The organism is Leifsonia sp. RAF41 (assembly GCF_052114085.1).
Taxonomy (GTDB): Bacteria; Actinomycetota; Actinomycetes; order Actinomycetales; family Microbacteriaceae; genus Leifsonia.
This window is the reverse complement of record NZ_JBFREB010000001.1, coordinates 735,432-963,292: the sequence shown is the minus strand read 5'-3', so window position 1 is coordinate 963,292 and position 227,861 is coordinate 735,432. Positions and strand designations below refer to the sequence as shown.

General features: G+C 66.6%; 210 protein-coding genes and 1 tRNA gene (2 of these 211 cut by a window edge). 83 read left to right on the top strand and 128 right to left on the bottom strand.

Features of this window, described 5'->3' with window-relative positions; translation table 11 throughout:
* Window positions 1–1,939, bottom strand: the 5' portion of a protein-coding gene (locus tag AB4Y74_RS04525) for a cell wall-binding repeat-containing protein (protein ID WP_441797922.1). 113 nt of this gene lie to the left of the window's left edge; only the first 1,939 of its 2,052 coding nucleotides appear in the window; it begins with the start codon at window positions 1,937–1,939; the stop codon falls past the left edge of the window.
* A gap of 549 nt (window positions 1,940–2,488) precedes the next feature.
* Between AB4Y74_RS04525 and AB4Y74_RS04520 the strand changes: the two genes are divergently transcribed.
* Window positions 2,489–3,475, top strand: a complete 987-nt coding sequence (locus AB4Y74_RS04520) for a hypothetical protein (protein ID WP_441797921.1) — start codon at window positions 2,489–2,491, stop codon at window positions 3,473–3,475.
* Window positions 3,476–3,970: 495 nt separating this feature from the next.
* Here AB4Y74_RS04520 and AB4Y74_RS04515 read toward each other — a convergent pair whose 3' ends face one another.
* Together AB4Y74_RS04515 and AB4Y74_RS04510 are read right to left on the bottom strand one after the other, a co-directional pair.
* The gene (locus AB4Y74_RS04515; RefSeq protein WP_441797920.1) at window positions 3,971–6,574 is read right to left on the bottom strand and encodes a glycoside hydrolase family 97 catalytic domain-containing protein; all 2,604 of its coding nucleotides are present in this window, start codon (window positions 6,572–6,574) and stop codon (window positions 3,971–3,973) included.
* A gap of 69 nt (window positions 6,575–6,643) precedes the next feature.
* Window positions 6,644–9,802 (bottom strand): DUF5107 domain-containing protein, encoded by a 3,159-nt coding sequence (locus AB4Y74_RS04510; protein WP_441797919.1) that lies wholly within the window; start codon window positions 9,800–9,802, stop codon window positions 6,644–6,646.
* 93 nt (window positions 9,803–9,895) lie between these two features.
* Here AB4Y74_RS04510 and AB4Y74_RS04505 point away from each other — a divergent pair, with 93 nt between their 5' ends.
* Window positions 9,896–10,756 carry a helix-turn-helix domain-containing protein gene (locus tag AB4Y74_RS04505; protein ID WP_441797918.1) on the top strand — a complete coding sequence of 287 codons (861 nt, stop codon included), beginning with the start codon at window positions 9,896–9,898 and terminating at the stop codon, window positions 10,754–10,756.
* 21 nt (window positions 10,757–10,777) lie between these two features.
* On the opposite strand, the gene AB4Y74_RS04500 is transcribed toward AB4Y74_RS04505, so the two are convergent.
* The 10 genes from AB4Y74_RS04500 to AB4Y74_RS04455 form a co-directional block, all read right to left on the bottom strand.
* A complete protein-coding gene (locus AB4Y74_RS04500) occupies window positions 10,778–11,698 on the bottom strand; it encodes an aldose epimerase family protein (protein WP_441797917.1) in 921 nt (306 codons plus the stop codon).
* Window positions 11,695–13,818: an alpha-galactosidase gene (locus AB4Y74_RS04495; RefSeq protein ID WP_441797916.1), complete on the bottom strand. Its 2,124-nt coding sequence runs from the start codon at window positions 13,816–13,818 to the stop codon at window positions 11,695–11,697. The genes AB4Y74_RS04500 and AB4Y74_RS04495 overlap by 4 nt, the downstream gene beginning before the upstream one ends.
* A 2-nt stretch (window positions 13,819–13,820) precedes the next feature.
* Complete coding sequence (locus AB4Y74_RS04490; RefSeq protein WP_441797915.1) at window positions 13,821–14,639, bottom strand: carbohydrate ABC transporter permease; 819 nt, start codon at window positions 14,637–14,639, stop codon at window positions 13,821–13,823.
* Window positions 14,632–15,582 carry a carbohydrate ABC transporter permease gene (locus AB4Y74_RS04485; RefSeq protein WP_441797914.1) on the bottom strand — a complete coding sequence of 317 codons (951 nt, stop codon included), beginning with the start codon at window positions 15,580–15,582 and terminating at the stop codon, window positions 14,632–14,634. Before AB4Y74_RS04485 ends, AB4Y74_RS04490 begins: the two co-directional genes overlap by 8 nt.
* Window positions 15,582–16,847 (bottom strand): ABC transporter substrate-binding protein, encoded by a 1,266-nt coding sequence (locus AB4Y74_RS04480; RefSeq protein WP_441797913.1) that lies wholly within the window; start codon window positions 16,845–16,847, stop codon window positions 15,582–15,584. Before AB4Y74_RS04480 ends, AB4Y74_RS04485 begins: the two co-directional genes overlap by 1 nt.
* 48 nt (window positions 16,848–16,895) lie before the next feature.
* Complete coding sequence (locus AB4Y74_RS04475; RefSeq protein WP_441797912.1) at window positions 16,896–19,370, bottom strand: glycoside hydrolase family 97 catalytic domain-containing protein; 2,475 nt, start codon at window positions 19,368–19,370, stop codon at window positions 16,896–16,898.
* A 201-nt stretch (window positions 19,371–19,571) separates the two neighbouring features.
* Window positions 19,572–20,495, bottom strand: coding sequence for an alpha/beta fold hydrolase (locus AB4Y74_RS04470; RefSeq protein ID WP_441797911.1), 924 nt, complete (start codon window positions 20,493–20,495; stop codon window positions 19,572–19,574).
* A 68-nt stretch (window positions 20,496–20,563) separates the two neighbouring features.
* A complete protein-coding gene (locus AB4Y74_RS04465; protein ID WP_441797910.1) occupies window positions 20,564–21,301 on the bottom strand; it encodes an alpha/beta fold hydrolase in 738 nt (245 codons plus the stop codon).
* An 18-nt stretch (window positions 21,302–21,319) separates the two neighbouring features.
* The gene (locus AB4Y74_RS04460) at window positions 21,320–22,273 is read right to left on the bottom strand and encodes an alpha/beta hydrolase (protein ID WP_441797909.1); all 954 of its coding nucleotides are present in this window, start codon (window positions 22,271–22,273) and stop codon (window positions 21,320–21,322) included.
* Between the two features lie 477 nt (window positions 22,274–22,750).
* The gene (locus AB4Y74_RS04455) at window positions 22,751–23,167 is read right to left on the bottom strand and encodes a GNAT family N-acetyltransferase (protein WP_441797908.1); all 417 of its coding nucleotides are present in this window, start codon (window positions 23,165–23,167) and stop codon (window positions 22,751–22,753) included.
* Between the two features lie 196 nt (window positions 23,168–23,363).
* On the opposite strand from AB4Y74_RS04455, the gene AB4Y74_RS04450 reads away from it, so the two are divergent.
* Entirely contained in the window at window positions 23,364–24,113 is a 750-nt protein-coding gene (locus AB4Y74_RS04450) for an alpha/beta fold hydrolase (protein WP_441797907.1), read from the top strand.
* A 4-nt stretch (window positions 24,114–24,117) separates the two neighbouring features.
* Entirely contained in the window at window positions 24,118–25,041 is a 924-nt protein-coding gene (locus AB4Y74_RS04445) for an NmrA family NAD(P)-binding protein (protein WP_441797906.1), read from the top strand.
* Here AB4Y74_RS04445 and AB4Y74_RS04440 read toward each other — a convergent pair.
* The 3 genes from AB4Y74_RS04440 to AB4Y74_RS04430 all read right to left on the bottom strand — a co-directional run bounded on the left by AB4Y74_RS04440 (window position 25,038) and on the right by AB4Y74_RS04430 (window position 27,665).
* Window positions 25,038–25,934, bottom strand: coding sequence for a LysR family transcriptional regulator (locus tag AB4Y74_RS04440; RefSeq protein WP_441797905.1), 897 nt, complete (start codon window positions 25,932–25,934; stop codon window positions 25,038–25,040). The genes AB4Y74_RS04445 and AB4Y74_RS04440 overlap by 4 nt on opposite strands.
* A gap of 132 nt (window positions 25,935–26,066) precedes the next feature.
* Window positions 26,067–26,942 carry an alpha/beta fold hydrolase gene (locus AB4Y74_RS04435; RefSeq protein WP_441797904.1) on the bottom strand — a complete coding sequence of 292 codons (876 nt, stop codon included), beginning with the start codon at window positions 26,940–26,942 and terminating at the stop codon, window positions 26,067–26,069.
* Window positions 26,943–27,029: 87 nt separating this feature from the next.
* The gene (locus tag AB4Y74_RS04430) at window positions 27,030–27,665 is read right to left on the bottom strand and encodes an NADPH-dependent F420 reductase (protein ID WP_441797903.1); all 636 of its coding nucleotides are present in this window, start codon (window positions 27,663–27,665) and stop codon (window positions 27,030–27,032) included.
* A 56-nt stretch (window positions 27,666–27,721) separates the two neighbouring features.
* Between AB4Y74_RS04430 and AB4Y74_RS04425 the strand changes: the two genes are divergently transcribed.
* From AB4Y74_RS04425 to AB4Y74_RS04410, 4 genes are all read left to right on the top strand, one after another.
* Complete coding sequence (locus tag AB4Y74_RS04425; protein ID WP_441797902.1) at window positions 27,722–28,330, top strand: TetR/AcrR family transcriptional regulator; 609 nt, start codon at window positions 27,722–27,724, stop codon at window positions 28,328–28,330.
* Between the two features lie 112 nt (window positions 28,331–28,442).
* Window positions 28,443–28,982: a hypothetical protein gene (locus tag AB4Y74_RS04420; RefSeq protein WP_441797901.1), complete on the top strand. Its 540-nt coding sequence runs from the start codon at window positions 28,443–28,445 to the stop codon at window positions 28,980–28,982.
* 23 nt (window positions 28,983–29,005) lie between these two features.
* On the top strand, window positions 29,006–29,581 hold the full coding sequence (locus AB4Y74_RS04415; protein ID WP_441797900.1) for a beta-class carbonic anhydrase: 576 nt from the start codon (window positions 29,006–29,008) through the stop codon (window positions 29,579–29,581).
* Window positions 29,578–29,982 carry a VOC family protein gene (locus tag AB4Y74_RS04410; protein WP_441797899.1) on the top strand — a complete coding sequence of 135 codons (405 nt, stop codon included), beginning with the start codon at window positions 29,578–29,580 and terminating at the stop codon, window positions 29,980–29,982. The genes AB4Y74_RS04415 and AB4Y74_RS04410 overlap by 4 nt, the downstream gene beginning before the upstream one ends.
* Before the next feature lie 57 nt (window positions 29,983–30,039).
* On the opposite strand, the gene AB4Y74_RS04405 is transcribed toward AB4Y74_RS04410, so the two are convergent.
* Complete coding sequence (locus AB4Y74_RS04405) at window positions 30,040–30,906, bottom strand: alpha/beta fold hydrolase (protein ID WP_441797898.1); 867 nt, start codon at window positions 30,904–30,906, stop codon at window positions 30,040–30,042.
* 134 nt (window positions 30,907–31,040) lie between these two features.
* Window positions 31,041–31,985: a hypothetical protein gene (locus tag AB4Y74_RS04400; RefSeq protein ID WP_441797897.1), complete on the bottom strand. Its 945-nt coding sequence runs from the start codon at window positions 31,983–31,985 to the stop codon at window positions 31,041–31,043.
* Window positions 31,986–32,108: 123 nt separating this feature from the next.
* Here AB4Y74_RS04400 and AB4Y74_RS04395 point away from each other — a divergent pair, with 123 nt between their 5' ends.
* Window positions 32,109–32,567, top strand: coding sequence for a winged helix-turn-helix transcriptional regulator (locus AB4Y74_RS04395; protein ID WP_441797896.1), 459 nt, complete (start codon window positions 32,109–32,111; stop codon window positions 32,565–32,567).
* Between the two features lie 490 nt (window positions 32,568–33,057).
* Here AB4Y74_RS04395 and AB4Y74_RS04390 read toward each other — a convergent pair whose 3' ends face one another.
* The 15 genes from AB4Y74_RS04390 to AB4Y74_RS04320 all read right to left on the bottom strand — a co-directional run bounded on the left by AB4Y74_RS04390 (window position 33,058) and on the right by AB4Y74_RS04320 (window position 49,494).
* The gene (locus AB4Y74_RS04390) at window positions 33,058–33,948 is read right to left on the bottom strand and encodes an arginase family protein (RefSeq protein ID WP_441797895.1); all 891 of its coding nucleotides are present in this window, start codon (window positions 33,946–33,948) and stop codon (window positions 33,058–33,060) included.
* A 2,008-nt stretch (window positions 33,949–35,956) separates the two neighbouring features.
* Window positions 35,957–36,211, bottom strand: a complete 255-nt coding sequence (locus AB4Y74_RS04385) for a hypothetical protein (RefSeq protein ID WP_441797894.1) — start codon at window positions 36,209–36,211, stop codon at window positions 35,957–35,959.
* Window positions 36,212–37,219: 1,008 nt separating this feature from the next.
* On the bottom strand, window positions 37,220–38,158 hold the full coding sequence (cysK, locus tag AB4Y74_RS04380; protein ID WP_441797893.1) for a cysteine synthase A: 939 nt from the start codon (window positions 38,156–38,158) through the stop codon (window positions 37,220–37,222).
* Window positions 38,159–38,191: 33 nt separating this feature from the next.
* Window positions 38,192–38,623: an aspartate 1-decarboxylase gene (panD, locus tag AB4Y74_RS04375; RefSeq protein ID WP_441797892.1), complete on the bottom strand. Its 432-nt coding sequence runs from the start codon at window positions 38,621–38,623 to the stop codon at window positions 38,192–38,194.
* Between the two features lie 12 nt (window positions 38,624–38,635).
* The gene (locus AB4Y74_RS04370) at window positions 38,636–39,583 is read right to left on the bottom strand and encodes an NAD(P)/FAD-dependent oxidoreductase (protein ID WP_441797891.1); all 948 of its coding nucleotides are present in this window, start codon (window positions 39,581–39,583) and stop codon (window positions 38,636–38,638) included.
* The gene (gene fdxA, locus AB4Y74_RS04365) at window positions 39,576–39,905 is read right to left on the bottom strand and encodes a ferredoxin (protein WP_441797890.1); all 330 of its coding nucleotides are present in this window, start codon (window positions 39,903–39,905) and stop codon (window positions 39,576–39,578) included. The genes AB4Y74_RS04370 and fdxA overlap by 8 nt, the downstream gene beginning before the upstream one ends.
* Window positions 39,902–41,290 carry an FAD-dependent oxidoreductase gene (locus AB4Y74_RS04360; protein ID WP_441797889.1) on the bottom strand — a complete coding sequence of 463 codons (1,389 nt, stop codon included), beginning with the start codon at window positions 41,288–41,290 and terminating at the stop codon, window positions 39,902–39,904. The genes fdxA and AB4Y74_RS04360 overlap by 4 nt, the downstream gene beginning before the upstream one ends.
* Window positions 41,287–42,063 (bottom strand): uroporphyrinogen-III C-methyltransferase, encoded by a 777-nt coding sequence (gene cobA / locus AB4Y74_RS04355; RefSeq protein WP_441797888.1) that lies wholly within the window; start codon window positions 42,061–42,063, stop codon window positions 41,287–41,289. The genes AB4Y74_RS04360 and cobA overlap by 4 nt, the downstream gene beginning before the upstream one ends.
* Window positions 42,060–42,971 carry an ABC transporter permease gene (locus AB4Y74_RS04350; RefSeq protein WP_441797887.1) on the bottom strand — a complete coding sequence of 304 codons (912 nt, stop codon included), beginning with the start codon at window positions 42,969–42,971 and terminating at the stop codon, window positions 42,060–42,062. The genes cobA and AB4Y74_RS04350 overlap by 4 nt, the downstream gene beginning before the upstream one ends.
* Window positions 42,961–43,713 (bottom strand): ABC transporter ATP-binding protein, encoded by a 753-nt coding sequence (locus AB4Y74_RS04345; protein WP_441797886.1) that lies wholly within the window; start codon window positions 43,711–43,713, stop codon window positions 42,961–42,963. Before AB4Y74_RS04345 ends, AB4Y74_RS04350 begins: the two co-directional genes overlap by 11 nt.
* A 5-nt stretch (window positions 43,714–43,718) precedes the next feature.
* Complete coding sequence (locus tag AB4Y74_RS04340) at window positions 43,719–44,768, bottom strand: ABC transporter substrate-binding protein (RefSeq protein WP_441797885.1); 1,050 nt, start codon at window positions 44,766–44,768, stop codon at window positions 43,719–43,721.
* A complete protein-coding gene (locus tag AB4Y74_RS04335) occupies window positions 44,761–46,128 on the bottom strand; it encodes a sulfate adenylyltransferase subunit 1 (protein WP_441797884.1) in 1,368 nt (455 codons plus the stop codon). Before AB4Y74_RS04335 ends, AB4Y74_RS04340 begins: the two co-directional genes overlap by 8 nt.
* On the bottom strand, window positions 46,128–47,048 hold the full coding sequence (cysD, locus tag AB4Y74_RS04330; protein ID WP_441797883.1) for a sulfate adenylyltransferase subunit CysD: 921 nt from the start codon (window positions 47,046–47,048) through the stop codon (window positions 46,128–46,130). Before cysD ends, AB4Y74_RS04335 begins: the two co-directional genes overlap by 1 nt.
* Entirely contained in the window at window positions 47,045–47,785 is a 741-nt protein-coding gene (locus tag AB4Y74_RS04325) for a phosphoadenylyl-sulfate reductase (protein ID WP_441797882.1), read from the bottom strand. Before AB4Y74_RS04325 ends, cysD begins: the two co-directional genes overlap by 4 nt.
* Window positions 47,782–49,494 (bottom strand): nitrite/sulfite reductase, encoded by a 1,713-nt coding sequence (locus AB4Y74_RS04320; protein WP_441797881.1) that lies wholly within the window; start codon window positions 49,492–49,494, stop codon window positions 47,782–47,784. The genes AB4Y74_RS04325 and AB4Y74_RS04320 overlap by 4 nt, the downstream gene beginning before the upstream one ends.
* 120 nt (window positions 49,495–49,614) lie before the next feature.
* On the opposite strand from AB4Y74_RS04320, the gene AB4Y74_RS04315 reads away from it, so the two are divergent.
* Window positions 49,615–50,343, top strand: a complete 729-nt coding sequence (locus AB4Y74_RS04315; RefSeq protein ID WP_441797880.1) for a sirohydrochlorin chelatase — start codon at window positions 49,615–49,617, stop codon at window positions 50,341–50,343.
* A 965-nt stretch (window positions 50,344–51,308) separates the two neighbouring features.
* Window positions 51,309–52,019, top strand: a complete 711-nt coding sequence (locus AB4Y74_RS04310; protein ID WP_441797879.1) for a glycosyltransferase — start codon at window positions 51,309–51,311, stop codon at window positions 52,017–52,019.
* On the opposite strand, the gene AB4Y74_RS04305 is transcribed toward AB4Y74_RS04310, so the two are convergent.
* The 4 genes from AB4Y74_RS04305 to AB4Y74_RS04290 form a co-directional block, all read right to left on the bottom strand.
* The gene (locus tag AB4Y74_RS04305; protein ID WP_441797878.1) at window positions 52,012–52,710 is read right to left on the bottom strand and encodes a hypothetical protein; all 699 of its coding nucleotides are present in this window, start codon (window positions 52,708–52,710) and stop codon (window positions 52,012–52,014) included. The two genes, AB4Y74_RS04310 and AB4Y74_RS04305, sit on opposite strands and share 8 nt — an antisense overlap.
* 8 nt (window positions 52,711–52,718) lie before the next feature.
* Window positions 52,719–53,390: a hypothetical protein gene (locus tag AB4Y74_RS04300; RefSeq protein WP_441797877.1), complete on the bottom strand. Its 672-nt coding sequence runs from the start codon at window positions 53,388–53,390 to the stop codon at window positions 52,719–52,721.
* A gap of 209 nt (window positions 53,391–53,599) precedes the next feature.
* Window positions 53,600–54,700, bottom strand: coding sequence for an XRE family transcriptional regulator (locus AB4Y74_RS04295; protein WP_441797876.1), 1,101 nt, complete (start codon window positions 54,698–54,700; stop codon window positions 53,600–53,602).
* Window positions 54,693–55,490 carry a hypothetical protein gene (locus tag AB4Y74_RS04290; RefSeq protein WP_441797875.1) on the bottom strand — a complete coding sequence of 266 codons (798 nt, stop codon included), beginning with the start codon at window positions 55,488–55,490 and terminating at the stop codon, window positions 54,693–54,695. The genes AB4Y74_RS04295 and AB4Y74_RS04290 overlap by 8 nt, the downstream gene beginning before the upstream one ends.
* 292 nt (window positions 55,491–55,782) lie before the next feature.
* On the opposite strand from AB4Y74_RS04290, the gene AB4Y74_RS04285 reads away from it, so the two are divergent.
* The 4 genes from AB4Y74_RS04285 to AB4Y74_RS04270 all read left to right on the top strand — a co-directional run bounded on the left by AB4Y74_RS04285 (window position 55,783) and on the right by AB4Y74_RS04270 (window position 60,102).
* Window positions 55,783–57,201: a 3'-5' exonuclease gene (locus tag AB4Y74_RS04285; protein WP_441797874.1), complete on the top strand. Its 1,419-nt coding sequence runs from the start codon at window positions 55,783–55,785 to the stop codon at window positions 57,199–57,201.
* Window positions 57,198–57,911, top strand: coding sequence for a DarT ssDNA thymidine ADP-ribosyltransferase family protein (locus AB4Y74_RS04280; protein WP_441797873.1), 714 nt, complete (start codon window positions 57,198–57,200; stop codon window positions 57,909–57,911). The genes AB4Y74_RS04285 and AB4Y74_RS04280 overlap by 4 nt, the downstream gene beginning before the upstream one ends.
* Before the next feature lie 38 nt (window positions 57,912–57,949).
* On the top strand, window positions 57,950–59,635 hold the full coding sequence (locus AB4Y74_RS04275) for an ADP-ribosylglycohydrolase family protein (protein WP_441800392.1): 1,686 nt from the start codon (window positions 57,950–57,952) through the stop codon (window positions 59,633–59,635).
* Between the two features lie 179 nt (window positions 59,636–59,814).
* Complete coding sequence (locus AB4Y74_RS04270) at window positions 59,815–60,102, top strand: hypothetical protein (protein ID WP_441797872.1); 288 nt, start codon at window positions 59,815–59,817, stop codon at window positions 60,100–60,102.
* 408 nt (window positions 60,103–60,510) lie between these two features.
* On the opposite strand, the gene AB4Y74_RS04265 is transcribed toward AB4Y74_RS04270, so the two are convergent.
* The 8 genes from AB4Y74_RS04265 to AB4Y74_RS04230 all read right to left on the bottom strand — a co-directional run bounded on the left by AB4Y74_RS04265 (window position 60,511) and on the right by AB4Y74_RS04230 (window position 71,665).
* Window positions 60,511–62,178 carry a hydantoinase B/oxoprolinase family protein gene (locus tag AB4Y74_RS04265; protein ID WP_441797871.1) on the bottom strand — a complete coding sequence of 556 codons (1,668 nt, stop codon included), beginning with the start codon at window positions 62,176–62,178 and terminating at the stop codon, window positions 60,511–60,513.
* Entirely contained in the window at window positions 62,175–64,238 is a 2,064-nt protein-coding gene (locus AB4Y74_RS04260) for a hydantoinase/oxoprolinase family protein (RefSeq protein WP_441797870.1), read from the bottom strand. The genes AB4Y74_RS04265 and AB4Y74_RS04260 overlap by 4 nt, the downstream gene beginning before the upstream one ends.
* On the bottom strand, window positions 64,235–65,098 hold the full coding sequence (locus AB4Y74_RS04255; protein ID WP_441797869.1) for a PfkB family carbohydrate kinase: 864 nt from the start codon (window positions 65,096–65,098) through the stop codon (window positions 64,235–64,237). Before AB4Y74_RS04255 ends, AB4Y74_RS04260 begins: the two co-directional genes overlap by 4 nt.
* Window positions 65,098–66,219, bottom strand: a complete 1,122-nt coding sequence (locus tag AB4Y74_RS04250; RefSeq protein WP_441797868.1) for an SIS domain-containing protein — start codon at window positions 66,217–66,219, stop codon at window positions 65,098–65,100. Before AB4Y74_RS04250 ends, AB4Y74_RS04255 begins: the two co-directional genes overlap by 1 nt.
* A 246-nt stretch (window positions 66,220–66,465) precedes the next feature.
* Entirely contained in the window at window positions 66,466–68,190 is a 1,725-nt protein-coding gene (locus AB4Y74_RS04245; protein ID WP_441797867.1) for an ABC transporter ATP-binding protein, read from the bottom strand.
* On the bottom strand, window positions 68,183–69,007 hold the full coding sequence (locus AB4Y74_RS04240) for an ABC transporter permease (protein WP_441797866.1): 825 nt from the start codon (window positions 69,005–69,007) through the stop codon (window positions 68,183–68,185). Before AB4Y74_RS04240 ends, AB4Y74_RS04245 begins: the two co-directional genes overlap by 8 nt.
* A 38-nt stretch (window positions 69,008–69,045) precedes the next feature.
* Window positions 69,046–69,993, bottom strand: coding sequence for an ABC transporter permease (locus AB4Y74_RS04235; RefSeq protein ID WP_441797865.1), 948 nt, complete (start codon window positions 69,991–69,993; stop codon window positions 69,046–69,048).
* Window positions 69,994–70,030: 37 nt separating this feature from the next.
* Window positions 70,031–71,665, bottom strand: coding sequence for an ABC transporter substrate-binding protein (locus tag AB4Y74_RS04230; protein ID WP_441797864.1), 1,635 nt, complete (start codon window positions 71,663–71,665; stop codon window positions 70,031–70,033).
* 258 nt (window positions 71,666–71,923) lie between these two features.
* On the opposite strand from AB4Y74_RS04230, the gene AB4Y74_RS04225 reads away from it, so the two are divergent.
* From AB4Y74_RS04225 to AB4Y74_RS04175, 11 genes are all read left to right on the top strand, one after another.
* Window positions 71,924–73,018: a LacI family DNA-binding transcriptional regulator gene (locus AB4Y74_RS04225; RefSeq protein WP_441797863.1), complete on the top strand. Its 1,095-nt coding sequence runs from the start codon at window positions 71,924–71,926 to the stop codon at window positions 73,016–73,018.
* Between the two features lie 405 nt (window positions 73,019–73,423).
* A complete protein-coding gene (locus AB4Y74_RS04220; RefSeq protein ID WP_441797862.1) occupies window positions 73,424–74,758 on the top strand; it encodes an MFS transporter in 1,335 nt (444 codons plus the stop codon).
* A gap of 117 nt (window positions 74,759–74,875) precedes the next feature.
* Entirely contained in the window at window positions 74,876–76,552 is a 1,677-nt protein-coding gene (locus AB4Y74_RS04215) for a thiamine pyrophosphate-dependent enzyme (RefSeq protein ID WP_441797861.1), read from the top strand.
* Between the two features lie 338 nt (window positions 76,553–76,890).
* Window positions 76,891–77,904 carry an SIS domain-containing protein gene (locus AB4Y74_RS04210; RefSeq protein ID WP_441797860.1) on the top strand — a complete coding sequence of 338 codons (1,014 nt, stop codon included), beginning with the start codon at window positions 76,891–76,893 and terminating at the stop codon, window positions 77,902–77,904.
* Window positions 77,905–78,005: 101 nt separating this feature from the next.
* Window positions 78,006–78,782: an ATP-binding cassette domain-containing protein gene (locus tag AB4Y74_RS04205; RefSeq protein WP_441797859.1), complete on the top strand. Its 777-nt coding sequence runs from the start codon at window positions 78,006–78,008 to the stop codon at window positions 78,780–78,782.
* Complete coding sequence (locus AB4Y74_RS04200; protein WP_441797858.1) at window positions 78,779–79,822, top strand: ABC transporter permease; 1,044 nt, start codon at window positions 78,779–78,781, stop codon at window positions 79,820–79,822. The genes AB4Y74_RS04205 and AB4Y74_RS04200 overlap by 4 nt, the downstream gene beginning before the upstream one ends.
* A gap of 91 nt (window positions 79,823–79,913) precedes the next feature.
* The gene (locus AB4Y74_RS04195; protein WP_441797857.1) at window positions 79,914–80,903 is read left to right on the top strand and encodes a substrate-binding domain-containing protein; all 990 of its coding nucleotides are present in this window, start codon (window positions 79,914–79,916) and stop codon (window positions 80,901–80,903) included.
* Between the two features lie 85 nt (window positions 80,904–80,988).
* Entirely contained in the window at window positions 80,989–81,831 is an 843-nt protein-coding gene (locus AB4Y74_RS04190) for a polysaccharide deacetylase family protein (protein WP_441797856.1), read from the top strand.
* Window positions 81,824–84,247, top strand: coding sequence for a penicillin acylase family protein (locus AB4Y74_RS04185; RefSeq protein ID WP_441797855.1), 2,424 nt, complete (start codon window positions 81,824–81,826; stop codon window positions 84,245–84,247). The genes AB4Y74_RS04190 and AB4Y74_RS04185 overlap by 8 nt, the downstream gene beginning before the upstream one ends.
* Entirely contained in the window at window positions 84,165–85,040 is an 876-nt protein-coding gene (locus AB4Y74_RS04180; protein ID WP_441797854.1) for a fumarylacetoacetate hydrolase family protein, read from the top strand. Before AB4Y74_RS04185 ends, AB4Y74_RS04180 begins: the two co-directional genes overlap by 83 nt.
* Window positions 85,041–85,149: 109 nt before the next feature.
* Complete coding sequence (locus tag AB4Y74_RS04175) at window positions 85,150–85,896, top strand: GntR family transcriptional regulator (RefSeq protein ID WP_441797853.1); 747 nt, start codon at window positions 85,150–85,152, stop codon at window positions 85,894–85,896.
* Here the strand turns inward: AB4Y74_RS04175 and AB4Y74_RS04170 are convergent, their stop codons facing one another.
* On the bottom strand, window positions 85,897–86,703 hold the full coding sequence (locus tag AB4Y74_RS04170; protein ID WP_441797852.1) for a PfkB family carbohydrate kinase: 807 nt from the start codon (window positions 86,701–86,703) through the stop codon (window positions 85,897–85,899).
* Window positions 86,704–86,852: 149 nt separating this feature from the next.
* On the opposite strand from AB4Y74_RS04170, the gene manA reads away from it, so the two are divergent.
* The 4 genes from manA (at window position 86,853) to AB4Y74_RS04150 (ending at window position 90,899) form a co-directional block, all read left to right on the top strand.
* Entirely contained in the window at window positions 86,853–88,022 is a 1,170-nt protein-coding gene (gene manA / locus AB4Y74_RS04165) for a mannose-6-phosphate isomerase, class I (protein ID WP_441797851.1), read from the top strand.
* A gap of 217 nt (window positions 88,023–88,239) precedes the next feature.
* Window positions 88,240–88,968: an HpcH/HpaI aldolase family protein gene (locus tag AB4Y74_RS04160; protein WP_441797850.1), complete on the top strand. Its 729-nt coding sequence runs from the start codon at window positions 88,240–88,242 to the stop codon at window positions 88,966–88,968.
* A 61-nt stretch (window positions 88,969–89,029) separates the two neighbouring features.
* Entirely contained in the window at window positions 89,030–89,821 is a 792-nt protein-coding gene (locus tag AB4Y74_RS04155; RefSeq protein ID WP_441797849.1) for a carbon-nitrogen hydrolase family protein, read from the top strand.
* Window positions 89,822–89,828: 7 nt separating this feature from the next.
* Window positions 89,829–90,899 carry an NADH:flavin oxidoreductase/NADH oxidase gene (locus AB4Y74_RS04150; RefSeq protein ID WP_441797848.1) on the top strand — a complete coding sequence of 357 codons (1,071 nt, stop codon included), beginning with the start codon at window positions 89,829–89,831 and terminating at the stop codon, window positions 90,897–90,899.
* A 571-nt stretch (window positions 90,900–91,470) separates the two neighbouring features.
* Here AB4Y74_RS04150 and AB4Y74_RS04145 read toward each other — a convergent pair.
* The 6 genes from AB4Y74_RS04145 to AB4Y74_RS04120 all read right to left on the bottom strand — a co-directional run bounded on the left by AB4Y74_RS04145 (window position 91,471) and on the right by AB4Y74_RS04120 (window position 96,920).
* Window positions 91,471–92,910 (bottom strand): ThiF family adenylyltransferase, encoded by a 1,440-nt coding sequence (locus AB4Y74_RS04145; RefSeq protein ID WP_441797847.1) that lies wholly within the window; start codon window positions 92,908–92,910, stop codon window positions 91,471–91,473.
* Complete coding sequence (locus tag AB4Y74_RS04140; protein ID WP_441797846.1) at window positions 92,892–93,287, bottom strand: hypothetical protein; 396 nt, start codon at window positions 93,285–93,287, stop codon at window positions 92,892–92,894. The genes AB4Y74_RS04145 and AB4Y74_RS04140 overlap by 19 nt, the downstream gene beginning before the upstream one ends.
* A gap of 2 nt (window positions 93,288–93,289) precedes the next feature.
* Complete coding sequence (locus AB4Y74_RS04135) at window positions 93,290–93,934, bottom strand: multiubiquitin domain-containing protein (RefSeq protein WP_441797845.1); 645 nt, start codon at window positions 93,932–93,934, stop codon at window positions 93,290–93,292.
* A gap of 85 nt (window positions 93,935–94,019) precedes the next feature.
* Entirely contained in the window at window positions 94,020–95,054 is a 1,035-nt protein-coding gene (locus AB4Y74_RS04130) for an ImmA/IrrE family metallo-endopeptidase (RefSeq protein WP_441797844.1), read from the bottom strand.
* A 2-nt stretch (window positions 95,055–95,056) separates the two neighbouring features.
* Window positions 95,057–95,962 carry a hypothetical protein gene (locus AB4Y74_RS04125; RefSeq protein ID WP_441797843.1) on the bottom strand — a complete coding sequence of 302 codons (906 nt, stop codon included), beginning with the start codon at window positions 95,960–95,962 and terminating at the stop codon, window positions 95,057–95,059.
* Window positions 95,952–96,920 (bottom strand): hypothetical protein, encoded by a 969-nt coding sequence (locus AB4Y74_RS04120; protein ID WP_441797842.1) that lies wholly within the window; start codon window positions 96,918–96,920, stop codon window positions 95,952–95,954. Before AB4Y74_RS04120 ends, AB4Y74_RS04125 begins: the two co-directional genes overlap by 11 nt.
* Before the next feature lie 482 nt (window positions 96,921–97,402).
* Between AB4Y74_RS04120 and AB4Y74_RS04115 the strand changes: the two genes are divergently transcribed.
* Window positions 97,403–97,717 carry a hypothetical protein gene (locus tag AB4Y74_RS04115; protein ID WP_441797841.1) on the top strand — a complete coding sequence of 105 codons (315 nt, stop codon included), beginning with the start codon at window positions 97,403–97,405 and terminating at the stop codon, window positions 97,715–97,717.
* Window positions 97,692–99,293 (top strand): deoxyguanosinetriphosphate triphosphohydrolase family protein, encoded by a 1,602-nt coding sequence (locus AB4Y74_RS04110; protein WP_441800391.1) that lies wholly within the window; start codon window positions 97,692–97,694, stop codon window positions 99,291–99,293. The genes AB4Y74_RS04115 and AB4Y74_RS04110 overlap by 26 nt, the downstream gene beginning before the upstream one ends.
* 114 nt (window positions 99,294–99,407) lie before the next feature.
* Here the strand turns inward: AB4Y74_RS04110 and AB4Y74_RS04105 are convergent, their stop codons facing one another.
* Window positions 99,408–99,977 carry a hypothetical protein gene (locus tag AB4Y74_RS04105; RefSeq protein ID WP_441797840.1) on the bottom strand — a complete coding sequence of 190 codons (570 nt, stop codon included), beginning with the start codon at window positions 99,975–99,977 and terminating at the stop codon, window positions 99,408–99,410.
* Window position 99,978: 1 nt separating this feature from the next.
* Complete coding sequence (locus AB4Y74_RS04100) at window positions 99,979–100,299, bottom strand: hypothetical protein (protein WP_441797839.1); 321 nt, start codon at window positions 100,297–100,299, stop codon at window positions 99,979–99,981.
* Between the two features lie 322 nt (window positions 100,300–100,621).
* On the opposite strand from AB4Y74_RS04100, the gene AB4Y74_RS04095 reads away from it, so the two are divergent.
* The 3 genes from AB4Y74_RS04095 to AB4Y74_RS04085 all read left to right on the top strand — a co-directional run bounded on the left by AB4Y74_RS04095 (window position 100,622) and on the right by AB4Y74_RS04085 (window position 102,932).
* On the top strand, window positions 100,622–100,858 hold the full coding sequence (locus tag AB4Y74_RS04095; RefSeq protein ID WP_441797838.1) for a hypothetical protein: 237 nt from the start codon (window positions 100,622–100,624) through the stop codon (window positions 100,856–100,858).
* Between the two features lie 241 nt (window positions 100,859–101,099).
* Window positions 101,100–101,558 (top strand): hypothetical protein, encoded by a 459-nt coding sequence (locus AB4Y74_RS04090; protein ID WP_441797837.1) that lies wholly within the window; start codon window positions 101,100–101,102, stop codon window positions 101,556–101,558.
* A 780-nt stretch (window positions 101,559–102,338) separates the two neighbouring features.
* Window positions 102,339–102,932, top strand: coding sequence for a hypothetical protein (locus AB4Y74_RS04085; RefSeq protein ID WP_441797836.1), 594 nt, complete (start codon window positions 102,339–102,341; stop codon window positions 102,930–102,932).
* Between the two features lie 78 nt (window positions 102,933–103,010).
* Here AB4Y74_RS04085 and AB4Y74_RS04080 read toward each other — a convergent pair whose 3' ends face one another.
* The 3 genes from AB4Y74_RS04080 to AB4Y74_RS04070 form a co-directional block, all read right to left on the bottom strand.
* Window positions 103,011–103,235, bottom strand: a complete 225-nt coding sequence (locus AB4Y74_RS04080) for a DUF2188 domain-containing protein (RefSeq protein WP_441797835.1) — start codon at window positions 103,233–103,235, stop codon at window positions 103,011–103,013.
* Window positions 103,236–103,871: 636 nt separating this feature from the next.
* The gene (locus tag AB4Y74_RS04075; protein ID WP_441797834.1) at window positions 103,872–104,282 is read right to left on the bottom strand and encodes a hypothetical protein; all 411 of its coding nucleotides are present in this window, start codon (window positions 104,280–104,282) and stop codon (window positions 103,872–103,874) included.
* Between the two features lie 135 nt (window positions 104,283–104,417).
* On the bottom strand, window positions 104,418–105,287 hold the full coding sequence (locus AB4Y74_RS04070) for a hypothetical protein (RefSeq protein ID WP_441797833.1): 870 nt from the start codon (window positions 105,285–105,287) through the stop codon (window positions 104,418–104,420).
* Between the two features lie 95 nt (window positions 105,288–105,382).
* Between AB4Y74_RS04070 and AB4Y74_RS04065 the strand changes: the two genes are divergently transcribed.
* Entirely contained in the window at window positions 105,383–105,691 is a 309-nt protein-coding gene (locus tag AB4Y74_RS04065; RefSeq protein ID WP_441797832.1) for a hypothetical protein, read from the top strand.
* Here the strand turns inward: AB4Y74_RS04065 and AB4Y74_RS04060 are convergent.
* The gene (locus AB4Y74_RS04060; protein ID WP_441797831.1) at window positions 105,649–105,876 is read right to left on the bottom strand and encodes a hypothetical protein; all 228 of its coding nucleotides are present in this window, start codon (window positions 105,874–105,876) and stop codon (window positions 105,649–105,651) included. The two genes, AB4Y74_RS04065 and AB4Y74_RS04060, sit on opposite strands and share 43 nt — an antisense overlap.
* Before the next feature lie 244 nt (window positions 105,877–106,120).
* Between AB4Y74_RS04060 and AB4Y74_RS04055 the strand changes: the two genes are divergently transcribed.
* The 9 genes from AB4Y74_RS04055 to AB4Y74_RS04015 all read left to right on the top strand — a co-directional run bounded on the left by AB4Y74_RS04055 (window position 106,121) and on the right by AB4Y74_RS04015 (window position 116,386).
* On the top strand, window positions 106,121–106,777 hold the full coding sequence (locus tag AB4Y74_RS04055; RefSeq protein ID WP_441797830.1) for an MT-A70 family methyltransferase: 657 nt from the start codon (window positions 106,121–106,123) through the stop codon (window positions 106,775–106,777).
* Window positions 106,777–106,974: a hypothetical protein gene (locus tag AB4Y74_RS04050; protein ID WP_441797829.1), complete on the top strand. Its 198-nt coding sequence runs from the start codon at window positions 106,777–106,779 to the stop codon at window positions 106,972–106,974. Before AB4Y74_RS04055 ends, AB4Y74_RS04050 begins: the two co-directional genes overlap by 1 nt.
* 1,245 nt (window positions 106,975–108,219) lie before the next feature.
* A complete protein-coding gene (locus tag AB4Y74_RS04045; RefSeq protein ID WP_441797828.1) occupies window positions 108,220–109,536 on the top strand; it encodes a type IV secretory system conjugative DNA transfer family protein in 1,317 nt (438 codons plus the stop codon).
* A 201-nt stretch (window positions 109,537–109,737) separates the two neighbouring features.
* Window positions 109,738–110,559, top strand: coding sequence for a replication-relaxation family protein (locus AB4Y74_RS04040; RefSeq protein ID WP_441797827.1), 822 nt, complete (start codon window positions 109,738–109,740; stop codon window positions 110,557–110,559).
* A 213-nt stretch (window positions 110,560–110,772) separates the two neighbouring features.
* A complete protein-coding gene (locus tag AB4Y74_RS04035; RefSeq protein ID WP_441797826.1) occupies window positions 110,773–111,666 on the top strand; it encodes a hypothetical protein in 894 nt (297 codons plus the stop codon).
* Window positions 111,663–112,466 carry a hypothetical protein gene (locus AB4Y74_RS04030; protein ID WP_441797825.1) on the top strand — a complete coding sequence of 268 codons (804 nt, stop codon included), beginning with the start codon at window positions 111,663–111,665 and terminating at the stop codon, window positions 112,464–112,466. The genes AB4Y74_RS04035 and AB4Y74_RS04030 overlap by 4 nt, the downstream gene beginning before the upstream one ends.
* 245 nt (window positions 112,467–112,711) lie before the next feature.
* Entirely contained in the window at window positions 112,712–112,939 is a 228-nt protein-coding gene (locus AB4Y74_RS04025) for a helix-turn-helix domain-containing protein (RefSeq protein WP_441797824.1), read from the top strand.
* Window positions 112,929–114,518, top strand: a complete 1,590-nt coding sequence (locus tag AB4Y74_RS04020) for a tyrosine-type recombinase/integrase (RefSeq protein WP_441797823.1) — start codon at window positions 112,929–112,931, stop codon at window positions 114,516–114,518. Before AB4Y74_RS04025 ends, AB4Y74_RS04020 begins: the two co-directional genes overlap by 11 nt.
* Entirely contained in the window at window positions 114,518–116,386 is a 1,869-nt protein-coding gene (locus AB4Y74_RS04015; RefSeq protein WP_441797822.1) for a recombinase family protein, read from the top strand. The genes AB4Y74_RS04020 and AB4Y74_RS04015 overlap by 1 nt, the downstream gene beginning before the upstream one ends.
* Here AB4Y74_RS04015 and AB4Y74_RS04010 read toward each other — a convergent pair.
* The 3 genes from AB4Y74_RS04010 to AB4Y74_RS04000 all read right to left on the bottom strand — a co-directional run bounded on the left by AB4Y74_RS04010 (window position 116,349) and on the right by AB4Y74_RS04000 (window position 120,663).
* Window positions 116,349–116,425, bottom strand: a tRNA-Pro gene (locus AB4Y74_RS04010). The genes AB4Y74_RS04015 and AB4Y74_RS04010 overlap by 38 nt on opposite strands.
* A gap of 225 nt (window positions 116,426–116,650) precedes the next feature.
* The gene (locus AB4Y74_RS04005) at window positions 116,651–118,285 is read right to left on the bottom strand and encodes a chitinase (protein ID WP_441797821.1); all 1,635 of its coding nucleotides are present in this window, start codon (window positions 118,283–118,285) and stop codon (window positions 116,651–116,653) included.
* Window positions 118,285–120,663: a glycosyltransferase family 2 protein gene (locus tag AB4Y74_RS04000; RefSeq protein WP_441797820.1), complete on the bottom strand. Its 2,379-nt coding sequence runs from the start codon at window positions 120,661–120,663 to the stop codon at window positions 118,285–118,287. The genes AB4Y74_RS04005 and AB4Y74_RS04000 overlap by 1 nt, the downstream gene beginning before the upstream one ends.
* Window positions 120,664–120,932: 269 nt before the next feature.
* Here AB4Y74_RS04000 and AB4Y74_RS03995 point away from each other — a divergent pair, with 269 nt between their 5' ends.
* On the top strand, window positions 120,933–122,852 hold the full coding sequence (locus AB4Y74_RS03995; protein ID WP_441797819.1) for a thioesterase domain-containing protein: 1,920 nt from the start codon (window positions 120,933–120,935) through the stop codon (window positions 122,850–122,852).
* A 102-nt stretch (window positions 122,853–122,954) separates the two neighbouring features.
* Here the strand turns inward: AB4Y74_RS03995 and der are convergent, their stop codons facing one another.
* The 7 genes from der to AB4Y74_RS03960 all read right to left on the bottom strand — a co-directional run bounded on the left by der (window position 122,955) and on the right by AB4Y74_RS03960 (window position 129,546).
* A complete protein-coding gene (gene der, locus AB4Y74_RS03990; RefSeq protein WP_441797818.1) occupies window positions 122,955–124,460 on the bottom strand; it encodes a ribosome biogenesis GTPase Der in 1,506 nt (501 codons plus the stop codon).
* Complete coding sequence (gene cmk, locus AB4Y74_RS03985; RefSeq protein ID WP_441797817.1) at window positions 124,453–125,124, bottom strand: (d)CMP kinase; 672 nt, start codon at window positions 125,122–125,124, stop codon at window positions 124,453–124,455. Before cmk ends, der begins: the two co-directional genes overlap by 8 nt.
* The gene (locus AB4Y74_RS03980; RefSeq protein ID WP_441797816.1) at window positions 125,121–126,209 is read right to left on the bottom strand and encodes a prephenate dehydrogenase; all 1,089 of its coding nucleotides are present in this window, start codon (window positions 126,207–126,209) and stop codon (window positions 125,121–125,123) included. Before AB4Y74_RS03980 ends, cmk begins: the two co-directional genes overlap by 4 nt.
* A 187-nt stretch (window positions 126,210–126,396) precedes the next feature.
* On the bottom strand, window positions 126,397–127,146 hold the full coding sequence (locus tag AB4Y74_RS03975) for a pseudouridine synthase (protein WP_441797815.1): 750 nt from the start codon (window positions 127,144–127,146) through the stop codon (window positions 126,397–126,399).
* A complete protein-coding gene (scpB, locus tag AB4Y74_RS03970; protein ID WP_441797814.1) occupies window positions 127,136–127,801 on the bottom strand; it encodes an SMC-Scp complex subunit ScpB in 666 nt (221 codons plus the stop codon). The genes AB4Y74_RS03975 and scpB overlap by 11 nt, the downstream gene beginning before the upstream one ends.
* Window positions 127,791–128,663 (bottom strand): segregation and condensation protein A, encoded by an 873-nt coding sequence (locus AB4Y74_RS03965; RefSeq protein ID WP_441797813.1) that lies wholly within the window; start codon window positions 128,661–128,663, stop codon window positions 127,791–127,793. The genes scpB and AB4Y74_RS03965 overlap by 11 nt, the downstream gene beginning before the upstream one ends.
* Window positions 128,647–129,546, bottom strand: a complete 900-nt coding sequence (locus AB4Y74_RS03960) for a ParA family protein (protein ID WP_441797812.1) — start codon at window positions 129,544–129,546, stop codon at window positions 128,647–128,649. Before AB4Y74_RS03960 ends, AB4Y74_RS03965 begins: the two co-directional genes overlap by 17 nt.
* A gap of 115 nt (window positions 129,547–129,661) precedes the next feature.
* Here AB4Y74_RS03960 and AB4Y74_RS03955 point away from each other — a divergent pair, with 115 nt between their 5' ends.
* On the top strand, window positions 129,662–130,180 hold the full coding sequence (locus AB4Y74_RS03955) for a GNAT family N-acetyltransferase (RefSeq protein WP_441800390.1): 519 nt from the start codon (window positions 129,662–129,664) through the stop codon (window positions 130,178–130,180).
* 102 nt (window positions 130,181–130,282) lie between these two features.
* Here the strand turns inward: AB4Y74_RS03955 and xerD are convergent, their stop codons facing one another.
* The 8 genes from xerD to tyrS form a co-directional block, all read right to left on the bottom strand.
* Complete coding sequence (xerD, locus tag AB4Y74_RS03950; RefSeq protein WP_441797811.1) at window positions 130,283–131,206, bottom strand: site-specific tyrosine recombinase XerD; 924 nt, start codon at window positions 131,204–131,206, stop codon at window positions 130,283–130,285.
* Window positions 131,203–131,829 carry an NUDIX domain-containing protein gene (locus tag AB4Y74_RS03945; protein WP_441797810.1) on the bottom strand — a complete coding sequence of 209 codons (627 nt, stop codon included), beginning with the start codon at window positions 131,827–131,829 and terminating at the stop codon, window positions 131,203–131,205. Before AB4Y74_RS03945 ends, xerD begins: the two co-directional genes overlap by 4 nt.
* On the bottom strand, window positions 131,829–133,550 hold the full coding sequence (locus tag AB4Y74_RS03940; protein ID WP_441797809.1) for a CTP synthase: 1,722 nt from the start codon (window positions 133,548–133,550) through the stop codon (window positions 131,829–131,831). Before AB4Y74_RS03940 ends, AB4Y74_RS03945 begins: the two co-directional genes overlap by 1 nt.
* A 54-nt stretch (window positions 133,551–133,604) precedes the next feature.
* Window positions 133,605–135,353 carry a DNA repair protein RecN gene (gene recN / locus AB4Y74_RS03935; RefSeq protein WP_441797808.1) on the bottom strand — a complete coding sequence of 583 codons (1,749 nt, stop codon included), beginning with the start codon at window positions 135,351–135,353 and terminating at the stop codon, window positions 133,605–133,607.
* The gene (locus AB4Y74_RS03930; protein WP_441800389.1) at window positions 135,346–136,263 is read right to left on the bottom strand and encodes an NAD kinase; all 918 of its coding nucleotides are present in this window, start codon (window positions 136,261–136,263) and stop codon (window positions 135,346–135,348) included. The genes recN and AB4Y74_RS03930 overlap by 8 nt, the downstream gene beginning before the upstream one ends.
* Window positions 136,264–136,361: 98 nt before the next feature.
* Complete coding sequence (locus tag AB4Y74_RS03925; protein ID WP_441797807.1) at window positions 136,362–137,162, bottom strand: TlyA family RNA methyltransferase; 801 nt, start codon at window positions 137,160–137,162, stop codon at window positions 136,362–136,364.
* Window positions 137,149–137,307, bottom strand: a complete 159-nt coding sequence (locus AB4Y74_RS03920; protein WP_441797806.1) for a hypothetical protein — start codon at window positions 137,305–137,307, stop codon at window positions 137,149–137,151. Before AB4Y74_RS03920 ends, AB4Y74_RS03925 begins: the two co-directional genes overlap by 14 nt.
* A 22-nt stretch (window positions 137,308–137,329) precedes the next feature.
* Window positions 137,330–138,649 carry a tyrosine--tRNA ligase gene (gene tyrS / locus AB4Y74_RS03915; protein ID WP_441797805.1) on the bottom strand — a complete coding sequence of 440 codons (1,320 nt, stop codon included), beginning with the start codon at window positions 138,647–138,649 and terminating at the stop codon, window positions 137,330–137,332.
* A 56-nt stretch (window positions 138,650–138,705) separates the two neighbouring features.
* On the opposite strand from tyrS, the gene AB4Y74_RS03910 reads away from it, so the two are divergent.
* On the top strand, window positions 138,706–139,212 hold the full coding sequence (locus AB4Y74_RS03910) for a hypothetical protein (RefSeq protein WP_441797804.1): 507 nt from the start codon (window positions 138,706–138,708) through the stop codon (window positions 139,210–139,212).
* A 15-nt stretch (window positions 139,213–139,227) separates the two neighbouring features.
* On the opposite strand, the gene AB4Y74_RS03905 is transcribed toward AB4Y74_RS03910, so the two are convergent.
* The 8 genes from AB4Y74_RS03905 to argC are packed head-to-tail and all read right to left on the bottom strand — an operon-like array spanning window position 139,228 to window position 146,811.
* Window positions 139,228–139,857: a DNA-3-methyladenine glycosylase gene (locus AB4Y74_RS03905; protein WP_441797803.1), complete on the bottom strand. Its 630-nt coding sequence runs from the start codon at window positions 139,855–139,857 to the stop codon at window positions 139,228–139,230.
* Window position 139,858: 1 nt separating this feature from the next.
* Window positions 139,859–139,981: a hypothetical protein gene (locus AB4Y74_RS03900; RefSeq protein ID WP_441797802.1), complete on the bottom strand. Its 123-nt coding sequence runs from the start codon at window positions 139,979–139,981 to the stop codon at window positions 139,859–139,861.
* Entirely contained in the window at window positions 139,981–141,447 is a 1,467-nt protein-coding gene (gene argH / locus AB4Y74_RS03895; protein ID WP_441797801.1) for an argininosuccinate lyase, read from the bottom strand. Before argH ends, AB4Y74_RS03900 begins: the two co-directional genes overlap by 1 nt.
* Window positions 141,444–142,391 (bottom strand): ornithine carbamoyltransferase, encoded by a 948-nt coding sequence (gene argF / locus AB4Y74_RS03890; protein ID WP_441797800.1) that lies wholly within the window; start codon window positions 142,389–142,391, stop codon window positions 141,444–141,446. The genes argH and argF overlap by 4 nt, the downstream gene beginning before the upstream one ends.
* Window positions 142,392–142,434: 43 nt before the next feature.
* Window positions 142,435–143,667 (bottom strand): acetylornithine transaminase, encoded by a 1,233-nt coding sequence (locus AB4Y74_RS03885; RefSeq protein WP_441797799.1) that lies wholly within the window; start codon window positions 143,665–143,667, stop codon window positions 142,435–142,437.
* Entirely contained in the window at window positions 143,664–144,575 is a 912-nt protein-coding gene (argB, locus tag AB4Y74_RS03880) for an acetylglutamate kinase (protein ID WP_441797798.1), read from the bottom strand. Before argB ends, AB4Y74_RS03885 begins: the two co-directional genes overlap by 4 nt.
* Window positions 144,575–145,729, bottom strand: coding sequence for a bifunctional glutamate N-acetyltransferase/amino-acid acetyltransferase ArgJ (argJ, locus tag AB4Y74_RS03875; protein WP_441797797.1), 1,155 nt, complete (start codon window positions 145,727–145,729; stop codon window positions 144,575–144,577). Before argJ ends, argB begins: the two co-directional genes overlap by 1 nt.
* Window positions 145,726–146,811 carry an N-acetyl-gamma-glutamyl-phosphate reductase gene (gene argC, locus AB4Y74_RS03870; protein ID WP_441797796.1) on the bottom strand — a complete coding sequence of 362 codons (1,086 nt, stop codon included), beginning with the start codon at window positions 146,809–146,811 and terminating at the stop codon, window positions 145,726–145,728. Before argC ends, argJ begins: the two co-directional genes overlap by 4 nt.
* A 516-nt stretch (window positions 146,812–147,327) precedes the next feature.
* On the opposite strand from argC, the gene AB4Y74_RS03865 reads away from it, so the two are divergent.
* On the top strand, window positions 147,328–147,648 hold the full coding sequence (locus tag AB4Y74_RS03865) for a hypothetical protein (protein WP_441797795.1): 321 nt from the start codon (window positions 147,328–147,330) through the stop codon (window positions 147,646–147,648).
* Between the two features lie 65 nt (window positions 147,649–147,713).
* Here AB4Y74_RS03865 and pheT read toward each other — a convergent pair whose 3' ends face one another.
* The 3 genes from pheT to AB4Y74_RS03850 all read right to left on the bottom strand — a co-directional run bounded on the left by pheT (window position 147,714) and on the right by AB4Y74_RS03850 (window position 152,196).
* Window positions 147,714–150,269, bottom strand: coding sequence for a phenylalanine--tRNA ligase subunit beta (gene pheT, locus AB4Y74_RS03860; protein WP_441797794.1), 2,556 nt, complete (start codon window positions 150,267–150,269; stop codon window positions 147,714–147,716).
* Complete coding sequence (gene pheS, locus AB4Y74_RS03855; protein ID WP_441797793.1) at window positions 150,269–151,309, bottom strand: phenylalanine--tRNA ligase subunit alpha; 1,041 nt, start codon at window positions 151,307–151,309, stop codon at window positions 150,269–150,271. The genes pheT and pheS overlap by 1 nt, the downstream gene beginning before the upstream one ends.
* 86 nt (window positions 151,310–151,395) lie before the next feature.
* Window positions 151,396–152,196: a TrmH family RNA methyltransferase gene (locus AB4Y74_RS03850; protein ID WP_441797792.1), complete on the bottom strand. Its 801-nt coding sequence runs from the start codon at window positions 152,194–152,196 to the stop codon at window positions 151,396–151,398.
* Window positions 152,197–152,283: 87 nt separating this feature from the next.
* Between AB4Y74_RS03850 and AB4Y74_RS03845 the strand changes: the two genes are divergently transcribed.
* Window positions 152,284–152,538 (top strand): hypothetical protein, encoded by a 255-nt coding sequence (locus tag AB4Y74_RS03845; RefSeq protein ID WP_441797791.1) that lies wholly within the window; start codon window positions 152,284–152,286, stop codon window positions 152,536–152,538.
* 65 nt (window positions 152,539–152,603) lie between these two features.
* Here AB4Y74_RS03845 and rplT read toward each other — a convergent pair whose 3' ends face one another.
* The 3 genes from rplT to infC are packed head-to-tail and all read right to left on the bottom strand — an operon-like array spanning window position 152,604 to window position 153,913.
* A complete protein-coding gene (gene rplT, locus AB4Y74_RS03840) occupies window positions 152,604–152,996 on the bottom strand; it encodes a 50S ribosomal protein L20 (RefSeq protein WP_410780949.1) in 393 nt (130 codons plus the stop codon).
* A 30-nt stretch (window positions 152,997–153,026) separates the two neighbouring features.
* Window positions 153,027–153,221, bottom strand: coding sequence for a 50S ribosomal protein L35 (gene rpmI / locus AB4Y74_RS03835; protein ID WP_064111236.1), 195 nt, complete (start codon window positions 153,219–153,221; stop codon window positions 153,027–153,029).
* The gene (gene infC / locus AB4Y74_RS03830) at window positions 153,221–153,913 is read right to left on the bottom strand and encodes a translation initiation factor IF-3 (RefSeq protein ID WP_441797790.1); all 693 of its coding nucleotides are present in this window, start codon (window positions 153,911–153,913) and stop codon (window positions 153,221–153,223) included. Before infC ends, rpmI begins: the two co-directional genes overlap by 1 nt.
* A 235-nt stretch (window positions 153,914–154,148) precedes the next feature.
* On the opposite strand from infC, the gene AB4Y74_RS03825 reads away from it, so the two are divergent.
* Window positions 154,149–154,523: a DUF1844 domain-containing protein gene (locus AB4Y74_RS03825; protein WP_441797789.1), complete on the top strand. Its 375-nt coding sequence runs from the start codon at window positions 154,149–154,151 to the stop codon at window positions 154,521–154,523.
* A 1-nt stretch (window position 154,524) separates the two neighbouring features.
* Entirely contained in the window at window positions 154,525–156,321 is a 1,797-nt protein-coding gene (locus tag AB4Y74_RS03820; protein WP_441797788.1) for a gamma-glutamyltransferase family protein, read from the top strand.
* A gap of 138 nt (window positions 156,322–156,459) precedes the next feature.
* Here the strand turns inward: AB4Y74_RS03820 and AB4Y74_RS03815 are convergent, their stop codons facing one another.
* Both AB4Y74_RS03815 and AB4Y74_RS03810 read right to left on the bottom strand, forming a co-directional pair.
* Entirely contained in the window at window positions 156,460–157,887 is a 1,428-nt protein-coding gene (locus tag AB4Y74_RS03815; RefSeq protein ID WP_441797787.1) for an amidase, read from the bottom strand.
* A 9-nt stretch (window positions 157,888–157,896) separates the two neighbouring features.
* Window positions 157,897–159,045, bottom strand: coding sequence for an alpha/beta hydrolase family protein (locus AB4Y74_RS03810; protein WP_441797786.1), 1,149 nt, complete (start codon window positions 159,043–159,045; stop codon window positions 157,897–157,899).
* A gap of 113 nt (window positions 159,046–159,158) precedes the next feature.
* Between AB4Y74_RS03810 and AB4Y74_RS03805 the strand changes: the two genes are divergently transcribed.
* From AB4Y74_RS03805 to AB4Y74_RS03790, 4 genes are read left to right on the top strand one after another with little or no spacing between them, the layout of a single operon-like run.
* Window positions 159,159–159,575, top strand: a complete 417-nt coding sequence (locus tag AB4Y74_RS03805) for a GntR family transcriptional regulator (RefSeq protein ID WP_441797785.1) — start codon at window positions 159,159–159,161, stop codon at window positions 159,573–159,575.
* On the top strand, window positions 159,572–160,483 hold the full coding sequence (locus tag AB4Y74_RS03800) for an ABC transporter ATP-binding protein (RefSeq protein WP_441797784.1): 912 nt from the start codon (window positions 159,572–159,574) through the stop codon (window positions 160,481–160,483). The genes AB4Y74_RS03805 and AB4Y74_RS03800 overlap by 4 nt, the downstream gene beginning before the upstream one ends.
* Window positions 160,480–161,253 carry a hypothetical protein gene (locus AB4Y74_RS03795; RefSeq protein WP_441797783.1) on the top strand — a complete coding sequence of 258 codons (774 nt, stop codon included), beginning with the start codon at window positions 160,480–160,482 and terminating at the stop codon, window positions 161,251–161,253. Before AB4Y74_RS03800 ends, AB4Y74_RS03795 begins: the two co-directional genes overlap by 4 nt.
* 12 nt (window positions 161,254–161,265) lie before the next feature.
* A complete protein-coding gene (locus AB4Y74_RS03790) occupies window positions 161,266–161,583 on the top strand; it encodes a DMT family transporter (RefSeq protein WP_441800388.1) in 318 nt (105 codons plus the stop codon).
* Between the two features lie 18 nt (window positions 161,584–161,601).
* Here AB4Y74_RS03790 and AB4Y74_RS03785 read toward each other — a convergent pair whose 3' ends face one another.
* The 5 genes from AB4Y74_RS03785 to AB4Y74_RS03765 are packed head-to-tail and all read right to left on the bottom strand — an operon-like array spanning window position 161,602 to window position 164,245.
* Window positions 161,602–161,826 (bottom strand): hypothetical protein, encoded by a 225-nt coding sequence (locus AB4Y74_RS03785; RefSeq protein ID WP_441797782.1) that lies wholly within the window; start codon window positions 161,824–161,826, stop codon window positions 161,602–161,604.
* A 1-nt stretch (window position 161,827) separates the two neighbouring features.
* Window positions 161,828–162,382, bottom strand: coding sequence for a DUF2781 domain-containing protein (locus AB4Y74_RS03780; protein WP_441797781.1), 555 nt, complete (start codon window positions 162,380–162,382; stop codon window positions 161,828–161,830).
* Window positions 162,383–162,409: 27 nt separating this feature from the next.
* The gene (locus tag AB4Y74_RS03775) at window positions 162,410–162,988 is read right to left on the bottom strand and encodes a GNAT family N-acetyltransferase (protein ID WP_441797780.1); all 579 of its coding nucleotides are present in this window, start codon (window positions 162,986–162,988) and stop codon (window positions 162,410–162,412) included.
* A 34-nt stretch (window positions 162,989–163,022) separates the two neighbouring features.
* Window positions 163,023–163,715: a uracil-DNA glycosylase gene (locus tag AB4Y74_RS03770; RefSeq protein ID WP_441797779.1), complete on the bottom strand. Its 693-nt coding sequence runs from the start codon at window positions 163,713–163,715 to the stop codon at window positions 163,023–163,025.
* A gap of 8 nt (window positions 163,716–163,723) precedes the next feature.
* On the bottom strand, window positions 163,724–164,245 hold the full coding sequence (locus AB4Y74_RS03765; RefSeq protein ID WP_441797778.1) for a phosphoribosyltransferase: 522 nt from the start codon (window positions 164,243–164,245) through the stop codon (window positions 163,724–163,726).
* Between the two features lie 42 nt (window positions 164,246–164,287).
* Here AB4Y74_RS03765 and AB4Y74_RS03760 point away from each other — a divergent pair, with 42 nt between their 5' ends.
* Window positions 164,288–165,748 carry an MFS transporter gene (locus AB4Y74_RS03760; protein ID WP_441797777.1) on the top strand — a complete coding sequence of 487 codons (1,461 nt, stop codon included), beginning with the start codon at window positions 164,288–164,290 and terminating at the stop codon, window positions 165,746–165,748.
* A 2-nt stretch (window positions 165,749–165,750) separates the two neighbouring features.
* The gene (locus AB4Y74_RS03755; RefSeq protein WP_441797776.1) at window positions 165,751–166,542 is read left to right on the top strand and encodes a nucleotidyltransferase domain-containing protein; all 792 of its coding nucleotides are present in this window, start codon (window positions 165,751–165,753) and stop codon (window positions 166,540–166,542) included.
* A 15-nt stretch (window positions 166,543–166,557) separates the two neighbouring features.
* Here the strand turns inward: AB4Y74_RS03755 and AB4Y74_RS03750 are convergent, their stop codons facing one another.
* Both AB4Y74_RS03750 and AB4Y74_RS03745 read right to left on the bottom strand, forming a co-directional pair.
* On the bottom strand, window positions 166,558–167,265 hold the full coding sequence (locus tag AB4Y74_RS03750; RefSeq protein ID WP_441797775.1) for a potassium channel family protein: 708 nt from the start codon (window positions 167,263–167,265) through the stop codon (window positions 166,558–166,560).
* 2 nt (window positions 167,266–167,267) lie between these two features.
* The gene (locus AB4Y74_RS03745) at window positions 167,268–168,041 is read right to left on the bottom strand and encodes an SDR family oxidoreductase (protein WP_441797774.1); all 774 of its coding nucleotides are present in this window, start codon (window positions 168,039–168,041) and stop codon (window positions 167,268–167,270) included.
* A 151-nt stretch (window positions 168,042–168,192) separates the two neighbouring features.
* Between AB4Y74_RS03745 and AB4Y74_RS03740 the strand changes: the two genes are divergently transcribed.
* The 5 genes from AB4Y74_RS03740 to AB4Y74_RS03720 all read left to right on the top strand — a co-directional run bounded on the left by AB4Y74_RS03740 (window position 168,193) and on the right by AB4Y74_RS03720 (window position 173,965).
* Window positions 168,193–169,515: a bifunctional o-acetylhomoserine/o-acetylserine sulfhydrylase gene (locus AB4Y74_RS03740; RefSeq protein ID WP_441797773.1), complete on the top strand. Its 1,323-nt coding sequence runs from the start codon at window positions 168,193–168,195 to the stop codon at window positions 169,513–169,515.
* Between the two features lie 160 nt (window positions 169,516–169,675).
* Window positions 169,676–170,881: a homoserine O-acetyltransferase MetX gene (gene metX, locus AB4Y74_RS03735; RefSeq protein WP_441797772.1), complete on the top strand. Its 1,206-nt coding sequence runs from the start codon at window positions 169,676–169,678 to the stop codon at window positions 170,879–170,881.
* 16 nt (window positions 170,882–170,897) lie between these two features.
* Entirely contained in the window at window positions 170,898–172,064 is a 1,167-nt protein-coding gene (locus tag AB4Y74_RS03730) for a sensor histidine kinase (RefSeq protein WP_441797771.1), read from the top strand.
* Entirely contained in the window at window positions 172,061–173,278 is a 1,218-nt protein-coding gene (locus AB4Y74_RS03725; protein WP_441797770.1) for a hypothetical protein, read from the top strand. Before AB4Y74_RS03730 ends, AB4Y74_RS03725 begins: the two co-directional genes overlap by 4 nt.
* A 33-nt stretch (window positions 173,279–173,311) precedes the next feature.
* Complete coding sequence (locus AB4Y74_RS03720; protein ID WP_441797769.1) at window positions 173,312–173,965, top strand: response regulator; 654 nt, start codon at window positions 173,312–173,314, stop codon at window positions 173,963–173,965.
* Window positions 173,966–174,089: 124 nt separating this feature from the next.
* Here AB4Y74_RS03720 and AB4Y74_RS03715 read toward each other — a convergent pair whose 3' ends face one another.
* From AB4Y74_RS03715 to AB4Y74_RS03695, 5 genes are read right to left on the bottom strand one after another with little or no spacing between them, the layout of a single operon-like run.
* Complete coding sequence (locus AB4Y74_RS03715) at window positions 174,090–175,370, bottom strand: MFS transporter (protein WP_441797768.1); 1,281 nt, start codon at window positions 175,368–175,370, stop codon at window positions 174,090–174,092.
* 9 nt (window positions 175,371–175,379) lie between these two features.
* The gene (locus AB4Y74_RS03710) at window positions 175,380–175,619 is read right to left on the bottom strand and encodes a hypothetical protein (protein WP_441797767.1); all 240 of its coding nucleotides are present in this window, start codon (window positions 175,617–175,619) and stop codon (window positions 175,380–175,382) included.
* A 1-nt stretch (window position 175,620) separates the two neighbouring features.
* On the bottom strand, window positions 175,621–175,929 hold the full coding sequence (locus AB4Y74_RS03705) for a thiamine-binding protein (RefSeq protein ID WP_441797766.1): 309 nt from the start codon (window positions 175,927–175,929) through the stop codon (window positions 175,621–175,623).
* Between the two features lie 26 nt (window positions 175,930–175,955).
* Window positions 175,956–177,296: a hypothetical protein gene (locus AB4Y74_RS03700; RefSeq protein ID WP_441797765.1), complete on the bottom strand. Its 1,341-nt coding sequence runs from the start codon at window positions 177,294–177,296 to the stop codon at window positions 175,956–175,958.
* Between the two features lie 50 nt (window positions 177,297–177,346).
* A complete protein-coding gene (locus tag AB4Y74_RS03695; RefSeq protein WP_441797764.1) occupies window positions 177,347–178,210 on the bottom strand; it encodes an ADP-dependent NAD(P)H-hydrate dehydratase in 864 nt (287 codons plus the stop codon).
* Between the two features lie 69 nt (window positions 178,211–178,279).
* On the opposite strand from AB4Y74_RS03695, the gene AB4Y74_RS03690 reads away from it, so the two are divergent.
* Window positions 178,280–178,897 carry an HAD family hydrolase gene (locus AB4Y74_RS03690; RefSeq protein WP_441797763.1) on the top strand — a complete coding sequence of 206 codons (618 nt, stop codon included), beginning with the start codon at window positions 178,280–178,282 and terminating at the stop codon, window positions 178,895–178,897.
* 8 nt (window positions 178,898–178,905) lie between these two features.
* Complete coding sequence (locus AB4Y74_RS03685) at window positions 178,906–179,988, top strand: NADH:flavin oxidoreductase/NADH oxidase (protein WP_441797762.1); 1,083 nt, start codon at window positions 178,906–178,908, stop codon at window positions 179,986–179,988.
* A gap of 19 nt (window positions 179,989–180,007) precedes the next feature.
* Here the strand turns inward: AB4Y74_RS03685 and AB4Y74_RS03680 are convergent, their stop codons facing one another.
* Window positions 180,008–180,385: a VOC family protein gene (locus tag AB4Y74_RS03680; protein WP_441797761.1), complete on the bottom strand. Its 378-nt coding sequence runs from the start codon at window positions 180,383–180,385 to the stop codon at window positions 180,008–180,010.
* 239 nt (window positions 180,386–180,624) lie between these two features.
* Here AB4Y74_RS03680 and AB4Y74_RS03675 point away from each other — a divergent pair, with 239 nt between their 5' ends.
* The 4 genes from AB4Y74_RS03675 (at window position 180,625) to AB4Y74_RS03660 (ending at window position 185,096) form a co-directional block, all read left to right on the top strand.
* The gene (locus tag AB4Y74_RS03675) at window positions 180,625–181,947 is read left to right on the top strand and encodes a hemolysin family protein (protein WP_441800387.1); all 1,323 of its coding nucleotides are present in this window, start codon (window positions 180,625–180,627) and stop codon (window positions 181,945–181,947) included.
* Window positions 181,940–182,977: a hemolysin family protein gene (locus tag AB4Y74_RS03670; RefSeq protein ID WP_441797760.1), complete on the top strand. Its 1,038-nt coding sequence runs from the start codon at window positions 181,940–181,942 to the stop codon at window positions 182,975–182,977. The genes AB4Y74_RS03675 and AB4Y74_RS03670 overlap by 8 nt, the downstream gene beginning before the upstream one ends.
* 61 nt (window positions 182,978–183,038) lie before the next feature.
* On the top strand, window positions 183,039–183,590 hold the full coding sequence (locus AB4Y74_RS03665) for a TetR/AcrR family transcriptional regulator (protein WP_441797759.1): 552 nt from the start codon (window positions 183,039–183,041) through the stop codon (window positions 183,588–183,590).
* Window positions 183,591–183,665: 75 nt separating this feature from the next.
* A complete protein-coding gene (locus tag AB4Y74_RS03660) occupies window positions 183,666–185,096 on the top strand; it encodes a DHA2 family efflux MFS transporter permease subunit (protein ID WP_441797758.1) in 1,431 nt (476 codons plus the stop codon).
* Between the two features lie 205 nt (window positions 185,097–185,301).
* Here the strand turns inward: AB4Y74_RS03660 and AB4Y74_RS03655 are convergent, their stop codons facing one another.
* Window positions 185,302–186,741, bottom strand: coding sequence for a GuaB1 family IMP dehydrogenase-related protein (locus AB4Y74_RS03655; RefSeq protein WP_441797757.1), 1,440 nt, complete (start codon window positions 186,739–186,741; stop codon window positions 185,302–185,304).
* Between the two features lie 135 nt (window positions 186,742–186,876).
* On the opposite strand from AB4Y74_RS03655, the gene AB4Y74_RS03650 reads away from it, so the two are divergent.
* Complete coding sequence (locus AB4Y74_RS03650; protein ID WP_441797756.1) at window positions 186,877–190,725, top strand: multifunctional oxoglutarate decarboxylase/oxoglutarate dehydrogenase thiamine pyrophosphate-binding subunit/dihydrolipoyllysine-residue succinyltransferase subunit; 3,849 nt, start codon at window positions 186,877–186,879, stop codon at window positions 190,723–190,725.
* A gap of 43 nt (window positions 190,726–190,768) precedes the next feature.
* On the opposite strand, the gene AB4Y74_RS03645 is transcribed toward AB4Y74_RS03650, so the two are convergent.
* The 3 genes from AB4Y74_RS03645 to AB4Y74_RS03635 form a co-directional block, all read right to left on the bottom strand.
* Window positions 190,769–191,674 (bottom strand): formylglycine-generating enzyme family protein, encoded by a 906-nt coding sequence (locus AB4Y74_RS03645; RefSeq protein WP_441797755.1) that lies wholly within the window; start codon window positions 191,672–191,674, stop codon window positions 190,769–190,771.
* A gap of 39 nt (window positions 191,675–191,713) precedes the next feature.
* Window positions 191,714–194,071: an arylsulfatase gene (locus tag AB4Y74_RS03640; protein ID WP_441797754.1), complete on the bottom strand. Its 2,358-nt coding sequence runs from the start codon at window positions 194,069–194,071 to the stop codon at window positions 191,714–191,716.
* A 70-nt stretch (window positions 194,072–194,141) separates the two neighbouring features.
* Window positions 194,142–195,059, bottom strand: coding sequence for an HAD family hydrolase (locus AB4Y74_RS03635; RefSeq protein ID WP_441797753.1), 918 nt, complete (start codon window positions 195,057–195,059; stop codon window positions 194,142–194,144).
* 95 nt (window positions 195,060–195,154) lie between these two features.
* On the opposite strand from AB4Y74_RS03635, the gene AB4Y74_RS03630 reads away from it, so the two are divergent.
* Window positions 195,155–195,937 carry a VOC family protein gene (locus AB4Y74_RS03630; RefSeq protein ID WP_441797752.1) on the top strand — a complete coding sequence of 261 codons (783 nt, stop codon included), beginning with the start codon at window positions 195,155–195,157 and terminating at the stop codon, window positions 195,935–195,937.
* A gap of 99 nt (window positions 195,938–196,036) precedes the next feature.
* Here the strand turns inward: AB4Y74_RS03630 and AB4Y74_RS03625 are convergent, their stop codons facing one another.
* Both AB4Y74_RS03625 and AB4Y74_RS03620 read right to left on the bottom strand, forming a co-directional pair.
* Entirely contained in the window at window positions 196,037–196,282 is a 246-nt protein-coding gene (locus AB4Y74_RS03625; RefSeq protein ID WP_441797751.1) for a zf-HC2 domain-containing protein, read from the bottom strand.
* Complete coding sequence (locus AB4Y74_RS03620) at window positions 196,279–196,890, bottom strand: sigma-70 family RNA polymerase sigma factor (protein ID WP_441800386.1); 612 nt, start codon at window positions 196,888–196,890, stop codon at window positions 196,279–196,281. Before AB4Y74_RS03620 ends, AB4Y74_RS03625 begins: the two co-directional genes overlap by 4 nt.
* Window positions 196,891–197,044: 154 nt before the next feature.
* On the opposite strand from AB4Y74_RS03620, the gene aroA reads away from it, so the two are divergent.
* From aroA to bcp, 3 genes are read left to right on the top strand one after another with little or no spacing between them, the layout of a single operon-like run.
* Complete coding sequence (gene aroA, locus AB4Y74_RS03615; protein WP_441797750.1) at window positions 197,045–198,415, top strand: 3-phosphoshikimate 1-carboxyvinyltransferase; 1,371 nt, start codon at window positions 197,045–197,047, stop codon at window positions 198,413–198,415.
* On the top strand, window positions 198,408–199,472 hold the full coding sequence (gene rsgA, locus AB4Y74_RS03610) for a ribosome small subunit-dependent GTPase A (RefSeq protein WP_441797749.1): 1,065 nt from the start codon (window positions 198,408–198,410) through the stop codon (window positions 199,470–199,472). Before aroA ends, rsgA begins: the two co-directional genes overlap by 8 nt.
* A 41-nt stretch (window positions 199,473–199,513) precedes the next feature.
* Entirely contained in the window at window positions 199,514–199,990 is a 477-nt protein-coding gene (bcp, locus tag AB4Y74_RS03605; RefSeq protein ID WP_441797748.1) for a thioredoxin-dependent thiol peroxidase, read from the top strand.
* Between the two features lie 36 nt (window positions 199,991–200,026).
* Here the strand turns inward: bcp and AB4Y74_RS03600 are convergent, their stop codons facing one another.
* The 7 genes from AB4Y74_RS03600 to AB4Y74_RS03570 all read right to left on the bottom strand — a co-directional run bounded on the left by AB4Y74_RS03600 (window position 200,027) and on the right by AB4Y74_RS03570 (window position 206,362).
* Window positions 200,027–200,791, bottom strand: coding sequence for an ABC transporter ATP-binding protein (locus AB4Y74_RS03600; protein WP_441797747.1), 765 nt, complete (start codon window positions 200,789–200,791; stop codon window positions 200,027–200,029).
* A complete protein-coding gene (locus AB4Y74_RS03595; protein WP_441797746.1) occupies window positions 200,788–201,612 on the bottom strand; it encodes an ABC transporter ATP-binding protein in 825 nt (274 codons plus the stop codon). Before AB4Y74_RS03595 ends, AB4Y74_RS03600 begins: the two co-directional genes overlap by 4 nt.
* On the bottom strand, window positions 201,609–202,490 hold the full coding sequence (locus tag AB4Y74_RS03590) for an ABC transporter permease (protein ID WP_441797745.1): 882 nt from the start codon (window positions 202,488–202,490) through the stop codon (window positions 201,609–201,611). Before AB4Y74_RS03590 ends, AB4Y74_RS03595 begins: the two co-directional genes overlap by 4 nt.
* Window positions 202,487–203,449, bottom strand: coding sequence for an ABC transporter permease (locus AB4Y74_RS03585; RefSeq protein ID WP_441800385.1), 963 nt, complete (start codon window positions 203,447–203,449; stop codon window positions 202,487–202,489). The genes AB4Y74_RS03590 and AB4Y74_RS03585 overlap by 4 nt, the downstream gene beginning before the upstream one ends.
* Before the next feature lie 75 nt (window positions 203,450–203,524).
* On the bottom strand, window positions 203,525–205,024 hold the full coding sequence (locus AB4Y74_RS03580; RefSeq protein WP_441797744.1) for an ABC transporter substrate-binding protein: 1,500 nt from the start codon (window positions 205,022–205,024) through the stop codon (window positions 203,525–203,527).
* Between the two features lie 94 nt (window positions 205,025–205,118).
* Window positions 205,119–205,874 (bottom strand): DUF1684 domain-containing protein, encoded by a 756-nt coding sequence (locus AB4Y74_RS03575; protein WP_441797743.1) that lies wholly within the window; start codon window positions 205,872–205,874, stop codon window positions 205,119–205,121.
* A gap of 35 nt (window positions 205,875–205,909) precedes the next feature.
* Window positions 205,910–206,362 carry a hypothetical protein gene (locus AB4Y74_RS03570; RefSeq protein ID WP_441797742.1) on the bottom strand — a complete coding sequence of 151 codons (453 nt, stop codon included), beginning with the start codon at window positions 206,360–206,362 and terminating at the stop codon, window positions 205,910–205,912.
* A 225-nt stretch (window positions 206,363–206,587) separates the two neighbouring features.
* Here AB4Y74_RS03570 and AB4Y74_RS03565 point away from each other — a divergent pair, with 225 nt between their 5' ends.
* Complete coding sequence (locus AB4Y74_RS03565; protein ID WP_018190103.1) at window positions 206,588–206,836, top strand: WhiB family transcriptional regulator; 249 nt, start codon at window positions 206,588–206,590, stop codon at window positions 206,834–206,836.
* 132 nt (window positions 206,837–206,968) lie between these two features.
* Here AB4Y74_RS03565 and AB4Y74_RS03560 read toward each other — a convergent pair whose 3' ends face one another.
* Window positions 206,969–208,462, bottom strand: coding sequence for a sensor histidine kinase (locus AB4Y74_RS03560; protein WP_441797741.1), 1,494 nt, complete (start codon window positions 208,460–208,462; stop codon window positions 206,969–206,971).
* Window positions 208,463–208,620: 158 nt separating this feature from the next.
* Between AB4Y74_RS03560 and AB4Y74_RS03555 the strand changes: the two genes are divergently transcribed.
* The gene (locus AB4Y74_RS03555; RefSeq protein ID WP_441797740.1) at window positions 208,621–209,103 is read left to right on the top strand and encodes an Rv3235 family protein; all 483 of its coding nucleotides are present in this window, start codon (window positions 208,621–208,623) and stop codon (window positions 209,101–209,103) included.
* A gap of 69 nt (window positions 209,104–209,172) precedes the next feature.
* Here AB4Y74_RS03555 and secA read toward each other — a convergent pair whose 3' ends face one another.
* From secA to mtrA, 6 genes are all read right to left on the bottom strand, one after another.
* Window positions 209,173–211,980, bottom strand: coding sequence for a preprotein translocase subunit SecA (gene secA, locus AB4Y74_RS03550; protein WP_441797739.1), 2,808 nt, complete (start codon window positions 211,978–211,980; stop codon window positions 209,173–209,175).
* Window positions 211,981–212,191: 211 nt separating this feature from the next.
* Window positions 212,192–212,893, bottom strand: a complete 702-nt coding sequence (gene hpf, locus AB4Y74_RS03545; protein ID WP_441797738.1) for a ribosome hibernation-promoting factor, HPF/YfiA family — start codon at window positions 212,891–212,893, stop codon at window positions 212,192–212,194.
* Complete coding sequence (locus AB4Y74_RS03540; RefSeq protein ID WP_441797737.1) at window positions 212,853–213,731, bottom strand: ComF family protein; 879 nt, start codon at window positions 213,729–213,731, stop codon at window positions 212,853–212,855. Before AB4Y74_RS03540 ends, hpf begins: the two co-directional genes overlap by 41 nt.
* An 88-nt stretch (window positions 213,732–213,819) precedes the next feature.
* On the bottom strand, window positions 213,820–215,529 hold the full coding sequence (locus AB4Y74_RS03535) for an LpqB family beta-propeller domain-containing protein (RefSeq protein WP_441797736.1): 1,710 nt from the start codon (window positions 215,527–215,529) through the stop codon (window positions 213,820–213,822).
* Window positions 215,526–217,187 (bottom strand): MtrAB system histidine kinase MtrB, encoded by a 1,662-nt coding sequence (mtrB, locus tag AB4Y74_RS03530; protein WP_441797735.1) that lies wholly within the window; start codon window positions 217,185–217,187, stop codon window positions 215,526–215,528. The genes AB4Y74_RS03535 and mtrB overlap by 4 nt, the downstream gene beginning before the upstream one ends.
* Before the next feature lie 15 nt (window positions 217,188–217,202).
* Window positions 217,203–217,886 carry an MtrAB system response regulator MtrA gene (mtrA, locus tag AB4Y74_RS03525; RefSeq protein ID WP_441797734.1) on the bottom strand — a complete coding sequence of 228 codons (684 nt, stop codon included), beginning with the start codon at window positions 217,884–217,886 and terminating at the stop codon, window positions 217,203–217,205.
* 183 nt (window positions 217,887–218,069) lie between these two features.
* Here mtrA and AB4Y74_RS03520 point away from each other — a divergent pair, with 183 nt between their 5' ends.
* Genes AB4Y74_RS03520 through AB4Y74_RS03500 form a run of 5 tightly spaced genes read left to right on the top strand, consistent with a single transcriptional unit; the run spans window position 218,070 to window position 223,609 of the window.
* Complete coding sequence (locus AB4Y74_RS03520) at window positions 218,070–219,326, top strand: hypothetical protein (protein WP_441797733.1); 1,257 nt, start codon at window positions 218,070–218,072, stop codon at window positions 219,324–219,326.
* Window positions 219,311–219,970: a DUF4129 domain-containing protein gene (locus AB4Y74_RS03515; RefSeq protein ID WP_441797732.1), complete on the top strand. Its 660-nt coding sequence runs from the start codon at window positions 219,311–219,313 to the stop codon at window positions 219,968–219,970. The genes AB4Y74_RS03520 and AB4Y74_RS03515 overlap by 16 nt, the downstream gene beginning before the upstream one ends.
* Window positions 219,967–221,262: a DUF4350 domain-containing protein gene (locus AB4Y74_RS03510; RefSeq protein WP_441797731.1), complete on the top strand. Its 1,296-nt coding sequence runs from the start codon at window positions 219,967–219,969 to the stop codon at window positions 221,260–221,262. The genes AB4Y74_RS03515 and AB4Y74_RS03510 overlap by 4 nt, the downstream gene beginning before the upstream one ends.
* Complete coding sequence (locus tag AB4Y74_RS03505) at window positions 221,259–222,269, top strand: AAA family ATPase (protein ID WP_441797730.1); 1,011 nt, start codon at window positions 221,259–221,261, stop codon at window positions 222,267–222,269. Before AB4Y74_RS03510 ends, AB4Y74_RS03505 begins: the two co-directional genes overlap by 4 nt.
* Before the next feature lie 8 nt (window positions 222,270–222,277).
* Window positions 222,278–223,609: a DUF58 domain-containing protein gene (locus tag AB4Y74_RS03500; protein ID WP_441797729.1), complete on the top strand. Its 1,332-nt coding sequence runs from the start codon at window positions 222,278–222,280 to the stop codon at window positions 223,607–223,609.
* Window positions 223,610–223,628: 19 nt separating this feature from the next.
* On the opposite strand, the gene AB4Y74_RS03495 is transcribed toward AB4Y74_RS03500, so the two are convergent.
* Entirely contained in the window at window positions 223,629–224,624 is a 996-nt protein-coding gene (locus tag AB4Y74_RS03495; RefSeq protein WP_441797728.1) for a stage II sporulation protein M, read from the bottom strand.
* 17 nt (window positions 224,625–224,641) lie between these two features.
* Here AB4Y74_RS03495 and AB4Y74_RS03490 point away from each other — a divergent pair, with 17 nt between their 5' ends.
* Complete coding sequence (locus tag AB4Y74_RS03490) at window positions 224,642–225,496, top strand: RDD family protein (RefSeq protein WP_441797727.1); 855 nt, start codon at window positions 224,642–224,644, stop codon at window positions 225,494–225,496.
* Window positions 225,497–225,545: 49 nt separating this feature from the next.
* On the top strand, window positions 225,546–226,223 hold the full coding sequence (locus AB4Y74_RS03485) for a cyclase family protein (protein ID WP_441797726.1): 678 nt from the start codon (window positions 225,546–225,548) through the stop codon (window positions 226,221–226,223).
* A gap of 9 nt (window positions 226,224–226,232) precedes the next feature.
* On the opposite strand, the gene AB4Y74_RS03480 is transcribed toward AB4Y74_RS03485, so the two are convergent.
* Together AB4Y74_RS03480 and ahcY are read right to left on the bottom strand one after the other, a co-directional pair.
* Complete coding sequence (locus AB4Y74_RS03480) at window positions 226,233–226,784, bottom strand: GNAT family N-acetyltransferase (RefSeq protein WP_441797725.1); 552 nt, start codon at window positions 226,782–226,784, stop codon at window positions 226,233–226,235.
* A protein-coding gene (ahcY, locus tag AB4Y74_RS03475; protein WP_441797724.1) for an adenosylhomocysteinase crosses the window boundary here: on the bottom strand, window positions 226,784–227,861 show its 3' portion. It continues 401 nt past the right edge of the window; only the last 1,078 of its 1,479 coding nucleotides appear in the window; the start codon falls outside the window, past its right edge; the stop codon is at window positions 226,784–226,786. The genes AB4Y74_RS03480 and ahcY overlap by 1 nt, the downstream gene beginning before the upstream one ends.

Below are 227,861 nucleotides of genomic sequence, written 5' to 3'. Positions count from 1 at the left end.
CGCAGTCCCCGCGCACGACGAGCAGCGGCGCGGACTTCGTGGCGGCGAGAACACCGCCGGCGAGAGCGTCCGGGAACGTGCTGCCGGTCGCCAGGTAGGCGTGGGTCGCCGTGTGGAAGAACTGCTCGTTGATGGTGGCGGAGGCGTCGAACCGGTCCGCGCCGCCGAGGCGCATCACATGGCCCGAGCCGTAGACGGCTTTCAACTGGGACTCGATGGCAGGCGAGACCGAGGCGGGGCCGCCTGTGATGGTCACGTCGGTCACGCCGAGCGTCTGCAACAGCGCCAGAGTCTTGGCGTCCAGTGCGGACGCCGCACCGTTGACGAGGACGACCGGAGCCCCCTTCGACGCTGCCGCGCTCGTCGCCGAGAGGGCGTCGGGGAAGGTCGAACCCGTGGCGATGAACGCGGTGGTGGAGTGGTCGAACGCCCCGGCGACGATGTTACGGGACGCTTCGTACCGGTCCGCTCCGCCCTGCCGGGTGACGGTTTGCGCGAGGTCGTGCAGCTGGGCGAGCACGGAATCGGACACCGAGTTGGGGCCGCCGACGACCACGATCGTGTCCGGCTTCAGCGACTGGATCTCGGTCGTGACGCTCGCAGGCAGTTCGGTCGGCGTGGTCAGCAGCAGCGGGCCGCCCTCGTGAGCCGCGGCGGCGCCGGCGCCGAGCGCATCCGGATAGTTCAGGCCGGTGGCGATGTACACCACGGGAGCCGTCGTCGGGTATGCAGCCTTCGCGATCTCGACCGCGTTCGAGAACCGGTCGGGCGCCGCGATCCGCGTCGTCGTGGGCTTCGCCGTGAGCCCCAGGATGCTGACGCTCGGCGTGCCGTCGAAGACACCGTTCAACGTCCAGACCGTCCGGGAGTTCGCCTCCACGACGACATCGAACGTGGAGAGCTCTGCCGGGAAACTACCGGCGGTGTCGACGACGCCGGATGCGAGGTCGACCGAAACGAGCGCGGGCTGGCCGGGCAGGTAGTCGCCGCCGCCGGTGATGAGCAGCGTGTTCGTGGCCGCGTCGACGGCGAGCCCGGTGGCCTGCTGAAGAATCGGGCTCGCGATGGTGCGAGTGACCGTGTTCGTCGAGCCGTCGACCTCCAGGATGCTCGAGGGCGTGGTGCTGTAACTGCCGTCGGGAAGTTCCACGTAGTCGGGCTGATTCGCGACGTAGACGCGGCCGGTGCTGGGGTCAGCGGCGACTCGATAGGGCCACGTGACGCCGCTCGTGATCGTCTTCACCACCGTGCGGTTCACCGTGTCGATCACTGCGACGTTGGCCTGCGGGTGGCTCGGGTCGCCGTCGTTGGTCACGTACAGCAGGTGGTTGACGGGGTTGACCGTCAGCGATGCGCTGTTCACCAGGCTCGGATCGGTGATCGTGCCCTTCACCGTGTGCGTGGTGCCGTCGATGATCGCGATCGGCGAGCTTCCCGTGTCCGACCCCCCGTTGAGCACGTACCCGTCGTGTGTCTGCGGGTCGATGGTCATGGTCATCGCATCCGTGAGCGACGGGTCGACGATGGTGGCCACGGTGGCGGCGGTGTCCAGATCGACGACGGTGACACGACCGGCACTGAAGTCGTCGGAGGTGGAGACGATGTAGAGGAGGCGCTGGTCGGAATCGACCTGGACGTCCATGACGTAGCCCGTGGGCGGCAGCTGGTAGAACGTGTCGGTCGCGCCGGTCGCCGCGTCGATGGACACAATGGCGTCCGCGCCGGGGCCGCTCGCCGAGAACCCGATCCCGTAAGCCGTCTGCGTGACCGGGTCGACGGCGAAAGCGGTCACTGCGGCATACCCGTCGAACGGGACGGTGCGCTGGTACGTGGTCCACCCGTCGGCCGACGCAGCTGTGGCGCCGGAGAGAACGAGCGCCCCCATTGCAATCGCCGCGGTCGCGGCAGCAGCGGTCATCGTCTTCGATCTGCTGAACATCCCACTCCTCATCGGGTCGCACGACGCTCGCGCAGCGATCCCCCCGGGATGAATCTGGCAGAGGCAGGTCCGCGTCGCCATCCCCCGCGCGGGGGATACTGAGCGCACTCCAGGCGCTACCCCGATGGTGGGCATGGGTCCACCTGCCGGACGAACACGCTTTGCAGGCGTACATGGACGATCCCGAGCGGTTGGCGCTGGCAGACGTGCATCGTCGGGCTGTGGCGAGGACGGAAGTCCTGAAGGTGGAGGCTTTGGTCTAGCGGAAGGTGCACTGCGCTTTTGAGCGGGCTCGTGGGAGCGTTCGATCGGGGATGAGCCGCTGCACTCCCGCGCGTAGGGTGCCCATAATCGCCGGGGGTACCGGGTCATTGCCGGGAAAAGTGATCTGCGGTGGCTCTGTTCGACCTCGCGTCATGATCCGGGCGAGTGTGCGTCTTACCGGTTGGAGGGTGTTCGCCTTCCCGGTAGTGGACTCAGACCGTTCCGGCTTGCCGGGTGACGGGCGCGTGTCCATTTCGTTCTCTCTATGAACGAAGGAAGACCTCAGTGAAGACGTCTCGTGTTTTGATGTCAACCGCGATGGTGGCAGGTGCCTGCATTCTCGGCGCTGGCCTGGCTGGGTTTGCAGCTCCCGATACGGCGGAGGTCAACGCAGTGGATGCGGTTGCCGCCATCCAGGGCGTCGTGCCGGAGTCGCTGTCCGACCTGGCGGCAGTAGGTGCCGACGGTGACACCGCCGCCAAGGCGACCCTTCCGGGCGGTACCGTCGATGTCCCGGTTGACCCTGCCGATGGTCTCGGCCTTGGTTCGTCTCTCCGGATCGGTCTGCCGTTTGCTCAGCAGGCCTCCGACGCCGCGGAGTCGCAGCTTTCGGGTGTGGTGGCGTTCGACAACAACAACGGCTCGACCACTGTCCCGGTGATCCTGTCCGACGGCACCGTGCAGATCACTACGGTGATCGACAACGCCAGCGCCCCCAAGCGATACGACTACCCGATTGACGTACCCGACGGAGCATCCCTCACGCAGGACGCCAACGGAACCGTTGCCGTAGTGGCAGCGGACGGGTCGCCGCTGCGTGTCTTCGGTGAGGCGTGGGCGAAGGACGCCAACGGGGAGGCTGTGCCGACGCACTACGAGGTACGCGGGAACACTCTCACGCAGGTGGTCAGTTTCACCGAGGACACCGCCTTCCCCGTCGTCGCGGACCCGTCCACTGGCGTGTACTCCTACAACTGCATCCTGCAAAACGGAAGCAGCTACTTCCTTGCGCCGGGTGCCCTGCTGGGGAACTGCAAGGGTAGCTACCTCAAGAAGTACATCAACGGCAAGATGGTGCAGTCGATCCCGCTGACCGGGTATGGAAAGCCCGCCAACCCCGCGGCGTTCGGTAAGTGGGAATGTCTAGTGTCTCTCACGTGGGCGACCTTCTCGATTTACGGTCCGGGCAAGTTCGTAAAGTTTGCCTCGGGAGCATTCGGTTACGTACTGGCCCAGTTGATCCCAACGAACATCACCAGTTGCCGCGGCTGACTAATGCCCTGGCAGAGCGGAGCATGAGATGACTGACTTTTCCCGCTGGGTCCGGTGGGCTTTCGGTCGTCCTCGAATCATCCACGCGGTGCTGTGGGGAGTCCTCGGCGCAGCGTGCAGCGCACTCGGGGTGAGTTACGCGATTCGCGGTGTCTCAAACGGGTGGCTCTTGTTCCTTGCCACACTATGGGCCTGGGCGGTCGCAGGGGTCTACCTGTTTGTTGCGCTGCGGGACCGACGGCGCGGGACTGGTGCATACGGGCCGCCAACTCCTCACCGGCGTCGCAGCTAGCCACAGGAACGGACCCGGAGTGGATTGGGGGGCTCGACCGCCACTGAGCGAAGCTTCGGCCTAGCGCAGGTGGAGGCTGTGGCGACCTGGCCCGCCCCGCGGATCTAGTGAACAAGCTGTCACGCGCTTGCCCTCCTGCGTTTGGCGACGAACGGCGTGGCCCCGCGATTCGATTCCGCGAGGCCACGCCAGTGGGGTGACGCCTAGCGCACGACGCTGACCCGGTCGATCGCCACACCGGCTGAGGATGCGGATTTCAGACGAATGGTGTTCGTCCCGGTGGTGAGCGACAGACCGAGCGTCTTGGTTGCTGTCGCTGTCGCGGAGCCGGTCGCCGGGAGGTTTACCGTGATAGCGGTGCCCCCGTTCACCTGCACCTGCACCGTCTGCGCAGTAGCGCTGGCGTAGTCGAGTCGGACCGTGTGGTTGCCCGCCGCCGCGACCGTCACGCCCGTGACGTCCAGTGTCCCGGTGCCGTTCAGACCGGTGACCGCCGACGATCCCGAACAGCCAGAGCAGCTGGTGATCGCCGCGCCTCCCGCTCGCGTGTTCCCGGCAGCTTCCGCCTCGGTCGCGCGTTCGATGGTCAGAGCGTCGATGTCCGGTGCGAAGGCGCTGAGGTTGTCGAACGTGATCGTGTTGCTTCCGGCGTTCAACGGGACGTCGACGCTCCACTTGTTGACGAACTCCCACCCGCCCGAGTCGGGCAAACTGACTGTGCTCAGCACCGTGCCGTTGACCGTGATCCGTACGGAACGCGGGTCAGCAGAGGTGTAGGTGAAGGTCATCCGGTGGGTGCCGGCCGTCGACGCGGTCACGTTGGCGAACTGCACCGAGCCGCCCGAGCCGACGTTGCCGACCTTGGAGCCGTTCGAGCAGCCCTTGCAGGCCTGGGCGGACGCGCCGCCCGCGACGGTGTTCGCAGCCGACTCGGCCTCGTACCGGGCGTCTCCGCTGCCGATCTGGGCCAGCGGCGTCTGCGAGATGTGGACAGCCACACCGCCGGTGGCGATCTCGGGCAGCGACAGCGTAGTCGCACTGCTCACGGTCTGGGTGCTGACCTGCACCCGGCCCGACGGGTTGTCCGAGAAGATCGTCGCCGTGTACGACCCCGCGCCAAGGAAGGAGAGCGGGATGGATGCGGTGCGAGCCGGGGACGTCATCCCGCCGATGAACCAGTCGCTGCCCGACCGGCGCGCCATCGTGATGTGGTCGCCCGGGAAGCCCTCGACGACCTTCGTCTCGTCCCACTTCGTCGGGATGGCCCGCATGAGGTGGCGCCCCGGCCACTGCTCGTATGCGGCGGCAGAGTCGGCGTAGTTGATCATGCCGGTGTTGTAGACGATCGCCTGGGCGAGCGTGTGCGCCTGCGTCAGGACCGACGCGTTCTGCGAGATCATCGCCGGGGTGTAGTCCATCGGGCCGATCGGTCCGCGTGTGAACGGGTAGGTCACATCCGCTGCTGCCGTGGTGGGCGGCGGGTACTTGTAGTGCTCGGTACCGGCGACCGCCTCGGTGGTGAGCACCCACGGCCAGGTGCGGTTCTCGCCGCCCGGCTTCGTGCTGCCGTGGAGGTCGAGCATCATCTGCCCGGCGCCCGCGGCGTCTCCGATGGACTGGTACCACTTCTGGACCGCCTGCGAGTCGCTGAGGAAGAAGTCCACCTTCAGCCCGTCGACGCCGTATCCCTTGTGGTCGGTCACCAGCGTGGTCGCCTGTGCCGGCGTCTGGCCCGCATCGGCGGTGACCCAGGCGAAGACCTTCACACCCTTCTGGTGGGCGTAGGCGGAGATGGCCGGGAGGTCGACGGCGGGGACGTAACAGCAGTCGACGGTGACGTACTCGAAGCCCATCTCGGCGGCGAAGTCCACCATCTGCTTCTGCTTGTTCAGGTCGGAGGCGCTGTCCTCATCCGTGTACCAGGACCAGGCGGCGCGGCCGGGTTGCACCCAGGACGGCGCCGCTGCTGCGGGAGGGTTGAGGTTCTGCACGAGGTCGCTGTTGTACAGCTTGTCGAGCGTGGAGGCGATGATCGCCGTGCGCCACGGCGTCTGGAACGGGTAGGTGCTGGACATCGGGAACGCCTGGTCGGGCGTCCGCACCACATTCAGCAGCCCGGTCCCCGCGCCGTCGCCCTTGAGCATCGCAGGCGCGTAGCTGGCGTTCGAGTTGTAGACGTTCGCCTCGCTGATAAGGGTGTAGTACGCGTTGCTGTTGACGGAGATCAGCGCGGGCATCGTCAGGTTGGTGCCGGAGTTGAGCCCGGCGGCGTTCCGGTAGATGTAGTCCTGCTCGTAGTTGGAGTTCCACGGTGCGGCCCAACCGCCGTCCGCCGGGTTGAGCCGGAAGCCGGTCGTCTCGTTGGTGATGCTGGCGGATCCTGAGCCGGGGATGCGGTAGCGGAAGGCGATGCCGTCGTTGTAAGCGCGGGCGATGACCTGGAGGGTGGCGCCGGCCTTCGTGTAGGTGAGCGTCATCTCGCGGCCGTCGTTCGTGTAGCTGGGCTTGGTGCCCGCCGGGAGCGAGTACGTCTCGGTGATGACGGCGCGGGTCTCGCCCGAGTAGGTGAGTCCGCTGGTGAAGTCGGTCGTGCTGGTGGCGATCCCGAGCGGGGACGAGCCGAACACGGTGGTGGTGCCGGCCGTCACGCCGTACGTCAGCGAGCCGCCCGCCTGGTCGGTGACGGTGAGGTTGATCTGGCCGTCGGGCGACGTGATGGTATGCGTCGTCAATGCCGCGGCCGGGCTCGCGGTGAGCGTGGACAGTCCGAGCGCGATCGCCGCTGCGGCGACGATCCCGATCATCATGGGACGTCGTCGTCCCCGTGGATTTCGCATGGTTCCCCTTTGTCGGTGTGAGGTGCCTTCGCTCGCTCGCTAGTGGCCGGGCGAGACGTCTTCGAGAGTAGAAAGGCCGGGTCGGGCCGGGAATGCGGCTTCAGCGTCGGCGGCTGGACGTTCCGACTCGATCGACGGGATGCGCTGGATCGCGTCGGGACGGAACAGGAGCAGCTCGGGCAGCGAGGTGGCGAAGTAGTCGGGTGCCGCATCCGGATCGGGCTGCTGCGGGTCCGGTTGCGCGTCGGCGGTGGCTCGGGCAGTGGCGGCCGCCGCCGGGTCCCCGGCGCGCGCGTGAAGCTCCGCCAGCCTCCGGTGGATGTGCCCGGTCGGCGCGAGCGGATGCCGTGCCTCACCGAGCGAGATCGGCGGGGTGAGGGCGTCCTGGGTGCGCCGGACGGCGGCGACGAGGTCGCCGCGACGCTCCGCGTCAGCGCCGAGGGCGAGAGATACGTGCTCCCACGCGGCGAGCGCCAACCCCTCGCCGCCTTCCCACGGAGCGAACGGTCTGGAGGTCAGGATGGCGCGCGCGTCGGCCGCGCGACCCTGGGCCGTCAGCAGCTCGACGTACGCGATCGTGACGTCGTCGCGCTGGAGCACCAGCGGCAGCGCCTCCTCGAGCAGGGCGAGCCTGCGCGCGGCCGGTGCGGAGACGAGCGCGAGCAGCTGGTCCCGCTCGTACAGCAGGCGCGCCGACGGCCGGAGCACGAGGGCGCGCTCGTACCAGGCGAGCGCCTCGTCTGTCTGACCGTGAAGGTTCACGGCGGCCACCGCTGCGTTGCGGAGCGTGACCGGGTCGGCCGACCCGGCGTTGATGACCCGCCGCCAAAGCTGCAGCGCTTCCTCCCCGCGACCGGCGTCGAAGAGCAGCATCCCGAGCAGTGCGCCGATGCGATGGTCGTCGGGCTCGCGGTCGAGCAGGGCGCGGAGCGCGTCGTGGTCGTCGAGTCCCGTCGGGAAGCACAGGCGGGCGTCCGCTGCCCGCGCCTCGGCCAGCGCGGCGTCCGCTGCGTCGGGATGCCCGGCCCGCCGGAGCAGTACGGAGCGGTGCAGGTGTGCCAGCGGGCGGACGTTGCCCGAGGGCCCCGGCTCGACCTCGCCCGCCTGGGTGAGTAGCTCGATGGCCGCATCCACCTCGCCCGCCACGGACAGTTCGAGCGCGACGTCGATGAGTGTGCGTCCGTCGTCGCTCAGCGGCCGACCGGCCAGGGCTCGGGCCGTCTGGTCGAGCGGATCGGCCGCCAGCCAGTCGCGGAGGTGACGATCGGCGACCTCACTCGCGCCGGTCCGACGCTCGAGAACGATGCGGAGCGCCAGCGCCCGGGAGTCGCTCGGGTTGCTGTGCAGGGATTTCTCGACCGCGGCGAGCGCCGCGTGGTCCTCTCCTCCCCTGCTCAGGATGCGCGCGAGCTCGAGCTGAGCCGGCGCGAGCCAGTGCACATCCCAAGCGGCCTTGGCGAACGCGTCCGCCGCCTCCGCCTCCCGGCCGGTCCGAACGAGCACCAGCCCCAGCAGGTACCGCGGCTCTCCGTCGCGCGGGTTGCCGTTGCGCCGCGTCTGACGCTCCAGCGCCCGGCGCAGGTGCTGCTCCGCCTCCTGGTACCGGCCGCGGCGCAGCAGGTGCTCGCCGAGGGCGGTGTTGCTGCGACTGTCGAGCTCGTCCCGGCGCACGGCCTCCTCCCAGTACGGGAGCGGCGAGCGGGTGGGATGCCGGTTCTGGGCGAGGTGCACTCCGGTGAAGTACAGTTCGTCGGCGCTCGCGATCTGCTCGGGCGCGGGCGGCTCGCTCGCGGTCCACGGCTCCGCCCCGGCCGTCTCCGGGCGCGGACGCCAGCGGATCAGTTCGCGGCCATCAGCGGTGACCACGAGCTCGTGGTCGGCGGCCCGATCCGACGGCGTCGGCAGCTCGAGACGGAACGGACGACCGGGCTCGACGCGAACCTGCTGGTCGACGATCCGGTCGGATCCGGCGGTGAGGGTGATATGGAGGTCGCCCGCTGCCACAGTGCACAGCCCGACGCGCAGCATGCCGTCGGCCACATCGAGCCGCACGGCCGCTTCAGCGTTCGCCTGGTGCGCCGGGCCGATCTCGTGGATGGGGAACCACGTCTGCGTGAACTCCTTCGTCTCCCCCGGCTCCAGCCAGGCGAAGTCGGGCTGGTTGTCGGTGTAGACGCCGGCCATCAGTTCGACATACGGGCCGTCGGAGTCGGTGAGCAGCCGGTCCCAGGCGTGACCGAAGTCCGCGTCTCCCCACGTCCACTGCTTCTTACCTGGCGCGATGTGCCGGTCGGCGACGTGGACGAACCCTGCGCCGGCGCGGTGGTCGTACCCGCCGAAGAAGTCGTCCTGCGTGTCGGTGACCATGTAGGAGGTGGGCACCGGGATGTTGCGGTAGAAATCGATCCGGTCGCCTCCGCTCGCATGACGGGCCGGGTAGTCGACGCCGTAATAGGGGCGGTCGGCCTCCGGGAACGCGGTGATCGCACGGCGAGCGTGGTCGGCGACGTACGCGACGTCGGTCGGGAAGAAGGACTGGTAGTCGTCGTGCACCCGGGCGGCGACGTTCGCCCACCAGAGGAAGGTCTGCGCGTCGCTCGTGCGGTTGTGGAGGCGGACGACGAGCTCGACGACTGCGCGGTCCGGGTGCAGACGAACGCCGTGCATCCCCTTCATCCGGGTGAACGGGTCGTGGTCGGAGCACCATACGGTGACCGAGCCGTCGGCGTGCTCCTCGATCTCGGTCTCCACGGGCAGGAACGTCGCGGGGCGGTGGTGCTGCGGCCAGTTGAACTCGACGCCGCCGGAGATCCACGGTCCGGCGAGACCCACCAGCGCCGGCTTGATGACGGTATTGCGGTAGAAGAAGTCGTATTCCGCGGTCTTGTCGTAGCCGATGTGGATGCGTCCGCCGAGCTCCGGGAGCACCATCAGGCGCAGCCACCGGTTCTCCAGGTGGATGGCCTCCCAGGTGCGCGGTGTCGGCTCCGACGCGACGCTGTCGATGAACGGGATCGGGTATACGCGCCCGCTCGACCCCTGGTACACGCGGCGGTCGAGGAACATCGGGAACTCGTCCGGCGTCCTGGGCTCGTAGGTCGGGATGGTGACGGGCGCACTCCAGGCGACGGCGTGGCCGGCGCCGAGGCGCGCTCGCAGGTTCTCGGGTGCGTCGGGGCGGAGTTCATCGCGGAGCATTGCTCCATCCAAGCCGCCGGGCACCCCACGCGGGAATGCAGGTTGGGCGGCCACCCCTGGACAATCCGATGATCGTGCCCCCACAATGTCACCATGCCGATCGAGGAGGGATTCCGCGGACAACGACTCGTCGTCGTACCGCGCCCGGTGGTGTCCGAGGCGCTTCGCAAGCCGGTCACGCGACGACTGCTGGTGACCGACGTCGGCTACTACCCGGACGCGCACGACCACCAGATGAACCGGCCACGCGGCACGGACGAGACCATCGTCATGGTGTGCGCTGCCGGTACGGGGTGGGCGCGTATCGGCGACGGCTCGTACCGTATCGGCAGCCAGCAGGCGATCGTCATCCCCCGGGGCGTGCCGCATTCGTACGGGTCCGACGAGGCCCACCCCTGGACGATCTGGTGGGCGCACATCACCGGAACGGATGCGCCCGAACTGGTCGAGGGCATGGACGTGACGGCGGACCGTCCGCTGCTCCGGGTGCGCACGATCGAGCGCGCGGTGGCGCTACTCGATGAGATCGTCTCCAACCTCGAACGCGACCAGACGCCGGCGCGGCTGATGGCCGCATCCGGTGCTGCCTGGAAACTCCTCACCCAGCTGGCTGTGGACCGGATGCTGCCCGCGCCGGACGACCCGCTGCAGCGGGCGATGAACTATCTCAGCGACCGCCTCGACGGCTCGGTGCGCGTCCCCGAACTCGCCCGCCTGGTCGGCGTCTCCACGACGCACCTGACGGCGCTGTTCCGGCGGGCGACGGGAGGCGGCGTGCTCGCGCACCACACGGCCCTGCGGATGGCGCGCGCGCGGCAACTGCTCGACACCACCGACGCGACCGTCGCGGAGGTCGCCCGCGAGGTCGGCTACGACGACCCGTTCTACTTCTCACGCCACTTCCGGCGCCACCACGGGATGAGCCCGTCGAGCTTCCGCACCCGCGACCAGTGAGTCCGCGGTGAGCCGACGACGTCAGCCGAGCAGGCGGATACCCCACGCAACGCGCCACCGCTCGCCCGGCTCCAGCCAGCGCAGACCCTCCCCGGTTCGGAGGGCGTTGGGCGGCGCCGTCATCGGCTCGACGGCGACCGCGGGCCGTGTGCCGCCTTCCGGCGCGGGGAAGGCGTCCGCCCGATAGAGCTGCGTCCAGCGGTAGTCCGCGCCCGCCCACAGTTCGACGTGCCGCCCGCTCGCATCCGTGAGCCGGTGCCGCAGCATCCCGTCGCCCGCCTCCCGGACGAAGGTCGCGTGCCCCGGAGCGTCGGCGACAGGTCGCGGCGTGCGCAGGTCACTCGCTGTGCCGGCGACCGGGAAGCGCTCACGCGGGATGTGCCGGTCGTCAAGGCGGTACGCGTGCGTGGCCTCCACCGACAGCAGCAGCCGATCGACGGGCGCGGTCCCCAGCCGGAGGTAGGGATGCGCGCCGAGCGCGACCGGAGCCCGCTCGGCACCCGCGTTCAGGGCGTCGGTGGTCACCGTGACCCCGACGTCGTCCACCGCGTAGCGCACGATGACGTCGAGGTCGAAGGGGAACCCGCGCGGGTGCCGGATGAGGGTGCCGAGTTCGATGATCGCGGCCTCGTGCCGGAGCACGTCGAAGCGTCGGCCGGCGACGAGTCCGTGGTTGGCGTTCCCGAGTTCGGGTTCGCTGACGTCGAGGTCGTGCCGCCGTTCGCCCTGCCACCACTGCGCGTCCTCGACCCGGTTGGGCCACGGCGCGAGCGTTGCACCGGCCATGCCCGGCAGCCCCGGAAGGTCGTCGGTCGGCTCGACGAGGTCGTCACCACGGACCACCAGCCGCCGCAGTGAGGCGGCGAGCGGGTCGACAGTCGCCGCCGTCGTCCCGGACGCGCTCTCGATGGTGAGCCGGGTCCGGGTCCGCGCCGATGTCATACGGCCGTGAGGTGCAGCAGCATCGCCCGGTCGGGGTCGAGCGACGGAGCCTCCAGCCCGTGGACGTGCAGAGTCCGGCCGGTCGCGACTACGCCGTCGTCGAGCCACGGAGGCCGCTGGCCCGCCGGAACGGGGACACCCGGCGCGAGTTCCGACACCCGGTAGCGCCGCGCTGGGTCGAGGCCGGGGAGGCGGAGTCGCGGCGGCGGCCAGGTGGCGGGGCGACCGAGCAGCGTGAACCCGAAGACGGCTTCGGAGCCGTCCTGCGCGACCACACCGTCCACGCGCACCTCAGCGGTGGTGTCCGCCCGCACCGTGCGACCGGTGTGGAGAAGCGCCCGGTGACGCTTGTGCGCATCCACCCACGCCTTCAGGTGCGCGAACGTCTCGTCGTCGAGCCGGCTGAGGTCGAGCTCCACACCGAGGTTGCCCCAGAAGGCCGTCGCCGCGCGAAAGTCGAGCGGAGCGACCCGGTGGGTCGTGTGCGAGTTCTCGGCGCCGATGTGGGTGCCCTGAAGCTCCGGCGGGACGAGCACCCCGGTCCAGCGCTGGATCCCGACGCGCTCGTGCGGGTCGTTGCAGTCCGACGACCAGACCCGGTCGGTACGCTCGAGCACGCCCAGATCGATGCGGCCGCCTCCGCTCGCACAAGACTCGATCTCGAGCGCCGGGTGCCGTCGCTTCAGTTCGTCCATCATCGCGTAGGCGGCGAGGGTCTGCTCGTGGACGCCCGCGCGCCCGGTGCTCGAGTGGCCGGCGTCGGTGAGGTACCGGTTGTGGTCCCACTTGATGTAATCGATCCCGAGGCGGTCGACCAGAGCGGAGATCTGGGCGAGCACGTGCGCGTACGCCCCGGGATGCGCCAGGTCGAGCACATGCTGGTGGCGCGATGGGAGCCCCGGCCCGTGCCCGCCGTCGAACACCCACTCGGGATGCGCGCGCGCCAGGTGCGAGTCGAGGTTCACCATCTCAGGCTCGAACCAGAGGCCGAACTGCAGGCCCAGCTCGTGCACGCGAGCTGCGAGGCCATCAAGTCCCTGCGGCCACACCTCAGGGTCGACCTCCCAGTCGCCCAGCGAGCTCGTGTCGTCGCGGCGGCCGGTGAACCAGCCGTCGTCGAGGACGAACCGTTCCACGCCGAGTTCGGCGCTGCGTTCGGCGAACCGGGTGAGCTTGTCGAGGTCGTGTTGGAAGTACACGGCCTCCCACGTGTTGGAGAGCACGGGTCGCACGGAGCGAGGATGCTGCGGCCGCGCGCGGAGCATCCGATGCATCCGGTCAGTCAGGTCGTTGAGACCGTCGCCCCACGCGCCGTAGACCGTGGGAGCTGTATAGACGTCGCCCGGCTGGAGAACGAGCTCGCCAGAGAGCAGGAGCTCACCGGCCCGAAGGTGCCGGGTGCCGGCCGGAGTCCGCTCGGCAGCCAGCAGCTGGTTGCCGCTCCAGCCGAGGTGGGCGACCCAGACGGGTCCGCCCTCGAAGCCGAAGCCGGCGACGCCGGCGGCGAAGAGCGTCGAATGGTCGAGGCCGGGCTTGCCGCCGCGGCTCTCGCGCAACCACGTGCCGACGGGAAAAGGATGCCGCTGCGGCACGCGCTCGAGGGCCCAGCGGCCGGTGAGGTCGAGAAGTTCGTCGGCGGTGTCGGGCACCGGCAGCGCCGGCTCCACGCCGTCGACCGCGTACGGTACCGTGCCATCGTTGCGCAGGTCGCAGTCCAGGGTGACCACGCCCTCGGCGCTCAGGACGATCCGCAGTACGAGTGTCAGCTCCGACTCCGGATCGGCGGCCGTTGTCTCGATCCGATCCTCGGCGACGGTGTTGCGCGCGTCGCGGAACCATGGTGCGAACGCCCGGCCGCTGCGGTTCCCCGTCACGCCTGGACGCCCAAGCCAGCCCTCTGCCAGCTGCGGGATGACGGGCACCGGCTGCGGGTAGGTCACGGCGCTGTCGCCGATCGCGGGCAACGTCGCGCGGCGAAGGTCGGCGAGGTCGGGCTCCGTCAGTTCGCCCAGGTCGGCGCCCCAGTGCAGGATGCGCGGCAGCCGGCCGGCGGTGAGGTCGACGACGACGCTGGTGCCGCCGCGCCGGAGGTGGACGACGTCCGATGGGGTGGAGGGCATCTCTATCCTTTCAGCCCGCTGCTGGCGATCCCGGCGAAGAACTGGCGCTGCAGCACGAGAAACACGATCACAAGGGGGAGGGTGCAGATCAGCGCGCCCGCCATCAACGCGGGGTAGTCCGTCCCGAACTGACCTTGCATACTCGCCAGGCCGACTGTCAAAGGCCGGTTGTCTCCCGCCGGCGTGACGATGAGCGGCCAGAGCAGGTCGTTCCAGGAGTAGAGCGAGGTGAGCACGGCGAGTGCGGCGAGCATCGGCCGAGCCATGGGCAGCATCACACTCCAGAAGACGCGGAGGGTTCCCGCCCCATCGAGGCGCGCGGCCTCCTCGTACTCCTTCGGCATCGTGATGAACGCCTGCCGCATCAGGAAGGTGCCGAAGGCGCTGAAGATGCCCGGGATGGCGAGCGCCGGGACGGTGTTCAGAAGCCCGAGGCCCTTCATGATGTCGAACTGACCGAGCAGGAACAGTTGGCTGGGCACCATCAGCATCACCAGGAACAACGCGAAGATCAGGTTGCGGCCCGGGAAGGTCAGCCGGGCGAAGGCGTAGCCGGCGAGCGCTGCCACCAGCACCTGGCCCGCGACCCGGAGCAGAAGGGACACGGCCGAGACGCCGAACTGCGCCCAGAACGGCACCGACGCGAAGAACGTCTCGAAGCCCGCGGCCGTCGGGTGCGCCGGGAACAGCGTCGGCGGCAGCGACGAGACCTCGTTCGACGTCTTGAATGCCGTCAGGATCTGCCAGATGAACGGCACGACCATGAGGGCGGCAGCCACGATCAGGATGAGGTGGATGCGCCACTGACCCCGGTTAGTCATAGTTCACCCATCTCTTCTGGAGCCGGAACTGGATCGCCGTCGCGACCATGATGATGATCAGCAGCACGATCGCGATGGCCGCGCCGTAACCCTGCTTGAACTGCACGAACGCCGCCTCGTAGAACAGGTACACGATGGTCTTGGAACCGTCGATCGCGGTGTTGTTGACACTGCCGAGCATGACGAAGACCAGATCGAACATCTGCAGTGCTGAGATCGTGGTGAGCACGGTGACGAAGAACACACTGGGGCTCAGCAGCGGAAGCGTGATGGAGAAGAACTGCCGCACGCGGCTCGCCCCATCCAGCGCCGACGCCTCATACAGCTCGACCGGGATGCTCTGCAGCCCGGCTCCGAGGATGATGAGGTTGACGCCGAGGCCCATCCAGATGCCCACCACCGCGAAAGCGTAGATCGTGAACCGGTCATCGGCGACCCAGTACTCCCCCGGGATGCCGACGATCGACAGCAGGTAGTTGAGGATCCCGAAGTCGCCGTTCAGGATGAAGCGCCACACCATCCCGACGGCCACCGGGAGGGTGACCACCGGGAGGAAGAACAGCACCCGGTAGACGGTGCGGCCCTTGGCCGCCTGTTCGATCAGCGCGGCCAGCACCACCGCGAGCGGGACGCCGAGGAGCACGAGCAGCGTGTAGAGCGCGGAGTTGCCGAGCGCCCGCCAGAAGTCCTCGTCGCTCAGCAGCTTCGTGTAGTTGTCCACCCCGGTGAACGTGCCGGACCCGAAGACGGGCACGTTCATGAAGCTCTTGATCAGGGTCGACAGGAAGGGCCACAAGTACAGAGCGGCGAGTCCGATGAGCGCCGGGGCGATCATCGCGATCGCCCACCAGTCGATGCGGGAGCGTCGACGGCGGGCCGGTGCGGGCAGGGTGGGGCCGGGGCGGCTGTCCTGCCGCCCCGGCCGGGTGAGAGTGGTGCTCATTACTTCTCGGCCAGCACCTTGTCGATCGCGTCCGCGTACTGCTTGGTCGCGTCCGCGACGCTCGTGGTGCCATCCCACGCGCCGGTCAGGTACTTCGTCTGGTCGCCCTGCCATTCGGCGGCGTTGCCCTGCACGGGCAGCGGGACGGAGTACTTCTGGGCGTCGATGAACACCTGCAGGTTCTTGAACTCGGGCATCGCGGCCATCCACGTCTTCTCCCCACCCGCGTAAGCGGGAAGGACGGCGCCGGACTTCGCTTGGATGTCGCCCGCCTCCTTGCCGCTGGCGAACAGGAGGAACTTCTTCACCGCGTCCGGGTGCTTGGTGCCCGCGTAGCCGACGTTCTCGATCCCGCTGGTCACAGTCGCCTGCTTCTCACCCGTCGGCAACGGGGCCACGTCGACGTTCGGCGCGATCTCCTTGTTCTGGTAGAGCTTCAGCGCCCAGTAAGCGCCGGACATGTACATGCCGATCTTGCCCTGCTCGAACATGGTCTCAGCCTCGGTGTCGGAGAGCTGCTTCAGCGTCGGAGACGACTTGTCCGCTTGGAGGTTCGTCCAGAACTCGATGCCCTTCTGGGCCTCCGGGCTGTCGATCAACGCCTTCTTCCCGTCATCGGAGATGACCTGACCGCCGGCCTGGAAGATCGTGTTGTAGTAGCCGCCCTGGTAGTCGATCGGTGCAGCCGTGCCCCAGACGCCGGCCGCCGGATCCGTCAGCTTCTTCGCGGTTGCGCGGAAGTCGTCCCAGGTCCAGTCGGCGCTCGGGTAGGCGACGCCGGCCTTGTCGAAGATGGCCTTGTTGAACCAGACGGCATTGGTGTCGAAGTCTTTCGGCAGGCCGTAGATCTTGCCGTCGCCCTGGTCGTACAGGTCCAGCACAGCCTTCGGATACTCGCCGAGGTCGACGTTCTCCTTCTTGATCTCGGAAGAGATGTCGAGGAGCTGCCCACCACTGGCGTACGGACGGATGTTCTGCGCGAGCATCCAGAAGGCGTCCGGGGCGGTGCCTCCGGCGGCGCCCGTCTGCAGGGTCGACCAATACTCCGGCCAGGGGCGCTCCTCCACCTTGACGGTGATATTCGGGTTCTCCTTGTGGAACGCGGCGGCGATCTCCTTCATGGCCGGGGTCTGGGTTCCTGCCCAGACGCCGTACGTGATGGTGACCTTCTCGTTCGAGCCGCCTCCGGTGTTGCCTCCGGAACAGGCGGTGAGCAGCGCCGCCACGGCGACGATCGCCGGTGCGATGAGCCATCTCTTGTGCATGGGTTCTCCTTCGATGTGCCGGTCATCGATGACCGGTGTGCTGTGGGTTCAGCGGGTGGGGGTGAGCAGTAGGGATGCCCAGTCGACGTGGGCGGGGGCGTCCGAGAGGGGCTCGGTGCGCAGCGTCAGCGTTGTGCGCCGGCGCAGATCGAGGTCGAACGGGAGCGCCGGACGGCCGGCGTGGAGTTCGACGCGGAACAGTTCCTCGCCGTCGGCCTCGATGACGACGGCAGCGGCGGTGTCCGGTGTCTCGTCGTCGATGCCGACGAGTCCGCTGAGGCGGGCGGCACGACCGCCGAGATGGAAGCGTGCTTCCGCGGGTGCCGACATGCCGAGGCCGGAGCCGTACTCGTCGCCGGCGATGCGCATCCGCCGTCCGTCGCGCGGGTTGCCCCCGCCGTTGCTCATGTCGCGTTCGACCGGTCCGCTCTCGTTGCGGAAGGACAGCATGGGCAGCGCCGACAGGGAGACCGGTTCGGTGATCGGGCGGACCACCCGGACGTGGGAGACGACCGGGATGCCGCGAGGGCCGGGCGCCTCGACGGAGACGACGCCAACCTCACCCGAGCCGAGTTCCACGGGCGCCTGGACCGACCAGCGGCCCGGCTGGACGGTGGTCGCGGACCACCCGGGCGGCACACGCACGGATACCGCATCCCCCGCTTTGATCTCGGCGCGACCGGAGTCGTCGAGCTCGACGAGGTGGCGCGTGAGGGACGGGACGGGTTCGGGCTCGATCGATACCGCCCGGAACAGTTCCGAGCCGGCGGGCACGAGGATCGCCGCGAAGCCACCATCCCTGCCGACCGGCACGGTCAGGTGCTGTTGGACGGTCGCGCGGGTCTCTGAAAGTCCGCGACCGCCGCCGGTGGTGTCGTCGCCGACGACCCAGGCGTCGAAGGGTCCGTCGCCGAGCCGGTCCAGCGGGATGCGCAGGGTGCGCGCCGGTCCAGTGGCGATGCCGCCGACGAACCAGCGGTCGCGGGAACGCCGGGCGATGACGGCCTCCGTGTCAGGCGTACCGGACAACAGCCGGGTCTCCTCCCAGCTCGGGGCGAGTTCGGCTAGGAGTCGGGCGGCGAGCGGGCGCTCCAGGTAGGCGTCGACGCTGTCCGCGAAGTGGGTGATGCCGCACTCGAAGGCGATGGCGAGCCCGAGCTCGTGTCCGTCGCTGGTCGTGCGGCCCGGTGCGGTGAACGCAACGGGTGTGTAGTCCATCCCACCCACGATGTTGCGGGTGAACGGCTGGATGACGTTGTGTTCGGCGGTCAGCGGGGTGTCGTTGTAGAAGACGTAGTACTCGGACCCGCGGATGGCCTCGTAGCCGATCACCTGCGGCCAGGTGCGTGCCCAGCCCCGCGGGATGACCGAGCCGTGGAAGTTCACCATCAATCCAAGCCGAGCGGTCTCCTGGAGGATCGAGTCGTACCAGCGGTAGCGGTCCTTCGACTCCGACTCCATGAAGTCGACCTTGATTCCGGCGACACCCCACGAGCGCCAGAGCGCCAGCCGGGCGAGCTTCTCGGGTCCGTCGAGGTCGTGCCACACCGTCCACAGGTGCACCTGGATGCCGAACCGGCTCGCGTAGGAGACGATCTCGGGGACCCAGGTCTCCTCCCAGCCGCAGTCGATGAGCAAGTGCTCCCAGCCGAGCCGGGCGGCAGCATCCACGAAGTGCTTCTGCCGTTCCAGCTGCGCGCCGGAGTAGAAATCCGACCACCACGACCAGGCCGCGCGGCCGGGGCGCACCCAGTCGGCATCCGGGATGGTGTGGTGCTGTGGCGCGGCCAGTTCGTCCACGAAGGTGCTTTCGACCACCTCGGCGATCCCGCCGACGATGAAGACGCGCCACGGGGTGATCGGGCCCCGGGCGATCTCGGTGGCTGCATCCGCAGCGCAAAAGCTCAGCAGCCGGCTGCCGGCGTCGACAGAGGCATGCGCGCCGCTGTAGCGTCCGTCGATCCCCGCCTCCGTCACGAGCACGTGGCCACCGTCGGGATCCCGCAACAGTGCAGGGAAGCCGTAGGCGCCGGAGGCCAGCAGCGACACATCCTGGCCGAAGCGCGGTGTCTCGTACCAGGTCTGGTAGGCGAGCATCCACGCCCGCTCGAAGCCGTCGAGTTCCAGCGCCGTGGCCTCGGAATCGAGTGTGCTCACGCCCTGGAGGTCGGGGATCTCGTAGCGGATGGCGACGCCGTCCCTCGCCGACCGGACGACGACGGCCCACTCCCCATCGAGCTGGTCGCGGAATGTCGCCGTCAGTTCCTCGTGAGTGAGTGTGCGCTCGAGGGTGGTCTTCCCGGACCGTGGCGTCCACGTCTCGACAACGGTCCGCGCGGTCGAGCGGACGAACGTGCTCTCGTTCGCCAGCTCGCGCCCGCCGACGGTCACGCCGAGGCGGATCCGCAGATCGGGGAGGTCTCCGCGCACGACTCGAAGGATCAGGGTCGAGCCCTCTGTCGTGAGGACGGCGCGGAGTCCGTTTCCGTCGGTCTGCGCGAGCGGCAGAGTGTCAGTGACCACGTCGTCTCCGGGGCTGGGTAGGGTGATGGGCCTATAGCTTCGAGACACGACGATAGGGGACGCCTGGGTCAGTTGCTATGACCCATCGAACAGCCGACATGGACGTTTCGACAGGTGTAGCCATTGTTCCCATCGAGCTCCGATGCAGTTTTGAGCGAGCGAATGGACAAATACGCTGTCTTGGCATCGAGAGATGAGTACCTAGTCCGTGGCGCCGAACCCGATCACATCGATCACCGCCCGGGCGAACTCGCGTGGGCGCTCGCGCGGCAGATTGTGCCCGGCGTCCAAGACCTGGCGGTGCTCCCTCACGCCCGTGAAGTGTGCGGCGCTCGGGGTCCCGTCGGTGGGAGGGAAGTTGCCGTCTGCTGTTCCATCGAGAGTGATGGTCGGGACCGAAATCGCCGGCTGGTCCGCCAAGAATCGTTCGAGCTGAGCGTAGCGCTCGGCACCGTCGGCGTACGCGAGGCGGTGGCGGTAGGAGTGGATGACCACGTCGACGTAGTCGGGGTTGACGAATGAGCGCGCGACCCGCTTGAGTTCATCGTCGGTGAACGACCACTTCGGGGAGTTCTTCCGCCAGATCACTTCCGCAACACCCTGAGGGTCCGCTTCAAGGCCCGCTCTCCCGCGCTCGGTCAAGAAGTAGAAGAAATACCAGAACCCGGCCTCGAGCTGCGGCGGCAACGGCCGGGCGGCCGCCCTGAGGTCCTGGATCAGATAGCCGTTCACCGACACGAGTCCGCGCACCCGATCGGGCCATGCGGCGGCTGCGACGCACGCCGCTCGACCTCCCCAGTCATATCCGGCGAGCACTGCGTTCGGCAACTTCAGCGCGTCCATCAGTTCGATGACGTCGGTTCCCAGGGCAGCTTGCTGGCCGCTGCGCTTCTCGGCCGGATCACGGAATCGCGTCGGGCCGTGACCGCGCAGGTAGGGCACGATCACCCTCAGCCCGGCTGACGCGAGCTCCCCCGCGACATCCACGTAGCTGTGCACGTCGTAGGGGTAACCGTGTAGGAGGTGCACTGCCGGAGACGACGAGTCGCCGAGGTCGTGATAGCCGACGTCGAGGGTGGAAGTACGAACGTGTCGCACGTCACCGAGGTCTGCCGAAGTAGTCAAGATTCTTCCCGTTCTCTGCTGCGTGGAGGACGTTCCCGGCGGTGTCGGCGCCGGGGACGTCCGTCGGCTTACGCTGCCGCGACCGCCGTCTCGACGGCGGCGACTGCCGTCAGGATCGTCTCCGCCACAGCAGCAGGCTGCGAGACACTGAGGGCGTGCGACCCTCCCGGGATCTCTCGGACGCCGCGGGCGTTCGCCCGCTCTGCTCCGGCCCGGTGCTCGGCCACCGGGATGTTCAGATCCTGGTCGCTGAAGACGCACCAGGAAGGAATGGTCTTCCAGCCGGGCGTCTCCGCCGGCAGCGGCTCGGTCAGGGCAGCCTGGGTCACCGGGCGCTGAGTCGCCGCCATGAGCGCGGCAGTCGTGTCGGGCACGTCCGCGCAGAACTGCTGATGGAAGAGCTCCGGCTGGATCACGAACTCGACGCTGCCATCCGCGAGTGTGCGCGGTGCCAGGGCGTCGCCGAGCGTGCTTCCCGGGAACTCCGTCGACAAGTCGAATGCCGCTTGGCCGTGCTCCGGAACGAACGCGTTGACGTAGACGAGCGCGCTCACCGCGTCGTTCGATGCGGCAGCCTCGGAGATGACGAGCCCCCCGTAGGAGTGCCCGACCAGCACCACGGGACGCCCGACCGCTGCGATGACATCGCGGACGTACGCGGCGTCCCCGGACAGGCTTCGGAGCGGGTTGGCAACCGCGATGCAATCGAGACCGCTCTGCTGCAGCTTCTCGATGACGCCGTTCCAGCTCGCGGACTCGGCGAATGCGCCGTGCACGAGCACGACGGCAGGCTTCTGTTCAGTCATTTTTTCGTCTCCCAGTTATCAGTCGTCTGTCCCGAGCGCCTTGCGCAGGATGTGGATGGCCTGCTCCACGGCCGCTGTCACCGCGGCGGACGTCCGCAGCGGGTTCAGCATCATGAAGTCGTGAATGGTGCCGTTGTAACGTACGGACGTGGTCCGCACTCCGGCTTCGACGAGCTTGCGGCCGTAGGCCTCGCCCTCGTCGCGAAGTACGTCGTTCTCGTCGACGATCAGGAACGTTTCCGGCAGCCCGGAGAGCTGCTCGGTGCTCGCCCGGAGCGGCGATGCGGTGATCTCGGACCGCTTGTCGACGTCCGGGAGGTACGCATCCCAGAACCACGCCATCGCCGCTGCCGTCAGGTAGGCGCCCTCGGCGAACTCCCGGTAGGACTCCGTGTCCTGCGCCGCATCCGTCACCGGGTAATAGAGGGACTGGTGCACGAAGCGGACGTCTCCACGCTGCTTCGCCAGGATCGCGACGGCGGCGGTCATGTTGCCGCCCACCGAGTCGCCGGCGATGGCCATACGTGCGACATCCAGACCGTGCTCTGCTCCGTGCGCCGTCAGCCACTGCGCGGTCGCGTAGGCCTGCTCGATGGCAACCGGGTACTGCGCCTCAGGGGAACGGTCGTATTCGACGAAGGCGAGCGCCGCGCGGGCGCCGACCGCCAGCTCGCGGACGAGCCGGTCATGCGTCCCGGCGTTGCCGATCACCCACCCGCCCCCGTGGATGTAGAGGATGACCGGCAGCCCCGACGGCGCGTTGATCGGCTTGACGATGCGGACCCTGACGTCTCCGACGTCCGCCGGAACCGTGATCCATTTCTCGTCCACATCGAGCTTGTCGATCGGCGCGGCCTGAAGGTCGTCCAGCACCTTCCGGGCGCCCTCCGGCCCTAGTTGGTAGAGGAAGGGCGGCGTGGAGGTCGCGTCGACGATCCCCTGAGCCTCCTTCTCGAGTCTGGGTTTGTTCATGTGCTCTCTCCTTGGTCTGGATTGCGGGCCGCATTCGCTGGGCCTTCCGCTCAGCTATGACCGCCGCCGCCCCAGCTGTGTGACACATTCGGGGGATGCCAGACCCTGGGGGCGGTTACCGTCCGACATTCCAGTGGCGCAATTTGGCGGGATTGCACATGACCGATGCACCTGGCCGATTGTGACCACGGGGCTGGCCGAGCGGGGATGTAGACGTTCGTCCGAGAAGAGGTATGCGAACGTGGACAAACAGCCCTCGCCGTCGGGCTGACAGGATTTGAACCTGCGACGCCCTCTTGACGGTCGTGCGATTTCACGCTGTTGGGCGTCACAACATGGATGACACCGGGCGCGACAGCTCTGACTATCGCGAGTACCACGGCAGCGTTGGCAGTGCGAAAGCATGTCGTCATCCGCACATGGTGGGTGCCAGCTTTCCTTGGGCGCCTGTTCGATCTCCTGGGTCAGTTGCGCCAGCTACCCGCGGAGGATCAGGGCTTCGTATTCCATGTGATTCCGAAGGAAGCTGGTGACGATCGGGCACTGGATCCGAACCCGAAGATTCTCCTGCTGGATCAGGTCGAGCACCCGTCCGATCAGCGCGGTTGCGACCCCCTGCCCTCGGAACTCCGGGTACACCGACGTTGAGATAAGGGTGACGACATCGTCACGGCGGTCATAGGCGATTCCGCCCAAGAGAGTGTCGCCGCTGATCGCCTCATAAATGCGTTCGATGGTGTTATCGACGACGAAGAACTCGATACCAGGCTGAAGTGGAACGCCCGCCTCAACCTCATGGACGAGGATGCGCTGTGTCTCAGTGAAGGTTCCCGTCCCGTCTGGATACCCCGCTTCGTCCGGATACTCGAACGTCCCATCCTTCTCTTTAACCATCACAGCCCCTTTCGTCCGCTCCTGATGTGCTTTCGCACGCTACCTCTTCGGTGGTGACTCGCGGGCCGTGAATGCACAGACCGCATGGCTGCCCAGTCAGCAAGCACCCGGCGCGCTGCCTACCTATCTGAATTGAGGCGGCCGGTATGCGCTTTTGGCATTAGCTCGTGAGCCCTCGGCGTCCCAGACTCAACGCATGACCACTTCCAACAAGCCGACAATCGTTCTCGTTCACGGCGCTTGGGCGGACTCCGCCAGCTTCGCGGCCGTTACTGCCACCCTCCAGCTCGAGGGGTACGACGTCCTCCTCGCGCCCAACCCGCTCCGTGGTGTGGAGGGTGACACCAAGGCGGTAAAGGACTTCGTTTCCCAGGCGACCTCCGGCCCTGTCGTTCTCGCCGCGCACTCGTACGGCGGCGTTGTCATCACCGGCGCCGCGTCCGACCTCCCCCAGGTGAAAGCGCTGGTCTACATCGACGCGTACGCGCCCGACAACGGCGAGAGCGCGACGACCCTCTCGAACACATTGCCCGGTTCGCTGCTGAACGTCCCCGACCCGACCACTGTCTTCGACTTCGTCCTCCCCGCTGCTGACGCAGCCCAAGGTGACTACGACAGCTACATCAAGCGGGACAAGTTCCACGAGATCTTTGCCGAGACCCTCCCCCAGACGGAGTCGAGGGTCCTCGCCGCCGGCCAGGCACCCGCCACCCTTGCCGCGCTCGGGACGCCGTTCACCGGGACTCCCGCCTGGAAGAATCTGCCCAGCTGGTACTTCGTCGGCAAGGTCGACCGAGTCATCCCGGAGGCCCAGCAGCGGGCTATGGCCGAACGAGCCGGCAGCGTCGTTGTTGAGGGCCATGCGCCACATCTGTCCATGCTCGCTGAGCCGGTCAAGGTGTCCCGGCTGATCATCGACGCAGCGAAGTCGATCAGCGAGAGCTGAGCCGGTGGTCGCGTCGTCCGAGCCGATTCTTCTGACGGGGTTGGGCCCGGGGCCCAGCAGCATCAGCCGGCTTAGCGCGCAGTTGCTGTTGGATGCGGGCCAGACGGTGCGTGTGATGATCCACCGGGACGACGGCCGAGCCGATGACCTGCGCCGCCTCGGCGCGCAGGTCGTCGTCGGCGACCTGGCCGATCCTGAGGACTTTGCCCGCGCCCTCCGCGGAGTTCGCAGGCTGTTCTTCAACATGGCGGTGTCTGCCAAGTATTTGGAGGCCGCTGCGGTGGTCTGCTCCATCGCAGCCGAGAAAGGTGACCTGGAAGCGCTGGTCAACATGTCGCAGTTGACGGTGGCGCAGATGACCGCGACAAGCAGCGACGAATCCAACCACCAGCGACTTCACTGGCTCGTAGAGCGAATCGAGGAATGGGCTCCGATTCCGGTCGTCAACGTTCGACCGACCGTGTTCCTGGACAATCCGATGTTCTCGATCGCACCGCAGCAGCTGATCGCGTCGGCGAATACACTCGCGCTCCCCATCGGCGCGGGCCGAACCTCTCCCGTGGCGGCGCCGGATGTCGCCGCGGTCGTCGCAACGGTCCTGGCCGATCCGGCCCCGCATGTCGGAAGAACTTATGAACTCACCGGCCCGGAGTCGCTGACCCTCGAGGAGCTCGCGGAACGATACGGTCGCGCTCTGGGTAGACCGCTTTCGGCGTCGGACATTCCCTTGGATGTGTACGAGCGGATGTTGAACTCATTTCTCGGTCTCGACCCTCACGTTCGCGAGCACATCCTCACGGTGGCGAAGCTGCACCGAGCAGGCAGATACGACCGTTCGACGAACCACATCGAGGCGGTCACGGGAAGGCCGGCGACGTCCGTTGATGCCTACATCGCCGCCCATCGGGAGCTGTTCTTCGCCTTTTAGGCGAGCGCGGGCGCGAGGCTGCCCGCGAGGTTGAGGAAGTGGCGAACGGCTGTGGAGGCGTTGCCTGGGTGGCGCGCGAACGCCAGCGTCCGCCGGATCGGCTTCGGCGGTGCGGCCAGATCCAGTCCCTCCGCACGACCGGTCATCGCGACGGGGCGTGGCACGACAGCTACCGTTCGGCCGGATTGCGATATGGGCACCAGGAGGCCGCAGTTCGAGACCTCCATATGCGCGGCAGGCTGCGTGCGCATCATCTCGTAGAGAAGCATGCCTCGCTGCTTGGGAAACTGGGACGTCGGTAAGTGGACCATCGTGCGGCCCTCGATCATCGCTTGGGTGATGACAGGGATGGGAGCCGTCGACGGAGTCTCGGTCACCCCTGGACCGAGAACGACCAGGAAGTCTTGGGTGACCACCGGGTGCGCGACAAGAGTGTCCGAAAGGAGTGGCAGGTCGATGATCGCCAGATCGTGCAGTCCGGCCTCGACCATCCCGACCGCGGCGGCCGTCGTGTCGGCGGAGGCTACACGGAACTCGACCTCGGGCATCGACTCGTGGAACTCGGCGATAAGGGTGCCAAACCCGGTGGTGAGGTTCGTCATCCCCACAACGCTGAGGCTTCCTCTCGCGCCAGAGCGCACGAGGTCGATTGCGCCCCGAATCGATTGCGCCTCGCGAATGGCGCGACGCGCCGGCTCCATCAGCGCCCGCCCCGTGTCGGTGACGACCACACCGTGCGGAGTTCGTACGAAGAGTCGCGTATCCAGCTCCCGCTCAAGTTGCGCGACACGACGCGTCAACGCTGGTTGCGAGAGAAACAGCGCAGACGCTGCCGCCGAGAAGGAGCCGTTCTCATAGACGGCCAGGACGGCCTCCAAACCTCTCAGGTCCACGACGTGTCCTCTGCTCGGATCCTAATGCTTTTAGCGGTCGGTCATACTCTAAAAGCTGGCCATCCCACTGTACAGGTAGACAAAACGGTGTCCCGCTGACTTTTGTCAGCGGGACACCTGGGGGGCATGAACTCAGTGGACGGAGCGAGCCGCGTCGAGGATCACCTTCGTCACCTGAAGGGGCTTGGCGAGCATCGACAGATGCGGAGCATCGACTTCCGTGACGGTGCCGTGTGCCCGCTGGGCCATCAGCCGCTGCTCAACGGGAGGAAGAAGCCGGTCTGCGGTGCCGATGACGAACCAACTGGGGATGGTCTTCCAGGCGGGCGTCCCGATGAACGGCGTGCCGAGCGCGCCGAAGGTGACCGGACTCTGCCCGGCTGCAAGCACATTGGTGAGGGTGGACGGGAGGCTTGCAGCGAACACGGACTTGAACTTGTCCTGGCGGATATAGCTGTCCCAGTCGGCCTGGGGAGCATCGGGCGAGGGAAGGACGACGTCGAAGACGGTGCTCGGGTCGGCCACGTTGAGGAGCGATCCAGGCGACGCGTTGGTCAGAGCCTGGGCGCTCTCTCCGTTGTCCGGCGCATAGCCGTCGACGTAGACGAGACCTTTCACGTCGGGGTCGGCAAGCGCGGCGCCGGTGATCACCATGCCGCCGTAAGAGTGACCGACCAGGATGACGGGACCGGTGGTTCGCTGCTTAACGAAGTCGGCGACCGCCTTGGTGTCGGTTTGAAGACCTCGAAGCGGATTCGGCGCGGCCAGCACTGTGTAGCCTGCGGCCTGCAGTGCAGCGGTCTCCGGCGCGAAGCTGGACGCGTCAGCCCAGGCACCGTGCACGAGAACGATGGTCGGTTTGATGGTCGAGGACGAGGAGGCGGCGACGTGCTTGGCGTCGACCGCTGCGCTGCTGACCTGAGCGGGGATGGCGACGGCCAGAAGACCGGCGACGGCAGCGGCGATAGCTGCGACCTTGAGGCGTAGGGAGCGGGTGTGAGCTTTCATGGCTCCGAGTATGGGCGCGCCAAGTCGGAAAGTCTCATGCCGGAAATGCATGGCATCCGCTGCTGTTTCAATGGTTCTGACTCTTCGTCAGACAGGCTGCGACAACGTGGCGGCGGTCCCGTCATCCCAGTCTCGAATAATCAGGTCCAACCCCGCGAGTAGACCACCGGGAACCTGCTGGAGCCGCGCCGATTCGGCTAAACCGCCCAGGTCGATTGGGGCGAACCCCATCTGAGCGAGCAGCGATTGCAGAGCTGCTTTCGAGGGCACGTCGTCGCCGCTGAGGAACAGAACTCGACGGTAACCGGGAGACGGTCGCGGGTCGCGGGCGAGAGTATCCGCGATCAGTGTGTTGAGCGCCTTGATCACATGCGCACCGCGAGCCATCTCCGCTACGAGCTCACTCGAGGAGAGGACCCCCGGCCAAAGTGGCGCACGCTGGGAAAGGTCGTTGGTCGCGTCGACGAGGGTGCGCCCCTCCCAATTACCGAGATCGGCCAACGCAACGGGGACTTGCGAATGCGGGACCGCCAACACCACGATCTCCTCCTCCGCCGCCTCGTATTTGGTACCGGCTCGTGCAAGCTCTCCCAGAGAGGCCACGACGCGTGAAAGGCTCTCGGCCCTATGCGAGCCGCTGAGCGTGACAGCATGCCCTGCCGCGAGCGCCCGCACCGCGAAGGCTTGGGCAAGCGTTCCCGCACCGATGACCCCTATGCGCATGTCAGTGCCTACGATTGCTTCGAGAGCGTCGGTTTCGTCGACGGAGAGGTGTGCACATGGTCAAGTCGTCGAAGGCTGTTACCGCGCAACGGCGAGAAGAGATTGTGGACGCGGCCGCCAAGCAGATCAAGCAGCACGGGATCGAGGGAGTTCGAATCCCGGAGGTGATGCGCGAAGTGGGCATGACGCAGGGCGGCTTCTACCGGCACTTCGATTCCAAGAGCGATCTCACTGACACCGCATTGCGGCACGCTTTCGATGTTCACCGCGGCATCCTCGAAGGCATCTCGGACTCCCGCCGCGGCGACCACAGCGCCGCCATTGAGGCATTCGTCGAGTTGTACATGTCCTGGGCCGACCCGGAGAGCCTGGCCGTCGGATGCCCTGTCAGCGCGCTCGCGGGCGATGTCGCACGCGCCCCGATGGACGCGTCGGTCAGAGGGGTGTGGGCGCAGGAGCTCGACCGGATCTTCGATGTCGTCAGTGTTCTCGGTGACGCGGACGACGTCGATCCTGCAACGCGAGCCGAGCAACGCGCGCGAGCGATCGCCGGGTTCGCCACTCTCGTGGGGGCGTCCATGCTGGCCCGCACGACGGCGGGGACGCCGCTGGCCGACGAGATCCTGACGGCTACGCAAAACACGTTCACGACCACGGCTCCATAGGTCCGAGTAAAGCCACGCCCTCGCGCGCTGTCTAATGTCGATAGTGCGAGCAGGCGATCAGGCTTTTGCATACCGGCTCTGAAGGCGGTCGGGGCTGGTTAGAGTCGCGGTCATGAGCACCCCGCCAAACTCGCCGCTCGGCGAATCCTGGACCGCGACACGGTTCTCGTTGGCCTCCGACCTCCCCTTCGACGGTCTCGTCCAACGTTTCGAGCAGCTTGTCCCGCTATATCCGCGACAGAGATTCGTGGACCTCATCGAGCGTGAGGCTCCGTGGTCTGAGATCGTCGATTTCGCAGAGAGCTACTCGGAACTCGGATTGCTGACGTATTGGCACGACTCCGTGACGGAGATGATGTCGCTCGCCGGCAACACAGCCAAGTGCGCCTTCTACTTCGTCGGCAACTTCCCGGTCGCCGAGCGGATGTACCGCCACGACCCGCGAGTCATGAACTACGCGCCATTGCGGATGACGATCACCGAGACGGTCGGCGCCGTCACCTTCACGACCGACCAACCGAGCAGCCACTTCGCCTCTTTCGGCGACCCTCACATCGGCGCCGTGGGCGCGGGCGTCGACCGGAAAGTAGCAGAGCTTCTGCGACGGCTAGACCTCCCCGTACCGGCGGCGCTGGCTCCGGCCCAGCCATGATGCTCCCGACCAGGAAAGACACCATGCCCCTCTTCGATCCTTTCGTGCAGAAGAACGCTCTGTTCGCTGAATCCGGCGCGTTCCGCGACAAACCGATCTATCCTGCACGCGAGATCTGCGTGCTCACATGCCTCGATCCGAGAACCGACCCAGCCGCGTTCCTCGGCCTGGGGCTCGGCGACGCGGCCATCCTTCGCAACGCGGGCGGTCGAGTGAACCAATCCGTTATCGACGACCTGGCCCTCATCACCTTCCTCGCCGACGTCAAATTGAGGCCCGGCACGGGTCCACTGTTCGAAGTCGCGGTCATCCATCACACCGACTGCGGCACAAAACCGCTCGCTGACCCTCAGTTCCGTTCGAGCTTCGCTGCGCGCACCGGGTTCGACCAGGCGGAACTCATTCAGGAGGCGGTAGTGGACCCCTTCGCTACGGTCGCACACGACGTCGAAAGACTCTTGCGCTCAAATCTGATCTCCCCGCGCATCTCGGTCTCCGGACACGTTTACGACGTCGCCACGGGCCTGGTCAGCACGGTGATCCCCAGCACCAGGATGCCGGCCGCCACCGATGCTCGGCCTAACGAGGAGCAGCTATGACCCGCGTGTTTCCCTACCTCAACTTCAGAGGTGACGCACGAGAAGCGATGCTCTTCTACCGCGAGGTCTTCGGTGGCGAGTTGACGCTCAACACAGCCGAAGACCTCGGTCTAGCGATCGGAGATCATCGCGGGTCACAAGTGATGCACGCACAGCTCATCACTTCCGACGGGATGGTCCTCTCCGGTGGTGACATTCACGCGGACGATCCAGACGAACCGGATGTCGGTAACGTCTGCACGATCATGGTCAGCGGCGAGCAGGATCCTGTGGAACGAATCTGGCGCATGCTCTCGTCGGGCGGCCGGATTGACGTGCCCTGGGGACAGGCTCCCTGGGGCGACCTCTTCGGTTCCTGCGTCGATCGGTTCGGGATCCCGTGGTTGGTCAACGTCGGATGAGTTTTGCGTAGTGAACAGGATGAGCGGGTCGGCACGGATGTGGACCCGCTCGCTCACTTATCTGAGAATGCGCTCCGCGACTGCCTGCGGTTGATCCCATTGCGGCCAGTGCGACGCCCCGGAGACAGGCTGTACGCGGGCATTGGAGAACAGACCTCCGATGTTCGCGGCGATCTGCGGGGTCAGATAGGGGTCGCCGTCGCCGAACGCGACGACGACGGGGACGGACGTCTTCTGAAGGTCTCCATTCCGGACGCGGGCGTCGTTGGCCTGCATTTCCGGAAAAAGGGTGGCCGTCCACTGTCGGATCGCTACACGAGCATCCGGTTGGTTCGCGCTTCCGAAGTACTGCGGCACGATCGAGTGGGCGGCGACGTTATCTGACGCGCTGGCGTCGATGCCGAATTGTCGCCCCGAGTGACCCAGGAGCCACTGCCTCTGCTGCGGGTCCGCCATCAGCGCATCGGACAGAAGATCCAACTCGTGGATTCCGAAGAGGCGGATCATGTCTGGAAGCCGCAGTTCAGGGTCGGAATGGAAGTAGCCGTTGAGGAGCACGAGCTTCCCAACCAGAGCCGGCTGGTCCAGGGTCACATTGATGGCGACCGCAACGCTGGCGTCGTGCCCCACCAACGTGACATCCGTTAGATCGAGCGCCTGAAGCACGGCTAGGACCTCTGCTTCTCGCTGGCCGTCGACCCAGGGTCGGTCTTCCCGCGGCGAGAGACCGTATCCGCCGAAGTCGATCGCCACGACGCGCTTGCCGGTAAGCAAAGGAGTCAGGCGGTCGTAGATAGTCGAGTCGTCGGGAAAGCCATGCAGCAGGACGATGGCCGGGCCCGCGCCTGGCCGGACGCCGACCCATACGCGCGAAGCGCCCGTTTCGATGGTGTGCTGCTCCGGATATAGATCGCGAGTGCTCATACAGTCAGCTAAACGCGATGCTGTCTCTCCGCACCAGAGAAGCGGGTTGCAAGACGCGCATACCCTCATGCGAGCCGCGATACAGGAGCGGGGCGGCGGTGAGCGTCCGCTCGCCGCCGCCCCGCATTCCTCCATCAGGAGACGGGAACCGGCCCCGCCTGCGCCTGCGCGACCAGTAGCTGCGACCGCTTGCCTTCCACGGCCGAGCGAACCAGGACAAGGGCGAAACCAGCTACGGCCCAGATCCCGAGGACGAGCAGGGACGACCATGTCGTCGCTCCATCGAAGTAGCCGAACTCGTTGACCGCGCGGAATGCGGCACCGGGCGGAAGGATGGGCGAGATCGCCTGAGTCCACTGGGGAAGAAGGTCGTAGCCGATCGTCGCGCCGCTGACCGCGTTGCCGACTGTCGTGAGCAAGAGCACTGCCAGCCCGATACCTGCGGCGCCGAGCCAGCTTCCGAGCGCCTTGGTGGTGAAGGCCACAGCTGCCGAGAGGAGGGCGAGGCTTGCGGCCAGGGCGATCCACGGTGCAGTGAGCGCTCCAAGAATGGGGCCTGCGATAGTGGCGGCCACGACGCCGATGACGACGGCGAATCCGCCCATCGCGTAGAGACGGTGACGGAGGCGCACCTTGCTCGCGGCGCCCGTCAGCCCCTGGGCCAGCACGAACGATGCAAGAGTCACACCGAAGACCACGTAGAACGCGGACAGCCCGCGGCTGTCGTACTTCACGAGCGGCACGACGTCCTTCTCCTGGACCGACAGCCCTGCCTTGTCGGCGAGACCGTGGACCAGGGCCCGCGCCGCCGCGGTCTCACTCAGTCCCTTGGCGCCGGCGTAGTCAAACTGCAGGCTGGTGCGGGAGGTCAGGCTCACCGCTGCGACAGCGTCACCATCCTTAACCATCTTGACCCCGTCGGCTGGCGTCGAGACTTCAGTGATCTGCACCTTGTCTCCGAGCCCCTGCTGTGCTGCTGTCGCGAGTTGCTCGCTCGCGACAGCCACCGGCAGGTGGGTGGGCTGAGGGTCTCGTTGGATGCCGACATACACGGAGATGAACGCAGCGCCGATGACCAAGCTGCTGATTACGGAGGCTATCCACGCGTTGTGTTGCGTCTTGGAAGGGTTGTTTCCGCGGGTTTGTGTTTGCGGGGCAGACATGAGGTCGCTTTCTCGACTAGAATGGTTTGGATGTCAAACTTGGATAAGAGTACAGCAAGTGGTTTGAAAAGCAAACCACAACGGGATTCCCTTGCCGTGGCACTGGATGCGATCAACGACCGGTGGTCGCTGCACATCGTCCGCGCGTTGGCGTTCGGCGCCTCGAGGTACACGGACATCCTGCGATCCGTCGGTGCGCCACGAGACGTGCTGTCTGCCCGGCTCAAGAAACTGATCGAGACCGGCATCATCGAGCCGAGGTCAGCCGACACCGGTGGAGCCGGCTACCAACTCACTCAAAAGGGCAAGGACCTGGGCCAGGTGATCCTCGTGCTCAAGCGGTGGGGCGACACCTATAAGCCCGCGGACGTACCGCTCGTCGAGTTCACGCACACTGTCTGCGGAAATGTCTTCGTCGCGGACGTCCGATGCGAGGCATGCGGACGCTCGGTCAAGTCCGGTGAGTTCGAGGTGCGATCCATCGAGCATGAGTGCTAACGAGAGCTGACTGTACGGTGCTTTGTCTGCGAGAACGACGGCGAACGCTCCCGCCGCAAGGTCGAATCCTGACGCCTGTCTCTGCGTGGGCCTAGAACCCTAAACCCGAACCTGATCATGCTCAGAGTATGAAGGCCACCGGGCGCGCTGTCTCATGCCGGAAACGCATGGAAACGGGCGCCATTTCTATAGCAGACAAAGTAGCTGGACGTGGTCCGCATCGGCCGTGGATCCGAGCCATTCATCGCCGCCGGACGCGGCGTGTCCTCAGTTCGTAGACCGCCAACGACAGCAGGGCGTCTAGTAGAGTTCCGCGGCGAGCCGAGAGCGCACCCACCTTTCTTAGCCTCAGTTGCCGCCCGAGCCAGCGAGCCACCGCGAACTCCGCCCGGTCTGCGCCGTTGAGTATGGCAATCGTCCCCGGCTGACCACGATTCTGATCGCCTCATTCAGAGCCCTGTCCCAACTCCATTACTCAGTGAGGGATCCTTTATCGGGCGTTGTAGACGGCGGTGCCCAAGTGCGCGAGCCCTCCCACAATCAGGTCCGTGACCACCCGTGCGTACCGCCCGTCAGGATCCAGGTCGGGGTCGAAAACAGTCACCGAGGCCCCAAGGGCGCCGGGCGCAAGCAGTTTAAGAAGTTGTGTCAGCTGCTCCACCATGAATCCCCCGGAGTCAGGGCTATCAACGGCGGGCATAACACTGGGATCGAGCACGTCCACATCGACCTGTAACCAGTAGCCAGGATGCGCGACCGCCTGGGCCGCAGTCGCCACGGATGCGGGCGTTTGGCTGGTGGCCTCGCGGGCGGACAGGACGAGACCAAGTTTCTGCCGTGCCTCGGTCCCTTCACCATCGTTGTCGCGGTGGCCGATGTGGACGACGCGTTGTGGCGGAAAGTAGGGTCCGAGCCCGTCGATGTCTGCGATGGCGGGCCAGTGCGATCCCACCGCTGCCGCGAGGTCTTCTCCGGCAACGCTTGCGCACTCGTCGCTGTTGCCAGGATGACGGAAGTCAGTATGGCCGTCTACATGCATCAAGCCGGTACGGCCTCGTCGCGCTAGGGCGACGCCGACCCCGAGCAGAATGCTGCAATCACCACCGATCACCAGGGGAACGTTCCCTGCGTCGAGAATCATCTCCAGCCGTTTCGCGAGACGACGGCCATGCTCAACGAGCGCGTCCTCATTGCGTACATGACCTGATTCGCGAGTCGAATCGTCATCGACGTACCGGCCCGGGAGGACGACTCCAGCATCAAGCGCTCCCAGCTCGATGAGCTGGTGAAAGAGGCCGGATTCTCGTAAAGCCTCCGGCGCTTTGGCCGCGCCGGGCACGCTGCCCGGTTCGGGGGGCCGCAGGCCGAGATTGGTCGGCACGGACAGTATCGAAATCACCCAACCAGCTTGGCAGAGGGGTGGCTCCCGACGGGGGGCACGGCGTACTCGCTCAGCGGGTTGATCCCGGGAGAAGGACCGGACGGCGCTCTGCGCCTTGCTAGGTGGGCCGACCGAGACCCGGCAGCTGCGGAAGCTAGCGAAGAAAAGTCTCGATAAGACCGGCGATGAACCTGCCGATATTCGCGAGCGTTCGTTGGAGTAAGAGGCGAATCCTCCACGAGGGATTGGGCACCTCAACCTCCTCGGCCGACTCCAGCGTTTCGATCATATGGTCGGAACCCCTGCCTGTCGGATTGTGTGGCCGCAGGGTCGCGACACAGCGGCAGGTACTGCGCTCTTCGCGGCGCTAGCACTGCGCGGGGACCACGCCGGGTTCTCCACGCCCGTCACCAGGCTGCGCCCCACGCGCTACCCCAAACGCCGCTCCGCGCTTCGCGCAGGGCGTCGCCCGGGGCCCCTCGCGCGCGGGGACCCCATTAGACAGCAGCGAGTAACGAAAGAGCCGGTGGGCACGTGGTCGCTTTGCGACCTTCGTGCCCACCGGCTCTTTCGTTACGTCGGGGTGCTCGCAAACTACTTACACCGATTCGCGGAGGCCAAGAGGGTCGCGAAGCTCACTGCCGACGCCCATCGTTCGACGCCCGCGTCGAGAGTGAGTCGGGTCCCCCGGAGAGCCTCTATCGATGAGGCGCTGATGCGCCAAGTAATCGGCGAGTTCCGAGGTGGTGCATCGACTTACGTGATCGCCGCCAAGTACGGTGTCCGACGTAACACCGTTCGTGACAGGCTCCGCCGGGCTGGGACCGACACCGTTGCTCGCGCCAACCTCATCGCGCTGTCGACGTCAGAATCGGAAGAACTGCGCCGGGGCTCCGAGGCCGGTAGATCACGAAAAGAACTCGCCCACGACTTCGGAGTTAGCGAATCGACCGTCAGACGCTTGCTGCGACGCGTCATTCACGCTGCCACAGACGGGGGCGCTTGAACCGGGCGGCGGCTGCGGGTGCCGCAGATCGCCTAAGGCAGTCTTCCAAACTGATTACGCGGGTTTGATTCCCGTCATCGCCTATCACGCAGGCACTGGGCAAGCGGCCCGTCGAGCGAAACGCCCCGGAAGCCGATCCCCGTCGAAACCCCGTCCGTTTCTAGGCTCGGGTCATGGCGGTTGAATCGATCAACTTCGGCGACAGCGTCGCGGGCCTGCTAATCGACGACTAGGGGAAACTCCATATACGGGAGCAACGCTGAAGCTGGTGTCGCCCGTAGGGGTAGGTATCGAGATTCCGCACATGAGTCGCGACGAAACCCAGCAGTTTGCGCATCTCCAGGAGTAATTCGACACCCAGACACCCCGCCCAACATGCTCCTCTTCACAGGAGATGGGTCCCCCTCCCTTTTCGATACGAAGCGCCAGGGCCATTCAGAACGCTTTGGTCGCAACATATCGCTCGGCAAGCTAGCGCACGAGGAAACGGTGTTGGCTGCGCGCGATGGCGCGCTTGGTGACCCGTTGCGTGTGTCAAAGGTGCAAAGCAACCTCGACGGCCTGAATATGCACGCATCCCTGATCGTCGACTCCTAGTACTTCGCGGTCCGGGCACCGGCAGCTCGCCGCAGAACCCAGACTACGCAGTGGCCGTGCGCAGCTCGGCTCGCTTAAGTCGGAGCCAGTCCCCGCCGTTGTCAGCCCCTGGAGGCGCCGGTTACGCGGCCGTACCTCGTGTCGTGCAGGCCCGAGTAGGCAGCGAAGAGAGCAGCTACGATGCGTGGCTTGCTAGTCCGATGATGAGCGAACCGACTCCAAGGGCCATACCGAAGACACCGACAAACTGCAGGTAGGTGGCAGAAGACATGAACGACGGCGTAACGGCCGCTCGTTCGGCTCTGCGCTGTAGGCGCTCGGATGCTTGACGTCGCCATATAACGAGTACGCAACCGAGAAGGATGGAGACAAACCCCACGGAGATCGCTTCCACACTGAATGCGCTCATGTGTTGTGTGAGACGAGGGTGACGACTCCGCCGATAAGCATCAGAATCCCAACGAGAACACCGATTATTCCAGCGGCGGCGACCCAGAACGGCGTCTGCAAGAGCCCGGCCGCCCTGCCAATTCTGTCCCCCACTGCGGTCTTCTCCGCGTTGACCGTGGCATCACGCACCTGCCTGCGGAAGACAATGACGAGCACCCCGATCACAATCACCAAAGGGCCGATTATCAGGTTCGGCAAGACGGTACCCACAGTTCTTCCTACCACGCCCAACCTTGGCCTGCTGAACAACCGGCCTTGGCGCCAATTGCAACTCCATAGCCGCCCCAGCCCAGCGAACCGTGCTCCTGAATTCCGCCTTCCCCATACAGACCAACGGGCCCAAGGGTAGCCTCGCAACCCCCGCTGAGATAGAAGCCGGGCTTTTGAGTGTCGAAGCCCAACTTGCCGGAAACGCCCGCCTCGGGTCCCCATGAGGTCGACACATGGCCGATCGTCATTCCGCTTGTCGCCACGTCCACTGACGACCTTAAGATCGCGCGCGCGCTCGATTAGCTGCTCTCAGGCGCACGGCTTCTCCACAGGCGTCGCGAGCTGCGCCCCACGCGCTACCCCAAACGCCGCTCCGCGCTTCGCGCGGGGCGTCGCCCGGGGCCCCTCGCGCGCGGGGACCCCATTAGACAGCAGCGAGTAACGAAAGAGCCGGTGGGCACGTGGTCGCTTTGCGACCTTCGTGCCCACCGGCTCTTTCGTTACGTCGGGGTGCTCGCAAATTACTTACATCCTGCGAGCACCGTCGGGGCGATCGCCGACTTGTGTGTGGACGCGCGTCAGTCGGTGCCCGATCGGAGGAAGCAAGTTGCCCCGCGCAGCGCTTATTTCGATCGGACGGTCACCGCTCATATCATCGAGGACTATAGGGATGGAGCTTCGACGTATGAGCTCGCCAAGCGATACGGCGTCAGACGCAACACCATCCGTACCCTCTTGCGACGGGCTGGCTTCGACACAGCCGCTAGGGCCAAGTCATCGTCGCTCAGCGACCCCCAACGTCTAGAAATTGTGTGCCTTGCGCGAAAGTGCGCCAGCAGGAGAGATCTCGCCCAGGCTTACCAAGTAAGCGAATCAACGGTGAGACGGATACTTGCGCGGCCGGCCGCCGAAGAACCATGCGACTAGACGTCGAGCCCCGCTCGCGCTTGACTCTGCTGGACCACCTTCAGATCTTCGGGCCCTGTGCCTGACGAGACAGGACTCCGCTCAGTCCAGGAGCTCCGCCCAGAGGGGCGTGGAGATGTACCGCTCGCCCGTGTCGCACACGATCGCGACGACGGTCTTGCCCGCGTTCTCCGGACGCTTCGCCACCTGCAGCGCCGCCCAGATGATCGCGCCGGAGGAGATGCCGGCCAGGATGCCCTCCTCGCTCGCCAGCTTCTTCGCCACGTCGAGCGCGTCGTCGAGCGTGACATCCACGACCTCGTCGTAGATCGTCGTGTCGAGGATCTCGGGCACGAAGTTCGCGCCGATCCCCTGGATCTTGTGCGGACCGGGCTTCCCGCCGTTCAGGATGGGCGAGTCGAGCGGCTCGACCGCGACCACCTGCACGCCGGGCTTGCGCTCCTTCAGCACCTGGCCTACGCCCGTGATGGTGCCGCCGGTGCCGACGCCCGCGACGAAGATGTCGACGCCGCCGTCGGTGTCCTCCCAGATCTCCTCCGCCGTGGTGGCGCGGTGGATCGCCGGGTTGGCTTCGTTCTCGAACTGGCGTGCCCAGATGGCGTTCTCGGTGCTCTCGACGATCTGCTGGGCGATCTCGACCGCGCCGCGCATCCCGTCGGCGCCGGGCGTCAACTCGACCTTCGCGCCGAACGCGCGCAGCAGGACGCGACGCTCCTTGCTCGCCGTCTCGGGCATCGCGAGGATGACGTTGTACCCACGGGCTGCGCCCACCATCGCGAGCGCGATCCCCGTGTTGCCGCTGGTCGCCTCCACAATCGTGCCGCCCGGACGCAGCGCTCCCGCCTTCTCGGCCGCGTCGATGATCGCGACGCCGATGCGGTCCTTCACGCTGCCGGCCGGATTGTAGAACTCCAGCTTCGCCAGCACCGTGGCGTCGATTCCTTCGGTGAGCCGGTTCAGCCGGACGAGCGGCGTCCGCCCGACGGCCTCGGTGACGTTGTCGTAGATGTGTCCGGACATGAGCCTCTTCCTCGTGAAGATGTAGTTGCAGTTTTAGCGGGTGGAGCGTGAAGTCAGGATGGCGAATGGTGGCGGTTCCGTGCCTGGATGGTGGGTCTCGGCCGGATTGTCGCCGAGGGCGATCTGGCGGTTCCGGGAGTCGACGTGCACGATCCGCGGTGTGAAGGTCCGTGCTTCGTCGTCGCTCAGCTGCGCGTAGGTCACGACGATGATGGTGTAGCCGACGCCCACCAGGTGCGCTGCGGCGCCGTTGACGCCGATGACGCCGCTGCCGCGCTCCCCGGCGATCAGGTATGTCTCGAAGCGTGCGCCGGTGGTGACATCCAGCACCGCCACCTGCTCGCCGGGGAGCATGTCGGCGGCGTCCATCAGGTCGAGGTCGATCGTCAGCGAGCCCACGTAGTGCAGGTCGGCGTGGGTGATCGTCGCCCGGTGGACCTTCGATTTGAGCATCGTTCGCAGCATCAGGTCTCGCTTTCACACGGGTTCGGACAGCGTGGCAAGGGCGCTCCGGAGCGTTGCGGTCTGGAGGTCGTCGACGATGGCCGCGGCGCAGCGCGCGCCGCTACCGGCCGCGATGATCATCTGCTGCGGCCCGGGGGCGACGATGTCGCCGGCGGCGTACAGCCCCGGAACCGCGGTGCGGCCCTCGGCGCCGGCGATCAGGAAGCCGTCCGCGGACACCTGCTGCTCGATCCCGTCGAGGAAGGCCGCAGCGGGCTTCCATTCCGGCCGGACGAAGCCGCCGTCGATGGGGACGGAGCGGCCGTCCTCCAGCTGGACCGCGCGGACGGCGCCGCGCTCCCCGTCGAGGTCGAGGATGCGCGTGCGCTCCACCCGGACGCCGAGGGCACCGAGGTCCTCCTCCTCGGTCGCGGTGACCGCCTCTGAACCGTTGGTGAACACCGTGAGGTCGTCCGTCCACCTCGACAGGTGGACCGCCCGGCGTGCGAGATCAGGGTTGCCGCCGATCAGTGCAAGGGCCTTGCCGCGCAGGTCCCACGCGTCGCAGGCGACGCAACTGAACACGCTCATCCCGTAGTAGGAGCGGATGCTCGGCAGCGCCGGCAGGATCTCCGTCAGGCCCGTGGCCAGCAGTACCGCTTGGGCCGACAGCGTGACGTGCTCGGCGGGCGTTCGGCCGCCGACCTCGACGAGGAAGCCGTCACCCTCCCGACGCACCGCGGTCACCGACCGGCGTTCCAGGTGCTCGACGTTCCCGTAGGCCGCGAGCTCCTCCTTTGCGAGGGCGCGAAGCTCGGTTGGGCGGAATCCGTCCCGGGTCAGGTAGCCGTGTGAGCGCAGCGTGGCGGAGTTGCGCGGGCGGCTCGCATCCACGAGCACGACATCCACGAGCGCACGGGCCAGGTTGAGGGTCGCCGAGAGCCCGGCCGGGCCGCCGCCGACGACGACCACCTCAGGCATGCGCGACCCCCTGCACGGGCAGCGCGGCGATCAGCGGGTGGTCGTACGGCTGCGGGGAGACTTTGGAGGCGCCGCCCGGGTTGCCGAGTTCGCTGAAGAATTCGACGTTCGCGGCGTGGTACTCAGCCCACTCCTCGGGAAGATCGTCTTCGTAGTAGATCGCCTCCACCGGGCAGACCGGCTCGCACGCGCCGCAGTCGACGCACTCCTCGACGTTGATGTAGAGCGAGCGCTCGCCCTCGTAGATGCAGTCGACCGGGCACTCGTCGATACAGGCGCGGTCCTTCACGTCCACGCAGGGCAGCGCGATGACGTAGGTCATCGGACGATCACCTGGCGGTTCGAGATGGCGACCTGCTCGTCGCGGGAGACGACCTTGACCCGCTCACGGACGACCTCCCCGACGAAGCCGTCGCCCAGGGCGCGCTCGTGGGCGTCGAGGGCGAGCCACCCCTCCCAGGTCGTGTAGCGAACCCCGCGCGACTCCAGGAATTCGAGCACGCTGTCGTCGTCGGCAGCTGGGCTGTCGGCGAGGAGGTCGTAGTCCTCCAGCAGCTTCTCGATCGTCTCTCCGGCGTCCCCCTTGGTGTGACCGATGAGGCCGACCGGTCCGCGCTTGATCCAGCCGGTCGCGTACAGGCCGGGCACGGGTGCGCCGCCGTCGAGGACGCGACCGCCGTCGTTGGGGATGACTCCTGCCGCCTCGTCGAACGGAAGGTCGCGGACCGGGGTGCCGCGATATCCGATGGCCCGGTAGACGGCCTGCACGTCGTAGTCGCGCAGTTCGCCGGTGCCGCGCATGCCGCCCTGGCCGTCCGGCTCGGTGCGCTCGAACCGGATCCCGGTGACGGCCTCCTCGCCGAGCAGCTCGACCGGCTTGTGCCAGAAGTGCAGGTGCAGGCGGCGGGGCGCACCCGTGGACTCGCGATCGCGCCACGACTGAAGGATGCGCGCCATCACCTTGGCCTGGTTGCCGGCGGCGCGGCGCTCACCGGTCGTGGCGTCCTCGTCGCGGCGGTCGAAGTCTTCGTCGTAGAGGACGATGTCGACGCCGGGAACCTCGCCGAGTTCGCGCAGCTCGATCGGGGTGAACTTGATGTCTTCAGGGCCACGGCGGCCGAAGACGTGCACATCCTGCACCGGCGACGCGGCCAGACCGGCGTAGACGTTGTCCGGGATGTCCGTCGTCAGCAGGTCGGCCGGGTGCTTCGCCAGCACGCGTGCCACGTCGAGCGCGACGTTGCCGTTGCCGAGCACCGCGACCTGGGCGGCCTCGAGAGGCCACTGCCGCGGCACGTCGGGGTGGCCGTCATACCAGGAGACGAAGTCGGCGGCACCGAAGCTTCCCGGGAGGTCGAGTCCGGGGAGCTCCACCACAGCGTCGCGCTGGGCGCCGGTGGCGAAGATGACCGCGTGGTAGAGCGACTGCAGCTCGTCGACGGTGATGTCGGCGCCCACCTCGACGTTGCCGATCAGACGGACGGAGCCGTCCGCCAGCATGTCGTGCAGCGAGGTCACGATCCCCTTGATGCGCGGGTGGTCGGGGGCCACGCCGTAGCGGATCAGACCGTAGGGAGCGGGAAGGGATTCGAACAGATCGATCCGGACGTCGATGCCGGCATCGAGCGCTCGGGTCCGGAGGATGTTGCCTGCGTAGATGCCGGCGGGTCCGGCACCGACGACGGCCACTCGGAACGGTCGGGTCATTGGGGGGCCTCTCTGTTGGACAGGGTGCTGTGGGATGCGAGCGGAGCGTGCTCGAGTTCGGGGTCGGCCAGCCGGACCACGTCGCCGACCACGACCACCGCGGGCGATCGCACCCCGCGCGCGGCAGCATCCGCCGCGATCGTGCCCAGCGTGCCGATCGTGACCCGCTGGCCGTCGCCGTAGCCGTCTTCGACGATGGCGACCGGGCAGTCCGTGCCGCGGCGGCCCGCGGCGAGGGTCGCAGCGGTGGCGGCCAGCCCGGAGACGCCCATCAGCAGGATGACGGTGTGCTCCGGCCCGCCGGGCACCTGATCGATGTCGGTGTGCGCCGACAGCACGGTGAACCCGGCGGCGACTCCGCGGTGGGTGACCGGGATGCCGGCGATCGAGGGCACGGCGATGGCGCTGGTCACGCCGGGCACGACCTCGACGGGAACGCCTGCGGCGCGGCAGAACTCGGCCTCCTCGCCTCCGCGCCCGAAGACGAACGGGTCGCCGCCCTTGAGCCGGACCACGCGCTTGCCCACGCGCGCATGCTCGACGAGGAGCTCGTTGATCCTCCACTGCGGCACCGGGTGGTGGTGCGGTTGCTTGCCGACGTCGATGATCTCGACATCGGGCGCGAGGTCGTCGAGGAGCGCCCGTGGGCCGAGCCGGTCGACGATGACGACGTCCGCGGCGAGGAGCAGCTGCCGTCCGCGGACGGTGATCAGGTCCGGATGTCCGGGGCCGCCGCCGACGAGGGCGACGGAGCCGGGAGCGAAGCCGTTCATCGGGTCCCTCCCGCCAGCCCGCGCCGGCGCAGCAGCGTTCGCTCGAGGGGTGCGAAGACGAGCAGCTCGACCACGATGCCCACGACCAGGATGGTGAGAATCGTCGCCAGCACGGAGGGCAGGTCGGCGAGTTCGCGGTTCTGTTCGAGCATCGACCCCAGGCCGAAACCGAGCGAGCTCGCGATGACCTCCGCCGCCATCAGCGACCGCCAGGCGAACGCCCAGCCTTGGCGCAGCCCGCCGACATAGCCCGGCAGCGCGGCCGGGAACAGGATGCGGGTCTGCAGCTGGCGACGCGACGCGCCCAGGACGACGCCCACACGTCGCAGCTGCGGGGGGACCTGATCGACGCCGGAGAGGAGCCCGTTGACGATCGACGGGATGGCGCCGAGCAGCACGACGAAGTAGACGGCAGCATCCGTGAGCCCGAACCAGAGAATCGCGGCGGGCACCCACGCGACCGAGGGCAGCACTTGGAGTCCGGAGAGGATCGGCCCGACCGCCCGGCGCAGCCAGCGCACCTCGGCGAGGAGCAGACCGAGCGGGGTGGCGATCAGCGCGGCAAGCAGGAAGCCGCTGCCTCCTCGACCGAGACTGGTGCCGATCGCGGTCAGCAGGCGGCCGGAACTTACGGCGCTGCCGAGAGCCGACAGGACATCGGCCGGCCCGGGCGAGAGGTCGGGGCGCGGGTGGGCGACGACCGTGTACACCTGCCACGCGATCAGCGCCGCCACGATCAGCACGGTGGTGGGAAGGGCGGATCGCACGATGCGGCGAGCGCGGCGCGGCGCCGTCTCGGGAGCGGTCTGGAGGGAGTCGAGCCCCGCCTCCAGAGCGTGCAGTTGGGAGACCTCGCTGCGGACGGGCGGGCTCGCGATGCTTCCGGTCACGATCGATTCAGGCGGCATTGCGGATCAGCTCCTCTCGCAGCCGGCGGGTGATCTCGTCGTCCAGGCGCGCGGCCTCGACGGGGTCCGTGCCCGAACGCACCGCGGCGGGAACGTCCCACTCGGCGGCGACGCGACCGGGGCGGGAGCTCAGGAGCACGATCCGCTGTCCGAGCCGCAGCGCCTCCCGGATGTTGTGGGTGACGAACACGACGGTGCGGCCGGTCTGTCGCCAGATCCGCTCCAGCTCCACGTGCAGCAGGTCTCGGGTGATCGCGTCGACCGCGGCGAACGGTTCGTCCATCAGCAGCACGTGCCGGTCCTGCGCGAGCGCGCGGGCGAGTGCGACGCGCTGGCGCATCCCCCCGGAGAGTTCGTGCGGACGCCGATCGGCGGCGTGCGAGAGGGAGACCAGTTCCAGAAGTTCGTCGGTGCGAGCGCTCCGCTGTTCGCGCGGCGTTCCGGCCAGCTCCAGGGCGAGCTGCACGTTCCTCCGCGCGGTCAGCCAGGGCAGCAGAGCCGCATCCTGGAACATCATCGCGACCGCACCGCTCGGCACCGCGATCTCGCCCGCCGTCGGCTGCTCGAGCCCGGCGATGAGATTCAGGATGGTCGACTTGCCGCATCCCGACGCCCCCAGCAGGCACAGGAACTCGCCGTCGGCGATGCGCAGGTCGACACCGTCGAGCACCACCGGAGCGGCAGCGCCGAAGCGCTTGCTCACCCCGGTGAGGGTGACGGCCGAGCGGTCCAGGTCGTTCACGATGCCTACCCCAGACCGCCGGACGGGCCGGCCTTCTGCCCGGCCGCGCTGCGGACGGTGTTGAGCGCCGTCAGGTCGAAGAGGCCCTTCAGCGAGCCGGGGGTCGACAGCCCGACCGCGCTCGCGTGCTTCGCCAGCGTGCTGAACGCCGCGGCATCCGGGTCGGTGTCGAAGGCGACGTGGTCCAGTGCCCGCAGGATCACGGCGTTCTCCAGCGTCTTGCCGGTGTCCGCCTTCAGCTGCGCGTTGATGTCGGTCGCGGCGGAAGCCGGGTTCTTCAGGGCGGCGACCGCGTCCGCGTTCCCCTGCACCAGCGCCTTCACAGTCTGCGGGTGCGCGTTGAAGAACGTGGAGGAGACAGCGAGCACGGTGGTCGGGAAACGTCCCCCCGGCCACTGCGACGCCTCGTCGACCAGGACCTTCGCCTTGGCATCCACCACGAACCGCGACACCCAGGGCTCCGGCACCCAGGCGCCGTCGAGTTTCCCGGCCTGGAACAGCGTCAGTGCCTGAGCGTTGTCCGTCGGCGCGATGGTGACATCCCCGCCGCCGGTCAGCGAGGTCTTCAGCCCCTGCTTGTTCAGCCAGTACCGCAGCGCCACATCCTGCGTGTTGCCGAGCTGCGGCGACGCGATCGTCTTGCCCTTGAGGTCGGCTGCGGATGAAATGCCGTCGGCGACCACCAGGGCTGCGCCGCCGGTCGCCACGCCCGAGACGATCTTCAGCGACTGGCCTTTGCTCTTCAGGTAGGAGTTGATGGCCGGGCTCGGTCCGATGTAGGCGGCATCGATCGCGCCCGCGCTGAGCGCTTCGATCTCCGCGGGGCCGGCGTTGAACTGCGTGGTCTGCAGCTTCGTCTTCCCGAGCGCTTTCTGCAGGAGGCCGTCGTGGATGCCGACGAGCGCGGGCGCGTGTGTCAGGTTGTCGAAGTAGCCGACCCGGATGGCGGCAGCGGGCGTGGACTCCGCACTCACCGCGGGGGCCGAGCAGCCGGTCAGGGCGGCTCCGGTCGCGGCGAGCAGAAGTACGGTGACGATGCGGAGCGGGTTACGCACGCTGGTCCTTTCCTGAGACGATTCCGGCCGCGAGGGTCGCGCCGGACTGCGGGTCGATGAGGAGGAACGCGCCGGTCTGCCGGTTGTCGGCGTACGGCTCGAAGGGCAGGGCTTCCGCCGTCCGGAGGGTGACGTGCCCGATGTCGTTCGCCTCGAGGGCATCGGCGGGCACGACGTGAAGGGTCGCGAGGTCACGTCGGCCCTCGATCTCGGTCAGGCGGGCCTGGACGGTGCTGGTCCCCCACTTCAGGAGCAGTCGAGCTCCGGGTACGCCGCGGGAGGCGTCCAGCCAGAACACCTCGGCCGTCACCTCGGACTGCGGCTCCGGGAGGCTGCCCGCCGCGGCGATGAGCGCACCGCGAGCCAGGTCGAGGTCGTCCGCGAGACTCACCGCGGCCGACTGCGGCGCCCGCGCGGAGGCGACGCTCCGGCCGGCCACGTCGATGCGGGTCACGACCGATGTCGCCCCGCCCGGGTGGATGCTCACGCGGTCGCCCACCGCGACGCTTCCGGAGGCGATGCGTCCAGCAGCCGAGCGGTAGTCCCGGTACTCGGCGGGGTCGAGCGCGGCGGCGTCCAGCCCGGTGGCGAGCGCCCCCTGCGGACGCAGCACGAGCTGCACCGGCAACCTGAGTTCCTCGGTGACCGCCTCGAGCTGGTCTGCGGTCGGCAGCGACTCCAGCAGCTCGAGCAGCGCCGGCCCGCGATACCACGGGGTCCGGGGCGAGCGCTCTGCGACGTTGTCGCCGTCCACCGCGCACACCGGCACGATGTGGAGGAACGGGATGCCCAGGCCGTCTGCGACCTCGGCGAGGTCGTCGCTGACAGCCTGTACCCGGGCGGCGTCGAAGTCGATTAGATCGATCTTGTTGATCGCCACGATCACGTGAGGAACGCGCAACAGGCTGATCACCGCCAGGTGGCGGCGGGTCTGCTCCAGTACGCCGTGGCGCGCATCCACGAGCAGCACCACGGCGTCCGCCGTCGTGGCCCCCGTGACCATGTTGCGGGTGTACTGCACGTGCCCCGGGCAGTCGGCGAGGATGAACGACCGTGCGTCCGTCGCGAAGTACCGGTAGGCGACGTCGATCGTGATGCCCTGCTCGCGCTCGGCGCGGAGGCCATCCGTGAACAGCGCGAGGTCGAGCCCGCCCGACTCGCCGCCGAAGCCGCGCTCCCGGGAGGTGCGCTCGACCGAGGCGAGGTGATCGGCGAGGATCGCTTTGGAGTCGTGCAGCAGCCGGCCGACCAGGGTCGACTTGCCGTCGTCCACTGAGCCGGCGGTCGCGAACCGGAACAGGGTGCCGCGCACCGCCGTCGCGCTGTCGGCCCGGAGGTCGTCGTCGAGTTGCAGCGTCATCAGAAGTATCCCTGTCGTTTGCGGTCTTCCATGGCGGCCTCGGAGATGCGGTCGTCCGCCCGGGTCGCGCCACGCTCGCTGAGAGTGGAGGCGGCCACCTCGCGCACCACGGCTGCGACGTCGAGGGCGTCCGACTCCACCGCGCCCGTGCAGCTCATGTCGCCCACGGTGCGGTAGCGCACCAGCCGGCGCTCCACCGTCTCGCCGCGGTCGGCCGGGGAGACCTCGCCGACCGCTCGCCACATCCCGTCGCGAGCGAAGACCTCACGCTCGTGCGCGTAGTAAAGCGAGGGCAGCTCGATGCCTTCGCGCTCGATGTAGCGCCAGATGTCCAGCTCGGTCCAGTTGCTGATGGGAAACACGCGCACGTGCTGACCGGGAGTGTGTCGGCCGTTGTACAGGCTCCACAGCTCGGGCCGCTGGTTGCGCGGGTCCCACTGGCCGAAGCCGTCTCGCAGCGAGAAGATGCGCTCTTTCGCCCGGGCCTTGTCCTCGTCGCGGCGAGCGCCGCCGAAGACGGCGTCGTGACGGCCGGCCTCGATCGCGTCGAGCAGCGGGACGGTCTGCAGCGGGTTCCTGGTGCCGTCGGCGCGCTCGGAAAGCCGGCCGTCGTCGATGTAGTCCTGCACCTGGGCCACCGCGAGGGGGATGCCGAAGCGCTCCGCGGTCCGGTCGCGGAAGTCGAGGACCTCCGGGAAGTTGTGCCCGGTGTCCACATGGAGCAGCGAGAACGGGATACGCGCCGGCCAGAACGCCTTCGCGGCCAGGTGGAGGACGACCACGGAGTCCTTGCCGCCGGAGAACAGCAGCACGGGCCGCTCGAACTCGGCGGCCACCTCGCGGATGATGTGGATCGCTTCGCTCTCGAGCTGGTCGAGGTGGCCCAGCGGGAGGCGGGTGATCGCTGTGCTGATGCTCATTGGTGCAGTCCGCATTCGGTCTTGGCGAGGCCGGCCCAGCGGCCGGAGCGCGGGTCTTCGCCTTCGGCGACGGGCTTCGTGCACGGCTCGCAGCCGATCGACGGGTACCCATTGGAAAGGAGCAGGTTGAGGGGCACGGCGTTCTCGGTGGCGTAGTCGAGGAGTTCGTCGAACGTCCACGCGGCGAGCGGGTTCACCTTCACCAGGCCGTTCTTCTCATCCCAGCTGATGAGCGGTGTCGCGGTCCGAGTCGGCGCCTCCTCGCGGCGCATGCCGGTGAACCACAGCTCGTAACCGGCCAAGGAGCGTCGCAGGGGCTCCACCTTGCGGCGGGCGCAGCACAGGTTCGGATCCCGGGAGAACAGTTCGGCGCCGAATTCCGCGTCCTGCTCGGCCACGGTCTGCACAGGCGTCACGTCCACCACGCGCACGTCGAGCGCCCGGGCGACCTCGTCACGCGTCACGTAGGTCTCCACGAAGTGGTAGCCGGTGTCGAGGAAGAGCACGTCCACGCCGGGCAGCGCCGACGCGACGACGTGCGGGAGGACGGCATCGGCCATCGAGCAGGCGACCGCCGTGCGCTCCACGCGGAAGTTCTCGGCGACCCAGGCGACGAGCTCCTGCGCAGTCGCGTTCTCCAGCTCGCGGGCCCCGCGCTCGGCGAGGGCACGCAGCTCGGCCACGGGACGGAGTTCGAGCGGCCGCACCGCAGGACTGCCCAGGTTCGTCGCGGTCATTGCAGCGCCTCCTCATCTGCCCGGTGGGCCCATTCGGCGAAGGTCTCGGTCTCGTCGCGGTCGGCGAGGAACCGCTTCACGATGCGCTCGACGTAGTCGGCGATGCCGTCGGCGGTGACCTTCAGTCCACGGACCGTTCGCCCGAGGCCGGCCTCGTCGCGATCGCGGGAAGCCAGTCCACCGCCCAGGTGCACCTGGAAGCCTGGCACCTGTCCCCCATTGCCGTCCGGCAGCAGCTGGCCCTTCAGCCCGATGTCGGCGGTCTGGATGCGCGCACACGAGTTCGGGCAGCCGTTGACGTGCAGGCTGAGCGGCGCAGGCAGGTCCAGGCCCTCGAGCCGTTCCTCCAGCTCCTGCACGGCGGTGGTGGCGGTGGCCTTCGTCTCGACGATCGCCAGCTTGCAGAACTCGATGCCGGTGCAGGCGATCGTGCCGCGACGGAACACGCTCGGGCGGGCGGTGAGGCCCAGCTCCTCCAGCTCGGCGACGGCCTGCTCTACGCGCTCCTCGGGGATGTCGAGCGCGAGGATCTTCTGGTGCGGCGTGGTCCGCAGTCGCTGCGAGCCGTGCCGCTCCAGCAGGTCGGCGAGCTGCCCGAGGGTGGTCCCCGAGACCCTGCCGACGAACGGGGTGACCCCGATGAAGTAACGGCCGTCCTTCTGCTTGTGAACCCCGACGTGGTCGCCCGCAGTGGTTGGGGCGGCCGGTGCCGGTCCGTCGGCGAGCGGAGCATCCAGGTACTCCTCCTCGAGCACCTGCCGGAACTTCTCAACACCCCAGTCGGCGAGCAGGAACTTCAGGCGCGCCTTGTTCCGGAGGCGGCGGTAGCCGTAGTCGCGGAAGATCTGCACGACGCCGTGCCAGACCTCCGGCACCCGCTCCGCCGGGACGAACGCACCCAGCCGCTCCGCGAGGCGCGGCGTCGTGGAGAGGCCGCCGCCGACCCAGAGGTCGAAACCGACGCCGAAGTCGGGGTGGTCCACGACGACGAAGGAGACGTCGTTGATCTCGTGCACTACATCCTGGCTCGGGTGGCCGCTGATCGCGGTCTTGAACTTGCGCGGCAGGTTCGCCAGCTCCGGGTCGAGGAGGAACCGGTCGGCGATCTCCTCGATCAGCGGCGTCGGGTCGATCAACTCGTCCGCGGCGATCCCCGCGACCGGCGAACCGAGGAAGACGCGCGGCACGTCCCCGCACGCCTCCGTCGTGCTGAGGCCCACGGACTCCAGGCGGCGCCAGATCTCCGGGACATCCTCGACACGGATCCAGTGCAGCTGGATGTTCTGCCGGTCGGTCAGGTCGGCCGAGTCGCGTCCGAACTCCGTCGAGATGCCCGCGATGGTCCGCAGCTGCGCGGTCGTCAGCTGCCCGCCGTCGATCCGGACCCGCAGCATGAAGTACTCGTCCTCGAGCTCGTGCGGCTCGAGCGTCGCGGTCTTGCCGCCGTCGATCCCCGGCTTGCGCTGGGTGTAGAGCCCCCACCAGCGGAAGCGTCCGTGCAGGTCGGTCGGGTCGATAGACGCGAACCCGCCGGTGGCGTAGACGCGCTCGATGCGCTCACGGACGGCGAGCCCGCCATCCTCCTGCTTCCACACCTCGTTGCCGTTCAGCGGAGCCTTTCCATCGACCGCCCACTGACCGTTCGGGCGCGCGTCCGGACGACGCTGCCGGGTCGCCGCCAGGGCGGTTTGCTTTTCCGAGATCGTCACCGAGAGTCCTTCCTCCGCGCGATCGCGGATCAGGGAGGAACCTAGGGCTCGCTTCCAACCGAACGGAAGGGCGAGCGTAATATTTAGACTCAATCCAGAAATCTGTGCCAGTCTTCGCGGGTGCGTCATCTGCGAAGACCCCTCATCGCCGTCGTCACCGTCTCGCACGGTACGTCAGACCCGCTTGGTCAGCTCACGATGTCTCGGTACGCCGCAGCGATTCACGAGAACCTGGACGCCGACTTGGCAGTTCACGCGTTCGTCGATGTGCAGGCTCCCCGCCTCTCGGTCGCGTTGGCAGCGCTCCCCGCTGAGGCTTTGATTGTGGTAATTCCCTTGCTGCTCTCTCGTGGCGTCCATGTTGGACGCGACCTACCGGGGGCCGTCGAGCCCTACAGTCACAGAGCTGTTATCGCAGCACCACTCGGCCCCGATGCCCACCTCTCGGAGGTTCTTGTCGAACGCCTCGCCGAGGCCGGGCATTGCTCGGACGAGCCAGTTGTGCTCGCGGTTGCAGGGTCCAGCGACCCTGCCGGAATAGACGACGCCAGACGCGCTGGTGCGCTACTGGGGAAAGTCTGGGCCGGGGCCATCGCCGTCGGATTCGTCAGCTCCGCCACACCCTCCGTGGACGACGCGGTCAAGCACGCGAGGCACCTCCATCCGACTGGTGAACGGCTAGCGATCTCGAGTTATATGCTTGCGCCCGGCTACTTTCACGGGCTGTTAGCAACCGCGGGTGCAGATCGCACCACTGAGCCATTGCTGCGGGCCGAGGGGCCGCCCCATGGCAGACTCATCGACGTGGCACTGCGCCGCTATTGGTCCGCGCGGTCGGCCTTCGATTGACCTGCGTGGGCCTTCGGCATCCTAAGAAGCCGAAGCAGCTCATGTATAGAGCTGACCAAGCCGAAGGCGGCCCCTGTCAGCAGGATCACTGCAGACACGGTCACCCCGGCAACCGACAGCGCCGACCATTGCACCAGGCACAGTATGGCGAGCAGCACAAATGAAGCACTAGTGAGCGCGAGCACGATGAGCGATCGCACCCGCTCCGTCCGCTGAGGTGGCATCGAGTCTCGTTTCAGTGTTCCGCCTGGCCGATCGCGCTGTCGCGGCCAAACCTAGTTCGTCTCCAAGCGAAGTTGAGGTTTCCATTACTGCGTATGTCGACCTTGTAAGGCCCGGCTCGCGCGATCGTTGCACAGCGGTGGTCCTGGGAATGGGACGCCGGCTCATAGACAGCCATCCATCGCGCCGTCCGTTCGGGCTCCTGCGGGAATACATCACATCGAGGACGACTCCGGCGCTTGCGAGTATCCCAAGCACCACTCGGTACGTCGGCCTAATTAGGGCTCCGGAACAGGGAGCACGTCGCAAGGCATCTAGAAACCTCCGAGACGCACCGGAGATCTGCTCAGGCAAGCCTGAGATTCCCAGAGACCATTCGCCAGGAGGCTTATTGTCCGACCTGACCCGCGCAGTGACGGGCGCTCAGCTTCCGAGGCGCCGGGGTTGCTCACGGGCGGGCGATTAGTTCCGGTGCCACCGAGCGAAATTCCATGACGTCCAGCCCGACACGTTCTGCTGCGATGAGCTGAGAGATCATTTCGATAATGACGTAACCGGCGCTCAATAATGTTGCGGCTGAGGGAAACGCCTGCTTAGCTGACGCTCAAAATGCGCGACTCTAAGTCGTCCAGTTCTAGGTGGAGACCACCTGCGCGGGGACCGCGCTGTCGAATGAATGGAGATCTAGTCAAGTGAGCGTCGACGCTCCTTCCTCGCCGATGTCGCGGTCCTACTCAATTGTCGTGCCCGCGTACAACGAGTCATTCACCATTGCCCAGACACTCGATTCTCTCGCCCTGTGCGCAGATCGAGCCAAGCGGCTTGTGAACGCCAGCGTAGAAATAGTGGTGGTGGACAACGGCAGCACCGACGACACGGCGACCGTGGCGGCACATATCGGCGTTCGGTGCATCGATGAACCACTGCCAGGGGCCGGCGCTGCCAGAAATGCCGGAGCGCGCGCTACAAGGGGCGACTACATCGTCTTTGTCGATGCCGACGTGAGGGTTTCACCGCTGTTCCTGGTCGCGTTGGACATCGCAATTAATGGTGGCGACTTGCGTGCTGGGGCGCCCACGGCGATCTACCGCCCTAAGAAGTTGGGCTCGTGGTTTATATGCGCGTACTGGGATCGACGACGCGCGCGCGGCGGCCCGGCGCAGGGTGTCGGCCAGTTCTATGAAAGGGCCCTGTTCGAAACCCTTGGCGGATACAACGCAGAGATGCGAATGAGCGAGGATGTTGACTTATACATTCGCGCGGGCGAGCACCTCCGGGCTCAGCTCCTTCCGGGACCAAAAATAGTGCCCGATTCAATCATCTGGCCATCGACACGACGGTACGACGAGTGGAGCAACCTCCGGATGATCCTTCTGCAGAACGCCTGGATAGTGGGGCGATTTACGCGGAGTGCACGACTCTGGAAGAGCTGGCGCGAGAACGCGATTAGATAGCTGGACCCGGCCGCTGCAATTTCTCCAACTCTAGAGCGGCCTCCCCGGCGCGACCGTACGAATCGACAAGAATCGCCGTCCCGCCGAATCGTTCGAACGCGTCGCAGTTTGCGCGACTGTCGTCTATCAGAACGGCGTTTCGCACATCGATCCCACGCTGCCTTAGCCACGGGCCGAAGAAGCGTTCAGGGCTTTCAGCCTTCAGGACGCCTACGGTGGCGGACGAGATTATGCCGTCGGCAAACGACCGGATGTCACGTCGTGCCCACGCCATCTCTTGAAAAAAGTCCATGTTGTCCGTTGCGATTACGATCTGCCAAGAAGCAGCGAGTTCGCGAAGGGCGCGCACAAGAGAAGCGTTTAGCGGCTCGCGCACGCATTCTTCCAGCAGACGACGTTCAAGGAACCGCGGGCGGAACCGCCGGTCCTCCACCCGGAGCATCGCGGCCGAGCGAACGACTTCGTTGGTAGTTACCTCTCCTCGCATCCAGGACTGAAGCATCGCGGTGTCACCGTCGAATATGCGCTGACGAACGGCGTCGACAGCCCTGTGATACGGATGTTTGTGATTCTTCTCGATCGAATCCCAGAAATTGAGATTGCTCAGGACACCGTGCCAGTCAACGAATACAACCCGTCGGAATAGGGCGGCCTGTGCGGTTGGTTCAGGATGCTGTGATCGGTCGACCATTACATTTTTCATTTTAACAAGAAATCCGTCATAAGCAAAGGGATCACGTCCTCGACGGACGCTGCGTCGATGAAGGTCACGGAGGGAGACAGCTGCATGTCTAACTCGAAAAACTCCTTGAAGGCAGCAACAAACTCATCGTCGATAAACATGGGAGGCAGGGCTCCCATGCGAGTCTCCAGCCGACTCCGCAGCAGCGACGGTGCGGCATCAAGGAAAAAGGTTGCGTCGGGGACCGAAACGGGAAGCTGAGCCGCGAGGTCCCTCACTCGCGGTAACGAGTCGTACCTGCGCAACTTGTCCAGGGCGTAGGCGTGAGCAAGGAGTGAATCAATCGATCGATCGAACAACACAGAGTATGCAGGGTCCAACAGCGCTAGCTTCGCGCTTCGTTCGGCCTCCACTTGAGCGAAAACGAGAAATGCCTCAACTTGCCCGGCAGTCGAGCCTGGGTCGAATGGAGGGATCGGGCTTGCTCCTAGGGCTTCCACATAACAACCGAAGTGAAATACTTGCGTGTGAGCTGCGAGAATCCGCGCTATGAGCGTGGTTTTGCCTGAGAGCGATGGTCCTTCGATAGCGAGGATGCTGCGGGGATGGCTAGGAGCGAATTCGCTAACGTCGTCAATGGAGTCGCGCAGCGGCGCGCAATCACTCGACTTGTCGCTTACCTCCCGCACGGGGAGATCTTACGACAACGCGTACCCGCTGGCCGAGTGACCATCTGGGCGACCAATCTCGTCCTTCTGGTCACCGACGCCCTCAGATAGTTCGCGACATGCCCTTCGGCCGTGAGGGCGAAACTATTGCGGTGCGTTGCGCTCGCATCTCAAGAGCATGCTCGATCCAACGATGCGGCACGCCTCCACGGTGACTACGAGCGGTCCCCTCACACCGCTGCAACCGGCACCCGAGACGCCGCAATCTCGTACAACCTCACGGGCAGCCCCGACCCCGACAGGAACGAATCCTCGTCAATGCCAACCGCGCGCAACACCTCGCGTGCGCGCGGAAGCATTGACGGCATCTCCAGCGACGAGATTCGTCCGGGCTCCGCACGGCGCCAGCCGTTCTGCGACATTCGCACGGCTGCGTTGCGGTACGAGACATCGCTCATAAGCCCGAGCGCTCGCGCCCGGTAGAGCAGCGCAGCAAGGCTCACGCCCCAGTACTCCTTGAGCTTCGCTAACTCCGCCCACGCCTTTCCTGCGGTCGAGGTGGGAAGGAATGGCGCAATCTCCTCGGCTGGCATGAGGAACTCCGAAGCGAATCGATTGGCTTGCTCCTCGGCAACCTTTCCGCCAGGTTCTGCATCGTGATGCATGATCAGGTGGCCAAGCTCATGAGCCACATCGAACCGCTGCCGGTAGTAGTCGTCCTTCACCGGATTCAACACGATGATCGGCCGGGTCGCTGAATGCAGAGAGTACGCGTCGATCGATGCCACACCTGGCTCACTGAACACTACGACGACGCCGTAGCGCTCGACAAGACGCACCATATGTTGCACAGGACCGGGAGGGAGGCTGAAGTGCTCCCGCGCCTCTCCTGCCGCTTCTTCGGGAGTCATTGAACGTTCGTCAGGATCCACGGGGAGGTCCGGGAGGAGCGTCTCTGGGAACTCCACCACGTTCTCGAGCATGCCTGCGATTTCTGCCACGAACCTGCCGTAGGCCTCCGCCTCGTCTTGCGCGAGCTGTGGCGTCGACCGGAGCGACCGGAAGTGTGGCTTGTTTGTCTTCGGCGGTGCCCCGCCGCCAAAGAACTGCGGCTCGACTTGGAGGGCGAGCGCCAGTTTCGCCACGGTCGCGCGGTTGGGCTGTTTGGCACCGCTCTCCCACGCCGTCACCGAGGCCGGCGACATCTCGATGAGCGAGGCAAGGTGGGATTTCTTGAGCCCCTTTAGCTGTCGTGCCATGGTGAGGCGCTCGCCGTTGAAGAATGAGGCTGCAGCGGCGAGTGTCTGAGATGGCCGACGCACATCAACCATTGGCCATGCCAGAACCTTCGCCTGCGCCTGTGCGCTTAATCCGCACTGGCACGTCCTCGACGTCCGTTGAGGCTCCCCCACGTGGCATGGCGGGCGGAACGGGAAGACCCGTGCCGCCCATCGGCGTGCCGCCAGAGAGAAGCTTCTTTTTCCAGTGCCAGCAGGAATCGTCGTTCTGCCCAGGATTCTTGCTCTGCCCAATGTAAAGCTCGAACTGCTTAGTCATCGGGTTGAAGGCATGTGCCGCAACCAACGTGACGCCGGCGAAATCGTCATCATCAGGGATGCCCGGGATTGACTCCAGGCCGAATTCCTCGTCGGAAAACAGCGTGTCGTCGCCCAGGAACAGCTGATCAGCCACGCGCTTCTTAGCGTCGCTGCGCTGCACCCACTTAATGTCGTCGATCTTGCCGAAGGGATACGACTGCAGCAGCACCCGATAGCCCGGAATTGCCCAGCCCGGCGACTGCTTGTAATCACGGCGAACGACAGCATCTGCCGCCAAGTTCGGCATAGAGTCGAAAGCTTCAGGAGTGATGCCACGCTTGAGTACATCCAAACCAGCACCGTTGAGCCCGTCGGCCAGCTCGAAGCGCCCATTCGAGGTGGCGCGGTCAAGGTGGTCCTTCAGGTGCTTGAAGTTGAGATAACCGACGACGCCCTGGTCATGGCCCTGGTCCTCGTCGTACACCTGGTCCGTCGCGGCGAACGCGGCAGGTGCCGCCCAGGTCAGGACATCGAGCAGGCCCGAGGCCCGGAGGGTGGAGAGGGCGTCGACTTCAGCGGTCATGTGGACCAAGGTACACGATGCCCAGTAGATTGCGCGTCGTTTTTTACTTTCGGCGTGTCATGGCCAGATTCCGCCAACCTGGGCAGAGCTCGCTATCCATCGGCCGCAACCGCCGTTGCGGCAGTGCTATCCAAAATGCACTTCATCGAGTTGAGGCTTGTCTGCCCTGGTGAGGACTTCCGCGACTGCGTCGGTCGCAGGCTTTTATCTCTATGCCCCCAAACGGGAGGGTGGCGACCCAGCACCCCCTCCGTCTAAATTTGATCGAACGTCTGATGGGGGTAGAACGCGCGTGCCGATCGACCAGCTGAGACGTACTCTGCCGACGCCCAATGATCGCCAAGAGGATGTCATCTACCTCGATGCCGACCGCGACCAGGTGGTGCTCGGGACTGCTGGATCGGGCAAGACCTTGATGGCAGTTCACAGGGCTGTGTACCTGGCCGACCAGCAATACAACCACGCGGGGCGAACCCTCTTGGTGACCTATAACAAGGCGCTCGTCTCCTACCTTCGACACCTCGCGGGAGGCGCCTCGGCCGGCGTCGACATACGCAACTACCACCACGTCGCCAGGGGGTACTTGCGCGGGCGTGGACAATTCGGCGGATACAACATCGTGCTAGACGGTCATGCGCGAAACGGCTTGGCGCGGCTAGCCATCGAGCACGTCGCGTCTACTCGCGGGCCAACCAGATTGCTTAGCCGTCCGCTCGAATTCTTCCTCGATGAGCTCGACTGGATCTCGGGTCACGGTTTTTCGGAGCGGGATGCCTACTACGCGGCCGAACGGAGAGGTCGGCTGGCACCACTGCAGCCCAGCCAGCGACAGGTTCTGTGGGAGGTCCGAGATAAGTACCTTTCGTTGAGAGCTGAGAACGGCTACCGCTACGACTGGTGGGAACTTCCGTCCGCGGTGCTCGCCGAACTAAACAGAGACCAGGACGAACGTCTTTATCGTCACATCGTGATCGACGAGGCGCAGGACCTGCCGCCAGAAGCGATCCGGTCCCTTGTGCAGATGGTGGACCCGGACGGAAGCGTCACGCTGTTTGCTGACTATGCTCAGCAGCTCTACGGACAGCGGACGTCGTATGTGAGCTGTGGCCTGCGTGTGCGCAAGGCCGAGGAATTCAAGGAGAACTTTCGAAATAGCGTCGGTATCGCCAACTTGGCAATTGGAACGTCTGCACTCCCTCATTTCACTGATTCGCTGGACTTGGTTGTACCCACCAGTCCCACGACGGCAGGCACGCCACCGACACTTTTCCGAGCGGCGAACGCTGAAGCGGAGCGCGATGCTGTACGAGCTCAGGCCCAGCAGCTCGGAGCGACCGGACGCGTTGCGATCCTGGCGCCGACCTGGAGCGAAGCACGGTGGTACACAATCGGCCTCAATGGTGTTCGGGGGCTAAAAGAAGACAGTCCCTGGTCGGATAAGCCGGGCATCTACTTCGGCACCTACTATTCGGCCAAGGGGCTGGAGTTCGATGGAATTATCATGCCCGGACTGAATGCTTCCGACCATCCGGACCCAGACGCCGCAGAAGCCTTTGGCCACGAGGAGGCAATGGAACGAGACGCTCGACTCCTCTACGTCGGCATTACGCGCGCGCGCGATGAGCTGTTGGCAACATATACCGAGGAATTCACCTCTGTCCTGCCGTCCCCGGAAAGCGGTCTATGGCTCACGTCGGAAACGCCCGGATGACAGCCACCATCGACTTGGACATTGCTGCACGCCTTGAAGCCCGCGGCGTCACACGCCTCACGCATTTCACTAACAGCCGGAACTTGCGGCGCATATTGCGCACCGGCGAAATCCTCTCGACCGCCGAGCTCGAACGACGTGAGGCGTTGCACGTTATCACCGACCGTGAACGGTATGACGGCCAACGCGACCACGTGTGTTGCAGCCTGGAGTATCCCAACATGTTTTACTTCTTCCGAGCATCCGGGAGACTCGCGACGGTCAATTACTCGGATTGGGTCATCTTCTTGATCGATCCGATGCAGGCTGCGCGCGCTGGGGTGCTGTTCTCGCCCGTGAACGCAGCGACTGGTTCCGGTAGATACTTATCGTCCGGGGCAGAGGCTGTCGACAAGTTATTCGCCCCGAGTGTCAACGGTCGCGCACGGAGAGCCACCCACAACGTGAACTCCCCCACTGATGTGCAGGCAGAGGTTTTGATTCCCAGGTCAATTCCGCTGTCGGCGGTCACCGGGATAGTGGTGCCAGATATGGACAGTCTGCGACGTGATCAGGGTCGGCTCAGTCACCTTGGCATCGACGACCAGGGCCTTCCCTGGTTCACGTCCGAGGGGCTTTTCCAGAAAGATAGGGTCGTATCGGCCGTAACAAGAAGTCAGCCCATTTCTCTCGAGGGACCCTGGACAACCACAAACTGGATCGGAGGATAGCCGTGGCACGTAGCCTTCATGAGCGAGCTCAGGCGCTGATGCTTGCGGCTGCCGCCGGAGACTCCCTGGGGTGGCCCCAAGAGGAACGTGGTGGACTCGTCGGAGGAAAGCGCGCTCGGCTCGCGCGTCGTCCCACGCCGGAATTTTCATCTTGGCACCGCAACAGCGGGACGCGCTTCGCCCGCTACCAGGAGACAGTCGACGCCGGGGATTACAGCGACGACACGCAGCTCATGCTTGCCGTCGCGAGGAGTTGCTTGGTGTCCGACGACTGGGAAAGATACCTCACCCAGATCGAATTCCCGTCGTGGCCGACCTACCAACGGGGCGGGGGAAGGGCAGTCTTGAGGGCCGCGAACTCCTGGGCGGACAAGGTCACCCCGTGGCGAGGTAAGCGACCCAGCGATACACAGGCGTATTTCGAGGCAGGGGCAAATGGTGTCGCTATGCGGATCGCCCCTCACGTCATTTGGGCGACGGCACGCGGCCTCCCCATGGAATCTTTACTGGAACGAGTTGTTCGCGACGGAGTTCTGACCCATGGACATCCTCGCGCCCTGATTGGCGCGATGAGTTTCGCCTCATCTCTCGCGTTCGCCCTACAAAGCGAGGAGGTGTTCGAACCTGAGTCCCTGGTTCATGCGGCGGAAAGTGGACTCATCGACGGCCGGGTCGCGCTTAAGCATGCACCCCACGGTTGGCTGGACTCAATTACGCAGGCCAACTACGTCGAGCAATGGAACTCCGTTAACGCAGAAATGTATGGCCTACTTGCCACCGCAAGGCGTTCGCTCCGTCAAGGGAGTATGTCCAACGTTTCGGCAACACTCAATGACCTAGGGGCGATCGGCAAGTACTCGGGCTCGGGCACCGCGTCTGCCGCAGCCGCCATTTACCTCGCAAGCCGCGCCGGCACGAGGCCTATAAGCGGATTGCTGCAGGCCGCGTTCGAGCAGGGCGCGGACACAGACACCTTGGCCTCGATGACGGGGTCGCTGCTTGGCGCTATTCATGGTTCTCAGTGGCTCGGTGACCTGCACGACGTGCAGGACGCCTCCTACCTAGCCCGACTCGCTTCAGCCCTGGTAGAAGGCGTTCCGCTGCTCCCTCCGGTGGGACGAAGCACGACGCAATCGTTGTACATCGCGCTCGACCGCGGTGGCGAATCCGGGACGTTTATCGATGGCCGAAAGTACCAAGTAATCAAGACGTCAGTGATTTCGCAGACGCCAGTCGTGTCGAGATTCCGCCTCCATCTCGAAGATGGTCAATCCGTCATCGTCGACCGTATGCGCCGGAATAGCGGACAAAAGGATGGAACGTCGACTGCAAGAAGTGAGCTTGGTGCGCCCTCGTCCTCGGGCTCGCGACTACCCGCCAATCCCGACGAGCGGCGCGAAGGCGTCCGCGACAAAGGTGTCATTGTTTCGCTGGGCGTCACTGACTTGAAGAAAACCGTCTCCTTTTACGAACGGCTTGTGGAGCATCCCCTCGAGCGTACTTCCGCTGGGTTCAGGCTGACCGGATCCGTCCGCTTCGAAGTTTTGCCGCATTCGGACACGCTCAGCTTGCCGGATGGTCAAGTCAGCTTTACGGTGTCCGACATCCGCGGATTTGCCACGCGCATCGGTGAGAAGACGCGCGTCAGCGATGCGCTAGGCACGCACTTGCAACTTATCGACCCCGACGGCCGGACGGTGATCGTAACGGAGTCCGATGGATAACCCGACCCCGACCTATTTTGCTGACCAAGAGGTCGCGAGCGAGGGACACGGTGGGAGTGATGCCCTAACGCCTGCCTTCACCTGTTGAGGAGACACTCACACCTCCGCCGCTAGCTGCATCTTCCAAGTTGTCGCAGCGCTACGCCCCTGATCAACGGTCCTCAATTCAAAGGAACACAATGTCGAGCAACGACAGGCTGATGAAACGCCTGAGATACGAGCTGACCGCAACGGCCAAGGAAGGCGCTCGCCGGGCGCTCCAGCAGCCGTATGCGGACGGATACGACGAGGCGGCGAACGTCACCGTCCAACTTCTTCAAAGCAAAATAGATGACCTCCATCGCCGCATGAAGAATCAGGGCGGCCTCTCCGAAAAAGAGCAATATCTCTTGGCGCATCTCATTGACATGAAAGAAGAGTTGGAGCGCGCGCTCCGCGACGCCTGGACTGAATTGCCTCAAGACTAGAGCGCTCTAACCGAGCCTCGCTCTGCGGCGACCATGGATTGCAGAATCCCCTAGCCGAAACAACAAGCCTCTTCCTTCGATTTGCACCACAGCAGGTGCATGCCCTCTGCGTACTGAACGTCTCTACCAGGCTATGAGGCCCAGCGTACTGAGGCCTGCGGTAGCACCGTGGCAGCCGATATATGCCGACCCGGGCCGGCTGGCTGATGCGGAGTCCGCTCTTCCTAGTTCACGGATAGGACGATATTGCTTGGCAGCATTCCCAGTTCGCACTCATCTTCTCTGACCCGCTCTCGAGAAGACGCGTATGAACTTTCGAGATCGACATCCCGTGCCGCACCATTTGCCCGACCTACCTCGTGAGTAGCAGACGGCTCGCTGTCAGACATTCCCGAGTCCTCGTCAGGTTCACTGGCGCTGGGATTGCGTCGGGTAAAGCTTGTTCGCGGTTTCCTCGCTGATGCGACCGTCCTCGAGATCCTGTGCTACCTCAGATGCAGGCCGCTCGCTCGGGGGTCCATAACCGCCGGCCCCCGCGGTTTCGATCGACGCCGTCTGTCCGGCCTTCAGCATGGTGTAGCCGTGATCCACGGGTGTTGCGTCTTCACTCAGGACGTACCGGGCCGACCTTCCGGGACCACCGCCGAACAACCCCCACGGCTGCGATTTCAGGCGACTTGTGTCCACCCAAAAGTGGATGTCGTTAGCCTCTGTGCGGATGCGTCGACGGATACCCTGGCCCCCGCGGAACTTGCCGACGCCGCCAGAGTCGTCCATGAGTTCGTACGCCTCGACGAATAGCGGGTACTCGGACTCGAGACTTTCAACTGGGAGATTGGACGTATTCGTCATGTGCACCTGCACACCGTCCAAGCCGTCCTTGTTGTAGCGCGCGCCGCTGCCGCCACCCATGGTCTCTACATAGACGAAGTTCCGGTCGCGCTCGGCGTCGTAGCCGGAGAAATGGACGCCGGTGTTGGCCCCGTTGGAGGCGGCAGTCACCCGAGTTGGAATGGCCTCCGCGAGGGCCCCCTGGATAAGGTCGACGATGCGCTGGCTTGTCTCGCTTCGGCCGTTGACCGCGGCAGGTTCCTGGCAGTTGAGAATGCTTCCGAGATCTGCCTTGATATGCACCGGCCGGTAGAGGCCGGCGTTGGGAGCGATATCGGGGTCGATCAGTGTCTTCAGCGTGTAGTAAACCGACGCGTAGAGGCCCGTCCAAACGACGTTAACGCTTGCACGCACCTGCGGAGGGTTGTCCCTGAAATCGAAGGTTATTTCATCTCCGGCTACCACGATGCGCACTTTTAGAAGCAACTCGTCATCCAGCTCTGGGCAGTCGAAGTAATCCTCGAACGTGTACTCACCGTCTGGGAGTTCGGCGATCGCGGCACGGGTCCGCCGCTCGGTATAGTCGAGCAGTTCCTTTGACACCTCAGCCAGGACTTCCGCGCCGTATCGTTCGGTGAGCTCCAGGTACCGCGCAGTGGCGACTCGCAGCGCAGCTTCCTGGGCGCGAAGGTCTGCAAGCCGCTCATCAGGAATCTGGCAGTTCAAGAGGATCAACTGAAGCAGGTCCTCCTGGCGCACGCCTTCCCTAACGAGGCGGACGGGAGGGATTCGGATCGCCTCCTGGTAGATGTGGGCGTGTCCACGGTCACCAAAATCTGCATGGTGGGCGAGCGTTGCGGCCCATGCGCTGATCTCGTCGTCTACGAAGACTGGCGACGCCAGCACGATGTCCGGCAGGTGCGATCCTCCGCCGGTGTAAGGATCATTGCCGATAAAGATGTCGCCCGGTCGTATCTGGTCCTCGGTGTAGCGGGAGCGAATAGCGTCCACGATTCCCATCAGCGAGCCAAGGTGCAGTGGCGAGCCGCCCTCGTCCTGCGCGAGTGCCTGCCCCCGGGCATCGAAGAGGCTCGCTGTGCAGTCGCGGCGCTCCTTAATGTTCGGCGAAAATGCGGCTTTGATTAGGGTTTCGCTCATCTCTTCGACGATCGTTGCGAGAGCAGAACCGATAACCTCAACCAGGACCGGATCGAGGGTGGGGCGGAGAGTTGCTGTCGTGGTCACTGGAAGGCTCCGATCTGAATTACGAGATTGCGGTACACATCGACGGATAATTCATCGCCCGGAAGCAAGACAGTAGTGGTGTCCATCTGCTCGACGATGGCCGGACCTACGATCTTGTTGCCCGGCACGAGTAGCGAGCGGTCGTACACAGGTACCGGCTCGAACCCGACCGCAGGATCGAAGTAAGTGTCGCGAGTCCCAATAAGGGCGTGTGTCGGGTCGCTTCCACCATCGGGCGAAGTATGCAGTTCCACCCGTGGGGTCTGGCCGTGAGCCTCAACTCTGAAAGTGATAGCTTCGACTGTCGCCTCGGGAGACCTGTAGCCGTATACGCGTTCGTGAGCCTCATGGAACAACTCAGTGAGCTCTCCGGTGCCTTCAAGAACGAGGTTAAGGTCATCGCGTAGGTCCACTGCCAGTTCGAAATTCTGACCTCGGTAGCGCATGTCTACTCGACGAACGATAGTGCGTCCTTCGGTGGGCACTTCTTCCAAGTCAAACCACTCATCGGCCTGAGAAGCCAGCCCGTCGAAGGTAGCGGCCAATGCTCCTGCGTTCTCGTCGGTTACGTCCACTCGGTGTGTGCGCATAAAGTCCGTCTGGATGTCCGTCATCAGCAGACCCATGGCCGACTGTGCGCCAGGCGTTTCAGGTACGACAATTTGCGTCATACCGAGTTCACGCGCCAGGCGCGACGCATGTAGTGGTCCCGCGCCTCCGAAAGGTACGAGGGCATAGTCCCTGGGGTCGTAACCGCGCTGAACTGAAACCACCCGGATTGCTCGGGCCATATTTGCCGTTACGACCCGGAGAATCCCGAGCGCCGTTTCTTCCACATCGAGTCCGAGCGGCCCAGCCAGCTGCTCTACGGCTTTGACGGAGAGCGCGCGATCAATTTTCATCTGACCATTGAGGAGATACTCCGGATTGAGCATTTGGAGAACAACGTTTGCGTCCGTTACGGCCGCCTCGGTGCCGTGGCCGTAACACGCAGGGCCGGGGAAGGCGCCGGCGCTCTGCGGGCCGACTTTCAGGTGGCCACCACTGTCGATCCACCCGAGCGATCCCCCGCCTGCACCGACGGTGTGAATGTCAAGCATTGGGGACCGGATTGGCCGCCCGTCAAGTTCCATGCCGCTGGTGACTTTCGGCTTGCCGTTCTGCACCAGCGAGATGTCAGATGATGTGCCCCCCATATCAAAAGTAATGATGTTGGGGAAACCTGCAGCGTTGCAAAGCTGCGCTGCTCCGACCACCCCGGTGCTGGGGCCGGAAAGGACGAGTCGAACTGCCATAGCTTCGGCCGTCACAAAGGGGATGATGCCACCGTTGCTCTGCGTGACATGCGGTACGGCCTCCAGGCCCTTGGATGCGAGCGTCTCGCGCAACCGAGCCAGGTACCGGAATACGACTGGCCCGACATAGGAGTTCACAACGACCGTGGAGAGCCGCTCGTATTCGCGAAACTCCGGTAGCACTTCGCTAGAAAGCGATACGTAAACCTCGGGGTATTCCTCTCTGATGATTTCTCGAACCCGCCGCTCGTGGTCGGGATGAATGTAGCTGTATAGCAAACACACAGCGATGGCTTTGACTTGTTGCTCTCGCAGTTTCCGAACCGCGACGCGGACCTGTGCTTCGTCGAGCGCCGTCTCTACCTCCCCGTTGTGACGAACGCGCTCATTCACCTCCATTCGTGAATGGCGAGGAGCGAGCGGAGCCGCCTTGTCAGCCTGAGGGTTATACATGTCGGGTCGGCGCCCGCGGCCGAGTTCCAGCAAGTCCCGGAACCCCTTCGTGGTGATCACTCCCGTCTCGACACCGCCACCGGTAAGGAGCGCGTTCGTGCCTACAGTCGTGCCGTGAGCAAAATACGAGATTTCGCTGATTGCTCGCTGCCCAATTTGGTCCAGGATCTCTTCAACACCCTGAACTATCGCGCGCCCTGGGTCATCGGGCGTGCTTGAGACCTTGCGGACATGCAACAGCCCAGTCTCATCATCGAACGCACAAACATCGGTGAAGGTCCCACCGGTGTCTACTCCGATACGCAGGCTCATTTGTTGATCGCTTTCTTCTGTGGTGCGGGGCGGTGAGAATAGTCCGCGGGATTTGATGAGGGATCAAAAGGGTATGGATGTCCAAACGCGCCGTGCCCTAGGCAGACCTGCGCAGCGAGGCTTGCGGCGGACGCCAGCACAAGTCGCGGGTCCCGGCTGCTAAGCAAGCCGACTAGAACGCATGCGATATACGCGTCACCTGCTCCGAGGGTGTCGAGTACAGCGATTCGATCGGCGGATTGGAACAACACTTCACGCGGCGTTGCAAGAAACGCGCCGGCCTCACCACGAGTGGCTAGCGCGTATTGCGCCCCGGCTGCAATGGCATCGCGAACGAGCGTGGCCGCTTCGTCATGGCTGAGGTGGCTCGCCGAAAAGGCGGCCAAGTACAAGTAGGGCGCCGCCTCCAAGGCTTCTTTGACGTCGTAACGGCTCCCAAAGTCGAACGAGACCCGCGTCAGGCTGGCAAGATGCTCGACGTAAGGCAAGATAGGGCCGGCATACCCACTGTGAACAACATCAAATGTCCGCGACACTTCGAGCTGCTCGCGAGAGGGCACATAGAGCGCCGCGGAACGATTCGAACCAAGGAAGACGCGGTCCGTTCCTGCGATCGCCACGTCCGCGTACGCGTTGGGCTCGGTCACACGCCAGCAAGCGTCAACGCTGACATGCTCTGCGATGAGACTGCGGAGCAGATGGTCGCCAGCATCGTCGCCTCCGACCTGGCCCATATACGCTGAGCTGGCGCCCAATCGTGATGCAAAGACGGCCACATTTACAGCGTTGCCTCCCGGATACATAAGCCCGAGGTCGCGGTACCGGTCGACTACGTTGTCGCCGATTCCCAAGAGCTTCATCAGTACTCGACCTGCCACATGTACCGACGTGCCGACATGTCGTGACCGCGCCGGGCAGCAACGTGGTCGAGAATACGTCGGTTCGCGGACATCAAGATGATTGGGCTGAGGTCTGGCCGGCTCTTCGTGGTGATGCCAGGTGCTGTCAGCGCCGCGGTGTCGACGACTGCGAACGACTTGGTGTAACGCTCCCCGAACCGCACCACCCGCTCTCCCAGCGGTCGGCTTGCGTCTTCGGCGACGAGGGCAATTAGCGGGGTCGACCCGGTGACCATTTCGAACGGGCCGTGGAAGAAATCTCCGGCGTTGATAGCGGCCGAATGCATCCATTCCATTTCCTGGAAATAGCACCAGGAGGTCATCTTGGCGATGCCGTAAGCCGGGCCACCGCCGACGACGTAGCTGAGCGGAGAATCCTCGAGCAGGTCGGCGATGTGCTCAGCCGTATCTGCAATCTCATCTTTTCCAGCGCGAAGCGCGGCTGGAAGGGCCGGTATGCCCTCTCGCAACTCTCGGCTCTTGTCGGGTGCGCCGAATGCATCCAACAGGGCAACGGCAAGTTGAAGGTTGTGTACGAGCTTGGGCTCGGTAGCTGTGATTGTCTCGGGATAGTCGAAATGCGCATCGCCAATGCGTGACAGGCCGTTGTCGCCCGTCCGGGAGATGGCCGCAATGAGCGCCCCTTTGGACTTAGCGAATTCGGCGGCGGCGACCGTTTCAGGTGTGTTACCCGAATGCGACGCAACGATCACCAGAGCGCGGGCGTCCAGGCCTGTCGGATTGCGGCTCGTCAGCTCAGCGCTAGTGATGCGCTGAACCGCGATCCCTTCGGCATAACGATCGAGCAGGTCGAACGCCGGATAGGTGCCAAAGTGCGAGCCGCCGCACCCGACCAGATATACGCGCTCGATTCCACGACGGACAGCTTCTGATACGGCATCTCTGGCCTTGTCATCTTGGTCGATTGCGTGCTGAACAACCTCTTCGAAGTCGGACGGAATTGGGATCGGTCTGGCCACCATGGCCTCGCTTTCGTGGAATCGGTATGTGCTTTTGGGAACGGTGTCAAAATCATCGTCGGCGGTTTTGGGAACGGTGTCAATACCGTCGTTGATTGTCATACAAATCTGTCAGTTGCCTGACGAGCTGGGTTTCCGGCGCGACCATCCGCCTCGTGCATAAGGAGATCACCAGACGGCACACTGACCGCCCTCGAAGGGCGCTGGGAGCGGATCCGGCTGACGAAGCCGACAGCTCCTCCCCCACGGCATAGGTGACCTCGTCGCACCGATCATGCCGACGACTAAGCGGGCACGAGACGGCGGACAGTTTGATTGGTGGTCGACGCTTTGGCGGGGCCGCCAGAGCTATTCGGTCAACCTGATAAGTCGTCGGTCGGCTTGAAGAACAGGGTCAGGTACAGGCACGGCCTGGATGAGTCGCTTCGTATATTCCACTCGGGGATGATGAAGGATCTGGCGAGTATTACCCTCCTCTTCGACGCGTCCACGATTCAGTACGACCACGCGATTTGCCAGCTGCTCGATGACGGAAAGGTCATGACTAATAAAGAGGCATGAGAACCCCATTTCGGACTGAAGGTCGAGGAGGAGTCGTAGCACGGATGCCTGCACCGACACGTCAAGCGCCGATGTGGGCTCATCGGCGACCATGATGCTAGGTTGCATCGCCAGCGCGCGGGCGATGCCCACTCGTTGGCGTTGGCCTCCGGAGAGCTCGTGCGGGTACCGGTCGATCCAATCCGAAGGCAACTGAACGAGTTCTAGCAACTCGCCGGCGCGACGGCGTCGAGCCTTCGAGTTTCGTTCGATGTTGTTCCACCGCAGCGGTGCAGCGATGCTCGTACCGATTGTGCTTCGAGGGTTTAGCGACGAGGCTGGGTCCTGGAAGACAATTGAAGCTTCACGTCGGAGGGCTCGGAGCTGACGTGCACCGGCTTGCCCGACCTCGATGCCGGCAACGCGGACACTGCCCGAAGTGATTGGTGCAAGCCCAAGAGCGGCACGGCCGATTGTCGTCTTGCCCGATCCCGACTCACCCACAAGGCCCACCACGTCGCCGCGCTCCACCCGCAGATTAACATGGTCGACGGCGACAAATGCGCGTTCACCAAAGCGACCAGGGTAACGAATCACGAGGTCACGGATATCCAGCACGGCGTCACCCGCGCTGGCAGTCGGCCGGCCGCTGCGACGAGCCCGGTTGTCGCTGGCCTTTGTGTCAATAGCAGACGTCGAAGAGGTGGGCTGTCGTTGGACGATCTGGCTCTTCCCCAGGAATGGGACGGAAGCCAAAAGCTGGCGCGTGTACTCGTGCTTGGGATCGGCGAAAAGTGTGGCGCAAGTAGCGTCCTCCACCACGCGGCCCTGTCGCATCACAACCACGTGGGTGGCAACATCCGCGACGACGCCCATGTCGTGAGTGATGAGCAGTAAAGCCATACCAAGGCGGCCCTGGAGCTCAAGCAAGAGGTCAAGTATTTCCGCTTGTGCTGTCACATCCAGTGCGGTGGTCGGTTCATCCGCGATTAACAATCTAGGGTCCCCCGAGATTGCCATGGCGATCATCGCTCGCTGTCTTTGGCCGCCCGACAACTGGTGCGGGTACTGGTGGAGGCGTCGCTCTGGGTCTGGCAGTTTGACAAGCTTCAGTAGCTCAAGCGCGCGAGTTTCCGCTTGCTCCCGCGGGAGGCCACGTCCCGCCACGAGCACTTCGCGGAGCTGAGAGCCGATTGTATAAACCGGGTTTAGCGCAGTCATTGGTTCCTGAAAAACGACTCCCACGTCCGAGCCGCGCACCTGCCGGAGTCGCGCAGGCGTTGCTGTGACGAGATCTTCCCCTGACAGTTCGATGACGCCAGTGCTACGAGCGTTGTCTGGCAGAAGGCCCAGTACCGACATCGCTGTGACAGATTTACCGGAACCCGACTCTCCAACGAGAGCTACGGTTTCACCTGCGCGCACGTCGAACGACACTCCGAAAGTGACAGGACGTCGGTCGTGGGCATCGCCAAATTCGACTGACAAATTCCGAATGCTCAGCACGGGGGGAGCAATGATGGACTCATCCATGAGTAGCCTTTCTCGCCCGAGGATCGAGCAGGTCCCGTAAGGCGTCTGCAAGCAGGCCAAACGAAAGAATTGTCAGCACGACGACGATGCTCGGAATCAGGATCGTCGACGGGTCGGTGCCCATATAACGTTGTCCTGAAGCAACCATTCCGCCCCACGAGGGAGCCGGCGGGATGATGCCCAATCCGAGAAAGCTAAGTCCTGATTCAAGAAGAATTGCTGCTGCCATTACAAGGGAGAACTGCACGACAATCGGTGCGGAGATGTTCGGCAGAACCACTCGGAACAGCGCTGTGGGCGTACGTGCACCGAAAGCCTTAGCAGCGTCCACATACTCCAGGCGCTTGACGATTAGAGTCTGCCCGTAAACGATGCGAGCGAACTTCGGTGCAAACAAGATGCCCATCACCGCAATCAAGGTCACAGCGCCTGGTCCGTAGATTGTCACGATGAGCAAAGCCAGGATGACGGGAGGGAACGCAAGCAGTACGTCGGTTGTCAGACGCATCGTGAAGAACTCGAAGACCCCCCCAAAGTATCCGCCCAACAACCCGAGGAGAGTTCCGAAGATTGCCGCGAGCGTGGTCGCCCCGAAGGCGACGAGGAGCTCCACTCGCGCCCCATACACGAGCCGACTCAGGACGTCGCGGCCGTACTCGTCGGTGCCGAGCAGGTGTCCCGGCGAACCCGGAGCGAGGAGCCGATTCGCGATGTCCTGATTGACAGGGTTTGTCGCAATGATTAGCGGCGCGAAGACAGCGAGAATCACCAGTAACAACACGAAGGCCAGGGCGGCCCAGCGTAGCGGGGTAAACACGACCCAAATATGACGAAATCTGTTCTTAGCCAATCGGGTCACTTCACTCTCGGGTCTAGTACTCGGTATACGAGGTCCACCACGATATTGATCGAGATGAAGAGCACCGAAATTAGGATGACGATGCCCTGGACTACTGGATAATCACGATTGAGAACGGCATCTATCAGTAGCGCGGAAAGGCCCGGGTAATTGAAGATCCGTTCAGCCAGCACCGTTGCTCCGAGCATGATGCCGACCTCAAGACCGATAGCAGTGATCACTGGGGTCAAGGAATTCCGCAGCACGTGCCGACGGAAGACTCGAGCGGAATCAAGCCCCCACGATTTTGCGGTGCGTACCCAGTCCATCCGATTTGTCTCGATCACCGAAGCCCGCGCCATCCGCGCGGCCACTCCTGACAGCCCGATGGACAAGGCTATGGACGGCAAGATAAGCATGCGAAGGTGGCCTATCGGATCTTCCTGCCAACTTACGTACCCGCCAGCGGGCAGCCAGCCCAGATTCAAAGCAAAGATCAGGATGAAGACCGTGCCAAGCACGTAAATGGGAATCGAGATCGCGAGGCTTGAATAGCCCGAAACAAAGGAGTCGATCCACCCGCCAAACCGACCTGCAAGGGCTCCGAAACCCACACCAACCAACGAGCCCAAGACGCAGGCAATGAGCACCAGCTCGAGCGTGTTCGGGAGCCGGCCCAGGATCGTCGCGAGGACCGGCTGCCCATCCCGAAATGATGTGCCAAGGTTTCCCGTCACAAACCCGCGCAGGTAGTCGAGATATTGCGTAGATAAGGGTTGGTTCAGTCCAAGAACCTCCCGCATGTGTTCGACAGCCTCGGGCGAGGCCGTCCCGCTCGACCCACCAGAGGCCAGCACAGCCGCGGGGTCACCTGGTACGGCATGAATCGCGAGGAAGATCAGCGTCAGAACGACGAAGATGAGCCCGAGACCAATTCCGACGCGTTTAGAGATGAACAGCAGCAATGGTCAGTCCTCCAGTGGACGAGCGGGACGGCACAGCTCAGCGAGCGGTGATGCTCGTGTCGGCGATCGAGTAGCCCGAGAAGAAGGTCAGGAATCCGGGCAGGTTCTTAAAACCAGACACATTGTCGTGATAGGCGTATGCCTGACCTCGCTGCACTAGGGGGATAAACGGGACATCAGTGCCGATGAGCTTGATCGCCTTCGTATAAGCGGCCTTGCGATCGGCCACGTCTGCGCCGGTGCGCCCCTGCGCGAGCGCAGACATGAGGGCGTCGTTCTGCCAGCCGAAGCTCCGATTGACAGGGGCGCTCGACAGGTACGTCTCCAGCCAGACAGGGGCGGGTACTACTCCCCCAAAACCGCTCACCTTGATCCCGTAATCGCCAGCGCCAGATTTGGTGTTCCGAGTCGCCCAGTCGGGGCTGTCCAGCTTCGCATCGATGCCGATTGCACGCAGGTCAGATTGCACCGTCAATGCTGTGTCCTGGTGGAACGTGTACTGCGAGGTCGCCAGGAGCGAAGTTGAGAAGCCGTTTGGGTACCCCGCTTTTGCGAGAAGCTTCTTGGCCTGCTTCGGGTCGTACTTCCAAAGCTTCTGAGTCGACGCGTCGAAGTAGGGGCTAGAGGTCGGAACGGGCGGCCCGTACACCGCCTTGGCGTTGCCGAAGAAGGCTGCCTTAACCACGCTATCGCGGTTGATGGCGTACGCGACCGCCTCCCGTACCAAGGGATTGGCAAAGGGTCCACTCGTCGTATTGAATTCCACGTCCATCAGCAAACCGTTCTGAACGTCGATCTTGACGCCTCGAGTGCCCCTAAGCGTGTCGAACTGCTCCCACGGAACGTAGTCAATAAGATCGACGTCCCCGGAAATCAGTGCATTCGTTCGTGCGGTCCCATCCGGGTAAAACACCAAGTCCACTGTCTTGAGCGCGACAGCTTTCGCGTCGTAATAGGCGGCGTTCTTCGTAAGCACGAGCTTTACGCCCGCATCGTCCTGCTTGATCGCGAACGGGCCAGCGCCGACCGTGGCGGTGCCGCCAGGGGCAAGCGCCTTGTCCGGGGCAATGAAGGCGCTCACATCCGCGGTGTATGCCAGGAAATCCGGGAAAGGCGTGGAAAGGTGCACATTGACCGTTAGATCGTCGGGTGTGTCAATCGACTTGATATTGCTCATCGCCCCGAGGGTCCGGGCACCGTTGGCAGGCACGGCCATGTACATCAGGGAGTGCTTGACGTTAGTGCTCGTGAGCGGAGAGCCGTCACTGAACGTCAACCCTTTACGAAGCTTGAACGTGTAATTCTCCGTGTCGACCTGCTTGTAGCTCTGCGCAAGACCAAGGGCAATCTTGCCCTGCTTGTCATACGTCAGAAGGCCGCGATGGATGAGCGAATCAAGCATGAAGCCAACGCCGCCCTGGTCGCCTCCCACCTTCGGAGGCTGAGGTTCCCCCGAAATTCCGAAGCGCAGGGTCTGGTCTGCAGCCAACGTCGGGCTCGCGGACTTGGATGCGGATGAGCCGACGCATCCAGCGAGGGACAGGCCTATGGCCAGTGCTGCGGCAATCGCGCCAAGTGCGCGAGCCCGCCTCCGTCGCATGCCATGTGAATTGGTGCGGTGAAGCATGGTTCCTCCTTGTTGATCGACAATGATCCGTGGTTCGTCGGCCATGCGATTCCCGGGCACCAATGACACGCAGCAGGGCGAGTTCAAGCGCGGAACGGGTTTCGGGGTTAGTCTTTGGGAACGAGACCAATCCGCCGCGGATACAACATTGAGGCGGATTGGGATCGGTGTCAACACCTTTTTGGGAACGAGACCAAAATTTTTGGGAACGAGACCAATTTGTGATGTTCACTAGCTTCATCGCTTGCGTATGCGTGCCGCGGCGCCAATCGGCGCGGTCCGTCCGAACTAGAGGGGGTTCAGTTGGCCGCACGGTACGTACCTACGGTGCTTGATGTCGCGCGCGAGGCGGGCGTGTCGAAGTCCTCCGCCGCCCGCGTACTGGCCGCGCGGGGATCGTCAAGCGCCGAGACCCGACGACGAGTCACCGAAGCGGCCGCTCGACTTGGCTATCGGCCAAACGCCCTGGCCAAAGCAATAAAATCTGGCGCAAGCGCCACGATCGGCGCTGTAATCCCGGACGTCGCATCCCCATTCTTTTCGACCGTCGTGCGGGGGCTCACTGACGCTGCCCGCGCAGCCGGCTTCGAGGTGATCGTTGCTAGCACCGACGAGGACGCCCAAATCGAGGCTCGTACAATTGAGCTACTCGCAGAGAAGCGCGTCGAGGGAATCATCGTAGCGCCGGCGCTACAGGAGTACCCCGAGGACGTACTGCGCATAATTGAGGACACGACTCCAGTTGTTCTGCTCGACCGACGCCATCCATCGCTTGCTGGAGTACAGTCCGTTTCCGTCGATAACGTGGGCGCAGCGCGTCTCGGCGTTGAACACCTCCTTTCGCTTGGGCACGAGCGGATAGGAATCGTTACCGGCTCGCTGTTTCACGCGGATGATCTCCTCCGGCGCGCCAGCGACGAGGATGTGACGCTTTGGCGCCCGTCTGATCAGCGGCTCCTCGGTTATCTCCAGGCGCATCAGGACGCGGGTGTCGAGTATGACCCTGCGCTAATTCTGGATTCCAACCGCGACGCCAGATCAGCGTCAGAATCCGTCGAAAAACTGCTCAACAGCCCAGCTGTAGTTACAGCGATTTTCTGCACGGGCGCAGCCTTGACCTACGGGGCATACAGGGTGGTGGTCGATCGAGGGCTGGGAATCCCAGACGAACTTTCGTTCGTGGGGTTCGATGATCAAGACTGGATGACGCTCGTGCGACCAACGATTACCGTCGTCGACCAGCCTCGATATCGAATCGGCACAGCATGCACCAACATGTTGTTGGCTCAAATTCTCGGGGTGGGATCCGAGGTGGACAACCTCAGCTTGCCGGCCAGCTTGATCACGCGCGCTTCTACCACCTCAGTAAATGCACTCGATGGGTCAACGCTCCGTTAGGTCGCCAGGGTCGCCCCGCACACGCGAAGCGGCCGAGGCGTAGGTCGTGAGAGGCCATTCCGAGCGGATAGCAATCACTCATGATTGCCGCCATCGTCTCGGCAGTCTCTCCTAATCTCCGGCAGACAATGAGGCCGGTACGATCCCACAGCGCCGAGCCGCTCGTGGCCGGCGTTATGCCGCCATTTGATAGGGGCAGCAGGTGGTTTCGCCGCCATGAGTCCACAGGTGGGTAGATGCTCGCTGCAACGCCCCGAACTTGCGTATGCGTATTGACACCGTTCCCAAACAGGTGCAACCTTTCTTTCAAACACAGTTTGGGAACGGTGCCAATTATGAGCGCACCGGACATGCCACCCAACGTTCCTTACCGCGTCGAGCGTTGCACGAAGGAGTCTGAACTCGATGACTGACAACCTCACCACTACGAACATCCTTGCCCAAGCGCCCACCAGGCGGCGGGTGTTCGTATCCACCCTTCTTGGCAACGTTGTCGAGTACTACGACTTCACTCTGTACGGGACGCTTGCAGCGATCATCGCTAAACAGTTTTTCCCGGCAGAAGATGGGTTCATTGCTCTGACGGCGGTCTACGTCGGAATCGTCCTCTCTTACGCCATCCGACCTCTAGGTGGGTTGATTCTCGGGCCTCTCGGCGACATCAAGGGGCGTAAGTTTCTCCTCGTTCTGACCATCGCGCTCATGAGTATTGGAACCGCCGGAATCGGAGTACTGCCCACTTATGCCGCGATCGGGATCGCTGCACCGGTCCTTCTTCTACTATTGCGTCTGATCCAAGGGGTTGGAGCGAGTGTCGAGTACACAACAGCTGCCAACTTCCTGCTCGAGCACGAGCGGGGCCGTCGACGCAACTTCGTTGCCGGAATCTTCAACGCCACCGGTTCTGTCGGTGCCTTTCTGGCCACGGCGCTCGCGTATCTCTTCGCTTTGCTTCCCGGAGACTCGTTCGAGAGCTGGGCTTGGCGTATCCCGTTCCTCCTTGCGATCCCGATCGCCTTCATTGGCGTCTATATGCGCCGGCGCCTGGAAGAAACGCCAGACTTCAAGCGTGTTGCGGCAGCGGCGGAACGAGAGCACGTGGCGCAGAAACCACTTCGCGATTCGGTCCGGCTGTATTGGCGCGAGATCCTCCAGACCCTGGGCCTTAGCCTTGGCCAGCGGATCGGGTCGTATATTATTCAGGCGTATTTCGTGACGGCGCTCATTACTGCGGGTTTCCCCGCATCAGAGGCGCTACTTGCGTCGATGCTCACGTACGTCCTTGGGCCGATCACCAGCATCTGGGGCGGGGTTCTAGCGGACCGGTTCGGAGCGCGGCTGCCACTTCTCCTCGGCTACGGGTTATTTGTGGCCCTGACGGTGCCAACGTTCTATCTACTGGGCACCAAATCGATCTTCCTCGCCACCGCAGCGGTCATCGTGTTTACGCTGATAAACAATCTCGTTGCCGCTCCACTGAGCGCAGCATACGTATTGAGCTTCCCACCTGAGGTTCGCGCTACCGCCTCCGCCCTAACGTTCAACATCGGAACTTCAGTCTTCGGCGCGACGGCCGGGCTGATTGCAATCTGGCTCTTCGCCGTTACTGGGTCCAACGTGTCATTCGGATGGTACGTGACAGCGGGCTGCGTCATCTCCATCCTCGTTACGATCTTCGCCCTTCCAGCTTCCCTTAAACACCGGGATTCGCCGGAAGAACTTGCAACGCCAGTGGCCTAGTAGGAAACAGTCGCAAAGCCATCGATAGGTTCACCGCCCGGAGGGCCGCCTTCGCGGGGCTGAGCAATACCGACCCGCGCCAGCCTCCACGTCGATGGCCGAGAATCAGGAGAAGCTTTGACCGCTATTGACAATGGTCCCGCCACCTCAGGCGCATCAATACTCTCGACCGAGACCGCCGGCCATGCAATAGTCCGCACCCTCGAAGAACACGGTATCCAACGAGCCTATGTAGTACCCGGCGAGAGCTTCTTGGACGTCCTTGACGGCTTGCACGAATCCACAATCGATACGATCGTGTGCCGTCACGAGGGTGGAGCTGCCTATATGGCAGAAGCCGAAGGCAAAATCACAAGCCATCCGGGCATCGCCATGGTGACCCGCGGTCCCGGAGCCGCGAACGCGCATGTAGGAATTCATACTGCCTGGCAGGACTCCACGCCGATGGTGCTCTTCGTGGGCTTGATTCCCTCCGATCATCGGGGGCGCGAGGCCTTCCAAGAGTTCGACATTTCGGCCTGGTTCGACTCCGGTGCCAAAAAAGTGCTGATTCTCGACACGGCGAGCCGTGCATCCGAAATTGTTGCCGAGGCCATCTTTATTGCCCGTTCAGGACGCCCCGGGCCCGTTGTCGTCGGGCTACCAGAGGACGTCTTGCGGCGACGCGTTGCAGGTCCGCACCATCCCATTCTTCCTGCGGCCGGCGGGGGCATGACGCATCGGGATTCGCGTCTGCTCCACGACCTCTTGCAGAGCGCTAAACGCCCGCTGTTTGTGACGGGTGGCAGTGACTGGGATGAAGAGAGCGCAACGCACCTGACCCGATGGTTAGAGCAACACAACCTTCCGGCCGCAGCCGAGTGGAGAACCGAGGGGGTCATTCCGTTCGACTCCCCCTCATACGTAGGCCCTCTCGGCTACGGGCGCCCGAAGCCCACTATCGATATTTTAGACGAGGCGGATCTGCTAGTCTACGTCGGCACGGTACCCGGTGACGTACTCACCAGCGGCTTTCGCGCGCGGCAAAGCTGGGCAAAAAAGAATGTGCTGGTTTCAATAGACACCGAACTTCGCGGCAGGTCCGGCGCGGTTACCCACCAAATAGTCGCGCGACCAAGCAGGTTCGTACGGGACCTGGCGAGTATTGATCTCCCCAAGAGCCCAAACTGGACGAAATGGACGGGCTCGCTGCGCGATCAGCAGGTGAGGTTCGCCGAGCTGCCTGCCCCCCGAACTCGTGACGGAGCAGCGCGGATGGACACATTGATGGCGCACCTGGTCCCCCGCCTTAGACGAGACGCCGTCGTCACCTTCGGAGCTGGCGAACACACAAACTGGGCGCATCGGTACTTCCCGGCATCAAGTTCCTCGTCGATGATCAGCGCCGGCAACGGATCCATGGGTTACTCGGTTCCAGCGGCCGTAGCTGCGAGCTTGAATTTTCCCGAGCGCCAGATCATTTGTATTGCGGGCGACGGCGAGTTTCTCATGAATGGTCAAGAACTCGCCACGGCAGCGCAGTATGGCGCACGCCCTCTGTTGGTTGTGATGGACAACGGAGAGTACGGCACGATCCGCACTCACCAAGAACGTCACTACCCAGGCAGGGTCTCCGGGACTCAGCTTCAAAATCCCGATTTCGCACGATACGCGGAAGCCTTTGGGGGCACCGGGTTCCGGGTTGACCGTGACGATCAAGTCCCTCAGGCCGTTGCCGAGGCCCTGGACGCCATCTCGGGCAAGTCTTTTGCGCTGATCCACCTCCTTGTAGACCAGCGAACGCAGGCCTACTAGCGCCGCGCCTCCTAGCTCCCCGTTTTGCAAGGGGACCGTTACCTCGTCGCGCCGGGGTTTGTGGGGCCCCGGCGCGACGAGCTCCTCGCTGAGTCGTCCCGCCGGGTCGCCTCATTGCGTTCGGCGCTGGGTGGCCATTCTGATGCCAGGAGCCCCGCGCTTCCTAGCCCGGCCGGCGGGCCTTAGCGCCTCCACAATTCCGGCCTGAAGGCGACACCAACCACCAACCATCGTCGCTGCCATGTGTCTTTCGCGGCTTTCAACGGCGTGCACTTGATTTCCGCACTCTGATGACTCTATAGTTGTCAGACACTCGATCTAGAGAACGGACATTCGGGATGCACAATATCTCAGAAGGACATCACCTCGCTGTTCAGACGGCAGCAGTCAACCTGGCCGAGCCCATTCGGGAAGCCATTCGCTCCGAGCTTCAGCGCGGGGTCAAGAACGTCTTCTTTGCGAGCGCTGGAGGAGTTGCCTTCCTCAGCCTTCCCGCGGTGAAGTTCCTCCATGAGCGGTCCTCCTTCCCAGTGTTTGCCCCGCGTGCGGCGGAGCTCGTCGAGAACGGCAACGTGAATCTGGGCAAGGACTCGCTGGTTATCCTCACCTCCGTTTCGGGGACTACCTCCGAGGCAATTGCCGTGCTCGAGTACGCAAAGTTTCACGGCGCTCGCGTACTTACGCTCGTGGGAACGGCGGGAACTCCGCTTCAACAACGAGCCGACATCAGCTTCTTCAATGAGACCGCCGATGACACTTCGAGCGAAAACTTCCTGATTCAGACCCTCCTGATCGCCTTGGCGATCCTCGACGCTCGTGATGAGAATGCAGACTGGGACAACACTCTCCGTCAGCTCCAGACACTGCCCGCGCTGCTCATCGAGGCCAAGCGTTCCTTCGACCCTCGCGCAGCGGAACTCGCCAGCGAAATCAAGGACGAGCAGAACCACATCGTAACCTCCGCCGGAAACACCTGGTTCGAGGCTTGGTACTACGGAATGTGCATCCTCGAGGAGATGCAGTGGATCTGGACCCGCCCCGTGCACGCGTCTGACTTCTTCCACGGCACACTCGAACTCGTTGAGGAGAACGTGAGCGTCCTGCTCCTGAAGGGCGAGGACGGCGGCCGGGAACTGGAAGAGCGCGTCGAAGCGTTCGTCCCCCGCTACTCGAAGAAGCTCCGAGTGATCGACTCCCAGGACTTTGCACTCCCCGGAATTGAGCCCGTCACCCGCGCCCTGGTCGCCCCAATCGTCTTGGCCACGGTTCTCGAGCGACTCAGCGTACATCTCGAGACGGTACGCGAGCACCCGCTCACCACGCGCCGCTACTACAAGCGCGTCGAGTACTAACTACGGCGAACGCTCAGACTCTGCCGTGCGCCTCCGCGAGGCACCTGCACTTCAGGGTCTGAGCTCAAGTGGTCCCGAATCAAACAAGTTAAGGAAGACTGATGATTCAGACTCCGGTTCTCCGCGTGAGCGGCGTACGCAAGAGCTACAGGCACGTCGAAGCTCTCCGAGGTGTCGACCTAGAAGTTCAACCCGCTGAGGTGCATGCCCTTCTGGGAGACAACGGTGCGGGCAAGTCAACCCTTCTCAAGATCCTTGCCGGGGCCGTCGTCCCTGACTTCGGAACTATCGAGGTACAGGGCAAGAAAGTGGCCTTTCAGCGCCCAGCAGATGCTCAAGCGGCCGGGATCGAGACGGTCTATCAAGACCTGGCGCTCGCCCCAACGTTGTCGCCAGGCGAGAACGTGTTCTTGGGTCGCGAAGTCCTACGGCAGGGAGCACTTGGGAAACTCGGCTTCCTAGATCGCAAGGCAATGTCGGCTCGAGCAACGCAAGAGCTGGCCCGGCTGGGAGCCCGAACGCCCTCATCAACCGTCGAGGTCGAAGCACTTTCGGGTGGTCAGAAGCAGGCTGTCGCTGTTGCGCGCGCGTCAATTTGGGGCACCGCTCTGATCATGTTGGATGAACCCACAGCGGCCCTGGGTGTGGCGCAAACCGAGCAGGTGCTCAACCTCGTTCGCCGCCTGCGCGATGAGCGCGGGATTTCCGTGTTGCTGATCTCCCATAATCTCCCGGACGTGTTCGCCGTAGCTGATCGCGCCACTGTCCTACGGCTCGGGGAACGGGTGCTCACCTCTCCCATCGCCGACGTCACAACCAATGACCTCATCGCCGCAATGACGGGCGGAAACGACGCGCCCGGAAGGAAGCAGTCATGAGCAAGACAATTGTCGAGCGCCGACCGAATGTGCTGACCAAGATCCTCGTCAGCCCGAGATCATCCAACCTCGCCATCCTCGGCTTCTTCGTGGTCATTTTCGCCTTCTTCGCGATCGCGAGCCCATCCGGGACTTTCCTGTCTGCCGGCAACATCGAAGCGATCGCACTATCGGCTTCGCAGGTGTTGATTCTCGGGGCGGGAGTGACCTTCCTCTTGATTGCTGGTGGTCTGGACCTGTCCGTGGGCTCGATCATCGTCTTCGCTGCGGTCACGACGGCGAGCATCACGGCGAGCCTCACAAAGGACCTCGTCGGAGATGCGCGTGGTGGCTGGGCGGTGGGCGCGCCTATCCTCCTGGGGATTGTGGCCGGGCTCATCGTTGGCCTGGGATGGGGGCTGCTGAACGGATTGGTGGTTGTACGACTTCGGATCCCACCCTTTATCGCCACTCTCGCCTCGGCAACCATCATCCTCGGTCTCACCCAAGTGTGGACCGGCGGACTTAACGTCGCCGGCGCGCCGCCAGAAATGCAGCAGTCGTTCGGTCTCGCAAAGCTCTTCGGTGTCATTCCTTGGCCCGTTGTAGTGGCCATCGTCATCGTTGCCATCCTGTGGGTCGTGCTTGCTTGCACACGGTTCGGCATGCGGATATACGCCATCGGCGCTAACCCTGAATCTGCAAGACGCGCTGGCATCAACGTCAATGCCTACACCGTGTCGCTCTACGCCCTTGTTGGTCTTCTATCAGCCGTGGTCGGAGTGATCGATGTGGCGCGATTCACTACGGCGACTGTCTCCGGCTACGCCGATACTGCTCTGGCCGTGATCACCGCCGTGGTCATTGGTGGAACCAGCCTTTGGGGCGGTCGAGGGACGATGGGCGGCACTGTGATCGGCTCGCTCATTCCCGCCACTCTGGCAAGCGGGTTCGTAATTCTGGGGCTTCCCCCATTCTGGCAAGAAGTGGCGGTTGGGGCAGTTCTGCTCCTCGCTGTCACGGCTGACCAGCAACGACGACGAAAGCTCGGATCCTTCTAGTTCCAGCGCTTTCGCCCCAACTTCGGCTCGTTCATCGGCGCACGAGCCGGCGACCCCCACCCGGCGCCGAACTGCACAGCGAGGAAAGCAAATGAAGTCCAAACGACGCATCACTGGCGTTGCGTTTGTCGGCACCCTGGCGACAGCGCTTGTCATGACGGGGTGCTCAGCGCCCACGCCGGCCAGCAGCAATGGCAACAATCGTTACTCGATTGCCGTGATCACTAATTCGAAGATCCAGGGCTACTACGTCGCTTTGGCTGACGGCGCCAAGAAAGAGGCCGAGAAGCTCGGAGCCGACTTCTCATGGCAAGCACCGAACGACGTCAACGCCGCAGGCCAGACCGCGCTGCTCCAAAGCGTCGCTGCCAAGAGGCCGAGCGCGATCATTATGTCGGTGATCGACAAAGATGCTCTCGTCCAGCCGATGAAACAAATCATGGCGTCGGGAATTCCCATCATCACCGTCGACGCAGACACGAGGGACCCATCCGCACGCCTGGCACGCGTTGCTTCGGACGATCAGCAGTGTGGGCAGCTTATGGCCAAGAGCGCTGCAACTCTGGCGGGCGACTCCGGAGAAGTGGGCTACATCGGGTATCTCCCTGGTGTCGAAGGCGTGGACGCACGACTGGCGGCATACGAGAAGGCTCTTAAGACGATGAGCGGCATCAAGTATGTGGGTGCGCAGTACGCAAACTTGGACATCTCCGAGTACGTGCAGAAGACCGCCTCGGTGCTCGCTGCACATCCCAACGTCAAGGTGATCAACACCTCATGGGAGGTGGCCGCGGCCGGCGTTGCACAAGGAGTCCAGCAGAGCGGAAAGGGTGACTCTGTAAAGGTGATTGGCTTCGACGCGACACCCGACGAAGTCTCGCTTCTGAAGAAGGGTCAGCTGGCCTCCATCGTGGCGCAGCAGCCCGTGAATATGGGCAAGACGGCTGTCGACGACGCGTACAAGTATCTGAAAGACAAGGTCAAGCCGAAGGATGCCAACCTGCCGTGCGTGGAAATCACTCCGGACAACGTTGATTCTGCGAAGACTGCACCCTACCTGCTGAAAGACGTAGGCAAGTAACGGCTCAACTCCCCGGGTTGCGGCTGGTCCTCCTAAAGGGCCAGCCGCAGCCCTCGAACTATTAGTACAGAGTGGTGGTTCCGTCGTGACACTCCAACTTCCAGATGGCAAGTCGCTTGCTGTCGCACTGACCGTAGATTTCGACGCGCACTCCGCTTGGATGGCCGAAGGGCTGACGAGTCCCGCCTACTTGTCGCGGGGCGATTTCGACGCGAACGTCGGGGCCCCGCGCGTTCTCAGACTTCTCAAGCGTCACTCAATATCAGCGACGTGGTTCACCCCTACCCACACCATGGAGACGTTCCCGCGGGTCTTCGACGAAGTTGTGGCTTCAGGGCACGAAATAGCCGCTCATGGTCTTGTCCATGAGCGCTTCGCTAACTTCAAGCCCGGGGACGAGCGCGCCCTCATGGAACGCATCGTGGAGAAGCACCGCAAGATTCTGGGTAAGGCTCCGACAGGCTATCGATCGCCCGCATGGGACTGGAGCGACGACACCCTTACCATCCTCGAAGATTTTGGCTTCTTTTGGGACTCGTCGCTTATGGGTAACGACTTCACTCCGTATCGCCCCGGACCCGTCCTGCTGAGCGAGGACGGCAACCGATTCGAACCCGCGAGTTCATCGATTCTTGAATTTCCGGTGAGTTGGTACCTCGACGACTTTCCGGCTTTCGAAGTGACTCCCAGCTCGCCGAGGGGCCTCGCCGCACCGTCTGCCGTATTGGAAACCTGGCGAGAGCACTTCGTTTATGCCTATGAAAACGTCCCGAACGGAGTGATGACACTCACCGTTCATCCGGGGACCATCGGACGAGCTCACCTAATACCCATGCTCGACCGCTTCATCGATGAGATGTCGGACCGCCCGGGCGTTTGGTTCACAACCCTGAGTGAATTGCAGAAGCGGTGGCGAGACGATGGTTGATGTCGAAGAGATCCCGGCGCGTGGCCTCGACGCGCCGGTTGAAATCATTATCGACCAGTGGGGGGTTCCCCATATCTACGCCGACTCCGATAAAGACCTCTACTTCGCGCAGGGCTTCAACGCAGCCCGCGACCGCCTCTTCCAGATTGACACCTGGCGCAGACGCGGACTTGGACTTGTGTCCGCAGTCCTGGGTGAAGCACATATCGAGCAGGATGCCGCCGCACGAGCCTTCCTGTACGCAGGCGACCCAGACGAGGATCTACGCGCCTACGGTAGACACGCCAAAGGGGCTGTCGAATCCTTCGTCGCCGGTATCAACGCTTACATAGCCCTCACCCGCTCCGATCCGAGTCTCCTCCCTCCTGAATTCGCCCTTGTTGGCTATCAGCCTGACACGTGGGAAACCACCGACATCTCGCGTATTCGGACCCACGGACTGTTCTATAACGCGGAGTACGAACTCGCTCGAGCACTCACCTTGCGAGACCACGGAGGTGATGTCGAGCGGCTCCGGGCAACGGCCGAGCCACCCATCGAGCTGACCCTGCCCCGAGGACTCGATGCCAGTGCGCTCTCGGCTGAGACGCTTCAGCAATACCGACTTGCATTCGCTCGAGTGATGTTCGGAACAACCAACACCAAGAGACGAGAGGCCGAGCCCGGCGGCAGCAATAACTGGGTGATCGGTCCGTCCCGGACAACGACGGGACGGCCCATACTTGCCAACGATCCGCACCGAGCGATGGACTTTCCATCCCTCCGCTACATCGCCCACCTGGTATCGCCCGAGACTGATCTCATCGGGGCTGGTGAACCCGCGCTCCCGGGGATCTCGATCGGACACACTCAAGAGGTTGCCTTTGGGCTCACAATCTTTCCGCTCGATCAGGAAGACCTGATCGTTTACGAAACGCACCCCGACGATCCGCATCTTTACAGGTGGGCCGACGGGTGGGAAGCGATGAGCTCGCGGACAGAGCGCATCCCCGTCCTCGGCCAACCAGATCGTGTAACCCAGTTGTGGTTCACTCGGCACGGCCCTGTCATCGACCGCGATAGGACCCGCAACGTCGTTATCGCGCTTCGGGCGGCGTGGTTAGAACCCGGGATGGCCCCGTATCTCGCGAGCATCGAATACTCGAAGGCGTCGAACGCAGCCGAATTCCTCGACGCGCTGAAGTTCTGGGGGGCCCCCGGGGCTAACCAGCTGTTTGCCACTACCGAAGGGCGAATCGGTTGGCGACCCAGCGCAGCTGTACCCCAGCGCAGAGGTTGGGAAGGATCCACACCCGTGCCCGGTGACGGATCGCACGAATGGGACGGAGTTCGGCGCGATGGAATTCTTCCCACGGTTATCGACCCCACCTCGGGATGGTTGGCGACAGCGAATCAATTCAATTTGCCCGAAGACTCCCCCGTAGTCGGCCACGATTGGTCCTCCGACTCCCGCTATCGACGAATAGCCCAAATGCTTGACCAAAAGGCAAACCTCTCCGTCGCGGATTGTGTCCGCATGCAAACCGACTATCAAAGCCTTCCCGCCGTTGAAATGATCGAAATTATCTCGGAGGCGGCGCGCAACAACAAGATGGCGCCCGAGTGGGAGCTCATTGCCGAATGGGACGGCGAGATGTCCGCCGGATCAGTTGCTGCCACCATTTTTGAGATCTGGATGCGCCGGCATCTGCGACCTCGTTTGCTGGGGCGACAGCTAGCCACGACAGTCGACTCTGCTCAGCTCGAGAGCGCACTCCAATCGGTGCTCCCAGACGAAACGTGGTCTTCCGACACGCGAGTCGTGCAAGCGCTACTCAGACGAGAACAGGAGCAGGACTCCCAGGGCCTCATCGAAGTCGTCAATGTAACGCTCGCTGCCGCGATCCGAGAGATCGAAGCACTCCTGGGACAGGACAAAACCAAATGGTCATGGGGCTCGTTGCACAAATCAGCGCCTAGACATGCACTCGCTGACCTCGATAACGCGCCGGCATGGACCACACTCGGCCCGGAACCGCGCGGCGGCAGCGGAGACACGGTCAACTATGCGCCCTACGGCAGTGACTTCGTCCAAACCAGCGGCGCGAGTTTCCGCATCGTCATGGATGTGGGCGATTGGGATCAATCGCGCGCAATGAACATGCCGGGCCAATCTGGCGACCCGCGAAACAAGCACTTCACGGATCTCTATGAACCCTGGCTCGCCGACCAAAGTTTCCCCCTGCTCTACTCACGCTCCGCTATAGAACATCACGCCGAATCGCGCATCCGGCTTATACCGCCTCAACTGGCGAGCACACCCAACCAATCCGATCGACCTGACAGGGACGCCGATGAGGTTCGCCCACCTAAGCACGACACCAATTCACCAACCACATCTCGCCGTCGTCATGGATGGAGGCGCGCTTTTCCTTGACGTTGTCATGACGGACGCTCCGCGAGACGTCCAAGAGCTCATTGAACAAGGCCACTACCGCCTCGAAAGCATTAGATCCCTGGTAGAAGAAGCTCTTCTGAATGGCGCTCCACTCGTACCGCTCGACACGCTGCACTATGCGTCTGCGGTGCTGCGACCGCCTCACATCCTCGCTATCGGGGCAAATTATGCAGCGCATGCCGAAGAGCTACATCTCAAGAGCGAAAAAGCGCCCACAATCTTCTCGCTTTGGCCCAATTCCCTAAGCGGCCACGGACAGACCGTCTCATGGCCCGGTGCTGTCGCCTCTCAGGTGGACTATGAAGTCGAACTTGGCGTGATCATTGGCAGATCCGCGCACAGAGTTCGGGCCGAAGAAGCGCTCAATTACGTTTGGGGATACACGGTAGTGAACGACATCACCGCCCGGGACATCCAATTCAACGAGGCCCAATGGTCGCGCTCTAAATCGTTCGATGGTTTTACTCCAACCGGGCCCGTTGTGGTCACCGCTGATGAGGTCGCGGATCCTCAGAAGCTATCGCTAACCACGAAACTTGGAGGGGCCCTCCTCCAAAACGGAACCACCGCAGACATGATTCGACCAGTAGCGGAGATCATTGAATTTCTCTCGCAAACTGCCACACTCACACCCGGCACACTTATTTCCACCGGCAGTCCCGGCGGCGCCGGTTATTCCCGGAGACCGCAAACCTTCCTACGGCACGGATCCGCGGTCACCGTCTCGGTACATGGCATCGGCGCTCTCACCACGTACTGCGAAATCCGATAATCCCGCTCACATCGCCGGAGCACAAAGCCGATTGTGAGATAATAGGAGATCTGTTAGACAATGGCGCGCCGCCGCACAGAAGATGTGCACCGCGGGGGAAGGTGTAGACGTGTCCATAAACATGCAAACCACTCGGCGATCCAAGCGGAGCACCGTCGATAAGGCACGGGAGGACCTCCTGCGCCTTATCAGTCAGCGAGAGCTCAAGCCCGGCGACCGCCTTCCCACAGAGCCCGACCTTGCAGAAATGTCGGGAGTGTCACGAGCCACCATACGAGAGGCCTTGAAGCAGCTCGAGCAGTCTGGTCTGGTCCACGCCATCCAGGGCCACGGTCGCTTTCTGACGGCCACGAGCTCCCTCCGCGTGGAGCGCCCCATAACCAAATACGAAAGCATCACCGAGATGCTTGAGGGCTTGGGTTACCGCGTCGAAAACGCGGTACTAGGCGTCAAACTATCCGAGGCCAACCAAAAGGTGGCGGCAGCCCTTTCGCTTGCTGAAGGCGCCAGCGTCATTGAACTCACGCGACTGAGGTACGGAGACGACCAACCGTTGGTCTTCAGCGTCAACTACATCCCGCACGCAATGCTGCCAGGCCCGGTGGAGTATCGAGACTGGTCAGGAGCTGTGACCGCAGCACTCGAGATGCACGGACACCGCATCGTCTCCTCGGTTGCCCGTATCAGCGCCGTCAACCTCCCTGAGCCCCAACGAACGCGTTTTCAACTTGCCGAGTATGACCCCTGGCTTCTCGTTGAAGAGACGTGCCAGACCGCGGTCGGTCAGCGCGTGTTGTTCGCCGAGGACTACCACCGCGGCACAGAGATAGGATTCAATGTTCTCAGGCGCCGCTGATCACTGAGGGAACCCGCCTGGGTGGGTGCATGTGACCGAAGCAAGATGCGCACCTGCCCGAAGAGAGCCGGAAACATTGGCCCCCGACAGTCGCGCGGTGATGAAGCCGGCGATGAAGCTGTCCCCCGCTCCGGTGGTATCGACCACCCGAGTTGGAAACGCGGTCTGGGACCAGGCATCCGTCCCGTTTGTAGCGTAGGCCCCGTCTGCTCCCTGCGTAACAACCGCGAGGCGTGCGCCCTCGCGTAACAACCGCGCCGCAAGCACGCTCGGGTCAGAGTTCTCTCCAGCGGAAGCAAAAGCCACATCCGTGTCAGTCGCTATGGGAGTGACAGCTACATCCTGGCTGATGACGATCTTCGGCTGACGACGCCGGAGCTCCGCTTTCACGCGTGACGCCGCCGGAAGCATCCCGATATGCACCCAAGAACATTGCGCAATGCGGTCTATTTCGGCCGACGACGGTGCATAGTCCGCTGTTACCCCAAAGTCTTCGCTCAAGAACACGCGGTCGTTGTCGGCAGTTAGTTCGATACGTGTGAGGGCGGTGCGACCCGGAAGAGTGGTCACCCCGCGGGCGCCGACCCCCTGGGCTTCGAGCGTGCTTCTAATGAGCGTCCCGTACGGGTCTGCCGCCACCGCACCGAAATAGTCTGTGGGCACGCCGGCGCGAACGATTTGCACCGAAACGTTGAGAGCGTTGCCCCCGACAAAAGTCCTATGGTGCGGCGCGACATATTCGTCAATGGTGTTGTCGCCCAGCACAGCCACGTGTGCCAAATTTCCTGGCCCTGCGATTTCACTCATTTGTTCTCCAAATTACGCCATTTGCACGGTGGTCTGACGTATTTTATCATTGTCTGAGGACCGAAGTACTCACCGTCCTCTCGCGCCATCGACGCGGCGAATGGGACATGAATTCAAGCCGTGGCAAGAAGCTGCGCGAAAGGAAGCGCATGATGCGCACCGAGCAAGCGGCAATACTGCACGGAACTCATCACCGTTATGCGTGGGGATCGACGCAGTCCATCCAGGACTTTTGCGAGCTGGAGCAAGACGGATTGCCCTTGGCGGAGGTGTGGTTCGGTGCGCACCCAAGTGCGCCATCGCTGGTAGCTCACGGCGATGAACTGGTCCCCCTTGACCACGTGATCCAAGAAGACCCCGAGGGCAATCTTGGCGAAGTGCAGCGAGCTTACGGCGACTCTCTTCCCTTTCTAGTGAAGCTCTTGGCTCCGCAGCAGGCCGTCTCGCTTCAGGTGCACCCCAACCGGACGCAGGCGGAACTCGGGTTTGCAAAAGAGGAGCAGCAGGGGGTCCCGTTGGGCTCTGCTGAAAGATCGTTCGTCGACCGAAATCACAAGCCGGAGATGGTCATTGCGATTACCGATTTCGAGGGACTAGTCGGATTCCGGCACAGTTCACAGATCGCCGAATCGCTGGCCGGCGCACACATGAACCCTTTCGCCCAGCGTTTGCTGGAGCTTCTCCGCGAGGAACGGCTGAGCGAAGCCTTTGCTGCTCTTCTTCGTGCCGAGCCCCATCAAGTTAGCTACCTAGTTGACGAACTCTTGGTAAACCGTGCCGGCGACGCTGCGATCGAAAAGGTGCGTCAACTGACCGCAACATACCCGAGTCAGGATCCGGGACTGTTGGCTTCAATGTTCTTGAATATCGTCCGGCTCAAACCTGGCGAAGCGGTCTTCGTGGGCGCCGGGGTTCCCCATAGCTACCAGGGCGGGCTTGCTGCCGAGGTCATGGCGAACAGCGACAACGTTATTCGAGCGGGCTTGACTAAGAAGTTCGTCGATGTGGACGGACTCCTGTCCACCGTGGACTTTGACAGCGCCGCAGCCCGGGTGCTATCGGTGCACCCGGCAAACCCCTACTTCGAAATCCCCGTACCCGACTTCAGCGTCGCGCTCCTCCACAACGATGCCACCCTCGCCCAGTCGTCTCCTCGAATAGCGCTCGCCCTCTCGAAGGGGGTTCGAATCCAATCAGGCGTTACGACACTCGAGCTCGATCGCGGACAAGCCGCGTTTGTCCCCGCGTCCGTAGGCGCGCTCCGCATCTCCGGCGGCACCACGTTGGTAGCCGGCGTCGGTGGGACCAGCAAGGGGTAACTACGAGCAAATGAAATGTCGCAACACCTGCCCGCTGTTTGGCAAACGCTTCAGAAGTGTTAGTTTATTGTCAGACACTAGCTGGAGATGACCAGACAAGCTTTAGAAGGGTGCCCATGTTGACGATTCGCAGCGCACAAGCCGCTCCTCCAGCTCGTGCCACTAGCACTGGCGTGGAGGCCACCAGTGAAATCTCTCTGAGAGGGGGCTTCGAATCATGACCTCCGCAGGCTTCTGGCTTACCGACGACAGCACGCCCGCTGCGGAGATTGTCGCAGAGCTCGGTTTTGGGTTCGTCATCATTGACGCTGAACACGGAATGTTCGACCTCGCGACGCTCGAGCGATACGTGCCCCTACTACTGGGGCTGGGCGTCGAAGTATTCGTGAAGGTGCTGGCCCCGGAGCGCGGGCCCATTCAACAAGCGCTCGATTTTGGCGCTACGGGGGTAATTATTCCCCACGTTGGCGCCCTCGCTGACGCACGTACGGTTACTGCCTACGCGAAGTATCCGCCGCTCGGTAAGCGCAGCATCACTGGCGGTCGCAACACGCACTGGGCGGGTCACACCAATGAATCGGTCGCCGCGGAAGATGAGCGAACGTTGGCTTTTCCTCTCATCGAGGAAGCAGCAGCGCTTGAGGATATCCAGGCCATTGCCAAGCTGGAAACCGTCGACGGTGTGATGCTTGGTCCAACGGATCTGTCGATGAGTCGTGGCAGGGGCATGTACTCGCGTACCGACGAAGACTTTGCGGACCTGGAACGAGTTGTTGCCGCTCTTGGCTCAGCCGGGAAACCGTGGATTTTCCCGGCCTGGACGCCCGCCGAGCTGACCTGGGCGCTGGACAGGGGGGCCTCGCGCGTGATTATCGGCACCCAGTACGACTCGCTTGCGGCCGGAGCTCGCGCGGTAAAACAGGCCTTCGAGGCCGTGGCTCAATGAATCTAGAAGTGGCGCGTCAGATGACGAGAGCTGAAAGGTAAATATGTCCTTGCAAGTAGCCGTGGCTCAGTTCGAAGGAACGACTGACAAGGAAGCCAACCGCCACACGGCCTCACGCTTGATCACTCAAGCGGCCAACGACGGTGCCACGTTGATCGTCCTGCCGGAAAGCGCAATGTTCACCGATTTCGGGCCCTCACCAGATCCTGTTGCTAACGCAGAGCCCCTAGACGGTGCCTTTGTTCAGTCGCTCGCCAGGAGCGCCGAGACCCACGGGGTGTGGGTGGTCGCCGGAATGACAGAGGCATTGCCTGACGGCACGCGGGTTCACAACACGGTAGTGGCCGTCAGCCCTGGGGGCGCCCTCACCGCGCTCTACCGAAAGGTGCATCTCTACGATTCCTACGGCTCGCGTGAGTCGGACACCGTCGCCCCAGGGGATATTGTTGCGCCGACCATTTTTGACGCGGCGGGTTTCACCATCGGCGTGATGACTTGCTACGACCTGAGGTTCCCTGAATCGGCGCGTCGGCTTGCCGACGCCGGCGCGCAGGTGATCGTGGTTCCGTCAGCCTGGGCCGCTGGTCCGCTCAAGGAGGATCACTGGGCGACCCTTGTACGTGCCCGCGCTATCGAAAACACATGCTACGTCGTCGCCTCCGGGCAAACGGGCCCGAATTGCACCGGCAATTCTATGGTTGTCGATCCGCAGGGAGTAGTCATTTCTAACGCCGGCACTGCTCCCGGGGTGGCGTCCGCTGAATTGCTCAACGAACGCCTTGACGCCGTGAGAGCGATCGCCCCCTTCCTGGACCATCGTCGATTCGCTGTCACAGAACGCCTACCGGACTGACACCTTTATGTCACACCTCTTCGAGCCATTCTTCGTCCGAGGATTACGCCTTCCAAATCGTCTCTGGACTGCCCCGATGTGCCAGTATTCCGCCGACAGATGCGACGGGATTCCGAATGATTGGCATTTAGCCCATTACGGCTCGCTCTCAACGGGAGGTTCGGGCCTCATCATGGTGGAGGCCACGGCCGTCCTTCCAGAAGGACGGATATCGCCGCAGGATCTCGGACTCTGGAATAGCGAGCAAACACTCGGGTTCACGCGCATGCTCGAATTTCTGCACCAGAACGCCCCTGTCATCGGAATTCAGCTCGCACACTCTGGGCGCAAGGGAGCAACATATCGGCCGTGGGAAAACAAGGCAGGCTCTATCCCGATTAGCGAGGGTGGCTGGATGACGGTAGCGCCATCTGCCCTATCCTTCGGATCCGACGCTGTCCCACACGAGTTGTCTACTCCTGAAGTGATGTCAACCATCGACGCTTTTGTACGGTCGGCGAAAAGGGCTATCGACGCTGGGTTCGACCTCGTTGAGATACAAGCAGCACATGGATATTTGGTCCACGAATTCTTGTCGCCTCTAACAAACAAGCGCTCTGACGAGTACGGCGGTTCCCTAATTAACCGAGCCCGTGTCCTACTCGAAATCGTTGCGGGAGTACGCGCAGCGATCGGAGGCGATATTCCTCTTCTAGTGCGGTTGTCGGCCACTGATTGGGTGGCCGGCGGCTTCGAAGGGGAGGAAGTTACCCAGGTCGCGCAATGGTCACACCAGGCAGGCGCTGACTTCCTCGACATCACGACAGGCGGCCTCGTCCCCGAGCAACAGATTGATGTAGGGCCGCATTACCAGGTCCCGCACGCTCAGCGGGTAAAGCAGGTCACCGATCTACCGGTGAGCGGGGTCGGTCTAATCACTGACGCCAAGCAGGCTGATGAAGCGATACGCGCAGGCCACGTCGACGCCGTGTTCATGGCGCGCCAGATGCTACGAAACCCTCGCTTTCCGCTCCAAGCGGCGGCAGAACTGCAGGCGTCAGTTAGGTGGCCTCCTGCTTACGAACGCGCCCAAGTATGAATCCGGCGTAGTAGCCACGTACGCGCACCGATCACACAGCCGAGGATCGGACATGGTCATTGCTCCTCACGCCATCGTATGCCCGGCAAGAGTTTTGAGGTCGTCGAAGGCCACGAGATTCAGACGCGCCAAGCAGGGCCGGCGCATGGTGGTCCGCCTGGTCGCGCCACCACACGCGCATTCCGTACTCGGATCTAGGAGAGGAGATGCCACGCGCGCCAGAGCAGATCGAGTCGGCTGAGAGCTGCCGGCCCCTCCCCGTAGCGGGCGGCCTACTTGGGGCCCTTCGGTTCGCTCAAATGATGGGCGGTAGGCCTGATCGGGTACTAGCGGTAATAATCCGGCGGAAGCGCTGATCCGCGGGGTGTCCGCTCCCCCGCATGCCGTGTAACCCATGCCGCACGCTAGCTGGTCCAAACTCAGCATCGCCTGCAGGCGCGGTCAAATGCCGAAAATGTAATAAGGGTGGTGAACATTTGGGTAATGAACTAAAGCCTAGCCACGCGCAGGGGCGCGCCTCAATCACCATCATGGCGACGGTATCCGTCGACCCGGATTTCGTTTTGATTCGCTACGAGGGTTTGCTCAGGAGGGCCCGACCATCTCCCAATGCAAAGCGCGACGGGCCACAGTGGGGACAGCCGGGAGATTTGGTGGGCTCAAGTTCGATTACTTCGTCGGTGAGGGGGTGATAGGACACCCAATGATCGGCGGAGGCCCACGGCTCGGTCAGACCGCCAAGGCTCATGAGCCAATCATCGACGGCACGTGATGCGGCGACGGCGTTCAGGGTAATGACGCTAGGAGCATGAACATTCTCGTCGTCCACATACCTTTGGCGGCGTCGCTGACGAGCACTGGTGGCTTCCTCCGTAAGCTTCCACGCGGGGATGAGCCCGTTGCACTGCAAGCATCCACTGCCTGGCGTACTCATCCGCGAGACCGAGAAGATGTCCGCGACATCCCCGTCTACAACCGTCACCTTCGAGCCGACCTGCGTGTTCGGGATTAGGTACTGATGAGTAACGGAGTTGACCAATCGACGAGCCAGCGCCGAATCGGCCGCAAGGAAGATCTGGTCGCAGTCGGTCAGGAGGGCGGCGACGTCAGCTTCCACAACAGAACGCGCGATCGAGGTCACCCGCACAGTCGGCGATGCCTGGTGCGCCACTCGCGCTGCGATTCGCACCTTAGGTGTTGCCAGGCGAGCGCCGAGCGCTTGCATCCATTTCGGTCGCGCGTCGTCCTGTAGCAGTGGCAGGACATCGGACCGGCGTGCACCCACGACCCGCGGTAGGTTCGTCGGATCCAAGCGGTCCGGATCGATGTAGAGCAGCTCGCCAACCCCTAGTCGGGCAAGATATTCGCCGATCAGCGAGCCAATGCCGCCAAGCCCGACCACCGCGACCTTCGAACCCGCAAGCAACGCCTGGCCTCGATCTCCGAAGATGCGAGCTTGCCGGTCGTAGGTCAGGTCCGCCTCGCCGGTCGGCGCGGGGGCCGCAGTCAAGATCCGCTGGGGCCGCCCGACGACGCGAACCGCGGCGGTGTGACGCTCCCCATCAGAGGTCCAGATGTCCGCCGCCGCGGCGTTGAACGCGAACACCAGGGCCCCGACGGGTACGCCGGCGTTTATATCCAGGAGCGCGGGGTATCCGCGTACGTGTGATGCCATGTCCGTATCCGAGAAATCGACGACATCCGCTCCGCGGTGGTTATGCACGGCTATGTATGCCAGGTGCTCCTGTGCGCAGATGTCGATGTTCTCGGCCACAAAGGGGGCGGTGAGTCGGCGGTACCCGCGTTCTCCTTCGACGTAGTGGACGCCATCTTCCGCGATCACGACATCTCGGACAAGAAGACGCGTCCCGCGAGCACTCCGCGCGATCCCGCAGCGCAACACCGCTCCGTGCTCGTCCCCGTCACCGGGGAACAGGTGAGCGTGAAGCAGCGCCCACTGTTCCCCGGTGATGACGACCGACCACGTGCCGTTCACTGTTCCGTCAGCCACTTGAGCACCTTCAGTACCTTGGTTGCTGCAGTATCGATCGCGGGGTTCAGCCGGTTACTGCGACGCGAGAGCTGGGTCCCAGGGCGACCGTGTGGCCCCCATGTGACGGACTGGAACCCGTCACCGTGGGGTTGACCATCTTTGCGGCGCAGATCTTCTCGAACGAACAGCGGGTACACGTCAGCCTCCGGATACGGGAACGTAATCTGGAACGCAATCCACGATGACTCCTGCTCGTAGATGGAACCCAGCGGGACGGCGTCGATCATGACCCACGCTCCACCCACACCGTCGCCTTCGTAGGTCACGGCAGCGTTCGGGAACGTCGCGCACAGCTCCCCGATCGCCTCCTCGATGGCCGCAGTTGTCGCAACCATGTTCACGAGTTGTCGTCTCCGTCGTTAGCGCGAAACTCGTCCTCATTGTGGGTGCGAATGGACTCATCGTCGCCGACTGGCTGGAACTTCGCGCCTGCCTTGCGAGACAGGAGGAAATCGATCTTGATGGGCACACCCTGAGCGATCGCGCTCTCCTTGACCGACCTTCCCGTCTGCGAAGCGCTGTGCAGGGTTACCGGACGACGATTCACGGTGACGTGGATGTCCTTCTGCGGAAGAGGCCTGGTGAAGAACCGGTCACCGCTGGCGATGGGGACAAGCTCGCCGGACTTGATGGGGTCATCGAGGTCGTCGACGATGTCCTTCCAGATACCGTGATCGGCCGGCACGGGAGGCGACGGCAGCGCACGCAGCTCGATCTCGGTCAGCACGGCAGTGCGCACCACGTAGGGAGCCTTGTCGATGTAGATGGTGCGCGGACGGTCGGTAAAGAATCGCATTCCGGGTTCAATGGCCACCTGCTCTGTCGGCGCGACAGCGTCGTCCTGCGCGTCGGCTACGTCCAACCACAAGTTCTCGGCGTGCGGGCTAACCAGCTTACGCAGCTCGTTTCCGGTGAGATGCCTCTTGTGCACCTCGATGGATTCACGATCGATATAGATTTCGGTAGTGTCCTGGGGGGCCATCAGAGGCTCCTCTCTGTTGCGTGGCGGGCCGGCTTGCCCACTCAACAGCTAGAGACGGGACAAAGCCCGAGTCGTCCGCGAGCCGTCAGCTGGCGCAGTCCAAACACACGTCGGAGGCTGGAGCAAACTGGTTAGTGTTCTTCTGGATGAAACACTCCGTGCACGTCTTCTCGGCCTTCGCGGTGCACCCACAGTGGCCAGCCGGACAACGTGGTTCCCCACACGCGCGGCAGGTGAAGCCGACGACGAAGTTCTGCTTGCAGCGTTCGCAGTAGTCCCAACGATCCTTGGTGTACTCGGCGGTACCATCGCGAGGCGGAGACATGGATAGCCAGGGTGCGCTGTAAGCAACCATGATCACGAACAGCCGGTCCCCAGCCCAGGCTGCTTGGCCGTACAGCCGTTCCGACGAGTGGCCGTCGCGGTACCAAATCTGTCCGTCATCACGGACGATCGTTCGGTCCGTTGACCCCGACTCGAGCGCTACTCGCACTAGCGGGTTGGCCGTCTGGTCGCTGCCCCGAGCAGGCGGATAGAGCCCGCCTCGGGCGGCCCCGAAGGTCACCATTCCCGCTTCATCCAGAACGATGACGGCGCCCGGGGATCGGAGGCGGTTCGCGAGGCGCACTGCGATAGCAGCACGGGACGCGTTAGAGGATGCGAAAAGTTCGGTGGCTGTACTCACCGACGGTCCGCGTGCCGAGATGTGCGCATCAACGAGGTCGTCGGGCAACAGAATCTGCGCCGCGAACGCGTCACAGCAGGCGTCTTCGAACGCCTCTGGGAGGCGGTGCTCCACAACTCTGGTTCCCAGATCCAGGTCAGTCTTCTGGATATGGTGGCCGAGCTCATGCAGCAGCGTGAATTGCTGGCGGCGGAGAGACATAGACTCGGTCACCACGAGCGTCGGAGGTTCCCATCGATACCCGCCTGCAACCGAGCAGTTGAGCTGGGAGTCCTGCGGCACATATTCGGGTACCCGCAAGACTTCGAGATCAGTCCGCTGCTCCAGCGCCGAAAAAGCATCGAGAGTCAGATCCTCGGTGGAGCCGGCTCGCGATTCCCACACCCTCATCATCGCCAGCACCTGGGTGGGTGCATCATCAAATGTGTTGCGCATGTCTACCGTCTATCGCCAGCGAGGACTGTTTCCAGACGCTGTCGCCAGCGTTCCCGCCCCTCACCCGTTTCACGGGCAGCGAGCTGATAGGCCTCGTAGCCTAAACGAGTACGGGCGCGGTTCTCATCCCCATCAATCGCTCTTTCGCGGATTCGATCCCGCCACCGAGGTTCTTGGAGCTCTCGCTGCAGGGCAGCCGGAAGCGGTTCCACAGCACCGAGGATCTCCTCGACGGGGATTTCGGCGAACGATGCCAGCCGATCAGCCTCCTCGACGGTGAGTGGTTCTTTGCCCAGGCGGATCGCCATGGCTCGGGGTTGAGACACGTCCAAGCTGCCCATGATCGTTGCCAGCGGGATCTGCAACCGCGAGGCTGGTACCCGCGGGGCAGCTGCCTGTAGCCTCGGTGCACCTTCGAGCACTTCGATAGCGTCAAAGAGTTCAGCCAATGCGGAAGTGGCGCCCGAGCCGAGACCTGGCGCCCGACGCCCGCGACGCACTCCATTTGCGCTGGCCTCCGCGTCCATTGCTTGATGGGTGATCCGGGGCAATGACTCAGACAGTCGGGCAATCGTCGTCCCCAAAACGGAGAAAGGAATAGAGGCTGGACTGTGTGGCCACACGGCGACCGGTCCCCGAAGCGGGCTAGCATCGCCCTCAAAAACTATGGCCGTCTCGTTTTCAACGCCCGGTTCAAGCGTGGCCGGAAAGACAGATACCTCTGCCGCGGCTTCGTCGACCCGATCAATCACGACAGCAGCAACGGCGTCTAACCAGTACGCCTGACGGAGTTGCCCAGGCAGGACGTCCTGATATTCCGCCCTTCGCGCGAGATCGGCCCCCGGCTTCGGACCAATAGGGAATTGCCTAGAAAGCGCTAACCACCGTTCGGAGGCGTCAGACGACATTGGAGTCCTCCATGTTCATATTGTCCTGTGACGGGACGCCGGGCGAATCGTCCATCACGAGCCGAACGAGCGCTGCAAGCACTTCGGGACTTCTGTCGCTGCTGCCAGCGAGCTCGATCAATCGGGCTCGGAGCCGCTGAACCATGTTATAGGCGCTCGTCCTGCCGATCCCGAGCTCTTTCGCGATGGCCGTTGCCTCCCCACCGAGACGGATGGCAGTGCGTTCGGATTCGGTCAATCTAGGTAGGAGCTCCTTCGCGATCCGCTCATTTCGTGCTTTCGAGTCTGTAACCGCGAAGGTGTCGAGGGCAGGAGTCGTGTCTTCGATCGCATCCCAGTCGGTATCCGTGGTCGAGAGGATCGCATCTCCGGTTTCCAGCAGCGACGGGAACCGGTCCGCGCATATGCGAGTTAGTTCGCTAATGTGCAGCCGGCCTGCTGCTGTCAGAAGCGCTCGTAGCATCTCCTCGAGCTGCCCGGGCCGGCCTAATCGAACAGGCCCCCCACCGGATTGCGGGAAGACCTCTACTTCAATTTGCGCAGCAATGGCATCGAGCTCCGAACCCGTAACCAGGCGATCGATGTCCTGGTCCCCTGCGAGATACCAGTAGTGTGCGGCGCTCGACGGCTTGAATTGCCCATCGCGCTCGAGGCGCTTCTCAAGCCGGTTTCTAAGCGCGCCCCAAGGCTGCTTGCGCGCTCGGTCAATGAGCCAGCGTTCTGCCCATTTCACAGTCGTCTGTCGCGCGGCCCTGTCGTCCGGGAGCGTCGCGATGACATTGACATAGCCGGCACCCTTTTCCTCGAAGAAGCTATTGACGAAGTCGTCTATCGTTTCGGTGTCCCGAAGCGTCGGGAACCGGCGCAGCTGTGTGGTGAAGACGCCCCGCATCATCTCTAGCGCAGCGAGGCCAAGCGTCCCGAGGCTGCGCGCTTCGTCTCGAATCTCTGTACTCATCGGTCCTGCGGCGACCTAGTGCCGGCCGCTCGGGCACCAGCAGCCGCACCAACGCGGCCGGCAACAGTCATGACGACTCGAAGTGCAGCATGGGCGAAGCGCGCTCTCGAGGGCGATATCCATTGTCCCGCCATGTTCACCAACGTAACGCCGCTTCTCGCCATACCAGCGCATTTTGGACTCAGTTCGACACAAACAGTCGCTCCAAGCGGCAGATTTGTGAGGTATGAACAGGCACTTCGATTCGCGCTTCCTGGAGTCGCAAGCCGGTACAGAACGCAGCAGCTCGTGGTACATCCCGGATCTTCAACGCCCCGATCGGGGGTGCCGACATCCATGTGCCTCGAGATGTACCCTTCAACAAAGATTCCAGCTGCGGAGACTCCTCTACAGGCGGATACTGTCTGCTAAGGGTTAGAGAGCCATCGTCATTGACATGAAAGCGATTGTGATGTTTACTAGATATAAGAAATATCAAATCGATGGAACATCACGACCGAATCACTTCTCGCAACGTCAGGCCCGAACTGGACCAGGTTTCGAATTCATCAGCGCTCCGTGCGCTTGGAAGGCAGGCGCTTGACGTGACTCCCTCCACACTGATCGAGCACATGCCGACGGCGAAAGAGAAAGCGCAGGAAGTCCTCGACTACTTACAAGAGACAGATGGCGCCACAGTACGTTTCAATCGGTTCATCGCGCTCATGTCGCAATTGGGATTCACACCGGGCGAAGCTACCGACGCGTTTGACGCGCTCGGCCTGCGCATGACTGGGGATCTCACCATCGCGTTCTGACCACTCCCCGAATCAACCTGAGGAGCCACAACTGCTAGAGCGCACTGGCCGGCGAGGAAACGATGCCGGGAAAAAGGGGGATGACCGGTCGGAGTATCGGCGCGACAGGGATCGAATCTTCTACTCCGAAGAGTTCACACGCCTCGAAGGTGTTACCCAAATCGCGACGGTCCTGTCAAACCTCGTTCACAACAGGCTCACACACTCGTACCGCGTCGAACAGGTTGCCAGGTCGATCGCCGATCACCTGGGTTCGGATGAGAACGGCCAACCGTTCGTAGATGTCGACGTGGTCATGGCGGCCGCGTTGGCCCACGACATTGGGCATCCGCCATTCGGACATACGGGCGAAGAGGCACTGCAGCGCGTCTTGGTCTGCGATCGCCACCGCGAACCCGATGAATGGACCGACTTTGCCTACCGGGACAGAAACACCCTGCCAAACAAGACTCAGGAGCCTGCTTGCGAGGACTGCATCCTCATCGATGGCTTCGAGGGGAATGCCCAATCGTTCCGAATCCTTTCTCGCCTCGCGGGCAAGGAAATTCATGAATCCCAGGCGGACGATCCTCGCGTTGGGCTCAATCTCACTCGAGAGGTCTTGGCCGCTTCGTTAAAGTACCCATGGTTGAAGGGCGGTAATGACAACCGAAAGCCTAAGAAGTGGGGCGCTTATGATTCAGATGTCGAGGCGCTCGAATGGGTGATAGGGGATGAGCTGCCACCCACGCGTACGCTGGAAGCTCAGGCCATGGACGCAGCAGATGATATCGCTTACGCCATCCATGACCTCGAAGACTTCTACCAAGAGGGAATCACACCGCTCGAGTCGATCAGACTAGGAACTCCCGCATTCGAGCAGGTCTTGGCTTACGCAGTCAGCACCGACGACACGCTTCAGCCGCTGGACGACGAGTACAAAGCGTTCAAGCTCGAGCAGCGAAGCTCAAGCCCTTCGCAGATAAGGCCCGAGGACTACGCTAAGCGTCTCGTCCCGGAGCGTTACCCGCTCTTGGAGGCGTTCAACGCGCACCTCACTCGATTCCCGGAGATCAATTACACAGATAATCTCTCAGGTCGCGAGAAATTTGGCCGCATTCGTTCCAAACTCGTACAGACTTTCATCAACGACCTTGCCGTCGAGGGCGGCGACCTTGTGTTCCGGCACAAGCACACGGAGCTCTTCATTGAATTCATCAAGAAGCTCACCTGGTATTACGTCATCGACCAACCGAACTTCCGGTTCACGCGGCGCGGTCAGGAGAAGGTCATCATCTCCTGCTTCAATGAGCTTTTTGCATGGGCGGTCGAGGCGTGGTTGGTGAAGAACACAGAGATCAGGAATCGTGTGGCAGCGTTCGAGTTCCGGACCGAGCCAGTGGAGAAGCTACCTCCACTTCTCAACGACTACATCGAAGCCGGAAGGCGGCCTGCTGGCCGCTATTTCCCGCGCGAGGTAGTGGCTCGTGCTGTCGTCGACTTCATCTGCACACTGACCGACGAGCAGCTGTATGTCTACTCTGCGCGGATCTCGGGGGCGCGCGACGTAGCCTCCCCATTCACCTTTAGGAGCTAAGCAACTGCGCGGTTCAGCGCCAGCGACTCTCCCGTCGGGCACGATCGAAGGCAAAGCCTACGTCTGAGCCGCGTGCACTAGACATCCGTCAGGCTCCTACGGCCGTTCCTCAGGCTACGGGCGGTAGTCGTCGGCGTCCTCGTCGAGTACCTCTTCCGTGTGCGCCCACTCGTTCCAGGGCAGGAGCGCGAGTTCGTCGTTGTTGTAACGGCGATCGCTCGTAACTTCCTTCGCTGCCCAGCTGGGCTTGCGAACGGCCCTCAACCCCGCCTCGCTCTCGACCTCGATTTCCGCAACCCAGAGCCCCCTGTTGCCCGCGTCAAGGAACTCGTCTATTTCCCAGGTCTCGTTCTCGCCCTGAACAACCTGATAACGCGTCTTTTCAATCACGTTGCCTGATCGGTCGATAATCCCTCTCGCCCAGAGCGGCGTGACCAGCGTGTCGTATTCCTCACGCGTTCCGTCCGGTCGCCGCGGCCCCTTTCCGGTCAGCCACGCCGTTTCTTCCATCACGGGCCGGCCGGCGGCGTCGCTGCCGGGTTGCTGCACGAGGCGCACTCGAACAGTGAACCCATCGACAGCGAAGATGTACGCCTGGCTCAACTTTTGCCATGCGACTGCGTGCTCGACGATCGAGGTGTCCTCTACAAGGAAACGACGTTCACGCTCGTACGTGGGTTCCATCTCAGCTCTCCTTGGTCGTACTGCGAATGTCATGCTTGGAGCCGTCGCGAGCCAGCGTGTGCCGTTGTTGCTGGCGCTCGTTGTGCTTCTTCTTGCCTTCTGGCGACCAGCGCTGATGGGCCGCCTGCGGACTAACGCCGACGGCCACTCCAATCTGTGCCCACGAGGCACCGTCCGCACGAAGCGCGACGGCCAGTGCGTCGATATCTTCTTGGATCTGTCGTTCCCTCAACCTCAAATCGTGAAGCTGATCGAGACGATTATGTAAACGCGCCAGGCGCTCAGCGTCGAGATTATCGCGAGCGGCGGAATGAGTTGGCATGCAGTGCTCCTTCTACGAGCATCAACGTAGCTTCATCTGGCGCCAGCGGTCAACATGGTACGAGGCGAGGCTGGCTTCGCTATCTTCCGGCCTAGGAAGATGTAACCATTCCAATTTGGCGTTCTGTGAGCTACACTCGCTCTCAAGCAAGCTTGATAGGACGCCAAACAACTGATCCAACTGCACGTTGGCTTCCGGCTTCGAGGTACAGCCGCCGACGCGACCCCCTCGGCGTCGCAAAGGGAAGCGGGAAAACTGCTTTCAAACACCGACCCAAATTGAGATAGCTGCCAACCCGGCCTAGTTCGGAAGGGACGCGGTAATGACTGTCAAAGCCGCAACACGCGTAGGCACTCGCACCGGAAACCACCCGGTTGAGCTCATCCGCGAGATTTCGGGACTGTACAAGCTGTTGCTGCACGAGCTCGACGCGAACCCTCTCGCGTCCGCATCGTGGCAGGACTGCCTCGAATACGCCGAGGAGGGTGTCGATCTGGCCAACCTCACCGTGAGGCTGCTGCAAACAAGCCACCTTCGCGGGCGCGAGCCGCACTTTTAGCGCGCGGACGGCTGCCGGACGGCGATCTCGCGCCATGGGAGCTGGCGTTACCGTTGTTGGCGACCATCGCGACGGACAGCTGCTGGTTCCATAGCCCGCCTTATCGGCAACCTGGAGCCAAGACGGGCTCCCGACATCCGGGAGGAGGGACACCTACTCCATGGCTGTCGCGTCGCGACCACCGCCGCCGAGGACCGCTCTCGGACTAGGTGGTCGCTGTTGGCCACGATAGCTTGCATAAATGACTGCAAATCAGCGCGCCGAAGTGGAGGCCAAATTCGACCGTGCGCACCAGCTGATTACTGAACTCGCATCGCACATCAAGTCTCAGATCGGCGCTCTTTGGACGACCTACGACGAAGTTGACGAGGGTAACCAGCAGGTTGTTACTCGCTTTCGTTCGCTGGCCCCTCTTCCCTTTGCATGGTCGACCATTGTGGGAGATGTCGTTCATAACGCACGGTCAGCCCTCGACTTGCTGGCTGGGAAACTGATTCTCGCCGACGGTGCTATCCCCTCCCGCTCTACGCAGTTCCCAATTGGAGAGGCGGAGGGCTATGGCAAGAGACTTCGCCATGACCTTGCGGGGCGTCCCTGCCCACTCGCGATGCCGTCAGAGCGCTCGCCCCTTGGCGGGGAGGTAGCGCGGTTCTTTTCCCTCTGCATCAACTCGACATCGCGGACAAACATCACGATCTGATCGCTCTGGGCGGCAAGTCTCTCGGAGTTCAGCTAACTATGGGTGTCGAGTTCGACGGCGAACGTCATGACTTTCTGCCGCTGATGCTCACCGCCGCAGATCGTGAGGTCCTCGTTGACGGCGTTGGACTATTCGCACGACCGGTCGGGGACTCCGACACTGGTCAATTTACGATGAGGCACCTGCCCGTCGTGGAAGTTGTCTTTGGTCCGGGGACACCATTCGAGGGTGAAAACGTTACGGACCGCCTAAGCGCCTTGGTGTCCGGCGCGAGATCGGAAGTAGCGCCCCTGCTTGAGCTCATCAGTTAGCGGGAGCGAAACAACGCGCGGAGCGCCTTCAAGATGGTCGTCAGCACAGGGCGCGACTTCGACCAGACAGCTCCCCCGCCGCCCCACGAGGTGAGAGCCGGCACTTTGTCGTGCGAGAACCTGGTTGCCAACATGAGCTTTATTCACCTATTGTGAGCGGCGTCGACATCGATGTCTTTGGAGGGACCATGAGCGAGCTGCCGTTTGAGAGCGTCACTCCGGCAGGTTGGGCGACCACCGTCAACTCGTGGAGTTGGACGTGGCTGACCGATGACCACGACAGGCGAATAGGCGCGGACAAGCGCGGTCCGTGCCCGCGCTGCGCCCACGACATGAGTATCTCGGTAGGCATCACCCAAGGGATCACCGAGGGTCCTCTTCGTAGCAACGTGCGCTGCAACTGCGAGGTTACGCACTTAGATGGACAGATCGGGTGCGGAGCCCACGGGGAGATTTCGGTGCCCTGACCATGAGCAAGGACGATCTTGACTGGCAGGATGAGTTCAACAAGGCGCAGCACAGCCAATTGACCGCCGTGCGCGCTTCTGCCGAGAAGTGGGCTGGGGGCATTGCGGCCGTAGTCGGCGCCTTCGCGACGTTCTCGGTCATCCTCGCACCCCAAAAACTCGCGGACATGAGTGACGACGGCCTCAAGATCGTAGTCCTCGTATTCGCCGCTGCTGCCGGCGCTCTGGGCACAGTCGCGCTGATCCAGGCCACTCTCGCTGCCTCGGGCTCTCCGTCGCTTGACTACGCTGCGACCTGGGAGATTTATCGCGATGACGTGAAACGGGAGGCAGCCGCGGCGGCCCGCAAACTCAGGGCTTCTCGGCATCTCACGTGGGGAGCGATAATTGCGATCGTCGCAGCGGCGCTCACATCTCAGGTGAGCACCCTGGTCCCCCACTCGGCCGACTCCAATTTCATCATTGTCTCCAAGAACGGCGAGGTGATGTGTGGAGCGTTGACTACGCGCGATGGCGTTGTTCTAGTTGCAGGGAAACCTGTTCGCGACGCCGCCTCGATCTCTGCCGTTGACGGATGCGGATCAACAAAGCCCTAGAGGCGAGGGACTCCTACGAACGCTACCGCTTCGTTTCCATCCTGCGATGATGCCGACGTCATGGCCGGCAGCATCAGGTCAGCCTCTTGAACGGCGTGGGTCGTTACCGTAGGAGTTCTTCGCGCCAATCTGTCCGTTCCGGTTGCGGATCTCGTGCTCGGCATGGCGATCTTGCGCCATCTGTCGGCCTACCGCAGTCTGCTCAGCCTTGGTGCCGCCGACGTGTGCCGCCCGTGAGCTACCCGCAACTTTGGACTTCCACTCGCCGTCCTCGAAGTAGGTGATGATGTCGCCGTCAGGCATCGAAACCTCCTAGTGTTTGCCGACATTCTGACCCGGTTGACCGGCCCCTCACAACCATCGGCCAGCCAGGCGTATGCAACAAGCGGGCAGCAGGAGCTCAGGCTCTCCACCGCAGCTGAAGCCCCAACCTCACGGCTCGCCCTATACGGTGCCTAGCCTCCCGCGCCACATCTCACTCGGCCACCGAGTCGACGTCCGGATGAACCGATCCGGAAACGATCGAGCACAAGCTCATTACCTCATGCGGCCCAGCTAGGAAATCCACATGCTCAAACTCCACTCCATCGCGCCCGAGGACGAGCCGCACGCGGGCGGCCGCTCCGCCTTCTGTATCGACTTCTATCCCGACGATCTCGTAAGGGACCGCAGGGCCGAATTGGAGTAACCCGTCAGCGCCTAGATGGGAGGGCGCCGCCTGAAGCGCCAGGAGATGCGCGTCGCACACCGACCAAGTGTTGCCCCCATGAGCATCGTCTGACCACTGAGCGGTAGCTGTGCTGTCACATCCGTCTACCTGGCATGCCGTCATGAGGGCATGTTAGGCCGGTCCTAAGTTCCGAGCAAAGAAAAGAGCCCGGGCCGATAGGGAGTCCGCCTACGCGGGCGCCTCTATCGATCCGGGCTTGTGAGTCCTCCTCACGAGACAGTCGATCCGACAAGTTGGCCTCGACTAACGTGTGCGAAGAACTGGAGACGAGCGCTTCCGACGATGAAAGCTTCGCCATCGACGCGCGCTTCGTCTGTGAGGGAGACGTTGCCCCTCACGACAGCGCGTCCACCCACGCTTGCCGCATCGCGCAGCGTCACCATGTCTGAGACGATCGCTTCTTCTTCGATGACGGCGCGGCCGAACAGGCGAACCATGCCCCCAACAACTGCTCGGTCGCGAATCATCGCTTCCGGGCCGACGTATACCGTGGGCGCGACCAGGGCGTGTATTGAGATGAAGCCCCCGCCGTTGCGGTGCCAGATGTACCGCTTGCCGTCGCCCCAGGTGAATCCCGGTTCGCCGCTCCCATCGGTGCGGTCAATGATGACGTGTTTCATCAGCCTTCCTTTCGGTCCCTTCCCGCGAGGTGCGGGAGACAAGGCTCTGCGAGAGGAGTCGTGTCTTCCGCATCCTGCTCAGGGCTCGGCTGACGGAGATATTATATCACTTGTTATTTCATTTGGCAAGCCTGGTTAGACGCCTCGGCCTGCCGGCCCAGACAGAGTCCACCCGTCCGGGAGATTCATCCGCCCCGGCTCGGCGCGATCGGCCCAGATCGCGCCGTCCGTGACGAGCCCAACCTCCGGATCCGGTCGGCTCCTCCCCCACCACTGCAGCGAGACTTCTACTGCCCGTTCTCTGAACGTGCGGAGATGGGTCATGATCAGAGGGTCTGCTGTCCAGGACAACACGCTCCAAACCGGCCACACGGGCATCGACCACGCGACGCGAAGAACCGCCATGCGTTCGCCAAAGCTCACGTTGATATTGAGCGGCGATTCAGGCAGCACCATCCGATGCGTGTACATATCCGCCACGGTCGGGTGCGGATGAAGGTGGAAGTTGACCTCTACGGGGCTGCCGTCAACGAACACGAGCGGCGGCGTCCAGGACTCGTAGCGGAGGTTGAAGTCGAGCACCGGCTGAAAGCGGCTGCCCGATTGAAATACCGAGACGAACGCCCAGGGGCGTGCCTGCTCGTCGCGATCACGAATCAACGACACCAGCTGCGAGATACCGCGCTGGGAGCGTCGCCACGCGGTTGAAACGTCGGTGAAGAATTCGTCTCGGTAGCGCGACCGACGCTGGTCGACCGAGTCGAGGCCGATCCCCCAACCGGAAAGATAGAAGAAGGCCCCAATTGCCGAGGTCGGATCTGCACCCAGGTCGCGCCTATAAACGGCGAGCTCGTCAAAAGCGCGTGCCGGGATGCCGTCGCCCAGCGCTTCTGTCAGGTAGAAGAGGCCACCCAGCCGTGCCGCTGTTGGCTCCCCCGACCCCTTACGGAACTGCCGCAGTTCTCGCACGAGCTCATCCCGAACCGGGTCCACGGAAGCCGCCATATGCCAATTTTGTGCCGATGACGCATCGGGCCTCCGTATTAGACGCTTTGTTTCAGACCCGCTGATGGTCAGCGGAGAGATGAAAGGCAAAGCAAATGAACTCGAACACCCCGCGGCCGCTTGGTGAAATTCAGCGGTCTATCGGACCCGAGCAGCAGCTCTCGCTGGGCGAGCAGCGTCGCGTCCTCCGCCAGGTTACGGACCTGCAGTCGCGCGCTCTGGTGTCCAAGCTCACCGAGGACGCGCGTGCGCTCCTCGCAGACGCCGCGCTGGAGCACGTCGGAGCCCTCACCGCCCTCGAGCAGCACCTCATCACGGTGGCCCCGCTTGGCGAGGCGCGCTACCGGGAGATCGTCGACTCCTACACCATCGCCTCCGCCGCGGCGATCCGGCGGTGGCGCTGATGGCGCCGGCGCTCGAGGCTGGGGTTCGTTTCGCCGTGAGGGCGCTTGAGCGGGTTCGCCGGGCATTCGATCACGTGGACTCCGTCGTGGCCCGTTCGTTCTCGATCGGAAATCAGCGAGAGCTGCAACACGAGGCCGCCGAGGACCTGGCGCGCGTGGCGCTCCGTATCGGAGCCGAAGCGCATGAGGCCAGGGTGCAGCTCATCCGCGAGGCGTATCGGGCTTCTCATGGCGAGCCGCCCACGACGCCGCGCTAACGCTGTGTTCGACGGCACAGATCGACCTTCCGGGCGTCCCTCAGCGTCACGGGTGGGGACGCCCAGACCGACTGCCGCGAGCGCCCCAGTAGGAGCGACAAGACAGTTGCACGGACGCCCGGTAGGTCCGATAACAAGTCGTCCACCAACGCCGTGGGGAAGGAGGCCAATCATGGCGACAGCGCCTACATCAACACCAACAAGTCAAAGCGAAGACGACGGGGCGACAGAAGCGCCTCAGGCATTCGACGTCATCTACGCAGACTGCCCGTGGCCCGTGCAGCAGCAAGGGATGCGCGGCGCGGTTCAGCACTACGACCTGATGTCGATGGAACAGATCGCGGGACTGGGCAGTGCCGTCAAGGCGCTCGCGGCCGAAAACGCCCATCTGTACTTGTGGGTCACTAACGCCACGCTCCGCGCCGGGTACGACGTGATGGAGGCCTGGGGCTTCACTCCGCGGTCCCCGCTCACATGGATCAAGCCTCGATTGGGGCTGGGGAACTACCTGCGCAACGCCAGCGAGCACGTGCTCTTCGGCACACGCGGCAAGGCTCCCGTCCTGTACCGGAGCCAGCCAACCTGGCTGTTCGCTCCCGTGCAGGAGCATTCAGTTAAGCCTGACGAGATGTACGCCGTCATCGACCGAGTGTCGGGCCCGAACACTCGAAAGCTCGAGCTGTTCGCCCGCCAACGGCCACCTGCACCGAACTGGTCGGTGTGGGGTAACGAAATCGAGTCCGACATCTCCCTGGCGCGCTGGGGCTATCCCGTTCCGTCGGACTTCGCACGTCAAGGCTCGTCTATAACGTGGCCAAGGAGGACGTGATGTCAGAAGACAAGCGGCTCCCCATCAGTGAGCGACTATTTCGCGCGTGCCTATGGGTGCTCGGGAGCGTGCTCGTGCTCTACGTCACCTTGCTGCTGCTCGCGCAGATCTGGCAGTGGCTGCTCCTGCTGCTGGGTGTCGCGTGTGTCGTGCTGGTGGCGATTTGGGTTCGCCTCATGCGGCGCAACCGCTGGTAATCACGAGCGCATTCGCCCCTGGTCAGCCGTTGCGGAATTCACAACACGTATTGACAAACCCGTTGCGGGCGCGCATAACCATCCATCCGCCGCGGAGCAGCAATCCGGGGCCGTGCCAACCATCAAGCATTCGAGCAATCGAAAGGAGGTTCACCTTGACTAATCCAAAGACCCGTCGTCCCTCAGCGCGTCGCGCTCCTGGCAGGCGGGAGCATCACATCCGGGTGCACTCGCACCTCAACCAGCCGATCGACACCTCTCTACTGATGGGAGCGCTGCTCCTACATGCCGCCGAACAACGCGCTGCGCTCGATGGGTCCCGGGTGCCGCATCTTGCCGGCTTGCAGCCGCTCAGCAGCATTCGCCCCGATCCTGGGGAGGCCCACCATGAATAGGCTCCCTGCCCTGGTGTACTCGCGGTTGTACCTGCCGCATCCCCTCCCCATAGAGCAGGTTGAGGCGTTCCTTACGCAGGTCGCGGCAGCGCAGGACGGTCATCCGGTCATACTCGAAACCCGTGCAGACGACCGTGGCCTGGTCCACCTCCTTGGCTGCGAAGCGACGTCGCTTCCGCGCCTTCGCCGTACGTTTAGAGATCTCGTACCCGGGACTATCGTTGCCGGTTTGGACGGCTACCAGCGACGCTCCATGGTGGCCACAGGGCGTCTCCGTGTACGGCCGCCCGCGCTCCCCCTCAACGTTGCCAACCCAGTTGGAATACTCCGTTCGCTCTATTCAGCGCTGTCTCGTGTGTACCGCCTCGACGAAACGGTCTGTGTTCAAGTGGTCCTCGGCAACGGCCTCGGCCCCCGACAGCTTCCACCAACAGTCCCCGACCCTTCCGCTTCTATCTGGCGCTCCCTCTGGGCGGGCGAGCGAGACGCTCCGACGGAGGTCCGCACACGCCTCCGAGATCGAGCCAGTCACCACAGCCTCGACGCCATCATTCGTATCGGCGCTTCGGGACCGAACGCGAAGCGGCGTCAGGGCATGGTGAATGACCTTCTGACCGCGCTCACCACGGCGAGCGCGCCGGGCGTTGGGATGGAGCTCACTCGTGAGGATCCGAACCGCCTCAACCTTGCGCCTCTTTCCCGACGCGGCGTCCAGCGATTTAGTGTCCCGGAACTCCTGAGCCTTACCGGCTGGCCGATTGGCGACGAGCCGCTTCCCGGCGCTGCACCCGCGCACCCCAAGCTGCTCCGCGCCGCCTCGTCCGTGTACTCGGGCGAACGAGCCTTCGCCGTGTCCGACGTGCCGGGCGACACACGGCCCCTCGGTCTCTCGCCGTCTGATATGAGTTTGCACGGCTACGCCTTGGGGCCAACGGGAGTCGGCAAGACGCACCTCTTGCAACTCATCGCAGAGGCGGCAATGCACGCGGGGCAGCCGCTTCTGGTCCTCGACCCGAAGGCTCAGATGCACGAGCACCTGCTGGAGCGCGTGCCCAAGGATCGCTACAAGGATGTCGTGCTCATAGACGGCACCGAAGAGCACCCCATGGGCTTCAACCCGCTCGACGCTTCCGGCCGGGATCCGGACGTCGTGGCAGATAGCGTGCTGGCGGTCTTCGCCCGGGTCTTCGCCGATGGGTGGGGGCCGCGCACCGCGGACATCTTCTCTGCGAGCCTGCGCACACTGACCCGAACTGGCTCTGTTACGTCGCCCAATACTCTTGTCGACCTCCCGCGGCTCTGGACCGATACCGCATTTCGCCGAAGGCTGGTCGCCCAGGTACACGATGACGTCGCCCTTGCGGGCTTTTGGAGCTGGTACGAGTCGCTGCGACCGGCAGCTCAAGCGGCGGTCATCGCGAGCCCCATGAACAAGCTGCGCCAAGTGCTGCTGCGTCCGACGGCCGTCAAGATTGTGGGCCAGCGACGTCCCGGCTTCCGACTCCGGGATGTCTTCCGGGACCGGGCCATCGTGCTGCTGCCCCTCAACGAAGGACTGCTGGGCCCGCTCACCACCGAGCTCATCGGCTCGCTGGCGATTGCGGAGGCCTGGCAGGCCGTTCAGGAGCGGGCGACCGAAAAGCGTCACGCGAAGCATCCGGGTCTCGTCATTGTCGACGAGGCGGACCGGTTCATGCACCTCCCGGTTTCGCTGGTCGATGCGCTGGCGCGCTCTCGATCGCTCTCGGTGAGCTGGTGGCTCGCCACCCAGTACTGGGATCAGCTCCCGAAGGAGATGAAAAGCGCCGTCAAGACCAATGCGCGGAGCAAGGTCATCTTCCGACTGGAATCCGACGATGATGCCCGCACGATCGCGCGGATGGCGCCCGAGCTGAGCGAGCAGGACTTCATGGCGCTCGGGAAGTACCAGGTGTACCTCCGTTTGGTCGCCCAGGGCGTCACCACGAGCTGGGCGCTGGCGCGGACCCTTCCAGCAACGGAACCTTCCTCGGATCCGTCGGAGGTCCGTCGCGTCTCCCATGACCATCACCGTGGAGCCGGCGAAGACGACGAAGCCAGCGTGGCTCCCGTGCCGGAAGCACTAGTGCCGCCAGCCCAACCCGCTCGCCTGCCTGGTCCGGTCGGCCGACGAAAGAGGAGCACCTGATGCTCGCGACAGCGCTGCCCAAAAGTGCGGAAATCTGGCAGATCCGAAGTGGTGGCACCCGTCTGATCGCCTGTCTTGTCACCTGTCCTTTCAGGACGCCGAGACCGCTCATTCAACCGCGGCACGATACGGATCTTCGACCCGCTACGGATGGGACTCACCCCTGTTCCAGGGGTGGCGAGGCGACCCGAGGAGGCAGCGATGAGCTACGTTGACCCTCGCCTCATCCTGTGCCGGCTGTCTTCTCGCGACCTGGCAGTGCTTGATGACATCGAAGCCTTTCGCCTTCTCACGACCCGCCTGGTCCAACGGCTCCACTTCCCGATCGGGACGGGGACAGCAACTGGCCACGCGACGGCCGGGGGTGCCACTAAAGCCGCCGTCCGAGTACTGACCAGGCTGGCCGGTCATGGCGTCGTCGGTCACTTGGAGCGCCGCATCGGCGGCGTACGTCAGGGCTCACAAGGCTATATCTGGCAGCTCACCTCGACAGGCGCCACGCTTCAGCGCGCGCGTCGAGGCGAGAGCGGGCGGCGGCGCTACGTGGAACCGTCCGCGCTATTCACCGAGCACACCCTGGCTGTTGCAGAAATGGGCGCTAGCCTCCGGGAGCTGGCGCTCAGCGATCAGCTAGAGCTGCTGGCGCTGGAAACGGAGCCGTCTTGCTGGCGCGAATACATCGGATCCCACGGGACAGCGCAGATCGTCAAGCCTGACCTCTACGCGGTGACCGCCACCGGCGCATATGAAGACCACCTCTTCCTGGAGGTCGATCGAGGCACGGAGCACCTGCCGCAGATCCTAAACAAGTGTCGCGACTACGCGGCGTACCACCAGACCGGTATCGAACAGCGAGAGCACGGCGTCTTCCCCGCGGTGACTTGGATCGTGCAGGACGAGCCCCGAGCCCGTCAGATCCACCGCGCCATTACGGCGGAGGCGACACTTCCCGACGGGCTTTTCCAGGTCATCACCGTTGACACCTTCCCTGCCCATTTGATCAGCGAAGCCGACAGCTCCTAGCCACCGCATCGACCCGACTGCCATGAACCCAATTCACGAACGCCAAAGGAGAACCACCATGACGCACAGCTCACGCACCGCTCACTTGAGCATCATCACGACTCACCCGACGGGCCGTAAAGGCCGTCGACCAAGGAGATATCGCTAATGCCGCCCGCCGCACCGCCCCAATCACCCACATCCCACGCCCTTCGAAGAAAGGAGGAATCACGCATGGATCACCCCAACAAACCAAACCACGAGCCGAACCTGGGCCCCGACCGCTCGCTCCTCACGCGCGAACAGGAGCAATACGCAGCACGCCAGATCGAGCGAGGCATAGAAGCAGCCGCCTGGGCCGCCACCCCGATCGACCCGATGACCGCCCGTCTAATCGCGGCCACTCTGCACCCCGGTTATGGAAGCCACCTCAAGCAGTTCGCCGCGACCGGCTCGCTCAATCCGTCGATGGCGCTTCAAGAGATCGGCGGCGCGGCCGCGCTGTACCAGCTGCCGTGGATCACCGCGCTTTGGGACTTCCTTGAGCAGATCGACTCCCCCGATCCGGACCGTGCCCCGAGCGAATGGGAAGAGCCGACACCCGCCGTATTCGTTCAGGCCAAGGATCCGCAGCTGGGCCTCCTTCCCGTCGGAATGTGGGTGACGCCAGATAGCACCGGCACGGCCGTCGCCGAGGCAGTGGCTGACGTTGCTCAGCGGCTAGAGACGCCGGGCGCAATCGCCGGCATCACCGCCAGCGTGGGCTTCTACCGCGCCCCCGTATCCTTCGATGCCGATCCGGAGGTGGTGAGCGCCAACGCGCTCGGCATTCTCAAACACGGCGAACCGTACGCACTCCTAGCGGAACGAGTCGGCCACCCAATAACAGACGAAGGGTTTCTCGAGGCCTACCTCGGCGCGTATAGCTCGCTGACGGCCTTTATGGCCGCGCAAGGTGAGGATGTCCTTCAAGAAGTCCGACGCGATACGCGATCGCCCGCGGCGGATCCGTCGGAGTCATTCGATCGGTTCGAACGCCTGCTCCGCCGCACCTTTCACTGCCTGGACGGGCGGCACGCCGTCTACGTCTTCCAACGCACTCCTGCCCTCACTACGGAGGCCCTGTGATGGAGGGCGAACTGCACACCCCGACCCGAAGGAGCACGGGTGAGCGCATCCGTCCGACCTCGTCGATAGAGCTTGATGCGCTCCTCGATGCCGGCATCGAACGTGCGCTCGAGCACGGAACCGGCGTCGACGCCATGACCGCCCGCGTCATCGCCCTCGTGCTGGCACCCGATCCAGAGAGTGGCTTGGCTCGTTTCGCCCTCAGCGGGGAGTCGGAGCAGGCGCCGGGCAATGACGAACTGCGCGACGAGTATCTCCCGGCCTATCTCGACCCCACCACGCCCGTAGTCGTCAAAGAGCTCGTCGATTGGCTGGGCACCTACCTCGTTGACCGCGACAACGGCCACATTGCCCCGCGCTTCCAACCGCCCGGCGTGCCCAAGCTTGGAAACAGCCTCTGGCGAACGCAGATCGACCTCGAAGGGCGACCGCTACAGGTTCGTGTCCGCGCCGACCTCTCGGGCACCGGCATTGAGGCACTATCCGATGCACTCGTGCCGCTCCTGGAGCGCTACGGGGAGGCGTTCGAAGCCTTCCTGACGCTCGGCGACGTCGAGGCCAGCAGCGCCCAGCTCGAGGAGGCGTTCCTGGACAGCTACCGCGGCACGTTCGTCGATCAGAACGACCTCATCCGCGAAGTGACAGATCTCACCAAGATCGAGCAGGCGGTCGATCACATCAACCAAACGCTCCTCGGCGGAGAATTCGTCCTCCTCGATCACGAGCTCCTAAGGCAGACCGTCGCCCATCAGTTCGACATCATCGATAGAGGAGGCCGCCTCCATGTCTTCGATCGATAACCCGCTCCCGCAATCGACTAAATCCGCGCTGACCTGGAACTTTAAAGATCACGAGCGTACAATAAATGAGACGACCGAAAGGCTCTCATCGTGCGTGCGCGACAGCTGTCAGCGGATCTGGCGGCTCGAAGCCTACCGGCCCGGATTGTCGGCACTCTCGACCGCCGGAGCCCGACTCGGATACGAAGGGGAGCGCTCGCTAAGCAATCATCAGCCACCTAATACCCACCCGAAAGGAGGGACCCATGAACCCGACGCCACCGTCAACACCCACTACGAACGATCTGGTCTACACCGTCGCCGAAATCGCCGACCGCTTGAAGATCAGCCTCTGGATGGTCAACAAACTGATTCGCGAGCGCAAGCTGCGCAGCATCCAAATTGGTGCGCGGCGATTGGTGCCCGCCAAGGACCTTGAGGAGTATCTGCGAGAGCTCCGCAAGGCAAACCTGGGGGTGCGACATGGCTGGTAAGAAACCGAATGGCACCGGCAGCGTCTATCGGCGACGCGATGGGCGCTACGTCGCCTCGTACTTCGCGCCAGGCGCGGGCGCGGTTCGCAAGCGGGTGAGCGTGTACGCGGATACGGCGGCCGCGGCTCATCAGAAGCTTCACGAGCTGGCACAGCGCGCGGAGCGCGGCGAGCCCGTCGCTGACCGCAGCCTCACCGTGTCACGCTTCCTCGACTACTGGCTTGAGGAAGTTGTGCCGATCAAGACGCGCCCCCGCACCGCCGAGCTGTACGAGCTGACTGTGCGCCGCGATATTCGACCGCTGCTCGGACCAATCAAGCTCACTGAGCTTAGCGTGAGCGACGTCCAAAGAGCCATCAACCACCTCGTATCGATCGGCAAGTCGGCCCGCTCGGTGCACAAGTTCCGTTCAGTGCTGTCCTCAGCGCTGAGCCGAGCCGTCCGGGAAGAGCGCGTCATGCGGAACGTGGCGCGCCTCGTCGACTTGCCCGTGTACCGGCGCCAGGAAATTCACCCGTGGAGTGCCGCTGAAGCAGCTCGGTTCCTAGAGGCTGCACGCGGGCATATGTGGGAGGTCGGCTACCAGCTGCTCGTCCTGTATGGCATGCGCCGCGGCGAGGTCATCGGCCTGCGCTGGAGCAGCATCGACTTTCAGCACAACACCTTCACGATCGATCAACAAATCCAGCGCATAAACGGCCGACTGGAGGCGGGGCCAGTGAAAACGCGAGCTGGTCGGCGCACGCTGCCTCTCCTCCCCGCCGTCCGAGACAACCTCCTCGCACTGGCGCAGCGCGATGGCATCGAGCTTTCCGACGCTCTGAACACGAGTGAGCTTGGGGACCGGCTGGTGTTAGCCAGCAAAACAGGCGCCGCAGTTGAGCCGGGCAATTTTGCTCGCACCTTCTACCTCCTCTCGGAGCGCGCAGGCGTCCCTCGAATCACCGTGCACCACACCCGCCACACGGCAGCCACGCTGCTCAAGTCACTGGCTGTCCCTGCGCGCGATGCCCAGTTGATCCTGGGCCACTCCAATGTCACCACCACCCAGGAGATCTACCAGCACGCGGACGTCGACGTGCAGCGTGCCGCGCTCGAGTCACTGGAAGCCAAGCTCCGAACGACTGTGGAAAAGTCGCCGGTTGCCAACAGTGGTGGCGCCGAGACGCCGTTGCTGTCAAGACAGCAACGAACCGTGGATAACTCGGATTCGCATGTCGCTACCGAAGCCAACGAAAACGGCCATCTCACTGAGATGGAGATGGCCGAATTCGATGGAGGGTCAGGCGGGGATCGAACCCGCGACATTCTGCTTAAGAGGCACATTCCGACCCTTTTCGCGGAACTGCCGACCACTGTTATCAAGGCCCTGCACACACGCACATCGCGGCGAATCGTGGGGCGCGTTGCTGTCAAGACTGCTGTCAAAACCGACTCGTCGACCGTCTCATCTCTCCCCTTCTTGAATGACTTGCTCGCCACTCGGAAAGACTGCCGCGATGCGCTCACTGAGCGGTTACGCCAGCGGTCGTTTCCCCTGAACCTCGTGCCGGAACCGCAACTTTCGGAGGAAGCCTGATGAACGACTCTGCAGCTCATGAGGACAAGAACATAGATGACCTAGTCGACCACGCGGGGCCACTCGAAGCACAACTGGAATTCGACGGTGTGCTTGAGAGCAGCCGCGACCCCAGCCAGGTCCCTGCCGGCAAGCGGGCCGTAATCTACCTACGCGTTTCGACGCCGAGCCAAGTGAACACCGATTACGACCCGGAAGGCATCAGTCTGCCGGCCCAACGAAAGTCGTGTTACCGCAAAGCGGACCAGCTGGGCATAACGATCGTCGATGAATACGTCGAGCCCGGAAAATCCGCCAGGGAAATGACCAAGCGTGTTGCATTCCAGCAGATGCTTGAACGCATCCGCACCCGGCGCGACGTCGACTACGTCATCCTCTACAAACTCAGCCGAATGGCCCGCAACAGACTCGATGACGCCGTCGTCGCGGCTGAGCTAAAGGATCGCGGCGTCACATTGATCTCGGCAACCGAAGCCATCGATGAGACGCCGGTCGGGCAGCTCATGCACGGCATCCTGGCCGCCTTCAACGAATTCCGATCCGCCGAGGAGGGCGCCGACATCGCATACAAGATGGGCGAGAAGGCCAAGAAGGGCGGCACGCTGGGAAAGGCGCCGATCGGCTACATCAACACCCTTGAGCGCATCGACGGGCGGGAGATCCGGTCAGTGGCCGTCGACCCAGAGCGCGCACCCTTGGTCCGGCTGGCGTTCGAGCTGTACGCGGGCGGGCAATCAACGCTGGACGACCTTGCGCGTGAACTGACCGATCGCGGCCTCCGCACAAGGGCGACCCAGCGCCGACCCTCAGGACCAATCTCCACCAGCAAGATCTACGAAATGCTGCGCGATCCGTATTACAAGGGCGTCGTCACCTACAAAGGAGACGAGTACGCCGGCCGGCACGATCCCATCGTCGATACCGAACTGTTCGATGCCGTCCAGAAGCTGATGCATTCCCGCGGGCGCGCCGGCGAGCGACGACGAGTGATTCACCACTACCTCAAGGGCTCGCTGTGGTGCGGCGCCTGCTTCCGCGAGCACGGGACGTACCGCCGAATGGTGGCCAGGCGAACCGTCTCGCGATCCGGTGATGAGTACTTCTATTTCTTTTGTATGGGCACTCAAGACGGAACCTGCACGGCTCGACATTCCAACATGCAACGAGTCGAGAAGGCCGTCGAAGAGCACTACAAGACCATCAAGCTTTCGCCCGAGTTCATCGCCTTCATGCGCGACTCCATCGACGAGGCGATCGCGGATCAGCAGGCCGCACAACGCGCTCTCCGCCACCAGCTCGCAAAGCAGCTGTCCAGCCTCGACGCCAAGGAATCGAATCTGATCGAGCTCGCCGCCGATGGCACTCACGCGCAGGAGAAGATCCGTGCCCGGCTTCGCGACATTGCCAGCGAACGAGCCAGAATCAGCGAGCAGCTCGCTCGGATCGACGACAACCTCGAGCAAGCCGCGGCCTTCGTCCACGCGTCACTGGAACTGCTCGCCAACCCCTACGACCTCTACATCAACGCAAGCGACGAAGCGCGCCGGCGCTTGAATCAGGCGCTCTTTTCCCGGCTGCTAGTTGAGCATGACGAGGTCGATGACTCTCATATCACCGAACCGTACGGTGACTACCTGCGTGCTGATTTGGCGTTCCTCACCGTCCAGAACAGCGTCCCCGGCGGCACGAACGTGGAGTCCCCGACCGCCGCCGCTCGCTCTCAGGCAAAAGGAAAAGGACCCGCTCTCACGAGCGGGTCCTTTTCTTCCCTGAAGCTTGTCGCCTCACCGAAGTCGACCCATAGGGTCGCTTTTTTCAGTAAGACCCAGCTGGTCGGGCTGACAGGATTTGAACCTGCGACCCCTTGACCCCCAGTCAAGTGCGCTACCAAGCTGCGCCACAGCCCGCTGTCGCCGCACCGAATCGGCGAGGCAACCCGTACATCCTATCGTGCCGGCGAGGACGTCGTGCACCACCCGAAGGCACACACATCCCCGCCGGCACTGCGCGCGCACGTCGGCCGTTGGGCCGCGCGCGCGGGCGCCCGGGCGCTCCCGCCCCGCAGCGGGAGTCCAGGTTGAGTCGGCGACGGGACGCGATGGGGGGAATCAGCGTCCCGCCGCCGAGCTGGGTCAGCGGCCGGAGCCGCCGATGATCTGGTCGATCTCGTCCTGGCTGAGCGGGTTCCAGGGAGACGAGTCGGGGTTGGCGCTGGCGGCCTCGGGGCTGTCGCCCTGCGTCCACCACTTGGCCTCGAAGGGCACACCGTCGAAGAGGATGCGCTGGCCCTTGTCGTACGCGGTCGTCCCGGCCCAGGTCGGGTACGTGCCCGCGGGCAGGGTCGGCTGAGGGATGGGCGTCTCACCGGGCAGGACGGGTCCCACCAGGTCCCACGGGGTCTCCCACGCGTTCAGCACCGGGTTGTCGGGGACGTCACCCTTGGTCCACCACTTCGCCTGGTACACGTTGTGGTGCCAGACGACCTTCGCGCCCTTCAGGTACGAGTTCTTGGTGGCCCAGACCGGGTACGGCGACGTCGCGGGGTCGTCGGCGGCCGCGGTGGAGGTCGGCTCGGCCGTGGTGACCGCACCCTCCCCCAGCGCGATGTGGCCGGCAAAGCCCTTCGCCAGCACGCCGGCGAACGTCTTCTTGCCCTGGGAGACTCCACTGCACGCGTCGGAGACGACGGTCAGGTCGACGTAGTTCGAGCCGCAGGTCTTATCCCGATTCGCGGACCACATCGACATGCGGCCGAGACCGTTCGAGACCGCCCACGTGTTGAAGGATGCGGCGTCCGCGAGGGTGAAGACCTCATCCTCGACGTCGTTCTGGCCGATCATCGGAGTGGCGCCCATCTTGGCCCACAGGCTGGGGTCGCTCTGGTGCAGCTTGGCGCGGTCGTACAGCACGCCGAGCTGGCGCTGGGCGGCGGACACGGCCGACTCGGCGGTCTTCGCCATCGACGTCTTGGCGTTCTTGGCCGTGCCGTAGTCCATCGTCATGACGTTCACGCCGGCGATGTCGACCTTCGCCTTCAGCATCGCGGCGATGGCGTCGGTCCCGTCGGAGCTCATGCCGGTCGGCGCGACGGGCAGCGTCAGCCAGACCGCGAGGCTCTTGCCTCCGGCGCGACGCTCCTGCTGCAGAGCGGCGATGGCGGTGGCGCGGCGCGCTGCGGCGTCGCGGTCCGACAGTCCCGCGCCCTCCAGATCGAGGTCGATCGTGCCGATCTTGTAGCGGTCCACGACGGAGGCATAGGCCCTCTTCAGCGCCCCAGCGTCGTCGCAGCCGATGGCCAACTCGTCGTTCGCCTGGCCGCCGAACGAGACGGCGACCGTCCCGCCCTGCTGCTGGAGGCGGGCGATGCGGCGATCCAGGTCGAGCGAGCCGCGCGCCTCGTCCAGCGTGTACGCGGTGCCCCAGGTGGGCTCGCACGGGTCGCTCTTCGACGACACCACGAACGAGAGCACGGCATCCTTCGTCGACGTGCTTCCCAGGTTCTCGAACGCGAATCGCGGAGTCGCGGTCACATCCACATAGGAGGCGAACCACGGCTGCGAGTCCACGGCGGCGCGGGCGCTCCACCACTGCAGACCGACGGCGCCGACCGACACGACCACGGCGGCGACCAGCGCGGCGCCGATCACCCGCCACGCCGAGAGCCTGCGACCGGCGGCCGACTCGGGAGCCTGCGCCCGCTCGACGGCATCCGGCACCGTCGCCTGCGGGGACTCTGCGCCCTTCGACGCCTTCTTCGCGCGGCCCATCAGGCGGCCTGCCGCTCGCCCGAGACGGACTCGGACTCGGACTCGGTCCCATCGGACTCGGCCGCAGCGTCCGCGACCCCACCGGAGGCCGAAGCCGCCGGCACGTTCACGTCAGCCCCGACGCCCGCCAAGTGCGGGACGTCGCCGCCCGCATGCCCGTGGTAAAGCACGGAGCGCCAGTCGATGGATGCGGTCGCCGGCGTCGCCGCGGTAGTCGCACGCTTCCGGGACTTGTCCACGTACAGCGGCTTCGTCATCCCGAGCCAGATGTCGACGATCGTGTTCCACGGACCGATGTAGGCGATGATCGCCCAGATCGCGAGGGTGGCGTTGAACGCGGCGAACGCGGCATTGCCCCAGTTGTGCGCGTTGATGTCGCGCCACAGGGTGAACAGCGAGAACCCGACGATCGCAAGCGGAGCGACGACGTAGAGCAGCGGCGAGGCCGTGCGGTTCTTCACCTTCGGCGTGCGGGCGAACGGGATCTTCTTGCCGGTCAGCGACTGCTGGATCGACTTCAGCACACCCGCGAGGTTCACGGGCAGCAGGATGAGGTTGAACCCGTAGATCCGGAAGATGTCGGTCGCCTTGTACCCGCTGTAGCGGAGGTCCGCAGCCTGGCTGATGAAGTACGGCAGCGCGGCCAGGAGCACCATCGGGCTCAGCAGGCGGCCGTCGTACGGGTAGGCCAGCAGGAAGATCAGGCCGAAGCTCGCCCAGCTGATCGACGCCATGTAGTTGACGCGCAGCAGCAGCTCGACGCGGGAGACCGTCTCGCCGCGGCGCTTCCGCTCCTTCACCTGACGCCACAGCTTCGGCAGGATCAGCAGCCCGCCGTTCGCCCACCGGCGGCGCTGAACGATCAGCGAGCCGAAGTCGGGCGGGGTCGCGGAGTAGCTGAGGCGCTCCGGGTAGTTCGACAGCGTCCAGCCGTGGGTGCCCAGGTCGATGCTCGACTCGGTGTCCTCGATGACCGTGCGGTCCTGGATGTAGCGGCGCACCTCGAAACCGCCGACGAACTCGGTCTCGACGATGTCGTCCAGCGCGCGCTTGCGGATGACCGCGTTCGCTCCCACCCAGAAGGTCGCGCCGTAATACGACTTGCCCTGGTGCAGGATGTGCTGGATGTCGGTTGTCGCACCGGCGAGGCGCTCGATCCGGGTGCCCGCGCCGCGGAACGACGAGTACGGCGTCTGGGTGACCGCGACGCGCGCATTGCCGGGCTGCTGCAGGAAGTAGGTGAGCCGGAGGCAGTACTCGCGCAGCAGGATGGAGTCGGCATCCAGCGTCAGCAGGAAGTCGCTGTCCGGGATCTCGATGTCGCCCGGGCGGCGCTGGCCGGCGGGGACCTGGCTCAGAATGGGGCCCTCGGGCGTCTCCTCGACGCGGTAGCTGCCACCCATCAGCCCGATGTAGGCGTTCAGGTTCATGGCCTTGTTCGCCTCGTGCGACAGCGACGCCCACTTCTTGCGCTCGAACACGGCGAGCTCGGCGTCGAACGTCCACGCAAGGCGGCGGTACAGCTGGGCGACGCGCTTGGACGTCAGGGATGCGCCCTCCGCGATCGCCGCGGAGACGGCCTCCCCGGTGAGAGCCAGGTCGTCGCCGAGCGCCCGGAGCACCTGATCCACGAAGAAGACGTCGACGTGGTCCTGGATGCGGTGCGCGTCGGCCTGCTCGTACAGCCACTGGGCGGCCCAGCGGTACTCGTCGGCCAGTTCGCGACTCGCCGCGTCGGTGGCATACACGCCCGAGTCGCCGAGCTCGTAGCGCAGGAGCGCGTCGGAGAAGCGGAACCGCGGCTCCGCGAGCATGGCGCTGATGTCGTTCGCCAGGTCGCGGGTGGCGTCGAGCCGCTCACGGACGGCGGGATCGCTCGGGTTCGGGTTGTCGTCGAGCAGCAGCACGACGCGCTTCGACGGGAACTCCTGCAGGGCGGCCGAGAGCAGCGTCATCTTGACGACCTCGGGCTCCTCCGCGTAGGAGGGCACCAGAACGGTGATGCTGGGCTGGTTCTCGGCGAAGTGGCGGTCCAGCTCGGCGCGCGGAACGCGGACATGCTTCTGGAAGCGCTGGAGCGCTCCCTGCCTGGCCACCAGGTACATCAGAGCCGAGAAGGTGAGGAAGGTGACGACGACCGTGTAGCCGATCGCCTCCATGGTGAAGCGGAAGTTCTGGCTGCCGCTGTCGATGAACTGGCGGATGATCGTGGTGACCACGTAGATCGCCCAGAACAGGACGGTCAGCACGATGGCGACGCGGCTCCAGGTGATCTTGCTGTCCGACGGCTTCGGGTGGACCGTGGGCAGGGGTTCGGTGCGCTTCTCGGAGCCGAGTTGGCGCTTTCGGGCAGGGGCGTATGAATTTGTAGAACTCATGTTCGGGTATGCGTCCTTGACTACGGGAGCCCGGCCCTCGGGTGGGCACGGTCGGGTGGCTCCCGGTTGTCCACACTAGTGAGGACATACCGGGGTACAAATACCCCTTTTAGGGTCGCCCCTTCTTTGGGGGTGCTTTCGCGTGAACTTGCACAGAGTGCCGCGGTGTGTCGCACTTGCGTCGGGAGGGGTTCATACGTACGCATTGACCACCAGAGGGTGTCCGGGTCGTTCGAGGGATGTCGGAGGTCGCGGGCTAGGCTGACCGCATGCCGCCGCAGCCGTCACCGCAGCTCTGGCGAGGGCGCAACGGGGCCACCCGGGCGGCGCTCATCCTCGGCCTGATCGTCGGAATCCCTGTGGCCTTCGCGCTCGGGTTGCTGCTGTTGGTGGTCGGCCTCGCCGCCGCGGTCGTCGCTCTGCTGGTCTGGCTGATCGGCCTTGTCGTGGCGTGGGTGTGGTTCGCCATCCAGAGCCGCAAGCGCATCCCCTACCCGTTCGAGACGCCCCCGCCGTCGACCCGCCGCGGCCGGCGTATCGCCCTCAGCGGCCTGTACCTGTCGCTGGTGCCCCGCACGGTCGGTGCGGTGGCCCGCGGCGCCGCGTTGCTGTTTGCGCCGCTCGCCCTGCTCGTGTCCCTGATCGGGGTGTTCCTCCCCCGCTGGCGCGCTCGACCGTTCGTCGCGGTGTTCACGCTGCCCGCGATCCTGCGCAAGGTCGTCCGCCTGGGGAGGCGGCGCGGACTGCTGCGCGACGGCCACGACGCGCTCCTGCTCGAATACGACGACTTCCTGGCGCGGGCGTTCCCGCAGATCCGCGATGTGCTCGACTGGTGGAACGATCCCCGTGGAGGCGACGACTACGTCCCGACCCCCGGGCTTGCGGACGTTCCCGGCGGCCTCTTGGGGCTGCCGCTCGGACCCTCCCCCGACCCGCTCGGCCAGCCGGGCATCGCCGCAGGGGCGATGCGGCGCCGGTCGATCCGGTCACTCCGCGAGCTGCTGCTGAGTCAGCGCGAGATCGACGACCTGTGCGATCCCGACCTCGATGACCGCGCGGATGTCGGCCTCGTGCGGGTCGTCGAAATGGATGCACCGGGCGGCCGATGCTGGATGGTGCAATTCGCCAGCACCAAGTCGTGGCATCCGCGCGCGGGTGCCGCGCCCAACGACATCACGGCCGACCTGCTGATCGGCGCGGGAGCCGAGCCGACGGTCACGCGAGCGGCGCTCGAAACGATGCTCGCCGCGAGGATCGCGCCCGGTGAACCGGTGCTGCTCGCCGGCTTCAGCCTGGGCGGGATGGTGGCGGCGCAGGTCGCAACGGCCGCCGTCGGCGCGGGTCTGACGGTCACACATCTGGTGGTCGCGGGATCGCCGCTCGGGCGGATCACGGTGCCGGACGCCGTGACCGTGCTGGCGCTCGAGCATGTGCTCGACCCGGTGCCGCGCATCGAAGGGCGCGAGAACCCGGTGCGCCTCGAGTCGGGGACGCCGTTCCTGACGGTGAAGGCGCGGCCGCCGCTGTCGCACGGCTTCCGGATCGGGTCGCTGCACCAGTCGACGGCATACGCGGACACCGCTGGGGCGGTGGAGGCCGACCCGCCGGACCCCCGGGTGGCCGCCGTGCTCGCCGAGCTCGGGGTGTTCTTCGAGGCGCCGCAGCGCATCAACGACCACGCCACGGTACGGGCCGGCGGGCTGCCGCCGCGGCCGTCGGTGCCGCTATACCTGCACAGCACGGTCGAGGAGGGGATCACGCGCGGGACGCTACGGCAGACGGTTCGCCGCCTCGCCGGGGTGATCGCCGTGGATGTCTACCAGTCGCGGAGCGGTTTCGCCACGACGATCGTGTGGAACGCAGACATGCTCGTGCGCGAGCTCGACCCGTGGCTGATCGACGCCGGACGGACCGCGGTGTACCGGGGACTGCTGTCGCTACTCGCGCGCCGGCGCGCGGTGGGCATCCACCTGCGGCTGCAGGCGCGGGCGACGCCCGGGATCACGTGGGAGTCGACGGTGCAACGCCTGTCCGACGGCCGCTGGCGCGAGACCATCGACGTCACGGTCGACGACCGCGCCGACCCGGCGGACGTGGCGCGGCTGTTCCCCGCAGGCACGGCGCCTGTCGTGATCGTGCACGCGCCGGACGCGTTCGACCCCGTGCTGGACGTCGCGCGCCAGCGCTGACCGCGCCCCCACCGAGTTGGGACAACATGTCACAACTCGTGCGGGATTCCCGCATCGACTCACCACTCGGCGAGGCCGGGGCGCGGATCGGTGGGGCGGCGGCTAGCGCTTGCGCTTCTCGCGCACGCGCATGTTGAGCACGATCGGCGTGCCCTCGAAGCCGTAGACCTCACGCAGCCGGCGGATGATGTACCGCCGGTAGCCCGGGTCGAGGAACCCGGTCGTGAACGCCACGAATGTCGGCGGACGGCTCGTCGCCTGCGTGCCGAACAGGATGCGCGGCTGCTTGCCACCGCGGACCGGGTGCGGGTGCGCCGCCGTGAGCTCGGCGAGGAACGCGTTGAACTTGCCGGTCGGGATGCGCGTATCCCACGACTCGAGCGCGAGCTCCAGCGCGGGGACCAGCTTCTCGAGGTGACGGCCGGTGCGGGCCGAGATGTTGACGCGCGGCGCCCACGAGACGTGCGCGAGGTCCTGCTCGATCTCGCGCTCGAGGTAGCGGCGGCGGTCGTCGTCGAGCAGGTCCCACTTGTTGAAGGCGAGGACCAGCGCGCGGCCGGATTCGAGGACGAGGTCGATGATCCGGACGTCCTGCTCGCTGATCGGCTCGCTCACGTCGAGCACGACGACCGCGACTTCGGCCTTCTCGAGTGCCGTGGAGGTACGGAGCGACGCGTAGAAGTCGGCGCCCTGCTGCAGGTGCACGCGCCGACGGATACCGGCGGTGTCGACGAAGCGCCACACCTTCCCACCGAGTTCGACCTGCTCGTCGACCGGGTCGCGGGTGGTGCCGGCGAGCTCGTTGACGACCACGCGCTCCTCACCCGCCGTCTTGTTGAGCAGGGAGGACTTACCGACGTTGGGTCGTCCGATGATCGCGACGCGGCGCGGGCCGCCGACCTCGCGCTTGGCGACGGCGGACTCCTCCGGCAGCACCTTCAGCATCTCGTCGAGCAGGTCGGCCACGCCGCGCCCGTGCAAGGCGGAGACGGGATGCGGCTCGCCCAGCCCGAGCGACCACAGTTCGGTCGCGAAAGGCTCCTGGCGCGCGTCGTCGACCTTGTTGGCCGCGAGGAACACCGGCTTATTCGTCTTGCGGAGCAGGCGGACTACGTGCTCGTCGGTCGAGGTCGCACCGACCGTCGCATCCACGACGAACAGGACGGCGTCGGCGAGATCGATCGCGACCTCCGCCTGCGCGGCGACGGACGCGTCGATTCCGCGCGCGTCCGGTTCCCACCCGCCCGTGTCGACGAGGGTGAAGCGGCGGCCGTTCCATTCCGCCTGGTACGAGACGCGGTCGCGGGTGACACCGGGGGTGTCCTCCACGACGGCCTCGCGGCGGCCGAGGATGCGGTTGACGAGCGCGGACTTGCCGACGTTCGGGCGACCGACGATCGCCAGCACGGGCAGCGCCGGGAGGTAGGTGATGCCCTCCACGTCTTCGCCCGCGATGTCGAGCAGGTCGAGGTCGCCCTCGTCGAGCTCGTACTCCGCGAGGCCGCTGCGCAGCGCGTTGGCTCGCTGGACCGCGAGGTCCTCGTCGAGCTCGGAAAGCCGGGCGACGAGGTCGTCGTCGCCGTTGGGCTCGTTTTCGATGTCAGACATGGGCTGCTTTCTGTACGACCTGGATGACCGCGTCGACGGTTTGGTCGAAGTCGAGTTCGGTGGAGTCGACGGTGGTCACACCGTCCGCGGCGTTCATGAAGTCGACGACACGGGAGTCCGCCGCATCGCGTCTTCGCAGGGCCTCCCCGACGTGGGCGGGGGAATGGCCGGTCAGCTCCGCGGAACGCCTCGCCATTCTAACGGCTTCGTCGGCGGTCAGCAGGATGCGCACGGGAGCATCCGGGCAGACCACCGTCGTGATGTCGCGTCCCTCGACGACGATCCCGCCGCGGTCGGTGTGCCGGATGATGTCGCGGAACAGCCCCGTCAGGAAGGTCCGCACCTCGGGGAGGCGCGCGATCGGGGCGACGACCGCCGTGACCTCGGGCGTGCGGATGGCCTCGGTCACATCGTCCTCACCGACGAACACGTGGTAGGTGTCCGGGTCGGTTCCGATGCGGTAGTCGAAGTCCGGGAGGGCATTGATCACCGCGCCGGGGTCGGTCGGGTCGAGGCGACGTGCGACCACGTACCAGCTGAGCGCGCGGTACGCCGCGCCGGTGTCGAGGTACGCCCAGCCGAGCCGCCGCGCGGCAGCCTTGCTCACGCTCGACTTGCCGCTGCCGGCCGGTCCGTCGACCGCGACCACGATCGTCTCGGTCATCCGGTGATCCTCCATCCACGTTCGGTCAGGTCTGTCACGGTGCGGTGCTCCACCTCGGGCAGCACCGCGATCTCGGCGAGGCCGAACGGGGCGCCGGGCGAGTGCTCCAGCCGCAGGTCCTCCATGTTGACGCCCAGCTCACCGAGTTCGTTGAGGAGGCGGGCGAGCTCACCGGGGCTGTCTTCCACCATCACCACGAAGCGCGCATACCTGCGGTCCTGGCCGTGCTTACCCGGCAGACGGGAGACACCGGTGTTGCCGCCGGCGATCTCTTCCGCGATCGTCCGGCGGGCGCCGGAGGCATCCACGTCGCCCAGCGCGACGAGCACGCGATCCAGGTCGTCGCGGTAGGCGCGGAGGATCTCGACGATCGCGGGAGCGTTCGCGCCGAGGATCTGCACCCACAGTTCCGGTTCGCTCGCGGCGATGCGGGTGACGTCGCGCACGCCCTGGCCGGCCAACGCGAGTGCAGCGTCGGGCGAGTCGGAGAGTCGCTTCGCCATCAGCGACGACACGATCTGCGGAGCGTGCGACACGAGGGCTACGGCGGCGTCGTGCTCGTCGGCATCCATCTCGACCGGGGTCGCGCCGAGGTCGAGGATGAGCGCCTCCACCACGCTGACCGCCGAGCGCGGGTTCTCGGGCCGCGCCGCGACGACCCACGGCCGCCCGATGAAGAGGTCGGCGCGGGCCGACGACGGCCCACCCCGCTCGCGCCCGGCGAGAGGATGCCCGCCGACGTAACGCGAGAGGTCGAGTCCCGAATCTTCCAGCTCCGACAGCGGCGCCACCTTCACGCTCGCCACATCCGTGACGACGGCCCCGGGATGCGCTGCGAGCTCCTCGGCGACGACCCGGCCGGTGAGATCCGGAGGAACGGCCACGACGATCAGGGCCGGCTCCACTCCGCCGTCGTCGATCCGGCCTGCGCCGTAGTCGGCCGCCAGCCGCAGATGCGCGGGCGAGGCGTCGGCGAGCACCACGTCGACGCCGCGGGCACGCAGCCCGAGCCCGACGGAGGCGCCGAGCAGCCCCGCGCCGACGACGCGGACGGGGCCGGCGAGGCGGGCGGAGTTGTCAGTCACCCGTCCACCTTAGCCAGCGGCGGGCACCCGTTTCCGCACGGGATGAAGGAACGGAGGAGGATGCGGCGCGAGATCCCTCCGAATCCTCCGTTCCCCCCGCGCGACCGGCGTGCCCCGCCGAGAACGGAGGCGGATGCGGCCGCACCCCCCAACGACTCCTGCGACCCAGCAGGAGAAGGCGGGCCGGTCAGCGGCTCTCGCGAGAGATCGTCAGCAGCTGCCCCAGCTCCGCTTTCGTCAGGTCGCGCAGCTGCCCGACCTTCAGTGTCCCCAGGTGCAACGGCCCGAACTGCCGCCGCACCAACTCCACGACGGGGTGCCCGACCTCGGCGAGCATCCGCCGCACGATCCGGTTGCGACCAGAGTGCAGGGTCACTTCGACCAGCGAGTCGTCACTGCGCGTCTGCAGCAGCTTGGCTTTGTCCGCGGCGATCGGCCCGTCCTCCAGCTCCACGCCCTTGGTGAGCCGGCCGATCGTCTGCGGCGTCACCACCCCGCGCACACGCGCGATGTAGGTCTTCGTCACGCCGAACGAGGGATGCGCGAGCACGTGCGCCAGTTCTCCGTCGTTCGTGAGGATCAGGAGGCCCGAGGTCTCCGCGTCCAACCGCCCGACGTTGAACAGGCGCTCCGGGTAGTCCGCGGTGAACCGGGAGAGGTCGGGGCGTCCCTGCTCGTCGCGCATGGAGCTGACCACGCCGACCGGCTTGTTCAGCATCACGTACCGGCGCGAGGTGTCGAGCTGGACGGCCGTCCCGTCGACCGCGACCAGGTCGACCGTGGGGTCGACGCGCCTCCCCAGTTCGGTCACGACTTTGCCGTTCACCGAGACCCGACCGGCCGCGATCATGTCCTCCGAGACCCGGCGCGAGGCCACCCCGGCCGCCGCCATCACCTTCTGCAGGCGCTCGCCCTGCGCTTCGTTCTCAGCGGACATCGCCCTGGAACCCATCCGCTCCGTCGCTGAGCAGCGGCGAGATCTTCGGGAGCTCGTCGACCGAGTTGATGCCGAGCTGACTGAGCAGCAGGTCGGTCGTGCCGTAATTGATGGCACCCGTCTCACTGTCGGTGAACAGCTCCGTGATGAGCCCGCGGCCGAGCAGGGTCCGCACGACCGAGTCCACGTTGACGGCGCGGATGGAGGCGATGGCACCACGGCTGATCGGCTGCTTGTACGCGATCACGGCGAGGGTCTCGAGGGCGGCCTGCGACAGCTTGGTCGGGTTCTGCTGCAGCACGTAGCCGGAGACGACCGGGTCGAACTCCTCACGGACGTAGATGCGCCAGCCGCCGCCCACTTCGCGCAGCTCGAAGCCGCGGCGGACACCTCCCCCTTCTCCGTCGAAGTCGGCCACCAGCGTCGCGATGGCCGAGCGCACGCGCTTCACCGGCGCGCCGACCGCGGTGGCCAGCGTGACGATGCTCATCGGTTCGTCGGCGACCATGAGGATGGCCTCCAGCGCGCGCTCGATCTGCGCATCCTCGACCTGCGCGGGCACCTCGGTGGTGTCCGTCACCGCTGTGCCCTCCGTCACCGCTGTGCCCTCCGTCACTTCGACCGCCGCGTCCGCGGCCACATTCTCAACCGTCATAGTCGGCTCCCAGATTCGACAGGTTCTCTTCGGACCAGTGCTCGGCGGTCCAGCGCAAGGTCAGCTCGCCGAGCGGCTCCAGCTGCTCGAACGCGATCGCGGCACGCCGGTACAGCTCCAGCACCGCCAAGAAACGCGCGACGACCACGCCTTTCTGCTCCGCGCCGGCGACCAGCTGGCGGAAATTCATCGGCTCGCCGTGCCGCAGCATCCCGACCACGATCGCGGCCTGCTCCCGGATGCTGACCAGCGGGGCGTGGAGGTGATCCAGCCCGACGACGGGGATCTCACGCGGCGTCATGGCGAGCGTTGCCAGGGCGGCGAAGTCGTCGAGGCTCAGCGTCCAGACGAGTTCCGGAGTGCGCTGGCGGAACTTGTCCTCCAGCCGCACCAGGCGCGCATGCCGCGCGCCCTCGGCGTCGAGCCGCTGGGCGAACCATGTTGACGCCTCCTTGAACGCGCGGTACTGCAGCAGCCGGGCGAAGAGGAGGTCGCGCGCTTCGAGCAGGGCGACATCCTCCGCATCCACCAGCTCTCCCTGCGGCAGGAGACCTGCCACCTTCAGGTCGAGCAGTGTGGCGGCGACCAGCAGGAACTCGCTGGCCTCGTCGAGGCTCTCGTCGGTGTCGAGCGCGCGCAGGTAGGCGATGAACTCGTCCGTCACGCGGCTGAGCGAGATCTCGGTGATGTCCAGTTCGTGCTTCGTGATCAGGGACAGGAGGAGGTCGAACGGGCCCTCGAACTCGCCCAGCGAGACGCGGAAACCGGTGGTCTCCCCCGGCTCGGCCGTGCGCTCCGGCTCAGCCGGCTGCTCCGGTTCGGTCGTGCGCTCCGGTTCGGTCGTATCAGGCGACGGCGCCACGGAACACCAGTTCCCGCGCCAGCTGGCGGTACGCCTCCGCCGCCTGGTGCTCGGGCGCGAACTGCGTGATCGGTGTGGCCGCAACCGACGCGTCCGGGAACTTCACGGTGCGCGAGATGACCGTCTCGAGCACGCTGTCGCCGAAAGCATCCACGACGCGTTCCAGCACCTCGCGGGAGTGGAGCGTGCGCGAGTCGTACATGGTGGCCAGGATGCCGTCCAGCTCGATCGCCGGGTTCAACCGCTCACGCACCTTGTCGATGGTCTCGATCAGCAGGGCGACACCGCGAAGCGCGAAGTACTCGCACTCGAGCGGGATGAGCACGCCGTGACTGGCGGTGAGGGCGTTGACGGTCAGGATGCCGAGCGACGGCTGGCAGTCGACCAGGATCACGTCATAGTCGTTCGCGACCTTGCGCAGCACACCGGCGAGGATCTGCTCGCGCGCCACCTCGTTGACGAGGTGGACCTCTGCCGCCGACAGGTCGATGTTCGCAGGGATGATGTCGAGGCCGGGCACCGGCGTCGACTGGATGGCCTCCTGGACGTCGGCCTTCCGGTTGAGCAGGAGGTCGTAGATCGTCGTCACGTCATGCGTGCGCGCGCCCAGCCCTGCGGACAGCGCGCCCTGCGGGTCGAAGTCGACCGCGAGGACGCGGCGGCCGTATTCGGCGAGGGTCGCGCCCAGGTTGATGCTGGTCGTCGTCTTGCCGACGCCGCCCTTCTGGTTGCAGAGGGCGATGATCTTGGCGGGGCCGTGCTGCGCGAGCGGGGCCGGAACCGGGAACGTTCGCAGCGGACGGCCGGTGGGCCCGGGCTTCGCGGCGATGGATGCGGCATCCATGCCCGGAAGCTGGGTCTCGACCTCGTCGTTGCGCGTCACCTGGGTGTTCCTCGTCCCTCTCGTGGGCGGTCTTTCAAGGGGACAGTCTATCCGCGCCGGGCCTGGCTTGCGGGGCGTACGCCCGGCGGTTCGGTACGCTGACCGCGTGCAGCCGATGCCGTCCGCCCTCGAGACCCCGCGTCTGCGTCTGCGCCCGAGGGACGGGCGCGACGCCGAATGGAACCTGGCGCTGCTCGCCGAGCACCCGCTCGGCCGTGTGCCCGGCTCGGTCGAGGAGGAGCGTGAGCGGCTGGATGCGCAGCGCCGCGAGTTCGACGCGCGGGGCTTCGGGCTGTACACGGTCGAGATCGCGGACAGCGGCGAGGCGGTCGGCTACTGCGGGCTCATCGTCGGCAGGGCCAGCCCATCCCAGCCCGAGATCGCCTACGAACTGCTGCGCGGGCACGTCGGCCACGGCTACGCGACCGAGGCAGCGGCGGCGGTTGCTGACGCTGCGTTCGACGCCGGCATTCCTATGGTGTGGGCGACCGTGGCAACCTGGAACGCGCCGTCGTTCGGCGTGCTCGGCAAACTCGGCTTCGCGACGACCCGGCGGGTCGGCTTCGACGGCGGTTCCGTCTTCGTCTGGCTGCGCGGTCGCGCGCCGCGTCGGCGCCACCGCACGTCGCCCTGACGCGACGATTTGCGCCAGGGCGCATCCGACAATTCGTGCCGAATCGTCGTTATGCGGGCGCGTATCCGACAATTCGTGCCGAATCGCGCGGCGGGGATGACGTCAGCGGGCGCGCGGGTGGGACGTGGTGTAGACGTCGCGCAGCGTGTCGGCCGTCACGAGCGTGTAGATCTGCGTCGTCGCCACCGACGAGTGGCCCAGCAGTTCCTGCACGACGCGCACGTCCGCTCCCCCGGCCAGGAGATGCGTGGCGAACGAGTGGCGCAGGGTGTGGGGCGACAGGTGGTCGACGTCGAGCTTCGCGCGTTCGGCCGCTGCGCGGATGATCAGCCAGACGTTCTGACGGGACAGCCGGGCGCCGCGCATCCCGAGGAACAGCGCCGGTGTCGCTCGACCCTTCGCCGACAGCACCGGCCGCGCCCGCACCAGGTACGCCGAGACGGCGTCCTGCGCATAGCTGCCGAGCGGCACGATGCGCTGCTTGCTTCCCTTGCCGGTGAGCCGCACCACGTCGGTGTCGATCACGTCGTCGACGTTCAGCCCGACGGCCTCGCTGACGCGGGCTCCGGTCGCGTACATGAGCTCCAGGAGCGCCCTGTCGCGTAAGGCCGCCACGTCGTCGCCGTCGGTCGCGGCGAGGAGGGCCGCCACCTGATCGACCGTGATCGCCTTGGGCAGTCGGCTGGGCAGCTTGGGCGGGCGGAGGTCGCGTGCCGCATCCCCGTCGACCCGGCCCTCCTCGAGCAGGAACCCGTGGAAACCGCGAACGGTGGACAGCATGCGAGCGAGCGAGGATGCCGCCAACGGAACCCCGCCGTCCGGCGATCCGTCCCGCGTCCCGAGATGCAGCGCGAAAGCGGACAGCGTCGCGGGCGTCACCTGACGCAGGTCACGGATCCCTTCCGCCTCCAACCAGCCGCTGTAGACGGTCAGGTCGCGTCGGTAGGCCGCGACGGTGTTCGCCGAGAGGCCGCGCTCGATGGCGACATGCCTAAGGAAGGCGTCGACATCGACCGCGACGGTCATGCGTTGAGCTTCGGGTGGCTCGGCCAGGGCTCGTTCGCCGCGCCGAGCGTGCTCCATCCCTGCTCCCGCGCGGTGCGTGCGGCCAGCAGGGCGATGATCAGGGGCGCGTTGTGGACGCGACGCTGCAGCACCGCCTCCACCGCTTCGTCGAGCGGGACCCAGCGCACCTCGATGTCGGCTTCCTCCGCCTCGCGGGCGAACGCCGAGCCTGTCGAGTGGATGCCGCGAGCGAGGTAGAGCCGGATGGACTCGTCGTTGCCGCCCGGGCTGGTGAAGACGTCGGTGAGCACGTTCCACTCGTCCGCCTGGAGGTCCGCCTCCTCGCCCAGTTCCCGCTGGGCCGCGGCCAGCGGATCTTCGCCCGCCTTGTCGAGCAGGCCGGCCGGGATCTCCCAGTCGCGGTGCCGGACCGGGTGCCGGTACTGGCGGATGAGCAGCACGCGGTCGTCCTCATCCATCGCCAGGATGCCGACGGCGCCGGTGTGGTCGACGTACTCGCGGGTGATCTCCTCGCCGTTGTACCGGAAGACGTCGCGGCGGACGTTCCAGATCGCCCCCTCGAAGACCGTCTCGGACGAGACGATCTCCGGCCGGAACGACTGGTCGTTCAGCTCGCCCGTCATCAGGCTTCGGCCAGCTCGGCGTCCGACTCGGCCACCTCGAACAGCAGCGCGGCCTTCTGACGGTCGAGCGCCGCCCCGACGAGCCCCGCGAACAGCGGGTGCGCGTGGTTCGGGCGCGAGCGCAGCTCGGGATGCGCCTGCGTACCCACGTAGAACGGGTGCACGTCGCGCGGAAGCTCCACGTACTCCACCAGGTGGCCGTCGGGCGAGGTGCCGGAGAACCAGAGACCCGCGTCGGCGATCTGCTCGCGGTAGTTGTTGTTGACCTCGTAGCGGTGACGGTGGCGCTCTGACGCCTCGCTCGCCCCGTACAGCTCGGCGACGATGGAGCCCTCGGCGAGCGTCGCCGGGTAGAGGCCGAGGCGCATGGTGCCGCCCAGATCGCCGCCGGCGATGATGTCCACCTGCTCCGCCATCGTCGCGATCACCGGGAACTCGGTCTCCGGGTCGAACTCGGACGAGGATGCGCCGCCGAGGCCGGCCTCATGGCGGGCGTACTCGATGACCATGCACTGCAGGCCGAGGCACAGGCCGAGCGCCGGGATGCCGTTCTCGCGCGCGAAGCGCAGCGCGCCGACCTTGCCCTCGATACCGCGCACGCCGAAGCCGCCGGGAACGCAGATCGCGTCGACGTCGCTGAGCTGCGTCGCGGCGCCCTCGGGCGTCTGGCACTCGTCGGACGGGATCCACTTCAGCTTCACCTTGGTGCGGTGGGCGAAGCCGCCCGCGCGCAGCGCCTCGGTGACCGAGAGGTAGGCGTCCGGCAGGTCGATGTACTTGCCGACCAGGCCGATGGTGACCTCGTGCTTCGGGTCGTGCACGGCCTCCAGCAGGCGCGCCCAGCCGTGCCAGTTCACGTCGTCGGCCTTGTCGAGGCCGAGCTGGTCGATGATGTAGGAGTCGAGGCCCTGGTCGTGGAGCATGGTCGGGATGTCGTAGATGCTCGGCACGTCGACCGCGTTCACGACGGCCTGCTCGTCCACGTCGCACATGAGCGCGATCTTGCGCTTGTTGCTCTCCGAGACGGGACGGTCGCTGCGGAGCACGAGCGCGTCCGGCTGGATGCCGATCGAGCGCAGGGCGGCGACGGAGTGCTGCGTGGGTTTGGTCTTCTGCTCGCCGGAGGCGTTCATGTAGGGCACCAGCGAGACGTGCACGAAGAAGCAGTTCTTCCGGCCCAGCTCGTGGCGCACCTGGCGCGCCGATTCGATGAACGGCTGCGATTCGATGTCACCGACGGTTCCACCGATCTCGGTGATGATGACGTCGGGCGCCGGCTCGCCGTCTGGTCCAGGCTGCGCCTGCAGCCGCATCCGGCGCTTGATCTCGTCGGTGATGTGCGGGATGACCTGCACCGTGTCGCCGAGGTACTCGCCACGGCGCTCCTTGGCGATCACGTTGGAGTAGATCTGCCCGGTGGTGACGTTCGCCGACTGGCCGAGGTTGATGTCGAGGAAGCGCTCGTAGTGACCGATGTCGAGGTCCGTCTCGGCGCCGTCGTCGGTCACGAAGACCTCGCCGTGCTGGAACGGGTTCATCGTGCCCGGATCCACATTGAGGTACGGGTCGAGCTTCTGCATGACGACGCGGAGGCCGCGGGCCGTCAGAAGGTTGCCGAGGGAAGCCGCCGTGAGGCCCTTCCCCAACGAAGAAACGACACCACCTGTCACAAAAATGTGCTTGGTAATGCCGTTTGAGAGGTCCGCGTCTGAATTATCCACCACGGGCTTATAGCTTATCACCGACTCACGGCCTCTCCGCGCGGCAACGCCGACTCACCGGCGCGCGGCGGACGCCATCTCGACCAGCTCGCGGGCGTGGGCGAGGCCGCTCTCGGAATCCGGCAGGCCGGAGAGCAGCCGGGCCATCTCGGCGATGCGCTCGTCGCCGTCGAGGCGGCGGACGCTGGATGCGGTGACGGCGCCATCGTTTCCCTTCACAACCGTGAGGTGGTTGTTGGCGAACGCGGCGACCTGCGCCAGGTGGGTGACCACGATGACCTGCGCAGACTCCGCGAGACGTGCGAGGCGCCGACCGATCTCGATGGCGGAGGCGCCGCCGACGCCGGCGTCGACCTCGTCGAAGATGAAGGTCGGCACGGGGTCGCTGCCCGCGATGACCACCTCGATGGCCAGCATGACCCGCGAGAGCTCGCCGCCCGACGCGCCCTTGCCGAGCGGCCGCGGTTCGGCGCCGGGATGCGGCTGCAGCAGGATAGCGACCTGGTCGCATCCATTCGCGCTGTACGAGCCGAGGTCGTCGACGTCGCGCTGGGTCACCTCGACCACGATGCGCGCGTCCGGCATGGCGAGCGCGGACAGCTCGTCGCTGACCGCCTCGGACAGCCGGGCAGCCGCCGCCGTGCGCTCGGCGCTCAGGCCGGCCGCCAGCTCGCGGACGAGAGCGGCGTCCTCCTCCACCTCGCGGGTCAGCTCGCCGATGCGGTCGGCGTCGCTGTCGAGCTCGAGGAGCCGCAGACTGCCCGTCTCGAGCGTCCGGATGACGTCGTCGAGGGTCGGGCCGTACTTGCGGACCAGGCCGGCGAGCTCGGCACGACGTTCCTGCACCGCTTCGAGCTCGTGCGCGCTGGCGCCGTCGACGTCGAGGGCCGCCAGGTAGGAGGACAGCTGCGCCGCGATGTCGGAGATGAGGTAGTTGGCCTCGGCGACGGACTCCGCCAGGGGCTGCAGCGCGCTGTCGTGAGGAGCGACGCGTTCCAGCTGGCGCCGTGCGTTGTCGAGGAGGCCGAGCGCATCCATGCCCTCTGACTCTTCGGCGCTCAGGAGCTCACGGGCGGCTGCGGCAGAGAGCCGGAGCTCTTCCAGGTTGGTGAGCCGCTCGGCGCGGTCGGCGAGTTCGTCGTCCTCGCCCGGCTGAGGCGCGACGGTCTCGATTTCGGCCATCGCGACACGGAGGTCGTTCGCCTCGCGAGCACGCCGATCCTGGTCGTCGACCAATTCGTCGAGTTCGGCACGGTTGTCGCGCCAGCGGTGGAACACCTGCTCGTACGTGCCGAGAGCCTCGGCGAGGACCGGCCCGGCGAAGCGATCGAGCGCTGCGCGCTGCGCGATCGCCGAGCGCAAGCGGATCTGGTCGGACTGTCCGTGGACCACCACCAGCTGCTCGCCGAGTTCGGACAGCACCGCGACGGGAGCGCTGCGGCCGCCGACGACTGCGCGCGAGCGCCCTTCGGCCGACACGGACCGGGTCAGCACGAGCTCGGCCTCGGCCGCGTCGATCGCATCGACATCGCCCCCGGCGTCACGGACGCGCGCGACGACCTCGCTGGCCGTCGGCACGCGCCACCGGCCCTCCACCCACGCCTGCGGGCTGCCGAGGCGGACCGAACCGGTGTCGGCGCGCTCGCCCAGCAGGAGGCCGAGCGCCGACACCACCATCGTCTTGCCCGCGCCGGTCTCGCCGGTGATCGCGGTGAAACCGGATCCCAGTGGCAGGGACGCGTCGGCGATGACGCCCAGGTCTTTGATCGAGATCTCCTCGATGCCTCCACGCGTGTCAGTCACGACCGGCCGGCCCCCGCCATCCCGTGACGGGAAGATCGAACTTGCGCACCAGCCGGTCCGTGAACGGCCCGGAGTGCAGCCGGGCGAGACGCACCGGGATGGGCGAGCGGCGCACGACCACGCGAGCCCCGCGCGGCAGATCGAAGGGGCGACGGCCGTCGCACCACAGGATGCCGGCGCCGCCGGCACGATCGAGCAGCTCGACCGCGAGCGACGAGTCGGCGTCGACGACCAACGGTCGCGAGAACAGCGCGTGCGCGCTGAGCGGAACGAGCAGCAGGGCGGCCACGCCCGGCCAGACGACCGGGCCACCCGCCGAGAACGAGTAGGCCGTCGAGCCGGTCGGAGTGGACATCACGACGCCGTCGCAGCCGAAGCTCGACATCGGCCGGCCGTCGACCTCGATGACGACCTCGAGCATCCGCTCGCGGCTCGCCTTCTCGACGGTGGCCTCGTTGAGCGCCCAGCTCTCGTAGACGACCTCGCGGCCGACCTTCACTCGCGCCGAGAGCGTCATGCGCTCCTCGACCTCGTAGTCCTTCGACAGCCCGCGGGCGACCGCGGTCTCCAGGTCGTCGCGCTCGCTCTCGGCGAGGAAGCCCACGTGCCCGAGGTTGACCCCGAGGAGCGGCGCCGAACACCCGCGGACCAGTTCGGCGGCACGCAGGATGGTGCCGTCACCACCCAGGACGATCACCAGTTCGAGCTCGCTCGGCGGTACGTCGTCGCCGAGGATCGCCACCGCGTCGAGCGAGGGGTCCGCCTGCAGGAGGTCTGCGCGCTCGTCGGCGCTGAGCACCGGGACCACGCCCGCATCGAGCAACTGCCGGGACACCCGGACGCCCGCTTCGAGGGAGTCCTGACGACCGGTGTGCGCGACGACGAGGATGTACCGCGTCGCTGCACCCATCAGTGTCACGTCCTCTCCCTTCCGAAAGTCGTCCTCCCATTCTGTCTGTTTTCTCGCACAGGACGAGGCCGCAGGCCGGGTTTGTGGAGAACATTCACTTAGCGCGTAAGCCGGACCACCTCGTCGCGGAGCCCGGACGGGTCCGGCGCCCCGGCGCGGAACCAGGCGAGGAACTCCCGATTGCCGTGGCCGCCGGCGATCGGCGAGGCAATCACCCCGGCCGTCCCGAGTCCGGCGTCGTGGGCTGCCCACAGTACATCGGAGACGGCGTCGGCCCGCAGTCCTGCATCCCGGACCACGCCCTCCCGGATGCCCTGGCGGCCGACCTCGAACTGCGGCTTGATGAGGAGCAGGAAGTCGGCGCCGGGGGCGGCCGTCGCGACGAGCGCGGGCAGCACCTGGGTGAGCGAGATGAAAGAGAGATCGGCGACGACGATCTCAGGGCGGACGTCGTCCCCCGTGAGCCCGGCCAGCGCCTTGGCCGTCAGCGAACGGACGTTCACACCCTCGTACGAGGCGAGCCGCTCCTCCGCGGCGAGCGCCGGGGACAGCTGGCCGTGTCCCACGTCCACGGCGATCACGCGGGCGGCTCCCCGCTCCAGCAGGACCTGGCTGAACCCCCCGGTGGATGCGCCGGCGTCGAGCGCCACGCGACCGGCGGGGTCGACGTCGAATGCGTCGAGCGCCGCGATCAGCTTGTGGGCGCCGCGGCTCACGTAGTGGTCAGCTCCGGCGACCCGGATGTCCTGCCCGTCGGTCACTTTGAGGGCCGGGCGCACCGCAGGGCGGCCGTCCACCGTCACGAGCCCCTCGGCGATCACCGTGGCCGCGTGCGAGCGCGACCGGGCGAGGCCCAGCTCGGCGAGCGCCACGTCGAGGCGGCGCTCAGCCCCGGCCATGCTCGTCGTCGCCCTCCAGCGTTCGCCGAAGCTGCTCGTGCAACTGCGCATAGGCGTCGGCGCGAGCGGTGAGCGGCTGCTCCTCGATCACGTCGAGCCGGGCGACGAGCCCATCCTCGTCGCTCACCCGCTGTTCATCCGTCATGAGCCCACCGTACGTCAGCGCGTCACGCGACGAAGACACCCGCGAGGGTCTTCTTCCCGCGTCGCAGCACCACCATGTCGCCGGGAAGCACGTCGGCGCCGATCAGCTGATCCGCATCCTGGACCTTGGCGTTGTTGACGTACACGCCGCCTTGGGCGACCGCGCGACGCGCTTCGCCCAGGCTCGAGCACAGCCCGGTGTCGACCAGGGCCTGGGTCACCGTCGTGGACGGCTCCGTGGTCGTGGTGTTCGGGAGCTCGCGCAAGGCTGCCTCGAGGGTCGCAGCGTCCAATTGGGTCAGCTCGCCCTGGCCGAACAGCGCCTGGGACGCCGCGATCGCGGCTTCGGTGGCGGACGCACCGTGCACCAACGCGGTCACCTCGAACGCCAGCCGGCGCTGCGCCTCGCGGCGGAACGGCTCGTCGGCGACCTTCTGCGCGAGCTCCTCGATCTCAGTGCGGGAAAGGAACGTGAAGATCTTGAGGCGGTCGATCACGTCGGCGTCGTCGGTGTTGAGCCAGAACTGGTACATCGCGTACGGCGTGGTGAGCGCGGGGTCGAGCCAAATGGCGTTGCCCTCGCTCTTGCCGAACTTGGTGCCGTCGCTGTTCGTGATCAGCGGCGTGCCGATCGCGTGCACGTGTGCGCCTTCGACCTTCCGGATGAGCTCCGTGCCGCTGGTGAGGTTGCCCCACTGGTCGCTGCCGCCCGTCTGCAGCACGCAGCCGTACTGGCGGAACAGCTCGAGGAAGTCCATCCCCTGCAAGATCTGGTAGCTGAACTCGGTGTACGAGATGCCCTCGTCCGAATTGAGTCGCGCCGCGACGGCATCCTTCTTGAGCATCGTGCCGACCCGGAAGTGCTTGCCGATCTCGCGCAGGAAGTCGATCGCCGACATCGGCGCGGTCCAGTCCAGGTTGTTGACCAGACGGACGGCGTTGTCGCCCTCGTCGGAGAGGAAACGGGTGACCTGCGCCTGCAGGTAGCCGACCCACTCGCTGACCGTCTCCTTGGTATTCAGCGTGCGCTCGGCGGTGGGCCGCGGGTCGCCGATGAGGCCGGTGGACCCGCCGACCAGCCCCAGCGGTCGGTGGCCGGCGAGTTGGAGGCGTCGCATGGTGAGCAGCTGCACCAGGTTTCCGAGGTGCAGGCTGGGCGCTGTCGGGTCGAAACCGCAGTAGTAGGTGATCGGCTCGCCGGCAAGGAGCTCTTTGAGGGCGGCTTCATCCGTCGACACGTGGATGAGGCCGCGCCACGTGAGCTCGTCCCAGACGTCGTCGAAGGACGCGTCGTTGGTCTGCGCGGTCACGCTCTGCGCGCGGGCGATGGCGGTTTCGGACATGGGTACAACCGTACCAATGCACGGTTGTGCGTGAGTTCTCTCCTACGCTCGGGGTCGTGACCACTGTCGTCCTGCTGCTCCTGCTGGCCAGCGCCGCCGTCGGGCTCGCCTATGCCTTCCCCGCGGTCCGCCGCGAACTGCCCACCGCACTGTTCGGAAGCGCGGCGCTGGTGATGGTCCTCGCGGCCGTCGGCGTCTCCACGATCGACGGCCCCCTCGCCCCGGGCGCGCTGTGGTGGGTCGCGGTCGCGGCCCTGTTCGCCGCGAGCCTGGGCGGTGCGCCGGTGGTGGATGAGGTGCTGGCCCTGATCCCGCCGGACCCGGACCGGGCTCCCCCGACCCTCACCACGTTCGACTGGTCGGGCGTCGTCGAGCGCTTCGGGTTCGTGCTCGCGCTGGTCCTCGGACTGCCGGAGGTCGCGGCTGTCCTCCTCGCTGTGCAGGCGCTCGGTGTCTTCGCGGCCCGGTCGCACAGCGGGCCGGCGCTGCGCGTGCTCGGCACGCTGGTCGGTGTCAGCTGGGCACTGATCTGCTTCGCGGCCTGGTGGCTCGCGTCGAGGTAACGCGCCGGGGGCGGGTCAGTCGTCCGACTTCGGGTGCCGCTTGTACGGCGAGACCGTCGGGTCGCCGGGCAGCCAGTAGCGCCAGGGGAAGGCGAGACCGCCTCCCGCGCCCGACACTCCGGTGCGGGGCCCTGTCTGGTACTCCGCCGGCTCGGTCGGCAGCTCGATCTCGAACGGCGGGCTGAACAGGTCGGCTCCGTCGTCGGCGAGGCTCATCCCGGCCGCCACCACCAGCCGCGCAGGCCCGCGGGCGAGGTCGCGGTGCGGGATGCTGCGGCCGCTGGCGCCGACGCGGCGGTGCTCCGCGAGGTCCTCGCCCTCGACCACCTCCGCCGCGCGCAGCAGCACGGCGGTCGCCTCCCCCTCCGGTGAGCAGACCACGTTGGCGCAGACGTGCATCCCGTACGTGAAGTACGTGTAGACGTGCCCGGGCGCGCCGTACATCACGCCGTTGCGCTTCGTGCGACCGCGGAAGGCGTGCGAGCCCGGGTCGAGGCCGTCACCGATGTACGCCTCCACCTCGGTGATGCGCAGCGCGACCGCCCCCTCCGGCGAGTCGTGACGCAGCACCGCCCCGAGGAGGCGCGGGGCGACCTCCAGCGACGACGGCAGGAACTCGTCGCGCGTGGGCCGGTAGAGCGTCACGTCAGAAGATCCGGCCGCCCGCGGCGACGGCGACGATGAGGCCCACCACGATCACCGCGACGGCGACCACCACGACCACGGTGATGATCCACGGCCGCTTCCGCTCCGGTTCGAACCGCGCCATCAGACCAGATCCCTTCGTGTCGCACGCAGGGCGAGGGTGGCCTTGCGGACGTGGTCCGTCAGGGCTGCCAGCTGTTCGGCGACGCGGTCGGGGGCGGTCCCGCCGATGCCGTCGCGGCTGGCAACCGAGCCCTCGACCGACAGCACCGACCGGACCTCGGGGGTGAGCAGCGGCGAGATCGCGGCGAGCTGGTCGTCGGAGACCTCGTGCAGTTCCAGCCCGTTCTCCTCCGCGACCCGAACCAGGCTTCCGCTCAGCTCGTGCGCGGTGCGGAAGGGGACGTGCTGCTTGACCAGCCACTCCGCCACGTCCGTCGCCAAGGAGAATCCCTGCGGAGCCAGCTCGGCCATCCGCTCGGTGTTGAACCGCAGCGTCGCGACCATGCCGGTGAAGGCGGGCAGCACCGTCTCGAGGGTGCGGACCGAGTCGAACACCGGCTCCTTGTCCTCTTGCAGGTCGCGGTTGTACGCGAGCGGCAGACCCTTCAGCGTGGTCAGCAGCCCGGTGGCGTTGCCGATCAGGCGGCCCGCCTTGCCGCGCGCGAGCTCCGCGATGTCGGGGTTCTTCTTCTGCGGCATGATCGACGACCCGGTCGAGTAGCTGTCGTCGAGTGTGACGAAGCCGAACTCGCGCGTGTTCCACAGGATGATCTCCTCGGCGAACCGCGAGAGGTCGACGCCGATCTGGGCGGCGACGTACGCGAACTCGGCCACCACATCCCGGGCCGCCGTGCCGTCGATCGAGTTCTCGGAGCTGCGCGCGAAGCCCAGCTCGCGGGCGACGAGTGACGGGTCCAGGCCCAGTGTCGAGCCGGCCAGGGCGCCGGAGCCATACGGCGAGACGTTGGCCCGCACATCCCAATCGGCCAGGCGCTCGAGGTCGCGGACCAGAGGCCAGCAGTGGGCCAGCAGGTGGTGCGCGAGAAGCACGGGCTGCGCGTGCTGCAGGTGAGTGCGTCCCGGCATGACGGCGGTGGGATGCGCCCCCGCCTGCGAGGCGATGGCGTCCACCAGGGCGATCAGCTGCTCGGCGATGACGCCGGCGTGGTCGCGCAGGTACAGCCGGATGAGGGTCGCGATCTGGTCGTTGCGGCTGCGGCCGGCGCGCAGCTTGCCGCCGAGGTCCGCTCCGGCGCGCTCGATGAGTCCGCGCTCGAGGGCGCCGTGCACGTCCTCGTCGGTCTCGGCAGCGGCGAAGGCCCCGGATGCGACGTCGCGGTCGAGGGCGTCGAGGGCGGACAGCATCCCGTCGAGCTCCTCCGGCGTGAGGTACCCGGCCGCGGCGAGCGCACGTGCGTGCGCCCGCGAGCCGGCGATGTCGTACGCCGCGAGCTCCCAGTCGAAGTGCGTCGACTTGCTGAGTGCGGCGAGTTCGGGAGAGGGACCCCCGGCGAACCGGGCTCCCCAGAGCGAGCCCTCGCCGGTCTTGCCGCCGGTCGTGCCGCCGCCCGTCGTCTCGTCCGTCATGCGCCGGCCTCCGTGTCGTTCGCGTTCTTCTCCAGCAGCCAGGCGAGCAGCGCCTTCTGCGCGTGCAGCCGGTTCTCCGCCTCGTCCCAGACCACCGACTGCGGCCCGTCGACCACGTCCGCGCTGACCTCGTACCCGCGGTAGGCGGGGAGGCAGTGGAGGAAGATCGCCTGCGGGTCGGCGAGACCCATCAGGCGGGCATCGACGGTGTAGTCGCCGAAGACGGCGACGCGTTCGGCCTTCTCGTCCTCCTTGCCCATCGACACCCAGGTGTCGGTGACCATGACGTCCGCGCCCGCCGCCGCCTCCTCCGGGTCGGTGAGCACGGCGACCGAGCCGCCGGTCCGCTCCGCGATCGCCCGCGCATCCGCGACGATCGTCGCGTCGGGCGCGTACTCGGCGGGCGCCGCGATGCGGACGTGCATGCCGGCCGTGGCGCCACCGAGCAGGTACGAGTGCGCCATGTTGTTGGCGCCGTCGCCGAAGTAGCTCATGGTCAGCCCCTCCGTGTGGCCCTTGTGCTCCCGCACCGTGAGCAGGTCGGCCAGGATCTGGCACGGGTGGAAGTCGTCCGACAGCGCATTGACGACCGGCACGCGCGTCCCCGCCGCCATCTCCTCCAGCCCCGATTGCGCGTACGTGCGCCAGACGATCGCGGCGACCATCCGCTCCAGCACGCGTGCGGTGTCCGCGAGCGACTCCTTGCCGCCCAGCTGGCTCTCGCCGCTCTGGATGATGAGCGGGCTGCCGCCGAGGTCGGCGATCCCCACGGCGAACGAGACCCGGGTGCGGGTCGACGTCTTGTCGAAGATGACCGCGACGGTCTGCGGGCCGGCCAGCGGCTTCACCTGGAAGCGGTCGCGCTTGAGGTCGGCCGCGAGGGCCAGAACCTGGGCCTGCTCGGCGGGCGAGAGGTCGTCGTCGCGGAGGAAGTGCCGGGTCATGCTGCCCGCCCTTTCGTGGTGCTGAAGGAGGTGGTCGAAGTGGTCAGACGGAACCGAGCGCGCGCCCGAAGCGTTCGCGGAATTCGGCGAGCTCGGAGTCGCCCACGATCAGCGGAGGCGCGAGGCGGATGCTGGACTCGTTCGGCGCGTTGATGATGAGGCCGTACCGCAGCGCGGCGTCGGAGAGGCGGTGTGCGTCGCCCTCGGTAAGGCCGATGCCGATCAGCAGTCCGTGGCCGCGCACGTCGCCGACGAGGGGCGAGTCGAAGGAGCGGATGATCTGCTTCAGCTCCTGGCCGCGCCGCGCCGCGTTGCCGATCAGGTCGGCCCGCTCGATCTCCGCCAGGACGGCATTGCCTGCGGCCGTCGCGAGCGGGTTGCCGCCGAATGTCGAACCGTGCTGGCCCTGCGAGAACAGTTCGGAGGCCCAGCCGAACGTGACGAGCGCGCCGATGGGAACGCCACCGGCCATGCCCTTTGCGACGGTGACAGCATCCGGAAGGATGCCGGAGTGCTGGTAGGCGAACCACTGACCGGTGCGGCCCACCCCGGTCTGGATCTCATCCACGATGAGTAGGGCGCCGTGCTGCTCCGTGAGCTCCCGCGCGCGCCGGAGGAACCCGTGCGGCAGGTCGAGCACGCCGGCCTCGCCCTTGATGGGCTCGACGAAAAGTGCGGCGACCCGGTCGTCGATGGCCGCCTCCAGCGCCGCGATGGTGGAGTCGATGTGCTCGACACCGCCGGGCAGCGGCTCGAAAGCCTCACGCATCGGGGGCTTGCCGGTGAGGGCCAGCGAGCCCATGGTGCGACCGTGGAACGCGTTGTGCAGGGCGAGGACGCGCGTGCGACGGCCGTGCGGGCCGCGGTTGAGGCGGGCCAGCTTGAAGGCCGCCTCGTTCGCCTCGGCGCCCGAGTTGCCGAACAGCACCCGACCCCGCTCACCCGCCCCGGTGATCGCCCGCAGGCGGTCGGCGAGTTCGATCTGCGGCGGCGTCGAGAAGTAGTTGGACACATGGGCGAGCGTCCCGATCTGCCGGCTCACCGCATCCACGAGCGCGGGATGCGCGTGCCCGAGTGAATTGACCGCGATGCCCGCCAGGAAGTCGAGGTACTCGTTGCCGTCGACATCCCACACGCGCGCGCCCTCGCCGCGCACCAGCATCAGCTTCGGCGTCGCCAGAGTCCGCATCATCACGTTGCCGTACGACGCCTTCCAGCCGCCGTCACGCCACTGCGCGGTATCCGTGTCCGCGTTCTCTCCCAGTCCCTCGCTCACGCGGGCACCACCTCCGTACCGATTCCGGACTGCGTGAACACCTCGAGCAGGATCGAGTGCGGCACCCGCCCGTCGATGATCGCAGCCTTCGCCACTCCCCCGTCGACCGCGTCCAGGCACGCCGCCATCTTGGGGATCATGCCCGACTCGAGCGAGGGCAGAAGCTCGCGCAGCTCGTCCGCACCGATCTTCGACAACAGCGACTCGCGGTCCGGCCAGTCGCTGTACAGGCCGGCGACATCGGTCAGGATCACGAGCTTGGACGCCCCGAGCGCGATGGCGAGCGCGGCCGCCGCGGCGTCGGCATTGACGTTGAGCGCCTGCCCGGCGTCGTCGATGTCCGGCGCGATGGACGACACGACAGGGATGCGGCCCGCCGCCAACTGCGTCAGCACCGCCTCCGGGTCGACTGCGACCACATCGCCGACGAGACCGAGATCGACCTCCTCGCCGTCGATCACCGCGGCGCGACGGCGGCCCTGGAACAGCGCCGCGTCCTCTCCGGAGAGACCGGATGCGAGCGGGCCGTGCTTGTTGATGTTGCCGACGATGTCGCGGTTGATCTGGCCGGTGAGGACCATGCGCACCACATCCATCGCCTCCGGAGTCGTCACCCGGTAGCCGCCGCGGAACTCGGACGCGATTCCGAGCCGGTCGAGCATCGCCGAGATCTGGGGACCACCCCCGTGCACCACGACGGGGCGGATGCCCGCGTAGCGCAGGTAGACCATGTCTTCGGCGAAGGTGCGCTGCAACTCCTCGTTGACCATGGCGTTCCCGCCGAACTTCACGACGATGATCTGGTCGTGGAACGTCTTCAGCCACGGCAGCGACTCGATCAGGGTCGCGGCTTTGGCTGCGGCGACCTCCCGGTCCGCAGCCTCCTCGGTCATCTCGTCCGTCGTCATCAGCTGGCGTACGCGCTGTTCTCGTGCACGTAGTCGTGGGTCAGGTCGTTGGTGAGGATGGTCGCGGTCTCTTCCCCCGCGTGCAGGTCGATCAGGATGTGCGCCTTGCGCGGCGTGAGGTCGACCAGCTCGCGCGGCTGGTCGGGCTCCCCGGCGGTGCAGACCTGGATGCCGTTGATCGCCACGTCGATGCCGTACGGGTCGAACGCCGCGTCGGTGGTTCCCGCGGCGGCCAGCACCCGGCCCCAATTGGGGTCGTTGCCGAAGATCGCCGCCTTGAAGAGGTTGCTGCGCGAAACCGCACGGGCGACCGTGACCGCCTCGTCCTCCGTCTTCGCGTTGACGACCTGGATGGCCACGTCGTGCGAGGCGCCCTCAGCATCCGCCTGCAGCTGCTCGGCGAGGTCGCGGCAGACCCCGGTCAGCGCGAGCGCGAACGTCGCCTCATCGGGTTCCACCCCGCTCGCTCCCGATCCCAGCAGCGCGACGGTGTCATTGGTGGACATGCAGCCGTCGGAGTCGAGGCGGTCGAAAGTGACGCGCGTCGCCGAACGGAGTGCCCGGTCCAGCTGCGCCGAGCCGAGCACGGCGTCGGTCGTGATCACGACGAGCATCGTCGCGAGGCCGGGCGCGAGCATCCCGGCGCCCTTCGCCATCCCGCCGATCGTCCAGCCATCCGGTGAACGGTACTCGGACTGTTTCGGGCGCGTGTCGGTCGTCATGATGGCCTCGGCCGCGCCGAGACCCGCATCGCTCGCCAGCGCTCCGGCCGCCGCCGCCACCCCGCCGATGAGCTTGTCGAGCGGCAGCTGCTCGCCGATGAGACCCGTGGAGCAGACCAGCACATCCCCGGCGGAGACGCCGAGCTGCTCGGCGACCGCTTCTGCCGTCGCGTGGGTGGTCTGGAAGCCCTGGGCGCCGGTGTAGCAGTTCGCCCCGCCCGAGTTGAGGACGATGGCGGAGACGACGCCGTCCTGGATGACCTGCTCGCTCCACAGCACCGGGTTCGCCTTGCAGCGGTTGGTGGTGAACACCACGGCCGCCGCGTTCAGCGGTCCACGGTTCTGGACGAGCGCGAGGTCGCGCTTGCCGCTCGATTTGAGCCCGGCGACGACGCCGGCAGCGGAGAATCCGGACGCGGCTGTGACACTCACGGTGCGACCCCGTTCACGCTCAGGCCCGCGGTCTCGTCGAGGCCGAGGGCGATGTTGACGGACTGGATGGCGGCCCCCGCCGTCCCCTTGTACAGGTTGTCGAGGGCCAGAACGGTGACCACGCGGCCGGCGGCTTCGTCGAGCGCGACGCCGATCAGCACGGTGTTCGAGCCCAGCACGTCGGCGGTGCGCGGCACGGTGCCTGCGGGAAGCACGTGAACGAACGGCTCCTCGGCGTACGCGGCCTCCCAGGCCGACTGCACCTGCTCGGCCGTGACGCCCGGCTTCACGCGACCGGTGGAGGTGGCGAGGATGCCGCGCGACATGGGCACGAGCACCGGAGTGAACGAGACGGTCGGCGCGGTGGCGCCCGACTTGCGCAGGTTCTGCTGGATCTCAGGGATGTGGCGGTGCGTGCCGCCCACCGCATACGGGTTCGCCGAGCCGAGGATCTCGCTGGCCAGGTACATCGTCTTCAGTGACTTGCCGGCGCCGGACGGCCCGACGGCCAGAACGGAGACGAGGTCCTGGTCCTCGATGAGACCGGACCGGATGCCGGGCGCCAAGGCGAGGGAGACCGCGCTGGCGTTGCAGCCCGGGGCGGCGATGCGGCGGGCGCCGACGAGGTTGGCGCGCTGCTTCCGGGCGGCGGGTGTGGCGGCTTCGTCTGCTGCGGCTGCGTTCGCGCTGTCCAGCGGGAGTTCCGGCACGCCGTACGCCCAGGCGCCGAAGTGCTCGCCGCCGTAGAAGGCGGCCCAGTCGGCCGGGTTCTCCAGCCGGTGGTCGGCGCCGCAGTCGACCACGATCGTGTCCTCGGGCAACTGCGCTGCGATCTCGCCCGAGGCGCCGTGCGGGAGCGCGAGGAAGACGACGTCGTGCCCCGCCAGGGTGTCGGCCGTGGTCTCCTGGAGCGTCAGGTGCGCGAGCGACCGGAGGTGGGGCTGGTGGGCGATCAGCGGGTGTCCGGCGTTCTGGTGCGCGGTGACGGTGCGGATCTCGAAGTCCGGGTGATCGGCGAGGATGCGCAGAAGCTCACCACCCGCGTACCCGGAGGCGCCTGCGACAGCGACCGAGAAAGTCATGCTTGTTCCTTTTCGAGTGGACGACGGGGATCTCGGCGACGGCGACGCCCCACGTCGATCCGCACAGGACCGCCCGGAACGCCGCCTAGCTTCGGCGGTCGCGCAGGCGTCGGCGCAGGGCGCGGGCGGCGAATGCCGCACGCGTCGAAGCGGTGCACCGGACGGAAAGCATGGGACAACCCTAGCGCGCCCGCCCCGGCCGCCGCCAAATCCGGCCGGTGCGGCCGCGTCCGCGCGCTTTTTCATCCATCCACAAGTGGTAATCGTCGTCAATGTATGACACTATCGACGTGTGCAGATTCGCGTGACCAGGTCCGCGCGAAAGCACCGAATCGGTAATGCACGCATATTGATCGCCATGATGGATGCCGGAGAGCCCAGCTTGGACGGGGACGCTCTCCGGTACATCGGACGCGACGACAGAGGGGTAGAGCTGGAGATCGTCACCGTTCCCAACGATCGAGGGGACGGATTGGCCGTGATCCACGCAATGCCGACGGAGTGGAGGAGACTTTCATGACGATCGATCCCAAAGACTTCATCGTCGGCCCGGATGCCACCATTGCCGACATCGATCTCCACCAGGAGACGTTCACCACAGCTGATGGCCGTCGGCTCACGGATGAGCGCGCAGACGCGATCGCCCGGCGAACCGCCAATCTCACGCCTGGCCGGAAGTCCCTAGGAGGCGACGGCAGCGTTTCCCCTGTCCTTCAGTTCCGGACTCCCCGCAAACGCGAAGTGGAGGCCCTCGCGCAGGAATTGGGGATCCGCCCGTCCGAATTGGCGCGGCGGGCGCTCGACGAATACCTGGACAACCACGCTCGAGGAGCGTGACGCGAAGCAGCCGACGGACGCGCCGCCCGCTGAGCCCGCTGCCGGCGGCTCCGTCGCCTGGATCGCTACTCGCGGATGGCCGCGCCGTAAAGCTCGGCCGCGTGGGCGGAGCCGGCCAGTTTGGCCTCGCTCGCTTCTGCGGCGGTGAGGGTGCGGTCGTCGGCGCGGAAGCGGAGCGCGAAGGTCAGGCTCTTGCTGCCGTCAGGGAGCCCGGGGCCGCGGTAGTCGTCGACGAGCCGGATGTCTTCGAGCAGTGGACCGGCACCCTCGCGTACTGCACGCAGCACGTCCCCCGCGGGGACGTCGACGGGGACGACGAGCGAGAGGTCTTGCGTTGCCGCCGGGAAGCCGGCGATGACGCCCGCGACGATGTCCGCCGGAGCGACCGCGATGAGGGCGTCCAGGTCGAGTTCGAAGACGGCGACCACGCGCGGCAGGTCGAGCTCATGCGCGAGTGCCGGCAGCAACTCGCCCGCGTAGCCCACCGGCACGCGCGCCCCGTCGGCACCGAGAGCGAGCAGTTGCGCCGTGCGGCCCGGGTGGAGCGCCTGGTGCGATGACTGCGTGACGTCGACAGTCACGCCCACGGCCGCGGCGGTCTGCCGCACCATGTCGAGGGCGTCCACGAGGCCGGCCGGCGCGGCGGGCATTTCTGGCTGCTTGTCGAGCACGTCGCCCAGCACGACACCCGCGAGGTGGCGAGGCTGCGCCGGAATACCGGCATTCAGGCCGGCCAGCACGTCGGCCCCGGGCAGCGCGGCGCCCGGCGGCAGCGTCTCGCTGCCGATCGAGCCGTCAGACGGGCGGAACACCGTGCCGAGTTCGTACACGCGCAGGTCGACCAGCCCCCGGGCCAGATTGCGTTTGGCTGCGTCCAGGAGACCGGGAAGAAGCGACGTGCGCAGATACGGCGCCGTCGCGTCCAGCGCGTTCGCCAGTCGGACGGCCCGGATGTGACCGGCAGCAGCATCCGCATCTGCGCCCGGACGGCCGAACAGGTCGTTCTGCGTCTCGCTGACGAACGGGAACGACAGCACCTCGGTGGCGCCGTTGTCCGCGAGGATCTGCGCGACGGAACGGCGCAGTCGCTGCTCGCGGGAGAGGCCCCGGCCGGGAGGGGCGACCGGCAGGACGGAGGGGATGCGGTCATAGCCGACGATGCGGGCCACCTCCTCCGCCAGGTCGGACTTGTCGCGCAGGTCGGGTCGCCAGGTGGGCGGCGTGACGAGCAGGCCGCCCGTCGTCTCCGTGACCGTTCCGCCGATCTCGGCGAGGGCACTCCGCACCTCGTCGCCCGTGAACTCGACGCCGATCAGCCCCACGAGGTAGCCGTCTGGCAGGCGGATGGCCTCGGCGGTCTCCGAGGCGTCGAGGAGCGAACCGAGGTCATCAGCGTGACCGCCGGCGAGCTGCTCCAGCAACTGCACCACACGTGCCGCGGCCGCGACCGCGACCTGCGGGTCGACACCGCGCTCGAAGCGCTTGGAGGCCTCACTCGGCAGCTTGTGGCGGCGCGCGGTGCGCGCGATCGACACCGGGTCGAAGTTCGCCGCCTCGATGAGGACGTTGCGGGTGCCCGCACCGATCTCGGTGGAGGCACCGCCCATCACTCCGGCCAGGCCGATAGCGCCGGAGTCATCGGCGATCACCAGGTCTTCCGCGTCGAGGCTGCGGGTCTGGTCGTCGAGCGTGACCAGCTTCTCCCCCGCCGTCGCGCGACGCACGAGGATGCCGCCGGACAGCTTGTCGAGGTCGTAGCCGTGGATGGGCTGGCCCAGCTCGAGCATGACGTAATTCGTGATGTCGACGATCAGCGAAATCGAGCGGATTCCGGCGAGCTTGAGCCGCGCGATCATCCACGCGGGCGTCGGACGGCCGCCATCGACGTCGCGGACGACCCGCGTGACGAACACGCTCGCGCCGACTCGGCCGCGGATGGGTGCGGCGTCGTCGATCGTGACGCTGAAGCCGGTCGCGTGGTCCGCGCTGATCGGGACCGCGTCCGCCGGATCGCGGAAGGCCGCTCCGGTGGCGTGCGAGTACTCGCGGGCGATTCCGCGGATCGAGAAGGCGTAGCCGCGGTCGGGCGTGACGTTCACCTCGACGGCTGCGTCATCGAGGCCGAGAAGGGCCACGGCGTCGGTGCCGACCTCTGGATCGAGGCCCAGCGTCGTGAGCCGCAGGATGCCGTCGTGGTCTTCGCCGAGACCGAGCTCGCGTGCCGATGCGATCATGCCGTCGGACACGTGCCCGTACGTCTTGCGCGCAGCGATCGGGAACGGGCCGGGCAGCACGGCGCCCGGCAGCGTCACGACGACCTTGTCGCCCTCGAAGAAGTTGCGAGCGCCGCAGACGATGCCGCGCACCTCCGCGCCGCCGTCCGCCGCCTTCTCGCCCTCCGGCGCGACGCGCACCTGGCACCAGCGGATGGTCTTGCCGTTGGTCTGCGGCTCCTCCACGAACTCGAGCACCTGGCCGACGACGATCGGACCGGACAGCTCGAAGGTGTGGATGTCCTCCTCTTCGAGTCCGACGGACACGAGAGCGGCGTGCACCTCCTCCGGCGTCGTTCCGGGCTCCAGGTCGACGAACTCGCCGAGCCAACTCAGGGGGACGCGCATCAGACCACCATTCCGAACTGCTGGGAGAACCGCACATCGCCCTCGGCCATGTCGCGCATGTCTTTGACGTCGTTGCGGAACATCAGGGCGCGCTCGACGCCCATCCCGAACGCGAAGCCCGAGTAGACGTCGGGATCGATGCCCGCAGACCGCAAGACGTTGGGGTTCACCATGCCGCACCCGCCCCACTCGATCCAGCGCGCCCCTCCGGCGAAGGTGGGGTGCCACAGATCGAGCTCGGCGCTCGGCTCGGTGAACGGGAAGTAGTTGGGACGGAGGCGGACACGCGCCTCCTCACCGAACAGCGACTTGACGAAGTGGTCGAGGGTTCCGCGCAGGTGGGCCATGGTGAGGCCCTTGTCGACCGCGATGCCCTCGGTCTGCGTGAACACCGGGAGGTGCGTCGCGTCGAATTCGTCGGTCCGGTAGACCCGCCCCGGCGCGACGCGGTACACCGGGAGCTCGTCGCCGAGCAGTGCCCGCAGCTGTACCGGGGAGGTGTGGGTGCGCATGACCAGATGGGCGTCGGTCGGCTCGACGAAGAAGGTGTCCTGCATCGCACGTGCCGGGTGGTCGGCGTCGAAGTTCAGTGCGTCGAAGTTGTACCACTCGCTCTCGAGCTCTGGGCCCTCGGCGACCTCCCAGCCCATCCCGACGAAGACATCGGCGATGCGCTCCTGGAGGAGGGACAGAGGATGACGCGCACCGGGCGTCCACCGGGACGGGAGCGCGGTGACATCGACGGTCTCGGCGGCCAGCTGAGCCGACTCCTCCGCCCGGGCGATTTCGGCCTCTTTGGTGGCGAACGCCTGGCTCACGCGGGCACGGGCGCCGCCCACCAGCTTGCCGGCGGCGGCTTTCTGGTCGCCGGGCAGCGAGCGAATGCCCGCATTCAGCCGTGCGAGCGGCGAGTGCTCCGCCGTGTGGTCGTGGCGCACCGTCTTCAGGGCAGCCGAGTCGGTCGCGGCGTCGATCGCGGCGAGGGCCGCGCCGACCGCCGCCTCGACGGCGGATTCGGTGATCTCCGTGGTATCTGACACGGTCACCCAGTCTAGCCGGGGCGCGCGGAGCCTCCCGGCCCCGGATCGGAACTGTGGACAGCCGTGGAGGCTGTGGACGAACGGTGTCAGGTGCGCTGGGCGAAGGCCGATTCGTAGAGGCAGACGGAGGCCGCTGTGGCGAGGTTCATCGACTCGGCGCGGCCGTAGATCGGCACCGTGACGACGCGGTCCACCAGGGCGAGCAGGTCGTCCTCGAGGCCCCGCGCCTCGTTGCCGAAGACCCACGCCGTCGGCCGGGCGAGCTCGCCGTCGCGGCGGGCGGCCAGCAAATCCTCTCCCTTGACGTCGGCGGCCAGCACCTGGAGGCCGGCGGAGTGGGCGCGCCCGATGACGTCGGAGAGGTCGGCTCCCACGGCCACCGGCACGTGGAACAGCGACCCCGTCGTCGAGCGCACGACCTTCGGGTTGTACAGGTCGACCGTGCGGCCGGTCAGCACCACGGCGTCGGCGCCGGCCGAGTCGGCGGCACGGATGATGGTGCCCGCGTTGCCGGGATCGCGCACCTCCTCGAGGATGGCGACGAGCTTCGGCTCACCGGTGAAGATCTCCCGGATGGACGTGGGGAACTGCCGGGCCACCGCCACGAAGCCCTGCGGCGTCACGGTGTCGGCCATCGCATCCAGCACGTGCTCGGTGACGTACTCCACCTCGAGGTCCGCCTCCGCAGCGGCGCTGCCGATCTCGGGGTAGCGTTCCAGGGCGGTCGGCGTCGCGAAAAGGTCGACCAGCAGCTCGGGGCGGAAGGTGAGTGCCTCGGAAACCGCCTGCGGCCCTTCCAGCAGGAACAGTCCGGTCTCGGAACGGGCGGATCGCTTGGCGAGCTTGGCGACGGCCCTGACGCGCGGCGAGCGCGGGTTGTCCAGCATGGCACCAGCATATGGGTCGGGTGATCCGAACGGCCGCCCATCTCGTGTTAAGGACAACCGGATGGAGGCTGAACGATGAGAAGACTCGTGAGAGCGGCAGTGATCGCAGGCAGCGCGGTGGTCGCACTGGGACTCGGGACGGCGGCTGCGTTCGCCGCGACAGGCGATGCGATGGATGATCCACCGGGAGTCGTGCAGACCGTGACCACGACACCGGCGGACGACCACGGAACCGACGCCCCCGCCACCCACGACATCGGCGACGACCACGGAACCGACGCCCCCGCCACCCACGACGTCGGCGACGACCACGGTTCGGGCGGCCACGGCTCCGACGACTAACCCCCGGGGATGGCGAACGGCCCGGCCGACAGAGGTCGACCGGGCCGTTCGTGGGTGCAAGCGGGTTACGCCGCGGCGTCCGCCTTGGGAGCCGAGGTGTCGGCCGGCAGAGCCTTCCGGGCGGTCTCGACGAGGGCCGCGAAGGTCGCGGGCTCGGTGATGGCCAGGTCGGCGAGGATGCGACGGTCCACCTCGACGCCAGCCAGGCCGAGGCCCTGGATGAAGCGGTTGTAGGTGAGGCCGTTGGCGCGCGAGGCCGCGTTGATCCGCTGGATCCACAGACGACGGAAGTCGCCCTTCTTCTGGCGGCGGTCACGGTACGCGTAGACGAGGGAGTGGGTGACCTGCTCCTTGGCCTTGCGGTAGAGGCGCGACCGCTGACCGCGGTAGCCCTCGGCGCGCTCGAGGATGACCCGACGCTTCTTGTGGGCGTTGACGGCCCTCTTCACTCTTGCCATTAGTCGATTTCCTTAACTACGTCGGGTGGATTACTTGCCGAGCATCCGGCGGATGACCTTGGCATCCACCTCAGGCACGACCTGCTCGGCGTTCAGCCGACGCTTGCGGCTGCTGGACTTGACTTCCAGGTTGTGGCGCATGCCGGACTGCTGCTTCATGACCTTGCCGCTGCCGGTGATCTTGAAGCGCTTCTTGGCGCCGGAGTGGGTCTTCTGCTTGGGCATTAGTTCTCCTCGTTCGTCGCCGGGGCGGGCGAACTCTCGTCGGACTGAGCAGCATCCGCTGCGTCAGCAACCGGCTCCTGGTCGCGCCCTTGGGCGCGCGCCTTGGAGGCGGCACGTACTGCATTGGCCTCTTGCTTTGCTTCGGCCTTGTTCTTCACCGGGCTGATGATCATCACCATGTTGCGCCCGTCGATCGTGGGGTTGGACTCCACCGTGCCGAGCTCGGCGACGTCCTCCGCGAAGCGCTGCAGGAGGCGCACACCCTGGTCCGGGCGCGACTGCTCGCGACCTCGGAAGAGGATCATGGCCTTCACCTTGTCGCCGGCCTTCAGGAAGCCTTCGGCGCGCTTGCGCTTGGTCTCGTAGTCGTGCTTGTCGATCTTGAGGCGGAAGCGGACCTCTTTGAGGATCGTGTTCGCCTGGTTGCGCCGGGCCTCCTTGGCCTTCTGCGCAGCCTCGTACTTGAACTTGCCGTAGTCCATGATCTTGGCGACCGGCGGCTTGGAGTTGGGTGCTACTTCGACCAGGTCGAGGTCGGCCTCCTGCGCGAGTCGCAGTGCGACCTCGATCTTGACGACACCGACCTGCTCTCCGCTGGGGCCGACGAGTCGAACTTCGGGGACGCGGATACGGTCATTCGTACGGGGATCGCTGATGTCTGTCTCCTCTGAAAAAGCGATGCTTCTCGGCAACGGACCATCGGTGACGGTCCGGCGAAAGAGGAGGTTCCACGCACCAGCCGACCTGCGCTTCTCAATAAAGAAACACAGGCCTGGTACCGCACCCTGTCTACCCCCGCGTTCACACGCGTTGGCGGAGTGCAATGACCCGGTAACCTATAAAACGGTCAACGCGGGTGGGAGGAATCTCCACTTTCGTACCGGGACAGTTGTCCCGGAGCCCGGACGATTCTAACAGAGGAATGCAGTGAGCGACACATCCTTCACCTTCGACGACTCCGCCGACGACTTCCAGGATGTTGCGGGCGCCACCCGCGACATCGCGGAGGTCCCTGCGGTCGAGGTGATCACCACCACGGCCGTGCACCTGATGAGCGCGGCAGCCGTGAAGACCGGCCTGGCGGACGACCCGGAGCACCAGACCGACCTCGACGAGGCGCGCAAGCTCATCGACGCCCTCGCCGGCCTCGTCACCGCGAGCGCGCAGCACGTCGGCGATCAGCACGCGCGCAGCCTGCGCGACGGACTCCGCTCGCTGCAGCTGGCCTTCCGCGAGGCGTCAGCCATCCCGGATGAGATCGGCAAGGGCCCCGGCGAGAAGTACACCGGGCCTGTCAGCTGACGTGGCGTTCACCCCGCCCCCGGCGTTCACCACACGGCCGACCCTCCAGGGCCGGTTCGGGATGAGCGCGTCCACGCACTGGCTGGCGACCGCGGCCGCCCAGGCCGTCCTCGAACGGGGCGGTAACGCGTTCGACGCGGCGGCGGCGGGAGCGTTCGTCCTGCACGTCGTCGAGCCGCACCTCAACGGCCCGGGCGGAGACCTGGTCGCCCTGTTCGCCACGGCGGACGACCCGACGCCGGTCGTCCTCTCCGGACAAGGCCCGGCGCCCATCGGCGCCACCCGCGAGCACTACCTCGCGGAGGGCCTGGAGCTGGTGCCCGGTTCTGGCGCACTGGCGGCGGCCATCCCCGGGGCGGTGGATGCGTGGCTCCTCCTCATGAAGGACCACGGGACGTGGGAACTGGCCGATGTCCTGGCGTACGCCATCGAATACGCCGAGGGCGGCCATCCCGTGCTCGAGCGCGTGTGCGCGACGATCCGCGCGGTCGCGCCGCTCTTCACCGAGCACTGGCCGACGTCCGCCGAGCGCTGGATGCCCGCGGGGCGCATCCCGGAGCCGGGCGAGCTGATCACCAACCCGGCGTACGGCCGTGTGCTGCGTGGTCTGGTGACCGCCGGGGACGGCGCGTCGTCGCGCGAGGAGCGGATCGAGGCGGCACGGACCGAATGGGCTACCGGGACCGTCGCCAAGGCGTCCGCCGCCTTCGCGCGCACGCCCCACCGCCACTCGGATGGGGCCGACCACGCCGGCGTCATCGCGGAGGACGACTTCGCCGCATACCGGGCGCACTACGAGGACGCTGTGACGCTGGACTTCCGCGGCCACACGATCGCGAAGACCGGCGCCTGGGGCCAGGGGCCCGCGCTGCTGGAGACGCTGGCCATCCTCGACGGCTTCGACGACGAGCACGTGGACCCGTCCACCGAGCAGGGCGCCCACACCGTGCTGGAGGCGCAGAAGCTCGCGTACGCCGACCGCGACGCGTACTTCGGCGACGAACGCGTACCGCTCGAGACGTTGCTGTCCGCCGAATACGCCGCCGAGCGACGCGCGCTGATCGGCGACACCGCGTCGGCCGAGTTCCGGCCCGGGGTCATCCCCGGGGTAGACACGTTCCTCCCGCCGCTGCGCACCGAGTACACGCCGCCCTCCGGCATCGCGAGCGAGGGCGTCGGCGAACCGACGGTGTCGCGCTCCGGCGAGACGCGCGGCGACACCTGCCACATCGACGTGATCGACCGCTGGGGCAACATCGTGTCGGCGACCCCGTCCGGAGGCTGGCTGCAGTCGTCGCCGACCATCCCGGAGCTGGGGTTCTGCCTCGGCACCCGCCTGCAGATGACCTGGCTGGAGGAGGGTTCTGCCGCAACACTGACGCCGGGCAAGCGGCCGCGCACCACGCTGACGCCGACCCTCGTGCTGCGCGACGGCGTGCCGGTCACGGCGCTCGGCTCGCCCGGCGGCGACCAGCAGGACCAGTGGCAGCTGCTCTACCTGCTGCGGACGATCGTGGGCGGCTACACGCCGCAGCAGGCGATCGACGCGCCGGCGCTCCACACCACGTCGATCGCGGAGTCCTTCTGGCCGCGCACCTGGGTGCCCGCGGGCGCGGTGGTGGAGGCGCGACTCGGCGACGAGGTGATCGCGGGCCTCGAGGCGCGGGGGCACCGCGTCACGCGGGCCGGCGATTGGACGCTGGGCCGGCTGTCGTCGGTCGGACGCGATCCCGAGACGGGCATCCTGAGCGCTGCGGCGAACCCGCGAGGCATGCAGGGCTACGCCGCCGGGCGCTGAGCTTCGCCACGCTTCGTGTCTGCGGCGGTTTGTCAGGTCTGCGGCTGCGCGCGCAGGGGCAGACGTTACGAGCGGCAGCAGACGCTCACCGGCGGCGTGGATCCGGGCGCCCGCCCGAACAGCGCCCCGGCGCAGGCGTCACCAGACCGGCGGACGGCGCTCCTGCCAGCGGATGCGCCGCTCCAGCTGCGTGGCCAGCGACAGCAGCGTCCGCTCCCCTCCCGGCCGTCCGATCAGCTGGACACCCATCGGCAGGCCGTCAGCCGTCTGCGAGACCGGCAGCACGATCGCCGGGAGGCCGGTGACGTTGAGCATCGACGTGAACGGTGTGTACTGCACCTGCTGCGCGAAGTTCCGTTCGCCGTCCTCCTGGTCGTACCAGCCGACGGGTCGCGGGGTGAGTGCCATCGCGGGAGTGAGCACCGCGTCGAACGACGAAAGCTGGCGGATGAACGACCGCTCGTATGCCGTCAGCAGCGACAGAGCCTCGCTCAGTTCGCGGGCGCTCAGGGCGCGGCCGCGCTCGACCAGCCAGGCGGTCAGCGGTTCGAGCAGGGCCAGCGCCTCCCCTTCCGCCGGGATGCGCGCGGCGCCCGCCTGCCAGATCGTCCGGAACGCGGGCGCGTACGTGTCGTCGGGTTCCAGAGCTGTCTCTTCGAGGCCGTGCCCCATGGACACGAAGGCGTCGACGGCGGTGGCGAGGGCGTCGGTCGCCTCGGGCGCGAGGCTGATGTCGTAGGCGCCGTCCCACGCGGACGTCGTCATGACGCCGAGCTGGAACCGGCCCTCACCGCGCACCGCGGTCCCGAGAAACGGCCCGTCGTCGTCGTACGGCGCGCGCAGCGTGTAGTGGTGGTCGATCCGTCCGTTGCGCTTGGCGATCATCCCGTCGAGCAGCAGCGCTGCATCCGCGGTGGTGCGCGCGAGCGGCCCGTCGACGACGAGACCGGCCAGGGACGCGATGCCGCTCCCCGCCGGCACCAGCCCGCGGGACGGCTTGAGTCCGACGAGGCCGCACGCGGCCGCCGGGATGCGGACGGAGCCGCCACCGTCCGAGCCGGGCGCGAAGGGCAGCATCCCGCTGGCGACGGCGACCGCCGCTCCCCCGCTCGATCCGCCGGCGCCCAGCTCCGGGTTCCACGGGTTTCTGGCGGGGGGCGCGGCCAGCGACTCCGTGTAGGCGGGGAGCCCGAACTCGGGCGCATTCGTCTTGCCGAGGCTGACGGCGCCGGCCGCATCCAGCGTCTCGACGATCTCGTCGCTCTCCTCCGGCACGAAACCGGCCATCGCGCGTGACCCGAAGCCCGTCGGCACGCCCGCGCGCATCCACAGATCTTTGTCGCCCGAGGGCAGGCCCCACAGCGGCGCGGTCTTCGGCACGTGTTCGGCGACGTGATCCGCGCGGCGCAGCGCCTCGTCACGCGTGACCGTGACGAACGCGCCGAGCTGCGGGTTCAGCCGCTCGATCCGGTCCAGGTAGTGGGAGGTGAGCTCGCGGGGCGAGACGCGCCCCGCCTTCAGCTCCTGCCAGAGTTCGAGCGCCGTCAGCTCGTGGAGGTCGGCCATGGGCCCAGGCTAGTCGAGGCGCTCGTGCGGCTCGAGGAAGTCGATGACGGCCCGGTTGAACGCCGCCGGATCGACGTTGTACTCCCAGCAGTGGTCGGCGGGCGACAGCTCGACCAAGCGCACCAGTCGCGGGTTCGCCATGGCGAACAGCACGGACGTCGACAGCGGCACCTCGCGATCGGCGTCGGAGTGGATGACCAGCGCAGGGACTGCCAGCCGCCCCGGACGCACCCAGTCGAGTTGCTCGAAGTCGATCGGTTCGGGGAGACCGAGCCGGGCGCTGGCCGATCGACCGGCGAGCGCGCGGATCGCCAGTCCGGCCGTCCAGCCGGGAAGCCCTCTCTCACGGACACCGTTCCTGATCACGGCCCGCCAGTCGGTCACCGGCCCGATGAGGACGAGGCTCTGGATGGATTCCCGGTACGCGCTGCGTTCGGCCAGCTGCAGCGCGATGGCTCCGCCCAGCGACCAGCCGACGAGCACGATGCGCTGGGCTCCCTGCTCGAGGGCGTAACCCACTGCGGCATCGACGTCCTCCCACTCCCGCATCCCCAGAGTAGAGGCGTGGCCAGGAACGGCGGGGCCCTCCCCGTCTCCGCGGTAGGACACCACCAGAGAAGTCATCCCGAGCGCATCCGTCGCGGGAACGGAGCGGAGCGCAGTCACCCGTGTCATGTTCGAGCCGTGGATGTGGATGGCCCAGGTTGCCGACGGCCGCGCCGGCCCAGGCCCGATCAGCCAGGCCGGGGCACTTCCGCCCGGCACAGCGATGGCGACTTCGCAGTGGGGGCGCTGCAAGGAGGCCGGGCCGGCGTGCAGGTGCCCGGTCCAATAGCCGGCGGCCGCCCTGGCCAGGTCGCCGCTGACGTGGAGCAGCTCGCGCGTCACCGTCCCGGCGGCTCGGTCGTGCGCCCGGGCGTGCCCGACCACAGCGTGCCCTTTCTCACCGAACCACAGACCGAACTGACCTCGGTGCAGCGTCCGCCGGTCGGCCGCGAGGGTCACGGTCGTCTCAGTGCTGGTGTGGATGCGGGTCCTCCTCCGCGATCGGCGCAATACGACTCGGCGCGCGAGGCTGTGACCGATGAGGCGCGCTCCGGTGGCCGCAGCCGCAATTGCGACCGCCGCCACGGCCACGACGACGAGAAACCATCCCATACCCCTAGGACGCTCTGTCTAGTCGAATCGTGACGCGATCCGAACTCACTCTTGACAAGGAACCGTCGGACCTGATTGGTTGGTTACATGAGTAATGAACCGGTGAAGCTCGAATGATCGACGAGGGCAAGCCGATCTTCGTCCAGATCGCCGAGCAGATCGAGGACGACATCATCGACGGGGTCTACCCCGCCGAGACGCAGGTGCCGTCGACCAACGAGTTCGCGGCGTTCCACCGGATCAACCCCGCGACGGCAGGCAAAGGCATGGGCCTCCTTGTGGACGAGGGGATCCTCTACAAGAAGCGAGGGATCGGCATGTTCGTCACCGAGGGAGCCCGTGAGCGGCTCATCGCCAAACGTCGCGACGCCTTCCCCAGCGAGTACGTCCGCCCCCTTCTCACCGAGGCCGCCAAGCTCGGCATCGACCCCGAACAGCTCGCCCGCATGATCCGCACGGCCGCGCAGCCGGAAGCTGCATCGCCGACCTCGACGGCCGTGCCGTCCCCGACGAAAGGAGTGAGCGCATGAGCGCCACCCTCGCCTTCCCCGCCCCCGCCGTCCAGGTGACGGGCCTCACCAAGAAGTTCGGACAGTTCGCCGCGATCGACGACGTCTCCCTCACCATCGCGCCCGGGCGCATCCACGGGCTGCTCGGCCGGAATGGCGCGGGCAAGACAACGCTGATGCAATTGATCACCGGGCAGGACTTCCCCACTGAGGGCGCCATCCGCGTCTTCGGGGAGCACCCGACCGAGAACGCCCGGGTGCTGCAGAACATCTGCTTCATCAAAGAGAGCCAGCGCTACCCGGAGGACTTCCAACCCAAGCACGTCTTCCGAAGCGCACCGTGGTTCTTCGAGAACTGGGATGCCGACTTCGCCGACCAGCTCATCGAAGAGTTCCGCCTACCGCTCGACCGGCGCATCAAGAAGCTGTCCCGGGGCCAGCTCTCCGCCGTCGGCGTCATCGTCGGCCTCGCCTCCCGGGCGCCGCTCACCTTCTTCGACGAGCCGTACCTCGGGTTGGACGCGGTCGCCCGGCAGCTGTTCTACGACCGGCTGCTGGAGGACTTCGCCGAGCACCCGCGCACGGTGGTGCTCTCCACCCACCTGATCGACGAGGTCGCGAACCTGCTGGAGCAGGTCATCGTGATCGATCAGGGACGCATCCTCATGGACGAGGACGCCGAGACGCTCCGCACCTCTGCCACCACCGTGGTCGGGCAGCGTGCCACCGTCGACGCCTTCGTCCGCGAACGCGATGTGCTGCACCGCGACGGTATCGGCGGGCTGGCGTCCGTCACCGTCGGCGGGCTGACCGCTTCCGACCGGGCGGAGGCCGCCGCAGCCGGCCTCGAGCTCGCGCCGGTGTCGCTCCAGCAGCTCATCGTCCGCAAGACCGACATCCGCGAGACAGGAATCGAGCAGAGCGCATGACCGCAGCACATCCCGCACCTACCCTCGTCGCGGCACCCGCCCCGGGGCAGCGCATCTGGCGCGTCGTCCGGCTGAACCTGGTGAACAAGTGGACCGTCATCTGGATCCCGGCCATGATCATGGGATTCATCTGGCTGGTGAACTGGCTCATCTGGTGGATCATCTGGGCCGCAACTGCACCGGCCGACCGCGCCGATGCCATGGACGGCACGCAGTGGAGCGGAGGCGGGTTCTACATCTTCGTCTACATGCTGGTGGTCGCCATCCAGGTGATCTCCGCAACGTTCCCGTTCGCGCTCGGCTACAGCGTGACCCGCCGCGATTTCGCGCTCGGCTCGGGGCTGACGTTCCTGCTCCTCGCCGCAGGGTATGCGCTCGGGTTCACCCTCCTGTCGACCGTCGAGGAGTGGACCAACGGGTGGGGGCTCGGTGGTCACCTCTTCACGTCGGTGTACTTCGGTGGCGCGAACGTCGGCGAGCGGTTGTTCATCGTGTTCGGCGCGATGCTGTTCTTCTTCGCGGTCGGAGCGTTCTCGGCGGCGCTCTTCATGCGCTGGCGGATGAATGGCATCCTCATCGTCGGCGCCGTCCTGGCACTGGTCCTGGTCGGCGCGATCGCTCTCATCACCTTCACCGAGAGCTGGCCGGCGGTCGGTGAGTGGTTCGCGGCGAGCGGACCCATCGGGGTGACGGCGTGGCTGCTGGTCCCGACCGCGCTCGCGGCAGTGGCGGCCTACCTGGCCCTCGCCCGCGCGACACCGCGCAGCTGAGGCGGCACCGTCCTGCAGGAGATTCGGCCGCGCAACCGGCCGAATCTCCTGCACGACTGCCAAACGGAGGAGATCCTGAGCCGGTTCTCCTTCGATCCACCGCTCGTCGTCGGCTACGTCGCCTCGTTCTTCGCACTCTCGCTGGCGCTGGGGCGCGGCGTACCGCTCGGGATCGCCTACGCGATCTGGTCCGCCGTCGGCGTCGCGGCGATCGCGATCATCTCGTGGGTGTTCTTCAAGGAGTCGCTCACCTGGGTGCAGATCGCCGGCCTGGTGCTGGTGATCGGCGGCGTCGGGCTGCTGGAGCTCGGTGCGTGCCACCCGGCCTGAGAGGCGGCCTACTCAGGCCTAGCCGACGAATGCGCTCAGCGCTTCGTCGAGGGTTCGTGCGGGCGCTATGTACTCGTAGACCGCGCCGATGCCGGTCGGTACGTACTCCCCCTCTGGCGTGATGGTGATCGCGCCCAGCGGTCGGCCGCGGCCGATCGCCGCGTCCTCGTCCGGGAACGAGTGGTCGTAGACGTCGTAGCGGTCGCCGTCCTCATAGACGGTCAGGTCTTCCAGTAGCGGCATCTCAGAACCTCCTGGTGAACGGCAGCGGTTTGCGCATCCGGATGAGCAGCAGCAGCGGGACGAGCACGTACGGCCCGTTGTACAGCAGGAACACGACCGGGTTGGGCGTGCGCTCGCCCACCGGACCGAAGAACTCCACCCCGAAGATCGGGATCGCCGTGAGGCTGATAATCATGGTCGCGTAGATGACGGCGAACAGCTGGATCCAGTTGAACCCCTTCACCAGGCAGACGACCAGCAGCACGTAAAAGGGCAGATAGATGAACGCGCTGGTCCCTGTGATGAAGCGCAGCCACAGCGGCTCGTGCATGTAGAGCGGGTCGTACTGCGACGAGTACGTGTAGTTCCACTGGGCCAGGATGTTCGTCGTCGTCGCCGTCTGCGGGATGCCGAGGGTCGGGATGGCATCGCTGATGATGCAGGTGACGATGAACAGCGAGAACATCACGATGAAGAAGATGTCGACGGGTCGCTTGCGGAGCGGCAGGTTCGCGGGCGCCGCTGGTGCGGCGGGGGCGGCCTGGCCTGTTTCTGTTCCTGGGCTCACGGTGGTCACGCTCGGGAGCCTAGCGCCGTCGTTGCGTTACTTCAGGGATTTCTGCATCAGCACGGTGCCGAGCCAGCGGTCGAACTTGTAGCCGACGCGGCCCATCCGGCCGATCTCCGTGAACCCGAAGTTCTCGTGCATCTTGATGGATGCCTCGGCACCCTTGTCGGCGATCACGGCGATGATCTCCTTGAGGCCCGCCGCCTTCGATCGGTCGATGAGCTCCTGCATCAGTACCGGTCCGAGGCCCTTCCCGGTGGATGCGGCCCCCAGGTAGATCGAGTTCTCGACCGTGAAGCGGTACGCCCGCTTCTGCTTCCAGGGCTGCACGAGTGCATAGCCGAGGATCTGCCCGGCGGGCGACTCGGCGACGATGAACGGCATGCCGAGCTTCTTGAGGTACGCGTACTTGCTCTTCCACTCGCGCAACGTCATCGCATCTTCGTCGAAGGTCACGGTGCTGTTGGCGACGTAGTGGTTGTAGATCTCGCGAATGTGCGGGAGGTCCTCCGGGCGCGCCTCGCGGAGCGAGTACTCGAACGGCGCCTCCTGCGGCTCCTGTTTGCGCAGATGGCGTGGGAGGACGCGGCGCTCCTGGTATTCCTCTTCCAGCACCCCTCAAGCCTACGTCGGCAGTGTTGCAGGCGCGTTACGGATGCAGGGACCAGTCGACAGGTTTCTCGCCCACCTGTTCGAGCAACGCATTCGCGCGCGAGAACGGCTTCGAGCCGAAGAACCCCCGCGACGCGGAGAGGGGACTCGGGTGCGGCGACTCGATCGCCGGGTTGCCACCGAGCAGCGGCGTGAGCGTCGAGGCGTCGCGCCCCCACAGGATCGAGACGAACGGCCGGCCGCGGGCGACGAGCGAGCGGATGGCGTGCTCGGTCACCGCCTCCCACCCCTTTCCGCGGTGCGAGGCCGGTTCACCCGGGCGGACGGTGAGGACGCGGTTGAGCAGCATGACGCCGTTGTCCGACCACTCGCTCAGGTCGCCGTGGGGAGGCGGAGTGACACCAAGGTCGTCGTGCAGCTCCCGGTAGATGTTCTGGAGGCTCCTCGGCAGCGGACGGAAGTGGCGCTCCACCGCGAACGACAGGCCGATCGGGTGTCCGGGGGTCGGATACGGGTCCTGCCCCACAATCAGGACCCGGACATCTGCGAGCGGGGCGCGGAACGCCCGCAGCACGGCATCCCCCGCGGGAAGGTAGTGGCGCCCGGCGGCCACCTCACCGCGCAGAAACGCGCCCGTGTCGGCGATCCGGTCGGCTACGGGCTCGAGGGCAGCAGCCCATCCCGGATCCATCGAGCCGTCGGCGGCCAGCTCAGCCAGCGTCTTGGGCACTCGGTCGCTCAGTGGGTGGCGGCGGTCACCGGCGGAAGCGCCGACCACGGGAACGTGATCCAGCGGTCCGTGCGCCGCCAGACGAAGTCGGGCTCGAGGACGGTGCGGGGCTTCGAGTAGAGGCAGACCGTGCGGACGTCGGCACCGGACGCCGAGATCAGGTCGACGACCATGGCGAGGGTCCGACCGGAGTCGGAGACGTCGTCCACGAGCAGCACCCGCTTGGCCTCCAGCGCGGCGGAATCGAGCATGGGAGGGAGCACCACGGGCTCGGGGAGACGTGAGTCGACCCCGGTGTAGAACTCCACGTTCAGCGCGCCGCACGCCTTGATGCCGAGAGCGTACGAGATGGCACCGGCGAGCAGCAGGCCCCCACGGGCGATGGCCACGACCATGTCCGGCTCGAAGCCCGACTCGACCACCTCGCCCGCCAGATGACGCGACGCTTCACCGAACTCCAGCCATCCCAGGACCTCCCGCTCCTTCTCCTGAAGGACGTCTGCTCCGGAATCGTCGAGTTCGCTGGCCATCCCTCTACCGTACCGGGGCCACCCGGGTGTTAGCATCCGCGCATGACATCGGAGAAGACGTCGACCCAGCGCCGGGCGACGGTCGCGATCGGCGCGACTGCCGCCCTCATCGGCTGGCTCGCGTTGGTGGAGCTGACGAGCGGCATCCTGCAGGGCTACTACGTGCCGCTCATCTCCGACATCGTGCGTCACTTGGGCATCCACGACGCCGACTACAACTGGTTCGAGGCCGCCCAGCTGCTGGTCTCCGCCCTGGTCGTCCCCGTGCTCGCGAAGCTCGGCGACATGTTCGGGCACAAGCGCATCCTGCTGGTCGCCACCGTGTTGACCGCGCTCGCCAGTTGGGCGCTCGCGTTCTCCGGCGACTTCGTCAGCTACTTGCTGGCATTCGCGCTGCAGGGCTTCTACGTGGTCTGGCTGCCGCTCGAGATCGCCCTGATCTTCGACCGCGGTCGCCGCACAGGCACGGCCCCCTCGCGCACTCGACGCGCCGCTGGTCTGCTCGTCGTCGCGCTCGAGGCCGGGGCCATCGTCGGGGCGATCGGCGCCGGGCTGCTGTTCGAGGCGCTCGGCGGCAACGTGACCGTGACCCTGATGGTGCCTGCCGTGGCGGTGACCCTGGTCTTCTTCGCGATCCTGTTCGGCGTCCCCGAATCCGAGCCCGGGCCGGGACGCACCCTCGACGGGATCGGCTTCTCCCTCCTCGCGCTCGGCCTGCTGCTGATCACCTCCGGACTGACCTTCCTCCGGCTGAACGGCGCCGGCACCTGGTGGGTCTGGGGGCTCATCCTGCTCGGCGTCCTGGCGTTCATCCCGTTCGGGCGCTGGGAGCTGCGTCAGAAGGACCCGGCGATCGACCTGCGGGTGCTGCGGCAGCCGGCGATGTGGCCGGTGCAGCTGACCGCGGGCCTGATCGGGATCAGCCTGCTCGGCGCGCAGGCGCCGCTCAGCACCTACGCGGGCACCGATCCGGCGAACGGTTACGGCCTCGGGCTCTCGGCCGGGCAGCGCAGCATCCTGATCGGCGCCTACCTGATCTCGATGATCGTGGGGGCGCTGCTGTTCCCGCTGGTGTCGTCGTGGCTGACTCCGCGCGTGACGCTGATCGGTGCGTCTTTCCTGGTCGCGATCGGATACCTGCTGTTCCTGCCTTTCCACCTGGAGACCTGGCAGGTCTTCACCAACATGGCCATCGCCGGGATCGGCTCGGGCGCGCTCGTCGGAGCCCTCCCGGCCGCAGCGGCCGCGGCCGCCCCACGCGGGCAGACCGGCGTCGCCACGGCGATGACCAACACCACCAAGACGGTGGGCGGATCCTTCGCATCAGCGGTGTTCGGCGTCGTGCTGCTCACCGGTGCCGCGACGGTGACCGCCACAGCCGCCAGCCTCTTCGGCTACATGATCGTCTGGACCATCTGCGGCCTCGGTGCACTCGTCGCCGCGGTGCTCCTCTACTTCGTCCCGCGACTCGCGTTCGCGGACGCCGAACCCGTCCTGGAGTAATCATGTCCGAGCAGCTCCCACCCGCTGTCGCCGATGCGCTCACGCAGTTCCTGCTGGAGCAACGAAGAGTCGCCCCCGGGCTGGTGAGCCGCGCGATCGTCACCGGCTCCGCCGTCGCCGGGGACTGGCATCCCGGCGTCAGCGACATCGACGTCGTCTTCGTCGTCACCCGTGACCCGATCGACGACCTGCCCAACCTCGCCGAGCTCCACGCCGCGTCCCAGCCGCACATCGACGGCGTCTACCTGACCGAGTCGGAGATCGCACGCGGACCGGACGTCGTGCAGACGGCCCCGCAGGTGGTGGAGGGCGTGCTCGTCTCCTCCCTGCCCGGCGCGCAGCTGAGCTGGATCACCTGGCGGGAGCTGGAGGCCGGGGTGCAGGGGATCGTCGACGGCGGGGATGTCATCTGGTCACCGACGGCCGACCGCGACCCCCGGACCGCGGAGGGTGTCGTCGCGTTCTCGCGCGACAACCTCCTCGACTACTGGCAGCGCATCGGCGACGGCGTCGAGCGGGAGCTGGCGGAGCGGCCGGACGACGGACCGGTGCGTCCCGAGACCGTTCGCTGGGTGGCGCTCGGCCCGATCCGGCTGGTCGCCACGATCGAGAGCGGCGAAGTGCTCTCGAAGACGGCGGCCGCCGCGTTCGCCGCCGAGCGCTGGCCGGAACACGCGGAACTGCTGGAGCGGGTCGTGCGCGACCGCGCCGGCGACCGCCAGGAGTTCACCGCGGGCGACGGGCGGGAGGCCCTGACGCTCCTCCGGAAGTGCGTCGCGGTCGCCGACGACTGACCCTAGCGCGGCGCCTCAGCTGCCGTCGCCGCGCTCGTCCACCGCGTGGTCGCGCATCCGCTGCGCCTGCGCCTCTCGGTCGTTCCGCATGACGCGCGTGCGATCGTTCAGGTAGTTCACGATGGTGGCGCTCGCGGTCCCGACGATCGCCACACCACCGATCATGAGCACGACGGCGAGAACGCGGCCGGGAACCGTCACGGGATAGTAGTCGCCGTAGCCGACGGTCGCCATCGTGACGCACGCCCACCAGACGGCGTCGCCGAACGAGCGGATGTTGGATCCGTGCGCGAAACGTTCGACCTGGAACTCGGCGAGCGAGATCACATAGATGAACATGACGATGAAGCTCGCCGCGATGATCACCACGCGTCGCCGCAGGTGCGACCCGCTGTTGCCCTGCAGCCCGGGGAGGTGGCGCAGTCCCGTCAACAGGCGGAACGGCCGCGCCATGGGAATGAACACCGACAGCAGATCGACGGGGTTGTGCCGGACGAACTCGGCCTTGTGCTTTGCGAGGATCAGCCGCATCACGTAATCGACGAGGAAGAACGCCCAGACCGCTACCAGCACGACGATCAGGACGGCGTTGAGCGCCGGCGATTTCGACTCGTCCAGGATGTTCCACGAGTACGCGACGAGGAAGAGCACGCTCGCGGCGATCCCGGGCCAGGCGGTCGCCCGCTCCCAGCGCAGACGCTTGCTGTCATCCTCATCGGTCATGGTCAGTCCCCGACTCGCAGCTCGCCCTTATGGAGGCGGTACGGGGCGGCCTGCGCGACCGGCTTCACGACGATCAGGTCGAGGTCGACGTGCCGGGGAAGGCTCAGCGCGTGGACGATGGTCTCGGCGACATCCTCGGCGGAGAGCGGCTCGGGGACGTCCTCGTAGACGGCGTCGCGGCGAGCCTGGTCGCCGCCGAAGCGCACGAGCGAGAACTCCTCGGTCGCGACCATCCCGGGCGCGACCTCCACGACCCGGATCGGCTCACCGTTGAGTTCCAGCCGCAGCACCTCGGTGAGGGCGTGCTCGGCGAACTTCGCCGCGTTGTACCCGCCTCCTCCGGCGTAGGCGGTGAGACCTGCGATCGACGTGACGTTCAGGATGTCCGCGTGCCCGGTCGCCCGCGCCCCCTCCCGGAGCAGCGGCAACAGGGCGGAGATCACCCGCTTGGTACCGATCACGTTGATCTCGTACATCCAGGCCCAGTCGTCGATGCTCGACTTCTCGACCGAATCGAGCCCCTTCGCGCCGCCCGCGTTGTTGACGAGGGCGTGGATGCCGCCGGTCGATTCCAGGTGGGCGCGGAGCGCATCCACGTCCGCCTGCTTCGTCAGGTCGGCGGCGACGAATTCGGCGCCGGTCTCCTCCGCCAGCTCCCGGAGGCGGTCCTCGCGGCGCGCGACCGCGACCACGTCCCAGCCCTGCCCGAGGAAGGCCCGCACCGTCGCCGCGCCGATCCCCGAACTCGCTCCCGTCACGACCACACGTCTGCTCATGCCCTCATTGTCGCGGGTTACGGCGTGTTTCGGATACGTTGCCCGCGTGCGGCGGCGCGTCTAGCCTGCTGTGGACGGCGGTGGACGACCGCTTGCAGTCCCCACCCCGAACGCGCGTCCCGCGCGCCCGCAGACCCGAAAGAGAGACGCCATGACCGAAGCAGCCGACTGGCAGTTCGAGACCAAGCAGATCCACTCGGGGGCCGCTCCGGACCCCGTGACCAACGCGCGTGCGACGCCGATCTACCAGACCACGTCCTACGTCTTCAACAACGCCGAGCACGCCAAGAACCTGTTCGCTCTGGCGGAATTCGGCAACATCTACACGCGCATCCAGAACCCGACGCAGGCCGTCGTCGAGGAGCGCGTCGCCGCGCTCGAAGGCGGCAGCGGTGCACTCCTCGTCGCCTCCGGCCAAGCGGCCGAGACCTTCGCCGTGCTGAACATCGCACAGGCGGGCGACCACATCGTGTCCTCGAGCTCGATCTACGGCGGCACCTACAACCTCTTCAAGTACACGCTGGCCAAGCTCGGCATCGAGACCACGTTCGTCGAGAACCAGGACGACGCCGAGGAGTGGCGCCGCGCGGTCCGCCCGAACACGAAGCTCTTCTTCGCCGAGACCATCGGCAACCCGAAGATCAACATCCTCGACATCGAACTCGTCGCCGACATCGCGCACGAGGCCGGTGTGCCGCTCATCGTCGACAACACGATCGCGACGCCGTACCTGATCCGCCCGTTCGAGCATGGCGCCGACATCGTGGTCCACTCGGCCACCAAGTTCCTCGGCGGTCACGGCACGGTCATCGGCGGCGTCATCGTCGACGGCGGGACGTTCGAGTGGTCGAAGAACGTGGACAAGTTCCCCGGTCTCACCGAGCCGGACCCGTCGTACCACGGCGCCAGCTACACGGCGGCGGTCGGCGACGCGCTCGCCTACATCATCAAGGCCCGCGTGCAGCTGCTCCGCGACCTCGGCGCCGCCATCGCGCCGGCGAGCGCTTGGCAGCTCATTCAGGGCATCGAGACCCTCTCCCTGCGCGTCGAGCGTCACACGCAGAACGCGCAGGAGATCGCCGAGTTCCTCGAGGGGCACTCCGACGTCGCTTCCGTGAACTACTCCGGCCTGCCCACGAGCCCGTGGTACGCGGCCGCCAACCGCTACGCCCCCAAGGGCGTCGGCGCGGTGCTGTCGTTCGAGCTCAAGGGCGGCGTGGATGCGGGGGCCGCGCTGGTCGACAACCTGTCGCTGTTCAGCCACCTGGCCAACATCGGCGATGTCCGCAGCCTCGTGATCCACCCGGCCTCCACCACGCACTCCCAGCTGACCCCGGAGCAGCAGCTCACCGCGGGCGTCACCCCCGGCCTGGTGCGCCTGTCGGTCGGCCTGGAGAACATCGACGACCTCAAGGCGGACCTCTCCGCCGGCCTGGCCGCCGCCCGCTCCGTCGCGGAGGCCGCCCGCGCCTGACCGACCCCGCAGGCCCCACCATCGAGTACGCGAAGACTGCACGCCCAGACCCGCTCTGGCGTGCAGTCTTTGCGTACTCGATGGTGGGGTCGGCGGTGGGGGTCGGCGGCGGGGCGTAACACTGCGCGGAGGGAGGGTCGGCTCCGCGAGAATGGGACCCATGGAGTGGCAGACATCCGCCGACACGGCGCCGTCGAGTTTCATCACGGAGGCCCAGGCTCGGACGCTGCTCGGGAAGCCGCCGGCGAGCGGCGCCTGGAAGGAGTCGGACGCGGCGGGGGATCGGCAATTCGCCGGGATCGGCGCCTTCTCGTTCGAGAGCGGTGAGAGCCTCCCCTACGTCCGCGTCGCCTACGAGACCTGGGGCGAGCTGTCCCCCGAGCGCGACAATGCACTCCTGGTGCTGCACGCTCTGACCGGCGACTCCCACGCCGTCGGGCCGTCCGGCCGCGGCCATCAGACGGCCGGCTGGTGGCAGGGCATCATCGGCCCCGGCAAGGCGATCGACACGGACCGCTGGTTCGTCGTCGCACCCAACATGCTGGGCGGCTGCCAGGGCACGACCGGACCCGCGTCGCTCGCCCCCGACGGCTCGGAGTGGGGTGCGCGCTTCCCGTTCACGACCATCCGGGACCAGGTGAACGCCCAGGCCGCGTTCGCCGACGCGATCGGGATCGACCGCTGGGGCGCCGTCGTCGGCGGCTCCATGGGCGGCATGCAGGCGCTGGAGTGGGCGGTCGCCTTCCCGGAGCGCGTCGAACGTCTCGCAGTGATCGCCGCCCCGCCGCACTCCACCGCCGACCAGATCGCGCTCAACTCGGTGCAGATCGAGGCCGTCCGTACGGACCCGTTGTTCCGCGGCGGCCAGTACTACGACGCCGAGGACGGCGACGGACCCCACCGCGGCCTCGCCCTCGCGCGCCGAATGGCCCTGCTCAACTACCGCAGCCCCTCGGAGCTCAACGAGCGCTTCCAGCGCGCCTGGCAGAGCGAGATCAGCCCGCTCGGCGGCGGCGGACGCTTCGCGGTCGAGTCGTACCTCGACTTCCACGGCAACAAGTTCACCCGCCGGTTCGACGCCAACAGCTACATCACGCTGGTGGAGGCGATGAACTCGCACGACGTCGGCCGCGGTCGTGGCGGACTTGCCGCCGCCCTGTCCCGCGTGACCGCACGCACCCTCGTCGTCGGCATCGACAGCGACCGGCTGTTCCCCGTCGAGGGACAGGAGCAGATCGCCTACCATGTTCCGCACACGCTGGACGGTAGAGTTCCAGTGGTGATCCGGTCGGACTTCGGCCACGACGGGTTCCTGATCGAAGACGACGCGGTCAGCACGCAACTACGGCGGCTCTTCGCCGACTGACGAAGGATGGAGGGGCATGTCGCGCATCCAGAAGGAGCGTGATCGTCTCCTCGCCGCGACGGCCCGTACCGTCGGCCTGACCGCTACGGCGACCGCACTGATCTGCCTGAGCGTGCCCGGGTCCCTCCCCCTGCCGCTCTATCTCGCATCCCTCGTGCTGGTGGTCTGTCTCGGCTACGCCCAATGGCAGCTCGCCACCCTGCTCCGGCTGATGCTCTGGATGTGGGTGATCGTGGTCGCGGGCGTCGCGCTCATCCTGATTCACCTGCTGCCGGGAACCGCCCTCGGACCGTCGGCCATCAGCGCCGTCGGCGTGATCGGCGCAGCCTCGGTCGCCTGCGTCTGCGTGCTGGCGGTGACCTCGCGGCCGCGCATCCTCCTGTTGATCGTGGCGGCGGCCGCGACGCTCGCGGCGCTCGCCTTCACGCTGGTGCTGACGCGGTCGCGCATGATCGAGCCGCTGGTCTTCACGATGACGGGGTGGGTCGCGCTGACCGCGACGGGCATCTGGCTCTCCCGCACCGTCCCCCGGACGCTCAAGCGCATCTCGACGATGAGCCGGGCGTACCGCGTCGAACGGCAGGCGAGCGAGACGGAGGCGCGGCGGCGCCAGAGCGCGCGCCTCTTGCACGACACGGTGTTGGCGACGCTGACCCTCCTGGCCCACTCCGGCGTCGGTGTCAGCCACGGAGCGCTGCGCGAGCAGGCGGCGGAGGATGCGGCCCTGCTGCGCCAGCTGCGTCTCGGCTTCACGCCCGACCCGGCACGCTCGGGCGACTACAAGCTCAAGCCTGTCGAGGAGTCCGCCCTCGGGAAGACGCTCGAGTCGGTCAAGCAGCGTTTCCGTCGCATGGGACTCGAGGTCAACTGGCACGGCGCGGGTCAGGTGCTGCTGCCCTCAGACGTGCTCGACGCGTTCCTGCTCGCTCTCGGCGAGTGCCTGGAGAACGTCCGCCGGCACTCCGGGGTCAACGAGGCGCACGTCACCATCACAGACGATGAGACGAACGTGCGCGCGATGGTGACCGACGCGGGCAAGGGCTTCGACGTCGCGACGATCGACTCGGGTCGTCTCGGCTTCACGGAGTCGATCGTCGCCCGCCTGCGCGATGTCGGCGGCAACGCCCGACTGTTCTCGTCACCCGGCAGCGGGACGACCGTGGTGCTGGAGGTGCCGAAATGACGCGTGTGGACGAGCGGACCGTGCCGCGCAGCCCGATCGCGCGCGGCGCCGCCGGAGACGAGCGGGATGCCCTGGGCCGCGCCCGGCTGGACCTCGGTTTCAACGTGGCGACGGTCGCTCTGATCGCGTTCCTGCTGGTGCTCTTCGCACTCAACGTGTCCGACTACTCCTTCCTCGGCTTCACGATCGCCGCCTGGGTGCTCATCGCGACCACTCTGGTCGGCGCGCTCGTCCTGCGCTTCCGCCTGCCGGACGAGCTGCCGCTGTGGGCCTATCTCGCCGGGCTGACGGCGTGGGCTGGTGCCGTCGCCCTCGATATCGCCGGGACTTGGCCGGTGGGTGGGGCCAGTGTTCCGTTGACGGCGGCGACGGCCGTTGGTCCCGCTTTGCTGCTGTGCGTCCCGGTGCGTCCCGCCCGTGACATCATGCTGGCCGCATCCACACTCGGCGGCGTGCTCCTGGTGGTCGTGATCTGGCGCGCACTGCCGAACCTCCAACTCCTGGGACCGGGGCTCGTGACCGTGGCGATCGCGGTCGCGCCGCCTGTGGTCGGAGTGCAGATCGTCCGCTCGCTCCGCACCCTGGTCCAGTTGGAGCTCGACCTGGTGCAGGTGCAGAGCACCGTCGTCTCCCCCGGCTACGCGATCGGCATGCTGGCCTCCGAGGAGCTCGCCCGGCTCGACCTCGCCGCCGAGCGTCTGCTCGACGGGGTGGCCACGGGACGCACCTCCCTGCCGCTCGACGAGGACACCGCGGATGCGGCGGCCAGCATCGCGACCGAACTGCGCCTCCACCTCATCCAGGGCCGAAAGGAGACGTGGCTGTACCACGCGGTGACCGAGTCGGCGCTGCTCGGGCCGTCGGTCACACTCACCGACCCCGACGGGCTGGCCGCCGGGCTGAACCGCGACCAGCGCGACGGACTGCTGACCGCGGTCTGGCTGCTCATCAGCGACCCGGTGCGGACGGGTGCCGGGCAGCCCCGAACCCTCACCCTCGACCTGTCGCGGCCCGTCGGCACCTACCCGAAGACGGCGAACCCCGGCGCGACGATGTCGATCGTGATCACAACGAGCGGTGTGCCGCGAAACGGGGTAGACCCCGCGGCATGGCAAGCTATCCGTAAAGTGGGGCGCTATTCCGAGTCATTCTCGGGATCCGCGCTGCGCATCGAGATCACCACGGTGCGCGACGCTTCTGCGGAACTGGGTTGAACCAGTCCGGACCGGGAAACAGAAAGGCACGACATGGGCGAGGAACCGCCGATTCGGATCGCGATCGTCGATGACCACAAGATGCTCCTCGGGGCGCTGACGGAATGGATCCGCAACGCCGCGGACGACATTCGGATGGTGGCGGCGGTGGCCAGCTGGCCCGAGCTCCTCACGCACCCGGAATTCCCGGTCGACGTCGTGCTGCTCGATCTGGATCTCAAGGACAACATCCCGATCTCGCTGAAGCTGTCGACGCTGAAGACGACGGGCGTGGCGACCGTGCTCATGAGCACCTACTCGGAGCCCGCGGTGGTGCGCGAAGCGCTCGCGGCCGGGGCGATGGGCTACCTCGTGAAGAGCGAGGATGCGGAGATGATCGTCGAGGCGATCCGCGCTGCACAGAAGGGCGAGTCGTTCATCTCGGCCGAGCTCGACCTGGCGCTCAACGCTGGCGAGGTCGGCGGCGCGCCGAAGCTGAGCGCCCAGGAGCGTCGGGTGATGGCGCTGTACGGAGCCGGCGAGCCGGTCAAGGCCGTCGCGTTCCAGCTGGGGATCTCGGACGAGACCGCGAAGAGCTACCTCAAGCGCATCCGCGAGAAGTACCGGGTGGCGGGATACGACGTCGGCACGAAGGTGGCGCTGCGGAAGCGCGCCATCCAGGACGGCATCCTGCTCCAGAACGACTGACGCGGCCTGCCGCGGAAACGGAGGAGGCTCGGACCGATGGTGTCCGGGCCTCCTCCGTTTTCGGCGTTTCGCCGGCGTGTCGAGCCGCGCCTCCTCCGTTACGACGCCGGGGCACCGCGTTAGGTCAGTCGACCGATACCGGGTCCGGCCGCTGGGCGTGCACGACGCCGGTGTCGACGCCGCGACGCTCGCGCGAGCGGTCGATCGAGAACGAGAGCAGCGCGAGCAGGATGCCCGCAACGGCCAGCACGGCGCCAACGACGATCGGCGACAGGTAGCCGAAACCGGCGGCGATCGTCAGTCCGCCGAGTGCGGCGCCCGACGCGTTCGCGATGTTGAGCGCCGAGTGGTTGAGGGCGGCCGCGATGGACTGGCTGTCGTGGGCCACATCCATCAGGCGCGTCTGGATGGTCGGCGAGAGTGCGGAGCACGCCCCGGAGACGACGAAGACGGAGACCAGCAGACCGACGATGGTGGCCGCGGTCAGCCACAGCACCGCGAGGCCGACCAGCAGGATCGCAAAGAACAGCAGCATGCTGTTCTTGACGCTCTGGTCGGCGGCACGGCCGCCGAGCAGGTTGCCGACAGTCATGCCCAGGCCGGCGACGACGAGGACGAACGGCACGGTCGCCTCCGGCATCCCGGTGACCGTGGTCACCAGGGGCGCGATGTAGGTGTACACGGCGAAGAACCCGCCGAAGCCGATCGCGCCGATCGCAAGCGCCAGCCACACCTGCAGACGTGTGAAGGCGCGCAGCTCGTTCCGCATCGTGGCCTTCGCGTTCCCGGCCTGCCACGGCACCAGGAAGGCGACCGCGACGAAGGTCAGGGCGAAAATGGCGGCGACGACGAGGTAGGCGATCCGCCAACCGTTGTGCTGCCCGATCCAGGTAATGGTGGGCACGCCGATCACGTTGGCGATGGTCAGCCCGGACAGCACGAAGGCGACCCCGCGGCCGCGCTTGCCCGGACCCATCAGCGACGCCGCGACGAGCGAGGCGATGCCGAAGTACGCGCCGTGCGGCAGCGCAGAGATGAAGCGCGCCAGCATCACGAGCTGGAAGGTCGGGGCGACGGCGGACGCGATGGTGCCGACGGTGAAGGCAACCAGCAGCCAGAGGATGAGCTTCTTGCGCGGCCAGCGAGCCGCGAACGCGGCGATCGTCGGAGCACCCACGACCACCCCCAGCGCGTACGCCGAGATGATCCAGCCGGCCTGCGCGTTGGCGGCGGTCGGCGAGTCGGCGTAGAGCTGCGGCAGCAGATCGTGCGCGATGTTGGGCAGCAGGCCCATCGCGACGAACTCGGTCGATCCGATGCCGAAGCCGCCGAGGGCGAGTGCCAGGAGGGCAAGACGAATACGGGCCGACGACAGCTTCGTCGGCCCGTCAAGAAGCGGGGTCACGCGCCCAGCTTATATCGAATCGTTTCGACCCACGGCCACCGCGGCGTCCGATTGCTCCGCGAAGAACTCGGCGACATCGACGTCGCGGGTCTCCTCCGGACGCGAGACGCTCGTTCGCACGGCTCCGACGATCGCCACGATCACGCAGCCGAGGAGCACACCGCCGATGAGCACTGCCACGATCGCCAGGAACGGGCCGAAGGCGACGAACAGGCCGACGACGAGGGCGACGACGGTATAGACATCCATGTCAGTCCTGCCGCTCGAGGGCAGCCTCGAGCCGCTGCACCTTGCCATCCAGCTCGCCGGAGTAACCCGGCCGGATGTCGGCCTTCAGAACGAGCGAGACCCGCGAGCCGAACCGGCCGACCGCTTCGGTCGCTCGGCGCACCACGTCGAACACCTCGTCCCACTCCCCTTCGATGGTCGTGAACATCGAGTCCGTGTGATTCGGGAGGCCCGACTCACGAACGACGCGAACGGCCGCCGCAACGGCGTCGTGGACCGAGGCGTCGGCCCCCTCTCCCCCGCTCGGTGCCACAGAGAACGCCACCAGCATGATTTCTCTCCTCTCAGGCGACCGCGTCAGCGCGGGTCGCCGCCGACCGGTTCCGCGTGCGCGCCGGGTGCCGACCGGAACGGCCACGCGTGGGCCGGCACCAGGTCGCCGGCCGCCTCCTGGCGATGCCGCCGCCGCCAGAGCGCGGCGACCGTCCATCCCAGGATCACGAAGTACATCAGGTTACGCACGGTCAGCACGGCCACCATCGCCGGGTCCGGCACCAGCAGCCAGTCGTACAGGAAAGGGTAGAACACCTGCGTGAGACCGGCGGTGACCAGCACGAGGATCGCCGGGATGCGGAACCCCCGGCCCTGGTAGGCGAGCCCGATCACGACCGGCGCCGCGAGCCACACGACGTACTGCGGCGAACCGACCTTGTTGAACGCGATGAACGCGGTCACGAGGGCCAGCGACAGCTCCGGCAGGATGCGCGTGTACGGCGTCCCCCGCCGCATGGCGCGCACGCCGATCAGCGTCACGACCACGGCCGTCAGCGCGAACAGCGGGTTCATCAGCGACCCGGCTGCCGCCGTCCCCTGCCCGCTCACCTGGAAGGTGAGCAGCGTCCGGTCGTAGTACACCTCGGACCCGGGCACGTGTAATGCGGCCTGCCACATCCAGATCGTGCTCACCGGCGCCTCGATCTGCAGCCCACGGTCGGTCTGCGTCGTGATGAAGCTCAGGATGTGCCACCCGGCCCCGAAGATCAGCGGCACGGCCACGATGACCGCGGAAGTCACGACGGCCACGAGCACGATGTGCCAGCGCGAGCGGATCGCGACGACGGCGGCGAGCAGCATGGCAGCCGGCCAGACCTTGATCCAGGTGGCGGCGGTCAGCACGACCACGGCGGCGCGCTCGTGCAACGTCAGCCAGAGCAGTCCGACGATCCCCAGTGAGGCCGAGACGGCATCCAGCCTCCCCACGGCGATCGGGCCGAGCAGCAGCAGGAACCCGAGCCACCACCAGGCGGCGATCAGGCGGCGCGGCTCGCGCCCGACGATGAGCACGGCGAACGCGGCCGCGTTGAGCAGCAACACCATGTTCAGCCAGGCCCAGACGTAGCCGTCAGCGCCGAACAGCAGGGGGAGCATCACCGGCACGATCGCGCCGAAGGGGTACACCCAGTCGGAGTTCACCCCGACGATCTGCGTGCCTTGCGCCGCCAGCTGCGCCCACGGCTTGTAGACGAGGAAGACGTCGCCGAGGCCCTTGCCCTGGTCGAGGGCGAGACCGCTGATCACCAGGTGCACGACGAGGAACGCGATCCACAGCGCCAGCGGGCTGTGCACCACCCGGTGGACGGCGCCCGGCGCGGCTTCCGGGGTCGCCTCGGCGCGCGCCGGCGCCGCTTCCATCCCCATAGCGCCACATCCTAGGGGATGCGTCGGGCGCGCTCCTGAACTGCCGTCCGCTAGCGGTCGCCGACGGACCGGACGAGGTCGCGCACCACTCCGGGCAGGCCGCCGACGATGTCCAGTGCCACGATCGGGCCGCCGTCCGAGACGCGTTCCGCCGCACGGCCGTGCACCCAGGCGGCGGTCGCACCGAGGGCGGCGAGCGCCGCATGACCGCCCTCGTCGATCTCGCGCGCGTGCGTCGCCACGAGGGCGCCGAGCACCCCGCCGAGCACGTCCCCGCTGCCGGCGGTGGCGAGCCACGGCGGTCCGGCCGTGACGGTGTACAGCGGCCCACCCGGCGCGGCGACATGGGTCGTGTGCCCCTTCAGCAGCACCGTCACGCCGAGGCTGTCCGCCGCGCGCACAGCCCACCCCGCCGGGTCCGCCGCGATGTCGTCCGCGGTCACGGCGTCCGAGTCGTCATCCGCCCCCGTGGCGAGCATCGTCGCCAGTTCGCGGAAATGCGGCGTGACGATCACCGGCGCGGACGCTTGTCCGACCAGATCGAGAGCGCCCGCGTCGATCACCAGCGGACGGCCGTCACGCAGCGCCGCACGCAGCCGGTGAGCGTCGTCGTCGGGCCGTGAGGTCGCATCCATCCCGGAGCCGATCAGCCACCCCTGCACCCGGCCGGACGCCGTGACGACCTCCGGCCGACGACGGATCACCAGGTCGGACGGGCGGTCGGCGCCGAGGTAGCGGATCATCCCGACACCGGTGCGGGACGCGCCCTCGACACCCAGCACGGCGGCGCCCGGGTAGAGCTCGGAACCGGTCACCACCCCGAGTACGCCGCGCGAGTACTTATCGCTCGCGTCCCGCGGCACCGCGATCCACGCGGCCGCGTCCTGCTCGTCCCAGCTCTGCCATCCCGTCACCGGTCGCCTCCGCTCGTCGTGTGATCCGTGACCATAGAACCCCTTCGGACCTCACGATAGGTTGTGACCATGGCGATCAGCATCCCCGGAAAGGTGATCGTGTTCGACTATGGCGAGGTCATCTCGGTGACCCCGACACAGGACGACCGCGCGGCCCTGGCCGAGCTGGCCGGCGGGGATACGCAGGTGTTCTGGCCGGCCTACTGGCGTCACCGGGATGCGCTCGACCAGGGCACGCTGAGCATCCAGTCGTACTGGCGGGGCATCGAGCGGGAGCTCGGCGAGAGCTGGGGCGACGCGACAATCCACCGTCTGTGGCTGGCCGACTTCCGCAGCTGGCTCACCATCGACCACGACACGCTCGACGTGCTGCTCGACCTGAAGGCGGGCGGCACGCGGATGGCTCTGCTGTCGAACGCGGGCCGCGACTTCGGTTCGTACTTCCGCCACGGCACCCTCGGCGACCTCTTCGAGAAGGTCTTCGTCAGCGGCGAGCTCGGCACGATCAAGCCGAGCCGTGAGATCTTCGAGCACGTGTGCGCGGAACTCGGCGTGACACCTGCGCAGACGGTCTTCATCGACAACAAGGAGGCCAACGTGCGCGGAGCGGAAGCCCTCGGCATCACCGGCCATGTCTTCACGACTCCGCAGGATCTTCGGGCATATCTGGAAGCCCTCGGGTCTTAGATGGAGGTATGCCCTCTCTTTTCGATCCCCTGACCCTGCGCGGGGTCACCGTCCGCAACCGCATCTGGACCTCGCCGATGTGCCAGTACTCCGTCCTCGACGAGTCGGGCGTCCCGAACAGCTGGCACTTCGTGCACCTGGGCTCGTTCGCCACCGGCGGCAGCGGTCTCGTCTTCACCGAGGCGACCGCCGTCAGCCCCGAGGGGCGTATCAGCCCGCGCGACACCGGGATCTGGACGGACGAGCAGCGCGACGCCTGGAAGCCGATCGTCGCCTTCATCGAGGAGCAGGGCGCCGTTCCGGGCATCCAGCTCGCACACGCGGGCCGCAAGGCGTCGAACTGGCCCGCCTGGGGCTTCGACGGCAAGGCCGGCACCGTCCCGGAGGGCGAAGGCGGCTGGCGTACGGTCGCCCCCTCCGCGATCCCGTTCGAAGGCTTCGACGTGCCGGAAGAACTCGACGCGGCGGGAATCGACACGATCGTCGACGACTTCCGGAGCGCCACCCGCCGCTCCATCGACGCGGGATTCCGCGTGCTCGAGATCCACGCGGCTCACGGCTACCTGCTGCACCAGTTCCTCTCCCCCCTCTCCAACCAGCGCACCGACGAGTACGGCGGCTCCCTGGAGAACCGCGCCCGGCTCCTGCTGCGCGTGGTCGCCGCCGTGCGCGAGGAAGCACCCGGCACTCCCCTGTTCGTCCGCTTCTCGGCGAGCGACTGGACCGAAGGCGGCTGGGACGAGCACCAGACGGCCACTGTGGCAGCCTGGGCGGAGAAGGCGGGCGCCGACTTCTTCGACATCTCCAGCGGCGGCATCCAGGCCGGGATCCGCATACCCGTCGAGCCGGGCTACCAGGTGCCGTTCGCGCACCACGTCCGCAGCACGTCCGAAGTGGATGTGAGCGCCGTCGGCCTGATCACCACCGCGGAGCAGGCCGCCGAGATCGTCGAGAGCGGTCAGGCGGACGCGGTCATGCTGGCGCGCGAACTCCTCCGCGACCCGCACTTCCCGCTGCGGGCCGCGCATGAACTCGGCGTGGAGATCGGCTACTGGCCGCCGCAGTACCTCCGCGCACGCTGGCGGCGCTGACGGGTCCCGGGCGGTCGGGTCAGGCCTCCTGGGTCAGGCAGAGGTAGTTGCCCTCGCTGTCCTGGAACCACGCCGACCGCCCCATGTCGTCGGTCGCGATCCCGTTCTCGGTGTGCAATCCGGGGAAGTCGTAGTCCGCGAAGACCACGCCCTTCTCCCTGAGGTGGGCCATCACGGCCTCGATGTCGTCGACCAGCCAGCACATCGCGGTGTTCTGCGCTGTGCCCGCATTCCCGGTCTCGTACACGAAGATCTTGCTGTCCGACCCGGTGCCGTACAGCACTCCGCCGTCGGTGGTCCGCTCCGGTTCGAGCTCCAGCTTGTCGCGGTACCACGCCGTGGCGCGCTGCAGGTCGGAGGCAGGAAGGACGGAGTATGTGACAGATGACTCCAACATGATGATTCCTCCTTCATCCGGGCGGGATGCTACGCCGGTCGTCGCTCGGAGGGGCTAGTGGAATCGGTGGTCTAGGAGCCGTGCCGCTCCTGGGAATCCGCCCGGGAATCCTCGGGCGACCCGCATTCCGTCTCGATATACTGGCGGCCACATGGACGACCCTCCCTCTAGACGCCGATCCGCTCCGGTACGCCCGCCGCTCACCGTGCGAGGTGAGCCCCGTGCTCTCTGAGTGGATCATGCTCGGGGTCGGCCTCCTGCTGACGATCGGTACCGGCCTGTTCGTCGCGAGCGAGTTCGCGCTGGTGAACCTCGACCGCGGTGACCTGGAGGCGCGGAGAGCGCGCGGAGAGTCGCGGCTGACGATGACCATCGCCGCGCTGAAGATCACGTCGACCCACCTGTCGAGCGCTCAGCTCGGCATCACGCTCACCACGCTGCTCACCGGTTACACGATGGAGCCGGCGATCAGTTCGCTCCTCCGCGGCCCGCTGACGGCGACCGGTCTGCCGGAGGGCGCCGTGATGCCGATCGCTACCATCGTCGCGATCGCAGTCGCGACACTGCTCTCCATGATCCTGGGCGAACTCGTCCCCAAGAACTTCGCGCTGGCTCTCCCCTTGGCGACGGCGAAGCTCGTCATCCCGTTCCAGACGGTGTTCACCACGGTGTTCCGTCCATTCGTCGCGCTTCTCAACGGCACGGCCAACGGCATCCTTCGACTGGTCGGGATCGAGCCGAAGGAGGAGCTCTCCGGCGCCCGCACGGCCGACGAGTTGTCCTCGCTGGTGCGACGCTCGGCGAGCGCGGGCGTTCTGGAGGAGGACACGGCGACCCTCCTGAGCCGTACCCTCGCCTTCTCCAGTCGATCGGCCTCCGACGTCATGACGCCGCGGCCGCGCATCGAGGCGGTGCAGCGCACAGATCCGGCGCAGGCGGTCAGCGACCTCGCCCGCAAGACCGGCTACTCCCGGTTCCCGGTGATCGGCGACGACATCGACGATGTGCTGGGTGTTGTGCACGTGAAGCAGGCGGTCGCCGTCCCGCGGCAGCGCCGCGGGCGCGTGCCGGCGTCGGCCCTGATGACGGATGCCCTGCGCGTGCCCGAGACCATGGGCCTCGACACTCTGCTCGGCGAACTGCGCGCCCGCGGCTACCAGCTCGCCATCGTCGTCGACGAGTACGGAGGCACCTCGGGCATCGCGACCCTGGAAGACCTGGTGGAGGAGATCGTCGGCGAGGTCGCCGACGAGCACGACCGCACTCGAGCCGGCGTGATCCGCGGGCGCGACTCGATCACGTTCCCCGGCATCCTGCGCCCTGACGAGCTGGAGGAGCGCGCGAGCGTGACGGTTCCGGAGGACGGGCCGTACGAGACCGTGGCCGGGTTCGTCATGAACGAACTGGGGAGGCTGCCGAAGGTCGGCGACGAGGTCCCCATCGAGGGCGGAACGCTGCGGGTCGAGCGCCTCGACGGTCGTCGCGTGGACCGCATCCGCTACACCCCCGATCCGGTCCCCGTGACCGAGGGAGCCAACGGAGAGGGGGCCACCCATGAGTGACTGGGCCGGACTCGCCTGGCTGGTCGTGCTGCTGGCCGTCAACGCCTTCTTCGTCGGCGCCGAATTCGCCGTGATCTCAGCCCGCCGCTCGCAGATCGAGCCGCTCGCCGAGCGCGGCAAGCGGAGCGCGAAGACGGCGCTGTACGCGATGGAGCACGCCACGTTGATGCTGGCCACCACCCAGCTGGGCATCACCGTGTGCTCGCTGCTGATCCTGAACGTGTCGGAGCCCGCGATCCACCACCTGCTGGAGGTGCCGCTGCACGCCACGGGATGGTCCGAGGAGGTGATCGGCACCATCGCGTTCATCGTCGCGCTGGTGGTGGTCTCGTTCCTCCACGTCGTCTTCGGCGAGATGGTGCCGAAGAACATCTCGTTCTCGATGCCCGACAAGGCGGCCCTGCTGCTCGCCCCGCCCCTGGTCGGTATCGGCCGCGCCGTCCGTCCGATCATCGTCGCGCTGAACGCGAGCGCGAACACCGTGCTGCGATTGTTCCGGGTGGAGCCGAAGGACGAGGCGGCGAGCACGTTCACCCTCGACGAGGTGGCGACCATCGTCTCGCAGTCCACCCGAGAGGGCCTGCTGACCGACCGGACCGGCGCGCTCTCCGCGGCCTTCGAGTTCACGTCGAAGAAGGTCCGGGATGTGGCCGTCGCCCTCGACGCGCTGGTCACCCTCCCGCTCTCACCGACGCCCGCCGATGTGGAGAAGGCCGTCACCAAGCACGGCTTCTCGCGCTACGTGGTGCCGGACGCCGACGGCGAGCCGACCGGCTATCTGCACCTGAAGGACGTGCTCGACCTGGAGGAGACCGGCTTCGAGCTGCCGGTGCCGGCCAAGCGCATCCGCCGCCTGGTCACCGTTTTCGCCGGCAGCGACGTGGAGGACGCACTGGCGACCATGCGCCGCTCCGGCAGCCACCTGGCCCGGGTGGTCGACGGCGAGGGCGCAACGGCCGGCGTGCTGTTCCTCGAGGACATCATCGAGGAGCTGGTCGGCGAGGTCCAGGACGCCACCCGACGTACCTGACCCGGCCGTCCCCGCCATGGACTGTTGACGTCGAACCGGGAGTGAGTGTACAGTCACTCACATGGCACGCACACTCTCCACAGCTGACGACCGCCGCGAGGCGGTGCTCGACAGCGCCATCACGGTCTTCGCCGCCAGCGGCTACCTCGGGACGCCGATCGCCTCGATCGCCGCGGACGCCGACATCTCCCCCGCGTACGTCTTCAAGCTGTTCCCGGGCAAGGAGAGCCTGTTCGTCGCCGCACTCGAGCGCTGCTTCGAGCGCATCGAGAAGGCACTGGAGCGCGGCGCCCACGCCGCCGACGGCGGAACCCCGACCGAGGTGCTGGATGCCATGGGCGACGCATACGCCGAGCTCATTGCCGACCGCGCTCTGCTGATGCTGCAAGTGCATGCGCAGTCCGCCTCCGATGTACCCGTGATCCGCGACGCACTGCGTCAGGGCCTCGCTCGCATCACGCGTTTCGCGACGACGCGCTCCGGCGCCGACGGGGACGCAGTCCAGCACTTCATCGCGTACGGCCAGCTGTGCCACCTGATCGTCACGGTCGGGCTGGAAGACGTGCCCGAAGCATGGGCGCGAGCATTGACCAACGGAATCCGCCACCCGTAAGACAGCCCGTCTCCGACCGTCCCTCGATCTGTCCCGAGAGTGATTGATCAATCACTCACAACGAAAGGAACCGACATGAACACCGCATCTCCCACCTTGACCGTTGCAGCAGCGACACCGCCCCGACCGCGCAGCGCTCACCGCTGGTGGGCACTCGCCGTGCTCGCGCTCGCGCAGTTCCTGGTCGTTCTCGACGCCTCCATCGTCAACATCGCACTCCCGACGGTCGGAACGGCTCTCGGCCTCGACACGGCCGCGCTCGCCTGGGTCGTCACCGCCTACGTTCTCCCCTTCGGCGGCCTCCTGCTGCTGGGCGGGCGCCTCGCCGACCGCTTCGGCCACCGCCGTGTCTTCCTCGTCGGTGTCGCCGGCTTCGTCGCCGCATCGCTGGCCGCCGGCCTCTCCGTCGACGGGACCATGCTCCTCGCCGCTCGTGCCGTCCAGGGTGCGTTCGCCGCGCTCCTCGCGCCGGCGTCGCTGGCACTGCTGACGCAGCTGTTCCCGGACGGTGCCGCACGCGGAAAGGCGCTGGGTGTGTGGGGTGCCGTCGCCGGGATGGGCAGCGCCGCGGGCGTACTCCTCGGTGGGGTCCTGACGGCGAGCTTCGGCTGGCCCGCGGTCTTCTTCGTCAACCTGCCGGTCGGCATCCTCGTGCTCGTCTCCATCCCCTTCCTGGTCACCCGGGACCGCGCGACCAGCAAGGAGCGGATGGATGCGGCCGGCGCCGTCACCGCGACTCTCGGCTTGGCAGCCGCCGTCGCGGCGCTCAGCGAAGGCGGAGCACTCGGATGGACGAGCCCGGTCGTCCTCGGCCTCGGAGCCCTCGCGGTCGCGCTCCTTGCAGCGTTCGTCCTCGTAGAGCGCCGCGCATCCCACCCGCTGCTGCCGTTCACGTTCTTCCGCAACCGCGACGCCCTTGCCGGCAACATCGTCATGCTGCTGGTTGGCGGCTCGACGGTCGCGCTGTTCTTCGCCCTCTCGGTCTACCTGCAGGAGGTCGTGCACTTGGATGCGCTCGCGGCCGGTCTCAGCCAGCTCCCGCTCGCGCTCGCCCTGATCGGCATCGCCGGTGTCGTCCCCGCCATCGTGACAAAAGCCGGCCTCCGCGCGACCCTCGGTGGCGCCCTGGTGGTGCTGGGCGCGGGCGTGGCCTGGCTGGCACTGGCCGGCGGTTCGGGCTTCGTCGCCGGATTCCTCCTGCCGAGTATCGTCATCGGGCTGGGCCTCGGCGCGACCTTCGTCACCGCCACCCAGCTCGCGGTCCGGGGCGTCTCGGAGTCGGAGTCGGGTCTGGCCAGCGGCCTGGTCAACACGGCGCAGCAGATCGGGGGCGCACTCGGACTCGCGATCCTCGGCGGCATCGCCGCAGCGCAGACGTCCGCTCTGCTCGCCGCGGGCAGTGATGCGGCCGCCGCGACGTCGGGCGGATTCTTCCTGCTCTTCCTCGGCGTCGCGCTTCTCGCGATCGCTGGCGCGGCGGTAACCGCACTGGTCCGCTCACGCTGATCCCGCCACCGAAGAGGGCGGTCCCATCCGGGGCCGTCCTCTTCGTCGTGCGTCTTCCGCCGCGGGCGGCCGGTAGCGACTGCGGTGTCTTGGAACATTTGCGCGTGCGCGCGCAGCCGCACTCGTACCGAACGACCGCAGTCACGGTCGCGCGCTACCGCAGCGGCTAGGGCGTCGCCGCGGCGGGCGGGTAGCGGCCGCGCTGCTACCAGCTGACGGGGAGGGCCTTGCCCTCCTCGTACCCCGCGGCCGACTGGATGCCGACCAGCGCGCGCTCGTGGAACTGCGCGAGCGACCGCGCGCCGGCATAGGTGAACGAGCTCCGGACACCGGTCGTGATCATGTCGAGCAGGTCCTCGACCGACGGCCGAAGCGGGTCGAGGAAGATCCGGGAGCTGGAGATGCCCTCGGCGAAGAGCTCCTTGCGGGCCAGTTCGTACGCGTCGAGCCGCTCGAAGCGTCCCTTGACCGCCTTCGTAGACGCCATGCCCCAGCTCTCCTTGTAGAGCGCGCCGCTCGCATCGCGATTCAGCGTGCCGGGGGCCTCGATCGTGCCCGCGAACCAGGAGCCGATCATGACGGATGCGCCGCCCGCGGCCAGCGCGAGAGCGACGTCGCGCGGGTACCGCACCCCGCCGTCGGCCCAGACGTGTGCGCCGAGTTCGCGCGCCGCGGCGCTGGTCTCGAGGACAGCCGAGAATTGCGGACGGCCGACGGCCGTCATCATGCGCGTCGTGCACATCGCACCGGGGCCGACGCCGACCTTGAGGATGTCGGCGCCCGCGTGCACCAGGTCGCGCACCGCCTGCTCCGTCACGACGTTGCCCGCGACGATCGGCAGACCGAGGTCGAGACCCTTCACGGTGCGGATGGCCCTCAGCATGCCGTCCTGGTCACCGTGCGCCGTATCGACGACGAGCACGTCGACGCCCGCGGCCGCCAGCGCCTTCGCCTTACCAGCGACGTCGCCATTGATGCCGATTGCGGCCGCGACCCGCAGGCGGCCGTTCGCGTCGAGGGCGGGCGTGTAGATGGTGGAGCGCAGCGCGCTCCGCTTGGAGAGCGTCCCGACGGCGCGCCCGTGGTCGAGCACCGGCGCGAACTCGAGGCCGGCCGCATCCATCACCTGGAAGGCCGCCTTGCCGTCGGAGACGTCCTCCACGTCGAGCGAGGTGAGGGCGCCGTGCAGGAGGTCCCCGATGCGGGCGTCGGGGAGGGCGGAGCCGAGCTTGATGGCGGCGAGGCAGCCCAGGTAGTCGCCGTTCGCGTCGCTCACCACGATGCCGTGGCCTTCGACCGCGGGAACGCGGCGGAGCACGTCGGCGACCGTCTCCTCCGGGCGGGCGTCGTAGGGCGTGTCGAGACCGACCGGCTGCGCCTTCACCCAGCGGATGGCGTCGTCGAGGTCCTGCAGGTGCATGTCCTGCGGGAGCACGCCGAGGCCTCCCCGGCGCGCGAGGGTCGCGGCGAGACGCTTTCCGGTCACCGAGTTCATGTTCGCTGACACGATCGGGATGGTCGCGCCGGTGCCGTCGTTCGGCGCCAGCGACACGTCGAGGCGGCTCGTGACGTTCGAGCGCGACGGCACGAGGAAGACGTCGGAGTAGGTGAGGTCGTGGCGGGGCGACGTTCCATAGAACTGCATGAGAATAACGGTATCCCGCTCGGCTGAGCGGCCGCACCCAGGCGCCGATGGGATTAGGCTTGATGCTCGGATGGAAGCGGGCGGTTCACAGCCGTTCGGTCATGAGAAATCAACGGAGAGAGTGGGCGATCGGCTGTGTCGAGCCAATTGACCGGAGTGGGAACCGACGACGGCTCCTCAGGAGAATTCGGGGCCAATGAGTGGCTCGTGGATGAACTGTACGAGCAGTTCGTCCAGGACAAGAACTCGGTCGACAAGTCGTGGTGGCCGATCCTCGAGCACTACCACCCGGCTGTGAAGGACGACTCGACCCCGTCGCCGGACGAGACGCCGGCTCCGACCCCCGCCGAGCCGAACGCGCCGAGCCCGTCGGAGCCCACCGTGCCCGCACCGGCCGAGCCGACGGCTCCCAGCCCGTCCGAGCCGTCGACGCCCGCCCCGCCCGCCGGCGGCGCACCGGCGCCGCACCCCAACGAGCCCAAGCCCGTCACCACGCCCATCCCGGTGATCGGCCAGCAGCCCGTCGCGCGCACCACGTCGGTCGCCCCGAAGCCCCAGCCGGTCCCGGCCGACGCCCCGGTGACGGCGCCCAACGCGACCCTCGAGGCGGCGGAGGAAGACAAGGTCACTCCGCTGCGCGGCATGTCGAAGACGTTGGCCACCAACATGGATGCGTCGCTCAGCGTCCCGACGGCGACCAGCGTCCGCACCATCCCGGCCAAGCTGATGATCGACAACCGCATCGTCATCAACAACCACCTGAAGCGTGCTCGCGGCGGCAAAGTGTCGTTCACGCACCTCATCGGCTGGGCGCTCATCCAGGCGCTCAAGGAGTTCCCGAGCCAGAACGTCTACTACGACGAGGTCGACGGCAAGCCGTCGGTCGTGGCTCCGGCTCACATCAACCTCGGCATCGCGATCGACCTCCCGAAGCCGGACGGCACCCGCGCGCTCCTGGTGCCGAGCATCAAGCGCGCGGACACCATGGGCTTCGGCGAGTACCTCGCCGCCTACGAAGAGCTGGTCAGCAAGGCGCGCAACAACAAGCTCGCAGCCGGCGACTTCGCCGGCACGACCCTCTCGCTCACCAATCCGGGAGGCATCGGCACGGTCCACTCCGTCCCGCGCCTGATGAAGGGCCAGGGCTGCATCATCGGCGCCGGTGCGCTCGAGTACCCGGCCGAGTTCCAGGGCTCCAGCGAGAAGACCCTCGCCGGCCTCGCCATCGGCAAGACGATCACCCTCACCAGCACGTACGACCACCGCGTCATCCAGGGCGCCGGCTCGGGCGAGTTCCTGAAGATCGTGCACGAGATGCTGATCGGCAAGCGCAACTTCTACCAAGACATCTTCGCCGAGCTGCGCATCCCGTACGTGCCGATCCACTGGAACCCGGACATCTCGGTCGACCTGGCCAGCGCCGTCGACAAGACCGCCCGCGTCCAGGAGCTCATCAACTCGTACCGGGTCCGCGGCCACCTCATGGCCGACATCGACCCGCTCGAGTACAAGCAGCGCACCCACCCCGACCTCGAGATCGAGAGCCACGGACTCACCTTCTGGGACCTCGACCGCGAATTCGTCACCGGCCAGTTCGGCGGCGACCGCCGCAAGATGAAGCTGCGCGACATCCTCGGTGTGCTTCGCGACTCCTACTGCCGCACGGTCGGCATCGAGTACATGCACATTCAGGACCCGGCCCAGCGGAAGTGGTTCCAGGACAAGCTGGAGCGCCCCTACGAGAAGCCGACCCACGACGAGCAGCTGCGCATCATGGGCAAGCTCAACGAGGCGGAGGCGTTCGAGACCTTCCTGCAGACCAAGTACGTCGGCCAGAAGCGGTTCAGCCTCGAAGGCGGCGAGTCGACCATCGCGCTGCTCGACTCCATCCTCCAGGGCGCAGCCGAAGCCGAGATGGACGAGGTCGCGATCGGCATGGCCCACCGCGGCCGCCTGAACGTGCTGACCAACATCGCCGGCAAGACCTACGGACAGATCTTCCGCGAGTTCGAGGGCACGCAAGACCCGCGGACCGTGCAGGGTTCCGGCGACGTGAAGTACCACCTCGGCACCGAGGGCACCTTCAAGGGCGCGGGCGGCGAAGAGATCCCCGTCTACCTCGCGGCCAACCCGTCGCACCTGGAGGCCGCCGACGGCGTGCTCGAGGGCATCGTCCGGGCCAAGCAGGACCGCCGCCCGGCCGGCACCTTCCTCACGCTGCCGATCCTCATCCACGGCGACGCGGCGATGGCGGGCCAGGGCATCGTGGTCGAGCAGATGCAGATGTCGCAGCTGCGGGCGTACCGCACCGGCGGCACCATCCACGTCAACATCAACAACCAGGTCGGCTTCACCACCTCGCCCAGCGAGGCGCGCAGCTCGATCTACTCGACTGATGTCGCCAAGACCATCCAGGCGCCGATCTTCCACGTGAACGGTGACGACCCCGAGGCCGTCGTCCGCGTGGCCGAGATCGCGTTCGCCTACCGCCAGGAGTTCAAGCGCGACGTCGTCATCGACCTCATCTGCTACCGCCGCCGCGGCCACAACGAGGGCGACGACCCGTCGATGACGCAGCCGCTGATGTACAGCCTGATCGAGGCCAAGCGCTCCGTGCGCCGCCTCTACACCGAGGCGCTCGTCGGCCGCGGCGACATCACCGAGGAGGAGTACGAGCAGGCGCACCGCGACTTCCAGGACCGCCTGGAGCGCGCGTTCATGGAGACGCACGCGGCGCAGACCAACTCGACGCCCGTCCTCACCCCGGGCGAAGCCGGCGACCTCGAGCAGCCGGTCCAGCAGGACGAGAACGACAACGTCGGAGAGCCGGACACGACCGCGGTGAGCGAGCAGGTCATCCACATGATCGGCGACGCGTTCAACAACCCGCCCGCCGGTTTCACGGTGCACCCGAAGCTGCAGCAGCTGCTCAACAAGCGCAGCGAGATGAGCCGCAACGGCGGCATCGACTGGGGCTTCGGCGAGCTGCTCGCCCTCGGCTCGCTCTTGGTGGAGGGCACCCCGGTGCGCCTTGCCGGCCAGGACGCCCGCCGTGGCACCTTCGTTCAGCGCCACGCCGTGCTGCACGACCGGGTCAACGGGCAGGAGTGGCTGCCGCTCGCGAACCTGAGCGACAACCAGGCCAAGTTCTGGATCTACGACTCCCTGCTCAGCGAGTACGCGGCGATGGGCTTCGAATACGGCTACTCGGTGGAGCGGGCGGATGCGCTCGTTCTGTGGGAGGCCCAGTTCGGCGACTTCGCCAACGGCGCGCAGATCATCATCGACGAGTTCATCTCCTCGGCCGAGCAGAAGTGGGGCCAGCGGTCGTCGCTGGTGCTGCTCCTCCCCCACGGTTACGAGGGTCAGGGACCGGACCACTCCAGCGCCCGCATCGAGCGCTACCTGCAGATGTGCGCCGAGAACAACATGACCGTCGCGCGTCCGTCGACCCCTGCGTCGTACTTCCATCTGCTCCGCCGTCAGGCTTACGCCCGTCCGCGCCGACCGCTCGTGGTCTTCACCCCGAAGGCGATGCTGCGCCTGCGCGGCGCGTCGAGCAACGTCGAGGACTTCACGCACGGCCGCTTCGAGCCGGTGATCGACGACGCGCGGATCAGCGACAAGGGCGCCGTCAAGCGTGTCCTGCTCCTGGCCGGCAAGCTCTACTACGACCTGCTCAACGAGCTGGAGAAGAACCCGAACCCGGAGATCGCCCTCGTGCGGGTGGAGCAGTTCTACCCGCTCCCGGCGCAGGAGCTGAAGGCCGCTGTCGACTCCTACCCGAACGCGGAACTCGTGTGGGTGCAGGACGAGCCGGAGAACCAGGGCGCCTGGCCGTACATGATCCTGGAGACCTCCAAGCTCGGGCCGCGCCCGCTCGGTGTCGTCTCGCGTCCGCCGTCGGCTTCGCCGGCGGCAGGCTCGGCCAAGCGTCACGCGCAGGAGCAGTCGATCCTCATCCAGCGCGCGCTGACCCTGTAGCAGTCACGTGTCAGGGGCGGCGACCCGGTGTCGCCGCCCCTGGTCACGCGTCGGCCGCGCAGCGGAACCCGATGTGCGTCGTCGCCGTGTCCTCCGCCTGTGGCGAGCGTGCGGCCGGACGGAAGCGCAGGCAGTACTCCGGCGAGCAGAGGTACGACCCGCCCTTGAGAACCCGGCGCGGGATGGCGGAGCCCGGCTCCGCACTCGCGGCACCGAGCAGGCTCGGGCGCGCGCCCGCGTCCACGGGGGTCTGCCCGGGGACGACGTGCCGGGGCGCGTAGTAGTCGCTGGTCCACTCCCAGACGTTGCCGATCAGGTCGTAGAGCCCGTAGCCGTTGGCGGGATACGATCCGACCGGTGCGACCGTCGCGCCGAACCGGCCGCGATTGTCGTACGGGAAGCGGCCCAGCCAGCTGTTGGCCCGCGCCTTACCGTCGGGATACGGTTCGTCGCCCCACGCGAAGCGGGCACCGTCGACGCCGCCGCGGGCCGCGAACTCGTACTCCGCCTCCGTCGGCAGCCGCAGACCCTTCCAGGCGGCGTAGGCGACGGCGTCCTCGTAGGCGATCTGCACGACCGGACGGTCCATCCGCCCGATGAGGTCGGTGTCCGGCCCCTCCGGATGACGCCAGTCGGCGCCGCTCACCCAGCGCCACCAGTTGCGCCAGTCGGCCAGGTCGACCGGGCCGGTGGTCCGAGCGAAGACCATTGCGCCCGGCTGCCGCTCGTCGTCGCTGAGCTCCGGGAAGAGCGCCGCGTCGAGCGGGCGCTCCGCGACGGTGACGTATCCGGTCGCCGCGACGAAGGCGTCGAACTTCGCGTTCGTCACCTCGTGCCGGGCGATCCGGAACGGTTCGACCCGGCGTTCGTGGACGGGCTGCTCCTCGGGGTAGAACTCCGCGGATCCCATGCGGAAGGTGCCGCCCGGGATCAGCACCATCTCGCTCATGGGTTCACGCTAACGGCCGGGCCGCGCCTGTGCGAGACCTCATTCCCGGGCGAGCATCGCCGCGGCCTGCCGCTCCAGGTCGAGGTAGGGCTCACCGCTCACGTCGACGACGACGCGGTGCAGCGTCCCTCCGGTGAACCGGAACGGCTGCTCTCCGCCGTAGTCCTGGGTGACGGGGTCGGCACTGTCATAACCGACGCAGAGGCCTTCGCCGGTGAGTGAGAAGTAGCCCGGCTGAGTGATGATCCGGCCTTCGCCGACCTTGCGATCGCCGTGATAGAGGCTCAGGATACCCGTGGCGATTCCCGGTTGCTCCTCGCCGTCCTTGTCGAACGATGCCGAGAGGATGAGGTTCTCCCCCACCGGCAGATCCTCCGTCCCGACTATCCGCTGCTCGCGGCTGCCGACGAAGTTGTAGACGTAGTGCAGCCGGTTGTCCTTGACGTACAGCGCGTGGCCTCCGAACCGTGCGCCGTGCGCGAACAGCACGCCCTGCGCCCCGGGCTGCGGCAGGTCGACCAGGGCACCGATCGAGTACGAGCGGTTGCGCACGTTTACGGCCTGCGCCTCGGTGACCTCGGCCCCGCCCGGACGGTAGATGTAGCGGTTCCGCGGAGCCGCCAGCTGTGGGCGCGGTGTATTGAGGATCTCGAGCGCCGACCGGTCGTCGAGCGGGAACGCCTGATTCGCGCCGGCCTCGTGGAACCACAGGTTGACCAGCTCCCGAAGGCGGTCCGGCTCCTCGGCGGCGAGATCGTGGAGCTCCGACCGGTCGACCTCGACGTGGTAGAGCTCCCAGGTGTCGTCGTTGAAGTGGCTCCAGCCGCTGAGCACCGGGTGGGTCGACACCGCCTTCCAGCCGTCGTGCCAGATCGAGCGCGATCCGAGCATCGCGAAGAACTGCGTCCTCCGCGCACCTGGTGCGTCCGCCGATTCGATGGCGGACCGCATGCTGACCCCGTCCAGGTGGGACTGGGTGTACCCGCCCAATTCGTCCGGAGGCTGCACTCCGAGGAGGTCCAGCACGGTGGGCGCGATGTCGACGGCGTGGTGGTACTGCTCGCGCAGCTCGCCGCCGTGCCCGAGCACGGACGGCCACGAGATGATGCACGGGTCGGCCGTACCGCCGTTGAAGTCGTAGCGCTTCCACATCTTGAACGGGGTGTTGAAGGCCATCGCCCAGCCCGTCGGATAGTGGTTGTACGTCTTCACGCTGCCGAGATCGTCCAGCATCGCCAGGTTCTCCTCCAGGCTGTCCGGGATGCCGTTGAAGAACTTGTTCTCGTTGACCGAGCCGTCCGGTCCGCCTTCGGCGCTCGCGCCGTTGTCCGAGACGACGACCACGAGCGTCCTGTCGAGTTCGCCGGTCTCCTCCAGGAAGTCGAGCAGTCGCCCGACGTGGTGATCCGTATGGGCGAGGAAGCCGGCGTAGACCTCGGCCATGCGCGCGAACAGACGCTTCTCCTCGTCGCTCAGCGAATCCCACGGCTTCGTGAAATCGACGGCGGGGAACGGTTTGCCCTCGGGGCCGGTGCGCGTCTCAGGGGTCCCCATCGGGTTCACCGGCGGAAGCTCGGTGTTCTCCGGCACGATTCCGAGCACCTTCTGACGGTCGAGCGTCTCCTCGCGGATCTTCTCGTAGCCCTGGTCGAACTTCCCGGCGAACTTCTCGATCCACTCCTTCGGCGCGTGGTGGGGGGCGTGACAGGCGCCAGGCGAGTAGTACAGGAAGAACGGCTTGTCGGGCGCCACGGTCTTCGCGTCGCCGATGAATTCGATGGCCTTGTCCGTGAGGTCGTCGGTGAGGTGGTACCCGTCTTCGGGGCTGGCGGGCTGGTCCACCGGATGGTTGTCGTAGACGAGTTCCGGATACCACTGGTTCGTCTCGGCCCCGAGGAAGCCGTAGAAGCGCTCGAAGCCGCGTCCGGTCGGCCAGTTCCGGCGGGTGGCGGCCAGGTTCATCTCGTCCGACGGGCACAGGTGCCACTTGCCGACGATGTAGGTGTTCCAGCCCTCCTCGTTGAGGATCTGCGACAGCATCCCGTTCTCCTGCGGGATGGTGCCGCTCGCGTTCGGGAAGCCGGTCGCCGCCTCGGTGATGCAGGCCATCGAGTTGCGCGTGTGGTTGCGTCCGGTGAGCAGCGCGGATCGCGTGGGAGAGCAGAGTGCCGTGGTGTGCCACTGCGTGAAGCGGACACCGGATGCGGCGATGCGGTCGATGTTCGGCGTCTCGATCGGCCCGCCGTAGCTGCTCATCGCCGAGAACCCGACATCGTCGAGCACGATGAGGACGACGTTGGGCGCCCCCTCGGGGGCCTTCGGCGCCTCGAACGGCGCCCAATCGGGGATGGAGTCCCTGATGTCGAGATCGATCCTGCCCTTGAACGGCACAGACATGACGGCTCCCCTCGGGTGGTGACCCTGTTTGCGCGCACCATAACCCGCGCGGCCCGCCGTCGGATAGACGTCACTCCACGAAGACGGTGTCCCAGTCGTCGCGCACGCTGACGACGGTGAACCCGTCGGCCGCGGCCGTCGCGAGCGCGCGCTCGGCCCCGGTGTCGTAGGCGGCGTCGCCCCGCTCCCCGTCGTCGTGATGCACGAGCACACTGAGCGAACGCGGATGCCGCTTCGGGTAGCGGAGCATCGGGATGTCGCCGTTGGAGTTTCCCGCCGCGAGGATAGGACGGCGCCCGGTCCGCATCCAGATCCGGATCGGCTTCTGCGGCCCGTCGTCGAAGAACTCCATGGTGTCGGCGTAGCGCACATCGTCCGTCGCCTCGTCGTACGACAGCCCGGCGGAGGAGCCGATGACGCGCTCGGGAGGAATCGCGTAGTACGCGGTGCTGATGGGACGCATGAAGTCCCGGTCGCCCCCGGAGACGATGTAACAGGAGAAGTCGTTGGCGGTGAGGAACGCCAGCAGCTCGGTCATCGGCCGGTAGACCGCGTTCGCATAGGGACGGTGCAGGGTGAGGTGCTCGGCTTCGCGGTAGAAGGCGTCGACAGAGGCGTGATAGTCCTCGACGCTCATCCCCTGGGTCGACCGGACGATCGCCGCGACGGCCACCTGGAGATCGGAGTCATCGCCGTTGTAGTGCTTGTCCAGGGCGCTCCCCAGCCAGGCGAGGTCGCCTTCCACCACGGCCTTGTACGGCTGCTGCGCGGCCAGGGACGGGTCCGCGGCCGCGGCTGCCGCCCAGCGCTGCACGATGTAGTGCAACTGGGTCGGCATCGGCTTCTCCGTCCAGAGGGTGCCGTCGTTGTCGAAGACGGCGATGCGCTCCTCCGCGGGGAGCGCATCCGCCCCCGTCGTCACATCTGCGACGAACGCCAGGATCGCGTCCCGCGTCGTACCGGCACGCCAGGAGGGGAGGTCGTTCATGGCGCCGACCCTACGGATGGCGGCACGTCACGGCAATACAGTCGTGGTGACCGCCGCGTCTGTCGCCGGGTGCCGCGGCGGCGTAGTTTGACGGTATGCCCGTCGTCACCAATCACCGCCTCGGAGAGCCCTGCTGGGTCGACTACGCCAGCACCGACGTCCCGCGCGCCCGCGATTTCTACGCGGGCCTGTTCGGCTGGACCGCCGATACGGCCGGCGAGGAGTACGGCGGCTACGTGACCTTCCGCCGCGACGGACGGGCGGTAGCGGGTCTGGGGGCGGTCTCGGGCGACGCGCAGGGCGACACCTGGCTCACCCACCTCCTGGTCGAGGATGCGGATGCGGCCGAGAAGGCATCCCTCGACGCCGGGGCTCAGGTGATCGCGCCCACGATGACGGTGGGCGACCAGGGCAGGCTCGCGGTGATCGCCGATCCCGGCGGTGCCGCGGTCGGACTCTGGGACCCGGAACAGCACCGCGGGTTCGAACTCGTCGCCGAGGTCGGCGCACCCGCCTGGCACGAGCTGTATGCCCGCAGCTATGCGGCACAGGTCGACTTCTACACCCGGGTGTTCGGCTGGAAGACCGAGGTCCTCGGCGACACGGCCGACTTCCGCTACGCCACGTTCGGGGACCCCGCCTCACCCAGCGGGGGCGTGTTCGACGCGAACGGGATGCTGCCCGAGGGCGTGCCGTCGCACTGGGTGATCTACTTCGGCGTCGCCGATGCGGCCGCCGCATCCCAGCGCGTCACCGAACTGGGCGGAAGCGTCATCCGCGATCCGTGGGACAGCGAGTTCGGCCGGTTCGCCCAGGTCACCGACCCGCTCGGCGGCCTCTTCTTCCTCCACGAGATCGGCTCCGGCAGCGCCGCTTAGCGCCGCTTGGCGCCGCGAGATGCGACTTGTGGTCGAAAAGATCGACGAATAGCGACCATTAGTCGCATCTCGTCGGGCGCGGTGCTTGGGGAGCGCGTCTCAGTGGGCGGTGGCCTGGAACGAGCGGATGCGCAGCAGCACCTCTGTGCGCAGCGTCTCGGGAGCGGTCTCCTTGCACGCACGCTGCACCACCTCGGTGAGCACCACGTTCAGGTGCGCCTCGTCGGAGCATCCGTCGCAGTGCGCCAGGTGCTCGCGCACGTCGGCAGCATCCTCGCTGCACAGCTCGTTGCGCAGATACTCCTCGAGTTCGGCTTTCGCCTTCTCACAGCCGCAGTCGGTCATTTCTTGCTCCTGGGGGTCTGCACGGCAGGGTCTCCCTGGACGGCGGAGAGACCGCGCTCGTGCGCGTAGTCGGTCAGAAGCTCCCGAAGCATGCGACGGCCGCGGTGAAGGCGGCTCATCACGGTACCGATCGGGGTCTTCATGATGTCGGCGATCTCCTGGTAGGAGAACCCCTCGACATCGGCGAGGTACACGGCCAGCCGGAAGTCTTCCGGGATGGCCTGCAGCGCGTCCTTGACGGCGCTGTCCGGCAGGTGATCGATCGCCTCGGCCTCGGCCGAGCGGCTGGAGGACGAGGACATGGATTCCGCGCCTCCGAGCTGCCAGTCCTCGAGCTCGTCGATCGTTCCCTGGTAGGGCTCGCGCTGCTTCTTGCGGTACGTGTTGATGAACGTGTTGGTGAGGATGCGGTACAGCCAGGCCTTCAGGTTGGTGCCCTGCTGGAACTGGTTGAACGCCGCGTAAGCCTTCACGAACGTCTCTTGTACGAGGTCTTGCGCGTCAGACGGGTTTCTGGTCATGCGCAGGGCAGCCGCGTACAACTGGTCCATGAAGGGCAGGGCCTGCTCCTCGAAGAGGTGGCCCGTTTCCTCGGTCTCGGTGCTCATCACCGGCCAGTCTAGTTGCGACACCTGCACCGTGCCCCGGCGGGATGCGTCGACGGCCTCATCGCGGGTGGCGACGCGTGGAGCGTCGAGCACAGCGGTTGCGGCCACGAGCTGATCCTTCCTAGACCGGGGAACACGGATAATCTTGACAACAATGCTGATCTCGAAATATTCCGCTCCGGACTTCGACCCGTACGGCGACAACCGCATCGACGAGCCGAACTCGCTCTGGCCCGCGCCCGTCGCCGGCGGCCCCGTGTCGGCGTCCGTCTCCCTGCCGGGTTCCAAGTCGCTCACCGCACGGGAGCTGGTGCTCGCGGCGCTCGCGGACGGCCCGTCGCTTCTCCGCTCGCCCCTCCACTCGCGCGACAGCGGCAACATGGTCGAGGCGCTCCGCGCCCTCGGCGTCGGGATCGACGAGAAGCCGGGCTCCGGCGAGTTCGGCGCCGACTTCCTCGTCACGCCGGCGGAGGAGCTCATCGGCAGCACCACGATCGAGTGCGGCCAGGCCGGAACGGTGATGCGCTTCGTCCCGCCGATCGCCGGGCTGGCGCTCGGGCCGACCATGTTCGACGCGGACGACTCTGCGCGCGGACGCCCGATGGGCGCGATCATCGCCGCCCTGCGGGCGCTCGGGGTGGATGTGAACGACGACGGCCGCGGATCCCTCCCGTTCACGGTCCACGGCACGGGCCGGGTCGCGGGCGGTGCGGTGGAGGTGGATGCGTCCAGCTCCAGTCAGTTCGTCAGCGCACTCCTGCTCTCCGCGAGCCGGTTCGAGAACGGCCTCGACCTGACCCACGCGGGCGAGCGCCTGCCGAGCCTGCCCCACATCGAGATGACGATCGCCGCGCTGGCCGCGCGCGGGGTCACCGTCGAGTCGCCCGAGACCGGCCACTGGGTCGTGGCTCCCGGGACCATCGCGGCGCGTGAGGTCGACATCGAACCCGACCTCTCCAACGCGGCGCCGTTCCTGGCGGCTGCGGTGGTGACGGGCGGAACGGTCACGATCACCGGCTGGCCGGAGTCGACCACGCAGGTCGGAGCCGACCTCGCGGAGCTGCTGCCCCTGTTCGGCGCGACGGTCACCCGCGACGGCGACCGTCTCACAGTCACCGGCCCGGAGCGGCCGAACGGCGTCACCCTCGACCTGACGACCGGCGGCGAGCTGGCACCCGCGCTCGTCGCTATCGCCGCCCTCGCCGACGGTCCGAGCGAGATCACCGGGATCGGCCACATCCGCCACCACGAAACCGACCGTCTCGCAGCGCTGGCTGCGGAGATCAACGGCCTGGGCGGCGCCGTCACCGAGCTCGAGGACGGCCTGCGCATCGAGCCGCGCCCACTCCACGGCGGCGTCTGGCGCAGCTATGAGGACCACCGGATGGCGACAGCCGGCGCAATCGTCGGCCTGGTCGTCCAGGGCGTCGAGATCGAGAACATCGGCACCACGGCGAAGACGCTTCCGCAGTTCACCCAGCTGTGGACGCGGATGCTGCAGGAAGCCACCGACCCGCGTGGCTGACAACACCGGGTCGTGGTGGGACGACGGTGAGGACGACGACGACGAGCTCGACCCGTACGACGAGTCCACCATCCGCAGCCGCCCGAATCCCAAGGGCAACCGCCCCCGCACCAAGATCCGACCGGAGCACGCCGACGCCCGGATCGCGCGCGTGCTGGGCGTCGACCGGGGACGCTACACGGTCCTCCTCGACGAGGACACCGACCACGAACGGCAGGTGACCGCCGCCCGCGCGAGCGAACTGCGGCGGAACCCGATCGTGAACGGCGACCGCGTCGCCGTCGTGGGCGACACCACGGGAGAAGGGGGCACGCTCGCCCGCATCGTCCGGATCGAGCCGCGCACCACGCTCCTGCGCCGCAGCGCCGACGACACCGACGAGGTGGAGCGCGTCATCGTGGCGAACGCCGACCAGATGCTCATCGTCGTCGCAGCCGCGAATCCAGAACCCCGCACCCGCCTCGTCGACCGGTACCTGGTCGCGGCGTACGACGCGGGGATCGAACCCATGCTGTGCGTCACCAAGACCGACCTCGCCGATCCTGCGCCCTTCCTCGCGAACTTCGCAGGCCTCGACCTCCCCGTCTTCACCAGCCGCGAGGACAACATCCCCGTCCACGACATCACCGAGGCCCTAGTGGGGCACGACACGGTCGTCGTCGGCCACTCCGGTGTCGGCAAGTCGACCCTCGTCAACGCTCTGGTCCCGGGTGCGTTCCGCGCTGTCGGCATCGTCAACCAGGTGACCGGGCGCGGACGGCACACATCGTCGTCCACGGTGTCCCTCCGGGTGGAGGACGGCGCCGGTCGCCACGGCTGGGTCATCGACACCCCCGGAGTGCGGTCGTTCGGCCTCGGGCACGTGAACACCGACAGCATCCTGAAGGCCTTCACGGATCTCGCGGCCATCGCCGAGAATTGCCCGCGGGGATGCACGCACCTGCCGGACGCGCCCGACTGCGCCATCATCGAGGCCGTCGAGGCTGGGCAGCTCGGCGAGGCGGGACGCGCGCGGCTGGACTCCCTGCAGCGCCTGCTCGCCACGTTCGCACGCTGACGGCGTCTGCTGCCGTCGCCGTCGGCTGTCAGAATGGACGCATGACGGATGTGCGACTCGAAGCGGGCGAACAGGCTCCCGCGTTCACCTTGACCGACCAGGACGGCACCGCGGTCTCGCTCGGCGACTTCGCCGGCGACAACGTGATCGTGTACTTCTACCCGGCGGCCATGACGCCCGGGTGCACGACGGAGGCGTGCGACTTCCGCGACAACCTGAACTCGCTGAAGTCGGCCGGCTACCAGGTGATCGGCATCTCGAAGGATGCGCCGGCGCGGAACAAGGAGTTCCAGGAGCAGGAGGGTCTCAACTTCCCGCTGCTGTCCGACGAAGACCTCGCCGTGCACAAGGAGTACGGCGCCTACGGCGAGAAGAAGCTCTACGGCAAGACCGTCGAGGGCGTCATCCGTTCGACCTTCGTGGTCGACCCGGACGGCTCGCTGCGCCTCCCGCTCTACAACGTGAAGGCGACCGGGCACGTCGCCATGCTGCGGAAGAAGCTGGGCATCGACGCCTGACCCTCTCCTTGCGTCGCGGTGACGCCGCGGGAGCGTCTATGCAGGAAGTCGGGGCACCGAAGCGAGCAGCCGACGCGTGTACGGGTCGCTCGGGGAGCCGAGCACCTCGCGCGTAGCACCCTGCTCGACGACCCGGCCGCCCTGTAGCACCACCGTCTGGGCGCAGAGGGAGGCGACGACCCCGAGGTCGTGGGACACCATGACGACGGTCATGCCCTCCGTCGCGGCGAGCTCGCCGAGCAGTTCGATGATCTGGATGCGCGTGGTCACGTCCAGCGCACTGACCGGCTCGTCGGCGAGCAGGACGCGCGGTCGCGACACGATCGCGCGGGCGATCGCGATCCGCTGACGCTGCCCGCCCGAGAACTCGTGCGGGTACCGCCGAGCGGCGTCCGCCGGCAGCGCCACGGCTTCGAGGGCGTGTGCGACCCGGTCGCGGGCGTCCTCGCCGGAGGCGACCCGCAGGGACGCGAGCGGCTCGCCGACGATCCGGCCGATGCTCTGGCGCGGGTCGAGCGACGAGTACGGGTCTTGGAAGACCGGCTGAACGGCGCGGCGGAAGCGGCGGAGCTGCTCGCGGTCGCGCGGGTCGAGGGGCTCGCCGTCGAAGAGCACGGCACCGCTGGTGGGCTGAGCCAGCCCGAGCAGCAGCGACAGGGCGGTCGTCTTCCCTGCCCCGGACTCCCCCACCAGGCCGAGGCTGCGTCCGGGGTCCACCGCGAACGAGACGTCGTCGAGCGCCGAGGTGGCGGCGCGGCGGTAGCGGAAGCCCGCCTCCCGCAGTTCCAGGATGGCCGTCATCGCACCTCCAGAGCGGCGTCGAGCTCCCGTGCACTTCGCACGAGTTCTGCGGTGTAGGGGTCGCTGGGGGCGCGCAGCAGCTGCGCGATGGGCCCCTCCTCCACCATGCGTCCGGCGCGCAGGACCATCGCCCGCTGCGCCATGCGCGACACCACGGCCAGGTCGTGGCTCACGAAGAGCAGCGACATGCCGCGCTCGTCGACCAGCCGCTCGATCAGCGCCAGCACGTCGGCCTGGACTGTCACATCCAGGGCGGTCGTCGGCTCGTCCGCGATCAAGAGCCGGGGACGGCAGGCCAGCGCGGCCGCGATGGCGACCCGCTGGCGCTGGCCGCCCGAGATCTCCCAGGAGTAGGCACGCGCGATACGCGCAGGCTCAGGAAGCCCCACCTCGGTGAGCGCGTCGAGCACGGAGCGGCGCAGTTCGTCTCCGCGCAGCCCCAGGTGGCGCCGGAGCGGTTCGGCGACCTGGCGCCCCACTCGCATCAGCGGGTCGAGGGCGGTCAGCGGCTCCTGGAACACCGTGGAGGCCACGCGGCCGCGAAGTGGGACGAGCTCACGCTCCCGGGCGCCGATGACCTGCACACCGTCGAGAAGGATGCTTCCGGACGCCGTCAGCCCGTCGGGCAGCAGCCCGGTCAGGGCGAACGACGTCAGCGACTTGCCCGAGCCCGACTCCCCGATCAGGCTCAGCCTCTCCCCCGGCGCCAGGCGGAACGAGACGTCGTGGACGAGCGTCGAGCCGTCGCGCGTCGCGACGGACAGCCCCCGGACGTCCAAGACGTCGGCCACCACCTGCTCCTGAGACACGTCCGCGCTCATCGGGACCTCCTCCGGGTCGGGTCTGCGACATCGCGCAGGCCGTCTGCCACCAGGTTGACGCCGATGACCAGCACGACCAGCGCCACGCCGGGTGCGATCGCGCCGGCGGGTGCCGTGGACACGGTCCCCTGCGCTTCCTGCAGGAGCCGCCCCCAGGATGCGTTCGGGGGCGGAGCGCCGAGGCCGAGGTACGACAGGCTGGCCTCGGCCAGCACCGCCACACCGAACTGCAAGGCCAGATTCACGCTGAGCGTCGGCCAGATGTTCGGCAGGATGTGGCGCGCGATGATCCCGCCCCACGAGGTGCCCGAGGTGCGGGCGGCCGTGACGTACTGCTGGGAGAGCACCCGTTTCGCGAGCACCCTCGTGAGCCGCGCGACCACCGCGGACATCGCGAGGCCGATGGCGACGATGGCCGTGCCGAGGGAGGCGCCCTGCGCCGCGACGATCAGCATGGCCAGCAGCAGCGTCGGGAAGGCGATGAGGATGTCGAGCGCGGCGGACAGGGTGTCGTCGACCCACCGGGTGGCGAACGCCGCCAGCAGCCCGAGGGTGATGCCGACCACCGCACCGATGGCGACCGAACCCAGCCCGACCGCCAGCGCGATGCGAGCGCCGATCATCAGCTGCGTGAGCAGATCGCGGCCGAAGCGGTCCGTCCCGAGCCAGTGCGAGCCGCTGGGCTGCTCGAGCCGGGTTCCGGACGTGTCGGACTGCGCGTAGGGCAGCCAGAAGAACGACACCGCCGCGACGATGACCACGAGTCCGACGAGCGTCAGCCCGATGCCGAGGGTCACCGAACGCCGCGCGCGCCGTCGCGGCCGGCCGGCGGGCTCGGGTGCGGCCGCTTCGGTCGCCTGCTCCACGATCGCGCTCATACGTTCCCCGAGATGCTGTGGCGCAGCCGTGGGTCGACGAGCCGCTGGGCGATGTCGGCGAGGAAACCGACGATCAGCACGAGGAGCGTCGAGACGAACAGGATGCCCTGGATGTTCGGGTAGTCGTGCTGCTCGATCGCTTTCAGCAGCATGCTGCCGAGGCCCGGCAGGGTGAAGACGCTCTCCACCACCACGGCACCCAGAAACGTGGTGGCCAACTCGATGCCGAGCACCGAGATGACCGGAACGGCGCCGTTGCGGAGGCCGTGCGCCCACATTGCGCGACCGAACCCGGACCCGAGCGCCCGTGCATTGCGCAGGTAGTCGCTGCCGATCACATCCAACGTCGCGCTCCGCACATACCGCGCGATGGATGCGCTCATCACGATGGCGATCGTCACGACGGGCAGCGCCAGCGACGTGAGCGCCGCCGACGGATCCGACCAGTCGTCACGCGGGAATCCCCCGGACGGGAACCACCCCAGGGTGATGGCGAACACATCCACCAGCAGGATGCCCACCCAGAAGACCGGGACGGCGATCCCCAGTTGCGAGAAGGCGGAGAGCACGACGCCGTACCAGCGGTCCGCCTTCCACGCTGCGAAGAAGCCGATGGGGAGCGCCAGCACCAGTGCCAGGATGAACGACAGCAGGGTCAGCGGAACGGTCACGGACAGCCGAGCCGCGATCTCCGGGCCCACCGGCAGGGAGCTGATGAAAGACTCCCCCAGATTCAGCGACAGCAGGCTGCCGAACCAGCTGAAGAACTGCTGCAGCAGCGGAAGGTCGCTTCCGACCTGACGCTGAGCCGCCGCGATCTGCTCCTTGGTCGCGCCGACCGAGAGCAGCGCGTTCGACGGATCGCCAGGAAGCACCCGGAGCAGGAAGAACAGGACGACCATGGCCAGCACCAGCGACACCACGAGGAACGCGGTGCGACGGAGGAGGTAAAGGGCCATGGTCATCTCAGAGTAGATGCTCGGGAAGCCCGCTGATGGGCTCCCCGAGCATCTGTGGATAGTGCCGAGCGCGTGCTACTTCTTGACGATGTCGTACGCGTAGAACTGCGAGTTCAGCCCGTTCACGGGGTAGCCGCTCACGCTGCTGTCGGACACGACGATCTGCGGGTACAGGTACAGCCAGGCGCTGGCCGCATCCTTCGCGATCTGCTCGTTGACCTGCTTCAGCTTCGCGGTCTGCTCGGCCGTCGTGCTCGCCTGCTCGGCTTCGTTCACCCACGCCGTCACCTGCGGGTTGTCGTATCCCCAGTAGAAGTCCGGGTTGCCGTACCAGACCACATCGCGGTCGTTCACGTGCTCCTGCAGCGTCGCCGTGAAGTCGTGGTTCTTGAAGACCTTCGTGTACCACTCGTCGGCGGAGATGGAGTTGATGGTCACGGTCACGCCGACCTTCGCCAGCTCGCTCTTCAGGAACTCGGCAACGGCCGGGTGCGGGTCGTACGTCGGGGTGTCCAGCGTGAAGCTGAAGCCGTTGGGGAGGCCCGCCTCAGCGAGCTCCTTCTTCGCCAGGTTGACGTCGTACGGGTTCACCTTCGTGAGGTCCTCGTACCAGGGGTCGCTCGGCGGGACCATCGAGCCGATGAGCGTGCCGTAGTCGCCCCAGATCGAGTTGAGCAGCTTCTTGGTGTCGATGGCGGAGTAGACCGCCTTGCGGACCTCGACCTTGTCGAACGGCGCGACCTTGTCGTTGAAAGCCAGCAGCTCCTTCGTCGTCGACTTGCCCTCGGAGATCGTGTAGTCCTTGTTTCCCTTGAAGGTGCTCAGCGCATCCGGGCTCTGGATGCTGGTCACGACGTCGACCTGCTTGGTCTGCAGCGCATTCGACAGGGCGGAGGCGTCGGTGAAGTAGTCGAACTCCACTTGCTTGTTCTTCGCCTGGTCGCCCCAGTAGCCGCTCCAGCGCTCGAGGCTCAAGGAACTGCCGCGCTTCCAGCTGCCCAGCTTGTAGGGCCCGGTGCCGTCCTCGGCCGTCTTGTAGTTCGACGTTCCGGGGCCGTAGATCCAGATGTAGCTGAGGTTGTACGGCAGCGAGATCGACCGGGACTTGAGCGTGATCGTGACGGTCTTGGCGTCCGGCGTATCGATCTTCGAGATGACTTCGAGCTGCGACTTGCGGGCGGACTGCGAGTCCTCCGCCGTGACGCGCTCGATGCTGCGCTTCACGTCCGCACTGGTGAGCGCCTTGCCGGAGTGGAACTTCACGCCGTCGCGCAGGGTGAACGTGTAGGTGAGGCCGTCTTCACTCTGGGTGTACTTCGTGGCGAGCAGCGGCTCGACCTTGCCGTCGTCGGTCAGCTTGAACAGGCCCTCGTAGACGTTGCCGTTGAGTGCCTCGGTGACGCCCTGACCGCCGCCGGCCGTGTTGTCGAGGTTCACGGGCTCATAGAGGGAACCGATGGCGATGGATGCGTCGCTGCCGCCCGACGAGGACGACGAGGCGCCCGCGCAACCGGCCAGGGCAAGAGCGGAGGCCAGGCCGATCGCGAGCGTCGCGAAGAGAGAAGACTTTTTCACAGGGGTGCTCCAGTGCTGGGGGAATGTACTGCGGGGATGTGTCTGGGGGATGTGCTGGGGATGGATGCGACGAGCGTGCGGGCCGGGATCCGGCTCAGTGCTGGAAGTCGCCGCCGAAGGCCACGCGCTTCTCGCCGGCCGTGACCGGAACGGGGAAGCGGTTGTTGCGGGGCGGCAGCGGACAGTTGTACTGGTCCGAGAAGCCGCACGGTGGCACGAACGCCCGGTTGAAGTCGAGGACGACGCGATCGCCGTCACGCTCGACGAAGAGGAAGCGACCGGATGCGTAGGTACCGTCGTCCCCCTCGACCCCGTTCGTCGGGTCGCCGAAGACGAGCAGCAGCGTCCCGTCGTCGTCGAAGGCGCTGAGCGTGTAGTCGACGCCATCGCGCTCGAACGCGATGTCGCCCGGAACCACCAGGTCGCGGGTGAGGCCGTTGTCCCGGATGTGCTCGAACGGGATGGTGCGGGCGTCACTGACGGGAGTGAAGGTCGCCTCGATCACCCAGCTGGGGTCGAAGGGGAAGACGTCGATGGTGTCGAACGCACGAATGGCGGGCGATGCGGCGTCCCACAGGCGGATCCCGCGCTCGACCTCGCCGGTCTCCAAGCTCCTCCGCGTCAGCTCCGTCGCGGTGACGGTGTCAGGATGCCCTGCCAGCGCCTCCTGCGGGGTGGTGTCATCGCCGGCGGAGAGCCAACGGGTCTCGATCAGGGCGAGGTTGCCCGTCGGCGACGCAACGCTGCGGAGACGGCTCGACCGCCAGGCCTCCCAGCCCTCACGGGCGCGCTCGATGGTGTCGACAGAAGCGGAGGTCGGTGTGGAGATATCAGTCACGATGTCGGACATAACACTCCGAGTCTGCGGGATGTTCCCGATCGCGCCTATTCGTGTTGCTCTGTGTTGCGGGGCTCCGAGTTGCGCGGCTCGGTGTCGCGCGCTGTGGCCCGCACGACCGACGGTGTGACCGCAAGGACACCGGCGACGACCGCGGGCACCAGCAGGGCCCAGCCGAGATCGGGACGGGCGTAGAAGCCCTGGAAGCATCCCACGGCCACCGCAAGCTGCAGGATCTGGATGGTCACGGTCGACGCGCGCGCCCAGCTGCGGCGACGCAGCAGCCCGGCCACCGTCGCGACGACCCACGCCGCGGCGAGGAAGGCGAGCACCGTGATCGCGACCGCCGAGGGGTACGACTCGGGACGCACCGTGAGCAGGTCGATCAGGAGCCAGACGGCGAGTGCTAAAACGAGCACGGCCTCCACAGCAACGAGCACCGTCAGCACGGTCAGGAGCGCCGGTCGCCGTGAATCGCGGGGGTTTTGGGGGTCGGGCACTATAGCATCCTGACGTTTCCGGCTCGTGTTCTCAGCGTTATCCCATCCAAAACTATTGATTCGGAATAACTGCTATGGGAGCATGTTCTTCGGTCGAGTTTTCGCTCACAGGGTCGTGGGCAGGTCTGATTCCCCCCGGATCTATGCACCCTGCAACCCGGCTGCTTATCTGCATTCTATGGCCCCATCAGGTCTGGAACCCCAGTAAACAAGGAGCACATCTCAATGGATTGGCGCGACAAAGCCGCCTGCCTCACCGCGGACCCCGAGCTTTTCTTCCCGGTGGGCAACACCGGACCCGCGGTCGACCAGATCGACAAGGCCAAGGCGGTTTGCGCGCGTTGCACCGTTACCGAGATCTGCCTGCAGTACGCACTCGAGACCGGCCAGGACTCGGGCGTATGGGGCGGCCTCTCGGAAGACGAGCGCCGCGCTCTCAAGCGCCGCGCCGCCCGCGCCCGCCGCGCCTCCTGAGGCCCGGCCGAACCACACTCTTCACCCTCGTCGGCGGGGATACCCTCCCCGCACCCGCGACACAGCCGAGGCGGCGCTCATTCACCTAGCACCGAGCGCCCCTCGGCTTCTTCGTGCCGGCTGAGGCGGGGATCAGATCTTGGTGAGGTACCGCAACGGGACCTCGATCGTGACCTCGGTGCCCTGGCCCATCAGAGTGTGCCAGTCGATCGCGCCGCCCAACTCACCCTGGATCAGGGTCCGGACGATCTGGGTGCCCAGGCCGGAGCCGACCTTGCCTTCGGGGAGACCGGACCCGTTGTCGACGACCTTGACCGTGAGCGACTCCTCCGAGCGCTTGGCGATGATCTCGACCTGGCCCTCACGTCCTGCGAGTCCGTGCTCGACCGCGTTGGTGACGAGCTCGGTGAGTGCGAGCGCGAGCGGGGTGGCGAACTCCGAGGGCAGCGATCCGAAGGTGCCCGTCTTCTTCGGGTGAACCGTCGTCGTGTGGCTCGCCGCGACCTCAGCCACCAGGAGCAGGACGCGGTCGAACACGTCGTCGAAGTCCACGATCTGCGCCAGCCCCGTCGACAGAGTGTCGTGAACGACCGCGATGGCGGCCACGCGCCGCATGGCCTGGCTGAGGGCCTCGCGGGCCTCTTCCGAGTGGGTGCGGCGGGCCTGGATGCGAAGCAGCGAGGCAACCGTCTGGAGGTTGTTCTTCACACGGTGGTGGATCTCGCGGATCGTGGCGTCTTTGGTGATGAGCTCGCGCTCCTGGTGCCGCTGCTCGGAGACGTCACGGCAGAGGACGATTGCGCCCACCCGCTGACCTCTGTTGCGGATCGGGATGGCGCGCAGCGACACCGTGACGCCGCGCGCCTCGATGTCGGTGCGCCACGGCGCGCGGCCCGTGACGACGAGCGGGAGGGACTCATCGGTCGCAATGGTGCCGGCGAGCAAGCCCGTCGTCACGGCGGCGAGTGATTCGCCCTCGAGCTCGCCGGTGAACCCCATGCGGTTGAACGCACTGAGCGCGTTCGGACTGGCGAACGTCGTCGTGCCGTCGACGTCGAGCCGGATCAGGCCGTCCGCCGCGCGCGGGGCGCCGCGTCGCGGCGCCGCCGGCGCGCCGAGGTCGGGAAAGTCGCCGGTGGCGATCATGTTGAAGAGGTCGTTCGCACACTCGTTGAAGGTGAGCTCCTGGCGGCTGGGAGTGCGCGTCTCGCTGAGGTTGGTGTGCCGTGTGATCACCGCCACCGGCTCGTCTGCCGTCTCGGGCGAGTGGATGGAGAGTCTCCGGATCACCGGGACGGCGCGGACGCGGGTGGGCGTCTCCTCGTACCAGTCCGGAGCGGACGTATCGATGATCTGCTTCGACCGGTAGGCGTCGGTGACCTGCTGGCGCCATTCCGGCTTGATCCGCTGGCCGACGAAGTCGCGGTAGAACAGGGTCGCCGCCGACGACGGACGGGCGTGCGCCACGGCGACGTAGTCGTCATCGGCCGTCGGGATCCACAGCACGATGTCGGCGAACGCGAGGTCGGCCAGCAGCTGCCAGTCCCCCACCAACCCGTGCAGCCATTCCACGTCCTCTTCCGAGGAGCGGCCGTGAGCATGGATGAGATCGCTGAGCGTGGACACCACCCCATCCTAAACGGCGGCTCCCGAGCAATCACGTGAGTTATCCACAAGGCTTATATGCCCTGGACCGAGTGGTGGCAGCCTGCTTGAGTGAGGAATCGTACATATCACAGGTCTATTTCAACACAGACCACCGACACACCTCACCAGGGAGATCCATGCACCACTCCGCCCTCGCCCCCGCGACGCTGACCGCGAGCCGATCGGCTGTGCTCCCGCAACCCTGGCGGTGGCCCAGCGGCCGAGCGGCCATTGTCGCCTCGGACGGGACCGACACGGTCGCACCCATCGCCGAAGCGCGCAACCCGGACCCTGCGACCCTCTGCGCCAACCTCGCCCGCTGCGTGATCGAGATCCTGGCGGGGGCACGGCCGCTCGACCAGATCGGGCGCTGGGTGAGCGACTCGGTGTACGTGCACCTCCTCCGCCGCACCATGCTCGCCGTCCGGGCGCGCGCTGTGGCCGCGGACGACCCGCTTCGCCCGCGCATGAGCATCGGGGACCCACGGCTCGCATTCCCCGCGGAGGGCGTGGTGGAGGCGGTCGTGCTGGTGCATCAGCCGGCCCGCTCGCGCGCGGTGGCGATCCGGCTGGAACGTCACCGCGCGCGTTGGCGCGCGACCGCGATCAACGTGCTCTGACGCACGCCGGACGACGAACGGCGGCCCCTTCCGGGGCCGCCGTTCGTCATGTCTGCCGGTAGAGGCGAGTCAGCGCTTCTTGGCCTGAGCGCGGCGCTCTGCACGGTTCACGGGAGCCTCCTCGTCGGAGGCGTCCACGCGCTGACCGAAGGCTCCGCGCTGGGCCGCGCCCTGCGCCGGCGGGGCCGCCGGTGCGGCCTGCTGCTGGGCGGCGCGCTGCGCCCGCGCAGTCGCGGCCTGCTCGATCTGGCCGCGCTGGTCGCGGACCTCGACACCGCCTTGCTCGGCGGGCGCGGAGTAGCTGAGCCGCTCGTCCCCTTCGCCGCGCGCGAGACCCTTGGCGGCGACTGCGGGGGCTTCCACCTCGCCGGGAGCCTGGTTCACCTCGACCTCCAGGTTGAACAGGAAGCCGATGGTCTCCTCGCGGATGGCGCCCATCATCTGCTGGAACATCGCGAAGCCCTCGCGCTGGTACTCGACCAGCGGGTCGCGCTGCGCCATGGCACGCAGGCCGATGCCGTCCTTCAGGTAGTCCATCTCGTACAGGTGGTCGCGCCAGCGGCGGTCGATCACCGAGAGCACGACGCGGCGCTCGAGCTCGCGCATGGCGGGGGCCCCGAGCGACTCTTCGCGTCGCTGGTAGGCGATGCGGGCGTCGGACATGATCTCGCGACGCATGAACTCGCGGTTGATCTTGCCCTTGTTGCCGGCCTCGGAGATGACCTCGTCGATGCTCACGCCGACCGGGTACAGCGTCTTGAGCTCGGCCCAGAGCGCGTCGAAGTCCCAGTCGTCTCCGCTGCCCTCGCCGGTGTGCTGGTCGAGGATGTCGTCCAGCACGTCCGTCAGGAACTGCTGCACGCGCTCGTGCAGGTCGTCGCCCTCGAGGATGTGGCGTCGGTCGCTGTAGATCGCCTCGCGCTGGCGGTTGAGGACGTCATCGTACTTGAGGACGTTCTTGCGGATCTCGGCGTTGCGCGCCTCGACCTGCGACTGCGCGCTCCGGATGGCGCGGCTGACGACCTTCGACTCGATCGCCATATCGTCAGGGACGCTCGCGCGGCCCATCAGGCTCTCGGCCGCGCCGGCGTTGAACAGGCGCATCAGGTCGTCCGTCAGCGAGAGGTAGAACCGGCTCTCGCCGGGGTCGCCCTGACGGCCGGACCGACCGCGGAGCTGGTTGTCGATACGGCGGGACTCGTGACGCTCGGTGCCGAGCACGTACAGCCCGCCCGCCGCGACGACCTTCTCAGCCTCTTCCGCGACCTGAGCCTTGACGTTCTCGAAGACCTCTTCCCAGGCGGCCTCGTACTCGTCCGGCGTCTCGACCGGGGACAGGCCGCGCGCGTTCATCTCAGCGACCGCGATGAACTCGGAGTTGCCGCCGAGCATGATGTCGGTACCGCGACCGGCCATGTTCGTAGCGACGGTGACCGCGCCGAGCCGGCCCGCCTGTGCGACGATGGCGGCCTCGCGGGCGTGGTTCTTCGCGTTCAGGACCTCGTGGCGGACGCCCTTCTTGGCGAGCAGCCGAGAGAGGTATTCGCTCTTCTCGACGGAGGTCGTTCCGACCAGCACCGGCTGGCCCTTCTCGTGGCGCTTCGCGATGTCTTCGACGACCTGATCGAACTTCGACTTCTCGTTCTTGTAGACGAGGTCGGCCTGGTCGAGGCGCTGCATCGGCTTATTCGTGGGGATCGGGACCACACCGAGCTTGTAGGTACTCATGAACTCGGCGGCCTCCGTCTCGGCCGTACCGGTCATGCCGGAGAGCTTCTTGTAGAGGCGGAAGTAGTTCTGCAGCGTGACCGTGGCCAGGGTCTGGTTCTCGGCCTTGACCTCGACACCCTCCTTGGCCTCGATCGCCTGGTGGATGCCCTCGTTGTACCGACGGCCGACCAGGATGCGGCCGGTGTGCTCGTCGACGATGAGCACCTCACCGTTCATGACGACGTAGTCCTTGTCGCGCTTGAACAGGGCGTTCGCCTTGATGGCGTTGTTGAGGAACGAGATGAGCGGCGTGTTCGCCGACTCGTAGAGGTTGTCGATGCCGAGGTAGTCTTCGACCTTCTCGATACCGGGCTCGAGGACGCCGACCGTGCGCTTCTTCTCATCGACCTCGTAGTCGACCTCGGGGGTGAGGCGCTTCGCCAGGCTCGCGAACTCGTTGAACCAGCGGTTCGCTTCGCCGGACGACGGACCCGAGATGATCAGCGGGGTGCGCGCTTCGTCGATGAGGATCGAGTCGACCTCGTCGACGATGGCGAAGAAGTGGCCGCGCTGGACCATGTCGCTCGCCTGCCATGCCATGTTGTCGCGCAGGTAGTCGAAACCGAACTCGTTGTTGGTGCCGTAGGTGATGTCGGCGGCGTACTGCTCGCGACGCTCTTCCGGGGTCTGTCCGCTGAGGATCACGCCCGTCGACATGCCGAGAGCGCGGAAGACGCGGCCCATGAGCTCGGACTGGTAGCTCGCCAGATAGTCGTTGACCGTGATGACGTGGACGCCGCGGCTCGCGATGGCGTTGAGGTAGGCGGCCGTGGTCGCGACGAGGGTCTTGCCCTCACCGGTCTTCATCTCGGCGATGTTGCCGAGGTGCAGCGCGGCGCCACCCATGATCTGCACGTCGAAGTGACGCATGCCGAGGGTCCGCTTGGCCGCCTCGCGGACCGCGGCGAACGCCTCCGGGAGGAGGTCGTCGAGCGACTCGCCGTTGCCGTAGCGCTCGCGCAGCTCGACGGTCTCGTGCGCGAGTTCCTCGTCGGTGAGTTCGCTGAAGTCGTCTTCGAGGGCGTTGACGGCTTTCGCGTACGCCTCCAGTCGACGGAGGGTCCGGCCCTCGCCGACACGGAGGACCTTTTCAAGAACTGAGGCCACTGATGCACTCCACTTTTGCTCGTTCGGACCGACGGCCCGGCGCCCCGATGGGCGCGCGCCACGGCAGACTCCGTCGACGCTACGGACATGCTACTTGCTCAGCCCCCACGTTCGGACTGTCCTGCCTGAGAGGCGCCTGGAGAACAGCCGATGGCGACCGCCGCCTGGGCGGCCGCCATCGGCGCTCGCGCGAGCGCCGTCGCGGGCGCGGTCAGCCGAGCTTGCGCGCCGCGGTGGCGACCTCCTGCAGCTCGTCGGCGTCGTCGTCGAGGGAGATGACGCCGTAGTCCCAGCCCTTGCGGCGGTAGACGACGCTCGGGCGCTGCGACTCCTGGTCGACGAACAGGTAGAAGTCGTGGCCGACGAGCTCCATGTAATAGAGCGCGTCGTCGACGGTCATCGGTACGGAGGCGAAGACCTTCTTGCGGATGACGACGGGCGAGTACTCCTCGTCCGTCTCCGCGGACTCCTCCGTCTCATCGGATACGACCGGGGTGGAGCCGGTGCGGACCTGGTCGAGCACGGCGACAGGCGCCGCAGCGAGTCCGACAGCGCTGAAACCGTCGGTACTCGCCTCCCGCAGGGAGGTCGGCCGGTGCTGCCCGCGGTGGACCTTCCGACGGTCCTTCGCGCGACGCACACGCTCCAGCAGCTTCCCGAGGGCGATATCGAAGGCTGCGTACTTGTCCTGCCCCGTCGCCTCGGATCTCACCACGGCCTTGGGCCCCACGAGAGTCAGCTCGACTCGATCGTCGCCATTCTGGCTGCCGAGCTTCTCGTTGTGGCGACTGACCTTGATCTCGAACGAGATGGCTCGCTCGGCCAGGTGTGCGACCTTGTCCGATTTCTCGGTGGCGTACTCCCGGAATCGATCAGTAATGCCCAGGTTGCGTCCGATGATGTTGACGTCCATGGAGACCTCCCTGTTCCGGCGTGCGGTCCGCCCGGTTGAGGAAGGGCGGATCGCTCGCGCCTTTTGGACCACCGTAGTGCGCCCGCTCCGGTTCCGATACCGGAAAACAGATGGCATTTCCGGCAGGTCTGCTGGACACTCGCTGAGTATTGCCGGAACCCCGGAGCGGCGTCCGGGCGATCGACGCTGCTCCGGCGACTGCACCGCCGGCCGACCGGATGGCGCGAGCGGCTTCGACGATCGTCGCCCCCGACGTCACGATGTCATCGACGATCAGGCATTCCCTTCCCGCGAGCCGCGGTGACGCGACGAAGCTGCCCTCGCGGTTGCCCGCGCGCTCGCTCGCCGACAGCCCCGCCTGGTCGGCCGTCTGACGCGACAGCCGGAGCGCCCGCCACAGCGGTGGCACGAGAATGTGTGCTCGGGCGAGCACCGAACGTGTGGGGTGGTAGCCCCTCCGTCGCCAGGCGGCCCGGGTGGACGGGATGAGCACCGGCAGAAGCGCCGCCCCCGTCCCCTCACCGCGCGCCCCGCCCCGGTCGCTGCCGCGTTGCGCCTCGGCGACGGCACACGCCAACGCACGAGCGAGGGTGCGCGCGACATCCACCCGCCCGCCGTCTTTGTACGCGAGGAGCACCCGACGCGTGACGCCCTCGTAGCTCAGGGCCGACCAGACCGGGATACCGTCGACCGCCTCGACCCGCGCGGCCGGCCGGAGCGCCTCCGCGCATTCGTCGCACAGCGTGCGATCGGGGCGACCACAGCCCGCGCACCGGACCGGCAGGACGATCGCGGCCGCGTCGAGCAGGGATTCACGAACCAGGGTGTGTGCTGTCATGGTTCGAGCCTCGCGGACGGGAAACCCGCGCGGACGGCCGTCGCGGAATCGGTGGAGAACTCCCCCGGGGTTCCGACTGTGGAGAGTGCTAGGGCTGACCCTGCTGCACCGCGACGGCTCCGACCTTGTCGAGTTGGGCCTGCCATCCGGTGCCGGTCGGCGCCAGCAGCGTGCCGTCCTCGCTGAGGACGACGTAGGGCGCCAGGCCCGCCGCCCCCACGATCGTCCGACCACCGGCGGGGCCGGACGTGGTCGTCTGCACACCGCCCACCGTCTGCTGCGCGATGCTCGTCGCTTCGCCGCTGGTGGTGCTCAGCACAGCGATCGTGAGATCGCTCGTCCAGGCGGCCGAGCGCGGCGCAGACGCGGGCACGGCGAGTTCGATCGGATCCGTGAGGGAGTTCGGCGTCCCGTTCGCTGCACGGACGATCCCGGCGGCCATCAGCGAGTAGCCGGTCGTCGTGCGGAGGAGCGCGGCGATCCGCGTGCCGTCCCGTGAGACCGACAGCGAGAGGATCGTGGTCGCATTAGGCCAGTTCGCGGCCACCGCATGGGCATCGCCGCCGTTCGCCGCCGCCACCTGAATCGCCCCGGGAGCTGCGGCGGGTACGCTCCACACCCAGCCGTCGACATCCAGCGACGGGCCGATCAGGCCGGCTCGTCCATCCACGCGGACGGCGTCCGCGCTCTTCCGAACCGAATAGACGCCCGCCTGGGAGAGCACTGCCGCCTGGTCGCGGGACGCGCTCAGAGTGATCGCCGTCGGATGGAGCGCAACGACTTTGTCGCTGAGTCCGCTGAGTCCGGTCACCGTGTCGCCGTTCAGCGGGCCGAAGACATCGCCACGGTAGACGAACGAGTGGGAGTCGACCGACGGATTCCGGACGGGTGTGGCAGCCGCGCTCAGCGACGGCACCTGCTGCACGTTGCCTTCGATCGACAGCTGGACGCTCTGCGCGAGAGTGCCGAGCGACTGCTCGAGCTGGTACTGCATCCGCTGCAACTGCGTCGGATCGGCCTGCGCCGCCTCCGAGCTGAGGTCCACTCGGGCCACTCCGCCCACGGTGGTCACCGAAGGGACCGCGAGCTGAGTGCCTTTGGGGAAGGCTGTCGACACCGCTCCGTTCAACCAGGGCGCCGGGCCCATGAGCAGCGAACTGGCGACACGTGTTGCGGCTGAGGCGACCCGCGCGGGGAACCAGCGCGCGTCAGGAACCAGGGCTGAGAAACCGGGGCTGTAGAAGTAGAGCGTCTGCTGCGAGTAAACGGCGCGGAAGGTGGGGTCGTCGATGACGACGCCGTCCGGGGCGACCGAGATCCGCCACTCCCCGTTCTCCCGCACCAGCTGGTAGTTGAGGCCGACGGGAGCCGTGCTTCCGACCGGGTGGTACGTGCCGACGGCGTCGACGTTGGCGACGGGGGTCACCTCCACCCGCCACAGCGAGCCCTGGTCTTCGTAGCTCCGGTTGCGGCCGTCGTCGACGGTCACCGACTCGTCCGGCTTCCAGCTGGCGGCCATGGCATGGGTCAGGTACTCGCGGGCGATCTGGAAGTTGTTCTTCGGGCTCGACGCTGCGTCGATGAATCCCTGGACGATCCTCTGCTGGCTGGCGCCCTTCTCCGGCTGAGACGGGTTGAAGTCGAGGTCGAGCGGATCGTTGACCTGCGCGACAGGTCCGCCCTGACGGACGGGTCCGGAGTCCGGGATGCTCGCGCACGCGGCGAGCGCCGCCAGCGTGAGTGCGGCCACGACGGCCGCGGCGGCGCGGACGACCGAGCGCTTTCCGTGTCGGATCATGCGCGCGCCTCGTTCCCGGTCGGCGCTGCCGAGCCCGCGGTCCCGGCCCCTGCCCCTGCCCCGTGAGGCATGGTCTCCCCCGCGTCGACGGGGGGCAGCGGCAACGGCGAGCCGGTGATCTCCCGGCCGATGGCTCGCGGGAGGGTCAGCCGGAAGCAGGAACCCGCTCCGGGAACCGACCACACCTGCAGCCAGCCGGAGTGCAGGGTCGCGTCCTCCAACGAGATGGCGAGACCGAGTCCGGTGCCGCCCAGGGTCCGCTTGCGCGACGGGTCGGCACGCCAGAACCGGTCGAAGACGTGGGCCATGTCCTGCGCGCTCATCCCGATCCCGTAATCGCGGACCGTGAGGGCGACGGCGCTCTCGTTGCTGTCGATGGTCACGACCACCGGCCGGCCCTCGCCGTGCTCTATGGCGTTGCCGATGAGGTTGCGGACCACGCGCCGGATGCGCCGGGGGTCCATGGGCACGTCGAAGTAGCCGCCGGGCGCGTCCAGCACCAGCTCCGAGCCGTTCTGCTCGGAGAGGGTGCGCAGTTCGTCGACGCATTCCTCCGCCAGACGGACGAGGTTCGTGGGCTCGGCGTCCAGCACGACCGATCCGGCGTCGTACCGGCTGATCTCCAGAAGGTCGGAGAGCAGACGGTCGAAGCGCTCGATCTGGGTGTGCAGAAGCTCTGCCGTGCGCGCCGTCGCGGGCTGGAAGCCCTGCCGCTGGTCGTAGATGACGTCTCCGGCCAGCCGGATGGTGGTGAGTGGTGTCCGCAACTCGTGCGACACGTCGGAGACGAACCGCTGCTGCAGCTGCGAGAGGGTCGCCAGCTGATTGATCTGGCTCTGCATGCTGTCCGCCATCCCGTTGAACGAGCGCGCAAGGGTGGCGAAGACGTCTTCACCGCGCTCCGGGATGCGCACCGCGAGATCCCCCGCGGCGAGGCGTTCACTGGTGCGCGCGGCGACGCGGATGGGCTCCACCACGAATCGCACGATGACCCACGTGATGGCTCCGATCAGCAGGATCAGCGCGAGGCCGGCGAGCAGCAGGGTGTTCTGGACGAAGAGGAGGGTGTTCTCCGAGTCGCGCAGGTTGTAGCCGATGTACAGCTCGTACTTGCCGTACGACGGCAGCGTCAGCTGCGATCCGACGACGATTCCCGGGTCCGTGTCGCCGCCCACCGCCGGCAGGGAGACCGACTGGTAGTACTGCTTGGTCCCGCCGTTCTGTACCTTCTCACGCAGCTCGGGCGAGATGACGGAGTTCATCGCCGGGCTTCCGCGGTCCGGAGGCGCCAGGACGCCGGTGTCCTGACCGGGGACGCGGTACGCGGCGACCAGCCGGCTCGAGGTCGACGCCTGCACGCTCTGCAGCACGGTGTTGAGCAGGTTCTTGCCCGCATCCCCGGATGAGACGTCGGAGGCGTTGAGAGTGGACTGCGCGGTGGTCGTGGCGCGGCTGGAGTCGCGCAGGGCCTGGTCGAGCCGCGACTGGTAGAGGTCGTTGCTGATGCTGAGCGCCATGTAGACGCCGGTGACGAGGATGGCGACACCGGTCAGGAGGAGGGTGATCGCGACGGTGCGGACCTGCAGCGAGGTGCGCCACACGCGCGCCAGACGGGACGGCGCCTGCCGCCACCAGTCCCGCGTCGGCCACCAGGGCATCCGGTCCTCCGACCGCTAGCCTGCGGCGCCGGCGCGGTAGCCGACACCACGCACGGTCATGACGATCTTCGGGTTGTCCGGGTCCTGCTCCACCTTGGCGCGCAGACGCTGCACGTGCACGTTCACCAGGCGGGTGTCGGCCTTGTAGTGGTAGCCCCAGACCTGCTCCAGGAGCATCTCGCGGGTGAACACCTGCTGCGGCTTGGAGGCGAGGGCGAGCAGGAGGTCGAACTCGAGCGGAGTCAGGGCGATGCGGGTCTCGCCGCGCCGGACCTCGTGCCCGGCGACGTCGACGACGAGGTCGCCGACGGACAGCTCGTCGGTGGGCGGCGCCGCGGGAGACGGACGCAGTCGCGTGCGGATGCGCGCGACGAGCTCTTTCGGATTGAACGGCTTGACCATGTAGTCGTCGGCGCCGGACTCCAGGCCTTTGACGACATCGGCGGTGTCGGATTTGGCCGTGAGCATGATGATCGGCGTGCCGGACTCCGCGCGGATGCGGGCGCAGACCTCGATTCCGTCGATGCCCGGGAGCATCAGGTCGAGCAGGACGAGGTCCGGTTTGGCGGACCGGAAGCTGTCGACGGCGAGGTTGCCGTCTTCGCAGAAGACCGGGTCGAAACCCTCCGTGCGCAGCACGATGCCGATCATCTCCGCAAGGGCGGTGTCGTCGTCGACCACCAGGATGCGACTAGTCATGTCGGACGTTCCCCGAACCCCTCTCGCGCAGCCTTTGCCGCGCACAACATGACCAGCGTAATGGAGCAGGCTGCTACCGGCTTGAATGAAAGCCTTATGTGCCCTGTGGATGGGACATCGCGCGCGCGGCCGATGTGCCAGCATGGGACCAACGCACGACGCGCGGGGACGGAAGGGCACGGCGTGACCGACGAACAGAATTGGCAGGCGCCTGGCTCGCAGGGTGGTGCTTCCGGGCCGGACGGCGGGCAGCAGCAGCCCGGCTGGCAGCAGCCGCCCGGCTGGCAGCAGCCGCCGTACGGCCAGCAGCCCGCCTGGGGACAGCCGGGATGGACGCCGCCGCCGAAGCCGGGTCTCATCCCCTTGCGCCCACTGACCCTCGGCCCCCTGCTGGCAGCACCGTTCCAGGCGCTCCGGCGCAACCCGCGCATCACCGTCGGCGCGGCGCTCCTGCTGCAGGGCATCCCCTCGATCGTCGTCAGCGTGCTCGTCGCGGGTGCCATCGCCCTGCTGGTGGGCCGCGCCATCTCGGGCGAGGCGGACGATCAACCGGCCCTGCGCGCCGGCCTGATCGGCGGGACGATCGTGCTCGGCGTGCTGTCGCTGGTGATCACGACCGTGTTCAGCGCCCTTCTGCAGGGCGTGATCGTCGGTGAGGTCGCACGCGAGACGCTCGGCGAGAAGCTGACCTTCCGCACCCTGTGGCGGCTGGTGCGCGGCCGGCTCGGCGCGCTCATCGGCTGGACGCTGCTCTTCGCCCTCGCCTGGATCGTCACCCTCGCGCTCGTCGCGGCGGTCGTCGTCGCGCTGGCCATGCTCGGCGGTACGGCTGGGACCATCGGCGCCGTGCTGGCGGGAGTCGTCGGGGGCCTCGCCCTCATCCCGCTCGCCGTCTGGATCAATACCAAGCTCTCGATGGTCCCGAGCGCGATCGTCTTGGAGCGGCTGCCGCTCACCTCAGCCGTCGTACGGTCGTGGCGACTGACCAGCGGCTACTTCTGGCGCACGTTCGGCATCATCGCGCTCGTCGGGGTCATCGTGTACGCGATCACGCAGACGATCAGCATCCCCTTCGGCATCCTCGGCGGCCTACTCGGCGGAGTGTTCGCCCCCACTTCGGCCAGTTCCACCGACTCCATGTCGCAGCTCCTGGTCACTCAGCTGAGCGTCAACATCCTGGCCAGCATCATCACGGCGATCGTCGGAGCGATCGGCAGTGTCATCCAGACCGCCGCCGTGTCCCTCCTGTACATCGACCTGCGCATGCGCAAGGAAGGACTGGACCTCGAACTGGTCCGGTTCGTCGAGGGACGCCAGGCGGGTCAGGACCTGCCTGATCCGTACCTTCCGCCCGCGTCGCAGCCGCAGCCGCAGCAGTCCCCGCAGCCCCCGCAGTCGCCGCAGCCTCCCGCCCCAGCGGCCGGGTGGCCCGCCGGCTGATCGTGATCCGCCTCGACATCCCGGTCGACCCGAGCTCGCCGGAGGCGCAGGAGTGGCTGCGCGGCGAACTCGCGCGCCCCGAGTACCAGTCGGCCAAGCCGACCTGGTTCGACCTCGCCTCGAAGGCTGTGCAGGACTGGCTGGCCTCGCTGTTCCAGGGGCCCGGCGGCAATGCCGGACCGGTGCTGCTCCTCGTCGTGGTCCTCGTGATCGCCGGCCTGATCGTGACCGCTTTCTTCGTCTTCGGCCGTCCGCGCCTCAATCGCCGCTCGGCTCTTGAGGGGCGGTCCCTGTTCGGGGCGGACGAGCTACGGACCGCTGCGGACCTGCGCGCCTCCGCCGAGCGGGCCGCTCGCGCCGGCGACTGGGTGCTCGCGGTCGAGGAGCAGTTCCGGGCAATCGCGGTCGCCCTCGATGAACGGACGCTCGTGCGGGTGACGCCCGGCACGACGGCGACCGAGTTCGCCCAGCGCGCGGCTCTCGTGGTCCCCGACGAGCGTGAGGCGCTCGGTGGGGCGGCCCGCTCCTTCGACGAGGTCCGCTACCTCGACCGCCCCGGAACGGAGTCGGCTTTCCAGCAGCTCGTCGCGCTCGACCAGCGACTTCAGCGGGTCCGGATCGCCGCGCCGGCGGTCGCCCGATGACCGCGCCGGCGCCCGTCCGCGAGCGACAGACGGCACCGGGCACGGCACCGGACACGGCACCGGACGCGGCGCGCGCGGTCTCCCCCACGGTGCGCCAGACCGCGCGGCGAGCAGTCCCCTGGATCGTGCTCGCCGTCATCGCCGTGCTCATCGCGCTGTTCGGCATCCTCGTGACCGGAGGACGGACCGGGGCGGGCATCCCGCTCGACCCCGCCAATGCCGCACCTGCGGGGACGAAGGCGGTCGCGCAGGTTCTGCGCGCGCAGGGGGTGGACGTCCGGCCGGTCACGACGCTGGACGCCGCCCGCGCCGCGGCCGCCGACGACGCGACCGTCCTCATTTACGACCCCGAGCGCAATCTCCCCGCCTCCGGCTACCGCAGCCTGGCCGGCGACGGTCGCACGCTGGTCGTCGTCGAACCGGGCTTCGCCGTGCTGAAGACCATCGCACCCGAGGTGAGCGCCGCGGGATCGCCCCGCGGGCCCGTACCGTCCGGGTGCGATGTCCCTGCCGCCGAGCGGGCGGAGCGCATCGACCCGCGCAGCACGCCGAACACGAAGGACGTGGTCCTTCCGGGCACGTTCCGCGTCACGGGCGACGGCGTGGCGTGCTTCACCGACGCGGGTGGGCGTGCGTCGCTCGTCCGGACCACCTTCGACGACTCGACGCTGTACCTCCTGGGGTCCGCGGCGGTCCTCACCAACGACGGAGTCGACCGCCTGGGCAATGCCGCGCTCGCACTCAACGTGCTCGGCGCCCATCGGACGCTGGTCTGGTACCTGCCGTCGGTGGGCGACCGTGCGGTGACCGGCCCTCCGGACATCGCGGCCCTCACTCCCGGCTGGGTCACCCCCGTCATGCTGCTGCTGGTCGTCGTCTTCGTCGCCGCCGCGATCTGGCGCGGACGACGGTTCGGCCCACTCGTGATCGAGAATCTGCCGGTGGTGGTGCGAGCTGGCGAGACCCGGGAGGGGCGCGCACGCCTCTACCAGCGTTCGTCGGCTCGGCTGCGTGCTGCTGATGCCCTGCGCGTCGGCGCGGTCGGCCGGCTGGCCACCATCGCCGGACTCCCGTCGGCCGCGACCGTGCAGGAGGTGGCGGACGCGGTCGCCAGTCTGATCCGGACGGATCGCGGTCGCGTGCGCGACGTGCTCCTCGACCGCATCCCCACGACGGACCGCGACCTGATCGCCCTGTCCGACGACCTGGCGGAGCTCGAACGCGCAGCCTCCGACGCGGTCACGCCTGCCGCACCGCCCACATCGGGCCCGACCGGAAGAATGGATGTATGACCGACGTCACGACGGGAACCGCGTTCCCCGCCCCCTCCCCCGGCTCACCGGCCGACGCGACCCGGCTGCGCGCCTCGCTGGCCGCGGTGCGCGCCGAGGTCGGCAAGGCGGTGGTCGGCCAGGACGGCGCCGTCACCGGGCTCATCATCGCTCTGCTCGCACGCGGCCATGTGCTGCTGGAGGGTGTGCCCGGCGTCGCGAAGACGCTGCTGGTGCGCGCCCTCAGCCAGGCACTCGACCTGGACACCAAGCGGGTCCAGTTCACTCCCGATCTCATGCCCGGCGACGTGACCGGCTCGCTGGTGTACGACGCGCAGACGGGCGGCTTCGTGTTCCGCGAAGGGCCGGTGTTCACGAACATCCTGCTCGCCGACGAGATCAACCGCACGCCCCCGAAGACGCAGTCCGCGCTGCTCGAGGGGATGGAGGAGCGCCAGGTCAGTGTCGACGGTGTCAGCCGGCAGCTGCCCGACCCGTTCATCGTCGCGGCGACGCAGAACCCGATCGAGTACGAGGGCACGTACGCCCTTCCCGAGGCGCAGCTCGACCGTTTCCTGCTCAAGCTGACGCTGGACGTGCCGGAGCGCGACACAGAGGTCGAGGTGCTGCGACGCCACGCGGCGGGCTTCAACCCACGCGACCTGACTGCGGCGGGAGTGACGCCCGTCCTGAACGCGGACGGGCTGGCAGCGGCGCGCGCATCGGCGGCCGGAGTCGGGGCGAACGCGGATGTGCTCGCGTACATCGTCGACCTGGCCCGGGCGACCCGGCGCAGCCCGTCCGTCAAGCTTGGCGTGAGTCCGCGCGGGACGACGGCACTGCTGGCGGCCTCGAAGGCGTGGGCCTGGCTCTCCGGCTACGACTCGATCACGCCCGACCATGTGCAGGCGATGCTGCTTCCGGTGTGGCGCCACCGCATCCAACTCCGTCCGGAGGCGGAATTGGAGGGCGTGGGGGCGGACGCGATCCTGCAGTCGATCATGCAGCAGGTCCAGGTTCCGATCTAGGCGCCCCCGTGACCGTATCCGGACGTTTCGTCGCCCTGCTCGCGCTCGGCGTCATTCCCGTCGTACTGCTCGGTGGGCGCGAGGCCCTGGCCTACGCCGCGCTGGCCAGCTGGCTCGTCCTCTGCGTCGTGCTCGGCCTGATCGACCTCGTGCTGGCCGCCTCGCCGCGGTCGGTGGTGCTCGAGCGCAGCATCCCGGCGCGCGTCCGTCTGGGTGCCGAGGCGGCCTCGGAACTGTACGTGACGAACAGCGGGCCGCGGACGCTGCGCGGCACGGTCCGCGACGCCTGGGAGCCGTCGGCCGGGGCTGAGCCGACGCGCACCCGCGTGGCCATCCCCGCCGGAGAACGCCGTCGGCTGGTGGCCTCGCTGCGCCCGTGGCGGCGCGGCGAGCGCCGCGTCCACGCCGTCACCGTACGGTCGTGGGGGCCGCTGCACCTGTGGGCACGGCAGGCCACCCTGGAGGCGCCGGGCCGGATCCGGGTGCTTCCGCCGTTCACGGCGCGCAAGCACCTGCCCTCCCGGTTGGCGCGGCTCCGCGAGCTCGAGGGCAGCACGACCGTCCTTCTGCGCGGTCAGGGCACCGAGTTCGACTCGCTGCGCGAGTACGTGCGGGGAGACGACGTCCGGTCCATCGACTGGCGGGCGACGGCGCGGCGGCACGACCCGACGAGTGGACACGGCGCCCGCGTCATGGTGCGGACCTGGCGGCCGGAGCGGGACCGCCGCGTGGTGATCCTCATCGACTCGGCCCGAACCTCCGCTGCCCGGGTCGCGGACGAGCCCCGCATCGACACCGCATTCGAGTCGGCGCTGCTTCTTGCGGCGCTCGCCACCCGGGCCGGTGACCGCGTCGACCTCATCGCGTTCGACCGCGTTGTGCGGGGGCGGGTGCAGGGCGCGAGCGGCCCCGAGCTGCTCAGCCGCATGGTGGATGCGATGGCGGGGATCGAGCCGGCGCTGATCGAGCTGGACTGGTCGGCCGTCCCGGCGCAGGTCGCCTCGATCACCTCCCAACGGTCGCTCGTCGTGCTGCTCACCTCCATCGAGTCGCCCGGATCCTCGCGCGGGCTGCTGTCCGTGCTGCCCCAGCTGACGGCCAAGCACCTGGTCGTCGTGGCGAGTGTGACCGACCCGGACACCCTGGGGGCGACGCAGGAGCGGCACAACCGGGATGCGGTGTACCGAGCGGCCGCGGCCGAGCGGTCGCTCCTCGACGTCAGCCGGGTCGCTGCCGCGGTACGACGCCTGGGAGCAGACGTCGTGACGGGCGCGCCGGCGGACCTACCGCCCGCACTCGCCGACCGCTATCTGGCCTTGAAGGCGACCGGAAGGCTCTGACCGCGGTCGGTCATCGGGCTCAGCCGGCGACGATGCGCCGCGTCCCCGCCTCGTACTCGGTGAGGTCGCCCGTCTCACCCGCACGTACGGCGCGGCGGCCCAGCACGAGCATGTAGGCGAGGAAGGCGGCGAGTGCGAGAGCGCCGATTCCGATCTTCGCCCAGACCGGCAGGCCGGACGGCGTGACGAAACCCTCGATGAGCCCGGAGACGAAGAGTGAGATCGCGCAGCCGACGGCGACCGTGAAGAGAGCACGGCCGTCCTCGGCGAGCGCCTGACCGCGCGTGCGCGCGCCCGGCGCGATCCAGGCCCAGAAGATCCGCAGGCCCGCTGCTGCCGCGACGAACACGCTCGTGAGCTCCAGCAGGCCGTGCGGGACGATGTACGAGAACAGGACGTCGCCGCGACCGTAGGCGAACATGACCCCCGCCGCGGTTCCGACGCCGATGGCGTTCTGGATGAGCACATACGGCACGTAGACGCCGGTGATCCCGAACGCGATGCACTGGGCCGCGATCCAGGCGTTGTTCGTCCACACCTGCCCGGCGAATGAGGACGCCGGGTTGCTGGAGTAGTAGTCGATGAAGTCGTGTTCGACGTAGCGACGGAGGTCGGCATCATCGCCCAGATTGCGGAGAACATCCGGGTTTCCGGTGATCCACACGGCGTATAGGGTCGCGATGATGATGGTGGCGACAGCCACCGCGAGGACGATCCAGCGCAGCCGGTAGAGGGCGGCGGGAAGCTGCAGCACGAAGAAGCGCGGAAGCTGCGAGAACAGGTTCGCTCCGGCGCCGGTGAAGCGCAGACGCGCGGAGGACAGCGCGAGCGACAACCGGTCGCCGACCGCGGTGGACCCGGCACTGGTCTGGATGGCCGACAGATCGGCCGCGCCGGACTGGTAGAGGTCGATCAACCGGTCGGCCTCCGGGCCGTCCAGGCGTCGCTTCGCGGCCAGCCGGGAGAGCTCCTCCCAGTCGGCGCTGCGTGCTGCGGTGTAGGCGTCGAGGTCCATCTGCTTAGATGATATCTATGATGCAGGCGGGGGCCGGGAGCGCGTCGCAGGCCACGAATGAGTTGGGCACCGGCGAAGTGTTCACCGGCGAGGCCGTGGCCCTGGATGTGAAGCCGGCCAGTTACATCCTGCGGGCCGCCGGGACCATCATCGACTGGCTGCTCTCCATGCTCGTGATGTTCGGCTGCATCCTGCTGCTCGCCGCCACCGGCGGCGGCCTCGACGAAGCCCTCGCGCGGGCGCTGATCGTGCTCATCCTGGTGTTCGGGATGGTCGTCCTCCCGACCACGATCGAGCTCGTCTCGCGCGGGCGCTCGCTGGGCAAGCTAGCAGTGGGGGCTCGGATCGTCCGGGATGACGGCGGGGCGATCGGGTTCCGTCACGCGTTCATCCGCGCGCTGGTCGGCGTGCTGGAGATCTTCATGACCGTCGGCGCGATCGCCGCCCTCACCGGCCTCCTGAATCCGCGGTCGAAGCGGCTCGGCGACCTGCTGGCGGGCACCTACAGTCAGCTGGTCCGCGTTCCCCGGCCCCAGCCGCTGCCGCTCTACCTCGCTCCGCAGTTGGCCGGTTGGGCCACCATGGCCGACGTCGCGCGGCTGCCGGATCGCCTCTCGCGCCGGATCGCGCAGTTCGTCCGCCAGGCTCCCGACCTGACGCCGGCGGCTCGTCAGGGGCTCAGCACCGAGCTCGCCCAGGAGGCCGCACCCTACGTCTCGCCGCTTCCGCCGGTCGACGCAGAGACGTTCCTGGTGGCCGTCGCAGTGCTCCGCCGCGAGCGCGACGGCCGCAGGTTGGCGATCGAGCAGCAGCGCCTGCAGCGACTCGACCCCGTGCTCGGGGCGCAGCCGCACGCCTTCCCTGACCGATGACACCGTCCTGACCGATGACACCGTCCCGACCGATGACCGAAGGACTCTCGTGACCCGCGCCCGTATCGTCGACCTCAGCCACCCCATCCGGGCGGGCCTCGTGACCTATCCGGGCCTTCCAGCGCCGACGATCACCCCGCACCTCACCCGCGAGGCATCACACGCCGTGTACGCGCCGGGCACCGAGTTCGCCATGGATGTCATCTCCATGATCGGCAATACCGGCACGTACCTCGACAGCCCCTATCACCGCTATGCGGACGGACCCGACCTCGCGGGACTCGACCTCGCGACCCTGGTGGGGCTGCCGGCCGAGGTGCTCCACGTCGACGACTCCCCGGGTCGCGGCATCACGGCCGACGCCCTCCGCGGTTTCGGTGCGCCGGGCGGTGCGGTCCTCCTCCACACGGGATGGGATGCGCACTTCGGCTCGCCGTCCTACGCCCAGGGCGCGCCGTACCTCTCGGAGGAGGGCGCGCGCCTCCTCGCGGACACCGGCGTCGCCCTGGTCGGCATCGACTCCCTGAACATCGATGACACCGAGTCGGGCGGCAGCCGCCCGGCCCACAGCATCCTTCTCGCCGCCGGCATCCACGTCGTCGAGCACCTCACCCACCTCGGGGAGCTGCCGGCGCGCGGCGCCCTCTTCACCGCTGCGCCGCCGGCGATCGAAGGATTCGGGACGTTCCCGGTGCGTGCCTTCGCGGAGCTTCCGGCCGACGCCTGAGCCCGCGCGTCAGTCGTGCAGGATGCGCTGGAACAGCACGTGGTCCTGCCAGCGTCCCGCGATCTGCAGGTACTTCGGCGCGACGCCGATCCGCTCGAAACCGGCGCGCGTGAGCACCGACTGCGAGGCGTGATTCGCCAGCAGGGTGGCCGCCTGGACGCGGTGCAGACCGTACTGGTCGCGTGCGGCTTCGACCACCACCGTGAGCGCTTCGGAGGCGAGACCGCGCCCGGTGTGGTCGCGGTCGAGCCAGTAGCCGACGGTCGCGGACTGGAACGCACCCCGCACGATTCCGCTGAGCGTGATCCCGCCGGCGATCTCCTGGCCGTCGACGAGCACCAGCGGAAGCGTCGCATCCATGTCTCGCAGTGCCAGCAGCTCGCGGGTCTGCGACAGCTGCCCGTCTTCGGTGAAGAAGTCCTCCGTGCGGGTGGGATCCCACGGGGCCAGATGACCGCGGTTGCGCTGGTAGGCGGCGGCGAGCGGCGCGGCGTCCTGCTCTCTCCGCACTCGGAGGAGCAGGCCGCCGGGCAGCTCCCGGTCGGCGAATTCGAGAGTCATCAGTAGCGGTAGTGGTCGACCTTGTAGGGGCCGTCGACCGGGACGCCGATGTACGCGGCCTGCTCGTCCGTCAGGGTGGTCAGTTCGACGCCGAGAGCGTCGAGGTGCAGGCGGGCGACCTTCTCGTCGAGGTGCTTCGGCAGCACGTACACGCCGATCGGGTACTGCTCGGGCGAGACATAGAGCTCCAGCTGCGCCAGCACCTGGTTGGTGAACGAGTTGCTCATGACGAAGCTGGGGTGGCCGGTGGCGTTGCCCAGGTTCATCAGGCGTCCCTCCGACAGGACCAGGATGCTGCGGCCGGTCGGCAGTCGCCACTCGTGCACCTGCGGCTTGATCTCGACCTTCTCGGCGCCCGGGAGTGCCTCCAGCGACGCCATGTCGATCTCGTTGTCGAAGTGGCCCACGTTGGCGACGATCGCGAGGTGCTTGAGGCCGAGCAGGTGGTCGAGCGTGACCACGTTGAGGTTGCCCGTGCCGGTGACGAGGATGTCGACCTGGCCGATCACCGACTCGAGCCGAGCGACCTGGTAGCCGTCCATCGCAGCCTGCAGGGCGTTGATCGGGTCGACCTCGCTGACGATGACGCGTGCGCCCTGCCCGCGCAGCGCCTCCGCTGCGCCCTTGCCGACATCGCCGTAGCCCGCGACGAAGGCGACCTTGCCGCCCATCAGGACGTCGGTGGCACGGTTCAGGCCGTCGGGCAGGGAGTGGCGGATGCCGTACTTGTTGTCGAACTTGCTCTTGGTGACCGAGTCGTTGACGTTGATCGCGGGGAACAGCAGCTCGCCCGCCTTCGCCAGCTCGTAGAGGCGGTGGACGCCGGTCGTGGTCTCCTCGGTGACGCCGAGGATGTCGGCGGCGATGCGGGTCCAGCGGTCCTTCGAGGTGCCGAGCGACTCCCGCAGGGCGGCCAGGATCACGCGATACTCGTGGCTGTCGCCCTCCGCGTCGTCCGGCACCGCTCCGGCCTGCTCGAACTCGCGGCCCTTGTGCACCAGCAGCGTGGCGTCACCGCCGTCGTCGAGGATGAGATTCGGGCCCAGGTAGTCGGCGCCGTCCGCGGCCGCCTCGGCG

Bases quoted from the DNA above. Each gene is read 5' to 3' on its own strand.
- AB4Y74_RS03930 (WP_441800389.1), bottom strand. From the start codon at position 136,263: ATGGGTGCAGCGACGCGGTACATCCTCGTCGTCGCGCACACCGGTCGT.
- AB4Y74_RS04020 (WP_441797823.1), top strand. From the start codon at position 112,929: ATGGCTGGTAAGAAACCGAATGGCACCGGCAGCGTCTATCGGCGACGC.
- AB4Y74_RS04370 (WP_441797891.1), bottom strand. From the start codon at position 39,583: ATGCCTGAGGTGGTCGTCGTCGGCGGCGGCCCGGCCGGGCTCTCGGCG.
- AB4Y74_RS04085 (WP_441797836.1), top strand. From the start codon at position 102,339: ATGAGCAAGGACGATCTTGACTGGCAGGATGAGTTCAACAAGGCGCAG.
- AB4Y74_RS03945 (WP_441797810.1), bottom strand. From the start codon at position 131,829: ATGACGGGCGAGCTGAACGACCAGTCGTTCCGGCCGGAGATCGTCTCG.
- manA (WP_441797851.1), top strand. From the start codon at position 86,853: ATGATGCGCACCGAGCAAGCGGCAATACTGCACGGAACTCATCACCGT.
- AB4Y74_RS03685 (WP_441797762.1), top strand. From the start codon at position 178,906: ATGCCCTCTCTTTTCGATCCCCTGACCCTGCGCGGGGTCACCGTCCGC.
- argF (WP_441797800.1), bottom strand. From the start codon at position 142,391: ATGACCCGGCACTTCCTCCGCGACGACGACCTCTCGCCCGCCGAGCAG.
- AB4Y74_RS03675 (WP_441800387.1), top strand. From the start codon at position 180,625: ATGCTCGGGGTCGGCCTCCTGCTGACGATCGGTACCGGCCTGTTCGTC.
- cysK (WP_441797893.1), bottom strand. From the start codon at position 38,158: ATGTCCGGACACATCTACGACAACGTCACCGAGGCCGTCGGGCGGACG.
- AB4Y74_RS03645 (WP_441797755.1), bottom strand. From the start codon at position 191,674: ATGAGCGAGATGGTGCTGATCCCGGGCGGCACCTTCCGCATGGGATCC.
- argC (WP_441797796.1), bottom strand. From the start codon at position 146,811: ATGACTTTCTCGGTCGCTGTCGCAGGCGCCTCCGGGTACGCGGGTGGT.
- metX (WP_441797772.1), top strand. From the start codon at position 169,676: ATGGAGTGGCAGACATCCGCCGACACGGCGCCGTCGAGTTTCATCACG.
- AB4Y74_RS03700 (WP_441797765.1), bottom strand. From the start codon at position 177,296: ATGGGGATGGAAGCGGCGCCGGCGCGCGCCGAGGCGACCCCGGAAGCC.
- AB4Y74_RS03660 (WP_441797758.1), top strand. From the start codon at position 183,666: ATGAACACCGCATCTCCCACCTTGACCGTTGCAGCAGCGACACCGCCC.
- AB4Y74_RS03710 (WP_441797767.1), bottom strand. From the start codon at position 175,619: ATGGATGTCTATACCGTCGTCGCCCTCGTCGTCGGCCTGTTCGTCGCC.
- AB4Y74_RS04015 (WP_441797822.1), top strand. From the start codon at position 114,518: ATGAACGACTCTGCAGCTCATGAGGACAAGAACATAGATGACCTAGTC.
- AB4Y74_RS03535 (WP_441797736.1), bottom strand. From the start codon at position 215,529: ATGATCCGACACGGAAAGCGCTCGGTCGTCCGCGCCGCCGCGGCCGTC.
- AB4Y74_RS04455 (WP_441797908.1), bottom strand. From the start codon at position 23,167: ATGGTTAAAGAGAAGGATGGGACGTTCGAGTATCCGGACGAAGCGGGG.
- AB4Y74_RS04480 (WP_441797913.1), bottom strand. From the start codon at position 16,847: ATGCACAAGAGATGGCTCATCGCACCGGCGATCGTCGCCGTGGCGGCG.
- AB4Y74_RS04415 (WP_441797900.1), top strand. From the start codon at position 29,006: ATGCCCCTCTTCGATCCTTTCGTGCAGAAGAACGCTCTGTTCGCTGAA.
- AB4Y74_RS03590 (WP_441797745.1), bottom strand. From the start codon at position 202,490: ATGAGCGCGATCGTGGAGCAGGCGACCGAAGCGGCCGCACCCGAGCCC.
- AB4Y74_RS04035 (WP_441797826.1), top strand. From the start codon at position 110,773: ATGGATCACCCCAACAAACCAAACCACGAGCCGAACCTGGGCCCCGAC.
- AB4Y74_RS04180 (WP_441797854.1), top strand. From the start codon at position 84,165: ATGAGGTTCGCCCACCTAAGCACGACACCAATTCACCAACCACATCTC.
- AB4Y74_RS03810 (WP_441797786.1), bottom strand. From the start codon at position 159,045: ATGGGATGGTTTCTCGTCGTCGTGGCCGTGGCGGCGGTCGCAATTGCG.
- AB4Y74_RS03665 (WP_441797759.1), top strand. From the start codon at position 183,039: ATGGCACGCACACTCTCCACAGCTGACGACCGCCGCGAGGCGGTGCTC.
- AB4Y74_RS03655 (WP_441797757.1), bottom strand. From the start codon at position 186,741: ATGCAGTTCTATGGAACGTCGCCCCGCCACGACCTCACCTACTCCGAC.
- AB4Y74_RS03730 (WP_441797771.1), top strand. From the start codon at position 170,898: ATGTCGCGCATCCAGAAGGAGCGTGATCGTCTCCTCGCCGCGACGGCC.
- AB4Y74_RS04100 (WP_441797839.1), bottom strand. From the start codon at position 100,299: ATGCCAACTCATTCCGCCGCTCGCGATAATCTCGACGCTGAGCGCCTG.
- AB4Y74_RS03495 (WP_441797728.1), bottom strand. From the start codon at position 224,624: ATGGACCTCGACGCCTACACCGCAGCACGCAGCGCCGACTGGGAGGAG.
- AB4Y74_RS04500 (WP_441797917.1), bottom strand. From the start codon at position 11,698: ATGACATCGGCGCGGACCCGGACCCGGCTCACCATCGAGAGCGCGTCC.
- bcp (WP_441797748.1), top strand. From the start codon at position 199,514: ATGACGGATGTGCGACTCGAAGCGGGCGAACAGGCTCCCGCGTTCACC.
- AB4Y74_RS03620 (WP_441800386.1), bottom strand. From the start codon at position 196,890: ATGAGCACCGAGACCGAGGAAACGGGCCACCTCTTCGAGGAGCAGGCC.
- AB4Y74_RS04410 (WP_441797899.1), top strand. From the start codon at position 29,578: ATGACCCGCGTGTTTCCCTACCTCAACTTCAGAGGTGACGCACGAGAA.
- AB4Y74_RS04425 (WP_441797902.1), top strand. From the start codon at position 27,722: ATGGTCAAGTCGTCGAAGGCTGTTACCGCGCAACGGCGAGAAGAGATT.
- AB4Y74_RS03760 (WP_441797777.1), top strand. From the start codon at position 164,288: ATGACATCGGAGAAGACGTCGACCCAGCGCCGGGCGACGGTCGCGATC.
- AB4Y74_RS04055 (WP_441797830.1), top strand. From the start codon at position 106,121: ATGGCGACAGCGCCTACATCAACACCAACAAGTCAAAGCGAAGACGAC.
- AB4Y74_RS03555 (WP_441797740.1), top strand. From the start codon at position 208,621: ATGCACCACTCCGCCCTCGCCCCCGCGACGCTGACCGCGAGCCGATCG.
- AB4Y74_RS03680 (WP_441797761.1), bottom strand. From the start codon at position 180,385: ATGTTGGAGTCATCTGTCACATACTCCGTCCTTCCTGCCTCCGACCTG.
- AB4Y74_RS04080 (WP_441797835.1), bottom strand. From the start codon at position 103,235: ATGCCTGACGGCGACATCATCACCTACTTCGAGGACGGCGAGTGGAAG.
- mtrB (WP_441797735.1), bottom strand. From the start codon at position 217,187: ATGCCCTGGTGGCCGACGCGGGACTGGTGGCGGCAGGCGCCGTCCCGT.
- AB4Y74_RS04170 (WP_441797852.1), bottom strand. From the start codon at position 86,703: ATGAGTGAAATCGCAGGGCCAGGAAATTTGGCACACGTGGCTGTGCTG.
- AB4Y74_RS03805 (WP_441797785.1), top strand. From the start codon at position 159,159: ATGATCGACGAGGGCAAGCCGATCTTCGTCCAGATCGCCGAGCAGATC.
- AB4Y74_RS03575 (WP_441797743.1), bottom strand. From the start codon at position 205,874: ATGTCCGACATCGTGACTGATATCTCCACACCGACCTCCGCTTCTGTC.
- AB4Y74_RS04040 (WP_441797827.1), top strand. From the start codon at position 109,738: ATGAGCTACGTTGACCCTCGCCTCATCCTGTGCCGGCTGTCTTCTCGC.
- AB4Y74_RS04515 (WP_441797920.1), bottom strand. From the start codon at position 6,574: ATGATGATCGGGATCGTCGCCGCAGCGGCGATCGCGCTCGGACTGTCC.
- AB4Y74_RS04295 (WP_441797876.1), bottom strand. From the start codon at position 54,700: ATGGTTGATGTGCGTCGGCCATCTCAGACACTCGCCGCTGCAGCCTCA.
- AB4Y74_RS03490 (WP_441797727.1), top strand. From the start codon at position 224,642: ATGATGCAGGCGGGGGCCGGGAGCGCGTCGCAGGCCACGAATGAGTTG.
- AB4Y74_RS03740 (WP_441797773.1), top strand. From the start codon at position 168,193: ATGACCGAAGCAGCCGACTGGCAGTTCGAGACCAAGCAGATCCACTCG.
- AB4Y74_RS03975 (WP_441797815.1), bottom strand. From the start codon at position 127,146: ATGTCCGCTGAGAACGAAGCGCAGGGCGAGCGCCTGCAGAAGGTGATG.
- AB4Y74_RS03795 (WP_441797783.1), top strand. From the start codon at position 160,480: ATGACCGCAGCACATCCCGCACCTACCCTCGTCGCGGCACCCGCCCCG.
- AB4Y74_RS04065 (WP_441797832.1), top strand. From the start codon at position 105,383: ATGAACTCGAACACCCCGCGGCCGCTTGGTGAAATTCAGCGGTCTATC.
- AB4Y74_RS04260 (WP_441797870.1), bottom strand. From the start codon at position 64,238: ATGAGCCTGCGTATCGGAGTAGACACCGGTGGGACCTTCACCGATGTT.
- panD (WP_441797892.1), bottom strand. From the start codon at position 38,623: ATGCTGCGAACGATGCTCAAATCGAAGGTCCACCGGGCGACGATCACC.
- AB4Y74_RS04050 (WP_441797829.1), top strand. From the start codon at position 106,777: ATGTCAGAAGACAAGCGGCTCCCCATCAGTGAGCGACTATTTCGCGCG.
- AB4Y74_RS04435 (WP_441797904.1), bottom strand. From the start codon at position 26,942: ATGAAAGCTCACACCCGCTCCCTACGCCTCAAGGTCGCAGCTATCGCC.
- AB4Y74_RS04460 (WP_441797909.1), bottom strand. From the start codon at position 22,273: ATGAACAAACCCAGACTCGAGAAGGAGGCTCAGGGGATCGTCGACGCG.
- AB4Y74_RS03635 (WP_441797753.1), bottom strand. From the start codon at position 195,059: ATGAACGACCTCCCCTCCTGGCGTGCCGGTACGACGCGGGACGCGATC.
- AB4Y74_RS03565 (WP_018190103.1), top strand. From the start codon at position 206,588: ATGGATTGGCGCGACAAAGCCGCCTGCCTCACCGCGGACCCCGAGCTT.
- AB4Y74_RS04090 (WP_441797837.1), top strand. From the start codon at position 101,100: ATGACTGCAAATCAGCGCGCCGAAGTGGAGGCCAAATTCGACCGTGCG.
- aroA (WP_441797750.1), top strand. From the start codon at position 197,045: ATGCTGATCTCGAAATATTCCGCTCCGGACTTCGACCCGTACGGCGAC.
- AB4Y74_RS04495 (WP_441797916.1), bottom strand. From the start codon at position 13,818: ATGCCCTCCACCCCATCGGACGTCGTCCACCTCCGGCGCGGCGGCACC.
- AB4Y74_RS04490 (WP_441797915.1), bottom strand. From the start codon at position 14,639: ATGACTAACCGGGGTCAGTGGCGCATCCACCTCATCCTGATCGTGGCT.
- AB4Y74_RS03725 (WP_441797770.1), top strand. From the start codon at position 172,061: ATGACGCGTGTGGACGAGCGGACCGTGCCGCGCAGCCCGATCGCGCGC.
- AB4Y74_RS04130 (WP_441797844.1), bottom strand. From the start codon at position 95,054: ATGCGCAACACATTTGATGATGCACCCACCCAGGTGCTGGCGATGATG.
- AB4Y74_RS03785 (WP_441797782.1), bottom strand. From the start codon at position 161,826: ATGCCGCTACTGGAAGACCTGACCGTCTATGAGGACGGCGACCGCTAC.
- cysD (WP_441797883.1), bottom strand. From the start codon at position 47,048: ATGAGCATCAGCACAGCGATCACCCGCCTCCCGCTGGGCCACCTCGAC.
- argH (WP_441797801.1), bottom strand. From the start codon at position 141,447: ATGACGGACGAGACGACGGGCGGCGGCACGACCGGCGGCAAGACCGGC.
- AB4Y74_RS04420 (WP_441797901.1), top strand. From the start codon at position 28,443: ATGAGCACCCCGCCAAACTCGCCGCTCGGCGAATCCTGGACCGCGACA.
- AB4Y74_RS04290 (WP_441797875.1), bottom strand. From the start codon at position 55,490: ATGACCGCTGAAGTCGACGCCCTCTCCACCCTCCGGGCCTCGGGCCTG.
- AB4Y74_RS03670 (WP_441797760.1), top strand. From the start codon at position 181,940: ATGAGTGACTGGGCCGGACTCGCCTGGCTGGTCGTGCTGCTGGCCGTC.
- AB4Y74_RS03850 (WP_441797792.1), bottom strand. From the start codon at position 152,196: ATGCTGGACAACCCGCGCTCGCCGCGCGTCAGGGCCGTCGCCAAGCTC.
- AB4Y74_RS04140 (WP_441797846.1), bottom strand. From the start codon at position 93,287: ATGGTTGCGACAACTGCGGCCATCGAGGAGGCGATCGGGGAGCTGTGC.
- AB4Y74_RS04430 (WP_441797903.1), bottom strand. From the start codon at position 27,665: ATGCGCATAGGGGTCATCGGTGCGGGAACGCTTGCCCAAGCCTTCGCG.
- AB4Y74_RS04105 (WP_441797840.1), bottom strand. From the start codon at position 99,977: ATGGAACCCACGTACGAGCGTGAACGTCGTTTCCTTGTAGAGGACACC.
- AB4Y74_RS03705 (WP_441797766.1), bottom strand. From the start codon at position 175,929: ATGCTGGTGGCGTTCTCTGTGGCACCGAGCGGGGGAGAGGGGGCCGAC.
- AB4Y74_RS04160 (WP_441797850.1), top strand. From the start codon at position 88,240: ATGACCTCCGCAGGCTTCTGGCTTACCGACGACAGCACGCCCGCTGCG.
- AB4Y74_RS04070 (WP_441797833.1), bottom strand. From the start codon at position 105,287: ATGGCGGCTTCCGTGGACCCGGTTCGGGATGAGCTCGTGCGAGAACTG.
- AB4Y74_RS03865 (WP_441797795.1), top strand. From the start codon at position 147,328: ATGACGATCGATCCCAAAGACTTCATCGTCGGCCCGGATGCCACCATT.
- AB4Y74_RS03920 (WP_441797806.1), bottom strand. From the start codon at position 137,307: ATGACGGATGAACAGCGGGTGAGCGACGAGGATGGGCTCGTCGCCCGG.
- AB4Y74_RS04465 (WP_441797910.1), bottom strand. From the start codon at position 21,301: ATGACTGAACAGAAGCCTGCCGTCGTGCTCGTGCACGGCGCATTCGCC.
- AB4Y74_RS04120 (WP_441797842.1), bottom strand. From the start codon at position 96,920: ATGAGTACAGAGATTCGAGACGAAGCGCGCAGCCTCGGGACGCTTGGC.
- AB4Y74_RS03765 (WP_441797778.1), bottom strand. From the start codon at position 164,245: ATGGCCAGCGAACTCGACGATTCCGGAGCAGACGTCCTTCAGGAGAAG.
- AB4Y74_RS04075 (WP_441797834.1), bottom strand. From the start codon at position 104,282: ATGAAACACGTCATCATTGACCGCACCGATGGGAGCGGCGAACCGGGA.
- cmk (WP_441797817.1), bottom strand. From the start codon at position 125,124: ATGACCGAGACGATCGTGGTCGCGGTCGACGGACCGGCCGGCAGCGGC.
- AB4Y74_RS03900 (WP_441797802.1), bottom strand. From the start codon at position 139,981: ATGGCGCGGTTCGAACCGGAGCGGAAGCGGCCGTGGATCATCACCGTG.
- AB4Y74_RS03745 (WP_441797774.1), bottom strand. From the start codon at position 168,041: ATGAGCAGACGTGTGGTCGTGACGGGAGCGAGTTCGGGGATCGGCGCG.
- AB4Y74_RS04335 (WP_441797884.1), bottom strand. From the start codon at position 46,128: ATGACGCTGCAACTCGACGACGACCTCCGGGCCGACAGCGCGACGGCG.
- AB4Y74_RS04195 (WP_441797857.1), top strand. From the start codon at position 79,914: ATGAAGTCCAAACGACGCATCACTGGCGTTGCGTTTGTCGGCACCCTG.
- scpB (WP_441797814.1), bottom strand. From the start codon at position 127,801: ATGACGGTTGAGAATGTGGCCGCGGACGCGGCGGTCGAAGTGACGGAG.
- AB4Y74_RS04115 (WP_441797841.1), top strand. From the start codon at position 97,403: ATGGAACATCACGACCGAATCACTTCTCGCAACGTCAGGCCCGAACTG.
- fdxA (WP_441797890.1), bottom strand. From the start codon at position 39,905: ATGACCTACGTCATCGCGCTGCCCTGCGTGGACGTGAAGGACCGCGCC.
- AB4Y74_RS04000 (WP_441797820.1), bottom strand. From the start codon at position 120,663: ATGAGTTCTACAAATTCATACGCCCCTGCCCGAAAGCGCCAACTCGGC.
- AB4Y74_RS03625 (WP_441797751.1), bottom strand. From the start codon at position 196,282: ATGACCGACTGCGGCTGTGAGAAGGCGAAAGCCGAACTCGAGGAGTAT.
- AB4Y74_RS03640 (WP_441797754.1), bottom strand. From the start codon at position 194,071: ATGTCTGTGCCGTTCAAGGGCAGGATCGATCTCGACATCAGGGACTCC.
- AB4Y74_RS04450 (WP_441797907.1), top strand. From the start codon at position 23,364: ATGACCACTTCCAACAAGCCGACAATCGTTCTCGTTCACGGCGCTTGG.
- AB4Y74_RS04325 (WP_441797882.1), bottom strand. From the start codon at position 47,785: ATGACCGCGACGAACCTGGGCAGTCCTGCGGTGCGGCCGCTCGAACTC.
- AB4Y74_RS03995 (WP_441797819.1), top strand. From the start codon at position 120,933: ATGCCGCCGCAGCCGTCACCGCAGCTCTGGCGAGGGCGCAACGGGGCC.
- AB4Y74_RS04360 (WP_441797889.1), bottom strand. From the start codon at position 41,290: ATGACCCGACCGTTCCGAGTGGCCGTCGTCGGTGCCGGACCCGCCGGC.
- cobA (WP_441797888.1), bottom strand. From the start codon at position 42,063: ATGAACGGCTTCGCTCCCGGCTCCGTCGCCCTCGTCGGCGGCGGCCCC.
- AB4Y74_RS03925 (WP_441797807.1), bottom strand. From the start codon at position 137,162: ATGGCCGGGGCTGAGCGCCGCCTCGACGTGGCGCTCGCCGAGCTGGGC.
- AB4Y74_RS03955 (WP_441800390.1), top strand. From the start codon at position 129,662: ATGCCGTCCGCCCTCGAGACCCCGCGTCTGCGTCTGCGCCCGAGGGAC.
- rpmI (WP_064111236.1), bottom strand. From the start codon at position 153,221: ATGCCCAAGCAGAAGACCCACTCCGGCGCCAAGAAGCGCTTCAAGATC.
- AB4Y74_RS04135 (WP_441797845.1), bottom strand. From the start codon at position 93,934: ATGGCCCCCCAGGACACTACCGAAATCTATATCGATCGTGAATCCATC.
- AB4Y74_RS03755 (WP_441797776.1), top strand. From the start codon at position 165,751: ATGTCCGAGCAGCTCCCACCCGCTGTCGCCGATGCGCTCACGCAGTTC.
- AB4Y74_RS03815 (WP_441797787.1), bottom strand. From the start codon at position 157,887: ATGGCCGACCTCCACGAGCTGACGGCGCTCGAACTCTGGCAGGAGCTG.
- AB4Y74_RS04230 (WP_441797864.1), bottom strand. From the start codon at position 71,665: ATGGCCGACGAACCACGGATCATTGTCGATCAACAAGGAGGAACCATG.
- AB4Y74_RS03505 (WP_441797730.1), top strand. From the start codon at position 221,259: ATGACCGACGTCACGACGGGAACCGCGTTCCCCGCCCCCTCCCCCGGC.
- pheT (WP_441797794.1), bottom strand. From the start codon at position 150,269: ATGCGCGTCCCCCTGAGTTGGCTCGGCGAGTTCGTCGACCTGGAGCCC.
- AB4Y74_RS04125 (WP_441797843.1), bottom strand. From the start codon at position 95,962: ATGTCGTCTGACGCCTCCGAACGGTGGTTAGCGCTTTCTAGGCAATTC.
- AB4Y74_RS04060 (WP_441797831.1), bottom strand. From the start codon at position 105,876: ATGCGCTTCGGCTCCGATACGGAGCGCCACGCGCGCCAGGTCCTCGGC.
- AB4Y74_RS04220 (WP_441797862.1), top strand. From the start codon at position 73,424: ATGACTGACAACCTCACCACTACGAACATCCTTGCCCAAGCGCCCACC.
- AB4Y74_RS03800 (WP_441797784.1), top strand. From the start codon at position 159,572: ATGAGCGCCACCCTCGCCTTCCCCGCCCCCGCCGTCCAGGTGACGGGC.
- AB4Y74_RS03595 (WP_441797746.1), bottom strand. From the start codon at position 201,612: ATGAGCGCGGACGTGTCTCAGGAGCAGGTGGTGGCCGACGTCTTGGAC.
- AB4Y74_RS04205 (WP_441797859.1), top strand. From the start codon at position 78,006: ATGATTCAGACTCCGGTTCTCCGCGTGAGCGGCGTACGCAAGAGCTAC.
- argB (WP_441797798.1), bottom strand. From the start codon at position 144,575: ATGACGACGGACGAGATGACCGAGGAGGCTGCGGACCGGGAGGTCGCC.
- AB4Y74_RS04280 (WP_441797873.1), top strand. From the start codon at position 57,198: ATGACAGCCACCATCGACTTGGACATTGCTGCACGCCTTGAAGCCCGC.
- AB4Y74_RS04275 (WP_441800392.1), top strand. From the start codon at position 57,950: ATGCTTGCGGCTGCCGCCGGAGACTCCCTGGGGTGGCCCCAAGAGGAA.
- AB4Y74_RS04510 (WP_441797919.1), bottom strand. From the start codon at position 9,802: ATGCTCCGCGATGAACTCCGCCCCGACGCACCCGAGAACCTGCGAGCG.
- AB4Y74_RS03480 (WP_441797725.1), bottom strand. From the start codon at position 226,784: ATGACTCTCGAATTCGCCGACCGGGAGCTGCCCGGCGGCCTGCTCCTC.
- tyrS (WP_441797805.1), bottom strand. From the start codon at position 138,649: ATGTCCGAAACCGCCATCGCCCGCGCGCAGAGCGTGACCGCGCAGACC.
- AB4Y74_RS04405 (WP_441797898.1), bottom strand. From the start codon at position 30,906: ATGAGCACTCGCGATCTATATCCGGAGCAGCACACCATCGAAACGGGC.
- AB4Y74_RS03585 (WP_441800385.1), bottom strand. From the start codon at position 203,449: ATGGCCCTTTACCTCCTCCGTCGCACCGCGTTCCTCGTGGTGTCGCTG.
- der (WP_441797818.1), bottom strand. From the start codon at position 124,460: ATGTCTGACATCGAAAACGAGCCCAACGGCGACGACGACCTCGTCGCC.
- rplT (WP_410780949.1), bottom strand. From the start codon at position 152,996: ATGGCAAGAGTGAAGAGGGCCGTCAACGCCCACAAGAAGCGTCGGGTC.
- AB4Y74_RS04200 (WP_441797858.1), top strand. From the start codon at position 78,779: ATGAGCAAGACAATTGTCGAGCGCCGACCGAATGTGCTGACCAAGATC.
- AB4Y74_RS04210 (WP_441797860.1), top strand. From the start codon at position 76,891: ATGCACAATATCTCAGAAGGACATCACCTCGCTGTTCAGACGGCAGCA.
- AB4Y74_RS03600 (WP_441797747.1), bottom strand. From the start codon at position 200,791: ATGACGGCCATCCTGGAACTGCGGGAGGCGGGCTTCCGCTACCGCCGC.
- AB4Y74_RS04245 (WP_441797867.1), bottom strand. From the start codon at position 68,190: ATGGATGAGTCCATCATTGCTCCCCCCGTGCTGAGCATTCGGAATTTG.
- AB4Y74_RS03510 (WP_441797731.1), top strand. From the start codon at position 219,967: ATGACCGCGCCGGCGCCCGTCCGCGAGCGACAGACGGCACCGGGCACG.
- AB4Y74_RS04505 (WP_441797918.1), top strand. From the start codon at position 9,896: ATGCCGATCGAGGAGGGATTCCGCGGACAACGACTCGTCGTCGTACCG.
- AB4Y74_RS04305 (WP_441797878.1), bottom strand. From the start codon at position 52,710: ATGGTCGACCGATCACAGCATCCTGAACCAACCGCACAGGCCGCCCTA.
- AB4Y74_RS04005 (WP_441797821.1), bottom strand. From the start codon at position 118,285: ATGGGCCGCGCGAAGAAGGCGTCGAAGGGCGCAGAGTCCCCGCAGGCG.
- AB4Y74_RS04025 (WP_441797824.1), top strand. From the start codon at position 112,712: ATGAACCCGACGCCACCGTCAACACCCACTACGAACGATCTGGTCTAC.
- hpf (WP_441797738.1), bottom strand. From the start codon at position 212,893: ATGGACGTCAACATCATCGGACGCAACCTGGGCATTACTGATCGATTC.
- AB4Y74_RS04485 (WP_441797914.1), bottom strand. From the start codon at position 15,582: ATGAGCACCACTCTCACCCGGCCGGGGCGGCAGGACAGCCGCCCCGGC.
- AB4Y74_RS03540 (WP_441797737.1), bottom strand. From the start codon at position 213,731: ATGACAGCACACACCCTGGTTCGTGAATCCCTGCTCGACGCGGCCGCG.
- mtrA (WP_441797734.1), bottom strand. From the start codon at position 217,886: ATGACTAGTCGCATCCTGGTGGTCGACGACGACACCGCCCTTGCGGAG.
- AB4Y74_RS04150 (WP_441797848.1), top strand. From the start codon at position 89,829: ATGTCACACCTCTTCGAGCCATTCTTCGTCCGAGGATTACGCCTTCCA.
- AB4Y74_RS04185 (WP_441797855.1), top strand. From the start codon at position 81,824: ATGGTTGATGTCGAAGAGATCCCGGCGCGTGGCCTCGACGCGCCGGTT.
- AB4Y74_RS04250 (WP_441797868.1), bottom strand. From the start codon at position 66,219: ATGACAATCAACGACGGTATTGACACCGTTCCCAAAACCGCCGACGAT.
- AB4Y74_RS04095 (WP_441797838.1), top strand. From the start codon at position 100,622: ATGACTGTCAAAGCCGCAACACGCGTAGGCACTCGCACCGGAAACCAC.
- AB4Y74_RS03630 (WP_441797752.1), top strand. From the start codon at position 195,155: ATGCCCGTCGTCACCAATCACCGCCTCGGAGAGCCCTGCTGGGTCGAC.
- AB4Y74_RS03720 (WP_441797769.1), top strand. From the start codon at position 173,312: ATGGGCGAGGAACCGCCGATTCGGATCGCGATCGTCGATGACCACAAG.
- xerD (WP_441797811.1), bottom strand. From the start codon at position 131,206: ATGACCGTCGCGGTCGATGTCGACGCCTTCCTTAGGCATGTCGCCATC.
- AB4Y74_RS04255 (WP_441797869.1), bottom strand. From the start codon at position 65,098: ATGAAGCTCTTGGGAATCGGCGACAACGTAGTCGACCGGTACCGCGAC.
- AB4Y74_RS04350 (WP_441797887.1), bottom strand. From the start codon at position 42,971: ATGCCGCCTGAATCGATCGTGACCGGAAGCATCGCGAGCCCGCCCGTC.
- AB4Y74_RS04270 (WP_441797872.1), top strand. From the start codon at position 59,815: ATGTCGAGCAACGACAGGCTGATGAAACGCCTGAGATACGAGCTGACC.
- AB4Y74_RS03690 (WP_441797763.1), top strand. From the start codon at position 178,280: ATGGCGATCAGCATCCCCGGAAAGGTGATCGTGTTCGACTATGGCGAG.
- AB4Y74_RS03750 (WP_441797775.1), bottom strand. From the start codon at position 167,265: ATGACCGATGAGGATGACAGCAAGCGTCTGCGCTGGGAGCGGGCGACC.